This is a genomic window from Mesorhizobium sp. RSR565B (assembly GCF_054719465.1).
The window spans coordinates 5,984,971-6,166,848 of record NZ_JBTTIE010000001.1; the positions used below are offsets into that span (position 1 = coordinate 5,984,971).

The 181,878-nt window shown below is 62.6% G+C and carries 176 protein-coding genes, 2 tRNA genes and 1 pseudogene; 88 read left to right on the forward strand and 91 right to left on the reverse strand.

Annotation, left to right across the window (positions count from 1 at the left end):
- The first annotated feature begins 29 nt into the window (after nt 1-29).
- A complete protein-coding gene (locus ACYG9R_RS28910; RefSeq protein ID WP_023823234.1) occupies nt 30-1,043 on the forward strand; it encodes an NADP-dependent oxidoreductase in 1,014 nt (337 codons plus the stop codon).
- 65 nt (nt 1,044-1,108) lie between these two features.
- Here ACYG9R_RS28910 and ACYG9R_RS28915 read toward each other — a convergent pair whose 3' ends face one another.
- The 4 genes from ACYG9R_RS28915 to ACYG9R_RS28930 form a co-directional block, all read right to left on the reverse strand.
- Nucleotides 1,109-1,744, reverse strand: coding sequence for an SGNH/GDSL hydrolase family protein (locus ACYG9R_RS28915; protein ID WP_023682294.1), 636 nt, complete (start codon nt 1,742-1,744; stop codon nt 1,109-1,111).
- Between the two features lie 130 nt (nt 1,745-1,874).
- Nucleotides 1,875-2,732: an alpha/beta fold hydrolase gene (locus ACYG9R_RS28920; RefSeq protein ID WP_023823235.1), complete on the reverse strand. Its 858-nt coding sequence runs from the start codon at nt 2,730-2,732 to the stop codon at nt 1,875-1,877.
- Nucleotides 2,733-2,963: 231 nt separating this feature from the next.
- Nucleotides 2,964-3,590, reverse strand: coding sequence for an MraY family glycosyltransferase (locus ACYG9R_RS28925; RefSeq protein WP_245260008.1), 627 nt, complete (start codon nt 3,588-3,590; stop codon nt 2,964-2,966).
- A gap of 158 nt (nt 3,591-3,748) precedes the next feature.
- On the reverse strand, nt 3,749-4,762 hold the full coding sequence (locus ACYG9R_RS28930) for an NAD-dependent epimerase/dehydratase family protein (RefSeq protein WP_196813567.1): 1,014 nt from the start codon (nt 4,760-4,762) through the stop codon (nt 3,749-3,751).
- Nucleotides 4,763-5,120: 358 nt separating this feature from the next.
- Here ACYG9R_RS28930 and ACYG9R_RS28935 point away from each other — a divergent pair, with 358 nt between their 5' ends.
- Complete coding sequence (locus tag ACYG9R_RS28935; RefSeq protein ID WP_023823236.1) at nt 5,121-7,136, forward strand: acyltransferase family protein; 2,016 nt, start codon at nt 5,121-5,123, stop codon at nt 7,134-7,136.
- Between the two features lie 5 nt (nt 7,137-7,141).
- Complete coding sequence (locus ACYG9R_RS28940) at nt 7,142-9,217, forward strand: acyltransferase family protein (RefSeq protein ID WP_081726789.1); 2,076 nt, start codon at nt 7,142-7,144, stop codon at nt 9,215-9,217.
- Here ACYG9R_RS28940 and ACYG9R_RS28945 read toward each other — a convergent pair.
- The 3 genes from ACYG9R_RS28945 to ACYG9R_RS28955 all read right to left on the reverse strand — a co-directional run bounded on the left by ACYG9R_RS28945 (nt 9,147) and on the right by ACYG9R_RS28955 (nt 13,459).
- Nucleotides 9,147-11,171, reverse strand: a complete 2,025-nt coding sequence (locus ACYG9R_RS28945) for a hypothetical protein (protein ID WP_155923178.1) — start codon at nt 11,169-11,171, stop codon at nt 9,147-9,149. The genes ACYG9R_RS28940 and ACYG9R_RS28945 overlap by 71 nt on opposite strands.
- Nucleotides 11,172-12,434, reverse strand: a complete 1,263-nt coding sequence (locus tag ACYG9R_RS28950; protein ID WP_081726790.1) for a glycosyltransferase — start codon at nt 12,432-12,434, stop codon at nt 11,172-11,174.
- 119 nt (nt 12,435-12,553) lie between these two features.
- Nucleotides 12,554-13,459 (reverse strand): hypothetical protein, encoded by a 906-nt coding sequence (locus ACYG9R_RS28955; RefSeq protein ID WP_023823239.1) that lies wholly within the window; start codon nt 13,457-13,459, stop codon nt 12,554-12,556.
- Nucleotides 13,460-13,600: 141 nt separating this feature from the next.
- On the opposite strand from ACYG9R_RS28955, the gene ACYG9R_RS28960 reads away from it, so the two are divergent.
- Nucleotides 13,601-15,409: an ABC transporter ATP-binding protein gene (locus tag ACYG9R_RS28960; RefSeq protein WP_245260009.1), complete on the forward strand. Its 1,809-nt coding sequence runs from the start codon at nt 13,601-13,603 to the stop codon at nt 15,407-15,409.
- Nucleotides 15,410-15,480: 71 nt separating this feature from the next.
- Here the strand turns inward: ACYG9R_RS28960 and ACYG9R_RS28965 are convergent, their stop codons facing one another.
- Both ACYG9R_RS28965 and ACYG9R_RS28970 read right to left on the reverse strand, forming a co-directional pair.
- Complete coding sequence (locus tag ACYG9R_RS28965; RefSeq protein ID WP_023713500.1) at nt 15,481-16,320, reverse strand: class I SAM-dependent methyltransferase; 840 nt, start codon at nt 16,318-16,320, stop codon at nt 15,481-15,483.
- Nucleotides 16,317-17,447 carry a glycosyltransferase family 4 protein gene (locus ACYG9R_RS28970; protein WP_023823240.1) on the reverse strand — a complete coding sequence of 377 codons (1,131 nt, stop codon included), beginning with the start codon at nt 17,445-17,447 and terminating at the stop codon, nt 16,317-16,319. The genes ACYG9R_RS28965 and ACYG9R_RS28970 overlap by 4 nt, the downstream gene beginning before the upstream one ends.
- A gap of 402 nt (nt 17,448-17,849) precedes the next feature.
- Between ACYG9R_RS28970 and ACYG9R_RS28975 the strand changes: the two genes are divergently transcribed.
- The 5 genes from ACYG9R_RS28975 (at nt 17,850) to ACYG9R_RS28995 (ending at nt 23,357) form a co-directional block, all read left to right on the forward strand.
- Nucleotides 17,850-18,368, forward strand: a complete 519-nt coding sequence (locus ACYG9R_RS28975) for an NAD-dependent epimerase/dehydratase family protein (RefSeq protein WP_245260018.1) — start codon at nt 17,850-17,852, stop codon at nt 18,366-18,368.
- Nucleotides 18,369-18,414: 46 nt separating this feature from the next.
- Complete coding sequence (locus ACYG9R_RS28980) at nt 18,415-19,209, forward strand: class I SAM-dependent methyltransferase (protein ID WP_023734114.1); 795 nt, start codon at nt 18,415-18,417, stop codon at nt 19,207-19,209.
- A gap of 70 nt (nt 19,210-19,279) precedes the next feature.
- A complete protein-coding gene (gene asnB / locus ACYG9R_RS28985; RefSeq protein WP_023734115.1) occupies nt 19,280-21,250 on the forward strand; it encodes an asparagine synthase (glutamine-hydrolyzing) in 1,971 nt (656 codons plus the stop codon).
- Nucleotides 21,251-21,535: 285 nt separating this feature from the next.
- The gene (locus tag ACYG9R_RS28990; RefSeq protein WP_245260010.1) at nt 21,536-22,756 is read left to right on the forward strand and encodes an O-antigen ligase family protein; all 1,221 of its coding nucleotides are present in this window, start codon (nt 21,536-21,538) and stop codon (nt 22,754-22,756) included.
- Nucleotides 22,757-23,000: 244 nt separating this feature from the next.
- On the forward strand, nt 23,001-23,357 hold the full coding sequence (locus ACYG9R_RS28995) for a DUF892 family protein (protein WP_460221882.1): 357 nt from the start codon (nt 23,001-23,003) through the stop codon (nt 23,355-23,357).
- Nucleotides 23,358-23,886: 529 nt separating this feature from the next.
- Here the strand turns inward: ACYG9R_RS28995 and rbsK are convergent.
- From rbsK to ACYG9R_RS29010, 3 genes are read right to left on the reverse strand one after another with little or no spacing between them, the layout of a single operon-like run.
- Nucleotides 23,887-24,816, reverse strand: a complete 930-nt coding sequence (rbsK, locus tag ACYG9R_RS29000) for a ribokinase (RefSeq protein WP_023742815.1) — start codon at nt 24,814-24,816, stop codon at nt 23,887-23,889.
- A gap of 4 nt (nt 24,817-24,820) precedes the next feature.
- A complete protein-coding gene (locus ACYG9R_RS29005) occupies nt 24,821-25,273 on the reverse strand; it encodes an RbsD/FucU family protein (RefSeq protein ID WP_023711516.1) in 453 nt (150 codons plus the stop codon).
- 42 nt (nt 25,274-25,315) lie between these two features.
- Complete coding sequence (locus ACYG9R_RS29010; RefSeq protein WP_023823241.1) at nt 25,316-26,368, reverse strand: ABC transporter ATP-binding protein; 1,053 nt, start codon at nt 26,366-26,368, stop codon at nt 25,316-25,318.
- Between the two features lie 273 nt (nt 26,369-26,641).
- Between ACYG9R_RS29010 and ACYG9R_RS29015 the strand changes: the two genes are divergently transcribed.
- The 3 genes from ACYG9R_RS29015 (at nt 26,642) to ACYG9R_RS29025 (ending at nt 30,447) form a co-directional block, all read left to right on the forward strand.
- Complete coding sequence (locus ACYG9R_RS29015; RefSeq protein WP_023705031.1) at nt 26,642-28,306, forward strand: ABC transporter substrate-binding protein; 1,665 nt, start codon at nt 26,642-26,644, stop codon at nt 28,304-28,306.
- A 98-nt stretch (nt 28,307-28,404) separates the two neighbouring features.
- Nucleotides 28,405-29,520 (forward strand): carbohydrate ABC transporter permease, encoded by a 1,116-nt coding sequence (locus ACYG9R_RS29020; protein ID WP_460221870.1) that lies wholly within the window; start codon nt 28,405-28,407, stop codon nt 29,518-29,520.
- Between the two features lie 9 nt (nt 29,521-29,529).
- A complete protein-coding gene (locus ACYG9R_RS29025; protein ID WP_023669427.1) occupies nt 29,530-30,447 on the forward strand; it encodes a carbohydrate ABC transporter permease in 918 nt (305 codons plus the stop codon).
- 233 nt (nt 30,448-30,680) lie between these two features.
- Here the strand turns inward: ACYG9R_RS29025 and ACYG9R_RS29030 are convergent, their stop codons facing one another.
- Nucleotides 30,681-31,424 carry a creatininase family protein gene (locus ACYG9R_RS29030; RefSeq protein ID WP_023689463.1) on the reverse strand — a complete coding sequence of 248 codons (744 nt, stop codon included), beginning with the start codon at nt 31,422-31,424 and terminating at the stop codon, nt 30,681-30,683.
- Between the two features lie 3 nt (nt 31,425-31,427).
- The gene (locus ACYG9R_RS29035; RefSeq protein WP_023689464.1) at nt 31,428-31,994 is read right to left on the reverse strand and encodes an SIS domain-containing protein; all 567 of its coding nucleotides are present in this window, start codon (nt 31,992-31,994) and stop codon (nt 31,428-31,430) included.
- A 184-nt stretch (nt 31,995-32,178) separates the two neighbouring features.
- Between ACYG9R_RS29035 and ACYG9R_RS29040 the strand changes: the two genes are divergently transcribed.
- Nucleotides 32,179-33,201, forward strand: a complete 1,023-nt coding sequence (locus tag ACYG9R_RS29040) for an aldo/keto reductase (protein ID WP_023669424.1) — start codon at nt 32,179-32,181, stop codon at nt 33,199-33,201.
- A 91-nt stretch (nt 33,202-33,292) separates the two neighbouring features.
- On the opposite strand, the gene ACYG9R_RS29045 is transcribed toward ACYG9R_RS29040, so the two are convergent.
- The 4 genes from ACYG9R_RS29045 to clpP form a co-directional block, all read right to left on the reverse strand.
- Nucleotides 33,293-33,565: an HU family DNA-binding protein gene (locus tag ACYG9R_RS29045; protein WP_023669423.1), complete on the reverse strand. Its 273-nt coding sequence runs from the start codon at nt 33,563-33,565 to the stop codon at nt 33,293-33,295.
- 196 nt (nt 33,566-33,761) lie between these two features.
- Nucleotides 33,762-36,173, reverse strand: coding sequence for an endopeptidase La (gene lon, locus ACYG9R_RS29050; protein WP_023682304.1), 2,412 nt, complete (start codon nt 36,171-36,173; stop codon nt 33,762-33,764).
- A gap of 273 nt (nt 36,174-36,446) precedes the next feature.
- The gene (gene clpX / locus ACYG9R_RS29055; RefSeq protein ID WP_023682305.1) at nt 36,447-37,721 is read right to left on the reverse strand and encodes an ATP-dependent Clp protease ATP-binding subunit ClpX; all 1,275 of its coding nucleotides are present in this window, start codon (nt 37,719-37,721) and stop codon (nt 36,447-36,449) included.
- Between the two features lie 295 nt (nt 37,722-38,016).
- Nucleotides 38,017-38,646, reverse strand: a complete 630-nt coding sequence (gene clpP / locus ACYG9R_RS29060) for an ATP-dependent Clp endopeptidase proteolytic subunit ClpP (RefSeq protein ID WP_023682306.1) — start codon at nt 38,644-38,646, stop codon at nt 38,017-38,019.
- Nucleotides 38,647-38,955: 309 nt separating this feature from the next.
- On the opposite strand from clpP, the gene ACYG9R_RS29065 reads away from it, so the two are divergent.
- The 3 genes from ACYG9R_RS29065 (at nt 38,956) to ACYG9R_RS29075 (ending at nt 41,637) form a co-directional block, all read left to right on the forward strand.
- Nucleotides 38,956-39,546 carry a hypothetical protein gene (locus ACYG9R_RS29065; RefSeq protein WP_023823242.1) on the forward strand — a complete coding sequence of 197 codons (591 nt, stop codon included), beginning with the start codon at nt 38,956-38,958 and terminating at the stop codon, nt 39,544-39,546.
- Between the two features lie 107 nt (nt 39,547-39,653).
- Nucleotides 39,654-40,901: a cytochrome P450 gene (locus ACYG9R_RS29070; protein ID WP_023823243.1), complete on the forward strand. Its 1,248-nt coding sequence runs from the start codon at nt 39,654-39,656 to the stop codon at nt 40,899-40,901.
- A gap of 109 nt (nt 40,902-41,010) precedes the next feature.
- Nucleotides 41,011-41,637: a transporter substrate-binding domain-containing protein gene (locus ACYG9R_RS29075; RefSeq protein WP_245260019.1), complete on the forward strand. Its 627-nt coding sequence runs from the start codon at nt 41,011-41,013 to the stop codon at nt 41,635-41,637.
- Nucleotides 41,638-41,657: 20 nt separating this feature from the next.
- Here ACYG9R_RS29075 and ACYG9R_RS29080 read toward each other — a convergent pair whose 3' ends face one another.
- The 6 genes from ACYG9R_RS29080 to ACYG9R_RS29105 form a co-directional block, all read right to left on the reverse strand.
- Nucleotides 41,658-42,005, reverse strand: a complete 348-nt coding sequence (locus tag ACYG9R_RS29080) for a cupin domain-containing protein (RefSeq protein ID WP_023823245.1) — start codon at nt 42,003-42,005, stop codon at nt 41,658-41,660.
- A gap of 179 nt (nt 42,006-42,184) precedes the next feature.
- On the reverse strand, nt 42,185-43,465 hold the full coding sequence (locus ACYG9R_RS29085; protein WP_023711524.1) for an O-acetylhomoserine aminocarboxypropyltransferase: 1,281 nt from the start codon (nt 43,463-43,465) through the stop codon (nt 42,185-42,187).
- Between the two features lie 167 nt (nt 43,466-43,632).
- Nucleotides 43,633-44,154 carry a CoA-binding protein gene (locus ACYG9R_RS29090; protein WP_023711525.1) on the reverse strand — a complete coding sequence of 174 codons (522 nt, stop codon included), beginning with the start codon at nt 44,152-44,154 and terminating at the stop codon, nt 43,633-43,635.
- Complete coding sequence (locus ACYG9R_RS29095) at nt 44,151-44,933, reverse strand: AAA family ATPase (protein ID WP_023736498.1); 783 nt, start codon at nt 44,931-44,933, stop codon at nt 44,151-44,153. Before ACYG9R_RS29095 ends, ACYG9R_RS29090 begins: the two co-directional genes overlap by 4 nt.
- A gap of 8 nt (nt 44,934-44,941) precedes the next feature.
- Nucleotides 44,942-45,364: a VOC family protein gene (locus ACYG9R_RS29100; protein WP_023689472.1), complete on the reverse strand. Its 423-nt coding sequence runs from the start codon at nt 45,362-45,364 to the stop codon at nt 44,942-44,944.
- Nucleotides 45,365-45,376: 12 nt separating this feature from the next.
- Nucleotides 45,377-46,198 carry an enoyl-CoA hydratase gene (locus ACYG9R_RS29105; RefSeq protein WP_023669411.1) on the reverse strand — a complete coding sequence of 274 codons (822 nt, stop codon included), beginning with the start codon at nt 46,196-46,198 and terminating at the stop codon, nt 45,377-45,379.
- Between the two features lie 146 nt (nt 46,199-46,344).
- Between ACYG9R_RS29105 and ACYG9R_RS29110 the strand changes: the two genes are divergently transcribed.
- From ACYG9R_RS29110 to rpsI, 3 genes are all read left to right on the forward strand, one after another.
- Nucleotides 46,345-46,809 (forward strand): PaaI family thioesterase, encoded by a 465-nt coding sequence (locus ACYG9R_RS29110; protein WP_023743589.1) that lies wholly within the window; start codon nt 46,345-46,347, stop codon nt 46,807-46,809.
- A gap of 215 nt (nt 46,810-47,024) precedes the next feature.
- Entirely contained in the window at nt 47,025-47,489 is a 465-nt protein-coding gene (rplM, locus tag ACYG9R_RS29115; RefSeq protein ID WP_023669409.1) for a 50S ribosomal protein L13, read from the forward strand.
- 1 nt (nt 47,490) lies between these two features.
- Nucleotides 47,491-47,973, forward strand: a complete 483-nt coding sequence (rpsI, locus tag ACYG9R_RS29120) for a 30S ribosomal protein S9 (protein WP_023669408.1) — start codon at nt 47,491-47,493, stop codon at nt 47,971-47,973.
- Between the two features lie 262 nt (nt 47,974-48,235).
- Here the strand turns inward: rpsI and ACYG9R_RS29125 are convergent, their stop codons facing one another.
- Entirely contained in the window at nt 48,236-49,135 is a 900-nt protein-coding gene (locus ACYG9R_RS29125; protein WP_023693291.1) for a LysR family transcriptional regulator, read from the reverse strand.
- 91 nt (nt 49,136-49,226) lie between these two features.
- Between ACYG9R_RS29125 and ACYG9R_RS29130 the strand changes: the two genes are divergently transcribed.
- On the forward strand, nt 49,227-50,099 hold the full coding sequence (locus ACYG9R_RS29130; RefSeq protein ID WP_023823246.1) for an aldo/keto reductase family oxidoreductase: 873 nt from the start codon (nt 49,227-49,229) through the stop codon (nt 50,097-50,099).
- A gap of 200 nt (nt 50,100-50,299) precedes the next feature.
- Here the strand turns inward: ACYG9R_RS29130 and ACYG9R_RS29135 are convergent.
- Nucleotides 50,300-50,518: pseudogene (locus ACYG9R_RS29135) on the reverse strand (glycerophosphodiester phosphodiesterase family protein); the annotation flags it as partial.
- Nucleotides 50,519-50,616: 98 nt separating this feature from the next.
- On the opposite strand from ACYG9R_RS29135, the gene speB reads away from it, so the two are divergent.
- From speB to ACYG9R_RS29150, 3 genes are all read left to right on the forward strand, one after another.
- Entirely contained in the window at nt 50,617-51,618 is a 1,002-nt protein-coding gene (speB, locus tag ACYG9R_RS29140; protein WP_023669405.1) for an agmatinase, read from the forward strand.
- 29 nt (nt 51,619-51,647) lie between these two features.
- Nucleotides 51,648-52,574 carry an N-acetyl-gamma-glutamyl-phosphate reductase gene (argC, locus tag ACYG9R_RS29145; RefSeq protein ID WP_023823247.1) on the forward strand — a complete coding sequence of 309 codons (927 nt, stop codon included), beginning with the start codon at nt 51,648-51,650 and terminating at the stop codon, nt 52,572-52,574.
- A gap of 61 nt (nt 52,575-52,635) precedes the next feature.
- A complete protein-coding gene (locus ACYG9R_RS29150) occupies nt 52,636-53,475 on the forward strand; it encodes an aminoglycoside phosphotransferase family protein (RefSeq protein WP_023823248.1) in 840 nt (279 codons plus the stop codon).
- A gap of 53 nt (nt 53,476-53,528) precedes the next feature.
- Here ACYG9R_RS29150 and ACYG9R_RS29155 read toward each other — a convergent pair whose 3' ends face one another.
- Nucleotides 53,529-54,653: a COX15/CtaA family protein gene (locus ACYG9R_RS29155; protein WP_023823249.1), complete on the reverse strand. Its 1,125-nt coding sequence runs from the start codon at nt 54,651-54,653 to the stop codon at nt 53,529-53,531.
- Between the two features lie 151 nt (nt 54,654-54,804).
- Between ACYG9R_RS29155 and ACYG9R_RS29160 the strand changes: the two genes are divergently transcribed.
- A complete protein-coding gene (locus tag ACYG9R_RS29160; RefSeq protein WP_023669401.1) occupies nt 54,805-55,020 on the forward strand; it encodes a DUF2842 domain-containing protein in 216 nt (71 codons plus the stop codon).
- 15 nt (nt 55,021-55,035) lie between these two features.
- Here the strand turns inward: ACYG9R_RS29160 and ACYG9R_RS29165 are convergent, their stop codons facing one another.
- Nucleotides 55,036-56,094 carry a polysaccharide deacetylase family protein gene (locus ACYG9R_RS29165; protein WP_023823250.1) on the reverse strand — a complete coding sequence of 353 codons (1,059 nt, stop codon included), beginning with the start codon at nt 56,092-56,094 and terminating at the stop codon, nt 55,036-55,038.
- Nucleotides 56,095-56,185: 91 nt separating this feature from the next.
- Between ACYG9R_RS29165 and ACYG9R_RS29170 the strand changes: the two genes are divergently transcribed.
- Nucleotides 56,186-57,415: a GNAT family N-acetyltransferase gene (locus ACYG9R_RS29170; RefSeq protein WP_023753607.1), complete on the forward strand. Its 1,230-nt coding sequence runs from the start codon at nt 56,186-56,188 to the stop codon at nt 57,413-57,415.
- A gap of 3 nt (nt 57,416-57,418) precedes the next feature.
- On the opposite strand, the gene ACYG9R_RS29175 is transcribed toward ACYG9R_RS29170, so the two are convergent.
- Nucleotides 57,419-58,129 (reverse strand): GntR family transcriptional regulator, encoded by a 711-nt coding sequence (locus ACYG9R_RS29175; protein WP_023697427.1) that lies wholly within the window; start codon nt 58,127-58,129, stop codon nt 57,419-57,421.
- Nucleotides 58,130-58,393: 264 nt separating this feature from the next.
- Between ACYG9R_RS29175 and ACYG9R_RS29180 the strand changes: the two genes are divergently transcribed.
- The 6 genes from ACYG9R_RS29180 (at nt 58,394) to ACYG9R_RS29205 (ending at nt 64,378) form a co-directional block, all read left to right on the forward strand.
- Nucleotides 58,394-59,494 (forward strand): ABC transporter ATP-binding protein, encoded by a 1,101-nt coding sequence (locus tag ACYG9R_RS29180; RefSeq protein WP_023689478.1) that lies wholly within the window; start codon nt 58,394-58,396, stop codon nt 59,492-59,494.
- Nucleotides 59,495-59,528: 34 nt separating this feature from the next.
- On the forward strand, nt 59,529-60,818 hold the full coding sequence (locus ACYG9R_RS29185; RefSeq protein WP_023682324.1) for an ABC transporter substrate-binding protein: 1,290 nt from the start codon (nt 59,529-59,531) through the stop codon (nt 60,816-60,818).
- 237 nt (nt 60,819-61,055) lie between these two features.
- Nucleotides 61,056-61,967 carry an ABC transporter permease gene (locus ACYG9R_RS29190; RefSeq protein WP_023823251.1) on the forward strand — a complete coding sequence of 304 codons (912 nt, stop codon included), beginning with the start codon at nt 61,056-61,058 and terminating at the stop codon, nt 61,965-61,967.
- A 1-nt stretch (nt 61,968) separates the two neighbouring features.
- On the forward strand, nt 61,969-62,787 hold the full coding sequence (locus ACYG9R_RS29195; RefSeq protein WP_023823252.1) for an ABC transporter permease: 819 nt from the start codon (nt 61,969-61,971) through the stop codon (nt 62,785-62,787).
- Between the two features lie 2 nt (nt 62,788-62,789).
- Nucleotides 62,790-63,536 carry an aspartate/glutamate racemase family protein gene (locus ACYG9R_RS29200; protein WP_023823253.1) on the forward strand — a complete coding sequence of 249 codons (747 nt, stop codon included), beginning with the start codon at nt 62,790-62,792 and terminating at the stop codon, nt 63,534-63,536.
- Between the two features lie 5 nt (nt 63,537-63,541).
- Nucleotides 63,542-64,378, forward strand: coding sequence for a GNAT family N-acetyltransferase (locus ACYG9R_RS29205; RefSeq protein WP_023823254.1), 837 nt, complete (start codon nt 63,542-63,544; stop codon nt 64,376-64,378).
- Between the two features lie 98 nt (nt 64,379-64,476).
- Here the strand turns inward: ACYG9R_RS29205 and ACYG9R_RS29210 are convergent, their stop codons facing one another.
- Nucleotides 64,477-66,702 carry a GumC family protein gene (locus tag ACYG9R_RS29210; protein ID WP_023823255.1) on the reverse strand — a complete coding sequence of 742 codons (2,226 nt, stop codon included), beginning with the start codon at nt 66,700-66,702 and terminating at the stop codon, nt 64,477-64,479.
- 265 nt (nt 66,703-66,967) lie between these two features.
- On the opposite strand from ACYG9R_RS29210, the gene ACYG9R_RS29215 reads away from it, so the two are divergent.
- The 5 genes from ACYG9R_RS29215 to ACYG9R_RS29235 all read left to right on the forward strand — a co-directional run bounded on the left by ACYG9R_RS29215 (nt 66,968) and on the right by ACYG9R_RS29235 (nt 72,439).
- The gene (locus tag ACYG9R_RS29215; RefSeq protein WP_023682330.1) at nt 66,968-67,531 is read left to right on the forward strand and encodes a polysaccharide biosynthesis/export family protein; all 564 of its coding nucleotides are present in this window, start codon (nt 66,968-66,970) and stop codon (nt 67,529-67,531) included.
- A 7-nt stretch (nt 67,532-67,538) separates the two neighbouring features.
- Nucleotides 67,539-68,669: a glycosyltransferase gene (locus ACYG9R_RS29220; RefSeq protein WP_023823256.1), complete on the forward strand. Its 1,131-nt coding sequence runs from the start codon at nt 67,539-67,541 to the stop codon at nt 68,667-68,669.
- 85 nt (nt 68,670-68,754) lie between these two features.
- Nucleotides 68,755-70,290: an undecaprenyl-phosphate glucose phosphotransferase gene (locus tag ACYG9R_RS29225; protein ID WP_023689486.1), complete on the forward strand. Its 1,536-nt coding sequence runs from the start codon at nt 68,755-68,757 to the stop codon at nt 70,288-70,290.
- Nucleotides 70,287-71,531, forward strand: a complete 1,245-nt coding sequence (locus ACYG9R_RS29230; RefSeq protein ID WP_023823257.1) for an O-antigen ligase family protein — start codon at nt 70,287-70,289, stop codon at nt 71,529-71,531. The genes ACYG9R_RS29225 and ACYG9R_RS29230 overlap by 4 nt, the downstream gene beginning before the upstream one ends.
- A gap of 218 nt (nt 71,532-71,749) precedes the next feature.
- Nucleotides 71,750-72,439 carry an FkbM family methyltransferase gene (locus ACYG9R_RS29235; protein WP_245260020.1) on the forward strand — a complete coding sequence of 230 codons (690 nt, stop codon included), beginning with the start codon at nt 71,750-71,752 and terminating at the stop codon, nt 72,437-72,439.
- A 108-nt stretch (nt 72,440-72,547) separates the two neighbouring features.
- On the opposite strand, the gene ACYG9R_RS29240 is transcribed toward ACYG9R_RS29235, so the two are convergent.
- Both ACYG9R_RS29240 and ACYG9R_RS29245 read right to left on the reverse strand, forming a co-directional pair.
- Nucleotides 72,548-73,555 carry a glycosyltransferase family 8 protein gene (locus ACYG9R_RS29240; RefSeq protein WP_081726792.1) on the reverse strand — a complete coding sequence of 336 codons (1,008 nt, stop codon included), beginning with the start codon at nt 73,553-73,555 and terminating at the stop codon, nt 72,548-72,550.
- Nucleotides 73,556-73,578: 23 nt separating this feature from the next.
- Nucleotides 73,579-74,547, reverse strand: a complete 969-nt coding sequence (locus ACYG9R_RS29245) for a glycosyltransferase family 8 protein (protein ID WP_023682335.1) — start codon at nt 74,545-74,547, stop codon at nt 73,579-73,581.
- Between the two features lie 143 nt (nt 74,548-74,690).
- Here ACYG9R_RS29245 and ACYG9R_RS29250 point away from each other — a divergent pair.
- Nucleotides 74,691-74,767 (forward strand) — tRNA-Pro (locus ACYG9R_RS29250).
- A 51-nt stretch (nt 74,768-74,818) separates the two neighbouring features.
- Here ACYG9R_RS29250 and ACYG9R_RS29255 read toward each other — a convergent pair.
- A complete protein-coding gene (locus ACYG9R_RS29255) occupies nt 74,819-75,280 on the reverse strand; it encodes a YbaK/EbsC family protein (RefSeq protein ID WP_023823260.1) in 462 nt (153 codons plus the stop codon).
- 244 nt (nt 75,281-75,524) lie between these two features.
- Here ACYG9R_RS29255 and ACYG9R_RS29260 point away from each other — a divergent pair, with 244 nt between their 5' ends.
- On the forward strand, nt 75,525-75,977 hold the full coding sequence (locus tag ACYG9R_RS29260) for a cupin domain-containing protein (RefSeq protein ID WP_023730864.1): 453 nt from the start codon (nt 75,525-75,527) through the stop codon (nt 75,975-75,977).
- A 77-nt stretch (nt 75,978-76,054) separates the two neighbouring features.
- On the opposite strand, the gene ACYG9R_RS29265 is transcribed toward ACYG9R_RS29260, so the two are convergent.
- Nucleotides 76,055-76,348, reverse strand: a complete 294-nt coding sequence (locus ACYG9R_RS29265) for a helix-turn-helix domain-containing protein (protein WP_023682373.1) — start codon at nt 76,346-76,348, stop codon at nt 76,055-76,057.
- 296 nt (nt 76,349-76,644) lie between these two features.
- Between ACYG9R_RS29265 and ACYG9R_RS29270 the strand changes: the two genes are divergently transcribed.
- Together ACYG9R_RS29270 and ACYG9R_RS29275 are read left to right on the forward strand one after the other, a co-directional pair.
- The gene (locus ACYG9R_RS29270) at nt 76,645-77,259 is read left to right on the forward strand and encodes a hypothetical protein (protein ID WP_023823261.1); all 615 of its coding nucleotides are present in this window, start codon (nt 76,645-76,647) and stop codon (nt 77,257-77,259) included.
- 161 nt (nt 77,260-77,420) lie between these two features.
- Nucleotides 77,421-77,627 carry a hypothetical protein gene (locus ACYG9R_RS29275; protein WP_081726793.1) on the forward strand — a complete coding sequence of 69 codons (207 nt, stop codon included), beginning with the start codon at nt 77,421-77,423 and terminating at the stop codon, nt 77,625-77,627.
- A 234-nt stretch (nt 77,628-77,861) separates the two neighbouring features.
- Here the strand turns inward: ACYG9R_RS29275 and ACYG9R_RS29280 are convergent, their stop codons facing one another.
- Nucleotides 77,862-78,065 carry a hypothetical protein gene (locus ACYG9R_RS29280; RefSeq protein ID WP_023669377.1) on the reverse strand — a complete coding sequence of 68 codons (204 nt, stop codon included), beginning with the start codon at nt 78,063-78,065 and terminating at the stop codon, nt 77,862-77,864.
- A gap of 188 nt (nt 78,066-78,253) precedes the next feature.
- Complete coding sequence (locus ACYG9R_RS29285) at nt 78,254-78,478, reverse strand: hypothetical protein (protein ID WP_155922431.1); 225 nt, start codon at nt 78,476-78,478, stop codon at nt 78,254-78,256.
- Between ACYG9R_RS29285 and ACYG9R_RS29290 the strand changes: the two genes are divergently transcribed.
- On the forward strand, nt 78,479-78,748 hold the full coding sequence (locus ACYG9R_RS29290; RefSeq protein WP_023823264.1) for a hypothetical protein: 270 nt from the start codon (nt 78,479-78,481) through the stop codon (nt 78,746-78,748).
- Between the two features lie 73 nt (nt 78,749-78,821).
- Here ACYG9R_RS29290 and ACYG9R_RS29295 read toward each other — a convergent pair whose 3' ends face one another.
- The 7 genes from ACYG9R_RS29295 to ACYG9R_RS29325 all read right to left on the reverse strand — a co-directional run bounded on the left by ACYG9R_RS29295 (nt 78,822) and on the right by ACYG9R_RS29325 (nt 83,620).
- Entirely contained in the window at nt 78,822-79,124 is a 303-nt protein-coding gene (locus ACYG9R_RS29295; protein ID WP_023669375.1) for a hypothetical protein, read from the reverse strand.
- Between the two features lie 85 nt (nt 79,125-79,209).
- Nucleotides 79,210-79,752: a MerR family transcriptional regulator gene (locus tag ACYG9R_RS29300; protein WP_023669374.1), complete on the reverse strand. Its 543-nt coding sequence runs from the start codon at nt 79,750-79,752 to the stop codon at nt 79,210-79,212.
- Between the two features lie 134 nt (nt 79,753-79,886).
- Nucleotides 79,887-80,210, reverse strand: coding sequence for an integration host factor subunit alpha (locus ACYG9R_RS29305; RefSeq protein WP_006201891.1), 324 nt, complete (start codon nt 80,208-80,210; stop codon nt 79,887-79,889).
- A gap of 104 nt (nt 80,211-80,314) precedes the next feature.
- Complete coding sequence (locus tag ACYG9R_RS29310) at nt 80,315-81,286, reverse strand: beta-ketoacyl-ACP synthase III (RefSeq protein ID WP_023823265.1); 972 nt, start codon at nt 81,284-81,286, stop codon at nt 80,315-80,317.
- 9 nt (nt 81,287-81,295) lie between these two features.
- The gene (plsX, locus tag ACYG9R_RS29315; RefSeq protein WP_023700539.1) at nt 81,296-82,366 is read right to left on the reverse strand and encodes a phosphate acyltransferase PlsX; all 1,071 of its coding nucleotides are present in this window, start codon (nt 82,364-82,366) and stop codon (nt 81,296-81,298) included.
- Nucleotides 82,367-82,513: 147 nt separating this feature from the next.
- Nucleotides 82,514-83,062 carry a YceD family protein gene (locus ACYG9R_RS29320; RefSeq protein WP_023727526.1) on the reverse strand — a complete coding sequence of 183 codons (549 nt, stop codon included), beginning with the start codon at nt 83,060-83,062 and terminating at the stop codon, nt 82,514-82,516.
- 15 nt (nt 83,063-83,077) lie between these two features.
- Nucleotides 83,078-83,620 carry a ubiquinol-cytochrome C chaperone family protein gene (locus tag ACYG9R_RS29325; protein WP_023669369.1) on the reverse strand — a complete coding sequence of 181 codons (543 nt, stop codon included), beginning with the start codon at nt 83,618-83,620 and terminating at the stop codon, nt 83,078-83,080.
- A gap of 115 nt (nt 83,621-83,735) precedes the next feature.
- Here ACYG9R_RS29325 and ACYG9R_RS29330 point away from each other — a divergent pair, with 115 nt between their 5' ends.
- Entirely contained in the window at nt 83,736-84,248 is a 513-nt protein-coding gene (locus ACYG9R_RS29330) for an outer membrane protein assembly factor BamE (protein WP_023669368.1), read from the forward strand.
- 100 nt (nt 84,249-84,348) lie between these two features.
- Here ACYG9R_RS29330 and ACYG9R_RS29335 read toward each other — a convergent pair whose 3' ends face one another.
- Complete coding sequence (locus ACYG9R_RS29335) at nt 84,349-85,389, reverse strand: helix-turn-helix domain-containing protein (RefSeq protein WP_198024431.1); 1,041 nt, start codon at nt 85,387-85,389, stop codon at nt 84,349-84,351.
- A 209-nt stretch (nt 85,390-85,598) separates the two neighbouring features.
- Between ACYG9R_RS29335 and ACYG9R_RS29340 the strand changes: the two genes are divergently transcribed.
- Nucleotides 85,599-86,513, forward strand: a complete 915-nt coding sequence (locus ACYG9R_RS29340; RefSeq protein ID WP_023727524.1) for a LysR substrate-binding domain-containing protein — start codon at nt 85,599-85,601, stop codon at nt 86,511-86,513.
- Nucleotides 86,514-86,571: 58 nt separating this feature from the next.
- Here ACYG9R_RS29340 and ACYG9R_RS29345 read toward each other — a convergent pair whose 3' ends face one another.
- Together ACYG9R_RS29345 and ACYG9R_RS29350 are read right to left on the reverse strand one after the other, a co-directional pair.
- Nucleotides 86,572-87,129, reverse strand: coding sequence for a hypothetical protein (locus tag ACYG9R_RS29345; protein WP_023705063.1), 558 nt, complete (start codon nt 87,127-87,129; stop codon nt 86,572-86,574).
- Between the two features lie 75 nt (nt 87,130-87,204).
- The gene (locus ACYG9R_RS29350; protein ID WP_023669364.1) at nt 87,205-87,666 is read right to left on the reverse strand and encodes an anthrone oxygenase family protein; all 462 of its coding nucleotides are present in this window, start codon (nt 87,664-87,666) and stop codon (nt 87,205-87,207) included.
- A gap of 301 nt (nt 87,667-87,967) precedes the next feature.
- Between ACYG9R_RS29350 and ACYG9R_RS29355 the strand changes: the two genes are divergently transcribed.
- Nucleotides 87,968-88,513, forward strand: a complete 546-nt coding sequence (locus tag ACYG9R_RS29355) for a dTDP-4-dehydrorhamnose 3,5-epimerase family protein (RefSeq protein WP_245260011.1) — start codon at nt 87,968-87,970, stop codon at nt 88,511-88,513.
- Between the two features lies 1 nt (nt 88,514).
- Nucleotides 88,515-89,513, forward strand: a complete 999-nt coding sequence (locus ACYG9R_RS29360) for a glycosyltransferase family 2 protein (RefSeq protein ID WP_023697447.1) — start codon at nt 88,515-88,517, stop codon at nt 89,511-89,513.
- A gap of 77 nt (nt 89,514-89,590) precedes the next feature.
- Here the strand turns inward: ACYG9R_RS29360 and ACYG9R_RS29365 are convergent, their stop codons facing one another.
- From ACYG9R_RS29365 to ACYG9R_RS29450, 18 genes are all read right to left on the reverse strand, one after another.
- A complete protein-coding gene (locus tag ACYG9R_RS29365) occupies nt 89,591-91,732 on the reverse strand; it encodes a sodium-translocating pyrophosphatase (protein ID WP_023689501.1) in 2,142 nt (713 codons plus the stop codon).
- A 260-nt stretch (nt 91,733-91,992) separates the two neighbouring features.
- A complete protein-coding gene (locus tag ACYG9R_RS29370) occupies nt 91,993-92,760 on the reverse strand; it encodes an ABC transporter permease (protein WP_023693265.1) in 768 nt (255 codons plus the stop codon).
- Nucleotides 92,757-93,695, reverse strand: a complete 939-nt coding sequence (locus ACYG9R_RS29375; RefSeq protein ID WP_023697448.1) for an ABC transporter ATP-binding protein — start codon at nt 93,693-93,695, stop codon at nt 92,757-92,759. The genes ACYG9R_RS29370 and ACYG9R_RS29375 overlap by 4 nt, the downstream gene beginning before the upstream one ends.
- Nucleotides 93,692-94,855: an ABC transporter permease gene (locus ACYG9R_RS29380; protein ID WP_023743616.1), complete on the reverse strand. Its 1,164-nt coding sequence runs from the start codon at nt 94,853-94,855 to the stop codon at nt 93,692-93,694. Before ACYG9R_RS29380 ends, ACYG9R_RS29375 begins: the two co-directional genes overlap by 4 nt.
- A 316-nt stretch (nt 94,856-95,171) precedes the next feature.
- Entirely contained in the window at nt 95,172-96,083 is a 912-nt protein-coding gene (osmF, locus tag ACYG9R_RS29385; RefSeq protein WP_023689505.1) for a glycine betaine ABC transporter substrate-binding protein OsmF, read from the reverse strand.
- A 177-nt stretch (nt 96,084-96,260) separates the two neighbouring features.
- Nucleotides 96,261-97,478: an MFS transporter gene (locus ACYG9R_RS29390; protein WP_023689506.1), complete on the reverse strand. Its 1,218-nt coding sequence runs from the start codon at nt 97,476-97,478 to the stop codon at nt 96,261-96,263.
- On the reverse strand, nt 97,475-97,975 hold the full coding sequence (gene nusB / locus ACYG9R_RS29395; protein ID WP_023682390.1) for a transcription antitermination factor NusB: 501 nt from the start codon (nt 97,973-97,975) through the stop codon (nt 97,475-97,477). Before nusB ends, ACYG9R_RS29390 begins: the two co-directional genes overlap by 4 nt.
- Nucleotides 97,972-98,466, reverse strand: a complete 495-nt coding sequence (ribH, locus tag ACYG9R_RS29400) for a 6,7-dimethyl-8-ribityllumazine synthase (protein WP_023693260.1) — start codon at nt 98,464-98,466, stop codon at nt 97,972-97,974. Before ribH ends, nusB begins: the two co-directional genes overlap by 4 nt.
- 242 nt (nt 98,467-98,708) lie before the next feature.
- Nucleotides 98,709-99,326: a riboflavin synthase gene (locus ACYG9R_RS29405; protein WP_023823267.1), complete on the reverse strand. Its 618-nt coding sequence runs from the start codon at nt 99,324-99,326 to the stop codon at nt 98,709-98,711.
- Nucleotide 99,327: 1 nt separating this feature from the next.
- Complete coding sequence (gene ribD, locus ACYG9R_RS29410) at nt 99,328-100,458, reverse strand: bifunctional diaminohydroxyphosphoribosylaminopyrimidine deaminase/5-amino-6-(5-phosphoribosylamino)uracil reductase RibD (protein WP_023823268.1); 1,131 nt, start codon at nt 100,456-100,458, stop codon at nt 99,328-99,330.
- Between the two features lie 2 nt (nt 100,459-100,460).
- The gene (nrdR, locus tag ACYG9R_RS29415) at nt 100,461-100,955 is read right to left on the reverse strand and encodes a transcriptional regulator NrdR (protein WP_023669351.1); all 495 of its coding nucleotides are present in this window, start codon (nt 100,953-100,955) and stop codon (nt 100,461-100,463) included.
- A 138-nt stretch (nt 100,956-101,093) separates the two neighbouring features.
- Complete coding sequence (locus tag ACYG9R_RS29420; RefSeq protein ID WP_023689508.1) at nt 101,094-101,678, reverse strand: invasion associated locus B family protein; 585 nt, start codon at nt 101,676-101,678, stop codon at nt 101,094-101,096.
- Nucleotides 101,679-101,758: 80 nt separating this feature from the next.
- On the reverse strand, nt 101,759-103,072 hold the full coding sequence (gene glyA, locus ACYG9R_RS29425) for a serine hydroxymethyltransferase (RefSeq protein WP_023669349.1): 1,314 nt from the start codon (nt 103,070-103,072) through the stop codon (nt 101,759-101,761).
- A gap of 171 nt (nt 103,073-103,243) precedes the next feature.
- On the reverse strand, nt 103,244-104,890 hold the full coding sequence (locus ACYG9R_RS29430) for a Na+/H+ antiporter (protein ID WP_023823269.1): 1,647 nt from the start codon (nt 104,888-104,890) through the stop codon (nt 103,244-103,246).
- Between the two features lie 183 nt (nt 104,891-105,073).
- Nucleotides 105,074-106,327: a L,D-transpeptidase family protein gene (locus ACYG9R_RS29435; protein ID WP_023711542.1), complete on the reverse strand. Its 1,254-nt coding sequence runs from the start codon at nt 106,325-106,327 to the stop codon at nt 105,074-105,076.
- Between the two features lie 377 nt (nt 106,328-106,704).
- Nucleotides 106,705-107,220, reverse strand: coding sequence for a transcriptional regulator LdtR (gene ldtR / locus ACYG9R_RS29440; protein ID WP_023672997.1), 516 nt, complete (start codon nt 107,218-107,220; stop codon nt 106,705-106,707).
- A 169-nt stretch (nt 107,221-107,389) separates the two neighbouring features.
- Nucleotides 107,390-107,845, reverse strand: coding sequence for a DUF6163 family protein (locus ACYG9R_RS29445; RefSeq protein WP_023823270.1), 456 nt, complete (start codon nt 107,843-107,845; stop codon nt 107,390-107,392).
- Entirely contained in the window at nt 107,842-108,879 is a 1,038-nt protein-coding gene (locus tag ACYG9R_RS29450) for an enoyl-CoA hydratase/isomerase family protein (protein ID WP_023823271.1), read from the reverse strand. The genes ACYG9R_RS29445 and ACYG9R_RS29450 overlap by 4 nt, the downstream gene beginning before the upstream one ends.
- Before the next feature lie 181 nt (nt 108,880-109,060).
- On the opposite strand from ACYG9R_RS29450, the gene ACYG9R_RS29455 reads away from it, so the two are divergent.
- Complete coding sequence (locus ACYG9R_RS29455) at nt 109,061-109,567, forward strand: pyridoxamine 5'-phosphate oxidase family protein (protein WP_031199136.1); 507 nt, start codon at nt 109,061-109,063, stop codon at nt 109,565-109,567.
- 88 nt (nt 109,568-109,655) lie between these two features.
- Nucleotides 109,656-110,711 carry a porphobilinogen synthase gene (gene hemB, locus ACYG9R_RS29460; protein ID WP_023743621.1) on the forward strand — a complete coding sequence of 352 codons (1,056 nt, stop codon included), beginning with the start codon at nt 109,656-109,658 and terminating at the stop codon, nt 110,709-110,711.
- Between the two features lie 34 nt (nt 110,712-110,745).
- On the opposite strand, the gene ACYG9R_RS29465 is transcribed toward hemB, so the two are convergent.
- Nucleotides 110,746-111,072 carry a DUF1330 domain-containing protein gene (locus tag ACYG9R_RS29465; RefSeq protein ID WP_023693250.1) on the reverse strand — a complete coding sequence of 109 codons (327 nt, stop codon included), beginning with the start codon at nt 111,070-111,072 and terminating at the stop codon, nt 110,746-110,748.
- Between the two features lie 176 nt (nt 111,073-111,248).
- Here ACYG9R_RS29465 and ACYG9R_RS29470 point away from each other — a divergent pair, with 176 nt between their 5' ends.
- Together ACYG9R_RS29470 and ACYG9R_RS29475 are read left to right on the forward strand one after the other, a co-directional pair.
- A complete protein-coding gene (locus ACYG9R_RS29470) occupies nt 111,249-111,944 on the forward strand; it encodes a winged helix-turn-helix transcriptional regulator (RefSeq protein ID WP_023682403.1) in 696 nt (231 codons plus the stop codon).
- 109 nt (nt 111,945-112,053) lie between these two features.
- Nucleotides 112,054-112,698 carry a dihydrofolate reductase family protein gene (locus ACYG9R_RS29475; RefSeq protein ID WP_023689515.1) on the forward strand — a complete coding sequence of 215 codons (645 nt, stop codon included), beginning with the start codon at nt 112,054-112,056 and terminating at the stop codon, nt 112,696-112,698.
- 189 nt (nt 112,699-112,887) lie between these two features.
- Here ACYG9R_RS29475 and ppk2 read toward each other — a convergent pair whose 3' ends face one another.
- Nucleotides 112,888-113,808 carry a polyphosphate kinase 2 gene (ppk2, locus tag ACYG9R_RS29480; protein WP_023689516.1) on the reverse strand — a complete coding sequence of 307 codons (921 nt, stop codon included), beginning with the start codon at nt 113,806-113,808 and terminating at the stop codon, nt 112,888-112,890.
- Nucleotides 113,809-114,052: 244 nt separating this feature from the next.
- Here ppk2 and ACYG9R_RS29485 point away from each other — a divergent pair, with 244 nt between their 5' ends.
- Nucleotides 114,053-115,096 carry an aldo/keto reductase gene (locus ACYG9R_RS29485; protein ID WP_023823273.1) on the forward strand — a complete coding sequence of 348 codons (1,044 nt, stop codon included), beginning with the start codon at nt 114,053-114,055 and terminating at the stop codon, nt 115,094-115,096.
- Between the two features lie 20 nt (nt 115,097-115,116).
- Here ACYG9R_RS29485 and ACYG9R_RS29490 read toward each other — a convergent pair whose 3' ends face one another.
- Nucleotides 115,117-116,088, reverse strand: coding sequence for a glycosyl transferase family 90 (locus ACYG9R_RS29490; protein ID WP_023697459.1), 972 nt, complete (start codon nt 116,086-116,088; stop codon nt 115,117-115,119).
- Nucleotides 116,089-116,266: 178 nt separating this feature from the next.
- Between ACYG9R_RS29490 and ACYG9R_RS29495 the strand changes: the two genes are divergently transcribed.
- Nucleotides 116,267-116,425 (forward strand): hypothetical protein, encoded by a 159-nt coding sequence (locus ACYG9R_RS29495; protein ID WP_023673009.1) that lies wholly within the window; start codon nt 116,267-116,269, stop codon nt 116,423-116,425.
- Between the two features lie 72 nt (nt 116,426-116,497).
- On the opposite strand, the gene ACYG9R_RS29500 is transcribed toward ACYG9R_RS29495, so the two are convergent.
- Nucleotides 116,498-116,731, reverse strand: a complete 234-nt coding sequence (locus ACYG9R_RS29500) for a DUF982 domain-containing protein (RefSeq protein ID WP_245259900.1) — start codon at nt 116,729-116,731, stop codon at nt 116,498-116,500.
- A gap of 109 nt (nt 116,732-116,840) precedes the next feature.
- Nucleotides 116,841-117,506 carry a GntR family transcriptional regulator gene (locus ACYG9R_RS29505; protein WP_023823274.1) on the reverse strand — a complete coding sequence of 222 codons (666 nt, stop codon included), beginning with the start codon at nt 117,504-117,506 and terminating at the stop codon, nt 116,841-116,843.
- Between the two features lie 150 nt (nt 117,507-117,656).
- Between ACYG9R_RS29505 and ACYG9R_RS29510 the strand changes: the two genes are divergently transcribed.
- A complete protein-coding gene (locus ACYG9R_RS29510; protein ID WP_023823275.1) occupies nt 117,657-118,922 on the forward strand; it encodes a multidrug efflux MFS transporter in 1,266 nt (421 codons plus the stop codon).
- A 43-nt stretch (nt 118,923-118,965) separates the two neighbouring features.
- Complete coding sequence (locus ACYG9R_RS29515; protein WP_023673013.1) at nt 118,966-119,340, forward strand: DUF423 domain-containing protein; 375 nt, start codon at nt 118,966-118,968, stop codon at nt 119,338-119,340.
- Nucleotides 119,341-119,379: 39 nt separating this feature from the next.
- Here the strand turns inward: ACYG9R_RS29515 and ACYG9R_RS29520 are convergent, their stop codons facing one another.
- Both ACYG9R_RS29520 and ACYG9R_RS29525 read right to left on the reverse strand, forming a co-directional pair.
- Nucleotides 119,380-119,523, reverse strand: a complete 144-nt coding sequence (locus tag ACYG9R_RS29520; RefSeq protein ID WP_023823276.1) for a hypothetical protein — start codon at nt 119,521-119,523, stop codon at nt 119,380-119,382.
- Between the two features lie 63 nt (nt 119,524-119,586).
- On the reverse strand, nt 119,587-119,730 hold the full coding sequence (locus ACYG9R_RS29525) for a hypothetical protein (RefSeq protein ID WP_023705079.1): 144 nt from the start codon (nt 119,728-119,730) through the stop codon (nt 119,587-119,589).
- A 146-nt stretch (nt 119,731-119,876) separates the two neighbouring features.
- Here ACYG9R_RS29525 and ACYG9R_RS29530 point away from each other — a divergent pair, with 146 nt between their 5' ends.
- Nucleotides 119,877-120,959 carry a LacI family DNA-binding transcriptional regulator gene (locus ACYG9R_RS29530; RefSeq protein ID WP_023682412.1) on the forward strand — a complete coding sequence of 361 codons (1,083 nt, stop codon included), beginning with the start codon at nt 119,877-119,879 and terminating at the stop codon, nt 120,957-120,959.
- Between the two features lie 15 nt (nt 120,960-120,974).
- Here the strand turns inward: ACYG9R_RS29530 and ACYG9R_RS29535 are convergent, their stop codons facing one another.
- On the reverse strand, nt 120,975-122,189 hold the full coding sequence (locus ACYG9R_RS29535) for an OpgC family protein (RefSeq protein ID WP_023823277.1): 1,215 nt from the start codon (nt 122,187-122,189) through the stop codon (nt 120,975-120,977).
- 217 nt (nt 122,190-122,406) lie between these two features.
- Between ACYG9R_RS29535 and ACYG9R_RS29540 the strand changes: the two genes are divergently transcribed.
- On the forward strand, nt 122,407-123,078 hold the full coding sequence (locus tag ACYG9R_RS29540) for an alpha/beta hydrolase (RefSeq protein WP_245260012.1): 672 nt from the start codon (nt 122,407-122,409) through the stop codon (nt 123,076-123,078).
- A 57-nt stretch (nt 123,079-123,135) separates the two neighbouring features.
- On the opposite strand, the gene sthA is transcribed toward ACYG9R_RS29540, so the two are convergent.
- Complete coding sequence (gene sthA / locus ACYG9R_RS29545; protein ID WP_023730842.1) at nt 123,136-124,524, reverse strand: Si-specific NAD(P)(+) transhydrogenase; 1,389 nt, start codon at nt 124,522-124,524, stop codon at nt 123,136-123,138.
- Nucleotides 124,525-124,714: 190 nt separating this feature from the next.
- Between sthA and ACYG9R_RS29550 the strand changes: the two genes are divergently transcribed.
- The 3 genes from ACYG9R_RS29550 to ACYG9R_RS29560 all read left to right on the forward strand — a co-directional run bounded on the left by ACYG9R_RS29550 (nt 124,715) and on the right by ACYG9R_RS29560 (nt 127,106).
- On the forward strand, nt 124,715-125,185 hold the full coding sequence (locus ACYG9R_RS29550; RefSeq protein WP_023673020.1) for an RDD family protein: 471 nt from the start codon (nt 124,715-124,717) through the stop codon (nt 125,183-125,185).
- A 139-nt stretch (nt 125,186-125,324) separates the two neighbouring features.
- Nucleotides 125,325-126,089, forward strand: coding sequence for an arginyltransferase (locus tag ACYG9R_RS29555; protein ID WP_023682417.1), 765 nt, complete (start codon nt 125,325-125,327; stop codon nt 126,087-126,089).
- Nucleotides 126,090-126,209: 120 nt separating this feature from the next.
- Nucleotides 126,210-127,106 (forward strand): DMT family transporter, encoded by an 897-nt coding sequence (locus ACYG9R_RS29560; protein ID WP_023730841.1) that lies wholly within the window; start codon nt 126,210-126,212, stop codon nt 127,104-127,106.
- Here ACYG9R_RS29560 and ACYG9R_RS29565 read toward each other — a convergent pair.
- Nucleotides 127,094-128,308, reverse strand: a complete 1,215-nt coding sequence (locus ACYG9R_RS29565) for an AI-2E family transporter (RefSeq protein WP_023730840.1) — start codon at nt 128,306-128,308, stop codon at nt 127,094-127,096. The genes ACYG9R_RS29560 and ACYG9R_RS29565 overlap by 13 nt on opposite strands.
- Before the next feature lie 280 nt (nt 128,309-128,588).
- Nucleotides 128,589-130,841 carry a DNA topoisomerase IV subunit A gene (gene parC / locus ACYG9R_RS29570; RefSeq protein ID WP_023694915.1) on the reverse strand — a complete coding sequence of 751 codons (2,253 nt, stop codon included), beginning with the start codon at nt 130,839-130,841 and terminating at the stop codon, nt 128,589-128,591.
- A 404-nt stretch (nt 130,842-131,245) separates the two neighbouring features.
- On the opposite strand from parC, the gene ACYG9R_RS29575 reads away from it, so the two are divergent.
- Nucleotides 131,246-132,436 carry a hypothetical protein gene (locus ACYG9R_RS29575; protein WP_023697470.1) on the forward strand — a complete coding sequence of 397 codons (1,191 nt, stop codon included), beginning with the start codon at nt 131,246-131,248 and terminating at the stop codon, nt 132,434-132,436.
- A 230-nt stretch (nt 132,437-132,666) separates the two neighbouring features.
- On the opposite strand, the gene aspS is transcribed toward ACYG9R_RS29575, so the two are convergent.
- Complete coding sequence (aspS, locus tag ACYG9R_RS29580) at nt 132,667-134,454, reverse strand: aspartate--tRNA ligase (protein ID WP_023823278.1); 1,788 nt, start codon at nt 134,452-134,454, stop codon at nt 132,667-132,669.
- 220 nt (nt 134,455-134,674) lie between these two features.
- On the opposite strand from aspS, the gene ACYG9R_RS29585 reads away from it, so the two are divergent.
- On the forward strand, nt 134,675-135,094 hold the full coding sequence (locus ACYG9R_RS29585) for a hypothetical protein (RefSeq protein WP_023823279.1): 420 nt from the start codon (nt 134,675-134,677) through the stop codon (nt 135,092-135,094).
- On the opposite strand, the gene ACYG9R_RS29590 is transcribed toward ACYG9R_RS29585, so the two are convergent.
- Nucleotides 135,091-135,849 (reverse strand): DeoR/GlpR family DNA-binding transcription regulator, encoded by a 759-nt coding sequence (locus ACYG9R_RS29590; protein WP_023823280.1) that lies wholly within the window; start codon nt 135,847-135,849, stop codon nt 135,091-135,093. The genes ACYG9R_RS29585 and ACYG9R_RS29590 overlap by 4 nt on opposite strands.
- 110 nt (nt 135,850-135,959) lie before the next feature.
- On the opposite strand from ACYG9R_RS29590, the gene ACYG9R_RS29595 reads away from it, so the two are divergent.
- From ACYG9R_RS29595 to rnd, 3 genes are all read left to right on the forward strand, one after another.
- Nucleotides 135,960-137,165, forward strand: coding sequence for an MFS transporter (locus ACYG9R_RS29595; protein ID WP_023715383.1), 1,206 nt, complete (start codon nt 135,960-135,962; stop codon nt 137,163-137,165).
- Between the two features lie 104 nt (nt 137,166-137,269).
- Nucleotides 137,270-138,514 (forward strand): MFS transporter, encoded by a 1,245-nt coding sequence (locus ACYG9R_RS29600; RefSeq protein ID WP_023700573.1) that lies wholly within the window; start codon nt 137,270-137,272, stop codon nt 138,512-138,514.
- A 75-nt stretch (nt 138,515-138,589) separates the two neighbouring features.
- The gene (gene rnd, locus ACYG9R_RS29605; RefSeq protein WP_023682426.1) at nt 138,590-139,741 is read left to right on the forward strand and encodes a ribonuclease D; all 1,152 of its coding nucleotides are present in this window, start codon (nt 138,590-138,592) and stop codon (nt 139,739-139,741) included.
- Between the two features lie 229 nt (nt 139,742-139,970).
- Here the strand turns inward: rnd and ACYG9R_RS29610 are convergent, their stop codons facing one another.
- The 6 genes from ACYG9R_RS29610 to ACYG9R_RS29635 form a co-directional block, all read right to left on the reverse strand.
- Complete coding sequence (locus ACYG9R_RS29610; RefSeq protein ID WP_460221803.1) at nt 139,971-141,053, reverse strand: transposase; 1,083 nt, start codon at nt 141,051-141,053, stop codon at nt 139,971-139,973.
- A gap of 83 nt (nt 141,054-141,136) precedes the next feature.
- The gene (locus ACYG9R_RS29615) at nt 141,137-141,556 is read right to left on the reverse strand and encodes an MAPEG family protein (RefSeq protein ID WP_023682427.1); all 420 of its coding nucleotides are present in this window, start codon (nt 141,554-141,556) and stop codon (nt 141,137-141,139) included.
- A 22-nt stretch (nt 141,557-141,578) separates the two neighbouring features.
- Entirely contained in the window at nt 141,579-142,148 is a 570-nt protein-coding gene (locus ACYG9R_RS29620) for a hypothetical protein (protein ID WP_023673033.1), read from the reverse strand.
- 19 nt (nt 142,149-142,167) lie between these two features.
- A complete protein-coding gene (gene guaB, locus ACYG9R_RS29625) occupies nt 142,168-143,670 on the reverse strand; it encodes an IMP dehydrogenase (RefSeq protein ID WP_023673034.1) in 1,503 nt (500 codons plus the stop codon).
- A 142-nt stretch (nt 143,671-143,812) separates the two neighbouring features.
- Complete coding sequence (locus ACYG9R_RS29630; protein ID WP_023673035.1) at nt 143,813-144,268, reverse strand: PIN domain-containing protein; 456 nt, start codon at nt 144,266-144,268, stop codon at nt 143,813-143,815.
- Entirely contained in the window at nt 144,265-144,510 is a 246-nt protein-coding gene (locus ACYG9R_RS29635) for a type II toxin-antitoxin system Phd/YefM family antitoxin (RefSeq protein ID WP_023673036.1), read from the reverse strand. The genes ACYG9R_RS29630 and ACYG9R_RS29635 overlap by 4 nt, the downstream gene beginning before the upstream one ends.
- A 243-nt stretch (nt 144,511-144,753) precedes the next feature.
- On the opposite strand from ACYG9R_RS29635, the gene ACYG9R_RS29640 reads away from it, so the two are divergent.
- Nucleotides 144,754-146,175: an MFS transporter gene (locus tag ACYG9R_RS29640; RefSeq protein WP_023697478.1), complete on the forward strand. Its 1,422-nt coding sequence runs from the start codon at nt 144,754-144,756 to the stop codon at nt 146,173-146,175.
- Nucleotides 146,176-146,390: 215 nt separating this feature from the next.
- On the opposite strand, the gene ACYG9R_RS29645 is transcribed toward ACYG9R_RS29640, so the two are convergent.
- The gene (locus tag ACYG9R_RS29645; RefSeq protein WP_023694903.1) at nt 146,391-147,101 is read right to left on the reverse strand and encodes an RlmE family RNA methyltransferase; all 711 of its coding nucleotides are present in this window, start codon (nt 147,099-147,101) and stop codon (nt 146,391-146,393) included.
- Nucleotides 147,102-147,348: 247 nt separating this feature from the next.
- Nucleotides 147,349-148,692 carry a Ppx/GppA phosphatase family protein gene (locus tag ACYG9R_RS29650; RefSeq protein ID WP_023739293.1) on the reverse strand — a complete coding sequence of 448 codons (1,344 nt, stop codon included), beginning with the start codon at nt 148,690-148,692 and terminating at the stop codon, nt 147,349-147,351.
- A 349-nt stretch (nt 148,693-149,041) separates the two neighbouring features.
- Here ACYG9R_RS29650 and ACYG9R_RS29655 point away from each other — a divergent pair, with 349 nt between their 5' ends.
- The 9 genes from ACYG9R_RS29655 to ACYG9R_RS29695 all read left to right on the forward strand — a co-directional run bounded on the left by ACYG9R_RS29655 (nt 149,042) and on the right by ACYG9R_RS29695 (nt 159,903).
- On the forward strand, nt 149,042-149,989 hold the full coding sequence (locus ACYG9R_RS29655; protein ID WP_023698055.1) for a lysylphosphatidylglycerol synthase domain-containing protein: 948 nt from the start codon (nt 149,042-149,044) through the stop codon (nt 149,987-149,989).
- Nucleotides 149,990-150,136: 147 nt separating this feature from the next.
- Nucleotides 150,137-150,210: transfer RNA gene (locus ACYG9R_RS29660), tRNA-Gln, on the forward strand.
- 9 nt (nt 150,211-150,219) lie between these two features.
- Entirely contained in the window at nt 150,220-150,846 is a 627-nt protein-coding gene (locus ACYG9R_RS29665; protein ID WP_031199620.1) for a hypothetical protein, read from the forward strand.
- A gap of 605 nt (nt 150,847-151,451) precedes the next feature.
- Nucleotides 151,452-151,607, forward strand: coding sequence for a hypothetical protein (locus tag ACYG9R_RS29670; RefSeq protein WP_023698054.1), 156 nt, complete (start codon nt 151,452-151,454; stop codon nt 151,605-151,607).
- A 279-nt stretch (nt 151,608-151,886) separates the two neighbouring features.
- Nucleotides 151,887-152,390: a hypothetical protein gene (locus ACYG9R_RS29675; protein ID WP_023824582.1), complete on the forward strand. Its 504-nt coding sequence runs from the start codon at nt 151,887-151,889 to the stop codon at nt 152,388-152,390.
- A gap of 598 nt (nt 152,391-152,988) precedes the next feature.
- Complete coding sequence (locus ACYG9R_RS29680) at nt 152,989-156,330, forward strand: M10 family metallopeptidase C-terminal domain-containing protein (RefSeq protein WP_023824581.1); 3,342 nt, start codon at nt 152,989-152,991, stop codon at nt 156,328-156,330.
- 72 nt (nt 156,331-156,402) lie between these two features.
- Nucleotides 156,403-156,825, forward strand: coding sequence for a hypothetical protein (locus ACYG9R_RS29685; RefSeq protein WP_023698051.1), 423 nt, complete (start codon nt 156,403-156,405; stop codon nt 156,823-156,825).
- Nucleotides 156,826-156,859: 34 nt separating this feature from the next.
- Nucleotides 156,860-158,596: a type I secretion system permease/ATPase gene (locus ACYG9R_RS29690; protein WP_023824580.1), complete on the forward strand. Its 1,737-nt coding sequence runs from the start codon at nt 156,860-156,862 to the stop codon at nt 158,594-158,596.
- On the forward strand, nt 158,593-159,903 hold the full coding sequence (locus tag ACYG9R_RS29695) for an HlyD family type I secretion periplasmic adaptor subunit (protein ID WP_023824579.1): 1,311 nt from the start codon (nt 158,593-158,595) through the stop codon (nt 159,901-159,903). The genes ACYG9R_RS29690 and ACYG9R_RS29695 overlap by 4 nt, the downstream gene beginning before the upstream one ends.
- Before the next feature lie 62 nt (nt 159,904-159,965).
- Here the strand turns inward: ACYG9R_RS29695 and ACYG9R_RS29700 are convergent, their stop codons facing one another.
- The 3 genes from ACYG9R_RS29700 to ACYG9R_RS29710 all read right to left on the reverse strand — a co-directional run bounded on the left by ACYG9R_RS29700 (nt 159,966) and on the right by ACYG9R_RS29710 (nt 162,390).
- Nucleotides 159,966-161,399 (reverse strand): aldehyde dehydrogenase family protein, encoded by a 1,434-nt coding sequence (locus ACYG9R_RS29700; protein ID WP_023824578.1) that lies wholly within the window; start codon nt 161,397-161,399, stop codon nt 159,966-159,968.
- 122 nt (nt 161,400-161,521) lie between these two features.
- Nucleotides 161,522-161,905 (reverse strand): ACT domain-containing protein, encoded by a 384-nt coding sequence (locus ACYG9R_RS29705; RefSeq protein ID WP_023824577.1) that lies wholly within the window; start codon nt 161,903-161,905, stop codon nt 161,522-161,524.
- Between the two features lie 23 nt (nt 161,906-161,928).
- Complete coding sequence (locus ACYG9R_RS29710) at nt 161,929-162,390, reverse strand: GNAT family N-acetyltransferase (protein WP_023824576.1); 462 nt, start codon at nt 162,388-162,390, stop codon at nt 161,929-161,931.
- Here ACYG9R_RS29710 and ACYG9R_RS29715 point away from each other — a divergent pair.
- The 3 genes from ACYG9R_RS29715 to ACYG9R_RS29725 all read left to right on the forward strand — a co-directional run bounded on the left by ACYG9R_RS29715 (nt 162,389) and on the right by ACYG9R_RS29725 (nt 167,143).
- Nucleotides 162,389-162,625 (forward strand): hypothetical protein, encoded by a 237-nt coding sequence (locus ACYG9R_RS29715; RefSeq protein ID WP_155923299.1) that lies wholly within the window; start codon nt 162,389-162,391, stop codon nt 162,623-162,625. The two genes, ACYG9R_RS29710 and ACYG9R_RS29715, sit on opposite strands and share 2 nt — an antisense overlap.
- A gap of 304 nt (nt 162,626-162,929) precedes the next feature.
- A complete protein-coding gene (locus tag ACYG9R_RS29720) occupies nt 162,930-165,860 on the forward strand; it encodes an autotransporter domain-containing protein (RefSeq protein WP_460221871.1) in 2,931 nt (976 codons plus the stop codon).
- Between the two features lie 248 nt (nt 165,861-166,108).
- Nucleotides 166,109-167,143 carry a YeiH family protein gene (locus tag ACYG9R_RS29725; RefSeq protein WP_460221883.1) on the forward strand — a complete coding sequence of 345 codons (1,035 nt, stop codon included), beginning with the start codon at nt 166,109-166,111 and terminating at the stop codon, nt 167,141-167,143.
- Here ACYG9R_RS29725 and ACYG9R_RS29730 read toward each other — a convergent pair.
- On the reverse strand, nt 167,140-167,637 hold the full coding sequence (locus tag ACYG9R_RS29730; RefSeq protein ID WP_023824573.1) for a GAF domain-containing protein: 498 nt from the start codon (nt 167,635-167,637) through the stop codon (nt 167,140-167,142). The genes ACYG9R_RS29725 and ACYG9R_RS29730 overlap by 4 nt on opposite strands.
- A gap of 183 nt (nt 167,638-167,820) precedes the next feature.
- On the opposite strand from ACYG9R_RS29730, the gene ACYG9R_RS29735 reads away from it, so the two are divergent.
- The 7 genes from ACYG9R_RS29735 (at nt 167,821) to ACYG9R_RS29765 (ending at nt 175,392) form a co-directional block, all read left to right on the forward strand.
- On the forward strand, nt 167,821-168,717 hold the full coding sequence (locus ACYG9R_RS29735; protein WP_460221884.1) for a GlxA family transcriptional regulator: 897 nt from the start codon (nt 167,821-167,823) through the stop codon (nt 168,715-168,717).
- Between the two features lie 321 nt (nt 168,718-169,038).
- The gene (locus tag ACYG9R_RS29740) at nt 169,039-170,343 is read left to right on the forward strand and encodes a M24 family metallopeptidase (RefSeq protein WP_023705794.1); all 1,305 of its coding nucleotides are present in this window, start codon (nt 169,039-169,041) and stop codon (nt 170,341-170,343) included.
- A 313-nt stretch (nt 170,344-170,656) separates the two neighbouring features.
- Nucleotides 170,657-171,334 (forward strand): isochorismatase family protein, encoded by a 678-nt coding sequence (locus ACYG9R_RS29745; RefSeq protein WP_023824570.1) that lies wholly within the window; start codon nt 170,657-170,659, stop codon nt 171,332-171,334.
- A 3-nt stretch (nt 171,335-171,337) separates the two neighbouring features.
- Nucleotides 171,338-172,324, forward strand: coding sequence for an alpha/beta hydrolase (locus ACYG9R_RS29750; protein ID WP_031199618.1), 987 nt, complete (start codon nt 171,338-171,340; stop codon nt 172,322-172,324).
- A gap of 427 nt (nt 172,325-172,751) precedes the next feature.
- Nucleotides 172,752-174,392, forward strand: a complete 1,641-nt coding sequence (locus ACYG9R_RS29755; RefSeq protein WP_023824568.1) for an ABC transporter substrate-binding protein — start codon at nt 172,752-172,754, stop codon at nt 174,390-174,392.
- A 173-nt stretch (nt 174,393-174,565) separates the two neighbouring features.
- Nucleotides 174,566-174,880: a hypothetical protein gene (locus ACYG9R_RS29760; protein ID WP_023824567.1), complete on the forward strand. Its 315-nt coding sequence runs from the start codon at nt 174,566-174,568 to the stop codon at nt 174,878-174,880.
- 158 nt (nt 174,881-175,038) lie between these two features.
- Nucleotides 175,039-175,392, forward strand: coding sequence for a hypothetical protein (locus ACYG9R_RS29765; RefSeq protein WP_023824566.1), 354 nt, complete (start codon nt 175,039-175,041; stop codon nt 175,390-175,392).
- 38 nt (nt 175,393-175,430) lie between these two features.
- Here ACYG9R_RS29765 and ACYG9R_RS29770 read toward each other — a convergent pair whose 3' ends face one another.
- A complete protein-coding gene (locus tag ACYG9R_RS29770) occupies nt 175,431-176,300 on the reverse strand; it encodes a hypothetical protein (protein ID WP_031199617.1) in 870 nt (289 codons plus the stop codon).
- Between the two features lie 77 nt (nt 176,301-176,377).
- The gene (locus tag ACYG9R_RS29775; protein WP_023824564.1) at nt 176,378-177,235 is read right to left on the reverse strand and encodes a hypothetical protein; all 858 of its coding nucleotides are present in this window, start codon (nt 177,233-177,235) and stop codon (nt 176,378-176,380) included.
- 144 nt (nt 177,236-177,379) lie between these two features.
- On the opposite strand from ACYG9R_RS29775, the gene ACYG9R_RS29780 reads away from it, so the two are divergent.
- From ACYG9R_RS29780 to ACYG9R_RS29800, 5 genes are all read left to right on the forward strand, one after another.
- Nucleotides 177,380-178,012, forward strand: a complete 633-nt coding sequence (locus tag ACYG9R_RS29780; RefSeq protein WP_023824563.1) for a DUF4129 domain-containing protein — start codon at nt 177,380-177,382, stop codon at nt 178,010-178,012.
- Nucleotides 178,009-179,217: a hypothetical protein gene (locus ACYG9R_RS29785; protein WP_023824562.1), complete on the forward strand. Its 1,209-nt coding sequence runs from the start codon at nt 178,009-178,011 to the stop codon at nt 179,215-179,217. The genes ACYG9R_RS29780 and ACYG9R_RS29785 overlap by 4 nt, the downstream gene beginning before the upstream one ends.
- A complete protein-coding gene (locus tag ACYG9R_RS29790; protein ID WP_023705787.1) occupies nt 179,204-180,160 on the forward strand; it encodes an AAA family ATPase in 957 nt (318 codons plus the stop codon). Before ACYG9R_RS29785 ends, ACYG9R_RS29790 begins: the two co-directional genes overlap by 14 nt.
- A complete protein-coding gene (locus ACYG9R_RS29795; RefSeq protein ID WP_023824561.1) occupies nt 180,157-181,467 on the forward strand; it encodes a DUF58 domain-containing protein in 1,311 nt (436 codons plus the stop codon). The genes ACYG9R_RS29790 and ACYG9R_RS29795 overlap by 4 nt, the downstream gene beginning before the upstream one ends.
- Nucleotides 181,464-181,878: stage II sporulation protein M (locus tag ACYG9R_RS29800; protein ID WP_460221872.1), on the forward strand; the 415-nt coding region annotated here is incomplete at its 3' end. The genes ACYG9R_RS29795 and ACYG9R_RS29800, both read left to right, overlap by 4 nt.

Genomic DNA, 181,878 nt, shown 5'->3' on the forward strand with positions numbered 1-181,878 from the left:
AATGACATGGATGAGCGGAGATTTCACCAATGAGCGATAAGATGAAGGGAGTCCGTCTGCACGCATTCGGTGGTCCCGAGATGCTGGTGTACGAAGACGCGCCTAGGCCGGGTGTGAAGCCCGGCGAGGTGCTTGTCCGAGTCCAGGCGGCCGGGCTTAATCCGCCCGACTGGTATCTGCGGGATGGCTATCGCGCACTGCCGCCAGAATGGCGACCCAACGCGTCCTTCCCACTGATTCTCGGCACGGACGTGTCGGGCGTCATTGAAGCGGTTGGCGCTGACGTCGCTGAGTTCAGCATCGGTGACGAGGTCTACGCAATGGTTCGCTTCCCCGATAACTTGATGACGGGTAGCAATGCCTACGCGCATTATGTCAGTGTGCCGGCATCGCATGTTGCGTTGAAACCAGCCGGCATCGACCATATTCATGCGGCTGGTGCGCCGATGTCGCTTCTGACGGCATGGCAGTTCTTGATCGAACTTGGCCACGACGAGCCGAATCCGTTCCAGCCCTTACCGCATGAGCCGGTGCCCCTCGACGGCAAGACGGTGCTCATCAATGGTGCCGGAGGCGGTGTCGGGCATCTGGCCGTCCAGTTGGCGAAATGGCGGGGCGCGCGCGTCATCGCGGTGACATCGGCCAAGAACGAGGCGCTGATGCGCGATCTCGGCGTGGATCAATTCATCGACTACAAGACAACCGCGGCGGAAGATGTCGTCCGAGACGTCGACCTTGTCCTCGACGCGGTGGGCGGCGCGGGCATGGAGCGCTTCTTCCATGTTCTGAAGCCGGGCGGCGCGCTGTTCCTGGTCAACCCACTGGGCTTCGCTGGTCACGAAGAGACAGAGAGGCTGGGGATCACGGTCTCATCCACACAGGTTCGATCCAATGGCGCGCAGTTGGCAAAAGCCGCCCGCCTGCTCGACGACGGCCTTGTGCGTGTCGTCATCGACAGCACATTCCCGCTGGCCGAGGCATCGCGCGCACATGAGCGCGCCGCCGACGGCAGTATTCAAGGCAAGATCGTGCTGGCCGTCTGAATTGTTGCTTTCAGTCCGACCGACCGACCATCGGGAGTGCAGACGATCGGGCGGGATTACGCCGTTTAGCCGACGAAGACCACCGACCGACGTCCGGCTGAATCGTGCTCGACTACAAGTGCCGCGATGGCTGCCGCGATCTTCGCGCCGCCTTGCACTGACGGTTCGATAGGATTGGCGAAGTCCGCGTCCTCATTCGATACCAAGCGCAGGTCGACGAGCGGCAAACCGCGCGAGAACGCCGCCCGGGTGATGACGTCGTTGAGGACCGTCAGGGCAGTTGCGGCAAGTCTACGACGCTGTGGGTCGGGAAAGCGCGCCTCGTAGATCGTGCAGACAGCGGTGGGTAGGTTTTGGCCCAGCGCCCCCTCGAGCATCGTACAGTAGTCGTGCTCGAATTCCTCCCGGATATCGCTGATCCTGTCCAGAACCTCGGCCACCGAACAGGCCCCCTGCTCCAGAATCCCTGCATGACGAAGAGCATCATTGCCACCGACGCTGACGACAAGATGGCTAGCATCCTGGGGGAGCCGTTCAAGCTGCCGCTCGACGCCGCTTGTGACGGCGCCGTCGACGGCGTTTAGCGTTGCACGCCACCCCTCCGGCAACCGCTCCCGCAGCTGCCGCACTACGTCGGGCCCGTGCGCGACATAGGCAGCGTTGTCAAAGATCGAATCCCCGAGAAGGACGACGTGTGGCATCGGATGCTCCGTTGAGGCCTCTGCCAATGCTGCATCAGCAGAGGAGGTAAGGTGGTGGGTTGTGACCGCGGCAGCGAGCACGGTCAGGAGATCACGGCGAGTCAGGCCACCTGCAGAACGGAACGGCATCTCAGCCGTCCAGGAACGCCAGAAGCGCGGCATTCACCGCGCTGGCCTCTTCGCGCTGTACCCAATGTGTCGCCTTCTCGAACGTCTGCAGGCCCCGATCGTTGCAAAGGGCCAGACTGCGCTCGGCCAGGCCATATTCCAGAGCTTGGTCCTGCATCCCCCACATTACAAGGGTCGGCGTCGTGATCCGCTCCTTCAGGCTTGGGCGGAAGCGCAGCGCCCGATACCAGTTGAGCATGCCTGTCAGCGCCCCCGGCCGTTCCCAGGCCTGCCGATACTCTGCGATTTCCTCCGCCGTGAAGGCATCTGTTCGGCTGGATTTGATGAGCGCCCGTGCCAGCAGAGCCGAGCGCCCCGCCCCCAGAAAAGCCTCCGGCAGCAAGGGGAACTGGAAGAAGGCCGCATAGCTGCTCCGCAGGAACTGGGTCGGAGATCGCAAGGAATGGGCAAGCAGCACCTCGGGATGGGGCGCGTTCAGGATGACGAGCCTTTCCAGGCGGTGCGGCAGCTTTGCGCCTGCGGCCCAGGCGACGATACCGCCCCAGTCATGACCGACGAGGTGAAACCTTCCGATGCCGAGCGCGTCGGCGATGGCAACGACATCGCCGACGAGCTTGGGGAGCGTGTATTCACGGATGGCTTTCGGCTTGTCACTGGTGTTGTAGCCCCTCTGGTCGGGAACGATGACCCGGAATCCGGCGGAAGCGAGCGCATCGATCTGCCGTCTCCAGCCGATCCAGAAGTCGGGAAAGCCGTGCAGGAGCATGACCGGCCTGCCTTCGGCAGGCCCAACCTGGACGACGTGAAGCCCAATGCTCCCGGTGTTGACAAACCGATGTTCAGGCGCGTGTGAGACCATCGCTGGCAACGCGGTTGTCGCCAAAGCGATCCAGCGCACATATTTTTAAATCAACGCGCGCTACCCCGACAAGATGCAAAGCTCTGCCGTTTCATCTTCCGCCAGATGGGTCATAGCAACCCAAGAACAAGTTGGGGCCGCGAGCGGACTGTCAGCTTTTAGGCTGAAGTCACGGCAAGCCGACACGCCGCTGGCGTGTGTCCGAAGCTTCGACCCAACGCCTTCAAGTGCCTATGTGTTTGCCCAGACCGAGAACATAAGCCCGATCGTCAGTGCCGTCGCTGCATATAGGGCGGGCAAAACCCGGCGGTTCACGCCCAGGCGGAGCAAGGTGTGACCAAGATGATCTGTGCCGCCGATCCAAGGTTTTCGCCCCTGCAGCAAGCGGCGACTGATTACGAAGACGGCGTCAATCAGCGGTACGGCAATCCACGCCAGGGAAGCGTCAAACCCTCTTTGCGACGCGAGTAGCACGATTGCCGCTCCGAGGAGAAGGCTGCCGCTATCGCCCATGAAAACGCGTGCCGGCGGATAGTTGAAGAATAGAAATCCCAGGCATGCTCCGACGCCCGCCATACCGAGAGCGCCGCCCAGCCCGAGGAAGGCGGCCGCGATTGCGCTCGCGGCAAGACCATCGGCATGGTCAAGCATATTGACGGCGTTGCAAGCGATCCAAATGATGATCGGAACCCACCACAGATGCGTAATGATACCGGCCAAAACAGCTGCGGCGGCCAACGCTGCTGCCTTGGCACCGGCAGAAAGAGATCGGAGGTCATCGAGCGCCCCGATCAAACAGAAGGCTGATAGCAGGAGAGTATGTTCAACGGGGAGCCATGGTGACATCGCGATCAGCATGGCGGGCCCCGCGAGCCGGGGAACCTCGCCTGATGTGTGCCACCGATCTTTCGTGACCTTGGAGACGGCTCCGATACGCCGCGCAAGACGCGCAAACAGCCAGACGCCGGGAACCGCGATGAGCAGGGCCCCGATGAACGAGACCAAGGAGCCAGACGTCAAGCAACCACTCGTTCGGTACGCATGTGCTCTATGCAGTCGAGGACCATCTGCCTCGTGCTTCGCACGGGTCGCCATCCGGTCATGGTTGTTAACAGGCTTGTGTCAGGTACTCGGTCGTATGTTACGGCGAACCGATCACCAAACACCGTGCTGGATGGTTTCATGATAATGGGCGCGGTCGTCGCGGTGGCCTCAATCACCATTCTTGCAAGATTTCCAATCTGAATCGCTTCGCTTCCGCCCAAGTTGACTGGCCGGCCACGCAATGACGGGCACTGCATTGCCAGCAGCAGACCTTCGGCGGCGTCGGCAACGTGCAGGAACGCCCGCCTTTGCTCTCCATCGTCATGGACTACGAGTGGTTCACCACGCAGCGCTGCATCGACGAACACCGGCAGGACGAGGCCGGTCGCCGAGCGCTGGCGCGGTCCGGCCATGTTGAATGGTCGAACGATCCAGGTCGGGATTCCGAATTCAAAAAACAGTCCCGCCACTAAATGTTCGATCGCGGCCTTGGCAGCTGCGTAGCCCCATCTCGGTCGCAGGTCCGTCGTCACCGGATCGGATTCCGTGATTGGCCTGTCCCGGCCGGAGCCGTAGACTTCTGAACTCGACGTGTAAAGCAGCGGACGTCGGTGTACTCTGCACGCCTCCACGATCGCACAGCCTGATTCGAGAATGCGGCTGGTGACGGCAAAACGCTCCATGTGGGCAAGCTGAACGCCGATCGGACTCGCCAGGTGGAAGACTGCATCGGCCAACCCGACCTCATTGTGGACCGCCGCGCCGTATGCCGGATCGCCAACTCTGAAAGTGCGGATCGTCAGCCGGGAATTGCCGGTGGGCAGATTGGGCAGCAGCCCGTTCGAGAGATCGTCGATGACGGTTACGGTGCAATGGCGGGCGAGCAAAAGATCGACAAGCGCCGACCCTACGAAGCCTGCTCCGCCAGTAACCAGCACATGTGTGTGCTGGCCAAATTCGACCAAGTCCGCGCTATGGTTGTCCAAGGTTGCCACGTCCTCCCACGGGAGCGTCATCTATACAGTCGAGGATGGGGCAAACAACCACTTTCATATCAAGGCTGGCTAGTTTTCGTCGCCCTCGATATCATCAGCGAACAAACACCCACCCGAAATCCTGCCAGTTCTCCGTCCTTTGGTCACCAGACCATAGCTGATTCTGGCACATTCCCCACCAATGTGGAGATTTCCGTCGTTCTGGCCGAAACAAATTGTGGGGGTATCTCCACGTTTCTCGCAATGCAACTTGCACCTCCAACAGCGAGTGCCGCCACTGCATAACTCAGGCCATCGACTGATATCGCGCAATTAGGCTAAGAGGCCGAGGGACTGTTCGGGGGGAGCTTTGAAGTCCGACTATCGCCCAGATATTGACGGGTTGCGCGCTATCGCAGTGGTCGCAGTGGTTTTTTTCCATTTTGACGTGCCCGGTTTTCGGGGCGGCTTTGCTGGCGTTGATGTCTTCCTTGTTATCTCCGGTTACCTGATCACGCGCCTTTTAATGGCTGAAGGCGGCGGACTGTCCCTTGTGGAATTCTACGGCAGACGCATGCGTCGAATATTGCCGGCGATGCTGGTGATGATCTGCTTCTCACTCGTTGCCGGCTGGTTTCTGTTGCTGCCGGGCGACTATGAAGGTCTGGGACGCAGTGCGGCATATTCCACGTTCGGATTGGGAAACTATTATTTCCTTTGGAATACCGGCTATTTCGATCGCGAGGCGGCGCTGCTGCCGCTGCTTCATCTCTGGTCGCTCGGCGTCGAAGAGCAGTTCTATCTCGTATGGCCGCTGTTGCTTCTGGTTGCCAACCGGCTGTCACGCGGCCGCCAGCTCCCCGTTGTCGCGCTGATCTGCATTGTTGCGCTGGTCAGCTTCTCGATCGCCCTCAATCTGGTGGAGGCCGATCCGAAGCAGGCATTCTATGTTCCCTTCAGCCGAGCCTGGGAGTTGACTATCGGCGGCCTGCTCGTCTTTGCGCCACCGAAAGGCCGCGGGCGTACGTCCAAATGGTTTGAGCTGAGCGGCCTTGGTCTTGTAGTCGCAAGCATCCTTTTTCTCTCGCCGAGCCAACCGTTTCCAGGCGTTTTCGCGCTCGGTCCTGTGATCGGGGCTGCTCTGGTCGTCTGGCCGCGGTCGCAGTCGACGATTTCGGCCGTGCTTGCGAGCGCGCCGTTGCGATCGACGGGCAGAATCTCCTACAGCCTGTATCTCTGGCATTGGCCGATCCTCGTGTTCTTCCGCCATTATATTGGCACCGCAATGCCCTCGGCGGTTGAATCGTGCGTGCTTGTAGCGGTTGCCTGGCTGGTGGCGTATCTGTCCTGGCGGTTCATCGAGGAACCCGTTCGCCGCCTGCGGGCGCCGCCATCCAGCGTGCTTCTCGCTGGTGCCGCCGCGGTGGCAATGGTTTGCCTGAGTGCCAATGCCGTGTTCGAAGCCCGTGGTTTCACCAGCAGGATCTCGAAGCAAGTCGAGGCAATGCGCAGCCTCGATGTGATGTGGGACTGGTCATGCCCGCAGATGGTCAGCATCGCTGAGTTGGGCAGTACCTTTTGCGCGTTCGGTGCGCCTTGGGACAAAGCGGCGCGCCACGCCGTGCTCTGGGGCGACAGCCATGCCGAGCATCTTGCGCCGCTGCTAGACAGCGCAGGTAAAAGAGAAAACACGGCTTTCTTTCTTTACCGCGCCTGTCCGGCCGCCTTTGGAGAAGGTGTCCACCGCGACTTTCCGGATTTGGCCGGATATCGGGAAAGCTGCTCATCGTCGCGAAAGGCCGCGGTCGCCATGCTGAAACAACGCAATGACATCTACCTCGTGGTGCTCTCCGCAGCCTGGACAAGCCTTGCCGACACCAATGTCCTTGCTGACAATGGTGAGAGGCAGACCAGCAAAGTCCTGTTGTTGCGCGATGGCCTGCGTAGCCTCATCCAGGAAGTCGAAAGGGCGGATCGGCGCGTCGCAATCATTGGCCAAGTGCCTGGTCCCGGCCTGGACCTGACTTCATGCGCAGCGATGCTCGAAAGCGGTATGCTAAGGCGTTGTTCGACCGAGATGAATAGCGAGCAAGTCTTCCGGATCTGGTCGCCTATGGTGTCCGCGCTCGCATCGCTCGTTCATGACAATAACGTCGTCTTCGTCGATCCGCTCAAAGGGATGTGTCCAGACAGACACTGCGCAACCTACGTCAATGGCGAGTTCATCTACCGAGATGGTTCGCATATACGCAGAAACCTGAAGCCCGAGACAGACGAAGCCGTCGCGCGAATGATGGGTCTCTATCCGGCCCTGAAAGGCCAGGAGCAAAACCGATTGTCGGCCGCCAACACCACGCCGTCTCAAACGGCTGGCAAGAGCAATTGAACGGGATGCGAAGCGGCCAGGCTCCGCTCTCGACCACGGCTGGAATGGCCTGTTCGGAAGACAGCCGCGCGTTGCGGGTTGGAGGACAGTTCGGCAGCCCGTCATGTGCGGCAGCGGCTGGGGACGGTCACCGCACGGACATAGACGGGCTTAGAGCGGTCGCGGTGCTGGCTGTTTTGTTTTTCCACCTGAGATTCGCAGGTTTCTCCGGCGGCTTTGTCGGCGTCGATGTGTTTTTCGTAATCAGCGGCTTTTTGATCACCCGCATTGTGGCCACCGATGTGGAGGCAGGGCGTTTCAGTCTGGCGCATTTCTATTCGCGCCGGGCTCGCCGCCTGCTGCCGGCATTTTTCGCGACATTCTCCCTGTCATGCATCGCCGCGTTTCTTCTGCTTACGCCTCAACATCTGGAGACCTTCGCGAAATCGCTGATGGCATCGAGTTACGGCGTTTCGAACATCTTTTTCTGGCGCGAGTCCGGCTACTTTGATCTCGCCGCGCGGATGAAACCGCTCCTTCATACATGGTCACTCAGTGTGGAGTGGCAGTTTTATCTCGTCTGGCCGATGCTGCTTTCAGTTTTGCTTGCCGCATTCCCAGGACGAATGGTTTGGTCGATCATCACGATTGCCATTCTCAGTTTCTGGCTCATTGTCGCATTCCAGGACGGATCGTTTTGGCCGTTTGCGGGGACCCCGGCGGCGGACTGGATCGCCGACGGCCGTGCAACCGTGTTTTACAACACGCCATTTCGCGTGTTCGAGTTCGCCTGTGGCGCGGCGCTGGTCTGGCTTCCCAAGCCGCGACCTGTCCTTGTCCACGAGCTGCTCGCCTGGCTGGGCTTGGCCCTCATAGCGTTTGCAGTGTTCTCTTTCGACAGCCGTTCGGGCGCGCCCGCCTGGAACGTGCTTGCCCCTGCCACCGGCGCCGCGATGGTGTTGTCTGCGAACCGTTCGCGATTGGGAGGTTTCGCCTTGCGCAATCGCGCAGTCGGCTATCTTGGTCGCATCAGCTACTCGCTCTACCTCGTTCATTGGCCCCTGATCGTGTTTTGCGAATACGGTTTGCTTCGCCCCCTGCTTCCGACCGAAGCGCTCTTCGTCGGGCTTCTGGCCCTCGTCATGGCCATGTCGATGTTTCATTTCGTCGAGCAGCCTTTTCGCGCTGGCCATGGCTTGCTCCCCTCTTTTGGACTTGCCTTGACTGGCCTGCTCTCATGTTCCGTGGTCAGCTACGCGATGTCGGGCGGAATGCCGTGGCGTCTTCATTCCGTCGCGGGGAACGAACTTGCCAACAGCGCAGCCCTGAAGGCGATCACCGGCTCGTTGGCCTGCTTGGATTTCTGCGAGTTCGGCAACCTTCAAAGTCCAAAGAAGATACTCGTGGTCGGCGATTCGCACATCGACCAATACACGCGGGCGCTTCAAGAACTCGGCGGTCAAGAATTCCATTTCCTGCTGGCCGATGCCGGCAATTGCTATTTCGGAGCAGAGTTCCAGACCAGAACAAACGGCGCGGTCACGCGGCACTGCCGGAATGCTACCGACCAGGCGGCTCGCTGGTTGAAGGCCGGTGACATACTCGCCATTGTCCAAGCGCAGCGCTGGCCCGGATATCGCACTCTTCTCGAACGGAAAGTGGATGGTGCGCCTGTCGAGATGCCCGACCTGGCAAAACTGTATGCGACCATGCTTGGGGACTTAGCGAAACTCTATGCCGCTTTTCGCGGTCCGGTGATCCTGATCGGGCACACGCCGGACGCCAATGTGGTCTGCCATTTGAGACCGACTTACCTTTCCTTGCCCTGCCCGGTTCCCACCCGGGTGGAGAACGTCGCCTTCGACCAGGCATTCATGGTTTTCGCCAGCCATTCCAGCTTTCACCTGCTTGATCCCGGCGAAACCATCTGTTCGGCAAATGGCTGTGATGTGACGGACGGCGCAGGGCATAGCCTCTACCTGGATGAGAACCACTTCTCCATCTACGGGGCACGCCTTGTTGTTCCGAAAGTCATAGAGAGGCTTCGCGACGACTTATCCGTGGCGTCAAGGCAGACGTCGACACAATCGACCAAGCGATGATTGTGCCCAGGAGAGCAAGGCACAGCGCGCTGACTGAGAGCGGAACGGCGACTGCGTAGGTTCGTCCGTTTTGGCGAGGGTCGCTCGAATCCGTGGCCGAAAACAGCACCGCGTCCCGCCGGCGAAAAGTATATTCGCCCGGGCCAACAGCCGGCCATGCGTTCGGCGCCCATTCAACTTGGTGGAGCGGGGTCCCTTCTTCACGCAGGTCTGAAGCCTTCAACAGGGGATCGAGGACAAGGTTGTCAAATTGGAAAAGGCCAGGAAATTGCGAGCGTGGTAGCAGCGTCTCGTACCCGCCTCTTGCGGTAAACATGGTCTCGTTCTGCAGTCGTCCGGTAACAAGCGACGGTGTGATGAGCAATATCGCAATGCAGCCAGCCGCAAAGGCCATCACGCCTGCATTAGCTCCAAAAGCAAAGCTGCGATGCTCGCCTTTTTTTGCTGAGGAATGTGTTTCAGTAAATCCCCGCCGCTCGGCAAGCATCCCACCAATTCCTAGCGCGACCGGAAGAAAGAGAGAGGGCGTCAGCAAGAGGTCATGCGATGTCAGCATGACCCCCACGAGTGCGACACCAAGGGCCAGATCGCCGGCGCTGCGGACATACCAGAAAGCGGAAGCGACCAGGCCGATCGGGATCAACCAGCCGATGTGCCCAAAAGCAATTGCGAAAAGGACAAGGGTGTTGTGAGGCGCGAGAGCCTGCGCCACCTCAAGGCCGCGACCGAAGAAGCCGCCTTCTCTGTACGCGAGCAGGCCTCGCTCCAGAAAGAGTGCTCTTGCCGAGATCGAATTTCTCTTGCCCTCGTCCACGAGACGTTCGCCTAGCGCCTGGATCTTGGCAGCGTTTGTGGATTGGCCTGTCGCGGACGAAGGCAGGCCGCTGAACGGAGGCGCAGATGAGGCAGTGGCTCGCGCAGGATCGGCTTGCGGAGGGTCTGATCTGATCGAAGGTTCTGCCGTGGGCTGGTCAATCGTCGCAGCCGAACTTGATTCAGCCAGAGCTTGTTGAGACGACGGCGCAACCGGGTCTAAGGCGGACGACGCAACCTCATTATGTGACGAATCGACAGCATCCGCCGCCTCATCGAGCGCCTTTCCAACCGAGATCATCCCGGCGAAGGAGTTGCCGACGGAAACGCGAAAATAAACATTTGTGGCGAGCGCGACACCGATTGTCCCCAGCAGTATTAATGCGACGGCGAGCGGGCGACCCCAGCCCCTTGGATCGAGCCTTAAACGACGGTGACCCCGAAATTGCTGCCAAATATCAACGGCAAACGGCACCGCCACGGTGCCACAGGCTGCAAGAATGTTCGAGCGGGAAAGCGTGACGAGCAGAGCGGCGCTTACGAGAACAAGGAAAGTGGCACGCCATTTTGGCGCGACGGCGCGATAGCTCGCCGCGGCGCCAAGAAGCAGGCCGGCGGCTGCCACATTCGGATTGATCGCCAGGCCGGCGGCTCTGCCAAGCGTACTGGTGAAGCCGTTGGCAAAAAGAAGGTCGAGGAAGCAGACCACCGCATTGAGCGCCGTCACCGACGCACATAGACGCAGCACCATTGCGGGCGATGAGGCGAGCATGAGGACAATCGCCCCGCCGCCAAGGAAAAGGGTAATCAGGTAACACTTTGCGACGATGCCAAGTGGATGAAGCGCAACCGGGGCAACCGCCATCGCCCCGGCGATCGCGAGCAGGAGGATCGCGCCACGCACGTCCCGACGGATTGCAAGAACGGCAATCGAAACAATCAACACGCTGCCGTAGAGGGCATGGAAAACCAGTCTGGCGAACTCGTCCCGGCCCGTAAAGAACGGCAGAAAATAGGGCATGAACCACGACTGATAGATAACTATGGCAAATGCACACAGCCCGGCGACGACACATGGCAGGATGCTGCGCGGCGTAGACGCCGAATTCACCGGGCCTTGGAAGTGAGCAATCCCGCTCATTCACTTGCCCGCGAGGTAGAGGGTTTCATAAGCGTCCACCATAGCCCTTATGGAGTAGCGTTCGCGCATCGCCCGCTGACGAAATTTTCGGTCCACTGTCTGCTCGGGCAACCGCTCGAGAACGGCAAGCAGTCCGCGGGCCAGATCGGCAGGGTCACGAGGCTTCACCAGCACACAACCCGGCATCCCCGAAACTGCCTCCGGATTTCCACCGACATTGGTGGCCACCACTGGGAGGCCTGCGGTGAGTTTTTCCATCAGGGCGTTGCAAAAGCCTTCCTCGTGGGAGGCGATCACGCCGATGTCCATGCCGGCAAGCAGGCCTGGTACGTCGTCCTGAGCCCCGAGCAGCCGAACTGTCGATCCGACGCCAAGCCGCTGGGCTTGCTCTATCAGCGCCTGCCCAATACCTCGATCTTGTCCGGCGATGAACAACCTCAGCTCCGGCCGACTTTGGCTTGCGCTTGCGAAAGCGTCGATAAGATCTTTGTGTCCCTTATAGGGAATAAGATTGGCGACGATGACGACCCCGACATCGTCAGGTTCAAGACCAAGGCTGCGCCTGATCTCATCACGGCGATGGCTGATACCATCGAAACGGCTCAGATCGAGACCATTGGCAATCACGCGCACGCGGGCGAGATCATAGCCATCCCGGGCCGCCATGTCGGCCGCGACCGCATGCGAGTTAGCGACCACCACATGTGAAAACCGATTGGCGATTCGATCCATGCGCTTCAGCCGCGGCCATCGCTCCTGGTGGTTGCCGAGACCGCGCCTGGAGGTGATGACGAGTGGGGCCAGCGCAAACCGACCTGCCAACGCGCCCAGAAAGTTGGTCAATGGCAAAAAGGCGTGAACCACGCGTGGCCGGGTCAAAATGATGCGACCAACGAGCAAAGTGATCGCGGCGCCGAGCACCAGCATTGCCTTGACGCTCGGCCGCGTCTTGGGGGCAACGCTCGATTTTTCTTCCGCCCCCGCCGCTGTCAGTGATGCGGGCAAGGGATTGGGGCGATGAAGCCCGTAGGATATTCGGATACCGGCACGATTCAGCGTTTCCGCAAGAACACCGCCCGACGAGAGGGCAAAGACCTCGACCTGCCAGCCCCGCGCCTTCAACTCCTTGGCAAGCAGCACCAGTTGGCTTTCCGTGCCTCCGAGATCGAGCGTCCCGATAATGAAGAGCACGTTGCGACGGGTCCTTCTCAGGCGCGCGGTGGAAGGCGCGGCAACGCGCTGTCGGCTTTCAGCATTAGTCAACGCAAGGTCTTCTCGCAGCGTCGCTCACCCCTCCGTCTGTTCTCGCCCGTCCCGCTTCCACATAGCGTCCAGAGCCGGCAAGAAGAAGTCGTATTGCGCGTACAATCCACAAAAGGTCACTAGCCGGCAAGATCAGCTCCAGCCTGCCGCGCAGCAGACGGGCTGCGTCCTTCACGATGCCGCAGCATCATCCCGAACGTGGCAAGCACCATTCCGGTTGCCAGGAGGGCGAGTGGCGGTGCCCATTTGAGCCGCTCGAACTTTGCCTCGTATGCACGCACGCCGTCGAAGTCCTCTATGGTGCCAGCCGGTTGCCAAGCCCCACCATAAGCCGTCTTCAGCAGGGGCAACATCGGCGCGAATTGCGCGTAGTAGGTATCGATGATTGACGGCTCCCTCTGCACGTCCTCAAGCGAGCGAGGAACAAAGACGCCGTAGTCGGAATCCAGAATATTGCCGTTCGACACTACCACGGTGTGTTGGGGGACACTGTAGATCGTCGCCTCGATGCCTTGATCGGCAAGGATGGAATAGACGATTTTGGACACCTGGGAACAGAACCCATACCCCCGGGCAAGCCCTTTGCGGGGCGTTACAAACTCATAATTTTGCAGCGTTTCGCGATATTGCGGCCGGAAGCTGAGCATCCAGAGCAGGTAGTTGTCAAAAACGCTGATGCGCGTGTAGGACGTGTCGGTCGCCGCCCAGCTGTCGCCTACCGTCCAATAATGCACCATTCCACCCGCGACAGCCTTTGTCAGGCGCTCGAGATAGGCCTGCATGGGTTCGTCCGTAGCGCGGTAGAGGTCATCGACATCCACCACCTTCTGCTGGAATCCCAGCGGCCCTTCGGTTGCCTCGGCAGGTGGTGCCGGGTAAGCGCTGATCAATCCGAGCGGATAGGCCGAGACAAACAGCAGGAAAGCCGCCCCAACCCCTGCCGAGAAGAAGCCGAATGAGCACAGTAATGCAGCAGTTAAGCTTGGCCGCAACTTTTGATACCGAATCTCAAAGGCATCATTCATGGTCGAAGACTATCACCTCGTCGCGGCCGTGGCTTCTAGTCCATTGCGAGGAAATTTGTGGACGGACCACCTTCGGCGCTTCTGTGATAAATTGCCAGTCGACGTCGGTTGTGGCTTGTCGTGGCCCGCTGGACGTGTGCATTGGGCCCTCTGAATACGGACATCGATTTGGCGTTGAGCGGAAACCGAGACTCGGGCAGCACTTTCGACACAATGCGGCGCTTGTGGCGGCAGGTATCGCAGCGGCGGCAAAGGCAGTTTTTCGGCCTCCTTGTCCTGATGGTGTTCGGTGCTCTGGCGGAAGCGGCCACGCTTGGTGCCTTGCTGCCGTTTCTTGCGCGCATCGCCAATCCTGAGACGGTTGGCGGACAGTCGTTTCTGGCGCGTCAGCTTGCAGGCTTTCGGCTGACCGGCTCTTCTGACAGCCTGCTCGGGCTCACGGTTTTGTTTTCCGTAGTGGCCATCGTGGCCGGTGCCGTGCGTATACTCCTCACCTGGGCCACGAATTCATACGTCTTCTCGCTGGGACATGAGGTGGGCGTGACCGTCTATGACCGAGTGCTGCGCCAGCCCTACAACTACCACGTTTCGCGCAACTCCAGTTCGGTGTTGGCGGCGCTACGACAGGTACAAGCAATCACCGCTGGCGTGATGCTGCCACTGTTGCAATCAATCAGCGGCATAATCATCGGTGTCTTCGTCGTCGCAGCGCTTTTCATACTAAGTTCGATCATCACCTTCGTTATCTTCGCGGGCTTTGGTGCGGTGTATCTCGCCATGTCGCTTGTGATCCGAAAACACCTCAAGCAGAATGCGCGGATCATCGCTAGCGCGCAGGCCGAAGGCATTCGTTCTGTACAGGAGGGGCTGGGCGGTATCCGCGATGTCATTATCAACGACACACAGCCATATTTTCTTTCCCGCTACAGCGAACTCGACCTGCGCCTGCAACGCGCCAACGCAACGAACGCGCTTGCAGCCAGCGCTCCGCGTTTCGCGATTGAAGCCGCGGGTATGGTGATCATCGCGGCCCTCGCCTATTTCCTCATCATCCGATCCAACAATGCCGGCGAGGTACTGCCAATACTTGGAACATTCGTGCTGGGAGCCCAGCGTCTGCTGCCATCGATGCAGCTTGTATACGGCAATTGGGCGTTGATACTCAGCAATCTTGCCGGCGCCGAAGTTGTGCTCCAGGCGCTGGAAGCACCACTTGGCCCCGAATGGAACGAGCCTCCAGCCAGGCGCCTGCCATTCGAACAAGCGATCATACTCAAGGACGTGTCGTTTCGTTACGCCTCCGACCAGCCGCCGATACTCGAAGGCTTCAATCTCAAAATCCCGAAGGGGACCAAGGTCGGCTTCGTAGGCAAGACCGGCAGCGGCAAGAGCACGACGGTCGATCTGATCATGGGTTTGCTGGAACCGACCAGCGGAGCGATCGAGATCGACGGGCAGACGTTGGACGGCGCTACGCGACGTGCCTGGCAAAGACAGATCGCACATGTGCCACAAAGCATATTCCTGGCGGATGCGTCCATCGCAGACAATATCGCCTTCGGCATCGACCCTGCCAGGACCGACCACGAGCGCGTCCGCAGCGCGGCGCAGCAGGCCGCGTTGGCGGACTTCATAGAAAGCTTGCCGCAGGGCTACGAGACGCGTGTTGGCGAGCGCGGCGTCCGCCTGTCGGGAGGTCAACGCCAGCGAATAGGCATCGCGAGGGCTTTGTACAAACAGGCATCTGTGCTCGTCTTCGACGAGGCGACGAGCGCTCTCGACATGGAGACCGAGGCGGCAGTCATGGAGGCGATCCGAGAACTGCCCACCGATCTGACAATATTGATCATCGCACACCGTCTCACGACAGTTGAAAGTTGCGACGAGATCGTAACCCTTGAACACCGCCAGCCGCATATCTCGACGACAACCGGCGGACAGATCGCTTGAATGCATCGCGTGGACGGGTTCGGCAACGTGCCTGATCGGGCTGGCGCCGCCGGTGCAGCAAGGCCGCCACGTCAGTTCGGTTTGGATTGCACCTTGCCAGGGTTCTGGAAGAGAAATTCCGTGCAGGCTTCACCGGTGGATATCCTGACGATTTCGAAATCGAACCGTTGCTTCAAGAAGTCGATCACGGCCTGGTCGTCGGCGAACTCCATCGGCCACCCTCCCAGCCAGTCGCGGACGTCGGTCATGTAACTCATGCCGCGACCTTTTTTCTTCTCGCGAATCTGCTTCAGGAGCATTGGCAGCCGAAGTGGATTTCTGCCAAGGCCGAAACGCCAGATGTACCAGCATTCGATCCATCGCCTTTGACGAGGGTTGGCGGCATTGTACCGACGTTTCACATTGAGCCAGAATTGCGCGGAAGGCGTTACGACATTCGACGAATAGAGAGCGATGAAGAAAAGGCCGCCAGGCCCTACCCTTCGTGCAGCATTCTCAATTGCTTGCCACATGGCGCCAGTGTGATGGAGCACGCCCCATGAATAGACCAAGCTCCAAGTGCCCAGCGCCTCAAGATAGTCGGCATCGAGAACGTCACCTCGTTCGACGGCCCAGTTCGGCGGGTCCCCGGCCAATTTGCGAAGCCTGCCGGTGGTACTTACCGAAAGAGGATCAAAGTCGAAGGAATGTATCCGATCCGCCTTTGCGTCGAAGGCGGCAAGCGAGTGTAGCCCGCTGCCGCTGCCGATATCGAGAAAATCCATTCCTTCCAGGCTCTGCTTGCCGAGGAAGGACAGAAGCTTGTCGGCCGCCACCTGCCGACGTTCAGTCGAGTAGTGTTTGTCGACGAACGACGCCCAATTGGCTCCGAACTCGTACCGATTCGACGATGGGTTGCCTGTGAATGTCATCCTGCGGCTCGGACTCCCCCTTCGATGATGCCCATCATGTCAGCTGTAACTTTCTGAATATCATAGCGCTGTTCGGCAATCGATCGGCTGTTCTTGCCCATGGATACGGCTTCGTCGGGGTTGTCTATCAAGCGGATCATGGCTTCAGCCAACGATGTGGTGGCACCAACCGGAACCAGCAGCCCGTTGACCCCGGGCACGATTGGCGCCCGGCAACCCGGCGCATCCGTTGTGATCACCGGGCGCCCCATCGCCATGGCCTCCAGAACCGATCGCGACGTCCCCTCGCGATACGACGGAAGCACGAAGATACGCGTATCCGCGATGATGTGACGGACGTCCTCGACCGGGCCGTGATAACGGATGGCTCCGCCGGCGACTGCCTCCTCAACCTCCGATAATGGAAACCCCGAGGGGTTTGGATCCATATCTCCGACGAGGTGGAAACGGGCGTCAGGTCTGACAGCCCTAACCAGCGTCGCCGCACCCAGATATTCGGCGAGGCCTTTGTCACGCAGCAGGCGTGCAATCATCAGAAATCGCGGCTGATCGGGTAGTGGCGCGACTTTGAATCGGTCTAGATCGACTCCCGAGCCGTTGACGACATTAGCTTGGGTCCGCCCGAGCAGCCCAAGGCGACGGAAGTCGTTGCGGTCGTCGTCGTTCTGGAAGGTGACCGTGGTGGCAACCCGAAGGCTTGCGGCATAGAGGAGCCGAGCCACTGCGTTTACCATCCTCCAGCGTGGTGACTTGTGCCGGTCCGTGAAGGCGTAGCCGAGGCCGGTGACAAGTGCGTGCCGTCGCTGGATCCCGGCAAGCAACGCAGCCGGCATGCCGTAGACGATCGGCTTGATTGCACAGGTCAACACCACCTGAGGCTTGAGTTTTCTTAGCCGGTTGTGGAGACGAAAAGCCAACACCGTGTCGCCGAACGGAGCAATCCCGGCTCGTTCCATTGGCAATGGATGAAAGTGGACGCCGTTCTCGGCCAGCCAACGAATGGTCATGGCGTCGACCGGCGCCATGGCATGAACTTCGTACCCGGAATCGCGCAGCGCAAGAAGCAAGTGTCCCCTGGTGCTTGCGAGGGACGTTGGTTCGCTGACGATGACGACGATTCGTTTCATGCAGTCATTTCTTGGGAGATTGCTCGCGACCCATTCGACCCTTGTAGATTTTTGACACGCAAAACCCAATCATGGCGCATGTTATCCACAACATCGAGCAGATGCTTCGCCAAAAGTGTCTCAGAGTTGCTTTCGAGCGGAGACTTGCCCCTTGGCAACAGCGTGTCGTTGAATTGACGTAACGCCTACCATACAAGGACGTCGACTCACTACCTGAGGAAACCTGCCTATGTCCGAACGCATTGCTGTTATCGGCCTGGGATGGCACGCCTCGGTGAACCATCTTGTCTATGCGTCATCGAGCTCGATCTACGGCCCCAGCACGCGCATGCCGTTTGAGTGCCCGATTCGGCTGACCATTCGCTCAGCCTCTACGCCGCCATCAAGAAAGCAAACGAGCTGATGGCCCATACATACAGCCATCTGTTTGCACTGCCCACGACAGGATTACGCTTCTCCACCGTCTATGGTCCGTGGGGACGGCCAGACATGGCCCTGCTCATCTTCGCTGAGGCCATCGTCGCTGGCGAGCCGATCGACTTCTTCAACCATGGCAACATGCAGCGCGATTTCACTTATGTCGGCGATATTGTCGAAGGCATCGTCCGCGCCATGCGTCAGCCCGCGACACCCAACCCGCAGTGGGAAAGCGTCGCCGGATCCGGCGATCAGCAACGCGCCGTTCAGAATCCACAATATCGACGGCAGTTCGCCAGTTCAGCTGAACGGCTGATCGCGGTGCTGGAGAACGCGCTCCGACTAAAGGCGAACCGCAATCCCATGCCGCTGCAGCCGGGTGACGTGCCGGCAACTTTCGTCGAGGTCAGTTCGCTCGAGGAGGCGACGGGATCCAGGCCGGATTCCAATAGAGGTCGGAGTTCTCCGCTTTGCGAATGGTATCGGGAGTACTATCGGGTATGATCCGCAGAGGCGGTGCCACGCAAAAAGGACGACAGGTGGGCGACAAATGAACGTGCGCTATGATTTCGGCCGCAACTGGTCCGAGCTTGCCGCGCGTTTCGAGGCCGAACATCTGGACCGGGCGTGTGAGGATCTTGGTCGACTGGCGGGTGACCTCAACGGCATGACTTTTCTGGACATCGGCTGCGGCTCGGGGCTGCATTCAGCGGCCGCACTCCGGCTCGGCGCGGCGAAAGTCACAGCACTCGATTATGACGCGGATTGCGTGGAGACGACCAGGGCCGTCCTGTCCCGGTTTGCACCCGATGCCGATTGGACCGTTGAGCGGGCCGATATCCTTGACAGATCCTCGCTGCCCACCGGCACGTTCGATGTCGTCTATTCATGGGGTGTCCTCCACCATACCGGAGATATGTGGACAGCGATCGCCAATGCGGCTGGCTTGGTCGGCCGCTCTGGGCGACTGGGTATTGCGATCTATCTTAAGACGCCGCTGTGCGGACTATGGACGGTCGAAAAGAGGTTCTACGCCTCGCATCGATGGGTACGGCCGCCGATCAAGGCGGTCTTTGTCTCGGCTTATATGGTCGCAAGGACCCTGCGCCACCGGGACCCGATATCGTTTGTAAGGAACTACCGCGCGCGCCGAGGCATGGAATTTCTGGCGGATGTCGACGACTGGCTTGGCGGCTATCCCTATCAATCCGCGTTAGCCAGCGAGTTGGAGCGGACTGTGGAAAATCTTGGGTTTCGCACGGATCGGCGTTTCAATGTGCTGCCGGGAGTTGGCCTTTTCGGCACCGGCTGTGGTGAATGGTGTTTCGAGCGGATAGATTTATAGCCACCGGCTTCTTCCCAGTCTGGTGACGCGCGGATAACTTGGGCAAGCCGATATGGAGCTGTAACGGCGGATGTGCGGTATCGTCGGCATTGTGGGTGGAGCGGCTGCGACGAGCGGCGGCGGCCATACTGTGCGTCGGATGGCCGACAACATCCGACATCGTGGACCCGACGGCGACGGGGTCTGGAGCGACGCCGAGGCGGGCGTCGCGCTCAGCCAGCGCCGCCTTGCCATCATCGACCTGTCCTCGGCTGGCGCCCAGCCAATGATCTCTCACACAGGCCGCTATGTCATTGTCTTCAATGGCGAGATCTACAATCACGGCGAGATGCGGGCGCACCTTGACCAGCAATTTGGTGTACATGCGTGGCGTGGACATTCCGATACCGAGGTCCTCCTGGTCGCAATCGAAGAGCTAGGGACCAAAAAAGCACTCGAACTGGCCGCCGGTATGTTTGCTTTTGGCGTCTGGGACCGGCGTGAAAGAACTCTGGTTCTCGGTCGCGATCGCGTGGGTGAAAAGCCGCTCTACTACGGCCGTGTCGGCAAGGCCTTCGCGTTTGCCTCGGAACTCAGCGCCTTTCAACCTCTGCCGGACTGGCGCCCGGAGATAGACCGCAATGCGTTGGCGCTGATGATGCGCCACAACTACATCCCCGCGCCCTACAGCATCTATCAGAGCATACGGAAACTGAGACCCGGCCACTTACTCGTCCTCTCCGATCCTATGAATGAGCCGCGCGTCGAAAATTACTGGCGCGCCAGCGACGTCGCAGCGCAAGGCCGGCGCGAGCCTTTCCTGGGCAGCTCTGAAGAGGTGGTCGACGAGGTCGAGCGTCATCTGCGCCGCTCACTTGAAGGGCAGATGATCGCCGACGTGCCGCTTGGCGCCTTCCTATCTGGCGGCATCGATTCTTCCGCGGTCGTGGCAGTCATGCAGTCGATCAGTGCGCGGCCGGTGCGCACCTTCACAATCGGCTTCGAGGACGTCGGCTACAACGAGGCGCACCATGCCAAGCAAGTGGCGCGCCATCTCGGCACCGATCATACAGAGCTCTATCTCAACCAGCGCGACGCGCTCGACGTGGTGCCGCAACTGTCGGGCATCTATAGCGAGCCTTTCTCCGACTCCTCGCAAATCCCGACTTTCCTCGTCTCTAAACTGGCACGTGGCAGCGTTACCGTGGCGTTGTCGGGTGACGGCGGCGACGAGTTGTTCTCAGGCTACAACCGCTACGCGCTCGCCGATGCGTTCTGGAACAAGTTGTCCCGAATTCCGGTCGGTCTGCGCCGCGCGTCTGCTAGCCTGGCGACATTGCCGTCGGCCGGCCTCTACAACAACCTCGCGGGCGGGATCATGCCGCTCCTCCCGCAACGCCTGCGCCGCGAACGCGTCGGCGACATGATCCACAAAGCCGCGTCTGTGCTTTCGCTGCGGACCATGGACGATGTCTACCGTCGCCTGTGCTCGCACTGGGACCCGACCGAGATCATCTCGGATGCGGTCGAGCCGCCAACAATGCTGACCGGCCTGGAACCGTTGCCGGATTTGCCCGGTAGCGTCGAGCGGATGATGTACATCGATCTTATGAGCTATCTACCCGACGACATACTGGTGAAGGTCGATCGCGCCGCCATGGCCGTCAGTCTTGAAACACGTGTACCGTTTCTCGACCATCGACTCATAAGCTTCGTGCTGTCGCTACCGCTCTCAATTCTGCGCGCCGGCGGCCAGACCAAGTGGCCTCTGCGACAGCTGCTTTACAGGCATCTTCCAAAAGAGCTTGTCGAACGCCCCAAGATGGGCTTCGGCGTGCCCATTGATTCCTGGTTGCGCGGCGCTTTGCGCGAATGGGCCGAGGAGTTGCTCGACGAGCGCCGGCTGCGCGAAGACGGATTCTTCCGGCCTGAAGCGATCCGGCGTGCCTGGTTCGAGCACCTCTCCGGGCACCAAAACAACCAATATCTACTCTGGGACGTGTTGATGTTCCAGTCCTGGCGGGGAGCGACCAAGGGATTTTCAAACGCGATCGCAGCGTGATGGGTGGTGAGCCCGGGCGGTTTAGTCTTTGCGGTGCCGCTCATGCCGTCGGAAGGGACGAGACGTTCGGCACTATCAGACGCGAAAGCGAGCAGCTATACGGGAGGGAGAGGGCGAACCGACGTGCGCCAGGGTCGTTCGAACCGACCCTCAGGGACCTGGAAGCCAACGAAGCAAAGGCATTGAACCCTGTTTAAATCGCTCCGTCGCCATTTCACGACTGACCAGGTCAACCAGTATTTCTCGATCGCCTGCTTCTTTTCGCCGCCGGTATTCGGTTCGGTGGTGAGCTTCGTCTTCCATGGCGGCGCGCTCTGGTCATTGGCGCTGCTGGCGGCCGGCCGGCGGCGCCTTAACATTGATCGGCCTATGCTTGCCATGACCACTGCCATCTATGCCTATTGCGCCGCCCAGATCCTGGCGTCGATCGTAAACGGGACGCTGCGGGCCGATGCCACTCATTTCTTGCCCCTGATGACCTTGCTGTTGTTCCCGATTTCCTATTCGACGTGGAGCATCATGGACAAGGAGAGCCTCGCACGCACTGCCGTTCGTGCCAGCGCCGCAGCATGTGTCGGGGCACTGGTGCTGGCCATCGTCCAATACCACTGGATTGGGATGCTGAGACCCGAAGGTGGGGCCGGAAACCCCATCGTGTTTGCCACGGTCACCTGCCTGGCCGTGATGATGTGTCTTACAGGTGCTCTGTCTGGGGTCGAGAAAGCGTGGAAGCCGCTCACGGCCGCCGCGCTTGCCGGTGTGGTGGCGACACTCTACTCGGGCTCGCGCATGGTCTGGGTGGCCTTGCTCATCGCGCTGGTAGCGGTGCTTGTGACCCATCGCGAAAGGGTCTTCCGATCAGACATGAAGCAGTTGCTGGTGATTGCCGGCGCATCGACATTGATCATCACGGCAATTACGTCTCCGATTGTCGCCGATCGCACACATGTCCTGTTCGAGGACTGGAATGCCCTCGCCGTCAACGGCGATTATACCACGCCGCTCGGGTTGCGGGTCGGGTTGTGGGACGTCGGGCTCGATGCCTTTCGCCAAGCGCCCGTTTTTGGTCACGGAATGGCCGCCGGCCGGATGCTTTCAAGGCAGGGGTTCAAACAGCGCTTTGGCGCCACCGAAGGCTTCAACCACTTTCACAACGGCTTCCTTACGGCTTTGGTGCAGGCCGGACTCGCAGGTGCGCTGACATTGGCTGCAATATTCGTCGTGACGATCCGGAATGCGACAAGAGTCCTGCGCATCAGTGCTGATCCGCTGGAACGTTTTGGCGCCACCATAATGGTGGTCACCGTCATAATATACGTTGCTGGAGGGATGACAGGCATCCTTGTCGGCCATGATATTCTCGACTCGACGCTGATGGTCTTGTTGGTTTCCGGAACATACTTGGCTTGCGGGCAGACAATTTCGCCCAAGGGTCAGTCAACGAATCAAGCGTCTGCTTTTAGGGGGCGCGAAAAGGGAGCGAATCTCCCGCCCCACCATTTTTGATCGACGGAGAAAAAAGGTGCATCACGCCCAACACCGAAATATCTCGTGCCTGCGAGTGGTGAGAGCAGAAGCGCTCTCCCGCTAAGGATCTGCAATTTGGGCGAGCAATGGGCGACGGTGGCACCAGACGCGTGACCGCGATTTCGGGGCGTATCGAATGCTGAACGGCAGCTAAAAGGCCCCGGAGGTTCTCGAAGAGATCGGCAAGAAGCCACAGGCAAAGACCTGCGCGGCTATCGTCGGCATCACGGATGAAGGCGCCGAGATCATGGAAGAATACAAGGGCGCGCCTGCACTAGATGCCGGCCTTCTAGCTGATTCCCAAGCCCTCGAGCATTACGAGATTTCGCGCTTTTGCACGATGAACACATGGGCTTCCGAACTTGGCCGCGACGAAGCTGTGTCGCTCCTCAATCTGGCACTTGGAAAAGGCCACCGACGAGACTCTGACGCCGAGTCTACCGTTCTCTCAGGAGCCCTGGCGATCAAATGCCGGGCTCCTTGTCCCAAGCTCTCGCGCTGCATTGGTGCGAAACCTTGCGCGGAGACGATATGGGAGTTCTCGAAAACACTTTTCGGGCTTGGTGAGAAAGAAGCCTGACGCGGCGCAGCGGCGACATGACGGAGGCGACCGGCGCCCGCCCGGCTATTGCCGTGCATTACAAAACGCCCAGACGTCCGGCCCTAAGGGGCTTAATCAAACGCTAGCGAAAAATTAATGATCCGAGGCAGTAACATGCCCGGCGGTTGTGTAGCTTCAGCCTGGCGGCTTGCTACAAATACGCGCGCGCAGTGCCCGTCGTCGTCAGAAGGATCGTGCACCCCCCGGACGCGTCGTCGATAAGCTGAGGATCGGAAGTTAATGACTCGCGGATTACGACGAGGAGTTCTGATAAGCATGTTTCAATTTCGCGCTTTTTCCCGCAAATTCGAGAGCGTAAGGAATTGAATCAGTCGTTGATTAATCAGGCGTTTTCGCCGGCCTGTCACGCCGGAGGTCGCGGGTTCGAGCCCCGTCACTCGCGCCATTTCTCCTCAGGAGAAATGTGACATAATCGTCTAAAATCATGGTCTTGCATGTGGGAATTCAGATCCGGTCGGATCTGAATTCGGTCTCTCCCGCAACGACGTCACCCCTTGGCCAGCAGCGCCTCGACCTCCTGCAGCGTCGGCATGGATGGCGCCGTACCCGGCCTTGTCACCGAAATGCCGGCGACGGCGCAGGCGAAGCGGACGGCTTGCAGCGGCTCCACGCCTTTGGCGAGTGCGGCGGCCAGGCCGCCATTGAAGGCATCGCCCGCGCCGGTGGTTTCGACCACCGGACCGGCACTGACCACGGGAACATGGTCGGACCGAGCGGCCGTGTGCAGCAGCGCGCCTTTTTCGCCGAGCGTGATGATGACCGAGCCGACGCCCTTTTTGAGCAGGCTGTCGGCGGCGCGGCGAGCCTCGTCGATCGAAGAAACCTTGATGCCGGTCAGCTCTTCGGCCTCGGTCTCGTTGGGGGTGACATAGTCGCAAAGCGTATAGATGCGGTCCGGCAGCTTGGCCGCCGGCGCCGGATTGAGGATGGTGGTCACCCCTGCACCGCGCGCGATTTCGAGTGCGCGCAGTGCCGCGTCGATCGGCTGCTCGAGCTGGGTGACGAAGACGCCGGCGCCGCCGATCAGGCCGGCGTTGGCCTCGATGTCTTCAGGCGAGATCAGCATCGCCGCACCCGGGCTGACGATGATGGCGTTGTTGCCGGTTGTCTCCTCGATGAAGATATAGGCCGCGCCGGTATAGCTTTGCGGCGTCTCGATGACGGCGGATTTGACGCTCGCCTCTGCCCAGGTCGCCTTGGCCATGTCGGCGAAAGCATCGACGCCAAGCCGGGTCAGGAAGGTGACGTCCGCGCCGAGCTTGCCTGCCGCCACCGCCTGGTTCGAGCCCTTGCCGCCCGGTCCCAGCTTGAAGGAATTACCAAGAATGGTTTCACCCATGCGCGGCTGTCGATCGGCGCGGTAGGCGGTGTCGGCGACGAAAACGCCCAGAATGACGACAGGTTTGCCCGACGCCATGGCCCTACTCGGCGTCCGGCGGCACGACGCCCTTGCGAAAGGCGAAGCAGCCATAGAAGCGGCGCTCGCCGGTCTGGATGACGCAATAGGCTTTCTTGGCGCGCTCGTAGAAGGCATAGCGCTCGACCGAGATCATCGGCCAGGCCTTGCCTTCCGCCTTGTCGATCTCCTTCTGCACCTCTTTTTGCACCGGCGGGATCTCGTCCGGCTTGCCGACGATCTCCATGCGCGCGGCCGCATCGTCGACGAAAGTGTCCAGCGGATAGAGCGACAGCACCGCCTTGACCACATCGGCCGCCGAGGCGTCGATGTGCAGCAGCTTGCCGAGCACGGTCTGCTTTGCCACCGAATCGGCGGGGAAATTGGTGTCGGCGATGACCAGATCGTCGCCGTGTCCCATTGCCCTGAGCGCCTGGAGCACATCGGCATTGAGCAATGGGTTGATCCCTTTGAGCATGGCAGTCCTCGTCAAACAGGTTTGGTCAAAGTCGATTGGAAATCAGAGCCGGTTGCCGGTCTCGGCGTCGAAGAGATGGACCTGGTCGAGGCGCGGCTTGAGATTGAGCGTGTCGCCGGGCTTGAAGTCGTGGCGCTCACGAAACAGCGCCACCATCTCGCCGTCGCCGAAGCGCACGAAGACCAGCGTTTCGGAACCGGTCGGCTCGACCACCGAGATTTTTGCCGGCACGCCGTCGGGATGGATTTCGAGATGCTCGGGCCGCACGCCATAGACCACGGCCTGGCCCTCCTTGGCGGCGCTGCCGGCCGCGATCGGGAACAGCGTGCCCGCTATCTCGACCTTGTCGACCTTGCGCACCACGCCTTTGAGCAGGTTCATCGACGGCGAGCCGATGAAGCCGGCGACAAACAGATTGGCCGGCCGGTCGAACAATTCCAGTGGCGCGCCAACCTGCTCTATGCGGCCGTCGCGCATGACCACGATCTTGTCGGCCATGGTCATGGCCTCGATCTGGTCGTGGGTGACGTAGATGGTGGTGGTCTTCAGCCGCTGGTGCAGTTCCTTGATCTCGGTGCGCATCTGCACGCGCAGCTTGGCGTCGAGATTGGAGAGCGGCTCGTCGAACAGGAAGACTTGCGGATTGCGCACGATGGCGCGGCCCATGGCGACGCGCTGGCGCTGGCCGCCGGATAGCTGGCGCGGATAGCGTTTCAGGTACGGATTGAGGTCGAGAATGTCGGCGGCGCGCTTGACCCGCTCGGCGACCACGGCTGGATCGGTCTTGCGCAGCTTCAGCGCAAACGCCATGTTCTGCTCCACCGTCTTGTGCGGATAGAGCGCGTAGTTCTGGAACACCATGGCGATGTCGCGCTTGGCCGGTGGCAGATTGTTGACGATGCGCTCGCCAATGGCGATCGTGCCGCCGGAGACGGTCTCCAGCCCGGCCACCATCCTGAGCAGCGTGGACTTGCCGCAGCCCGACGGGCCGACCAACACCACGAACTGGCCATCGGCGATATCGACGCTGACCTCGTGCAGGACCTTGACGGTTCCGAACGCCTTGGCCACATTGCTGATCGCGACTTGAGCCATCGTCCCCCCTTTTCTCGCGGTGAAGCTAGCCATTGCCAACGGCAAGGGCAAGTCGGTATGTTATCGATAAAAAGCCATTCGTGTTGACAAGGTAATCGATTACGCAAATATTAGCTGTTGCCAATCCGGCAGTCGGATTTTTATCCGAAAATCGGAGCTCCAGGCGACGCAGGGTGGGGTCCCACGTCCCCGTATGATAAAGGAGAACCGCCGACGTTTCGGCGTCGGAGGGATTGGCATTTTAATTCACGACTGTTGTTCTGGGAGGAATAGATGAGAGTCGGTCTGTACGAAAAACTCGTCCGCGCGGGTGCCACCCGGCGTGACATACTCAAAGGCGCGGCCTCGATGGCCGCGATTGCCGCCGCATCGGGCGCTGGGCTCGGCGCTTTCACCCGCCCGGCTGAAGCCGCCAGCGAGCTACGCTCCAAAATTCTGCAGATCCCCGGCGTCGGCAAAGGCCAGCCGACGGATGCCGACTTCCAGAAGGTAGGCGAACTCTGCCTGGAAGCCACCAAGGCCAATGTCAAGGAAGGCGAATTCGCCGGCGTCGAGCTCACCTTCATGGGCCTCAACAACCAGAACCTGCACAATGTGCTGTTCCGCGGCTTCCTGAAGCCGTGGGAGGCCTATACCGGCGCCAAGATCAGCTGGATCGACCTGGCGCAGGCCGACTACAATGCCCGCCTGCAGCAGTCGATCGCCACCGGCACCGTCGACTTCGACATCATCGAGATGGGCGCGCCCTTCGAAGGCGATGTCTGCGGCAAGGGCCTGACCTCCGAGATGCCCGACTGGGTCAAAGAGCAGATCGACATGAAGGATGTCGTGGCCTACCTGCAGCCGCCGGTCGGCACCTGGGACGGCAAGCAGTACCGGATCACCGTCGATGGCGATGCGCACAACTTCAACTACCGCACCGACGTTTTTGCCGATGCCGACCTCGCCAAGGCGTGGAAGGACGGCGGTGCGACCACCGAATGGGGTGTGCCGAAGACCTGGCAGGAAGTCCAGGCCGTCACAAAATTCCTCAAGGGCAAGAAGTTCAAGGACCAGGACGTCTTCGGCTATCTCGATGCGCCCAAGGCCTGGGGCGGTTTCGGCTTCTACTTCCTCGGCAGCCGCGCCACCGCCTATGCCAAGCATCCCGACGACAAGGCCTGGCTGTTCGATGCCGACACGATGAAGCCGCGCATCAACAATCCGGCCTGGGTGCGCGCCATCCAGGACGTCATCGACGCGCTGCCGTCGGAGCCCGCCGACCAGATCAACGCCGACCCGAACACGACAGCCTTCCAGCAGTTCCTGGCCGGCACCGGTTCAATGGTCACCTGGTGGGGCGACGTCGGCTCCAACGTCAAGACCAACGATAGCTCGGTCATCGGCGACGTCACCGGCTTCTCGATCCTGCCGGGATCCGACGACGTCTACAATGCCAAGACCGGCGCCTGGGACAAACTCGCCAGCGGCCCGAACTATGCGCCAAACTGTGCCTATCTCGGCTGGGGCGTCTATGTCATGGCCCGCGTCGATACGGACGAAAAGAAGAAAAAAGCGGCATGGTCGGCCGCCGCTCATCTCGGCGGCAAGGACCTGTCAATCTGGACGGCGATGTATCCGTCCGGCTTCCAGCCCTACCGCAACTCGCATTTCGACATTCCCGAATGGGTGGCGGCAGGCTACGACGAGGCGTTCATCACCTCGTATCTGAAGTCGGAAGCCGACAGCTACAACCATCCGAACGCGGCGATCGAACCGCGCATCCCCGGCATCTTCCAGTACTATTCGGCTGCCGAGGACATTCTGGCCAACACATTCGCCGGCAAGATGAAGGCGCAGGAAGGCGCCGACGCCATTGCCGCGGCCTGGGAGAAGCTGACCGACCAGATCGGCCGCGAAAACCAGATCAAGCTCTACAAGGCCTCGCTCGGCGTGTAGGCTGATCCTATCGTGACAACAGGTCCGGCGGTGCAAGCCGCCGGACCTGACCGGCTCGGGCCGGTCGCAGGCTTGATTTTTTAAACGGACGGGGACGCGTGGCTGACCAGACCACCAATGTATGGCCGGCCAACGCCGGCCCAGCCGATCTGATCTCGCCGGCCCGCAAGCGGGCGGGTTTTGCCCTGATGGCGGCCGCCACGCTTGGCCTGCTGGCGGTGATCGCGTTTGAGATCCTCTACAAGAACGAGATCACCACGCTCGGCTTCGAGACCTGGCGTCCGATCGTCTACGCCTATGTTCTGTGGGGCGTGACGCTTGGCATCGGCCAGGTGCTGACGCGCGGCGAGGACGGCCAGCGCGCGCTGTTCCTGCTGCCGGCGCTGCTGTTCACCATCGCCATGGTGATCTTCCCGACGCTGTTCGGCTTCTATATCGCGCTGACCGACTGGAACCTGTCGTCCTTTTCCGGCCGCAAGTTCAACGGGCTCGACAATTTCTGGCAGATGCTGGCCGATCCCTACTACCGCAACGCGCTGTTCAACATGGTGCTTTATGTGCTCGCCGTGCTGGTTGAGTATGTGATTGCCTTCGGCCTGGCGCTGCTGCTCAACGCGCAGATCCGGGCGCGCAAATTCTTCCGAGTCGTCTTCCTGATGCCGCTGATGCTGTCGCCGGTCGCGGTGTCGTGGATGATCGGCAAATCGCTGATGGAGTACCGTTTCGGGCCGGCGGCGACGCTGGCGCGCCATTTCGGCTGGGAAAACCCCGCCTTCTTCTCCAACCCGATCACCGCCCGCATCTCGATCATGGTGCTCGACGCCTGGACCTTCATCCCGTTCATGATGATCATGCTGCTTGCCGGCCTGCAGGCGATGTCGCGCGACGTGCTGGAAGCGGCGCGCGTCGATGGCGCCACGCCCTGGCAGACTTTCTGGCAGGTCACCTTCCCGCTGATGCTGCCGGTGTCGGTCACGGCGGTGATCCTGCGCATCATCTTCAAGCTGAAGCTTGCCGACATCATCATTACCGTCACCTCCGGCGGCCCCGGCGGCGCCACGGATTTAGTGTCGAGCTTCATCTACCGCGAATACCGCGACCGTTCGAATGTCGGCTACGGCACCATGCTGGCGATGGCCTATCTCGTCATCATCGTCGTGTTCGTGACCTGGCTGTTGAAATTCGCCAATCGCTTCGTGCGCAACGTGAACTGACGAGGCACAATGAGCGTCCAGACCACCGACTATGCTGCCTCGGAAATCCGCTCACCGCTGGGTTTTCTGGCCAATCGCATCTTCATCTATGGCGCGCTGGCGTTCTGGGCCTTCATCTGCCTGTTCCCGATCTACTGGACCATCACCACCTCGTTCAAGACCGCGGTCGACGTCACGCAAGGACATCTCATCCCGTTCGTCGACTTCCAGCCGGACTGGAAGGGCTGGCGCTCGCTCGGCCTGTCGCCGGATTCGATCTTCCAGACCTCGACGGTGCGGGAGGAGTTTTTCAAGCGCTTCATGAATTCGGTCATCACCTCGGTCGGTGCGTCGAGCCTCGCCATCGTCATTGGCAGCCTCGCCGCCTATGGGCTGACCCGCTACCGCTATCAGTTCGCCTGGTTCAAGAACGAGGACATCTCCTTCTTCTTCCTGTCGCAGCTGATCCTGCCGCCGGTGGTGCTGGCCCTGCCCTTCCTGGTGCTCTACCGGGAAGTCGGTCTGCTCGACACACGCATCGGCCTGATCCTGCTCTACACGCTGATGGTGCTGCCGATCGTCATCTGGATCATGCGCGACCAGTTCAACTCGATCCCGGTCGAGCTCGAGGAGGCAGCGCTGGTCGACGGCCTCTCGATCTGGGGCGCTTTTTTCCGCATCGTCATGCCGATTGCGCTGCCGGGCATGGTCGCCGCTTTCATCCTGGCGATGGTGCTGTGCTGGAACGAGTATTTTTTCGCCGCGCTGCTGACCTCGACCGACGCCAAGACCATCCCGGTCATGGTGGCGAGCCAGACCGGCTCGCAAGGCATCAACTGGTGGTCGATGGCGGCGCTTGCCACCGCCGCGATCGCACCGCTGGCGGTCATCGGGATTGCGCTTGAGCGGTATCTGATCATGGGCATGACGGCGGGCGCGGTGAAGTAGGGCGAGAGGCGGCGTGCCCCTCTACTGTTGACCTCGGCGGGACAGCACCCCCCCTCTGGCCTGCCGGCCATCTCCCCCGCAAGGAGGGAGATCGGCAGCTTTGGCTGCATCGCTTTTCTTGCGACGTAGGTGATTGGCGAAAGCGGAAATGACATCTGATCTCCCCCCTTGCGGGGGAGATGTCCGGCAGGACAGAGGGGGTGTGAAGGATCGCTACAGAGCGACTTTGTCTGCTAGCGCCCCAATATCGCCCTCAGGTGATCCATGATCATCGCGACGCCCTTCTGCCCTAGCTCCGCCGAGGCCTCCGGCGCACTGGCCGTATACCACGCGGTATTCTCGCCAAAACGCCCGGCATCGACCGCTTCCGGACACAGTGCCAGCATCAATGATGTCTCGCCAACACCGGCGTGATCGAACGGATACTTCCCGTTCATGGCAGCCGACATTAGCGGGTGCACCTGCACCCAGTTGAAGAAATTCTCGCCGGCGGCGTGCCCGGCATAATAATCGGCCATCTCGTCTGAGCCCCACCAGCCCTCGCCGCGCTGCTTCTCGAGGAAGCGGAAAATCGCCTGGCGGCCGGCGGCCTTGAAGGCGAGATCGGTCGGCATGCCGGCGGCAAAGTTCTCGGTCTGGTGGTGGATGATGGCGTTGATGTTACGAAAGCCGATGCGCAGCAGGCTGTAGAACAATTCTTCGGCGAACGGCGCCAGCTGGTTGCCGCCGACCTGCACCGAGCCGTTGCCTTCAGGTGCTGCCACCACATAGCTCGCCGCACCGTAGTAGAAAGCCGGCAGGATGACGATGTCGGCCTCCTTCTCGTAGAGCTCCAGCGTCTTGACGACGGCCAGCGTGTCCATGCCGACAGCCATGTGCTCGCCGTGATATTCGAGCACGCCGAGCGGGAGAGCGACCGGCCAGTTCTCGGCGATCGCCTTTCGGATCTGGTGCGGCAACATCAGTTCGTAGCGCATGATCTATTCCATGTTGGTGTGGCGGGTGCGCATGGCCTCGGACGACTGGCCGGTCAGCGCCTTGAGCTTCAGCACCATCACCTCGAACAGCAGGAACAGCGCCCCTTCGAAGACCGAGCCCATCGGCAGCAGCGATGTCTTTTGTGGCCCCTGGTCACGCGCCATGGTCTGCGCCGGGATCAGCAAGGTGAAGTCGGCAAGCGCGACCGCACTACTGCCTGCCTCGGCGGTGAGCAAAAGCACGGTGGCGCCGGCCTGGCGGGCGACTTGCATCAAGGTAAGCACCGTCGTCGTCTCGCCCGGGCCGGAACTGACCAGGAAGACATCGGCTGGGCGAAGCGGTGGTGTGTTCATGTCGCCGACCACCGACACCTCAAGGCCAAGGTGATAGAGGCGCATGGCGAAACCCTTGAGCTGCAAGGCCTCGCGGCCGCAGCCATAGACGACGATCTTTTGCGCGCGGGCCAGGGTTTCGCAGGCGGTGTCGATGCCGGCTTCGTCGACGCGCGCCAGTACGGCGCCCAGCTCTTGCAGGGCGGTCGAAAACATATCCGAGCCGGCATTCGTCATGAGAGTCCCATCTGTCCGGCTGGGTTTGTGGCCGGTGATTTCGGGTTGCGCGCTTTCGGAAAAAGGCTTGTTTTTGTTCATGCTATCACCGCGAAAATGCCTGTCCAACGGCCATGGCGGCTTTTGCTGAGCCAGCGGCGTGATAGTGTCATGTCAGACAATCAATCCAGGAAATCAGCACGACATGAAGACACGGCATTTCGACCGCATCGGCAATGGCGGCCTCGACTTCACCGAGCTTGGCTTCGGCAGCGCGCCGCTCGGCAACCTTTACCGCGCCGTCCCCGACGCGGATGCCAACGCCACGCTGGAGGCGGCGTGGGCGACCGGCTGCCGTTACTACGACACCGCGCCGCTCTATGGCCTGGGCCTTGCCGAAACACGGCTCAATGCCTTCCTGCGCGGCAGGAAGCGCGACGATTATGTGCTGTCGAGCAAGGTCGGTCGCCTGTTGCGCGCCTGCCCGCCGGAGGAACGAACCGGCATCGGCAAGTTCTTCGACACACCGACGCGCAAGGAGGTCTACGACTACAGCTACGACGGCGTCATGCGCTCGTTCGAGGCGTCGCTGGAACGGCTTGGCGTCGACCGCATCGACATCCTTTTCGTCCATGACCTCGACATCTTCACCCATGGCAGCAAGGAGGCGTCAGACCAGCGCATCGAGGAATTCATGGCCTCGGGCTACAACGGACTGGTTGCGCTGCGCGACCAGGGCGTGATCAAGGCCTTCGGCGGCGGCATCAACGAATGGGAGGTTTGCCAGACGCTGGCGGAGCGTGGCGACTTCGACCTGTTCCTGCTGGCCGGGCGCTACACGCTGCTGGAACAGGAAGCGCTTGCCACCTTCCTGCCGCTCTGTGAGCAACGCGGCATCGGCATCGTTCTCGGCGGTCCTTACAATTCCGGCATCCTGGCGACCGGGCCGAAGCCAGGCGCCTATTACAATTACTCCGAGGCGCCAAGGGACATCATGGATCGCGTCGGGCGCATCGAGGCCGTCTGCCAGCGCCATGGCGTCAGGCTGATCGAGGCGGCGCTGCAGTTTCCGCTGCTGCACCCTTCCGTGGTGTCGGTCATCCCCGGCGGCCAGCGGCCGAGTGAAGTCGAAAGCAACCGCGCCCTGCTCGATGCCAAGCTGCCCGCGGCGCTGTGGGCGGACCTCAAGCAGGAAGGCCTGATGCGCGCGGATGCGCCGGTGGGCTGAAGGCGCGCCTCAGCGGGCTGACGGCCTGCCGCCATCGAGGCAAAAGAAAAGCCGGGCGAACCCGGCTTTTCAACATTCTCTGAAAAAATTTTTAGTTGACCGCGTCCTTGAGGCCTTTGCCGGCCGAGAACTTCGGCACGGTACGCGCCGGAATCTTCACTTCCGCGCCAGTCTGCGGGTTGCGGCCAGTCGATGCCGCACGCTTGGAGACGGTGAAATTTCCGAAGCCGACGAGCCGTACATCGCCGCCCTTCTTCAGTTCGCCAGTGATGACGGAGAACACCGCCTCAACCGCCGACTGTGCGTCACCCTTCGAAATGCTCGCGGATTCAGCGACAGCGGAAACCAGTTCGTTCTTGTTCATAAAAATTCCCTTCCATGAGAAAACCGGAACTTTCGACTCATCCGGCAGGAGAGGGACTTTAGAAAGAAGCGCTCGCAAACCCAAGTCAAAAAGCCGGAAATAAGTTGAAAAAAGCCCGGAAAAGGTGGGTTTTTCACATGAAAAAGCCGGGCTCAAGGCCCGGCTCTCTCTTTGTGCACTGCAACTTTAGTAGTTTCTAATGTGCAAGCGACTTTCCAGCATCGTCAACGGTATCGGTGGAAGCCGGCGGATTGACCGGCTCGACCCACTCGATCGGCTCCGGCATGCGCACCAACGCGTGCCTCAGAACCTCGCCGACACGTGAGACCGGAATGATCTCCATACCGTTCTTCACATTGTCCGGTATCTCCGCCAGATCCTTGGCGTTGTCTTCCGGGATCAGCACCTTCTTGATGCCGCCGCGCAATGCGGCGAGCAGCTTCTCCTTGAGGCCGCCGATCGGCAAGATGCGGCCGCGAAGCGTTATCTCGCCAGTCATCGCCACATCGGCCCGGACCGGAATCCCCGTCATGACAGACACGATGGCTGTCGCCATGGCAGCACCTGCAGACGGACCGTCCTTCGGCGTGGCGCCTTCGGGCAAGTGGACGTGGATGTCACGCTTGTCGAACAGCGGCGGCTCGATGCCGAAATCGATGGCCCGCGAGCGGACATAAGAGGCCGCCGCCGAGATCGATTCCTTCATCACGTCGCGCAGATTGCCGGTCACCGTCATGCGGCCCTTGCCGGGCATCATGACGCCTTCGACCGTCAGCAGCTCGCCGCCGACTTCCGTCCAGGCAAGACCGGTGACGACACCGACCTGATCGTCAGCCTCGACCTGGCCGAAGCGGAAGCGCGGAACACCGAGGTAATCGGCGAGGTTCGCCGCCGTGATGCTCACCGTCTTCTTCTTCGTCTTCAGGATCTCGGTCACCGCCTTGCGCCCGAGCTTCATCAGCTCGCGCTCCAGGCTTCTGACGCCCGCTTCACGGGTGTAGGTCTGGATGATGCCGCGGATCGCGTCCTCGCCGACGGAGAATTCCTTCGGCTGCAGGGCATGATCGCGGATCACCTTGGGCATCAGGTGACGCTTGGCGATCTCGATCTTCTCGTCCTCGGTGTAGCCGGCGATACGGATGATCTCCATGCGGTCCATCAGGGGCGCAGGGATGTTCAGCGTGTTCGCCGTCGTCACGAACATCACGCTCGACAGGTCGTATTCGACCTCGAGGTAATGGTCCATGAACGTCGAGTTCTGCTCGGGATCGAGCACCTCGAGCAAAGCCGATGACGGATCGCCGCGGAAGTCCTGGCCCATCTTGTCGATCTCGTCGAGCAGGAAGAGCGGGTTGGACTTCTTGGCCTTCTTCATCGACTGGATGACCTTGCCGGGCATCGAGCCGATATAGGTGCGGCGGTGGCCACGGATCTCGGCCTCGTCACGCACGCCGCCAAGCGCCATGCGGATGAACTCGCGGCCGGTCGCCTTGGCGATCGACTTGCCGAGTGAGGTCTTGCCGACGCCGGGAGGGCCGACGAGGCACAGGATCGGCCCCTTCAGCTTCTTCTGGCGGCTTTGCACGGCGAGATACTCGACGATGCGGTCCTTGACCTTATCGAGGCCGAAATGATCGGTGTCGAGCACGTTCTGCGCAAACGCCAGGTCCTGCTTGACCTTGGAGTTCTTGCCCCACGGGATCGACAGGATCCAGTCGAGATAATTGCGCACGACGGTCGATTCCGCCGACATCGGCGACATCGTCCGCAGCTTCTTCAACTCGGCTTCCGCCTTTTCGCGGGCCTCCTTGGAGAGCTTGGTCTTCTTGATGCGCGCCTCGATCTCGGCGGCCTCGTCGCGGCCGTCCTCGCCTTCGCCGAGCTCCTTCTGGATCGCCTTCATCTGCTCGTTGAGGTAATATTCGCGCTGCGTCTTCTCCATCTGGCGCTTGACGCGCGAGCGGATGCGCTTCTCCACCTGCAGGACGGAGATTTCGGCTTCCATGAAGCCCATCGCCTTTTCCAGCCGTTCCTTGACGGACAGCGTGGCCAGCATCTCCTGCTTCTCGGGGATCTTGATGGCGAGGTGCGAGGCAACCGTATCGGCGAGCTTGGAATAGTCGTCGATCTGGCTGGCGGCGCCCACCACTTCAGGCGAGATCTTCTTGTTCAGCTTGACGTAGTTTTCGAAGTCGGTGACGACCGAACGGGCGAGCGCCTCGACCTCGACCTCTTCCTCCTCCGGCTCGACCAGCGCCGTGGCGGTAGCTTCGTGGAAGTCCGGACGGTCGGTGAACGAGACGATCTTGGCCCGCGAAGCGCCTTCGACCAGCACCTTGACGGTGCCGTCGGGCAGCTTCAGCAATTGCAGCACATTGGCGAGCGTGCCGATGTCGAAGATCGCATCGGGCTCGGGATCGTCATCGGCGGCATTCATCTGGGTGGCAAGCAGGATCTGCTTTTCCTGACCCATAACCTCTTCCAGCGCCTTGATCGACTTTTCACGCCCGACAAAGAGCGGAACGATCATGTGCGGGAACACCACGATGTCGCGCAGTGGGAGGACTGCGAAGACGCCGTCGCTGGGAGCCTTGGATATTTTGGCCATTGTCCAACCTTTCATGTCGCGGCCGCTAATTGAGCCAACCGCGAATCTCATATTAACGACCGGGGATCGTTCCGCCTACCACCGTTTGTGACGGGAGTTTTACAGCACAGAATTCGGCACCTCGGCCTTCCGATGTTAGTTGGATGCACGAGGGGCAAAGATCAAGGGTCGACACGTTCGTTCATCCACTCCGTCACAAGGATCGGTACCTCACCACAGCAAAACGGCGCCCCGCGGGCGCCGTTCCATAAAAAGGTTAGGCCAGATGCCAGATCAGGCGCTGACGTTGCCCTTCTTTTCCTTCTGCTCGGAATAGATGTAGAGCGGCCGGGCGCTGCCGGTCACCACTTCTTCCGAAATCACCACTTCGCGCACGCCTTCCAGAGCGGGCAGTTCGAACATGGTGTCGAGCAGGATTGCTTCCATGATCGAGCGCAGGCCACGGGCGCCGGTCTTGCGCTCGATGGCGCGCTTGGCGATCGCCGACAGCGCATTCTCATGGAAGGTCAGGTCGACACTCTCCATCTCGAACAGCCGCTGATACTGCTTGACCAGCGCGTTCTTCGGCTCGGTCAGGATCTGGATCAGCGCCGGCTCGTCGAGGTCTTCAAGCGTCGCCAGGACCGGCAGACGGCCGACAAACTCGGGGATGAGGCCGAACTTCAAGAGATCCTCGGGCTCGACCAGGCGGAACACGTCGCCGGTGCGGCGATCCTCGGGCGAAGCCACGATGGCGCCGAAGCCGATGGAAGTCTTCCTGCCGCGATCCGAGATGATCTTGTCCAGCCCGGCGAAGGCGCCGCCGCAGATGAACAGGATGTTGGCGGTGTCGACCTGCAGGAACTCCTGCTGCGGATGCTTGCGGCCGCCCTGCGGCGGCACGGAGGCAACGGTGCCTTCCATGATCTTCAGAAGCGCCTGCTGCACACCCTCGCCCGACACGTCGCGGGTGATCGATGGGTTGTCGGACTTGCGCGAAATCTTGTCGATTTCATCGATGTAGACGATGCCGCGCTGGGCGCGCTCGACATTGTAGTCGGCCGACTGCAGCAGCTTCAGGATGATGTTTTCGACGTCCTCGCCGACGTAACCGGCTTCGGTCAGCGTCGTCGCGTCGGCCATGGTGAAGGGCACGTCGATGATGCGGGCCAGCGTCTGGGCAAGCAGCGTCTTGCCGCAGCCGGTCGGGCCGATCAGCAGGATGTTGGACTTCGCCAATTCGACGTCGTTGTTCTTGCCGGCATGCGCCAGGCGCTTGTAGTGGTTGTGGACAGCCACCGACAGCACGCGCTTGGCGTAGGGCTGGCCGATGACATAGTCGTCGAGAACCTTCAGGATCTCCTGCGGGGTCGGCACGCCCTCGCGCGACTTCACCATCGAGGTCTTGTTCTCCTCGCGGATGATGTCCATGCATAGCTCGACGCACTCGTCGCAGATGAACACCGTTGGGCCGGCGATCAGCTTGCGCACCTCGTGCTGGCTTTTGCCGCAAAACGAGCAATAAAGCGTGTTCTTCGAATCACCGCTGTTGTTGCCGACTTTGCTCATTTTCCTGTCCTTTCATGGCCGCCCGCCGATGGTCTGGCTGAAAGGGCGCATATTCTATCTATCGCGGGAATTCGCCGCCGCCAGTGTCCCGGCTCCCGCAACGCATTCCGTACGAAACACAAATCAGAAAACGTCGCAATGATTCGCGCCAACCCTGCACAAAGCTAAGCCGTCGAAAATCAACATAGCCTTAACGTAGGCAATCCCATCCACCGAGGGAACAGCCAATTGTGGCCGAAATGCCGCAAATCCCAGCAAAAGCGCGTTATCCAGCCACGCAACTGCCATGCAGCGCTTATGCCGCAGCGCCTTCGACCGGCTCGCGCGACGAAATGACCTTGTCGATGAGGCCGAAATCCTTGGCTTCGTCGGCTGTCATGAAATGGTCGCGGTCAAGCGTCTTTTCAATGTCTTCGTAGCTCTTACCGGTGTGTTTGACGTAGACCTCGTTGAGGCGGCGCTTCAGCTTGATGATGTCCTGCGCGTGCCGCTCGATGTCGGAGGCCTGGCCCTGGAAACCGCCGGAAGGCTGGTGAACCATGATACGGGCGTTCGGCGTGGCAAAACGCATGTCCTTGTGGCCGGCGGTCAGAAGCAGCGAGCCCATCGACGCCGCCTGGCCGATGCACAGCGTCGACACCGCCGGCTTGATGAACTGCATGGTGTCGTAGATCGCCATGCCCGAGGTCACCACGCCGCCCGGCGAGTTGATGTAGAGATTGATCTCTTTCTTCGGGTTCTCGGCCTCGAGGAACAAAAGCTGTGCACAAACCAGCGTCGCCATACCGTCTTCGACCGGGCCGGTGATGAAAATGATGCGCTCTTTCAGCAGGCGCGAGAAAATGTCGTAGGCCCGCTCGCCGCGATTGGTCTGCTCGACCACCATCGGAACGAGGTTCATGTAGGTTTCGACGGGGTTCTTCATGGACTACCCTTTTTGGAGATGGGGATTCCGGCGCCGGGAAATCGGGCAGAATCGGTTCTTGATGGTTAGAATGTAAATAGGATGCCGGCTCACCCTAGCGCAAGGCCGCCTCTCCTAGCCATCTGGTTAAGTCGAATCAAGGTTTCCGCGCAAGGGAAGCCCGAAGGCGGCCAACGGCGTTTTTGCGGTGTAGCAATTCCTTAACCCCGTCGCTTAACGAAACGCGGCGAAACCGCTTTCCCCCGGAGAACCATCCCCTACAGTTCAACGTTGAACCTCACCTTCTCGCGTTCAAACAGGGGGAGTGCCATGATCAGGAAAACTGTTTGCCTCGCCATTTCCGGCCTTGCCGGTCTCGGCATGGTGTCCGATGCGGTTGCCGACGGCCGGGCCGCCGAATGCTATGAGCCGGTGCACAGGCCGGCGCTCTATGACACCGTTTATGAAGACGTCATGGTCAGTCCCGGCGGGCAGTTGGTCGACTATGATCCGCCGATCTATGGCACCATGGAGCGCGTCGAGCAGATCGCGCCGCCCCGAGTCACCTATGACATCGTACCGGCGAGAACCCGCACCGTTTACCGCACGGTCCAGGTCGACGATGGCGGCTATGCCTGGGAATGGCGCGTCATCCACGGCCGCAAGGTGCTGTGCAAGGTGTGGCGCAAGGCCCGCTACGCGCGTGTGGCCGAAACGGTGGTGGTTGAACCGGAGCGCACCCGCCGGGTTGTGCTGCCGGCCGAATATGAGAGCGTCGCCCATGAAGTGCTGGTGCGGCCCGAGCGGCGGCACGTCACCCAGATAGCGCCGTCATACCAGAGGATGGCGCGCCGGGTGGTGGTGCAGGAAGGCTCGACCAGCTGGCGCCGCGTGCATATTGCCAAGCATTGCGAGGATTAGACTTCGGTACTTCGCCGAGGTCCGCCTCGGTTGGCTCAATCCATAGGGCCGTCGGGTGCCAACATCCGGTCTGGCACCAAGCCGGCAAGCCGCGGTAATGGTCTGGCATGACCACATCCATGCCGCCCTACCTCGCCTTTGATCCAGCCACGCGCCGCCTGCGGCTCGACCCGCACGAACCGGCGTTTTTCCAGAACCCTTACGACGCCTATGCCGTCCTGCATGGCGCATCGAATGCCTTCTTCTGGGAGGAATTCGGCTCCTGGTGCTTTGGCGGCTTCGACGACGTCAACCGGCTGTTGCGCGACCGCCGCTTCGGCCGCCAGAACCCGGCCGGCATTCCCGACAGCCGCGGCATCGGCGAGGATCGCTCGCATTTGGCCGCTTTCGACGGCATCGAGAGCAATTCGATGCTGGAGCTGGAGCCGCCGGTGCACACCAGGCTCAGAACCCTGGTCAACCGCGCCTTCGTCTCGCGCCAGGTCGAGCGGCTGCGGCCGCGCGTGGAGGCGCTGGCCAATGAGCTGATCGACCGTTTCGAACCGCGCCACGTCGATCTATTGCCCAGCTTCGCCGCACCTTTGCCGATCACCATCATTGCCGAAATGCTCGGTGTGCCGGTCGAAATGGGGCCGCAACTGCTCGACTGGTCGCACCGGATGGTGGCCATGTACATGCATGGCCGGACGCGCGAGACCGAGCAAGCGGCCAATCGCGCCGCGCGCGATTTTTCCGACTTTTTGCGCGGCTATGTCACCGAGCGGCGCAAGAAGCCTGGCGACGACCTGCTGTCGCTGCTGATCGCGGCGCAGGAGGATGGCCAGAAGCTGTCGGAAGACGAGTTGGTCTCGTCCGCCATCCTGTTGCTCAATGCCGGCCACGAGGCGACCGTCCATCAAACCGGCAACGCCGTGCGCACGTTGCTGGCGCAAGGCGGCGACCCCGGCCGTTTCTTCACCTCGCCGGAAGCAACCGCTGCGACGGTCGAGGAGTGCCTGCGCTTCGACGCGCCGCTGCACATGTTCACCCGCTACGCCTATCAGGAGGTCGAGGTGACATCCGGGGTTGTCGTACAACCGGGGGAGACGGTCGGCCTGCTGCTCGGCATGGCCAATCATGATCCGCTTGCCTTTGCCGAACCTGGCGCCTTCCGGCCCGGCCGACTAGACCAGAAGAATGTCTCGTTCGGCGCCGGTATCCATTTCTGCATCGGTGCGCCGCTGGCGCGGCTGGAGTTGCAGGTGTCGCTGAAAACCCTGTTCGAGCGGCAGCCGCAACTCCATCTTGCGGAGCAGCCGCGCTTCCGCGACACCTATCATTTCCATGGGCTGGAAAAGCTCACTGTGAGCTTGTGAGGACGGCGGAGCCGACGCATGCCCGAGAAAATGAGATTCGCCTTTCTACAGGAACCACCCCTTCTGCTTTATCGACGGATCGGGACGTCTGGGCGGCAGCGATGCCCAACTGGCCACGAGGGTCTGCCTGACGCTCGGGCTGGAACTTTTGCCCATCGAGACCGAGTTTGCCGAACTGCTGCCTGGGCTTGCCGAACATCGGTGGGACATAACCACCGGCCTGTTCATTTCCGACGACCGCCGGAAGCTGGTCGACTTCACAAGGCCGATCTGGATGCTGGCGGATGGATTGCTGGTCGCGAAAGACAATCCCCGGGCCTTCGATGGCTATCGGTCCGTAGCCAATGATCGGACGGCGCTGATCGGCGTCATATCGGGCCAGATCCAGCACCGGACGGCCCTGCAAAACGCTATTCAGCCCGAACGGCTAAGGATATTTGCCACTCAGGCCGAAGCAGCAAACGCCGTCGCGGCCGGCGTGGTGCATGCCTATGCGAGTGTAGCGCTCGCGCATCGCGGCTATCTGAGCCGGCGACCCGACGCGCCTCTCGACGTCATCGACGTCCCGGCAGTCGAAAAACAGCCAGCGCCCGGCGCTTTCGCTCTCGCCAAAGGCAGTGCCACCCTGCTCCAGCGCGTCGACTTATGTCTCAGTGATTTGCTTGGCAGTCCCTGGCACAGGGAGATGATGAGCGGATACGGCTTTTCCGACACTGACATCGATCGGCTTTTGTGAAGTCCAAGCGCGCCGCGTGATCAGAGCTTGATCACATACTCCTTGCGGGTCGTTTCAACCACTTCCCAGCTGCCCCTGAAGCCTGGCCTGAGCACGAAACTGTCGCCGGCGCGCACCGTGCGGGCCTCGCCGCCGTCCTCGGCAACCACCGAGACGCCGGAAAGGATGTGGCAGAACTCCCATTCGTCATATTCGATGCGCCATTTGCCCGGCGTCGCTTCCCAGATGCCGGCATAGAGGCGGCCATCGCGCTCCTCGACATTCCAGGTGCGGAACTTCGGATCGCCCGCAATCAGACGATCCGGCGCCGGGGCGCCATGTTCGGCGTCGACGCTGTCGGTCGATATTGTCAGGTAATGCGCGGACAGGGTTTGCCTCCAATAGGTTAGTGAGTAGTGAGTAGTGAGTAGTGAGTAGTGAGTAGTGAGTAGTGAGTGGAAAGCGCTCCCTCGAGCGGGTGGCTAATCACTAATCACTGCTAACTAGTGAATACCGACTACTCACTACTCACTACTCACTACTCACTACTCACTACTCACTCAAAAAATCAAACCTTGGCCAAAGCCTGTTCCAGGTCGGCGACGATGTCGTTGACATCCTCGATGCCGACGGAAAGCCGGACCGTGTCCGGTCCCGCACCCGCCTTGACCTTCTGCTCGTCGGAAAGCTGGCGATGCGTGGTCGATGCCGGATGGATGACCAGCGACTTGGTGTCGCCGACATTGGCGAGGTGCGAGAACAGTTCGAGCGCCTCGACGAACTTGATGCCGGCCTCGTAGCCGCCCTTCAGGCCGAAGGTGAAGACAGCACCGGCGCCTTGCGGCGAGTATTTCTTCTGCAGCGCGTTGTTCTTGTCGCTGGGCAGGCCGGGATAGTTGACCCAGGCGACCTTGGGGTGGTTGGACAGCCAGCCGGCTACGGTGATCGCATTGTCGCAATGGCGCTGCATCCTGAGCGGCAAGGTCTCCAGCCCGGTCAGGATCAGGAAGGCATTGAACGGCGAAATCGCCGGGCCGATGTCACGCAGGCCAAGCACGCGCGCGGCGATGGCGAAAGCGAAATTGCCGAAGGTTTCGTGCAGGACAAGGCCGCCATATTCGGGGCGCGGCTCCGACAGCATCGGATATTTGCCGGATTTCGACCAGTCGAACGTGCCGCCATCGACGATGGCGCCGCCGATCGAATTGCCGTGGCCGCCGATGAACTTGGTCAGCGAATGGACGACGATGTCGGCGCCATGCTCGATCGGCCGCACCAGATAGGGCGAGGCCAGCGTGTTGTCGACGATGAGCGGCAAGCCGTGCTTGCGGGCGATGTCGCCGATCTTCTCGATGTCGACGAAGGTGCCGCCGGGATTGGCCAGGCTCTCGATGAAGATCGCCTTGGTCTTGCCATCGATCTGGCTTTCGAAAGTGGAGATGTCGTTGGTGTCGGCCCAACGCACCTCCCAGCCGAAATTCTTGAAGGCATGGCCGAACTGATTGATCGAACCACCGTAAAGCCTTGTGGCGGCGACGAAATTATCGCCAGGCCGCATGAGATTGTGGAACACGATCACCTGTGCGGCATGGCCGGAAGCAACGGCAAGTGCAGCCGTGCCGCCTTCGAGCGCCGCGATCCGCTCTTCCAGCACCGCCTGGGTCGGGTTCATGATGCGGGTGTAGATGTTGCCGAAGGCCTTCAGCCCGAACAGCGAGGCGGCATGGTCGGCATCGTCGAACACAAAGGAGGTCGTCTGGTAGATCGGCGTGGCGCGTGCGCCCGTTGCCGGGTCGGGCTTGGCGCCGGCATGGACGGCGAGCGTGTTGAAACCGGGCGTGCGGGTCATCGAAAACCTCCCTGAGCGGTAAACGTGTGAATGGTGAAATGATGAATGGTGAGCGATAAATGGTGGTCGCAAAGTCGGCCAGTCCCACCTTGATTGCAAGCCGCTCATATGCGGCTTTACCCGGCTTCCAGGAAAATCCTTCTATTCACCATTCACCATTCACTGCCTTACTTCTGGCGCACACCGAAACTCTGGAATCCCGACCGCATCAGCGGCTTCTTCGACGAAAGCACACCGGAGTTGACGCCGGTCCAGCCGATCTCGCCCGACAGCTTGCCATATTCGATCTTCGGGCAGCGGTTCATCACCACCTTGATACCGGCCGCCTCGGCGCGCGCGGCCGCCTCGTCGTCGCGCACGCCAAGCTGCATCCAGATCACCTTCGGCAAGGGGTCGAGCTTCAGCACCTCATCGACAATGCCGGGCACCGATGCAGAGGCGCGAAAGATGTCGACCATGTCGACCGGCTCCGGCAGATCGGCAAGGCTGGCATAGGTCATGCGGCCGAGGATTTCCTTGCCGGCCTGCCCCGGATTGATCGGAAACACCGAAAAGCCCTTGGCCAGCAGATATTTCAGCACGAAAAAGCTCGGCCTGACATCGTTGGCCGACGCGCCGACCATGGCGATGGTCTTCACAGAATTGAGGATGCCGCCGATATAGGCATTGTCGTAGCTATCGTGATTCACTCGTCGGTCTCCCTCAGTGCTTCCTCCATAAAGGACTGCGGGTCCGTGCAGAAGTCGCGCATCATGCGAAAATGATCGGTATCGGTGAAATCTGTGGGGTCGAGGCCGAAACGGCTGATTCGGAAGAGCCGCGCGCCGGGACAAGCCATCAGCAGCGGCGAATGCGTCGCCATGATCACTTGCGCCGTGCCTGACTGGTCCATGCGCCGCAGCATCTTCAACAATTCGATCTGCCGCGACGGCGACAGCGCGCTTTCGGGCTCGTCGAGGATGTAGATGCCTTGCCGGCGGCAGCGCTCCTCGAAAAAGCGAATGAACCCTTCGCCATGCGACCACGATAGAAAGTCCGGCGGCGGCGGTCCGAACGGGTCTTCGAGTGCCGCCTGGTCGAGATAGCGCGCGACCGAGTAAAAAGATTCGGCACGAAAGAACCAGCCGGCGGTGACTTTTGGCAGCCAGTGGCCGCGGAATGTATTCGCCAGTGCCGCACCGCTCTTGTCGATGGCGATGGAATGATCGACCGGACGATAGCCCTTGCCGCCGCCGGCCTCGTCGTAACCGGCCAGCGCGCCGATGGCTTCCAGCAGTGTCGATTTGCCGGTGCCGTTTTCACCGACAATGATGGTGATCGGCGTGGTGAATTCGAGCTCGAATTCACGGCCGCGAAACAGCGGCAGGTTCCATGGATATTTTTCCCAATCTTCCACGCGCTCGGGGTCAATCAGGATGCGTTTGAGATAAGGCGCCTTAAGCCGGGTCAGTTGCTTGCGATAGCCCATGCGGACGCTCAGTCCGGCAGCGAGATGGTGCCGTCATCCGCGATCGGGAAGGCCGGATTGTGTGCGACTTCCCAGACATGGCCGTCGGCATCGGCGAAATATCCATACCAGCCGCCCCAGAAGGCGCGGCCTGCCGGCTTGACGATCCTGCCGCCGGCCTTCTCGGCGGCCGCCAGCACGTCGTCGACTTCGGCATCGGAGCGGGTGTTGTAGGCGAGGTAGACCGCCGACGGTGCTGCGGCGAAGGCAATGCCTGAATCCTCCTCGGCGCTTGGCCTCGGGAACAGGCCGAGAATGGCGCCGCCCATCTGGAAGAAGGCGACGCCATCGGTGATGCCGGCGTGGCGCTTCAGGCCCATGCCCTCGTAAAAGCGCACGGCGCGCTCGAGATCGTCGGTGGCGATGGTGATGATGGAGATGCGCGGTTCCATGGATCGAAAAGCCTATTCGTCCGTCCATTCCGGTTTACGCTTGCCTATAAAGGCGCCGATGCCTTCCTCGGCGTCGCGGGCCAGCATGTTCTCGACCATGACGCGGCCGGTATAGGCATACGCGTCCGCCAACCCCATCTCGGCCTGCGCGTAAAAGGCTTCCTTGCCGGTCTTGACCACCAGAGATGATTTGGAGGCAATGGTTTGCGCGTATTTGGTGACGATCTGATTCAGGTATTCGCGCGGCACGACGCGGTTGACCAGGCCGAATTCCTTGGCGGTTGCGGCATCGATGGTCTCGCCGGTGAGCAGCATTTCCATGGCGTGCTTGTGAGACACGTTGCGTGACAGCGCCACCATCGGCGTCGAACAAAACAGGCCGATATTGACGCCCGGCGTGCAGAAGGTCGCTTCATGCGAGGCAATGGCGAGGTCGCAACTGCCAACCAGTTGCAGCCCCGCAGCAGTGGCGAGGCCATCGACTTCGGCGATGATCGGGAGCGGATGGCGCACGATCTGCTGCATCAACGCCGCGCAAGCCGAAAATGTCTGCTCGAAAAACCCCTTGCCCTTGTCGGCGTCGGCGCGGCGCGCGGTCATTTCCTTGAGATCGTGACCGGCGCAGAAGACTTTCCCGGCGGCCGCCAAGACGATGACGCGGACCGATTTGTTGGCCTTGGCACGGTCGAGCTCGGCGCTCAATGCCGCCATGACGGAAAGCGACAAGGCATTGGCGGGCGGATTGGCGAGCGTCAGGCGCAGCACGCCCTTGTCCAGCCCGGCGATGACCGGCCCGTCTATGGCAACAGGTTTGATCGAAAGGATTTCGGCCATGACAAGGGTCTCCGCGATTCCGCCGGGCGCCGCCAGACTATCTAATATCGGATCGAGTTTCATCAACACCCATCGCTTGCGCCAGAGGTGTTGCCAGAAGCGCATCATTGCGTTCATACAGGCCCGGCATAGAACGAGAGACCGACATGCCCGCCCAGGACAATCTCAAGCCGGTGCTGACGGCGGCTGAAGTCAATGCGCTGATGGCCAGCGTCTACCCGCAGCTCAACGACGAGTTCACGTCGTATGAGGCGCTCGATGTGTTTCCGGGCGGCTGCACGGTGCGGCTCAACGCCAGCGAACGGCATTTGCGTCCCGGCGGCACGGTGTCCGGGCCCTCGCTGTTCACGCTGGCCGACATTGGCGGCTATGTCTGCGTGCTCAGCCATGCCGGGCCGGATGCGCTTTCGGTTACGGTCAACCTCAACATCAATTTCGTCCGCAAGGCCGAGGCCGGCCCGATCGACGGCCATTGCCGCATCCTGAAGCTGGGCAAGAGCCTGATGGTGTTCGATATCGACATCGTCGCCGGACCGAAGGAACACACGGTTGCGCATGCGACCGGCACCTATTCGATCCCGCCGAAGCTCGCCGCCGATGTGGTAAAATAATACCTTTTAGTCAAACCTTTGTTTTTATTGCACTTTACGAGCAGACGTGCTTTTCCCGCGCCTTGACGTGCCCACTCCCCTCGCCTATAAGCCGTCACGAAGCAGCGGCCCGCAAAGGCCGCCGTTTTGTTATTGGCGGCGGGCAAGTGTCTTGTCGCCAATCTAAGCAACAAGAAACGCCTTCTTCGGAAGGTCCAAATCGAAAGCAGAAATCCATGGCAACCTTTTCGCAGAAGCCTGCGGATGTGGTGAAGAAGTGGGTGCTGATCGACGCCGAGGGTCTCGTCGTCGGCCGTCTCGCCACTGTCATCGCCAATCATCTTCGCGGCAAGCACAAGCCCACCTTCACCCCGCATGTCGACGACGGCGATAACGTCATCGTCATCAATGCCGACAAGGTGGTGTTCACCGGCAAGAAGTTCACCGACAAGGTCTATTACTGGCACACCGGTCACCCCGGCGGCATCAAGGAGCGCACCGCGCGCCAGCTGCTCGAGGGCCGTTTCCCCGAGCGTGTCGTCGAGAAGGCCGTCGAACGCATGATCCCGCGCGGGCCGCTCGGCCGTCGCCAGATGAAGAACCTCCGCGTCTATGCAGGCACGGAACATCCGCATGTCGCCCAGCAGCCCGTCACCCTCGACGTCGGCGCGCTGAACGCCAAGAACAAGAAGGTTGCATAAGATGGCTGAGCTTTCCTCGCTCGCAGAATTGGGCGCCGCCACCGGCAACACCAACACCCAGCCGGCAGCACCCGTGCATGTCCAGAAGCTCGACAAGTCGGGCCGCGCCTATGCCACCGGCAAGCGCAAGAACGCAATTGCGCGCGTCTGGGTGAAGCCGGGTTCCGGCAAGATCGTCGTCAACGACAAGGAATTCGCGACCTATTTCGCGCGTCCGGTCCTGCAGATGATCCTCAACCAGCCGATCATCGCTTCCAACCGCGCCGGCCAGTACGACATCGTCGCCACCGTCATCGGCGGCGGCCTCTCCGGCCAAGCCGGTGCCGTTCGTCACGGCATCTCCAAGGCGCTGACCTACTATGAGCCGGCACTGCGCGCCGTGCTCAAGAAGGGCGGCTTCCTGACCCGCGACAGCCGCGTCGTCGAGCGCAAGAAGTACGGCAAGGCGAAGGCCCGTCGTTCCTTCCAGTTCTCGAAGCGCTAAGCGCTGCGACGTTCCAGACATCGAAAGGCCGCCTCCGGGCGGCCTTTTCTTTTGGGTCTCGGCAGTCACCCCACCCGGCGCTTCGACCTCCCCATCGAGGGGAGGTAGGAGGTCGCGGCAGTTTTGCCACCCGGACAATCCACGATGGTCCAGCGGCTAGCAAACCAGTTCGACCATAAAAACGCGGCACCCTACCTCCCCTCGATGGGGAGGTCGGCGCGAAGCGCCGGGTGGGGTGATGGCGCCGGCCTCGGTTCAAGTCTCAGAACTTGCCGGCCTTAATATAATCGATAAACGCCCGTAGCGGCGCCGGAACCAGACGCCGTCCGGGATAGTACAGAAATGGCCCGGGAAAGCTCTGCCACCACGGTTCGAGCACGGGCTCCAGGGCGCCGCTTTCGAAGTGGGGGCGAAGCCAGCCCTCGAAGAGAGCGACGATGCCGCTGCCGGCAATGGCCGCATGGACGGCAAGATCGCTCGCCCCGCCGATCCGCACGATCAACGGCCCCGTCGTGTCGACCCGCACCACCTCGCCGTCGCGCTCGAATTCCCACGGCAGCATCGCACCGCTGGCAAAACGACCGCGCAGACAAGCATGGCCAAGCAGGTCGCTCGGGTGCTGCGGCCGCCCATGGCGCTCGAGATAGGCGGGGCTGGCGCCAGTGGCGAAGCGCTGGACGCGCGGTCCGATCGGCACCGCGATCATGTCCTGCTCCAGTCGCTCGTCATAGCGGATGCCGGCGTCGCAGCCGGCCGCCAACACGTCGACGAAGTTCTCATCGGCGATGACCTCCAGCCGAATGCCGGGATAGGCGGCGAGGAAGCCCGGAACGATGTCGGGCAATATCAGCCGCGCGGCGCTGACCGGGACGTTGAGGCGCAGCGAACCGGCCGGCCTGTCGCGAAAGCCATTGACCACGTCGAGGGCCGCCTCCACCTCCGACAGCGCCGGGCCAAGCCTTCCCAAGAGGCTGAGGCCTGCGTCGGTTGGAACAACGCTGCGTGTGGTGCGGTTGAACAGCCTGACGCCAAGTTGCGTCTCCAGGCGGCGCACCGCTTCGCTCAGGCCCGACGCGCTGCCGCCGCCGGCGCGAGCCCCTTCGCGAAAACCGCCGGCACGCGCCACCGTCACGAAAGCGTTCAGATCGCCAAGGTCCATCATTGTTCGCCATTCCGCACAAGCTGTACGGATTGTACCTTATTATCCCGAGGTTGAGCAGCGTCTATCTTCGCCTCCTCAAAGGAGACCGACCATGTCCACCATCCAAAAATCCGGCACATTCACCCTCGGCAGCCACACCGTGGAACGGCTCGGCTACGGCGCCATGCAACTTGCCGGCCCGCACGTTTTCGGTCCGCCGAAGGATCATGACGCGGCCATTGCAGTGCTGCGCGAAGCGGTGGCCTCCGGGGTCAACCACATCGACACCAGCGACTACTATGGCCCGCATGTAACCAACCAGCTGATCCGCGAAGCGCTGGCGCCCTATCCGCAAGACCTCGTCATCGTCACCAAGATCGGGGCGCGGCGCGGCAGCAACGGCTCCTGGCTGCCTGCCTATTCCGCCAAGGAACTAGAGCAGGCCGTGCACGACAATCTCAGGAATCTCGGCCTTGAGGTGCTGGATGTCGTCAATCTGCGCATCATGTTCGGGGTGATGGGTCCGGCCGAGGGCTCGATCGAGGCGCAGTTGACCGCGCTTGCCGAACTGCAGCGCAAGGGCCTGGTGCGCCATATCGGCCTGAGCAACGTCACCCCAGCGCAGGTCGAGGAAGGCCGTGGGATCGCCGAGATCGTCTGCGTGCAGAACCAGTACAATCTGGCGCATCGCGACGACGACGGGTTGATCGATGAACTGGCGCGCGCCGGCATCGCCTACACGCCGTTCTTCCCGCTCGGCGGCTTCAGCCCGCTGCAGTCGTCGACCTTGTCGGATGTGGCCACGCGGCTCGGCGCCACACCCTTGCAGGTTGCGCTCGCCTGGCTGCTGCGCCGCTCGCCGAACATCCTGCTGATCCCGGGGACGTCGTCGGTCGGGCATTTGAGAGAGAACCTGGCGGCGGCGGAACTGGAGCTGTCGGCTGATGTGCTGAGGGAATTGAATGGGGTGGCGAAAGCGGCGTGAAGATTTTGCGGGCGGCGCTGTCACCCCACCCGCGCCTTCGGCGCGACCTCCCCACCGAGGGGAGGTAGGAGGTCGCGGCAGCCTTGCATGCCTCGCAATCGCTACGACTGTCGGAATCTAAAGCGCCAACGCCCTACCTCCCCTCGATGGGGAGGTCGGCGCGCAGCGCCGGGTGGGGTGATGGCGCCGACGTACGATTTCTAATTGATACTCGCCGTATTCGCGGCTCGGCCGGCTTCCCTCATCCACATAAGGCACCCTAAACCCGTTGGCCCCCAGCCAGCCAATGGCAGCCTTCGGTTCGTCGGTCTGGATGATGGTGGCGCCGCGTTCGGCCCAGAAACCGTGGTCTCGGCCGGCATGCCGGCCCGCACCGCCAGTTCATCGCCGCGGCCGCCGGAGAGGATGCCGCCGGGCCTTGCACCTTGGCGATACAAGTCCTTCGCCAAGCTGTGACTGGCATCTTGCGTGCCGGTTCTGTAGTTGTGGCAGCCCGATGAACAAAGAAGGACCCGTAATGGCGAACCAGACCATCGATAACGCCTTCACCGCCCGCTCCAAGACGGGGCCTTCCTTCGAGCCGACCTATGCCGGCGCGCTGTCGTTCATGCGGCGCAAATACACCAAGGATGCAAAGGGCGCGGACGCCGTCGTGTGGGGCATTCCGTTCGATGCCGCCGTCACCAACCGGCCGGGCGCGCGCTTTGGGCCGCAGGCGATCCGCCGCGCCTCGGCGATCCTCGACAACGACCCGCAATATCCGTTCTCGCGCGACCTGTTCGAGCATCTCGCCGTCATCGACTATGGCGATTGCCTGCTCGATTCGGGCAATCACCAGAAGACACCAGGCACGATCGAGCGCGAGGCGGCGAAGATCCTGAAATCGGGTGCCTTCCTGTTGTCGCTCGGCGGCGATCATTTCGTCACCTGGCCGCTGCTCAAGGCACATGCCGCCATCCACGGGCCGCTGGCGCTGGTGCAGTTCGATGCGCACCAGGACACCTGGCCTGACGATGGCAAGCGCATCGACCATGGTTCGTTCGTCGGCCGCGCCGTCAATGAAGGCATCATCGACCCCGACCGCTCGATCCAGATCGGCATCCGCACGCATGCCCCCGATACGTTCGGCATCAAGATCCTTTACGGTCACGAGATCGAGGAGATGCGGGCTTCCGACATCGCCTATGCGATCGTCGACCGCACCGGCGGCAGGAAGACCTATCTCACCTTCGACATCGACTGCCTCGACCCGGCCTTTGCGCCCGGCACCGGCACGCCGGTTGCCGGCGGACCGTCCTCGGCGAAAATCCTGTCGACGCTGCGCCAGCTCGGCCAGGTCGATATTGTCGGCGCCGACGTCGTCGAGGTTGCGCCGGCCTATGATCACGCCGATATAACGGCGATCGCCGGCTCGATGGTGGCCATGCACTATCTCGGCCTGGTGGCCGAGCGAAAAGCGCGGGCGGAAGAGCTGAACAGCGGCAACCATGGCGCGGCAAACCATGGCCAGGGCATATAGGCCTGAATTAGCAGGGAATTGACGGGCACATGAAACCGAAAATCTTCATCGATGGCGAACACGGCACCACCGGCCTGCAGATCCGGGCGCTGCTGGCCGAGCGCGGCGACCTCGAGATCATCTCGATCCCGGCCGAGCGCCGCAAGGAAACGGCGGCGCGCGCCGAGTTCCTCAATGCAGCCGATGTCGCCATCCTGTGCCTGCCGGATGCGGCTGCCAAGGAAAGCGTGTCGCTGATTGCCAACGACACCACCAAGGTGATCGACGCCTCCACGGCGCATCGCGTCGCCGAGGGCTGGGAATACGGTTTTGCCGAGCTGGACAAGGATCAGGCCAGGATCATCGCCAATGCGAAACGCGTCGCCAATCCCGGCTGCTGGCCGCAAGGACCGATCGCGACACTGCGGCCGCTGGTCGCCGCCGGCCTGCTGCCGGCGGATTTCCCGATCACCGTCAATGGCATTTCGGGCTATTCGGGGGGCGGCCGGCCGATGATCGAGGACTATGTCGCCAAGGGCGAGGATGCCTCTGAATTCCAGGTCTATGGGCTGACCCTGCAGCACAAGCATGTGCCGGAGCTGCGCACCTATGCGAAGCTGTCGCACGATCCGATCATGCAGCCGGCGGTCGGCAATTTCGCCCAAGGCATGATCACGGTGGTGCCGCTGCAGCTCGGCGGGCTTGACCATGTGCCGACGGGTGCTGAACTGCATGCCGCGATCGCCGACCATTTCGCCGCCATCAAGGGCAGCGTGATCGAGGTAGCGCCTTACGAGCACGTGGAGCGCCTGCCCGAGATCAATCCCGAGGTCTATAACGGCACCAATCGGATGAAGGTCTATGTCTTTGCCAATGACGACAGGGCGCAGGCGCTGCTGATTGCGGTCTATGACAATCTCGGAAAGGGCGCCTCGGGTGCTGCCGTTCAGAACATGGATCTGATGCTCGGCCTTTAATTCAGTTGGAGAGAGCATGTTGCCCGAAAACCGCTTAACACTTTTCGGCATCACGCTCTGAATGGACGCGCCTGCATTTCCAAAGCGCTGGAAGATCAGCGCGCCCGAGCTCATTGCGGAGACGTTTTCGAGCCGCATCTGGAAGGTGCGGCGTGAGGACGGCTCGCCGGCCATCGTCAAGGCGCTCAAACCATTCGACGATGTCGAGGACGAGTTGCGCGGCGAGCACTATCTCGCATGGCGGCGCGGCGAAGGCGCGGTGCGGCTGCTTGGCCGGGTCGGCCACCGCATGCTGCTCGAATATGCCGGCGACACCCTGCTTTCCGACGTTCTGGCCAAAGAAGGCGACAACCCCGCGACCGCAATCGCGGCCGAGTTGATGGGGAGACTGTTCTCGCCCACAAGACACCCTGACCCGCCGGACCTGCAGCCGCTGCGGACACGGTTTGCCAGCCTGTTCAAAAAGGCCGGAGCCGATCGCGACGCCGGAGAGCACAGCCTCTATATCGAGGCCGCCGAAATCGCGGACCGCCTGCTCGATGCCCCGCATGCGGTCAAGCCGCTGCATGGCGACCTGCATCACGACAACATTTTGCACGGTGCGCGCGGCTGGCTGGCGATCGACCCGAAGGGCGTGCTCGGCGATCCCGGCTTCGACGCCGCCAATCTGTTCTACAACCCACTGGGGCGCGACGACCTCTGCCTCGATCCCGAGCGCATCGCGCATATGGCCGAGATCTTCGCCAGGACACTCGGCCAGACGCCGGCTGCCATTCTCGACCATGCCATCGCCTATGGCTGGCTGTCGGCCGCATGGCATCATGAGGACGAGAATGCGGTCGACGAGAACCGCGAGCTGTCGGTTGCGGGAGTGATCCGAAAGGTGCGGCTCAGCTTCTGACCGGCGCAGCCTCGCGCGTTAGACGTAGCGAGGCAGTTCGTTCGCGAAATAGATTATTGCGACGGCCAAGACACCGTAGACGATGTACCTGCGTTCATGGGCGGCCGCGTTGGCAGTGGATAGGCGCCCTTGTTGCCGCGCCAGTGGGCGGCGGCAAATCCCAGCAGGACAAGCGCGAAGGCCTGATGGGTCAGCGCCATGTGCAGCGGCACCTGCATCAGCAGCGTGCCGATGCCGATCGAGGCCTGGACCAGCACCAGCAGAAACAGCAGCGTCGCGCGGCGTGCGTGTGTCGTGCCTGGTAAACGCCGGCGTGTCGCGATCATGTGCCAGAGCCCGACGGCAAAGACCGTGTAGGCGCCCAGTCGGTGGACGAACTGCACCGTCTTCGGGTTCTCGAACAAGTTGCGCCAGGCCGGCTCGAGCAGAAGCAAATCTGACGGGATCACCTTGCCGTCCATCAGCGGCCAGGTGTTGTAGCTCAGGCCGGCGTCGAGCCCTGCGACCAGGCCGCCGAGATAGATCTGGACCAGCACCAGCAGCACGATGAAGCCGGCCAGCCTTTGTGTCGGCCGGTCGGCGGCAGGCTCCGAATGCGGCGCCAGCCCGCGCGCGACCACCATGGTGGCAGTGAAGATCAGGGCGGCAAGCGTCAAATGCGTGGCCAGCCGGTACTGGCTGACGGAGACGCGGTCGACCAGGCCGGAGGCCACCATCCACCAGCCGATGGCGCCTTGCAGGCCACCAAGCAGCAGAATACCGACCAGCTTTGGCCCAAGGCCGCGCTCGATGCGGCGCGTCGCCCACAAGACCAGCAACGGCAGGCCGAAGACCAGGCCGACACTGCGCGCCAGGATACGGTGCGCCCACTCCCACCAGAAGATCGACTTGAAGGCATCGAGGCTCATGCCCTTGTTGAGCTCGGCATATTGCGGAATCTTCTGATAGAGCTGGAATTCCTCCTGCCACTCGGCGTCGTTGAGCGGCGGTATCACGCCGTGGATCGGCTTCCACTCGGTGATCGACAGGCCGGAATTGGTGAGCCTGGTGGCGCCGCCGACCAGCACCAGCGCAAACAGCACCAGAAGCACGACATAGAGCCAGCCGCGCACCAGCGCCCGATTCTTCAAGTCGCGATCGCGGTCAATGTAAGGCGCGGCGGCTGATATGGCGGCCATGGGTTGGTCCCGGCAGGTTGACGTGGCGGATTGGTGAACCATCGCAACCCGGCTGACAAGACCGGACGGCGCGGCACGCCGTCGCGCCGCAAGTCACGGGTTGCACGCGCCCCCGGTTGGGCCTAAGCGGAGGCGATCAACGAGAACGCTCATGCCCATCCGCCTGAAAAAGCTGATCGGAACCTTCCTACTGGTGGCGCTGGTCATCATCTATGCGCTGGTCGCGTCGATCATAGCGGTCGCGCAGCTGTCGCAATCCAGCCCGCTGGTGCATTTCCTGTTCTTCCTGTTCAGCGGCCTGTTCTGGGTGCTGCCTGCGATGGGCATCATCAAATGGCTGATCCTGGAGCCGCCGCCGAAAGGCTGAAGCGCCCGACCCAGGTCAGATGGTGACGACCATTTTGCCGGCATTGGCCAGCGGCGTCGTTAAGCCCGACAACATGGTGCGGATATGGGCGACGCTCTGGTAGCGGCCGTTGATCGAAATGCGCGGCAGCGCGTGCAGGAAGCCGGCGTGCTCGGCGTGCAGCACGCCGTGGCGAGTGGTCACCGCCGAGGCGTAGCCGGCGTCGCGGGCAAAGCCCACTTCGCGGCAGCCGACAGCGCTGGCGTAACCATAGGGGTAAGCGAGATGACGGGGGTCTTCGCCGAGCTGCGCCTGCAGTTGGCGCCTGACGTCGACGATCTCATGGCGCGCATCGCCTTCGTCGAGCCGCTTCAGATTGCGGTGGTTGACCGTATGCGCGCCGATCGTCACCAGCCTGTGCCCGGCCACGGCGCGGATGTCGTCCCAGGTCATCAGCGTGCTTGGGCGCAAGCCATCGAGGTCGATGCCGTTCGAGTGCGCCAGATCGCGCAGCACGGCGCGCTGATCCTCCTCGCGCACCTCGAGCGTCAGATAGGTATGCAGACGCGCATTGGCGTGGAGTTTCTTGCCGTGGGTCGAGCAGTCTATGGTCACCGGCCCCTTCGGCGTCGCCAGCGTCAAACGCTCCCGCGCGTTGACGATATCCTCGACCACGTCCCACCATAAATCGGCGCTGCCGTCGATCAGACCCGGCGCGACATAGATGGTGATCGGCGCGTCGTGCTTTTCGAGCACTGGCAGCGCTTCGGTCATGTTGTCGCGATAGGCGTCGTCGGCGGTGATGGTGGCGAACTGGCCGTCCTTGCCGCCGGCCTTGATGCGCTCGATCGCCTCGTCGAGGGTGACGAAGGCATAGCCCCTCGCCTTCATGTCGGCGACGAGAGCGTCGAGAAATCGCGGGGCGATGTTGAGGTGGCGGTTGACGCCGTCCGGCTTCTCCGGCGTGGCGGTGACCCGATGCAACATGAGGATTGCGCCAATGCCGCCGACGAACGGCTTGGCCAGCGGTGCAAGGCCGGTAAAGCGGGCGATATTAAGCGCCAGTTTCCGAACTGCCTCACCACCGTCGATCATTCATTCACCTTTTGCGCCTAGGCTCGATCCAAGCACGGAACGCGCCGACGCGAACTCCTGATCGCGACGAATACGCCTTAAGGATTGAGGTATGGTTGACGCCACCGCGTCATTTGACGGCAATCGGCTCGCCGCAAGCAAGGCGTCTGCGCGCACGCCGGATGCCGACCAGACCAGTCTGTCGGTGTCGATCGCAGATGCTGCCGCGCTCGCCTCTTACGGCGAATTCTGCCGTTCGGCGCTGTTTGCGCCGGCGCAAAGCGCGGCCTGGGTTCGTGCCTGGACGGCGCAGGCCAATCCCGATGCCGTCATTGCCACGCTGACAATCGAGGACAGGCCGGTCTTTGCACTGGCACTGGAAATCACGCGAACTGGTCCATTCCGCGTCGCCCGCTTCATGGGCGGGCGCCATGCCAACGGCAATTTCGCCGCCGCCGATCCGGCATGGCTGGCAAAGGCCGATGCCGGGGGGATCCGCAGGCTGGTGACGGCGATCGGCAAGGCGCGTCCCGACATCGATCTCGTTGCCTTGGAAAGGCTTCTGCCCGACCTCGATGGCGTTGCCAATCCGCTGGCGGCGTTCTCCAACTTTCCGAGCCCAAACCTGTCGCTCGCCGTCAATCTCGACGGTGGTTTCGATGCGCTGCTGTCGCGTGTGGGCGGCAAGCGCAAGCGCAAGAAGCACCGTTCGCAGACACGCAAGTTCGAGGCGGTCGGCGTTCATCGCCGCATCGAGGCGCAGACACCCGAAGACGTGAACCGGCTGCTCGACGCTTTCTTCGAGATGAAGGAGTTCCGCTTCGCCAAGATGGGCATCGCCAATGTCTTCGGCGAGCCGGAGGTGCGGGCTTTCTTCCGTGCCCTCTTCGCCGGCGCGCTGGCCGAGGAGAAACCGGCCTTTGTGCTGCATGGGCTCGAAGTGGCCGGCAAGCTGCGCGCAATCACCGGCTCGAGCCGCTCGGGCAAACGCCTGATCTGCGAATTCGGCGCCATCGCCGAGGACGATCTCGGCCACACCAGCCCCGGCGATTTCCTTTTCTTCGACATCATCGAGGAAGCCTGCCAAACAGGCTTCGATGTCTATGATTTCTCGGTCGGCGACGAGCCCTACAAGCGGCTCTGGTGCGATATCGAGACCCAGCATTTCGAGGTGCTGGCGCCCCTGACGCTGAAGGGACGCGCCCTGGCGTCGGCGCTGCGGCAGGGCGCACGGGCGAAAGCCTTCATCAAGAACAACCCGACGGTCTGGAAGCTGACCAAGATGCTGCGCCGCAAGGCCGCCGGACAGGCAGCGCCCGCTCCCACGGACGACGAAAACTAGCGTTCAGAAATTCAGCGCTTCGCGGAGCGCCGGGCCGGCCCTGACCCGCAGGTCGAGATCCGCCTCGATGTGGTCGATATGGTGCAGCATCAGCCGGCTCACCAACCCGCAATCGCCGCTTTCCAGCGCGCCGACCATTTCCGTGTGCTCACTGTGTCCGCAGGCCGACACGCCGGATCGTCCGTAAAGGGCGATCACCAGCGACGAACGCGCCACCAGCTCCTCCATGAAGCGCTGCAGGATGGCATTGCCGGCGACGGAGGCGAGCAGCAGGTGGAAATCGCCTGATGCCTTGATTTCGGAGCGCCGCGCGGTTGGGCCGCGCTCGGCGATGAAGCGGCCTTCCTCGTCGAGCTGCGCGCGGAACGCAGCGATATCGGTGGCTGTGACCCGCCCGCAGGCGGCAATGGCGATGCCCGGCTCGATCAGCCGGCGCGATGCGAACACCTGGCGCGCTTCCTCGGGCGTAGGGTTGGCGACGAAGGCGCCACGGTTGCGCTCGGTACGCACCAGCCCCTCGAAGGACAGCATCTGCAGCGCCGCGCGCGCGACCGTGCGCGAGACGTCGAACAGCGTGCCGACCTCGCCTTCCGACAGCTTGGTGCCGGGCGTCAGCCGACGGTCAACGATGGCGTCCCGCAGATTGTCGCGAATCGCCTGGGCGCGATCCTGGTTGGCGCTGTCGGCGGAATGGATCTGATCGGCAATGTTCATGGCGATGATGGTTCCCAGCCTCTTTCTAGCGCAACTCGTCGCCTGCGCACGAGAGGCAAAGTGGACACGAAGCCAAAAAAGATTGCATACGATTCTTGCGCGGATCGCGCACAATCGCCCATAATTTGTGCAATGCACAAGATAGCCCACCGGCTAGGCAGTGGGCACGAATTCCGATTTTGCTGATGATTCAAACGCTTGGCCGAATCTCGCCGATTGGCACGCATAATGCATTGGTTGACGCGACCAAACGGGGAAGCCTGAATGTCCAAAGCCGCCGAGATCGACATCGTCTCCGTTTCGAAAGTGTACGGAACGACGACTGCCGTCGAGGCCATCAGCCTGAAGATACCGGCAGGCACCTATTGCTGCCTGCTTGGCCCCTCCGGCTGCGGCAAGACCTCGACGCTGCGCATGATCGCCGGCCACGAAAGCATTTCGTCGGGCGATGTCCGCCTCGGCAACATCGTCGTCACCGACTTGCCGCCGGCAAAGCGTGGCACGGCGATGATGTTCCAGTCCTATGCGCTGTTTCCGCATCTCGACCTTGTCGACAATGTCGCCTTCAGCCTGAAGATGAAGGGCGTCGACAAGGAGCAGCGCCGTGCCAAGGCGCTCGACATGCTCAAGCTGATGCAGATGGAGGCCTATGCGACGCGCCGGCCGGCGCAGCTTTCCGGCGGCCAGCAGCAGCGTGTTGCACTCGCCCGCGCTCTGATCACCGATCCCGAGGCGCTGCTGCTCGACGAGCCGCTGTCGGCACTCGACCCGTTCCTGAAGATACGCATGCGCGCCGAGCTGAAGAAATTGCAGACCTCGCTTGGCATCACTTTCGTCCACGTCACCCACAGCCAGGAAGAGGCCATGGCCTTGGCGGACCTGATCGTGGTGATGAATGACGGCCGCATCGAACAGGCGGCGCCGCCGCGAGATGTGTTCGAAAGGCCGGCCACCGCCTTCGTCGCGCGCTTCATGGGTGACCACAATGTCATCTCCGGCCGGGTTACCGGCGCGCGCGACGGCATGGTCGTCTTCGACGTCAATGGTGGCGCCTCGCTCGCCGCCCGCGGGCAAGGCCGGGAGGCGGGCCAGGAGGTGGGCACGCCGATCGACATAGCCATCCGCACCGACCATGTGCGCATCGGCGAAGCACCCTCTCCCGGCCTCGGCTTCACCGGCATCGTCTCCAACATCGAATATCGCGGCGCCACGGTGAAGCTGTCGGTCACCGGCGGCGGCATCGACGATTTCACCGTTATCATCGACGATTCCGACTTCTTCGCCAAACCCGTCGCCCTTGGCGACGCCGTACCGCTCGCCTGGGATTCCGAGGACGCCATCGTCCTCGGCCGCCTTCATTCATGAATTCAACGAAGCAAAACAAAACAGGGGAATAGGAATGACAAAAACAGTAGAAACAAAGACCGGAATTTCGCGACGTTCGTTGCTCAAGACAGGTGCGGCCGCCGTCGGCCTCGCCGCAGGCTCGGGCGCCATTACAGGCTTCCCGACCATCTGGGCGCAGTCCAACATCACGCTGCGCCAGTTCGGCACCGGCGTGTCGAACCTGAACGCGATCGCCGACAAGTGCAAGGCCGACCTCGGCATCACGCTGGAAATGACGGCGACCGATTCGGACGCGGCCGCCCAGCGCGCCGTGACCCAGCCCGACAGCTATGACATCGCCGACATCGAATACTGGATCTGCAAGAAGGTGTTCCCGAGCGGCGTGCTGCAGCCGATGGATGTCAGTAAGCTGAAATACTACGACGAGCTGGTGCCGTTGTTCAAAACCGGCAAGCTGACGCCCGACAGCATCATTGCCCAGGGCACCGCGCCGCACACGGTCGGCTATGTCGAAGCGCAGGACTCAAAGACCTTCGCCAAGGCGCCGACCAAGTGGTTCACCATGGTGCCGACGATCTACAACGCCGATACGCTAGGCATCCGGCCCGACCTCGTCGGCCGCGACATCACCACCTGGGCCGACATCATGGACCCGGCCTTCAAGGGCAAGACCGCGATCCTTAACATCCCGTCCATCGGCATCATGGATGCGGCCATGATCATGGAGGCCACAGGCAGCATCAAATATGCCGACAAGGGCAACATGACCAAGGAAGAGATCGACAAGACGATCGACTTCCTCATCAAGGCCAAGCAGGCCGGCCAGTTCCGCGCCTTCTGGAAGTCGTTCGACGAGAGCGTCAATCTGATGGCATCGGGCGAAGTGGTCATCCAGTCGATGTGGTCGCCGGCCGTCGCCGCCGTCCGCTCCAAGGGCATCGCCTGCCGCTTCCAGCCGCTCAAGGAAGGCTACCGGTCATGGGGCGGCGGCCTTGGCCTTGCCGCCCATCTCAAGGGCGCCGAGCTCGACGCCGCCTACGAATACATCAACTGGTATACGTCGGGCTGGGTCGGCGGCTATCTCAACCGCCAGGGCTACTATTCCGCCAATATGGTCTCGGCCAAGAAGTTCATGTCCGAGGACGAATGGGGCTACTGGATCGAAGGCAAGCCGGCCAAGGGCGAGATCAAGGCGCCGGACGGCACCGTCATGGAAAAGGCCGGCGCCGTGCGCGACGGCGGCTCGTTCGAAGAGCGTATGGGCAAAGTCGCCTGCTGGAACTCGGTCATGGACGAGGACCGCTACATGGTGAAGCGCTGGAACGAGTTCATCGCGGCGTAGAGCGGACGCGTTCACTGTGATGTTGCGATCCTTCGCGCCCCCCTCTGTCCTGCCGGACATCTCCCCCACTTGGGGGGAGATTGGCAGCGTCATGGCCGGCTCTTCGTTAGCAACGTTGGAGTTTGGCGAAGGCCGTTATGAGAGTTCGATCTCCCCCCTCGTAGGGGAGATGTCCGGCAGGACAGAGGGGGGCGCGAAGGATCGCAAGTCATCGCGATCACGCGGAGGATTTTCCCAATGACAGTCGCGCTCGAACGCCCCGCCATCGCAGCAGCCAAGCCCGCCAGACGCCGGCGCTTCTCCATCAGTGCCGTCACGCCCTACCTCCAATCGGCGCCGCTGGCGCTCATCCTCGGTGCGTTCCTGCTCTTGCCGATCATCATGATCGTCGTCGTCTCCTTCTGGGATTATGACTTCGCCGCCATGTATCCGGATTTCCTGACGACGAACTATTCCGACGTGCTGGGATCATGGGTCACCTGGAAGACCTATCTCAACACCATCAAATTCGCTGCCATCGTCTGGGCTCTGACCTTGTTCATCGGCTTCTGGGTCGCCTATTTCCTCGCCTTCCATATCCGCACCACCGCCATGCAGATGGTGCTGTTCCTTGTCTGCACGGTGCCGTTCCTGACCTCCAACATCATCCGCATGATCTCGTGGATCCCGGTGCTTGGCCGTAACGGGTTGATCAACTCGACGCTGGTGCAATTGGGGCTGGTGCCAAAACCCATCGAATGGCTGCTCTATTCGGAATTCGCCGTGGTGCTGGCCATGGTGCATCTCTACACGCTGTTCATGGTAACGCCGATCTTCAACACGCTGATGCGCATCGACCGCTCGCTGGTCGAGGCCGCGCGCGATGCCGGCGCGTCCGGCTGGCAGGTCTTGTGGAACGTCGTCATCCCGCTGGCCAAGCCCGGCATGGCGATCGGCACCATCTTCGTCGTCACGCTGGTGATGGCCGATTTCTCCACCGTGCAGGTGATGTCGGGCGGCCAGAGCGCGTCGGTCGCACTGATGATGAAGAACCAGATGTCGCTGCTGCAATATCCGGCTGCGGCCGCCAACGCAGTGGTGCTGCTGGTGCTGGTGCTCTTGATGGTCGCCGGCATCCTGCGCATCGTCGACATCCGCAAGGAGCTCTGAGGTGAGCCACGAAAAACGCACCGCCGGATTCTACGTGCTGGCCGTCTTCTTCACCCTGTTCGTGCTGTTCCTCTATGGCCCGCTGTCGGCGATCCTGATCCTCTCTTTCCAGGGTGAGACCGGCGGCCTCACCTTCCCGCTCAACGGCGTGTCGCTGCACTGGTTCGCCAATCTGTTCGAACGCCAGGCGGTCGGCGATTTCGGCGGCAGCTTCAAGCGCTCGCTCGTGCTCGGCCTGATGGTGATGATCGTCACCGTGGTGGTGTCGTTGCTCGCTGGCCTCGCCTTCCGCCAGAAGTTTCGCGGCGCCACCGCTTTGTTCTACCTGGCGGTCGCCAGCCTCGTCGTGCCCTCGATCATCATTTCATTGGGCATCGGCGTCGTCTTCCAGCAGGTCGGCTTCCGCCCGGCCTGGTATACGTCAGCCTTCGGCGCGCACCTGACCTGGACCTTGCCCTTCGGCGTGCTCATCATGTTCGCCGTCTTCAACCGGTTTTCGCCGGCTTACGAGGAAGCCGCGCGCGACCTTGGTGCCTCGTCCTGGCAGACCTTCGCCCATGTCGTGCTGCCGATGATCACGCCGAGCCTGATCGGCGTCGGCCTGTTCGGCTTCACGCTATCCTATGATGAGTTCGCCCGCACGCTGATGACGTCGGGCACCTTCAACACGCTGCCGCTCGAGATCTACGGCATGACCACCAATGTCACGACGCCGGTGCTCTACGCACTGGGCACGGTGACCACCGTGTTCTCCTTCCTGGTGATCCTGGCCACACTGGGCGCCATCCTCTATGTCGGCCGCAAGCGGGCCAGGGTTTGATCGTGCAGATACTGGTGGTGAACCCCAACACGACGGCGAGCATGACCGAGACGATCGCGGCGGCGGCGCGCGCCGTTGCCGGCGCCGGGACCGAGGTGATCGCGGTCACCTCCTCGATGGGTCCTGCCTCGATCGAGGGCTATTATGACGAGGCATTGGCCGTGCCCGGCCTTTTGATGGAGATCGCCGCCGGCGAACGTGCGGGGGCTCAGGCCGCCATCATCGCCTGCTTCGACGATACCGGCCTGGATGCGGCACGCGCCATGGCCTCCATTCCGGTCATCGGCATCTGCGAGGCCGCACTCAGTGTCGCCTCCTACATTGCCCAGCGCTTCACAGTGGTGACGACCACCGAACGCTCGCGTGTCCCTGTCGAGGGGCTGGTGCAGCGCTACGGCATGGCCGGGCGTGCCCGCGTGCGCGCCGCCGACATTCCCGTACTCTCGCTTGAAGACGCTGCTTCCGGCGCTGTCGAGAAACTGCGCGCCGAGATCGCCCGCGCCATAGCGGAAGACCGCGCCGAGGCCATCGTGCTCGGCTGCGCCGGCATGGCCGACCTGGCACACCGGTTGCAGCAAGAGTTCGACCTGCCCGTCATCGACGGCGTCGGCGCCGCCCTCAAACAGGCCGAGGCGCTGATCGCATTGGGCCTGTCGACCTCGAAGCGCGGCGCCTATGCCAGTCCGCTGGCCAAGCCCTATCGCGGCGTGCTGAAATCCTTCTCGCCGGGGGTGATCGCCGCGGAGTGAACGCTATGAAGCCTACCGTCCGCGCATTGTCTCCGCCGGAACTGACCGTTCTCATCGACTGGGCGGCGGCTGAAGGCTGGAACCCTGGCCTTGATGATGCCGCCGCGTTCCGGCCAACCGATCCTGAAGGGTTCATCGGCGCTTTTGTCGACAACGAGATGACCGCCGCCATCTCGGCTGTCGCCTATGGCGGCAACTTCGGTTTCATCGGTCTCTACATCTGCCGACCAGACATGCGCGGCAAAGGCCATGGCAAAGCAGTCTGGAATGCGGGCATGGCCAGGCTGGCCGGCCGAACGGTCGGCCTCGACGGCGTCGCCGCGCAGCTGGCGAATTATCGCCGCACTGGTTTTAACTCGGCATACGAAACCATCCGCTTCAGCGGCCGTATCGCGACCCCGCCCGTCCGAAGCGAAGGGGTGCGCATGATAACCACGCAACTCGTGCCCGACATCATCGCCTATGACGCCCGCTGTTTCCCCGCGCCTCGACGAGCCTTCCTGCACCGCTGGGCGCAGCCGCCGCATTGCGGGTTCGCCGCGATCAGTTCACTCGGCACCATAGGCTACGCCGTGGCTCGTCCCTGCCGTTCGGGTTACAAGATCGGCCCGCTGTTTGCCGACGACACCGAGACGGCGATGCAGCTCATGGGCAGTCTGGCTGCCGCATGCGAAGGTGGCGACCTGCATATCGACGTTCCTGCCGAAAATTTCGATTTCACCACGGCGCTTTCAGCAATTGGTTTCAGGCCGACCTTCACCACAACGCGCATGTACAAGGGCCCGCCTCCGAAGGTCGACTCGCGCCGAATATTTGGCGTGACGACCCTGGAGTTGGGGTAGATCCCGGCGCCGGCTGACAGGCTTGGTTTTTCGGGAGCCGGCGGGCGATGGACGAGCCGATCCGTAGTAGCGCCGCCTAAGTCGAATTGTCTGATGTCTCAGGCGGCGCTACGTCGTCCCGGCACGGGGTTACCCGGCGTCTCGTGGCCGATCGGCGTCACCAGAGTGAGGTCGGGATAGCCGCTTTCGATCAGCTCGACGGCGGCCTGCGCCACCTCATCGTCCGCCTGCAGCATGGACATGAAGACCTCGGTGCTGTCGCCGACCAGTCGGCTGATGCCTTGCGCATCGGCCGGTCCGCATTCGACGATGACCAGATCATAGGCGGTGGTCAGCGACTGCATGATGATCGGCAGCCGGTCGGCGGCGCGCATGGCGCGCACCGGATCGGCGGTGCCGACGGGAACGACGTGGCAGTCCGAATAGAGGTCGGCGTGGATGACGTCGCTGAACTGCGCTTCCGAAGCCAGCAGATTGGTGATGCCGGGGAAAAGTCCGCTGTCCAGCATCGGCCGCGACGCCGCGCCCGATGCGGTCAGATCGAGCAGCAGCACGCGCAGGCCGGCGTCGGAGACTTCGCGCGCTACCAGCACTGCCGAGGCCGCGGCCTCATCGCCTTCGGGCGAGACGAAGATGGCGCGCGCAGCACCGCTGGCGATCAGCTTCTCCGCCGCCTTCTCGACATCGATCTCGCCAAGGCTGGAGCGGACAGGTTCAGGTTCGGCTTGCGGTTCTGGATCGGCAGCCGCTGCTCCTTCCAGCACTGAAGGAGCCGGCTCCTGCTCCGGCTCGGGCGCCAGTTCAGACTCCATGGCCGTCCGCTGATCGACCACCTCCTCGGCCACGACTGCGGCCGGTTCCGGGTCGACGACCGGCGCCGACATTGCCGGCATCGCAACCTGTTCGATGCGGTCCAAGCGGGCGCCGGGCGCCGGGCGCATGGCGCGGCCGGAAAACAGCTCCTGCAGCAGCGTGATGACCGACATCAGCAGCAGCGAGCCGACTAAGGCGGCGCCGACGATCGGCACGAGCTTGGGGAAATAGGGTTCCGACGGCACGCGCGCCTCGGAAAACACGCTGGCATCGACCGGCAGGTAATTCTTGCGCGAGGACACTTCGCGAAAGCTCGCCATATAGGATTCAAGCTGCTGGCGCCGGACGTTCGCCTCGCGCTGCAGCGCATCCAGCTGGACCTGCTCCTCGCCGGCCCGCGACGACGCCGCTTTCAGCTTGTTGACGTCCGATATCAGCTGGTTTTCGCGCGCCTGGGCGGTCTGCGCCTGCGTCAGCAACCCGCGCATGATTTTTTGCGCTTCGTTGCGGATCTGGCCGTCGAGATCGGCAAGCTGCGACCTCATCGCCCGCAGGCGCGGATGGTTGTCGAGCAAAGTGGTGGAAAGATCGGCAATGTTGGTCCTGAGCTCGATCTGACGCTCACGCAGCCGCTGGATCAGATCGGACGACAGCACTTCGGGTACAGCGTCCAGCGAACCGCCATTCTGCAAAGCCTGGCGCACCCTTTCGGCCGTTGCCTCGGCCGAAGCGCGGCTGGCGCGCACACGCGACAGCTCGCTCGACAGCTCGGACAATTGCTGTGTCGCCAGCACCGAATTGTTGCCAGCCATCAACAGGTCCGACTGAGCGGAGCGGAAGGCCGCGACCTTGGCCTCTGCATCCCTGACCTGCTTCTGCAGCTCCTCGATCTCCGGCCCGAGGAAGGCGGTCGCGGCGGCGTTCGACGTGGTCTTGGCGTCCGCCTGATAGGCCAGGTAGGCCTTGGCGATGGCGTTCGGAATGTCAGCGGCAAGCTGGGGATCTTCCGAGGAAAATTCGACGGCGATGACGCGGGTCTTTTCCACGCCATAAACATTGAGCTTGTCGCGCATCTTCGTCAGCACGCGCTCTTCGAGCGGAATTTCTTCCGGATCACTTTTCAGTCCGGCAATGACAAGAAGTCGGGCTGCCGGCGACATGCCGAGCGCATCGTTGAACTCGGGCTTGTCGCCCAGATGCAGATTGCCAGCCACCTTATTGAGAATGTCGGACGAGGAAATGACCTGAACCTCGGTTGCTACACCTTCCGCATCGAGCACAGGTTTGTCGTCTTCATTGGTACCGGCAGGCCGCGTATAGGCCGATTCGCTCAACTGGATTTTCAGCTGCGTCGTCGCCTTGTAATGCGGCGTGGCAAGCCACGCGAAGGCGAAGGCGAGACCAGTGACGAGAAGCGTGATCACAAGAATGCGCAGCCAGTTCCGCGCCAGGCTGGCGAAGAGCTGTCTCAGGTCGACATCGACATCTGCGGCCGCGGACTGGTCGGACATGCATTCCTGCTCCGGAACATGAGGCTAGATGGTAGCGTAAACAACTATGGTAACTCAGCCGTTAAGATCGCGGTAAGCAGCTGTTAGGGTTTGCTGACATCCGGTAAACAAAGCCAGCAAAACTATACGGCTTTTTGTCGATTGCCGCCAAATCGGCCGCGTCCCTTTACCGGCCATTAACCCTAACAGGATGATAACGAACCCAGATCCTTAAGGTTTGCCGCCGTGTCCTGGCGGCCATAGCGACGAAGGTGTGTGTCCGATCATGAAAAGCGCTGCTGGTCTGTTTCGCGCTCTGCTGGCCGTGTCGATCCTCGCCGGCTGCTCCAGCTACCGGCCGACGCCGGCGGCCTTCCACGAGGTACTCGACCAGCCCTATCGGCTCGGCGCCGGCGACCGTGTCCGCGTCACCGTGTTCGAACAGGACGGTCTGACCAACACCTACAGTGTCGATCAGTCCGGCTACATGTCCTTCCCGCTGGTCGGCGCGGTGCCGGCGCGCGGCCACACGGCCCAGCAGCTGGAAAAAGCGCTCGCCGACAAACTGCGCCAAGGCTATCTGCGCGACCCCGACGTGTCGGTCGAGATCGATCGCTACCGTCCGATCTTCGTCATGGGCGAAGTGGGCGCCGCCGGCCAGTATTCCTACGTGCCGGGCCTCACCGTGCAGAAGGCCATCGCGATTGCCGGCGGTTTCTCGCCGCGCGCCAACCAGGAAAGCGTCGACATCACCCGCGACATCAACGGCAAGGTGATGACAGGCCGGGTGGTTACCTCCGATCCGCTGCTGCCGGGCGACACGGTCTACGTTCGCGAACGCCTGTTCTGACATCAACGTGGCGGACCAGCTCAGGATCGTCCACTGCTTTCGCTCACCCGTCGGCGGGATCTTCCGGCATGTGCGCGACCTGACGGAGGCCCAGCTCGCCGCCGGACATGTTGTCGGCATCGTCTGCGATTCGACCACCGGCGGCGAATACGAGGAACGCCTGTTCGACCAGATGAAGGACAGCCTGGCGCTCGGCATCCATCGCACGCCGATGCAGCGCCATGTCGGGCCGGGCGACTTCGCCTCGGCCTGGCGCACTTACAGGATCATCAAGGAATTGCAGCCGGACGTGTTGCACGGACATGGCGCCAAAGGTGGCGCCTATGCCCGTCTGTTCGGCTCATTGTTGCGGGTATCTAGGTCTCGCGTAGCCCGCCTCTATTCGCCGCATGGCGGCTCCCTCCACTATGATGAAACGACGACGACCGGGAAGCTGTTCTTCGCGCTCGAGCGCTTCATGGCGCGCTTCACCGACTGCCTGCTGTTCGTCTCCGACTATGAGCGGCGCACCTATCGCAGGAAGGTCGGCGAACCGCCTATCCCGAACACGCTGGTCTATAACGGCCTGCGCGCCGCCGAGTTCGAACCGGTGGTCGCGCAGCCCGACGCGGCCGACCTGCTCTACATCGGCATGATGCGCGACCTCAAAGGGCCTGACATTTTCATCGACGCGCTGGTGCTGGCCGGGTCCCAGCTTGAGCGCCGCTTGACCGCGGTCATGGTCGGCGATGGCGACGACCTGCCGCGCTACCATGCGCAGGTGAAACGGCTGGGCCTCGGAAAACAGGTCCGCTTCTTGCCGCCTATGCCAGCCAGGGAGGCCTTTGCACTGGCCGACCTCGTGGTTGTGCCGTCGCGCGCGGAAGCCATGCCCTATATCGTGCTGGAGACGCTGGCCGCAGGCAGGCCGATGATCGCCACGGCCGTCGGCGGCATTCCCGAAATCTTCGGTGAGGGATCCCCTGCCCTGATCCGTCCCGATCCGCGCCAACTCGGCGACAAGGTGGGTGAAGCGCTGCGCGATCTCGACGCATACCGGCGCGTCATGCCCGACACCGCCAGGCTCAGGGCGCGATTCGGCGCCGATGTGATGGCCGCCGAAATCGAAAAGGCCTATTTCGCCGCGCTCAACAGATAGACGACCGTCCAAAACCACAAGTTGTCTCAAGGTTTTTTTAGCTCTCTTTCTGCTATCGTCATCGCGGAAGCTTGTGGGAAACCCGATGAACGAGACCGACCCCACGCGCCGCTTTTCGGCCGATGCGGTGCGCAAATTCGACAGTCCTGCCGAGAGCCCCACGCCCGGCGGCATGAACAGTGTTGCCCGCCAGGTCGCCTCGCAATACCGGCGCGATACGATGTCGCCGGTCATGGTCAGCGGCGTATTGCGCATCGTCGAATTCGGCTTGCTGTTCCTGTCGGGGCTCGCGCTCTACTTCCACTTTGTCGGCTTCTTCAACTATCTCGCCTGGCAATATCCGCTGACCATTGCCGCGGCGTCATTCGTGGCCGTGGTGCTGCTCGACGTCAGCGATTGCTACCAGATCTCCGCGTTGATGCGACCGATCTCCAATCTCGGCCGCGTGCTGATGGTCTGGGCCGGCACCTTCGCGCTGATGGCGCTGACGGCCTTCATCATGAAAATGTCGGAGGATTATTCGCGTCTGCTGTTCGGCACCTGGTTTGTCGTCGGCCTGCTTCTGCTGTTCGGCCTCAGGCTGGTGATGTCGAAGCTGATCCGGCGCTGGGCGCGCAACGGCCGCATGGAACGCCGCGCCGTCATCGTCGGCGGCGGCAAGGCGGCCGAGATGCTGATCCGCTCGGTCGAGAAGCAGCCAGACAACGACATCCGCATCTGCGGCATCTTCGATGACCGCGGCGACAAGCGCTCGCCGCCGATCGTAGCCGGCTATCCCAAGCTCGGCACCATTTCGGAGCTGATGGAATTCGCGCGCATCGCGCGCATCGACATGCTGATCGTGTCGCTGCCGCTGACTGCCGAAACGCGCGTGCTGCAGCTGCTGAAGAAGCTCTGGGTGCTGCCGGTCGACATCCGGCTCTCGGCGCATTCCAACGCGCTGCAGTTTCGCCCGCGCGCCTATTCCTATATCGGCTCGGTGCCGATGCTCGATATCTTCGACAGGCCGATCAACGACTGGGATTCGGTCGCCAAGCGCGCCTTCGACATCGTCTTCTCGCTGATCGGCATCATCCTGTTTTCACCGGTGATGCTGGCGACGGCCATCGCCATCAAGCTCGACAGCAAGGGTCCGGTGCTGTTCAAGCAGAAGCGGCACGGCTTCAACAACGAGATCGTCGAAGTCTACAAATTCCGCTCCATGTATACCGACCGCTCGGACCCGACCGCCAAGCAGACGGTGACCAAGAACGATCCGCGCGTCACCCGCGTCGGCCGCTTCATCCGCAAGAGCTCGATCGACGAGCTGCCGCAGTTCTTCAACTCGCTGTTCGGCACGCTGTCACTGGTCGGTCCGCGCCCGCATGCGATTGCCGCGCAGTCGCACAACCTTCTCTACAACGAGGTGGTCGACGGCTATTTCGCCCGCCACAAGGTCAAGCCCGGCGTTACCGGCTGGGCGCAGATCAATGGCTGGCGCGGCGAGATGGACACCAATGAGAAGATCCGCATGCGCACGGAATACGACCTCTATTACATCGAGAACTGGTCGATGCTGTTCGATCTGCGCATCCTGCTCATGACGCCGCTGCGGCTGCTCAACACGGAAAACGCCTATTGAGCGCGATTTCCCATTATGTGCCGCAGGCTACGGTCAATGCCAAGCTGATCGCGCTGATATCCTCGGGCGCGGTGTTTTTCGGCGTCTTCCTGTCAGGCTTCGTCATCGACGAACCGGCGCCCTACGATCTTTTCATGCTCGGGCTGATCGGGGTGTGGGTGCTGTTTGGCCTGCGCATATCGCGCGCCGCCGTGCCGCTGCTCGTGCTGCTGATCACGATGAACATCGGCGGCATGATTGCCATGACGCAGATGGCCGATCTCGCCAACACACCGCTCTATCTCGCCGTCTCGCTGTTTCTCGCGTTCACCGCGGTGTTCTTCTCGTCGGTGACGGCGGTGCAGCCCGGCCTCTACCGGCTGATCTTCATCGCCTATGTCGTCTCCGCGGTGGTGACCTCGCTGCTCGGCATTGCCGGCTATTTCCACGCTTTCCCGGGCGCTGAAATCTTCACCAGATACGACCGCGCCCAGGGCGCCTTCCAGGATCCGAACGTGTTCGGACCATTCCTGGTGCTGCCCGGCATCTATCTGCTCTATCTGCTGTTGACCGGCTCGATCGCGCGCATGCCGCTTCTGGCGGTGCCGCTGCTGATCATCACCGCCGGCATCTTCTTTTCGTTCTCGCGCGGCGCCTGGGGCATGTTCGCCGTCTCGGCCATCCTGCTCACCGGCGCCCTGTTCCTGCAAAGCAACAGCGGCAAGTTCCGGCTGCGCGTCATCATCATGACCATTGCCGCCGTCACCCTGCTGGTGGTCGCCATGATCGTCATCCTGCAGCTGCCCGGCGTCGGCGAGATGTTTTCCAGCCGCGCCCAGCTCGAACAGAGCTACGACACGGCGCGCCTTGGCCGCTTCGCCCGCTACACGATCGGCTTCGAGATGGCGCTCGAACGTCCGCTCGGCATCGGCCCGCTGGTATTCGGCACCATTTTCGGCGAAGACACGCACGACATCTGGCTGAAGACGCTGATGGATTATGGCTGGCTCGGCTTCGTCTCGTTCCTGTCGCTGACGCTGTGGACGATCGCGGCCGGCTTCCGCATCCTTTTGCGCGACCGGCCATGGCAGCCCTATCTGCTCTGCGCCTACGTCGCTTTCATCGGCAATATCGGGCTCGGCACCTTCATCGACATCGACCACTGGCGCCATGTCTACCTGCTGCTCGGCCTGATCTGGGGCGCGATCGCGCTGGAATACAGGCATCAGCGCGGGTTGCGGGCGGTGGCGCAACCGAGGTAGCCGAGTAATCCTAAAGGACAGGAACAGCCGCGCACGCCAATACCGGGGTTGTGCAGGCCCTCGCAGGCTTTGATCTGCTTGCTCCAACCCCTGGTCGAATTGAGCACGGTTGCCGGCGGCGCATTTATGTTGTGATGGTGGGAAAACGTCGCTAAACGCGACTGACAAAATTCCAATTGAGTTGGCGTGCTTGCCGGGCTGGATAATATTCCGGGTTGGTGGGCGCCACTAATCTGACGGGCGTGGTTATGCTGAGGGAAAGCTATTTCGAATTCATGCTGCGCTGGTACGCGTATCGCCGATGGCACAGGCCCCCGCGGCGTGTGCGGCAGGCCGAATACGACTTCCATCAGCTTATGAAAAAGCTTCCCGCCGATAGTCTGTTCATCGATCTCGGCGCCAATATTGGCGACGTCACGGGACATGTACTAGCCTATGGGATGCGGGTGATTGCTTTCGAGCCTGACCCTGTTGCTCGCCAGATTTTGACGAAAAGGTTTGGCAACAACGACCGGGTGACGATCATTCCGAAGGCTGTTGGTGGATCAGCGCGAGCGGCCACATTCCATCAGAGGCCGGACGTCAGCGATCTCCGCAGGACCGAATCGTCGTCCCTGATCCAGACACACGAACACACGAACGGGAAAAGCTTTGAAGTTGAGGTGGTTGACCTGGTGCAGTTCCTGCAAGGTCTCCATGAGCCGATCGCCATCGTCAAGATGGACATAGAAGGGGCCGAAGCGGAATGCATCGAAGCCATGCTGGACGCCAGCATTCACCGTTCGATTGGACAAATCCTGGTCGAGACACATGAACGGTTCTCGCCAGACCTGGCCGACCGGATCGGCAAGCTGCCGGGCCGGATCGCGCAGGAAGGCATCCGCAACATCAATCTGGATTGGAGCTAAGTATCGGCTCGGCCTTGAGCGTGCTAGCCGGAGGGCATCAACCAGCGAGGCAATAGACTTATCGAGGAAGATTGGCGGGAGGAACCGCGTCCGGCGGAGCGTCAAGTTCTATCTGGCTATGCCAGCTACCCGTTCGGGGTATTGCACGGCCAACATCGAATTGTCCGCATGGCTGGCAAAGATGGCGCTGACCTTTTCGGCGTCGAACCGCGCCCGTCGCTTGCGCTTCTCGTCGTTCAGCAAAATCCCGCTGATGGCGTCGAACTTGCGGCCGAGGTTTTTCAATATGCCTCTCTTGATCGGCCAGTTGCTGTTGAAACGGCCGGCCCAGGGCGTGCCTTTCGCCAGATCACGATAGATCGCCATGGCGCCGACCTCGACACCGATCGGCGGACGGTCCCAGGGCTTGCCCCAGGCGAAGTGGCGGGCGTAGCAGCGGCTGAAAGAAATCTGGCTGGTGTAGTTGGTCATCACGTTCCAGAACGGGTGCATCGTCTGCCACCTGCCCTCGAAAGCCACGTTCAATGCACCTTGATCCATCCCGTAAACCTGCTCGGAGGCCAACTGCCGGGTACGCTCCAGAAGCCCCTCCTGCCTGATCAGTGGCATGTTGAACACCAGCACGCCGGCATTGAACTTCGGCGCGCCTGGCTGCATCGGTAAATGCTGTCGATACTTTACGTCGAAATAGGTCTGCTCATCGTGTGCGGCCAGCAGCGGAGCGTTGAGCGGGACGTTGCAGAGGTCTTCTATCGATCTGTTGAAAAGCACATCGGCGTCGGAATAGGCGATGCGGTCATATGGTTCGAACTCCGGCAATTGATCGGCAAACAGCCTGATGTAGGTCGCAAGGGTTGGGTGCGTTCCGCGGTTGAAGTTTGTCGCTTTCATGAATTTCGTGACATCCAGGATGCGGATCTTCCCACCGAGCAGACGCTCTCCGATAGCTCGGTCTTCGTTGGAGATGACACCGGTGTGCAAAATAAAGCCGTCGAGGTGGTCCGACACATCCAGCACGCGGCGCGCCGCCAGGCTGGCATACGGGAAATACCTCTGGTCGGTGGCGAAAAAGAAACACGATTTTTGCGGCATGCTACAACCTGTTGCCTGACCCATTCACGAGAGCTCCGTTGCGGGTCTCAGGCGAAACCACCGAGTACTTCCGGAAACTGCACAGCCATCGCCCCGGCGTCAGCATGCTCGGCATATATCTTATGCACCTTGCTGCCGTCGTACCGTGCGCGCCGCCGATACCGGTCCTTGTTCGGCAACATCCCCATGATACCGTCGAACCTGCGGGCGAACCGCCTCATGACGCCCCGCTCGAAGGGAATACGCTGCCGGAAGGGCTCAAGCCACGGCGTATCCCTTGCCAGATCGCGCCAGACGGCAAGCGCCTCAGGCTCCACATCGACCTGGCTCCCCCATGGCTTGCCGCCGGCGAAATGCCGCGCATAGGCTTGGGCGAACCGAAACTCCTTCGTATCGTTGGACATCAAATTCCAGTTCGGGTGCATCGTCTGCCACTTGCCCTCGAAGACGATGTTCAGCGCGTTCTGATCGTTCATTTGCCCAGCAACGGCAACATCTCTCGCGCGGTGCAAAAGTCCCTGTTGACGCACCGGCGGCATGTTGAAGACGATGATGCCGGCGTTGAAATAAGGCGCCCCCGGCTGCATCGACAGTTTGTTCCGATAGCCCGGGCGGAAATACATGTAATCGTCGTGAGCGGCCAACAACGGAGCATGAAGTGTCTGGCCCACGAGATCCGCGATATCTCGATTGAACAGAACATCGCAATCGACATGGGCGATGCGGTCATAGTCCGCGAACTGAGGCAGTTGGTCGGCGAAAAGCCGAACAAAAGTGCCGACATTGCTTGGCCGGAAAGTATGGCCAGCCTCCGCAAACAGCCCCGAAACGTCCATTATGCGAAGACGGTTCTTCAGCAGGCGTTCAGCAACACGCATATCGGCATCACGTGCGCCGACATGCAGGATGAAGCCTGGCGTTGCGTCTCCCGAAACATCCAGAATTCTGCGCGCCGCCAAGCATGCATACGGAAAATAATTGGCGTCGGCCGCCAGAAAAAAACAGGAATTTGCCACGCGCAATCCTTCGTATCGATACTGCGCGAGCCATATCGCCTTGGCGTTGCGGCGACAAGGCCGAATGCTGGCGACTTTCAGGCCCGGCGCGCCGTTTTAGCGCTTGCACCATACCCCTTGAAAATATATGGCTTTGCGCGGTCCGGAGTGTAGCGCAGCCCGGTAGCGCACTTGACTGGGGGTCAAGGGGTCGTCGGTTCGAATCCGGCCACTCCGACCATTTTTAGACAGGACTTGCCCCCAAAGGTCCTGCTTCTCAAATCACCAACATTCATCCTTGGCACACATCAACCCATTCGGCGCCGACAATCTGTGCCATGCGCAGCGGGCTGAGCCTTACAGCGGCGTTGGTGGCGCCGGCCGCGGGCACGACTTCATCGAAGGCGCGCAGCGAGACGTCGCAATAGACCGGCAGCGGCGCCGGCAGGCCGAATGGGCAGACGCCGCCGACGGGATGGCTGGTAATCGCGACAACCTCGTCGGCGTCAAGCATGCGCGGCTTGCCGCCGAAACGGTCCTTGAATTTGCGGTTGTCGAGCCTCGACATGCCGCCGGCCACGATCAGCATGGTCTCACCGCCGACGCGCAGGCAGATGGTCTTGGCGATCTGCGCCGGCTCCACGCCATGCGCCTCAGCCGCCAGCGCCACCGTCGCGGAACTCGCTTCGGTGACGAGCACTTCGACATCGGGCGCATGGGCAGCCAGGAAGGCGCGCACGGATTCAAGGCTCATCTCGGCATTGTCCCATTCGAAAACGGTTAGCGTTCACACTGGATAGCTTCACGCTCGGTCGGCGGCAACCTCCCCGCCCCTCGACGGCTGCAGCGGTACCAGGCCGGGCGGGTCGCGCCGCATGTCAGCAACACAAGGCGCATCCCCCGTGCGGGAGATGTGTTCGGGCTGCTGCATTGGTAGGTCGCAATGGATCAGGGCCGGCGCTGATGCTGTGCTCCCACGACCAACCGGAGAGATCATCATGCTCAAGCTCGCCTCGGCTCTGGCGCTGCTGCTTATCGGGACGGCGCCGCTGCTTGCCGACGACATGCCGATAAACGCGGACGCCATCAAATGGGGCCCTGCTCCTGCTGTCTTGCCCGCCGGCGCGGACATGGCTGTCATCGCCGGGGACCCCTCGAAGGATGGCATCTACGTGCTGCGGTTGAAGCTGCCGGCCGGCTACAGGATTGCCGCGCACAACCATCCCACCTCGGAATATGTGACGGTGATTTCCGGCAATTTTCATATCGGCATGGGCGACAAGCTCGACGAGACCAAGGGCATCGAACTGACCGCCGGCGGCTTCGGCGTAGCCCCACAGGGAATGAACCATTACGCCTGGACGACAAGCGCTACGATCGTCCAGGTTCATGGCGAGGGGCCGTTCGCGATCACCTACGTCAACCCGGCGGACGATCCGAGCAAGAAGTGACATTCGCCGTTGGGCGAATGCAACAAGCCCGCCAGGGCAAACCATGGCGGGCTTGTTGAACGACGCTTGGCCGTTGTTTATGAAACGGACCGGTTTTCCACAGGCGCCGTGGGCGCCGGGGCATCGATCAGGGCCGTTTCCGGCAATTGCAATGCTGCGGCGATCCGGCGAAGTTTCGTCGGATCGGTGTCCTTGCCGCTCTCTATGTCGGCAATCTCGCTGGTCGACAGACCGCAGGTCAGGGAAAGCTCTTCAATACTGTATCCCTTTGTCTCCCGGATGGCTTTGAGGCCGGGGTGCTCGAGCGCTACATCGGCCGCAACGTCGGCCGCCAGCCTGGAGAAGGGTTCGTGTTTTGCAGTTTGGGGCATTGGCAACTCCATGGGGCTAAAGAGTTTTGGATCAAATGATAGGGTGTTGCCTGAGAGCCGGGACAATGCCCGCTTGACGGCGATTTGCCAAGGCCCAAACCGACCGTCACAGCATCGTGAACCGGCGTCAAAACCGCAGGCGCCAGGGCACATATAGGATCTCCGCCCCGATCTCCCAATCAAGTTCTTTTGAAGGGCCGCACGCCGAAGTGTTCAGCGGTTTTGCGCCGCTCGCGCGTTAGCCTGATGTTGCTGGCAGTCGCATCGGGCCAGCTTTTCCCAAGAGGATCAGATCCATGACATTCAAGACATCAGCCATCGTGCTCGCCACGATTTCAGGCCTCGTCGGCGCGAGCATGGTCGCGGCGCAGGCCGCCGAGGCCGTGCGCATTCGCGGCACGGTGACCGCCTTTGCCGGAGCGACGCTGACGGTGAAGACCCGCGAAGGCGCTACCGACGCCATCGCGCTGGCTGAAGGGTGGAAGATTTCCGGCGTCGCCAAGGCGGATGCCGGGGATATCAAGCAAGGCGATTTCCTCGGCATTGCCTCTGTTTCGAAGGCCGATGGCGGCAGCGGCGCGCTTGAGGTGGTGATCTTCCCGGCCGCGCTGAAGGGCGCCGGCGAAGGCGACCGCCCGTGGGATCTCGAGCCCAACAGCCGGATGACCAACGGCACGGTCGCCGATGTCACCGAGATTGCAGGTCGCACGGTGACGCTGACCTACGACAATGGCCAGAAAAAGCAGATCGCGATCCCGCAGACGACGCCGGTGGTGACCTTCGCGCCGGCGACGCCCGCCGACCTCAAGCCTGGCGCTGTGGTGTTCGTCAACGCCGAGCGCGGCAGCGACGGCAAGCTGACCGCGGGCCGGGTCGTTGTCGGCACCAACGGCGTCATTCCGCCGATGTAAGTTGCCGACGAAGCCGCCAGACACAATCCAGAAACAAAATTCTACAGTCCGGAAAAACTGTCGAAAAGTTCGGAGGCGATAGTCATGACTGCGGGGTTCACCGGCACCGATCTTGCTCGGTGACGGCCAAATTCAGCCCGCGCAGAAAAGGAAACGAAGTCATGAAGAAGTCCCTCCTGTCGGCTCTCGGGCTGGCTTTTGCCCTGGCTGTCTCTCTGCCGCTCATCGGCGCCAGCAGCGCCGACGCAGCATCGCTGCACAAGAAGCATCACCACCATCATCATCATCACAACAAGCATCACCGCCATCACCATCACCACCACCACCACCACTACCACCACAAGAAGGTGGAGGCCAAGAAGGCCTGACACGGCCGACTTGCCCAACGGGAAGGCTGGCCCTGGAGTCCTCGCCAAGGCCGCCTTCCCGTTGGTTTTTGCCAGGCGACACGTGGAAAAGCTGAAGGCAGGATTCGATGGCGCCGATGCGCCAGAACGCGAGCAACCACAGCGCACCCCAACGAACGTATCAGGCGCAAGGCCGACAACACAGCGGTTGCCAGCTGCAGGACACCACGGGTCCCTCAATGCTGCCGGAACCCGCTAGGACGGCGCCGCGAACGCGAGCACTATTGCGATCAAAATCAAAAGCGGTCCCATCCATTTGAAATGCTTCGCGACCTGCAGCCACCATGGCTGCTGACCTTTCTGGGCCTGAAAAGGACTTTGGAGCAGCCCAAAACCAACGCCTGTCATCCACAGCCCAGCGCAGAACATGATGAACTCGTCGATGTAATTTGCGACCACGCCCGTCTCCTCCGCCGGTACCTTTGGACTGGCGTTATAGTCGCAGCCGGGAGTGGCAGAAAGCGCGGTGCCAAGTGGCGGCAATGACTGCTGCCGCCACCTGACAAGAGCCGGGCGCGGACTCGGTCTTGGCCGGCCATTTGGGCACGCCACGGTGTGACCTTCGCATGGGATGCCGCGCCGCTACGTCAGCGGCCTTCACGCGAAAATGCATAATCGATGCCGGCCCCGCCAAGCGCCGTCCGTTGGCGAAGGCTAAAAATCGACGTCGCGAAAAAACGCGAAGAAAATTCGAACCACGCATGAACCTTTGCTTTGGAGGCCGCACTAACCGGCATGGACGCCGAGAAGGCGATCCCAACACAGAAGGACGCCATGGTGGCGATCCTCGATCCAGAGAAGGAAATGCTCAAATGACCAACTTCAAGCGCTTCACGCTCGCCGCGGCCCTCATGGTCTCGGCCTTCGGTTCGGCTTCCGTTCCGACCTCGGCTTTCGCCAACGGCACGCATCCCACGGGCGACGGCGGCGCGGTTTGCAAGGGCTCCGGTCATTGCCTGGTGCTCTCGATCGAGTGCAAAGGCACCTATACCGACGCCACGGACAAGAATGGCACTGTCTATGGCAAGTGCAGCCAGACCGCGCAGGTTTCGCCGCAGGCCAAGATCAAGCTCGCCAAGTAATCGGCCGCAGATCAGGGAAATGGCGGTCGTCCGCGGGACGGCCGCCATTTTCTTTTTGTTTTCGTGAATTGTTTTAGCGCCGGCTGAGCAACAGGCTGGCGAGAAGGCCGACCACGACCAACCCAACAGCAGCGGCTGTTGCCGGACGATCGCGCGCCGTCTTTTCGATCGCCCTGCCCTGCTTCCTGATCGCCGGCAGCGCATCGCTGACAAGGTCGGCAAGCTGCCCATAATAGTCCGAAGCGGCATCGCGCCCGTCCTCGTAGTAAGCACCGCCGCGTTTGGCCACGACTTTGCGCAACGCGGCGAGCTCTTTGGAAAGGGTCGCGACCTGCTTTTCGAGATCGAGATCGGAGAGGGTCGAAAGCGATACCATGATTGTTTTTCCTTCTTTTGAGAGAAGGCCAAACGCATGGCCGCAGAACCGGTTCCGGTCTGCTTGCCCGAGGGCAGCGGAAAGGTTAGCGCACCTGGTCGAGCAGGCGCTTGCACTCCAGGAGGTCAAACAGCGCCTCCTGCAGCAAGGCCCGGTTGTCGCGCGACAGTTTCGATGCGCCAGGCTGGACCGGACCTTCCTCCTCGGTCTTGCCCAGGCCGAAAAAGCGGCGGCTGGGTTTTACCTTGGGCTGGCCGACCAGCATCTCGTCATCCATGCCGCGCGGCTGGGCGGCTGGCGTCAGCGGCACCTGATCGGCCTGCCTGCGCTGCGAGATCGCTTCGACGGCAGCCATGTCGCCATTGCCGATGGCGACCAGGAAATGGTTGCCGTTCTCGCGCAGCAGTTTCTGCACGCCCTTGATCGTGTAACCCTGGTCGTAGAGCATGTGGCGGATGCCCTTGATCAGTTCGACATCCTGCGGCCGGTAGTAGCGGCGGCCGCCGCCGCGCTTCATCGGCTTGATCTGGTTGAAACGGGTTTCCCAGAAGCGCAGCACGTGCTGCGGCAGATCGAGATCCTCCGCGACCTCGCTGATGGTGCGGAAAGCGTCGGGGCTCTTGTCCATGGGCGAAATCCTCACGCTGGACGGCGATCCGGCCCAGTCTGCCGAATCGGGTATCATTTCAGCGGTTTATGAAACAATATTCAAGCCCGGCGTCAAAACGGCCCGGCGTTTTCAACCGAAGCCTGCGGCAGAACCTATTTGCCGCCCTTGGCCTTGCTGTTCTGGTGCGAGCGCAGGATACGGCTTTTCAGCACGTTCGACGACTTGAAGGTCATCACCCGGCGCGGCAGGATCGGCACTTCCTCGCCGGTCTTGGGATTGCGGCCGATGCGTTCGTTCTTGGAACGGACGTGGAAGGTGGCGAAGGACGACAGCTTCACCGTCTCGCCGCGTACGATGGCTTCGCAGATTTCGTCCAGCACCGCCTCGACGAGTTCTGCCGATTCAGTGCGTGACAAGCCGACCTTACGGTAAACAGCTTCGGCAAGGTCGGCGCGCGTAAGTGTCTTTCCCCCCATGCGACCGTCCCATCAGTTCAAAAAACATAAATCGATACAGGTAAAGGCAGAGCCTAAGTAATTGATCCGGCAAGGTCAAGGACCGAAACCGGACCGTTCGGCACTTACCAGCGAACGAGAACCGCGCCCCAGGTGAAGCCGCCGCCCATCGCTTCCAGGAGCACGAGATCACCCTTCTTGATGCGACCGTCGGCGACGGCCACCGAAAGCGCCAGCGGCACGGAAGCAGCCGAGGTGTTACCGTGCAAATCGACGGTGACCACCACCTTTTGCTCAGCAATCCCGAGCTTCTTGGCCGAAGCGTCAATAATGCGTTTATTGGCCTGATGCGGCACGAACCAGTCGAGGTCGTCGGCGGTTATGCCGGCCTGCGAAAACGTCGCCTCGATGACGTCGGTGATCATGCCGACGGCGTGCTTGAACACTTCGCGACCTTCCATCCTGAGATGGCCGACCGTGCCGGTGGTCGAGGGACCGCCATCGACGAAAAGCTTGTCCTTGTGGGCGCCGTCGGAGCGCAGGCTCATCGCCAGCACGCCACGGTCGGCAATGCCGCCGGTGCCCTCATCCGCTTCCAGCACCAGCGCGCCGGCGCCGTCGCCGAACAAGACGCAGGTCGAGCGGTCGCTCCAGTCGAGGATGCGGGAAAAGGTCTCCGCGCCGATCACCAGCACGCGCTTGGCGAGGCCGCCTCTGATGTAGAGGTCGGCGGTGGTCACCGCATAGACGAAGCCCGAGCACACCGCCTGCAGGTCGAAGGCAAAGCCGTGATGCATGCCGAGCCGGTTCTGGATCTCGACGGCGGTCGCCGGAAAGGTGTTGTTGGGCGTCGAGGTCGCCAGCACGATCAGGTCGATGTCGGCAGGCGCAAGACCAGCATTGTCGAGCGCTGCGCGCGCCGCCGCCTCGCCCAGGGATGCCGTCGTCTCGTCATCGGCGGCGATATGGCGCTGGCGGATGCCGGTGCGCTGGGCGATCCACTCGTCCGAGGTCTCGACCATGCCTTCGAAATCGGCATTCTTCATGATGCGGCGGGGCAGCGCAGCACCGGTGCCGCGCACGACTGATCTGATCAAAGCTCTTTCCTATTCCTTTTCGTCGACGGTGGCGTCGGATTTCCTGCTTGCCTGGGCATGCGGGTTGCGCGCATGGAACAGGTCGAGATCGGCCTCGATGCGGTCGATCAGATTGTTGCGCACCATATCGTAGCCAAGCTCGATCGCTGCCGCGAAACCGTCCGAATCGGCGCCGCCATGGCTCTTTACCACGATGCCGTTCAGACCCAGGAAAACGCCGCCATTGGAGCGGCCCGGATCGAGCTTTTCGCGCAGGCGGTCAAAAGCGCCCTTGGCGAAGACATAGCCGATCCTGGCCATCAGCGTGCGGTTCATCGCGGCGCGCAGATAGCCTGAGATCTGGCGCACAGTGCCTTCTGCCGTCTTGAGCGCGATGTTGCCGGCAAATCCTTCGGTGACGACCACGTCGACCGTGCCCTTGCCGATGTCGTCACCCTCGACGAAGCCATGATAATTCATCGAGGCCATGTTGGCCTCGCGCAGCATGCGCCCGGCTTCCTTGACCTCTTCCTGTCCCTTGATCTCCTCGACGCCGACATTGAGCAGGCCGACTTTCGGCCGGTCGATGCCGAACACCGAGCGCGCCATGCCGGTGCCGAGAATGGCAAAGTCGATCAGCTGGTGCGCATCGGCGCCGATGGTGGCGCCGACATCCAGCACCACGCTCTCGCCGCGCATCGTGGGCCAGATCGCCGCGATCGCCGGACGGTCGATGGTCGCCATCGTGCGCAGGCAGAATTTCGACATCGCCATCAGCGCGCCGGTATTGCCGGCCGAAATGCAGGCCTGCGCGCTGCCACTCTTGACTGCTTCGACAGCCTTCCACATCGACGACTTCCAGCGGCCGTGGCGCAGCGCCTGGCTCGGCTTGTCGTCCATCCTGACCGCGACTTCGCAATGGTGGAACTCGCTGACCTCGGCCAGTTTGGGGAATTTGGCGAGTTCGGGGCGCACCAATTCCTCGCGCCCATATATGACGAAGCGGATGTCGGGACGCCTGACGGCGACCGTCATGAGTGCCGGGATGACCACGTTTGGCCCGTGATCGCCACCCATGGCATCGATGGAAATCCTGATCACGCGGTCTTTATCTCACTAGCTTGGGCCAGGGCACATGGCCCGCGAAAGAAATACTAAACTCGCGAAATTCGGGGGCTCGCGAAGGTTCGGCGAAAATAGCGGTTTTGGGCTGCCGCACAACCGGCTTTTCTCCGATCGCTTCGTGTTTTAGGATTTTCCAAGCAAGGATCGCAGCTTTTGCTGGAATTCATTCTCGATGGGCTCGTTCGGGCCGGCGGCATCGAGCGAGGCGCCTGCCTTGCGCGGATAGGGATCGATCGCCAGCCCGAAGAACTGTTCGGCGAGCGCGCCGACGTCGATCGTGTCGCCGGAGAAAGTTTCCGGGCTGTCCGGCCCTTCGGCGTCGAGCAGGATTTCGCCACCGCCTTCGAAACCTTGCCGTCCGAGTTTGGATTGTTCGGGCAGGAACAGCGCCTCGACCTCTTCGTCGATATGGGCCGCGACCGGCTCAAGGGTGACGATGCAGGCCTGGGTGATATCAGCCTCGACGCGGCCGCTGACCTTGACGCCATTGCGCTTCCACGGCGCCACCAAAAGCTCAGCACGGTAGTTTTCGACCGAAAGCAGCTCGTGCTCGCGCGCAAGCATTGCGCGCTGCGCGGCGTCGGCGTCGATCACCACCTGCAAACCTTTGTGCGGCAGGCGGCCGACATTGGCCGCAAATGAGACCGGGCTAGGCGTGTCCACATGTTTCATCTTGGTCTCCCCTCCTCACTCCGCTTTCGCGACGGGAAACGCCACGGCACCGGAAACGATCGATTCGGACGGCTGTGCTTCAAGCTGCCTTGCGGCATCGATTACATAGGACGCCAGCGGCAAGGCTTGCGGCCAGGCGCCGGCATCGGGTCTGACATTGCGCGCCAGGGCGGCAGCAAGCGCGTCGCGGTCGCTGCGTTCCAGCGCGTCGTCATAGGCGGCGGTACGGCCGTAGAACATTTTGGCCAGCCTCTTCATGCGCTTGGGCACGCCGACATCGCCAACGCCCAGTTCCCGCAGCGAATGCTCGACATCGAGAAAGAACTCGTCGATCAGCACCTGCGCGACCTCATGCGCGACGCCCTCTTCGCCGCGCAGCCGGTGCTGAAACAGGAACATATGCAGCGACAGCATCTCGAAACGGCCGAGCGGCGTATCCGGCACATTCCAGTGGGAATAAAACACGGTCTGCCGCGCCGCCGCCACGATTTGTGCGTAAAGCGCCTCGGTGATAGCGCGGTTGGCGTTGCGTTCGCGGCCAAAAAGGCGCTGGAACATTGAGGGTGGTCTCCTGGGGACCGATTGTTTGAATGGGCCTTGTTGCATCGGCAAGCAAGCTGGTTTACCGGTTTTGCCGCCCAGCGCAAGTTGCGGCCAGCTAATGGAGTTGTTGTTGCGCGCGCTGAAATTCAAGTCGACTTTTCTGCCTGGGGCCACCGCCGCGGTTTCGCTGGTGCTGGTGGCTTCCGCGCTGTCGGGCTGCAATTCGTCCAAGATGTTCGGCGACCTTAACCCTAGCGAGACGCTGACGCAGGGCTATGTTATCGACCAGCAGGCTGTCGATTCGGTGCCGGTGGGCTCCAGCCGCGAACAGGTGCTTCTGGCGCTCGGCACGCCATCGACGAAAGCCACCTTCGACAATGAGGCGTTCTATTACATTTCGCAAACGCGCAAGCGCTATGTCGCTTTCGACAAGCCGCGCCTGGTCGACCAGAAAGTGCTCGCGGTCTATTTTGGCGAGGACGGGCGCGTCACCCAGATTGCCAATTACGGTCTGAAGGACGGCAAGATCTTCGACTTCATCTCGCGCACCACGCCGACCGGCGGCAAGGACCAGAACTTCCTCAGCCAGATCATCAAAGGCGCCAGCAAGCTGGCGCCCCCCATTCCTGGCGGCGGCGCCTAAGAAGCGACCGCCTTCCTTAGATTTTTGCTTCCCCCGAAGCGACACCATCTCAGGCGACCAAAAGCCCGCGGGAGCGATCCTGCGGGCTTTTGTTTTGAGGTCATGCGGCCGCAACACCCGTCGCGCTTTGCCGCGCGTGGCCTGTTCGGCCGCCGGGCTCCAGCGAGGCGCGGTGCACAGCCGCACTCTGCCGCGCTTCCGAAGGCGTCATGCCGAAATGCCGGCGGAAGGCGTGGTTGAAGGTCGAGAGATCGCCGAAGCCGGCGTCGAAGGCGATGGCGCCGATGGTGCGGTGTGCCAGGCGCAGGTCGGATAGCTTGCTGCAAACCAGCGCCAGCCGCCGGCCAAGCACGAACTGCGACAGCGAGGTACCCTCACCCTCGAACAGCTTTCTGATATAGCGCGCGCTGACGCGGTGGCGCCCGGCCAGCGCGTCGGACCCGACATCGCCGGAAGCCAGATTGCTTTCGATATCGGCTTTGATGGCGCGCAGCCGCGCGGCGCGTATGCCGCGGCCTGCGGCGACCTCAGTGGCGTCCTGCGTTGCCCCGACCACGACCGCGACAAGGTCCTGTATGTGCTTGGCGGCAAGCCAGCGCAATTCGGACGCGGCCAGGTTCGGCTCCTGCATCAGCAGACGGACATAGCTGGTCAGCAGCAAGAACTTTTCGCCCACGCATGACATCGGCGTCATCAGGGCGGCATCCGCATTCGCAGCCACGGGCCCGAGCGCTGCCTTGGGGATGGTGATGAAGAGATGATGCGACATCGCCCGCTCGATCACATGCGGATCAGAGGAGGACAGAAGGATTGCCTGGCCGGCCTCGATGCTGGCCTCGCGGCCGAGATGCGAGAAGGTGGCAGCGCCCTCCAGACACATGAAGAAAATGTAGTCATCGGTCCCCTTGGCCATGGCGCTGGAACGGATGGTGCGGAAGGCGGTGGTCCTCGAATCGGCAATGCCGACGCCCGGCAGCCGCAGGATGGTCGCGTCGACGGAGAGCTTTTCCTCCGTGACGTTAAAATCCATGTCGGTCACCATCCGGCGCAACAGGTCGCAATAGACGTTTCTCCATTCGGCTCGGGGCCACATGGCGGTCGAAAAGCGCGCATGCGCAAACTCGGGGGGTCGAATAGTCATGGGGTACTCCCAAGCGATTGTCTTCATTTCACTGTCGTTCGTAGTCGAGGCTCGTTCCATGAACGGCCTCTCATTCCGACGGCGGCAATCGGGGGGCAGTGGATGGCTACAATGATTTGCGCACTTGGACAAAAGACTATTTACGAAGCTATGGATGAGCTTAGTTCATTCATGCTAAGGAACCCATGGGCAGGATAGGGTAACGGCAAATGACAAGACGGCTTCCACAACTGGAATCCATTCGGGCTTTCGAGGTCATTGCCCGGCTGGGCAGCTTCAAGCGCGCCGGCGATGAGCTGAATGTTACGCCAAGCGCGCTCAGCCACCGCATCGCCGATCTCGAAGCCGATCTCGGCGTGCTTCTGTTCACCCGCCATGTCCGCCGCGTCGAACTCACGCTTGAAGGCGAAAGATTGTCCGCAGGCGTGCGACGCGCATTGCTGGAAATCCAGAGCACGATCGCGAGTGTCGCGCGCAACGAGCGCACGAGGCTGAGGGTCACCGCCATTCCTTCGCATGCCGTACGCTGGCTGGCCCCGCGCCTGCACAGGTTTCGCAAAAAGCATCCCGAAACAGAGATCGACATCAATGCGGATCTTGCAGTCGTCGACCTTTCGCAGCGAACAGTCGACATCGCATTGCGCTTCGGCGGCGGACACTATCCGGCCGTCAAGACCGAATGGCTGATGGCAGATGCGATCTTTCCTGTCGTCAGTCCCGACTATCTCGCCGCCAACGGCCCGGTCAGAGACCAGCACGATGTGCTGCGACTGTTTCGCATCCTCGACACGACGGCCGAAAATGACGAGAGCGGCGCCAATTGGCGCCACTGGTTCGAGAGAAACAATCTGCCGCTGGATACGGTTGGCGACGGCATGAATCTGAACGGCACCTTGCTGGCGGTCGAAGCGGCGGCGAGCGGTCTGGGCGTCGCCATCGCGAGGAAGTCGCTGGTCGAGAGCGATTTGCGCACAGGCAGGCTCGTCCGCCTCCTGACAACGGACATACCGACGAACTGGAACCACTACGTCGTCGTCCACCCGTCCATCTCCGCCTGGGAGCCTGCCAGATCATTCATCAACTGGCTGAAGGCGGAAGCCGGCGACAGCGCCGGCGCCGGTTGACCTCGGCGGCCGTTTGGGAACTCTCCTCGGGAGGTCAGCAGAAGGCGCCCCCCGGTGCTCACGGACTCATTGCACCGGCCGGTTGGTCATCCTTGCGGCCCGACTGGTTCGCGGCCTTGGCGGCAAGCGCTGCCGCCATCTGGCTCTCCAGCTCGCGCAGCTTGGCGTCGAGTGTCGCCATGCCGCCCCAGCCGAATGTCGCGCGGTACAGCGGTGCGATCTCGGGCGTCAGGAATTCGACGAGGGTTTCGTCCTCGACCCAGACCTTGAGCACCTTGAACAGGCGCGCATCGATCAGCTCGCTATGCCAGCCCATGCGGGCGGCAATGCCCTGGATGGTTTCGGTCGAATTGGGCGTGCTGAGCAGCACATGCGAGCCGGAGCGCAGGCGCATGTTCGGGTCGAAGCCGATGCCGAGCGGCGCTTGCTGGTCCAGAACCGTGCCGCACGGCAGGATTTCGATCAGCGAGCCGAAATCGTCGCCGAGGCAGACGAACCATGCTCCCTCAGGAAATGGCGGCGACGGCGCACGAACCGCGGTGGCGACAAGCATTTCGGCAAGGACGCTGGCGACGGCCTGCGGATCGCGGGCGTTGAATGAAGCGTGGTGCAGCATGGCAATACTCCTGTTTTCAACGGCGGCGGCCGGCAGAAGTGCCGACCCATGCCGCGGCGTTCCGCGAAAACTGAATCACCGGCTGAGCGTCAGGATGACCGCGGCAAACAGGCAGGCGTATTCGGCCAGTCCAAGCACAAGGCGCAGATTGTGGTTGGCCGCCCAGCTGTCGCGCGTCTGCGCCCAATCATCGGGGATGGTCACCGGCGTCCAGCTCTGCACCTGTTTGTTGAGCGGCACCTGACGGCTGACGGTGAAGCCAATGTCGATCACCACCAGCGCCGCGGCGACGATGGTCAGGATGCGCGGCAGGCCGGCATCGACCGCAAACATCGCCATCGCCGCGATCAGCACCAGCGTCGTCAGCCTGACGAACGGCATCACCCGGGTAAACGTCCGGTCGCGCATCTGATGCATGGCCATGTACTGGCCGGCGGTAAGATCATCGATGCGAAAATCGTGGATTACACCCGAGACGTAGATGCCGGCAATAATTCCAGCCAGCGCAAGCGAAGCCGCCATCAAGAAAATGTCCATGTCTTTTCCCTGCCCGAATGTCGTTTCCCTGGCCAAAATCGCCGCAGAGGCGAGCCCGACACCGCGTCGATCGCAATGTCCTGGCCAATGACCGGGGTATTAAAGCAGGCGAACGGTCCGGGCTTGGGTAGGATGGAACGATGTTTTGGGCAATGCGGCCCTCCGATTGCGTCGGAAACATCAAGTGCCGTGAGATCGAAACCTATCAGCAAACCTTGACGCGTACTTGCCAGCGACCGGTCAAATTCGTATCAGACCGTGCTGGCCAATGGCGCATCACGCTGAATTGGGAGGAGCATCCGTGCCGGAAAAAACCCGGACAAAACCGACAGACTGGATGGCGACCGGAACGGCTGACGGCCAGGTGGTCACGCCTGACTGGATGCCCATCGAGCCGGTGGCGATCGATGGCGTGAGGGTCAAGGAGATAAGGCCGGTCGCAACCTCCACCGGCTATCTGACCGAGATTTTTCGCAAGGAGTGGGAGCTCGATTCCGAACCGGTCGGCCAGGTCTTCCAACGCACCTTGTATCCCGGCGCGGTGACAGGCTGGCATGCCCATGCGGTGACCACCGACCGGCTATTCTGCTGCGTTGGCAGCGTCCGCATTTCGCTGTTTGACGGACGCAAGGCCTCGCCGACCTTCGGCGCCGTCTGGCACAAGATTATCGGCCCGTTGCGCCCGGCGGTCGTCATCATTCCACCCGGAATATGGCACGGTGTTGTTTCGCTCGGAGCGGAGACGGCGGTGCTGCTCAACCTCGTCGACAAGGCCTATGCCTACAATCAGCCCGACCATTGGCGCCTGCCGCCAGACACCGACCACATTCCCTACAGACTGGTGTAGCGTGGAAGCATCGGCGCAGCGCGATCAGGCCGGCGGCGAACCGCTGGTCTCGATCGTGATCGCGACGCACAACCGGCCGGCAGCACTGCGGCAGGCATTGACCAGCGTCATGCGCCAGACGTTGCAAGGCTGGGAAGCCTTGGTCATCGGCGACGATTGCAGGCCGGATACGGCGGCCGTTGTCGCTGAATTTGACGATGCCCGCATCGTCTACATCGATCTTCCTGTCAATTTCGGCGAACAGTCCGGTCCCAACAATATCGGCTTTGCCAGGGCGCGTGGCCGCTTCGTCGCCTTGCTCAACCACGACGATCTGTGGTTTCCCGACCATTTGGCGGCGATGACCGGCTGGATCGACGCCTCGGGCGCCGACGTGGTGCTGGCGCGCGGTGCCGTCATCCAGCCGCCGTCGGCGGCCGGCAATCCTGTCAATTCGATCTTCGGGATCGGCAAGGATGGTTATTACGACCCCGTCACGACGGAAGGATTTGGCTCGGCACACATGTTTCGCCGCGCTTCGTTCAGCCTGCTCGGACCTTGGCGACCCGCCAGCCAGTGCTTTTGCGAAAGCTCGCAGGACTGGCTGTTTCGGGCATGGCGAAAGGGCGCGGTGATCGCGACGATGCCGCACCTCACGGTGATCAAGTTGCATTCCGGCATACGCAAGGGTTCCTATCTCGGCGACAATGCGCAGGAACAGAAGGATCTTCTGGATGCCATGCAGACGCCGGACGCCTTGCGCGTGAAAATCCTTGGCTGCGCGGGCGAACCCATTCGCCTGGCGGCATCGAGTTATCTCAGGCGCAGGCTGATGGCGGCTCTTGGCATCCATCCCCGCGCCCGCGCCTTCCGCCGCAAGTATAAGCGAGGCGCCTTCCTTGCCAAGCTGCGGCGCCTGCGTGGCCTGGCGCCGATGCCTGAGCGCGAACCTGGCGTGAGAGAATTGCTGGATCGCTACAGCAAGCGCGGCGATGTGGGGACCGAGCCGGATGAGGGTTGACTGCCACCAGCGTAAATCTCAAACAAAAACCCGCGGGATCGCTCCCGCGGGTTTGTTCCTGAAGCAGTGGCGTTGCCTTAGCCGTGCGCGAGCACGGCCAGCAGCAGAAGCGCCACGATGTTGGTGATCTTGATTGCCGGGTTGACCGCCGGGCCGGCGGTGTCCTTGTAGGGATCGCCAACCGTGTCGCCGGTGACCGAAGCCTTGTGCGCTTCGGACCCCTTGAGGTGCTTGACGCCGTCCTTGTCGACAAAACCGTCCTCGAACGACTTCTTGGCATTGTCCCAGGCGCCGCCGCCCGAAGTCATCGAGATGGCGACGAACAGGCCGTTGACGATGACGCCGAGCAACGAGGCGCCGAGCGCCGCAAAGGCGGACGCCTTGGAGCCCGAGATCAGCTGCACGCCGAAATAGACGACGAGCGGCGCCAGCACCGGCAGCAGCGAGGGGATGATCATTTCGCGGATCGCCGCCTTGGTCAGAAGGTCGACGGCGCGGGCATAGTTTGGCTTGGAGGTGCCGGCCATGATGCCCGGATCCTCGCGGAACTGCTTGCGCACTTCCTCGACGATGGCGCCGGCCGCACGGCCGACGGCCGTCATGGCGATGCCGCCGAACAGATACGGGATCAGACCGCCGAAGATCAGGCCGGCGACGACGTAGGGATTGGAGAGGTCGAAGGAGACATCGCCCATGCCCTGGAAGTACGGATATTTGTCGCCATTGGCGGCAAAGAACTTCAAATCGTTCGAATAGGCCGCAAACAGCACCAGCGCGCCGAGGCCGGCCGAACCGATGGCATAGCCCTTGGTCACCGCCTTGGTGGTGTTGCCGACCGCGTCGAGCGCGTCGGTGGAGTGGCGCACTTCCTTGGGCAGGCCGGCCATTTCGGCAATGCCGCCGGCATTGTCGGTGACCGGGCCGAAGGCGTCGAGGGCGACGATCATGCCGGCCAGGCCGAGCATGGTGGTGACCGCGATCGCCGTCCCGAACAGGCCGGCGAGCTGGTAGGTCGAGATGATGCCGCCGACGATGACGATTGCCGGCAGTGCGGTCGATTCGAGCGACACCGCAAGTCCCTGGATGACGTTGGTGCCGTGACCGGTCACCGAGGCCTGGGCGATGGAGTTCACCGGGCGCTTGTTGGTGCCGGTATAATATTCGGTGATCACCACGATAAGACCGGTCACAACGAGACCGATCAGGCCGCAGATGAACAGGTTCTTGCCGATGATGGTCATGCCGGCGACGGTGCCGACCTCGCCCCAGCCGACGGTTGCCGAGGTAGCGACGCCGAGACCGACGATCGACAGCAGGCCGGTGACGATCAGGCCTTTGTAGAGGGCGCCCATGATCGAGCCGTTGGAACCGAGCTTGACGAAGAAGGTGCCGACGATCGAGGTCAGGATGCAGGCACCGCAGATCGCGAGCGGATAGAGCATCGCCGCACCCAGAGCGGCGGTTCCGCCGAAGAAGATGGCGGCCAGAACCATGGTGGCAACGACGGTCACCGCATAGGTCTCGAAGAGGTCGGCGGCCATGCCGGCGCAGTCGCCGACATTATCGCCGACATTGTCGGCGATGGTGGCCGGGTTGCGCGGATCGTCTTCGGGAATACCGGCTTCGACCTTGCCTACGAGATCGCCGCCGACGTCGGCGCCCTTGGTGAAGATGCCGCCGCCCAGACGGGCGAAGATCGAGATCAGCGAAGCGCCGAAGCCGAGCGAAACCAGCGCATCGATGACGATGCGGTCATTGGGCTGCAGGCCCATCGGGCCGGTCAGAATATAGTAGTAAATCGACACGCCGAGCAGCGCGAGGCCAGCCACCAGCATACCGGTGATGGCGCCCGACTTGAAGGCGATGTCGAGACCGGCGGCGAGGCTGTTGGACGCCGCCTGCGCGGTGCGCACATTGGCGCGCACCGAGACGTGCATGCCGATGAAACCGGCGGCGCCAGAGAGCACGGCGCCGATCAGGAAGCCGACCGCGGCGGTGATCGAGAGCAGCCACCAGGCGAGCACAAGCACGACCACGCCGACGATGGCGATGGTGGTGTACTGGCGCGCCAGATAGGCTTGCGCGCCTTCGCGGATGGCGGCGGAGATTTCCTGCATGCGTGCGTTGCCCTGATCGGCTGCAAGAACCGATCGTGTCGCCCAGATGGCGTAAAGGATTGAAAGCAAGCCGCAGGCGATGACGGCAGAAATGATGGTCATTGCCGAATTTTCCTCGATTGATGGCCCAAAAGAACCCCTCCCTGGGCCGTTGGTGCGGGGAGCGGATAAGCCTAGGCGGAATCCGTCCTTCGCAGCGGTGTATGCGAAACAGGGCTCGGAACGTCAAGATATTGTTCGGTTTTTGCCCCGCTTTCAGCCAAAAGGTTTAGGCCAGAACATTCCCGTGGCCGATGCCTTGCTATTAGATCGGTTGAAATGACGCTGCGTCAGTCAATGCTTTGCCCGCAGTCCAGCGAAGGTCAGTCGCCAGTCTCCTGCCCCATCTTGCGCGCCGTATAGCGCTCGATGGCGGACAGTCCGTCATAGATCAGCACCGCCAGCGCCGCGACGATCAGGCCGCCTTGCAGGACGAAGGCGAGATTGTTGGACAGCAGGCCGGCGATGATCACCTCGCCCAGCGTCTTGGCGGCAACCGTCGAACCGATCGTCGCCGTGGCCAGGCTGATCACCACCGACAGCCTTATGCCGCCCAGAATGATCGGCGCGCTCAGCGGCAATTCGACCTTGATCAGCCTTTGCCAGCCCGTCATGCCGGCGCCGCGCGCGGCCTCCATGATGTTGCCGGGCAGTGTCGTGAGGCCGGTCAGCGCGTTCTCGAAGATCGGCAGCAGGCCGTAGAGAAACAGCGCAATCAGCGTCGGCTTCTCGCCGAAACCGACGGCGGGCACCGCCAGCGCCAGCACCGCCACCGGCGGAAAGGTCTGGCCGATGTTCACCAAGCTGCGCGACAGCGGCAGGAATTCGGCGCCCGCCGGCCTGGTCACCAGGATGGCAAGCGCCACGGCAACGATGGTTGCGGCGACGGTAGCGATCAGCACGGTCCTGAGATGCAGCAGGGTCAGCGTCAGCAGGCTGCCCTGATTGTAGATCGCCGGCGCATTGTTTTCGGTCAGCGGCTTCAACAGCGGCTCGAACCAGCCGGGATTGGTGACGAAGGCTATGAGAAGCACCACCAGTGCAAGCCTGAGCAGCGAAGGCAGCCAGGCTTTTAGACCGGCCCCTTTCATGCCGGCCTCGCCGCGCGCTTCACCAGCCCGTCGACGGTGACGCGGCCGAGCGGCTTGCCGTCTTCGCCCTTGACCGGCAGCGCGGGCCGGCCCGACCACAGAAGCTCGGCCAGCGCGTCGCGCTGGCTGGCGTCGCCTGGGATCGCCTCGCCTTCGGCAGACCCCTTTTCCACGGCCTCGCGCACGCGGCCGAGCGACAAGAGCCGGAACGGCTTTTCGCTGGCGCCGACCAGGGTTTCGACGAAGGCGTTCGCCGGCCGCGCCAGGATCTCTTCCGGCTTGGCGTATTGCACCAGCTTTCCGGCATCCATGACGGCGATCTTGTCGCCCATGTGGACCGCCTCCTCCATGTCGTGGGTGACGAGGATGATGGTGGTACCGAAGCGCTTCTGGATTGCCAGCAGGTCCTCCTGCGCCTTGGTGCGGATGATCGGGTCGAGTGCGCCGAACGGCTCGTCCATGAGAAGCACATTGGGCTCGGCGGCGAGCGCGCGGGCGACGCCGACACGCTGCTGTTGCCCGCCGGACAGTTCGTGCGGGTAGCGCGGGCCATAAGCCTCGGGGTCGAGCTGGTAGAGTGTCATCAACTCATCGACGCGGGCCTTGATGCGGTCCTTGTCCCAGCCCAGCAGGACCGGCACGGTGGCGATGTTCTGCGCAACGGTGCGGTGCGGGAACAGGCCGTGGCCCTGGATGGCGTAGCCGATGCTGCGGCGCAGTTCGTAGCCGGGCAGCGAGCGGTTGTCGTTGCCGTCGAGCTTGATGACGCCGGCGGTCGGCTCGACCAGCCGGTTGATCATTCGCAGCAGCGTCGTCTTGCCGGAACCGGAGGTACCGACAATGACGCAAACCGTGCGCGGCTCGACGACCATGGACACGTCGTTGACCACGGTCGTCGCGTCATAGCGCTTGGTAATGCCTTCGATCTCGATCATGCCGTTTCAACCCTGCGCCTGGTGGCGGTCATCTCGATTACTGCGTCGAGGATGATGGCCGCGGCAAAAGCCAGCGCCACCGTCGGCACGGCGCCCAGCAGCACCAGGTCCATCGCCGTCTGGCCAACGCCCTGAAACACAAACACACCGAAGCCGCCGCCGCCGATGAGTGCTGCGATGGTGGCCAGGCCGATGTTCTGCACCAGCACGATGCGGATGCCGGTGAGGATCACCGGAAAGGCCAACGGAAACTCGACGCCGAACAGGCGCTGGCCATCGGTCATGCCCATGCCGCGCGCTGCATCATTGGCCGCGCGGGGTACGCCGGCAAGCCCGACCACGGTGTTGGCCACCACCGGCAGCAGCGAATAGAGGAACAAGGCAACGAAGGCGGGCGCGGTGCCGATGCCTCTGATACCGAGCGCTGCGGCACCCGGAACATGGGTGGCGACCCAGCCGAGCGGCGCGATCAGCAGGCCGAACAGCGCGATCGAGGGTATGGTCTGGACGATGTTGAGCACGTTGAGCACACCGGCGCGCAACCGTTCGACGCGATGGCATAGAATGCCGAGCGGCAGGCCGACGATCACCGCCGCCGCCAGCGACCCCAGCGCCAGTGTGATGTGCTTGGAGCCTTCGGCCCAGAAACTATCGGCGCGGTTTGCATATTCCTTGAGGATCGACAGGCTATCCCACTGCCCCGATATCAGCAACAAGCCGATGGCCAGCGCCGCGACGACGAGCACGCCGACGCGGGCCGCTGGCGACAGGTTGAGCCTGGTCAGCACGTCGGCGAGCAACAATGTGAAGGCAAAGATCAACAGCCAGAACCCGGAAGCCGGCGAGATGCGGGCGAAGGTGTTGCCGGCCGGCATCAGGAAGGTGCCGGCGACACCGATCAGGATGGCAAGGGCGGCGAGCGCCACGACGCTTGCGGCCAGGCGCAGGACAAGCGGGGTTTTCAGCAAGGCAACAATTGCGGCCACGACGACGATCGCCAGCAGTAGCGGCCCGACTGTGGCCGGCAGCGCCTCCAGGATCGAGCGCGCCTGACCGGGAACGATACGATTGGCGCGGAAGGTGGCGAACGGAGCCAGAAACGCCGCATAGGCAACGATCGCCGCGATAACCATGCCGAGCTTGTCGAAACGCAGGGTCATGGATGCCCCTCATGAGGAGCGATTTTCCACGTTGCGCAGACTACGCTGGTGATCGGCGCAAGCCGACGCGAAGTCCGATCTCCCCCCTTGCGGGGGAGATGGCCGGCAGGCCAGAGGGGGGTGTGAAGGATCGTCAGCTTTCGAGCGTCGGCCTGTTCGGAAGCAACCCTGTCGAGGCACGCACCTGCTACCGGTTGTGAGGTCGGTGGGACAGCACCCCCCTCTGTCCTGCCGGACATCTCCCCCGCAAGGGGGGAGATCAGCAGCTTCCAGAGAGGGGTGTCTCGCACCAGCGTCACGATCAAATATGCGCTGACTACTTCAAAAACCCGTTCTTCTTCAAAAAGTCCTCGGCGACACCCTTGACCGGCTCGCCGCCGACCTGGACGCGGCCGTTGAGTTCCTGCAGCGTGACGAGGTCGAGCTTGGCGAACACCGGCTTCAACAGCGTCTCGATCTCCGGATGCTCTTTCAGCACCGCTTCGCGGATGATCGGCGCCGGCTGGTAGACCGGCTGCACGCCCTTGTCGTCGGCGAGCACGACCAGGCCGGACGGCGCGATGCCGCCGTCGGTGCCGTAGACCATGGCGGCGTTGGCGCCGTTGGTCTGGTTGGCGGCAGCACCGATTGTCGCGGCGGTGTCGCCGCCCGAAAGCGTGATCAACTGCTCCGGCTTCAGCGTGAAGCCGTAAGTGGTCTGGAACGCCGGCAGGGCTGCCGCCGAATTGACGAACTCAGCCGACGCCGCCAAAACCACCGTGCCGCCGCCGGCGACGTATTTGCCGAAGTCGGTCAGGGTCGCCAGCTTGTTGGTCTCGGCAACCTCCTTGCGCAGCGCGATCGCCCAGGTGTTGTTGGCCGGTGACGGCGACAGCCAGACGATCTTGTTGGCGTCATAGTCGAGCTTCTTGGCGGTCTCATAGGCCTTGGCGGCATCCTTCCAGACCGGATCGTCGGCCTTCTCGAAGAAGAAAGCGGCATTGCCGGTGTACTCGGGATAGATGTCGATCTCGCCGGCGGTGATCGCCTTGCGTACCACCGGCGTGCCGCCGAGCTGGATGCGGTCGGTGGTCTTGATGTTGTTGGCGTTGAGCACAAGCTGGATGATGTTGCCGAGCACGCCGCCCTCGGTGTCGATCTTCGAGGAGACGACCACCTGGGCATTGGCGGAGGCGGCCGTGATGCCGAGCGCCAACGCCGCGCCGGCCAGAATCTTGACTGAAAACATTGTGAAAACCCCTTGCTTTGGACCGAAATGCGGTGGCCGCATATGAGCATGGCTTCAACGCCCCGTCGGGGCACACGGTTTCATAACAATGGGTACAGAAGCAATAATTTTATGCGGTCGCCGCGATTCGGTCGGCGCCATGCTGACAGGTCGTGCCAAGCCAAAGATAGAACCGGATCAGGCGCGGGCTTTGCGCGATCCGGTCAGTTTGAGCGCGCCAAGGGCGACGAAACACAGGGCGACGACCGGGAAAACCAGCCAGTTCAGCATCTCCCAGCCCCAGGCATTGTAGATGGCGCCCGACATTAGCGAGGCGAAGGCGACGGAGCCGAACAGGACGAAGTCGTGGAAGCCCTGCACCTTGCTCTTTTCGGACGGATGGTAGCTGTCGGCGACCATGGAGGTGGCGCCGATGAAGGCGAAATTCCAGCCGAGGCCAAGCAGGATCAGCGCCGTCCAGAACTGCCACAAATGCAGGCCGGACAATGCCACCGCGGCGCAGCCGATGAGCAGGACCAGGCCGGTTGCGACGATGCGTTCGGCGCCGAAGCGATGGATCAGCGATCCGGTGAAGAAGCTCGGCGCAAACATCGCCATCACATGCCAGGAAATGCCGAGCGTGGCGTCGTCCGTCGACAGGCCGCAGCCGACCATGGCCAGCGGCGCGCCGGTCATGACGAAACTCATCAGCGCATAGCTGCCGACGGCGCAAAACAGTGCCGCGACGAAACGCGGCCGGGTGACGATCTCGGACAGCGGCCGGGCGTCGCTTGACGCGACTTCCGCGTGGCCGGGAGCCTTGGCCGGGATGCGCAGGAATGACAGGATGATGGCGCCGGCCGCCGCCAGAACCGGAATGGCCACGAACGAGCCGGCAAACATCACCGGCGCCAGCAATTCGCGGGTGAAGATGACGATCTGCGGCCCGAGAATCGCGGTGATGACGCCGCCGGCCAGCACGAAGGAAATGGCGCGCGCCTTGAATTCGGGCGGAGCATTATCGGCGGCGGCGAAGCGGAACTGCTGGACGAAGGCGCCGCCGACGCCGATCACCAGCAGCGCGAAAGCGAACAGCCAGAAGCTGGCGTGGAACAGAGCCAACGTGGAGATGACGCCGCCAAGCGCGGTGACGATGGTGCCGGTCATGAAACCGCCGCGCTGGCCGAGCCAACGGATGATGGCCGCGGCCGGCAACGCGCCGAGCGCCACGCCGATGTTGAAGCCGGTGATTGGCGCCGTTGCCAGCGACTTATCGGGGCCAAGCAGATATTGCCCGGCCAGCCCGCCCATGGAAATGGCAATCGGCGCGGCCGAACCGATAATCGCCTGCGACGTCGCCAGGATGATCGCCGTGCGGCGCGCGTCCCGTGCTGCGCCGGCGACGGTGCCGGTCACAATGCGTCCTTGCCGCGCCCCTCGCCCCGCACCCGGCGCGACACACGGTCGAGCACGGCGTTGGTCAGCTTCGGCTCGTCTTCCTCGTAGAAGGCCTTGGCGATGTCGACATATTCCGAAACGATGACGGCCACCGGCACGTCGTCGCGCTTCATCAGTTCGTAGACGCCAGCGCGCAGGATGGCGCGCAACGTCGAATCGAGTCTGGACAGCGGCCAGTCTTCCGTCAGCGCCTGGCGTATGATCGGATCGATGGTCGTCTGGTTCTCGACGACGCCGGCCAGGATGGCGCGGAACCACTGCGCGTCGGCCTCCCGATAAAGCGCGCCGTCGACTTCCTTGCCGAGCCGGAACGCCTCGTATTCGGCGGTGATCTCGAAGACGCCGCTGCCGGCCACGTCCATCTGGTAAAGCGCCTGCACGGCGGCCAGACGGGCGGCGCCACGCTTGTTGGCGTGGCGTATCGCGGGCTGGCCGGGCGAAGCGGGTTCGCTCACGATTGCGCTCCCAGCTTCTCCTTGAGCGCGATCATGGTCAGCGCCGCGCGCGCGGCAAAGCCGCCCTTGTCGCCCTCCGAGCGCTTGGCGCGCGTCCAGGCCTGCGCGTCGTTCTCGGTGGTCAGGATGCCGTTGCCGATCGCAATCGCTTCCTGCACCGAGAGATCCATCAGCGCGCGGCTCGATTCATTGGCGACGATGTCGAAATGATAAGTGTCGCCGCGGATGATGGTGCCGAGCGCGACAAAACCATCATAGTCCTTGCCGCCCTCGCCCATGCCGTCGAGCGCAAAAGTGATCACGGCTGGAATTTCCAGCGAACCGGGAACGGTGACGACGTCATAGGTCGCGCCGGCTTCGTCGAGCGCGCTCGTCGCGCCGTCGAGCAGTGCGTCGGCAAGATCGTCATGAAAGCGCGCCTCGATGATCAGAAGGTGGGCCTTCTTCTTCGGGCGAATGAACGCTTTGCCGTGTTGGGATGTGCCAGCCATAAATGTCTCCGGGGGTAGCCGGTGACTTAGGCCGAAGCCGGTTTGATCGCAAGCGGAAGATTGCTGGAGGCGAAGCCTGGCCTAGCGCGTCTTTGGGCTGGGCGTCGGTAGCGGGCACTCGCTGCAGAGGCTTTCAGCCCAGACGAGAACAGCTTCGTGATCCACTACACGACCCGCGTCTACATCGGCCATTGCTTCGCGCGTAAGCCGCTTTTTCTGTTCGATTGTGAGTCTTGCGGCCATCAAAGCCCCTCTTTCGCCGCCTCGACTAGGCGCGCGGCGTAGCGGGCCATGGTGTCGATCTCGAGGTTGACCTTGTCGCCGACCTTGCGCTCGCCCCAAGTGGTCACGGTCAGCGAATGGTGGATCAACAGCACATCGAAACGGGCGCCTTCGACCTTGTTGACGGTGAGCGAGGTGCCGTCGAGTGCGACGGAGCCTTTTGGGGCAATGAATTTTGCCAGTTCGCGCGGCGCCTCCAGCGTGAAGCGAACGGCATCGCCTTCATCCTTCCGCTCGACGATTTCGGCCATGCCATCGACATGGCCGGAGACGATGTGGCCGCCAAGTTCGTCGCCGATCTTCAGTGCCCGCTCGAGATTGACCTTGGTGCCTGATTTCCAGCCCGACGCCGTGGTCAGCCTGAGGGCCTCTTCCCAGGCTTCGACCTCGAACCAGCGTGCGTTGGACCCGCCATCTGGCAGCGCCGTCACCGTCAGGCAGACGCCGCCGCAGGAGATCGAGGCACCGATGGCGATCGTCGCGGGGTCATAGGCGGTGTCGATGCGCAGGCCGACGCCTTCGCTCAGCGGCTTGACGGCCGCGACGGTGCCGATATCGGTGACAATTCCAGTGAACATTTCAGATATCTCTCACCCATTCGGCATAGCTGTCTTCCCCGAAGCGTATCTCGCGCAACTTGCGGAAGCCTGCCGGGATATGGTTGGCGTCGATGGGCGACGCAATGCCGCCCTCGCCGATCGCTTCCGGTCCCTGGAACAGCACGATGCGGTCGACCAGTCCTTCGGCGAGGAAGGCGCTGGCTACCTTGGCGCCGCCTTCGACCAGAACGCTGGCCATGCCGAGCGCGCCGAGATCCTCGAGCAGCTCCGGCAAGGCAATGCCGCCTTCATGGGTTTCGGTGCCGATGAAGCGCACACCGGCACGCTCCAGCACCGACCGCCGCAGCGGGTCGGCCTCCAGGCTCGCGGCGATATAGAGCGGCACCCGGTCGATGCCGGAGACCAGCTTCGAGGCTTCGGGCAGCCTGATCTGGCGGTCGAGCACGATGCGCGCCGGCGAGCGGTTCTCCAGCCCCGGCAGCCGGACGGTGAGCGCGGGATCATCCTCCAGCGCCGTGCCGATGCCGACCAGTATGCCATCGGCTTCGGCGCGCATCAGATAGACTTCGCGGCGGGCGATATCGCCGGTGATCGCAACCTGGCCGGCGCCATGCCTGCCGATCTTGCCGTCGCTGGAAAGCGCAAGCTTCAGAGTCACTTCCGGGCGCTTTTTCAGGGATCGAATCAAATAGCCGGCCATCTGCCCGGCGGCTTCCTCGACCAGCACCTTTTCGACCACTTCGATGCCGGCGGCGCGCAGGATGGCGTAGCCTTTGCCGGAGACGCGCGGATCGGGATCGCTGGCAGCGCCTACCACCCGCGCCACTCCGGCATTAACCAGCGCGTTGGCGCAAGGCGGCGTGCGGCCATGGTGGGCGCAGGGCTCCAGCGTGACATAGGCGGTGGCACCGCGCGCCAACTCGCCGGCTTCAGCCAGCGCTTCGGTCTCGGCATGCGGCCGGCCGCCAACAGCGGTGACGCCGGTGCCGACGATCATCGGGCCGGCGCCATCGTCGCGAACGATTATGGTGCCGACGGAAGGGTTGGTGGAGGTGCGGCCGGCATTTTTCCGCGACAGCCGCAGCGCCGCGGCCATGAAGCGGCGATCGAGGGCCTGCTGATCGGCCTTCCCTGACGTTTGGCTTGCCATGCTCAGCCGGCGTCCTCTTCGCTCTTCAGCTCGTCGCCTTTGAGTTCGTCACCTTTGAGCTCACCCAGCACATCGTGGAAATCCTTGGCCTCGCGGAAATTGCGATAGACAGAGGCGAAGCGGACATAGGCGACGTCGTCGAGCGACTTCAGCGCTTCCATCACGAGCCGGCCGACCTCGCCCGAGGCGATTTCCGTCTCGCCGGAGCTTTCGAGCTGGCGCACGATGCCGGTGACGGCGCGGTCGATGCGCTCGGGATCGACATTGCGCTTGCGCACCGCGATCTCCACCGAACGCAAGAGCTTGTCGCGGTCGAACGGCACCTTTCTGCCGGACTTCTTGACCACCACGAGGTCCCGCAACTGGACGCGCTCGAAGGTGGTGAAACGGCCACCGCAATCGGGACAGACGCGCCGCCGGCGGATCGCCGCGCCATCCTCGGCGGGGCGCGAATCCTTCACCTGCGTATCTTCGGACTGGCAATAGGGACAGCGCATGGAGAGCCTTCGGGTTGGCGATTCTGGCGGAACGATAGGCTTAGAGGTTTTTGCCGGGACGGCAAAGGTTCGGCAACGGCCGCTCGCGCCCTCAGAGATAGCGAGGCGGGAGGAAAATTGCCAGCCGCGCCAGATATGTCAGGGGGCGACGTCCTTGGTCGGGAAGCCGCAGGACGTTCCGAGGTTGCGGTAGGCCTTGGTGAAGCCATCCATCGGGATGCTGGCGACAGCCTGCTTGCCGAACGTCACATCGAGCGAGATGACCTGGCGCATGGCCCGCAACAAAGCGAGACTGGTCTTGGCCTGGTTGTCGACGGTCCAGCTCGGGCGGCCGGCATCATTGGAATAGACGGTCGCGGAAACCTTGACGCCGGGGTCGCCAAAGGTCGCGGCGATCTTCTTGCCGGTCGGCAGCTCCTTGTTGGCGATGGTGAACATGATCGCCGGATAGGCATCGGGCGGCAGGGCGTCGCCAGTCGAGATCGAAAGCGTCAGCGTGCCGGCATTGCCGTTGCCGTCGACAAAGGCTGTCGAGGCCGCACAGGTCTTGTGCGAATCCTGGCCGGTGTCGAGCGCATCGATGATGGTGGTCCACCTGCCAAAGGTGTTGGTGGCCGGGATATCCGTGCCCGGCTGCGTCTGCTCCTGGGCGATCGCGCCTGACGCGGTGAAAGCGGCAAGCGAGCCGATGAAGGCCAGAACGGCAGGACGGAACATGCGCATCGTCAGATCTCCAACAGGCCGCGCCGCCCGGACAGCAAGCGGCGCAGAGCGCGGGATAAAAGACGAAGCGCCGCTGGTGGTCAACCGAGATAGGGATAGAGCGGGAAACGATCGGTCAGCGCCACGACCTTTGCCTTCACCGCCGCTTCCACAGCCGCATTGCCTTCGTCGGAATTGGCGACCTTCAGCCCGTCCAGCACTTCGGCGATCAGCTTGCCGATCTCGCGGAACTCGGCCTGGCCGAAGCCGCGCGTGGTGCCGGCCGGCGTGCCTAGACGCACGCCAGAGGTGACGAAAGGCTTTTCCGGATCGAACGGGATGCCGTTCTTGTTGCAGGTGATGTTGGCGCGGCCGAGCGCTGCCTCGGCGCGCTTGCCGGTGGCGTTCTTGGGCCTGAGATCGACCAGCATCAGATGGTTGTCGGTGCCGCCGGAGACGATGTCGAGGCCGGTTTCCTTGAGGCTCGACGCCAGCGCCTTCGCGTTGGCGGCGACACTCTCGGCATAGAGCTTGAAGCTCGGCTTCAGCGCCTCGCCGAAGGCGACGGCCTTGGCGGCGATGACATGCATCAGCGGGCCGCCCTGCAGGCCGGGGAAAACCGCCGAGTTCATCTTCTTGGCGATGTCCTCGTCATTGCACAGGATCATGCCGCCGCGCGGGCCTCGCAACGATTTGTGCGTGGTCGTGGTCACGACATGGGCGTGCGGCAGCGGTGACGGATGCACGCCGCCGGCAACCAGGCCGGCGATATGGGCCATGTCGACCATCAGATAGGCGCCGACCGCATCGGCGATCTCGCGAAAGCGCTTCCAGTCCCAGATGCGCGAATAGGCGGTGCCGCCGGCCAGGATCAGCTTTGGCTTGGTCTCATGTGCGGTCTTTTCGATCGCGTCCATGTCGAGCAGATGGTCGTCCTTGCGCACGCCGTAGGAAACGACTTTGAACCATTTGCCGCTCATATTGACGGGCGAACCGTGCGTCAGGTGGCCGCCGGAATTCAGGTCGAGGCCCATGAAGGTGTCGCCGGGCTGCAGCAGCGCCAGGAAGACCGCCTGGTTCATCTGGCTGCCGGAATTCGGCTGGACATTGGCGAAGTTGCAGCCGAACAGCTTTTTGGCGCGCTCGATAGCGAGTTCCTCGGCGACGTCGACGAACTGGCAGCCGCCATAATAGCGCTTGCCCGGATAACCCTCGGCGTATTTGTTGGTCATGATCGAGCCCTGCGCCTCGAGCACGGCGCGCGAAACGATGTTTTCCGAGGCGATCAGCTCGATCTCGTGACGCTGGCGGCCAAGCTCGTTGCGGATCGAGCCGAAGATCTCCGGATCGGCATCTTCCAGCGTGGTTTCGAAGAAGGATTCGAACTTGTTCGACGCTGCCGCTGCAGTTGCCATGGCCTGAAATCCTTCGGTTCGGGGCATCTATCTATGCATATCGCTGCCCCGAAACCGCTGCACGGTTCCGGGCGACATGCATTGCCGCGCCATTAACACAGTTGTTTTCGCCTCGCCACGTTTGCAGCGCGAAATTTGCTGGCCGGATTGCGCCAGAGCGGCCCTGAACCGCTATTTTCGCTCCTGCCGCCCCTGCAGCAAGGCTTCGGTGAGCGTGATCTCGGTAAACAGCGCCCGCGCCGTATGGTCGTTGATCGCGCCGCTGCTTAACAGGTCGCGCACGGCGATGCGCTCGGCCTCGATGCCGGCAAGCCGCATTTCGAGCTCCAGCCGCCCGGCTTCGCGGGCCTCTGCCCGGGCGTCGTCGGCCTCGTCCGAAGTGGCGATCCGGCGCCGGTAGCCGGCGACGATGTTTTCGGCGGCGGCAAGCCTGGCGCCGGGCACCTCGCCCTGGTCGTCGTCGCTGGCGCCCGCCATGCTTTCGACGCGGGCGATGGCCGCCTTGGCGGCGCCGATGCGGGCGAGACGCTCCTCGATGGCGCTGCCATCCTCGCCCGGCTCGACCAGCCCGCGCGCTATCTTCGGCAGCGCCACGCTGGCGATGGCGAGCGAACAGATGATGACGCCGGCGGCGAGGAAGATCACCAGGTCGCGCGCGGGAAAAGGCGAGCCGTCCGGCATGGCGAGCGGGAGCGACAGGATGCCGGCCAGCGTGATCGCGCCGCGCACGCCCGCCACCGAGCCGGCAAGCCGCACACGCATCCCGAACGGCTCGGCCTTGCGCTTTCCCCATTTTGCCTTGAGGCCTGCCGCGATGTCGCCGACCCAGATCCAGAGGAAGCGCAGCGCGATCAGGCACAGCGTCAGCGCAATCACCGTCGCGACCGGCTGGATGATCGGGTAATGGCCAGTCAGTTCGGGCGGCACGCGGCGAATGATTTCGGGAAGCTGCATGCCGAGCACGATGAACAGCGCGCCATTGTAGACGAAGGACAAGGTTGTCCACAGCGAGATCGTCTGCATGCGCGCCGAGACGCCGAGGAAGCGGAAGACGCCGGAGCCGCCGGTCAAAAGCCCGGCGGTGACCGCCGCCAGAATGCCTGAGGCATGCAGATGTTCGGCGACGAGATAGGCAATGAAGGGCAGCAGGACCATGACCAGAACCTGCGCCTCGGCCGGAACGCCGCCGATGCGATTCAGAAGCTGCAGGAGCCTGGCGGCGATGAACAACGCGGCGATGCCGGCCAGGATGCCGATGGCGACGGCATAAAAGAAGCTCAGCGATGCATCGGCGAAGGAAAAGCTGCCGGTCACGGCGGCGGCGACGGCGAAGCGGAACATGACCAGGCCCGAGGCGTCGTTGAGCAGCGCCTCGCCTTCCAGAATATGCATCAGCCGCGCCGGCACCAGGCTTCTGTCGACGATCGAGGACACCGCCACGGCGTCGGTCGGGGACAGCACGGCAGCGAGCGCGAAGGCGACGACCAGCGGGATGCTCGGCACCAACCAGTGCAAGGCATAACCGAAGCCGACAATGGTAAAGAAGACCAGCCCGATGGCCAGATCGAGGATCGGTCCGCGCAGCGCGATCAGCTCGCGTTTGGGCGCTCCATAGGCATCGCCGAACAAAAGCGGCGGGATGAACACCAGCAGGAAGAGTTCGGGGTCGATCTCGACATGGATGCCTTTCACCGGCCAGGCGAGCGCGGCGCCGATGGCAATCTGCAGCACCGGCAGCGGCACCCGAACCAACCGCACCAGTGCGCCGGAAAGAGCGACGAAGACCAGCACGGCGAGGATGAAGATTGCGACCTGCATGGCGCGATTCCGGCTGTTTTGAGGACCATGCGCAATTGCCGTTAGTCCGTCCAGATGGGCCTGCGGCGCAACGTCCGGCAGTGTTCATGGCCTGCATGGCTGGCGGCCACCAGTCTTCTTCTGTTGGGATGTCGAACGGAAAAGGCCACCTTGCGGTGGCCTTTCCTGAAGGAGATCAGCCGCTTAGAGCGAAGAGGTGATCTGCAGTTCGCTGGCGCCATCGAGCGCGTAGACGTCGTCGCGGAACTGCACGACGCCCGGACCCGTCGACCAGGCCGACACATAGAGGAAGTGGACCGGAACCGGGTTGACGACCTGCACCGGCGTGTTCTCGCCGGTCTTGATGGTCGCCTCGAAATGCTGGCGGTCCCAGCCGGGTGTGTCGCGCAGGACCCATGTGACGAGGTCGCGCACGTTCTGGACACGCACGCAGCCCGAGGAATCGAAGCGCATCATCTTGCCGAACAGGCTTTGCTGCGGCGTATCGTGCATGTAGACGCCGTCGGGGCTGGGGAAGTTGATCTTCACCGAGGCCATGGCGTTGCCGGAACCCGGATCCTGGCGGAAGCGGTATTTTGCGGCATCATCCGTCGACCAGTCGACAGTCATCGGATCGACTTCGCTGCCATCAGGCGCAAACAGCCGGATGTGGCTGTCCTTGAGATAGTCGGGGTTCTTCCGCATCAGCGGAATGATGTCCTTGCGCACGATCGAGACCGGCGCGTTCCAGTAAGGATTGACGATGATCTCGTTGATCTTGGAATTGACCACCGGGGTCTGGCGGTCGATCTTGCCGACGATTGCGGTGTGGCGCAGCACGACGCGATCGTTCTCGACCGCCTCGATCTGTGCCGCCGGGATATCGACCAGCACATAACGGCTGCCCAGCGTGCCGGCCTTTTCGCGCAGGCGCTCCAGATTGGTCTGCAGCTGACCGAGGCGGATCTGCGCCGAAACGTTCATCGCCGCATAAGTGTATTTGCCCATGGCGCCGTCGGCCGGCAGGCCATGGCGCGCCTGGAAGCGCTTGACCGCGGCGTCGACGTAGGAATCGAACGACGTCGAAATGCCGGCGCTCTGCGCCAGGTCGCCCGAAATCATCAGCCGCTTGCGCAGCGGCACCACGTCCGGATCGTCGACGCCAAGCTGCAGCTTCTTGGTCGCCGGCACCTCGCCCCAGCCGCCCTGGGCGACGATGTTCTGATACTGCGCCACCGCCTGTTCGGTGAAGGCGACCGTCTGCAGGCTGAAGATCGGCAGCGTCGAGGCGACCTTGCCGCCTTCCGAGGCGCGGGCGTCGAACTGGTCGTCCCAATTGCCGCGGGCCGAAGATTTCAGGATATCGTCGATGACATCCTGCGCGCTGGCGGCATTGGCAACCATGGCGACGGCGAGCGCGGAGGCTCCAGAAAGGAAAAAGCGGCGGCTGGTTCTCATGGACGTTCCAGACATTCTTGTCGTGTTTGGCTTGTAGCGTTTGGCTGTTGCAGCGTTCGGCTACGTGCTCGATGTTGGGCGATATCGCCCGCACTTTAAAGTTGGCACTGTTAACAATTAGCCAACCATGACCTGCGTCACCTGGCCGTCAAAAGCGGACGGCGATGCGACCTTACAGGCGCGCGAACAGCTTTCGCCGCCGCATACCCACACCCCTCGCTTCCACCGCGAATATGGCGGCAACGTGGCTTTGCGCCGAATTGGAAGCGCAGGCGGCTCGAAAAAGAAAAGGCCGGTGCTTTTCGGCACCGGCCTGTTGGCTGAGACTTTCCTCCGGCCGCGCTTCTTCCGGCGCAGCTGCTATTCAGTGCCGCGTCTTACATCCGATAAGCGATGGTGTCGTTCCAGAAGCGGTCGAGGCGCTGCAGCGCGCGGTTCATCTGCTTGAACTCTTCGCTGTTGATGCCGCCGACCTGTTCGATCGAGCCGACATGGCGCTCATAGAGACCGGCGACGACTTCCGCCACTTCATTGCCCTTCGGCGTCAGCGAAACGCGGACCGAACGGCGGTCGATGCGCGAGCGCTGGTGGTTGATGAAGCCGAGATCGACCAGCTTCTTCAGATTGTAGGAGACGTTCGAGCCGAGATAGTAGCCACGCGAGCGCAGCTCGCCGGCGGTCAATTCGGAATTGCCGATATTGAACAGAAGCAGCGCCTGGATGGCATTGATGTCGGAACGGCCGTTGCGGTCGAACTCGTCCTTGATCACGTCAAGCAGACGGCGATGCAAACGCTCCACCAGCTGAAGCGATTCCATGTAAAGCGAACGGATAGCCTCGCGGCGATCGTCGGATACGTTGGCGGTCTTCGCCGCCGGACGCGAATTGATCATTGTCTTTGCCTCTCGTTTGTCGCCCTGGTGATTTTTTGTTTTTCACCTTGATTGCGACACTATCGAATACTCATAAAATTCGACTTAAACGCTAGGGCTAACAAGAGCTTACCGGTAATAGGTTTCGCAAGACGCTTAACGAACGGTCACCCGAGCAAGGATAATTAACCTAAAGATTTAGCCAATGGCTGCGGGGCGGCGTTTCAGGCGCGCGCGGGCGCTTGCGCATCCAGATGACGATGCGGAAGGCGATGTAGAGCAGCGCGACCGCGGCATGCGAGAAGACGATCAGCGGCCGGTGGCCGTACAGATCGGGGAAGCCGGCATACATGATGGTCTCGGTCACCGCGCAGATGAACCAGATCACCGGGCCCCACGACGCCAGCATCCAGAGGCCGGCGGCGGCGAAGGGGAAGAACACGGCCAGCATCACCGCCACGACCTGCCAGTGCACCGGCATCAGGTCGAAGCGCCACAGCGGGCCGGGATAAAAGCCGATCAGCCGGATCCAGTACAGGATGCCGAACAGCAGGCAATAGCCCGCTATGACGCGCTGGAACCAGGCGAAGATGATCTCGACACCCGAGGGCTGCAGCACGATGCGCCGCGACGTGACTTCGCTCACAGTTCGAGCTCCCGTTCGAGCGGCGCGAAATAGGCGTCCACCGAAGCAGCGTCGACCTCGGCCAGGCTTGCCGGCCGCCACTGCGGCGTCGAACCCTTGTCGACGAGGACGGCGCGGATGCCTTCATAGAAGTCGTGCCCGGCCAGCATGCGGTTGAGGATGCGGAACTCCATCTTCATGCAGGCTTCCATCGACAGCGTCAGCCCGGCGCTGATCTGGCGCCAGGCGACATTGAGGCTGGTGGGCGAGCGGGTGCGGATGGTGGCCAGCGTCTTGGCGGCAAACTCGTCGGCGCCGGCCGCCCGCTCCAGGCTATCGAGGATTTCGGCGAGCGAGGGTTGGGAAAAATGCCGGGCGATGGCTTCCAGCACCGGCTGGGCGGTTTCGCGCCGGGCCGGCACGAAGAAGCCGCGCAGCACCGATTCCGGATCGCCATTGGCGCAGAGCCGATCGAGAAAGGCGGATTGGTCGGCGGCCTTTATGGTGTGGGTGGCCAGGCCAGACCACAGCGCATCGCCATAGCGGATGCGGTTGCCGGTCAGCGCCAGATACATGCCGAAACTGCCGCCAAGGTCGGGCAGAAGATGGCTGCCGCCGACATCGGGGAAGAAACCGATGCCGACTTCGGGCATGGCGAACTGGGCGTTCTCGGTCAGCACGCGCTGCGAGCCGTGGAACGAGATGCCGACGCCGCCGCCCATCACGATCCCGTCGATCAGCGCGACGTACGGCTTTTTGTAACTGTTAATGCGGGCGTTAAGCCGGTATTCGTCGGCGAAGAACTCGACCGGCGGCTTTCCGGCGCGGGCCTCGTAGACGTGCATGATGTCGCCGCCGGCGCAAAACGCCCTGCCCTCGGCCTTGACGACGACGACATCGATGCCGGCGTCGCGCTCAAAAGCGTCGAGCGCCTTGTCCAGCGCCTTGATCATGCGATGTGTCAGCGCATTGAGCGCCTGCGGCCGCGTCAGCGTGACGACGCCCGCCTTGCCCAACCGTTCGAAGCGGATCTCGTCGCCGCCGCCAAAATCCATCGTCAGAGAATCCCCTCCCCGCGCCTGCGGGACTGAAGTGCTAAAGGTGGCGCATGGGTGCGTCAACCGGCGGGCGCGGTTTGGATGTTCGCAAGGGAACGCGACCGTGCTTTGCCCCCGGCAGAAATGCGCGCAAAATTGCCGGGCAAAACAGCCTTTCTTCTGATGCAGGGACAAACGCATGACGCTTGAAACCGCAGCGCCGAGCCGTGGCTGGGGGATGCCGAAAAAGTTCGACCCGGATGATGTTCTCAGCCGCCCGCTGATGGCCAATCTGGCGACCGTGACCGCTGACGGCGCGCCGCGCAACGCGCCGATGTGGTTCATCTGGGAGGACGCTGCGATCTGGCTGCTCGGCTCGACCGGCGCAAGTGCTGTCAAACACCTCGAACGTGACCCGCGCTGCGCCGTGGAGATCGTCCATTTCGACAATGAGGCCGGCATCCTGCTGCATCTCGGCCTGCGCGGCTCCGCCACCATCGAGCCGATGGCGCCGAACCGCTTCAAACGGCTGCTGCACAAATATCTCGGCCCGGAGGCGACCTGGAACCGCTGGTTCATCGACAATGTCGCCGACATCGGCCATCCGGACGGGCGCCTGATCCGGCTTGCCCCGAAGAGCATCTTCACCAACAATGTGTCGTTCTTCAAAACCGGCCCCGAGCTGGCGTGGCCGCCGAAGCCGTAAGCAGCGCGTTATCGACTGGCACAATCGTGTCGCATTGGTCAGCGGCAAGGCCTCGTGGTAAAAGCCGCCCCGACCCGGAGTTTTTGCGATGAACAAATTCACCCCCGCGACGAGCAACAAATTCGCACCGGCAAAGCCCGCCGGTGCGCGCAGCGTCGACGAGATCACCGGCAGCCGCCGCTTGCGGCGCATGCGCAAGGCCGACTGGTCGCGCCGCCTGGTGCAGGAAAACCGGCTTACGGTGAACGATCTGATCTGGCCGATCTTCGTGATCGACGGCAAGAACACGCGCGAGCCGATCGCCGCCATGCCCGGCGTCTTCCGCCTGTCGCTGGACCTCGCCGTCAAGGAGGCCGAGCGGGCCGCTAAGCTCGGCATTCCGGCGATCGCCACCTTCCCCAATGTTGAACTCAGCCTGCGCGACCAGACGGGATCGCACATCCTCGACCCGGAAAACATAATCAACCGCGCCACCCGCGCCATCAAGGACGCGGTGCCCGAGATCGGCATCATCACCGATGCCGCGCTCGATCCGTTCACCTCGCACGGCCATGACGGCATCTTGCGCGACGGCATCATCGTCAATGACGAGACAGTGGAACAGGTGACCGCCGCGGCCGTCATCCAGGCAGCGGCCGGCGCCGACATCATCGCGCCGTCCGACATGATGGACGGCCGCATCGGCGCCATCCGCGACGCACTCGACGCCAACGGTTTTTCGGATGTGGCGATCATGTCCTATGCGACGAAATTCGCCTCCGCCTTCTACGGCCCCTACCGCGAGGCGGTCGGCACCGCCGGCCTGCTCAAGGGCGACAAGAAGACCTACTATCTCGACCACGCCAATTCCGACGAAGCGGTGCGCGAGGCCGAGCAGGATATCGCCGAGGGCGCCGACATGCTGATGGTCAAGCCCGGCATGCCCTATCTCGACATCATCCGCCGGCTGAAGGACGAGTTCCAGATGCCGACCTTCGCCTACCAGGTTTCGGGCGAATATTCGATGATCAAGGCGGCGGCCGCCAATGGCTGGATCGACGGCGAGAAAGCGATGCTGGAATCGCTGCTCGCCTTCAAGCGCGCCGGCTGCGACGGCATCCTGACTTACTTCGCGCCGGAAGTGGCGCAGATGCTGAAGGGTTAGCCGGAACCTGGATGCTCCGGGTTCCGGCTTTTCCTCACGCCTTTGGCAAATAAGGAATCGTTCCGGCGAGATCGGTATCGTCGATCAGTTGGAAGCGGCTGTCGCTGCCCTTCTGACGCTCCGCCACAAACGGAGCGTATTGCGGATCGTTGGTGAAGGCTTCGGCTGCCTTTGCCGACGGAAACGCCATGATGGCGATCAGGCTGGTGTCGAGCGGCTTGCCCTCCAGCGTCTTCACATTGCCGCTGCGGGCGAGATACTTGCCGCCATGCTTGTGGACGAGGTCATGCACCGAAGCGGCATAGGCCGGCACCCATTTGTCGTCCTTCACCTTGATGTCTGCGATCACGTAAGCGGTCATTGTCCAACTCCTCATGGATCGGCACCGGACTGCCCGGTGACGTGACCGCTGCCTCGCATGGCGGCGCCGGACCGCTCCAGTCACAGAACTGTACCGGGGGTGCCAGTACAGCTTCTGTACTGGCTGAACTCAGGTTTTCTGAATAAGGTCCGGCAACATCTTTTGGAGCTCACCACATGACACAAGCCGGTTACAAGCAATTCTGCCCGCTCTCCATGGCCGCCGAGCTGCTCTGCACACGCTGGACCATGGTGCTGCTGCGCGAACTGGTGGCGGGATCGACCCGCTTCAACGATTTGCGCCGCGGCGTGCCGAAAATGTCGCCAACCCTTCTGTCGCAACGGCTCAAGGACCTCGAGGCCGGCGGCATCGTCGAGCGGACCGAGATCGCGACCGAGAAGGGCGTGTTCGAATACCGGCTGACCGAGGCGGGCCGGGATTTGCGCCCGGTTGTCGAGGCGATGGGGTTTTGGGGCCAGAAATGGGTCGAGGCCAGGCTGTCGCTCAAAAACCTCGATCCGTCGCTGCTGATGTGGGACATGCGGCGCAATCTGAACCCCAGTCCGCTGCCGGACGGGCGCACCGTGATACAATTCCTGTACCATGACCTGCCGGCGTCAAAACGATCGTGGTGGCTGATCGTCGAAAAGCAGGGCGAGGTCGATCTTTGCTGGTACGATCCGGGCTTCGACGTGGATCTCTACGTCTCGACCGATCTATGCACCATGACCTCGATCTGGATGGGGCTGACGACAGTTCACAAGGAACGCGACAAGATCAGCCTGACCGGCGATCTCGACGTCGCCGGCAAGATGCAGATCTGGCTTGGGCTCAGCCCGTTTGCGGTGATGCCGAAGCGCGTGGCGGCTTGAGGTCCCTGCGCATTCCACAGATCGCTTGCCTCTAAAAATACTAGTTGCAAAATGCAATCAGTTTGAATACTGATTGCAAATCACAACTGGTCACCAAAGGGAGTCTTCCATGTCCAAACTGCGCGTCAATGCCTTCACCTTGTCGCTCGACGGTTTCGGCGCCGGTCCTGACCAGGACCTGCAAAATCCGCTCGGCGTTGGTGGCGAAGATCTGCACAAATGGATGACCGGCACTCGCACCTTCCACGAGATGGTCGGCAAGGATGGCGGCAGCACCGATGTGGACGACCGGTTCACCGTCCGCAGCTTCGACAATGTCGGCGCCTGGATCCTCGGCCGCAACATGTTCGGCCCGATCCGCGGCGAATGGCCGGATGAGAACTGGAAGGGCTGGTGGGGCAACAACCCGCCCTATCACGTACCGACCTTCGTGCTGACCCATCACAAGCGCGACCCCATTGTGATGGAAGGCGGCACCATTTTCCGCTTCGTTACCGGCGGCATCCACGCCGCGCTCGAACAAGCAAAGGCTGCGGCCGGCGGCAAGGATGTCCGCGTCGGCGGCGGCGTTTCCACTATCCGGCAATATCTCAAGGAGAAGCTCATCGACGAGTTGCATCTGGCTGTGTCGCCAGTGTTGCTCGGGAGGGGCGAGAGCCTGTTTGCCGGGCTGGATATGCTGAAGCTGGGTTACCAGTGCACCGAGCAGGTGGCGACAGCGCTCGCCACGCATGTGACGATCAAGCGGGTGTAGTGGCGAAGTGATAGGCGCAGGCTTCTTTCTCCCCGTTCTACGGGGAGAAATGCCCGGCAGGCAATGAGGGGCAGCGCTGCTTTTGGAGGTTAGCAGCGTCCGACGACTGTGAATTCGCCGATGCCGGCGCTGCCCCTCATCCGCCCTTCGGGCACCTTCTCCCCGTGAAACGGGGAGAAGGAAAAGTGCTCAATACTTCTCCGGCACGTAAAGCTCGCGCGGCAGGACCTGGCGCTCGTACTCCGGGTTGAACACCCGCTCGGGCAGCGTGATTTCTTCGTGCGGCACGTCCTCATAGGGCAGCTGTTTGAGGAGATGGTCGATGCAGTTCAGCCGCGCCCGCTTCTTGTCGTTGCCTTCGACGATGTACCACGGTGCCTCTGGGATGTTGGTGCGGGCAAACGTCTCTTCCTTGGCCTTGGTGTACTGCTCCCAGCGCACGCGCGACTGCAGGTCCATCGGCGACAGCTTCCACTGCTTCATCGGATCGTGGATGCGCATCATGAAGCGCATCTGCTGTTCCTCGTCGGTGATCGAGAACCAGTATTTGACCAGCGTGACGCCGGAGCGGACCAGCATGCGCTCGAACTCCGGCACGTCGCGGAAGAACTCTTCGACCTGATCGGGTTCGGCAAAGCCCATCACCCGCTCGACGCCGGAGCGGTTGTACCAGGAGCGGTCGAACAGCACGATCTCGCCGCCGGCCGGCAGATGCGGCACGTAGCGCTGGAAATACCATTGTGACTTTTCGCGCTCGGTCGGCGCCGGCAGCGCCACGACGCGGCAGATGCGCGGGTTGAGGCGCTGGGTGATGCGCTTGATGACGCCGCCCTTGCCGGCGGAATCACGGCCCTCGAAAACCACCACTAGCTTCTTCTTGTGGTAGGCAACCCAGGACTGCAGCTTGATCAGTTCCGACTGCAAGCCGATCAGGTCGCGGAAATACTGCATGCGATCGATCGACGGCGGATGCGCGTTCTTGTAGATCTTGGCGATCTCCAACGACAGCGCCGGCTCCGAGATTTCCAGCTCATAGTCCTCGTCGAGCGTGTCGGCGAGTTCGGCTTCCAGCCAATCCCTGGCCGCAGAATTCTGCTTTAGCTCATTCATTTCCACTGCTCCGCTTGCCGGCTGACATGAAACCCTGAGCCGACTTGATATAGGCCGGCAATGACGGTTTTATTGCAAGCCGCCGGCCAGCCGGTCTTCACTGCAAAGCAGCGAGGCATTGCCGATCCAGCGCCCTGGCATGGCGACAAGCCGCTCAAATTGTCCTACAAATAGCGGACCCGTTCGGGCTTCCCCGCCCTTTCCTGCTAAAACCGCCTCCCCACCAAAACTACGAGGATCAGACATGGAATACCGCACGCTTGGCCGTTCCGGCTTGAAAGTTTCGGCGCTGACCTTGGGAACCATGACCTTCGGCGGCAGCGGGCCGTTCGCTGCCGTCGGCAATTCCGATCTCGCGGAGGCCTCGCGCATCATCGACACTTGCATCGATGCCGGCATCAATCTCATCGACACCGCCAATGTCTATTCCAACGGTCTGTCGGAAGAGATCATCGGCGAGGCGCTCGGCGGCAAGCGCAAGAACGACGTGCTGATCGCCTCCAAAGCGCGCATGCGGATCGGCAAGGGCCCCAATGACGAAGGCCTGTCGCGCCATCATCTGATCCGCGAATGCGAGAAGAGCCTGAAGCGCCTCAGGACCGATGTCATCGACATCTATTTCCTGCACGAATGGGACGGCGCGACGCCGCTCGAGGAAACCATCGCCGCGCTCGACACGCTGGTTGCCAAGGGCAAGATCCGCTATGTCGGCTGCTCCAACTATTCCGGCTGGCAGGTCATGAAGGCGCTCGGCATCAGCGACAGCCAGCACCAGCCGCGCTTCGTCACCCAGCAGATCCACTACACGCTGGAAGCACGCGAGGCCGAGTATGAGCTCTTGCCGATCTCGGTCGACCAGGGCCTTGGCGTTTTGGTGTGGAGCCCGCTCGCCGGCGGCCTGCTGTCGGGAAAATACCGCCGCGACAGTCCGACGGCGCGCCAGATCGGCGGCTGGTCGGAACCCCCGATCCGCGACGAGGATCGGCTGTGGCGGATTGTCGACGTGCTGGTCGATATCGGTGCGGCACGCGGCGTTTCGGCGGCCCAGGTGGCGCTGGCCTGGCTGCTCGGCCGGCCGGCCGTCAGCTCGCTGGTGATCGGGGCGCGCAACGAAGCCCAGTTGAAAGACAATCTCGCCGCGGCGAGCCTGACGCTGTCCTTTGATGAACGCCAGCGTCTCGATGCCGTCAGCCGGCCTCCGGTGCTCTATCCCTACTGGCACCAGCAGTTTACGGCGAAGGACCGCTTCGGCCCGGCCGATCTGGTTATGGACCGCAGCGTCATCTGACTTAAGGGCGCCGGAAGCCGCTAGCCCGCGATAAACCGCCAGACCTGCGGATCGGGCTCGATCTGGCCGCTGAGCACGAAATATTTGTAGAGCACGAGCAGGCAGATCGCCTGCTCGGCCCGCTCGTCGGCGAATTTGCGGCAATAGGCGTTGGCCGCCGCAACGATGCGCTGGGCCTCGGCCGGATGTTTCTCGAGATGGTGCACGCGCTCGGCCAGATCGCTGAAGTCGGGCGCCAGCGGCACATAATGGACATCGGGCTCGAGCTGCCCTTCCGCGAACCAGGTCTCATAGGTCGGCGGCGGCATCAGGCAGAGCGAGTTCGAGCTCATGATCCATTTCAGATTGGTCGCGACATCATTGCCTTCGAGCGAGATGATGTAGCGGTAGCGGCGCTGCTGATCGATGCTGAGATAGGGCTTGCGGTATTCCGCAGGTGCTGTCGCCCTCGGCGTGCCGACATCGCAGAACGGCAGATTGCGGGCTGCATCCAGCAACAAGGTGCGGATCGGATTGTTGAGTTCGCCGCGCCAAACGACGAGCGGATGCTTGTCGGCGAAGGCGACATCGTCGGCCGGCATGTAGAAATGACGGAACTTGTTCAGCTTGAACAGGACGCCGTTGCCGTTGTCGCCCGCTATCGGCCGGTCCTTGACGATCGACGGCATCTTCGGCACTTCGATGACGTCGCCGAATTCCAGGTCGATGCGCAGATCTGGGTCGAAATAACGGGTGAACTCCTTCAGATCGTAATAGTACATGCTGCGGTCCGACGGCAGCCGGCTGACCGGCACGGCCTCGGGGCTGGGGCTAAAAGGCTCCCGCAGCGTGTTGTAGTAATTGAGCCGCTGGCGGACCGATGCGTCGGAAAGCCTGGCCTGATCGAGCAGCCGGCCGAGCCGGCGCCGGAAAAGAACCGGCGGCGCGATGTCGCGCATGGCGTTGCGCGCATAGTAGATCAGCTTCTGTGCGTTTCTTTGAAGCGTGGCCATCGGTCGTTTTGATTCGAAATCGGTCGGCGGCGGCTCCAGCAACTGTCCCGCAGCCTTTTCTAAACCATTGTGTTCGCCATCACGCAAGTCCAGAACCGCTGGCATCTGCCCTCGCGGCGCTGTTGTGTTTGCCGGCCAATGCTTCTAGGCAGGATCAGGCACAGCGAAAGGAAACGATATGGCTCGACCACCGAATTACGGTCAGGAACGCAAAGAGCGCGACCGGCAGAAGGCCGCCAAGAAGGCGGAGAAGCTCGCCGCCAAGGTCGCGGCCAAGGAGCGCGCCGAGCCTGAGAACGAGGCAAGTTCGAAAACCGACACCGAGACAGAAAAATAGGCAAGACAGGATCACCGGCCCACGAAACGGGCCGGATCCTGGCAAAATGCCGGTCTGATCAGGCCGATGTGATCAGGCCGGGGCCTTGTCGCTGACGAAGACGTTGACCTCGCGCGCGGCGGCGATGAAGGCGCGTCTTGCTATCATCGCCGGCTTGTCGCCGGCCAGCGCGTCATGGCAGGCCTGCAGCGCTTCGCGGTGCTTGGGGCTGCGCTTGCCGGGCCAGCTGTTGAGCAGGTAATCGGAAGCCTCGCGCACCGTACGCAAGAGCTGAGTGCTTCCCTCCGTGCCCGACTTAACGGTCACGGGTGTTTCAAATCGGTTGTTTTCCATGGCCGCCTCTTACGCCATCGGCGTCCGCGAAGCGAGGCCGAAAGCGGATGGCGTCGGCGTTCTTTCGTTTTCGTGACCGGTATCAAGCGGCGACGACAGCAAAACCCCTGGCGCGCAGGCCGCGCCGGTCATTGTGCAACGACGTCACCAGGCGGGCGCGGCTGCCGGCTATATGGGCGGAAAGTCGCGCCGCCGCCGCATCGGCATCGCCGGCCCGCACCGCTGCCAGAATGGCGTGATGCTCGCTCCAGGCGCGGCCAAGGGCCGCCTCGTCGCGCACCTCCAGCCAGCGCGCCCGCGACAGCCGCGTCATGGCATCGCGCACGGCCCGAAACAGGAACTCGTTGCCGGAGAGCCGCGCCAGTTCGATATGGAAATCCATGCCGACGCGGTGCCATTCCTCGCGCGGCGTGGCAGTGTCGCAGGAGTCCAGCATCGCCTTGACGACATCGGCTGCGCTCCTGTCGGCCAGCGCCGAAGTCAGCCTGACCGCCGCGACCTCGACGGCTTCGCGGTACACCGCGATCTGTTCCAGTTCGGCAAGGTTGATCGGCGACACGGTCCAACCGCGCCCGTCGCGGCAGATCAGCCCTTCCGTCTCCAGCCGCAGCAGGGCTGCCCTGACCGGCGTGCGCGAGGCGCCGAAGCGGCTCTCGATCCAGCGCTCCGTCAGCCGCTCGCCAGGACCGACCTCGAGGCCAAGGATCATCTCGCGAAGCGCTTTTTCGACGATGTGCATCTGCGACATAGTTGCTTCCATTGCTGGCGATCGGCCTTGCCCGTTGGTCTTGCCGATCACATTGAGAGCGCCTGATTGACAGCAGCCGGGCTTTGCGTCCATGAGGGTACCAAGTTGGTATCCCAAATTGGTATCCGCAGCAAGCGGACAGGACAGGACATGCCGCAGGACAGTGCAGCGCGGGCCGCCGAAGTGCCTTCCACCTACAACATTCATTGGCGGCGCAACCTGTTCGTGTGCTTTGCCGGATCGTTCAGCACGCTTGTGGCGATGACGTTGCTGCTGCCGTTCCTGCCGCTCTATGTCGAACAGCTGGGCGCCGTGGGCCACGCGGCGATCGTGCAATGGTCCGGCATCGCTTTCGGCGCCACCTTCCTTGCCGCCGCCCTTGTCGCGCCACTGTGGGGACGGCTGGGTGACCGTTATGGCCGCAAGGTGATGCTGGTGCGCGCCAGTTTCGGCATGGCGATCTGCATGTCGCTGACCGGCATGGTGCAGACCGTCTGGCAATTGGTGCTTTTGCGCCTGTTGATCGGCTTTGCCGGCGGTTATTCCTCAGGCTCGACGATCCTTGTCGCCATGCAGACGCCGAAGGAGCGCTCCGGCTGGGCGCTTGGCGTGCTGTCGGCCGGCATCACCGCAGGCTCCCTGGTCGGCCCGTTGCTTGGCGGCGCGCTGCCGCCATTGATCGGTATTCGCGCCACCTTCCTCATCGCGGGCGGCGTCATTTTCCTGGCGGCGCTGGCGACGACGTTCCTGATAAAGGAGATGCCTCGCCCGCCAGTACAGGCAAAACGCGAGGAGAAACCAAAGGGAAGTTGGGCGCAGATCCCCGACAAACGCCCTGTCGTGGCCATGCTGGCGACCGGCATGCTGTTCACCTTCGCCAACATGTCGATCGAGCCGATCATCACCGTCTACGTCCAGCAACTGGTCGCGGACGCAAGCCGGGTGACCCTGGTCTCAGGTGTCGTCATGTCGGCGGCCGCACTCGGCGCCATCCTGTCGGCGTCACGGTTGGGCAAACTCGCCGACCGCATCGGCCACTGGAACGTCATCGTCGCATCGCTGGCCGTCTCGGCTCTGCTGTTGATACCGCAGGCCTTCGTCACCGAGAGCTGGCAGTTGGTCGGGCTGCGGTTCCTTATGGGTCTGGTGCTGGGCGGGCTGTTGCCCTGCATCACCAGCGTCATCCGCCACAATGTTCCCGATGGGGTCGGCGGCAATGTGCTGGGCCTGGCAATCTCGGCGCAATATGTCGGCCAGGTTGCGGGGCCGCTGCTGGGCGGCTTCGTCGGCGGCCATTTCGGCATGCGCGCGGTGTTTCTCGGCACGTCGGTGCTGATGGCGGGCGGTACCGCGTATAATTGGCTGGCCCAGGCGCGCCGCACGCGCGACATGCTGGCGATATCGGAAAAATCCTGACAGACAGGTCGCGCCGCCTATCGTCAATCACGGAGCCCGAGAAATGAGCATCGCCGAGTCAGCACCAGCAAACAGCGCGCGCATCCTCGTTTTCGCCGGCGGCATTGCCGGCGCGGCGGGCGTGGCGCTGTCGGCGGCTTCAGCGCATCTCGGCGGCGCGTTCGTCGGCACGGCCGCATCCTTCCTGCTCATGCATGCGCCGGTGTTTTTGGCCGTCGGCCTCGCCGGCGCAAACCGGATCTTGCGGATCGGCAGCCTGGTGCTGCTCGTCGGGCTTGTTCTGTTCTGCGGCGATCTGCTGGCACGGGATTTCGTGGGATCGCGGCTGTTCCCGATGTCGGCGCCGATCGGCGGCACCTTGCTCATCGCGGGCTGGCTGGTGATCGCGGCCTCGGCGCTCGTGCGGCAACGGTCCTGACGAGCCAAGAACCGTGCCCCATCAGATATCACACGAGGCTTAATCCTGCCGGTTTTGCGGCAGCAGGTCGCGGTTGCGCTTGGCAGGCTTGGTCGGCCGCCGCCTTTCCGGCTGCTCCGTGGCAGGCGAGATACCCCAGTAGTTGCGATAAATGTCTTCGAACAGATGCTTCACGGGATGCATGTTCGTCTCCTCTTTAAGAACTTGAATCGATCCAATCAGCTGGCACGAAAATGCCGGGGCCGATCAGCTGCGCTTGCGTTTCACAAGGTATTGCAGGTCACGCCTCCACGGCCCGACCTTGTCGCGGCGCTTGCGGGTGGCGGCGTCGGAGACTATGCCCCAATCATTGCCATAGATGTCTTCGAACAGATAATTCACGGGATGCATGCCACCCTCCTCTTGAATCGATCCAAGTTGTACTTGGTGAATCCCTTGGATCGATTCAAATATAGACTCTCTCCGCCGTCCGATCAAGGGAAAATTTGAACCGATCCAACGAAAGTGCTAAACAGGCTCCGGTTCAGGAGACGAAAATGACGGCATTGACCTCCGGCAAGACGAGACCAGTGCGGCTTGCCGACATCGCCAAGGCGGCCGGGGTCTCGCACGGTACCGCGTCCAACGTGTTCGCTCGCCCGGAAATCGTGCGCGAAGAGGTCCGCGAGCGGGTCAAGGCGGCGGCGGAAGCGATGGGCTATGCCGGCCCGGATCCCAAGGGCCGGCTGCTGCGCGCCGGCAAGGTCAACGCCATCGGCGTGGCAACGGCAGAACCATTGTCCTATTTCTTCGACGATCCCTTTGCCCGCGTCATGATGGCCAGCATTTCGCAGGCCTGCGACGCCACCGGCGCCGGAATTTCGCTGGTCTCGGCCGCCAACAGCGAGCAGCTCGCCTGGAACATCCAGAGCGCCCTGGTCGACGGCTTCATCGTGTTCTGCATCGAGGGTGGGTCGCGGCTGGTCGAACTGGCGCGCGAACGCAAACTGCCTTTCGTGGCGCTTGATCTCGATTCGGAAAATGAGGCGGTCGCTGCGATCGGCGTCGACAACGTCGCCGGCGCGGGTCTGGCGGCGCGCCATCTGGCCGAGTTCGGCCATCGCAGCTTTGCCGTACTCGCCCTGGAATCTGCCGACGCTGGCTTTGGTCCCGTCACGCAGGAGCAAGTCGAGACGACATCCCTCTACTCGGGCACACGCGACCGTCTGCGTGGCTATTTCGGCGAGCTCTCCCGCTTCGGCATCGACGTCTCGCAAGTGCCAATCTACGAAACCCTCAATGACGAGGCGAGCGTTCGGGCCGGCCTCGATCATATTTTCGCGCTGCCGCAGACGCCGACGGCAATCCTGGCCATGTCGGACAAGATCGCGCTGCATGCGCTCGACTGGCTGCGCGAGCGTAACATTGCCGTGCCGGGCGATGTGTCAATCGTCGGCTTCGACGGCGTGCCGGAAGGCGCCGACTCCGAGCCGCCACTAACCACTGTCGCCCAGCCGATCGCCGAGATGGGCCGGCTGGCCGTCAAGGCGATCCTCGAAAATGACGGCTCGCAGCACCGGCAATTGCTGCCGGTCGATCTTGTGGTGCGGGGGTCGTCCGGCCCCTCGCCTGCTAGCTAGGCGGCTGATGTGGGATCATCGGCTTAGCCTTGGCATCGCGGGCATGCCGAAGGTCTGGTGAACGGCTGGCGCTTCTTTGCGAACCGGCTTTTTGCCCAAGCCGATGCCGGACAGCCACTCAAGATAGAAGGCGAGCGCGAATTGCATGGCGATGCCGGCCGAAATCAGCAAGACGTCATAGGCAAAGCCGCCCGGATTGATCAGCTTCATCACCTGCGCCGCCATGGCGATCAGCGTGCCGGCGAGGAACACCGGCAAGGAGCGCTTGCCGAGCAGGGCAAGCGGATGGTCCGGGCTGAGACGGAACAGGTTCGAGAAAGCCGGCAGGGCGACGATCAGATAGCTCACCGCCAATATGTGCAGGAGCCGCGGCAGCGACAGGAACGTCTTGTCGAAGCCGCCGATCACCACGGGCAGGTTAAACCACGTTATCTCGCCCCAGAGCGGGCTGTGCACCCAGACCGCCGCTGCCGCGACATAGGTCGCCGCGGCGCCCACCAGCCAACGATTGACGGGAATTGTGCCGCCGCGCCTGGCATGCAGCATGCCGGCAAGGCCGATGTTGAACAGGAATTGCCAGGACAGCGGGTTGAGGAACCAGAAGCCGGGCTCGGGATAGTTCGGCGGCGCGATCTGCCAGAGGCCGACGACGAGCCACAGCGCGCCGGAAAAGACCAGCGCCGGCAGCGGCCGGTAGCTGACGAAGAGCAGGAAGAGCGGCGCCATCAACAGCAGCGCCGCATAGACCGGCAGGATGTTGTTGTAGCCAAGCTGGTGGCCGAGCGTGACAATGCCGATCATGACCTCCGGCGTGTTCTTCATCAGCGGCTCGATGTTGATCAGCTTGAGCAGTTCCGGCCGCCGGCCGAACACCGCCGCGGCGCAGAACAACGCCATCACAACCATGGTGGTGACGATGTGGGCGCTGTAAAGCACGCCGGCCCGGCGCCACATCTTCAACATCGCCAGCAGCCGGCCGCCCGGCTGGAACTTGTTGCCATATGCGAGTGCGACCGACATGCCGGAAATCAGCACGAAGGCTTCCGCCGCGTCCGAGAATCCGAAATTCTTGTAGGTCAGCGTTTCGAAGACGGTGCCCGGCACGTGGTCGATATAGATGGTCAGGAGTGCGAGCGCACGGAACACGTCAATGCGCGTGTCGCGATCGGGGATACGCGGAGCGCGATCGGCGATACGCGGGGCGCGATCGGGCGGGACTGGCAGGGTCATCGACAAAAGGCCTCAAAGGAGAGCAAGGATGCTCGCGTTGTTCATGCCGGGATGCGACCATCGGCGCACACCGCTTCGATTCCTCCCGCAGGGAGCATATCGGCGCAGAAACGGTCTGAAATGAGCCTGTTGCAATCACATTTGGCGGAGCGTGAAAATATTCCGTTTTGAAGCTGGCAAAGGACCAATGTCTCCGTGAAAACAACGAGATATGAGCGTGCATCGATATAGCGACGAGAACGCCTTTCTGCATCAGGATCTGGCCTTTCCCTACCGCCTCCTCAAGCCGGAGAATGCCGGCGGCGAGAGCCTGTTTTTACTGCACGGATCGGGTGTCGACGAAACGACGATGGTGCCGATTGCGAGGCAGATCGCCCCCAACGCCACGCTGGTCGCGGTGCGTGGCCGCATCCGCCAAGAAGACGGCTTCCGCTGGTTCGAGCGGATCACGCCGACCAGTTTCGAACAGGCGAGCATCCGTGCCGAAACATCGTACTTTGCCGCCTTCGCAAGCGAGGCCGCAAAGCGCTACGGGCTCGACCTCGCCCGGGCGACTTTCCTCGGCTATTCCAACGGCGCCAATCTGGTTTCCAGCCTGATGCTGCTCAACTCCGGCCTCGTCCGAAAAGCGGCGTTGCTGAGAGCAATGCCCGTGCTTGACGATGCGCCGGCAACCAATCTGACCGGAACGCGCGTCCTGATTGTCGCTGGTGCCGCCGACGAGACCTACGGGCCGTTTGCGCCGCCACTGGTGACGCTGCTCAACAAACATGGCGCCGAGGTCGATGCGCGCATCGTGCCTTCAGGTCACGAAATCGGCGGCCCGGATGCCGCCATCGTCCGGCAATGGCTGGCGGGACCAGCATTGGTCGCACGCCAGGCAGGCTAGGAGACCTTGGTAGACCGCATCGGCGCCCGGCGGAACGGCTGAGCAGATGCTCGTCGCCTAGCCCTGTCCCATCCGGTTCCAGGCATCGAGCCCGGCGATCTTGTAGGCTTCGGCCAGCGTCGGATAGTTGAAGGTGTTGTTGACGAAGAAATCAACCGTGCCGCCGAGGTTGATCACCGCCTGGCCGATATGGATCAGTTCGGTGGCGCCTTCGCCGACGATGTGGGCGCCGAGCAGGCGGCGCGTTTCGACCGAGAACAGCAGCTTCAGAAAGCCGGAGTTGACGCCCATTATGTGGCCGCGCGAGGTTTCGCGGAACCGCGCCAGACCGACTTCATAAGCAGCGCCGCTCTCGCGCACCTGCTCCTCCGACTGACCAACGGTGGAGATTTCCGGCACGGCGTAGATGCCATAGGGGAAGGTTTCCGGCGGCGGTGGCAGTTGCACGCCGAAGGCGTGGCAGGCGGCCACCCTGCCTTGCTCCATCGATGTCGAGGCAAGGCTGGGGAAACCGATGACGTCGCCGGTGGCATAGATGTTGGGCGCACTGGTCTGGAAGGTCTGCGGATCGACCTTGATGCGGCCCCGGGAATCGGCCTCGATGCCGACCACGTCGAGGCCGAGGCTGCCGAGATTGCCGCTGCGGCCGGCGGCGTAAAGCACGATCTCGGAGCGGATGGTGCGGCCATCGGCGAGCGTCACTTCGGCATAGTCGGGTTTTGAGACGATTTCCTTGACCGTACTGCCGAGGCGAATGGTCATGCCGCGGTCGCGCATCTGGTGGATGAAGTCGTCGACGATCTCGCGGTCGACGAAATCGAGGATGGTGTTGCGCGGCTCCACCAGCGTCACCGGCACGTCGAGCGCCGAAAAGATCGTCGCATATTCAACGCCGATGACGCCGGCGCCGATCACCGTCAGCGTGCGCGGCAGATGGTCGAGTTCCAGCATCTCATCGCTGTCGAAGACGCGGATCTTGTCGAAAGGCACGTCGCGCGGCCGGTGCGGCCTGGTGCCGACCGCGATCAGCGCATTGGTGAAACCAACCTCCGAGTAGTCGCCATTGTCTGCCGTCAGGCTGACCTTGTTTCGGCCGACGAATTTCGCCATGGCGCGCACGCTTTTGACGGCGTTGCGCATAAACTGGTGCTGCAGCACCTCGACCTCGTGGTCGAGCGTCTTGTGCAGCCGCTCGACCAGGTCGGCGATGGAGATGTCCTGCTTGACCCGGTAGCCGCGGCCGTAAAAGCCCCGCTCGCGCCAGCCGGACAGGTTCAGCACCGTCTCGCGCAGCGTCTTCGACGGGATGGTGCCGGTGTGCACCGAGACGCCGCCGAGGCGCCGGCCCCTGTCGACCACCAGCACCGATTTGCCGAGCTTGGCCGATTGCACCGCGGCGCGGCGCCCGGAAGGGCCGCTGCCGATGACCAGCATGTCGTAATCCATGTAACCCCGTCCCCTCGGCGTCTTGTTGCGCCGCAGCAAGCTAACGCCATCCGTCCACCAAATTCAATCGGCTCAACCTCGTCACACTGCCGAGCCGGACCGATGGACGAACCGATCTTGATTCCGCCCGCGGTCTTCACCATTTCAGTGGCGGCGCACCCTAGCGTGGCGCCTGTTACGAGGACATGACATGAACGCGCGCGTACTTGACGGCGAAATCATCACCAGCAGGCTCGACGACGTCAGGGCCTATGACGGTGTGCGCACGCGGCGCATCCTGGCCTTCATCATCGACTATTGCATCGTGGCGCTGCTCACCATTCCGTTCGCGATCCTGGTGGCCGTGCTTGGCCTTTTGACATTCGGTCTTGGCTGGGCGCTGTATTCCATCCTCGTGCCGGCGGTCGCCATTCTCTACATCTGGAACACGCTGGGCGGTCGCAACCAGGCCACATCAGGCATGAAGATGATGGGCATTCGGCTCGATCGTCTCGACGGCAGCCGTATCGACGGCCTCACCGCCGTTGTCCATTCGGTGCTGTTCTGGGCGAGCACGGTCATCCTGACGCCGCTCGTCCTCCTGGTGACGCTGTTTTCCGATCGCAAGCGCACACTGCACGACCTGCTGCTTGGCACCGTCGTCAGCCGCAGCGACCGTTGAACCGGCGTTCAACCGACGCCAACAGGCATTTGTGCGCAAATGTGAAGGGGTCCGTTCAACCCCGCCTTCACAATCCTGTTGAATTTTTCGCCAGCCAAGCCAAAGGTAGAGCGATTCGCAGGAGTGTTCCCAAGGTTCGATGACGCACCATCCGACCCAGTCGCCGCAGTTCTTCCTGACCGCGCCATCGCCGTGCCCGTATCTCGAGGGCCAGTTCGAACGCAAGGTGTTCACGCATCTGGTCGGCGACAAGGCGCCGGAGATGAACGATCTGTTGACGCAAGGCGGTTTCCGGCGCTCGCAGAACATCGCTTACCGTCCCGCCTGCGAGACCTGCCGCGCCTGCGTCTCGGTGCGTATCCTGGCGCAGGAGTTCACCGCCAGCCGCAACATGAAGCGGGTGATCCAGCGCAATTCCGATCTGATCGGCGCCATGCACGACGCGCAGCCGTCGACCGAGCAGTATTCGCTGTTTCGCGGCTATCTCGACGCTCGCCATCGCCGCGGCGGCATGTCCGACATGACGGTGCTCGACTACGCCATGATGGTCGAGGATACCCATGTCGACACCAAGGTGATCGAATACCGGCGCCGCGGCCCCGACACATTCATCACCGGCAAGGGCCAGGGCGAGCTGATCGCCGTGGCGCTGACCGACAAGATGGCCGATGGCCTGTCGATGGTCTATTCCTACTTCAATCCCGAGTTCGAGGACCGTTCGCTCGGCACCTTCATGATCCTCGACCATATCGCCCGCGCCCGGGCCATGGGCTTGCCCCATGTCTATCTCGGCTACTGGGTCAACGGCTCGCGCAAGATGAACTATAAAATGCGCTTCATGCCGCAGGAGCATCTCGGCCCGAAGGGCTGGGAACGCTACGACCACGAAGCGGTCACGCGCTGATTTTTCTTCTTACCAGATCCTGATCTAAACATTTTCAGCCGAGACGATGCTGGTCTTCCGCCCGTTGGCGGGGCGATTGCGCCGACCGGCATCTGCTCAAATCATTGCGAAAGCCGTTGCATGTCCTCTCACAATGCCCACACCAAAGGACTCCTGCTCACCGCGCTTGGCGGGCTGGCGCTGACCATCGACATTCCCCTGATCCGGCTCGCCCATGGCGAAGCCTGGACGATCCTTTTGCTGCGCACCGGCTGCACCTTCGTGGCAGGGCTGATCGTATGGGCCATCTGGCGCTCGTTCAGCAAGAATGCTCCGCAGCTGATACCCGGCTGGTCGGGGCTCGTGGTCGCCACACTCTACGGGCTCGGCGCAATCGCCTTCATCACTGCCGTCTACAACACCTCGACCGCCAATCTGGTTTTCATCCTGGCCTTCTCCACCATGTTCTCGGCGCTGCTGTCGTGGCTGTTTCTGAAGGAGCGACCGCAGCCGCTGACGCTTGCGGCAATGGCGCTGATGATCGTCGGCATCGCCATCATCGTCGGCGATTCCGTCGGCACGGGATATCTGTTCGGCGATGTGACGGCGCTGTGTTCGGCCTTGGCGATTGCCTGCGCCATCACCGTTTCGCGCGCCAGCGGGAGGGATATGGGGTTCACCGCGCTGACCGGCGTCCTGCTGCCGTTCGGGCTGGCGGCGCTCATGGTCTCCAGGACCGGTTTCCAGGTGGAGGCGCCATGGTGGATCGTTTTCAACGGCGCCGTCATCATGCCGTTCGCCTTCTTCTGCCTGGCCAACGGGCCGAAATACATTTCAGGCCCGGAAGTGGCGATGTTCTATCTCCTGGAAACGGTTCTGGCGCCGGTCTGGATATGGATGATCTTTGCCGAGACGCCGTCGCGCAACAGCCTGATCGGCGGCGTGATCCTGATCGTCACGCTGGTCGCGCATTCCCTGTGGCAGTTGCATGAAGGGCGCAAGCGCCGGGCAGCGCTCGCCGTCGCTTACCCAGCCTGACTTTTCTTCGCGGGGCCGGCGACAATCTCGATCTGCGGCGGCCCGCCTTCGAGCTCGGCCGCCGTGTCGGGAACGGTGTCTTCGGCCAGTTCCACCTCGCGCAGCCATTCGCGCCAGATCGCCACCAGCAGCGCCATCAGCACGGGGCCGATGAACAGGCCGAGAAAGCCCATCGTCTTGACGCCGCCGATCAGGCCGAAAAAGGTGGGCAGGAAGGGCAATTTGATCGGTCCGCCGACCAGCTTCGGGCGCAAGGTCTTGTCGACGATGAACAGTTCCACCGCGCCCCAGATGAACAGCGCCAGACCCGCCATCGGCGAGCCGCTGGCGGCGAGGTAGATCGACACAAGCGTAAACGACAGCGGCGCGCCGCCGGGGATCAGCGCCATCACGCCGGTCAATGCGCCCAGCGTCACCGGCGACGGCACCCCGGCCAGCCAGTAGGCGATGCCGAGCACCAGCCCCTCGCCGATGGCGATCACGGTCATGCCGGTAACGGTCGAGGAAATGGTCGCCGGCACGACGCGCGAAATCCGCTCCCAGCGCGTCGGCAGGATGCGTTCGCCGAGCCGGTCGATCTGGCTGGCAAAGTGTTCGCCGTCGCGGTAGGCGAAGAACAGCGCGATCATCATGAACAGCAGCGTCAGCAACAGGCCGAAGGCGCTGCCGCCGGCAGCCAGCACGCCGCGATAGATGCTGCCGATATTGGCGCCGCTGACCAGCTGGATCAGCTCGCCGATGCCGCCGGGATGGCCGAAATTGTCGATCCACTGTTCGTTCAGCCACTCGCCGACGACAGGCAGCGAGGTGATCCAGTGCGGTGTGACCGCGCCGTGCCTGTTGGTCTCGATCGCCCAGCCGACCCATTCGCGGACCTCGTTGATGGCGTAGGTGCCGGCGAGCGCTATCGGCACCACCAGGAAGGCGAGGATGAACAGGATGGCGAGCGTCGCGGCGACGGTGCGGTTACCGCCGACACCGGCAAGCAGTCGGCGGTAGAGCGGCCAGCTGGCAAAAGCAATGACGAGGGCTGCCAGCACGGGAAACAGGAACCCGTGGAAGAAATAAACGCCGGCGGCGACGATCAGCACCAACAGCCAGCGCGCCGCCGACAGCGGCGGGATGACGGCGGCTCGCAACGGAGTCGACAGGCCGAACAGGCGCTGCTGACGCTCAGGCTTCTGGATCTTCGCTTCCTTCAAACGGTCAATTCTCCCCGGCCTAACAGCGTTTATGCACTGTTATAGTGCCGCAATCGTGACGATAGTCCAAATGGTTGGTGAAGCTGCCAATCTCCCCCCTTGTGGGGGAGATGTCCGGCAGGACAGAGGGGGGCGCGAAGGATCGCCAGCCTGGCACCCGACATTGAAGACCCAAGAGTTGCGACCGAGTGGCGAGCCATGACCATTTGATGCGCTGGCGGGACAGCGCCCCCCTCTGGCCTGCCGGCCATCTCCCCCACTTGGGGGGAGATCAGCAGCTTCAACCAAATTTCCCCGTCCGCGGAAACCCCTTCGGCACCATCCGTCCGGCCGACGCTCTCGCGCCGATCCATTCCGCCAGTTCCTCGCGCGACCTGACGAAGGTGCGGTCGGCGGAATCCTGCCAGGACAGGCCGCTCGCCAGCGTGAAGGGTTTCAGGTCGAGCAGACCGCCATCCTTGTATTTCTGCAGGCGAACGCCCTTGCCGCGGCCCATCTCGGGAATTTCGGAGAGCGCAAACACCAGCATCTTGCGGTTCTCGCCGACAATTGCGAGATGATCGCCTGACACCGGGACGCAGGCCTTGGCCTCGTCGGGCGCCTTGACGTTCATCACCTGCTTGCCCTTTCGGGTGTTGGCGACGACCTCCTCCTCCGGCACGACGAAACCATTGGCATCGTAGGAGACGAGCAGCAGCTTGCGCTTGGGGTCGTGGACAAAGGCGGTGACGATGTCCTGGTCGTTGTCCATGTCGACGATGATGCGGATCGGTTCGCCATGGCCGCGGCCGCCCGGCAGCCGGTCGGCGCCGATGGTGTAGAATTTGCCGCCGGTGGTGAAGACCAGGATCTTGTCGGTGGTCTGGGCATGGAAGGCGAGCTTGAGGCTGTCGCCTTCCTTGAAGGTGAGCGTGGAATGGTCGGCCAGATGGCCTTTCATCGCCCGCAGCCAGCCCTTTTCCGAGACCACCACGGTGACCGGCTCGCGCTCGATCATGGCGTGCGCAATGTCGGTCAGATCATGCTCCGGCGCGTCGGCGAACTGGGTGCGGCGCTTGCCGAGTTCGGTCTCGGGGCCGAACTTGTCGCGAACCTGCGTGACTTCCCATTTGATCGTCGACCATTGCTTGGCGTCGGATGCGAGCAATGCCTCGATCTGCTTCTTCTCGGTGGTGAGACCGTCGAACTCCTTGCGGATCTCGAACTCTTCCAGCTTGCGCAGGGCCCGCAGCCGCATGTTGAGGATGGCTTCGGCCTGGGTGTCGGTGAGCGACCAACGGGCCATCATCACCTGCTTGGGCTCATCCTCCTCGCGGATGATCCTGATGACCTCGTCGATGTTGAGATAGGCGATCAGGTAGCCGGCAAGGATTTCCAGCCGCTTCTCGATCTCGCCAAGCCGATGCTTCGAGCGGCGGATCAGCACATCGCGCCGATGGTCGAGCCACTCCTTCAGCACGCCCTTCAGCGACAGGACGTTAGGCACCTTGCCGCGCGACAAAACGTTCATGTTGAGGGGAAACCGGCTTTCAAGTTCGGTCAGCTTGAACAGCGATTCCATCAGAATGCCGGGATCGACCGAACGGCTCTTCGGCACGAGCACAATGCGGACGTCCTCGGCGCTTTCATCCCTGACATCCTCGAGCAGCGGCAATTTGCGCGCGATCAAAAGCTCGGCGATCTTTTCGATCAGCCTGGCCTTCTGGATGCCGTAGGGGATTTCAGTGACGACGATGCTCCAGGTGCCCCTGCCCTGATCCTCCTGGCCCCATTTGGCGCGCACGCGAAAACCGCCGCGGCCGGTCTCATAGGCCTCCAGGATGGATGCGCGGCTGTCGACGATGATGCCGCCGGTCGGGAAATCCGGCCCCTGGACGAACTCCATCAGCTTTGTCACGGGCGCGTCCGGCTGCTCGATCAACTGCAGCGCCGCGTTGCAAAGCTCGGCGGCATTGTGCGGCGGGATGGACGTGGCCATGCCGACCGCAATGCCGGAGGAACCGTTGGCGAGCAGATTCGGGAAGGCGCCGGGAAGCACTACGGGCTCCTCGTCCTCCTCATTGTAGGTTGGCCGGAAATCGACGGCGTCCTCGGTGATGCCGGCAAGCAAATCGCTCGCCACCTCGGTCATGCGCGCCTCGGTATAGCGCATGGCGGCGGCGTTATCGCCGTCGATATTGCCGAAATTGCCCTGCCCGTCGACGAGGGGATAGCGCATGGAGAAATCCTGCGCCAGGCGCACCAGCGCGTCGTAGATCGACTGGTCGCCATGCGGATGGAACTTGCCCATCACGTCGCCGACGATGCGGGCGCATTTGGCAAAGCCCTGGTCGGGGTTGAGCCTGAGCAGCCGCATGGCATGCATGATGCGGCGATGCACAGGCTTCAGCCCGTCGCGCACGTCAGGCAGCGCCCGGTGCATGATGGTCGAGAGCGCATAGGCGAGATAGCGCTCTTCCAGCGCCTTCTTCAGATCGACCGGTTCGATGTGGTCACCGCCGCCATTTTCAGGCGGCAAAATCCTTTTTCCCATACGGCTGGACTAGCCGAGCGGGTGATTCGCGGCAAGGCGGGGCTGCGGAAATCCGCACTTTGCAGCCTTTGGGCTTACGAGGGCGGCTCAAGGTCCGACAATGGATGTGACGGACTTCATGTTCCCCCTTGCCGTCCCTGTGCAACAGCAACGGTAGCAGTGCTGTTGCCAACCAACATCAATCTGTTACACGCCCTCTCTAAGGCAGGAGACGGTACGCAGGGGAGCCCGACCTTCATGACATATTCACCGCATCGGGCGAAGGCTCCCGCTCCGATTTGCCTTTCGCCGTGATTTTCGACAACTCTGCGGGAAAGCGCCTTTTTCCCGTCCAGTTCGTCACGGAATGGTGATGGCGTAGAATTGAGAAAACACTTTTTCAGGACTCTCTCAGGGAACTCGCGATGACAATCCAACGTTCGACACTCAAGAAACTTGCTTTTTCGACCTTTTTGCTGACGCTGCCGCTGAATGCCGCCTTTGCGCAAGACACGGCGGTTGCCGACCGACTGAAGGCCGCACTTGCCGTCCAGGGCGTCGATATCACCTGGACCGGCGTTACCGGCGACAATTCCAGCATGGTGCTGCAGGGCGTGTCGGTCAAACCGGCGGCCGAAAAGGAGGCGCTGCCGATCGGCGACGTCAAGCTCGAGGGCGTGACCGAAGCCAATGGCGGCTTCGATGTCGCGACCATCACGACTTCGGCCTTCGAGCACAGCAAGGACGGCGTCACGCTCAACCTCACCCCCTTCGTCATCCACGACGCCAACATCCCGGCTGAGGGCGCTACAGGCCCGCTCGGCTCGATGATGATCTACAAGTCGGCCGAACTCGAAAACCTGACGGTCAAGGTTGCCGACAAGACCGCCTTCTCGGTGGATGGGCTTGCTGTCCAGATCACGCCGCCGGCCGACGGCAAGGCGATGGAGTTTTCCGCCACCACGGAAAAGTTCAACGCCGACCTGACCCTGGTCGACGATGCGAAATCCAAGGAAGCCATCGAGGCCCTCGGCTACCAGAACATCTCGGGCAATATCGAAATCGGCGGCACCTGGCAGCCGAGCGACGGCAAGATGGACCTGTCGAAATACGACATCTCGGTCGAGAATGCCGGCACGCTCGGCATGACCTTCGGCCTCGGCGGCTACACGGTCGACTTCGTCAAGTCGCTGCAGGAGATGCAGAAGAAGATGGCGGCGCAGCCCGAAGGCGCCGACAATTCGGCGCAAGGCATGGCCCTGCTCGGCCTGTTGCAGCAGCTCTCCTTCAACAGCGCCTCGATCCGCTTCGATGACGATTCGCTCACCGGCAAAGTGCTTGAGTATGTCGGCAAGCAGCAGGGCATGTCGGGCAAGGACATCGCCAACCAGGCCAAGGCGATCGTGCCGTTCGGCATGGCGCAGCTCAACAATCCCGAACTGACCGCCGAAGTGACGGCCGCGGTGAGCAAGTACCTCGACGATCCGAAGAGCCTCGAGATTTCGGCCGAGCCGCCGGCAGCGGTGCCGTTCGCGCTGATCATGGCCGGCGCCATGTCCAACCCGGCCGACCTGACCAAGACGCTGGGCGTCCACGTCAAGGCCAACGAAGACTGATCGAAGTTCGCTCCCTTCTCCCCGTCACTATACGGGGAGAAGGTGCTGGCAGGCAGATGAGGGGCGGCGCCAACGCCTGCAAATTGTAGTTCGATGCTGAACCGATTGTCAGAAGGCGCCAACTGCTAAGGCCGTTCGCCAATCGCCTGCATGCGTGCTACCCCTCATTGTCCTGCCGGACATTTCTCCCCGTATAGAGACGGGGAGAAAGGGCAGCTGCAACGCTGCCGTCAGTCCTTCTTCACTGCCGCGACACGCAGCGACAGATCACGCAACTGCTGCGGCGAGGCTTCCGAAGGCGCGTTCATCAACAAATCGTAGGCCTGCTGGTTCATCGGGAACATGGTGATCTCGCGCAGGTTCTTGGCCCCGACCAGCAGCATGACCACGCGGTCGACACCGGCCGCCATGCCGCCATGCGGCGGCGCGCCATACTGGAAGGCGCGGTAGAGGCCGCCGAAGCGCTCCTCGACCGTGGCGCGGTCCAGCCCGACCGTCTCGAACGCCTTGACCATGGTTTCCGGTAAATGGTTGCGGATACCGCCAGAGGCGATCTCGAAGCCGTTGCAGACCATGTCGTACTGGAAGGCCTTGATGCCGAGCAGGTCGTCGCCGTTGAGCGCGTCGATACCGCCTTGCGGCATCGAGAACGGGTTGTGGGCGAAGTCGATCTTCTTCTCCTCCTCGCTCCATTCGAAGAACGGGAAGTCGACGATCCAGCACAATTCGAAGCGCTCGCGGTCGACAAGGTTCAGTTCTTCGCCGGCACGCGTACGCGCGGCACCGGCGAAGGCGACGAACTTCTTCGGATCGCCGGCGACGAAGAAGGCGGCGTCGCCATCGGCAAGGCCGAGCTGCTGGCGGATCGCCTCGGTGCGCTCCTCGCCGATGTTCTTGGCCAGCGGACCGGCGCCTTCAAGCTTGTCGCCTTCCTTGCGCCAGAAGATGTAACCCAGTCCCGGCTGGCCCTCGCCCTGCGCCCACGAGTTCATGCGGTCGCAGAAGGCGCGGCTGCCGCCGGTCTTGGCCGGAATGCCCCACACTTCGGCCTTCGGATCGTTGGCCAGGATGTTGGCGAAGACCTTGAAGCCGGAATCGTGGAAATGGTCGGAGACGGCCTGCATCTCGATAGGGTTGCGCAGGTCCGGCTTGTCGGAGCCGTATTTGCGCATCGCGACATCGTAAGGGATGCGCTGGAATGTCTGCGTCACCGGCTTGCCGTTGGCGAAAGTCTCGAAGACGCCCCGCATCACCGGTTCCATGGTCGACAGCACGTCGTCCTGCTCGACGAAGCTCATCTCGAGGTCGAGCTGGTAGAATTCGCCGGGCAGGCGGTCGGCGCGCGGGTCCTCGTCGCGGAAGCAGGGCGCGATCTGGAAATAGCGGTCGAAGCCCGAAACCATGATCAGCTGCTTGTACTGCTGCGGCGCCTGCGGCAGCGCGTAGAAGGTGCCGGGATGGATGCGCGACGGCACCAGGAAGTCGCGTGCGCCTTCCGGCGAGGAAGCCGTCAGGATCGGCGTCGAGAACTCGGTGAAGCCGACATCGGTCATGCGCTTGCGCATCTCAGCGATGATCTTGGTGCGCGCCACGATGTTCCTGTGCAGCGTCTCGCGGCGCAGGTCGAGGAAGCGATACTTCAGGCGGATGTCTTCGGGATAGTCCGGCTCGCCGAACACCGGCAGCGGCAATTCCTTGGCTGCCGACAGCACCTCGACCTCGCGGGCAAAGATTTCGATCTCGCCGGTCGGCAAGTTGGCGTTGGTGGTGTCCGGCAGGCGCGCCTTGACCTCGCCGTCGACGCGGATCACCCATTCGCCACGCAGCGTCTCGGCGACCTTGAAGGCGGGCGAATCCGGATCGGCGACGATCTGGGTCAAGCCGTAATGGTCACGCAGATCGATGAACAGCAGGCCGCCATGGTCACGCACGCGATGCACCCAGCCCGACAGGCGGACGGAAGAGCCGACATCGCTCTTTCTCAACTGGGCACAGGTGTGGCTGCGGTAACGATGCATTGTCATGTCAAAAGTCCGGGGTGCTGGGTTGTGGGCCGAGCTCAAAGCCCGGTCCAAAATTTGCGCGAAAAGCGCATGGGAGGCCTGATTTGTCAAGGCGAGTCGGGTTTGGGTCGTCTCTCTATCCGCTAGTCAGCATGAAGTCTTTGCCAGGCTTGGCGCTTGCCGCCAGAAGTGTTCCCCGCAACAGTGCCGTCCTCAAGCAATCTGGAGATGCTTTATGCCAAAACGTACAGTTCCACCGGGCGTCGGGCCACACAATGGCCGCGAGTTGGAACTGATGCTTCAGGGCGACAAGCCAATGGCCCTGTTCGGGACGGAGCCGGGTGTGGACGCCGAAGATATTGGCGATGCGGGCTTTGCACCGTTTGTCGACCAAGGCCGCATCCTGAAGTTCACCCACTTTGATCCAGAAACGTCCGTGGAAGATCGCCGCTACTGCCTGCCGACAGAGGAATGGCGCTGCAAACTGAGCTTGTTGATCTCCCGGATGTGCCGCAGCGGAGAGGCCTTCAACATCTTCACATCGAATGATCTGGCGAGGCTTGAAGGAGCCCTTCTCGGTTATTCAAAGGAAGATGTCGAAGTGTTCGTCGCCCATGCTGCGTCCCGGACTGCCCGCGCGCCGAGCTCCGTTTAAGCCAAATGGATTTCGGCGCCCTGGCGTTCGAAATCCGCGAGGATCGCGGCCGGCGCGGTCTTTTCGACCACGAGGTGGCGGATCGCCTCTGGCCTGGCGACCCGGTAGGGTGCGGCTGTGGCTAGCTTGTCGTTGGTTACAGCGATGACGATGCCTGCGCTGTTCTTGGCCATGGCCCGCTTTACCTCGGCCTCAGCCGAATCGAAGGCCGTGACGCCGCGCGACGCATCGAGGCCGCAGGAGCCGAGAACAAACAGATCCGCGCCAAGTTGCGCGACGGCGGCAAGCGTGTCGGCGCCGACGCAGGCGCCGAGGTGGCGGTCGAACCGGCCGCCCAGCACAATCAGTTCGACCAAAGCGTGGTCTGACAGGACAGAGGCGATTTCGAGGGAATTGGTGGCGACGGTCAGTTCGAGGTCGCGCGAAATGGCCCCGGCGATCGCGGCATTGGTCGAGCCGCTGTCGATGAACAGGGTCTGTCCGCCCGAAAGCAATGCCACGGTCGCGCGGGCCAGCCGCGTCTTTTCTTCGACCGCATGGCCGGCGCGCAGGCCGACTGGTGTCGATGCGAAGGGTGCGGGCGCGACCGCACCGCCATAGACGCGGCGGCATTGCCCGGCCTTGGCGAGTTCCCTGAGGTCGCGGCGAACCGTGTCCTCCGAAACGCCGAAGCGGCTTGCCAGCTCGCCGGCCAGCACCCTTCCCTCGACGGCGAGGCGATCGCGAATGATTTGATGCCGCTGATCGGTCAGCATTGCATGATCCTGTTTTTTCATGCACGTTCTTGCACGATTTGCATGTTTGTGCAAGATGTAAGCATATCAATCAGTGACAACCGTCGACTCTCTTCCCCGAAAGCATCGTCATGACCTTTGGCCTCCGCCTCGCTCCGCAACACCGGGTCTACGCCGGCTTTGCGATCTATTCGTTCGCCATGGGCCAAATCTTCCCGCGGCTGCCCGACATCAAGCATGCCATGGGCATAGGAGACGGCACGCTCGGGCTCAGCCTGATCGGGACGCCGATCGGCACCTTGACCGCGCTGACGCTGGCGGCGCCGATCCTGGAGCGCGTCGGCTTCCGCCGCGCGCTGCTCGGGCTGGTGCCGCTCTTGTCGGTTGTCTTTGCCATTGCCGTGCATGCGCCTGGGCCGCTTGCGCTGTTCCTGATGCTGTTTCCGGTCGGCCTGATGATCGGCAGCGTCGAGATCATTCTCAATGTCGAGGCCGACAGAACCGAATTCCTGCTCAAGCGCCGGATCATGAACCGGGCGCATTCGTTCTGGAGCATCGGCTTTTTCGGCGCCGGCCTGTTCGGCGCCGCGCTTGCGCATCTCGGCATTTCGCCGCAACTGCACCTGGCGATTGTCGTACCGATGGTGGCGACAGGAATCGCGCTGTTTCTCGGCGGTTACGAACCGGCGCCGAGCCGCTTCGCCGGCAATGACGAGACGGCGCCAACGCTGGCGCGGCCGACGCTGCCGATCCTCGTCCTCGTCGCGGTGACACTGTCGGCGATGCTGATGGAAGGCGCCAGCATCGACTGGTCGGCAATCTACATGCGCACCGTGTTCGATGCGGGCCCTTTCGTCGCCGGCTTCACCGTGGCGCTGTTTGCATTCTCGCAAGCGAGCACGCGCTTCTTTGCCGACTCCTTTGTCGACCGCCACTCGCCGAGCGTCGTGGCGCGGGTGCTGCTGGCGACGATGGCGGTCGGCGTGCTGCTCGTCTTCTTCTCGCCTGCCCCGCTCGTATCGATGCTGGGCTTTGCGCTACTTGGCATCGGCAGCAGCGCGATCTTTCCGCTGGCGATCTCGGCGGCGGCCCAACGCACGGACCGCTCCGCGGCAATCAATGTCGCGGCGCTGTCGCAGATCTCCTTCGTCGCCTTCCTGCTCGGCCCGCCATTGCTCGGCTTCGTCTCCGACCATTGGGGCATTCGCTCGGCCTTCGGTATCGGCATCCCCTTCATCATCCTCAGCCTGCTGACTGCCGGCTCGCTTGGCCGAAGGGCGTCCCGGGGCAAGCCTGCGCCGGCGAGCGAAGCTTTGGCGAGGGCCGACGGAGCTTGAACGGCCGCACTTGAAGCCACACACCTGTTGGCGGCGGGACAAGCCACTGGCATTGGCCACACCGATGGTTCAGAACTGTGGAGCCACCTAAGCAACGGTTCCGTATGTCCTCCATCCGCCCGCTGATCCCGCTCCTCATCGCCGCCGGCATCCTGCTTGGCGGCAACGGGCTGCAGGGCACGCTGATCGCGTTGCGCGGCGCGCAGGAAGGGTTTTCGGCCTCCGACATCGGCCTGATGGGCACGTTCTATTTCGCCGGCTTCCTGCTTGGTTGCCTCGCAGTCACCCGCATCCTCAAGGCAGTCGGCCATGTCCGGACGTTTTCAGCGCTCGCCGCCATCGCCGCGGCCAGTACTCTGCTCCTGGTGCTGATCATCGATCCGGTGATGTGGTGCGCGGTGCGCTTTACCGGCGGTTTCTGCTTTGCCGGCCTGTTCACCGTCATGGAAGCCTGGCTGAACTCCGGCGTCGAAAACAAGGATCGTGCGCGCGTGCTGGCCATCTACCGCATGGTCGATATCGGCTCGGTGACCGGCGCGCAGTTCCTGATCCCGATCTTCGGCCCCGGCGGCTTTGCCATCTTCGCCATCATGTCGATGATGATCACGCTGTCGCTGGTTCCGGTGTCGCTCGGCGACCGCTCCAACCCGACGCCGCCGGAAGACGTCAAGCTCGATCTCGCCCGCGTCTGGCGGATTTCGCCGCTCGGCTGCTTCGGCTGCATCTGCGTCGGCGTCACCAACAGCGCGTTCCGCACGCTGTCGCCGGTCTATGCCGAGCAGATCGGCATGTCGGTGGCCGATGTCGTCACCTTCGTCAGCGTCGGCATCTTCGGCGGCGCCCTCATCCAGTATCCGCTGGGCTACCTCTCCGACCGCTGGGATCGGCGCGCGGTGCTTTTGGCCACGACATGCGGCGCCATGTTCGCGGCGCTGGCGCTGGTCTTCGTCGCCGGCGCCGATCCGACCCTCAATTTGATCATCGTCTTCATCTTCGGCAGCTTCGCCATGCCGCTCTATTCGCTATCGGCGGCGCATTCCAACGACCGCGCCGACAAGGGCGAGTTCGTGCTGATCAACGCCGCCTTGATGCTGTTCTATTCCTTCGGCGCCATTGGTGGCCCCTTCGCGGCGTCCGCAGTGATGCAACATTTCGGACCGGGCGCCCTGTTTGTCTTCAGCGCAGTCGTCTACGCCACCCTCATCGCCGTCATTCTCTACCGCATGCAGGTGCGCGGCAGCGTGCCGGCGGGCAAGCGCAGCCGCTTCACGGCGCTGCTGCGCACATCAACCGTCTTCGCGCGGCTGGCGCGCAGAAATGGCGATTCCGACGGATCGGCCGATACTTGACCGAAGGGCGGCTTGACGAAAGCGCCCATGGCTGAAATTGAAAGAGAACCTTACCCGTTACTAAAAAGCGATTTGATGCACGTCATCACCACCCAAAATGAGCTCGAGTCCGTTCTCGCCGCTTTTGAAAAGTCGGATTTCGTCACCGTCGACACCGAATTCATCCGCGAAACGACATTCTGGCCGATTCTGTGCCTGATCCAGATGGCGGCGCCCGGCGTCACCGCGCTGATCGACCCGCTGGCGCCCGACATCAACCTCGCCCCGTTCTTCCGGCTGATGGCCAATGAGGCGGTGGTCAAGGTTTTCCATGCCGCGCGCCAGGACATTGAAATCATCGTCCATCTCGGCGATCTGGTGCCCCATCCGGTGTTCGACACCCAGGTCGCGGCCATGGTCTGCGGCTTCGGCGACAGCGTCTCCTACGATCAGCTGGTGCAGCGCATCACCGGCGCACGGCTCGACAAATCCTCGCGTTTCACCGACTGGCGCCACCGGCCGCTGTCGGACAAGCAACTCGACTATGCCTTGGCCGACGTCACCCATCTGATCGACGTCTACAAGCATCTCAGCGCCGAACTGGAGCGGGAAAACCGCGCCCATTGGCTAAACGAGGAAATGGAGGTGCTGACTTCGCGCGAGACCTACGATCCGCACCCCGAAGACGCTTGGAAGCGGCTGAAGATGCGGCTGCGCAAGCCGCAGGAGCTGGCGATCGTGCAGACGGTGGCGGCATGGCGCGAACGCGAGGCGCGCGAGCGTGACGTGCCGCGCGGCCGGGTGCTCAAGGACGACGCCATATACGAGGTCGCCCAGCAGGCGCCGCGCGATGCGGCAGCCCTTGGCAAGCTGCGCACGACGCCGAAAGGCTGGGAGCGTTCGTCGACGGCTACCGCATTGCTCGGCGCGGTCAACACGGCGCTCGCTTTGCCCCGCGAAGAGATGCCGAAGCTGCCCAAGAGCTTTCAGCCGCCCGAGGGCTCCAATGCCGCCTCCGAGCTGCTGAAGGTTCTGTTGCGGATCGTCGCCGAGAAGGAAGGCGTCGCCTCGAAAGTGCTGGCGTCCAGCGACGACATCGACCGCATCGCCGCCGAGGGCGAGGATGCCGACGTGCCGGCCCTGCAGGGCTGGCGACGCGCCGTGTTCGGCGAAGCCGCACTGAAGCTGGTGCGCGGCGAAATCGGCATCAAGTTCGACAAGCGCAAGATCGCGGTGTTCGATTTGTAGACCCCCACCCCGCTCCGCTGCGCGGAGCGACCCCCCCCACAAGGGCATAGGCGCTAAGATAGCTTTGGCATGGACTGAAATTTGCGCTTTCGTGGTGGTTCGCGCCAGCGATATCGCAAGGCATGGAGATTTTGGCGCAGGGCCGCCAAGGAAGGTTGAGTAAAGATGGTCGCGATCAGAGAGGCGACGATCTGGCGGGTGGCGCGCCACAGTAGCGGGCGCCCGTCGCTCAAGGGGGAGAGACACCCAACTCCTGCGAGAGGGGTTCGGTCACAAGCGCGATGAGGAAGTGTGCAAGGATCCAAGACCTTGCGATCCTTGGGTCTTTGGCGGGAGGAGAGCGCAGCCCGATCAGGCTCTTCAGGCGCTTGAAGGCGAGTTCGATGCGCCAGCGCATGCGGTAGAGCTTGAGGACCGTATCGGCGGGAAACTCCTCCCGGTCAAGCGAGGTCACAAGCAGGACGAAGCCGGCCGCAATCAGCGTCTGCGGTTGAACCTTGTTGCCCTTGGCCCTGGCTTCCTTGTTGATTTTGCGCCGCGCTTCTTGTGCCGCGGCCTCGGATTTGCGCAAGGCGATCAGGCGCATCTTCACAGGCTCGCCCTTCTTGAGTGCCAGCCGGGCAGGCGTTTCGCAGACTTCCTCCCGGCAGCTCTCCAGGTAGCCGATGAGATCGAACGCCCTGCCGTTGGCGTCGAGCCATCGCGCGTTTTTCCACGACGCGCGCACAACAACATCGCCGCCTTGCGCCATCACCTTGGCGATCCGCTCGGCCTGCAGATAGGCGCGGTCACCGATGCGGATCTCGCCCGCCACCACCGGCACGCGGTCGATCAACTCGGCCTCGCTCTGGTCGGTGATCTCGAGGAAGTCGAACTGCTCGCGCTCAAGCTCGAAGGCGCAGTGCATGCGCCAAAGACCATTGTTCTTCTTCTCATACGCACCGGCCTTGGCAACCGCTGTCGCATCGAGGATGCGGATCAGCCGGCCTTTGGCCAAACCTGCATCCTCGCGCTTCAAAAGGTGCCCAATCAACTGCTGCAGCCATGGTCCTGCATTGCGCAGCCGGCCGAGCAACGCCACGTCCGAAATGTCGGCAATCCCGCTCGCCGCCGCCCAGGCCACGACGCCCCGCATGCCAACCTTGCCAAGGCAGTAAGCCAGTGTCAGGCGCAACAGGTCGCTCGCCGACCTGACGCCGCGCGGGCGCAGGAACGCCTTCGTCTCGCGGGCACTTCCTGCGATCAACTCTTCGCCGCCCAGAAGCTCAATCGTCTCGGCCCAGCCGTCATCAACAAGCGATTCGTGTGTCATCGCAGCGTAGAATCACACCCGATTCCGCAAGGCAATACCTATCTTAGCGCCTATGCCCACAAGGGGGAGGGTAAACAACTGCCCTACACCGCTCCGAGCAGGTGCAGCGCGAACCAGATCCATGCCAGCAAGAGAATGATCGCGCCGACGTAGAAGGCGCGGCTGCGAAACCGCAGATTGTTGCTGGTGAGGTGGACCCAGGCGTGGCCATAGCGGGAAATCACGAAAATCCACATCAAGGCCAGGGTCAGATAATTGACGCCATTGGTCGCGTGCAGCGCCAGGCACAGCACATAGAACAGCACCGGCAGTTCGAACTGGTTGATGAGATTGTTGGCAACCGTGACGCTCGACCCGGGCTCGGTCGTGCGCACCTTGTATTGACCGACCTTGGCCTCGCCCGATTTGACCGCGCCGTAGCGGCGCCGGCCCATCACGACATAGACGATATAGACGAGGAACACCTGCGCCAGCATCGGCCAGAAAATCGCGGTCTGGCTCATGGCGTTGCCCCTGCTCTGTCGTTCATGCCTGTGGACGCCGCTGGGCGGCAAGGATCAAAAACGCGATGACGATGACGGGGATCGCCAGCAGCGCGAATTTGGTGACGATCAGCGACGAGGCGAAAGACAGAGAATCCGGGTTGGCCGACAGCGCATCGGACAGAAGCCGCGCCACCGCAATGTTCTGGGCGTAGTCGGCGCACGTGTAGGGCAGCACGATGACCAGCGCGAACAGTGCCTGAAGCTGCACCGGCATGGCACGAAAACTCTTCAGCCGCCGCCCGGTTGCCAGGATCAGGCTGACCATGGTCAGCGACAGCAGCGCCGGGAAGAGAAGGTCGAAAGTCAAATAGTGCCAGACCAGGATGATCTCGCTGCCGCGCCGGCCGAGTGCCGTCAGCCAGGCCATGCCCTCGTCGGGCGTGAACCCGCCAAGGCGCACGTCGAGCGACGGCAGGCCACCGCTCAGCCGGCGGAAATAGAAGAATTCCAGCAGCGTCATGATGATGAAAACCGCCGCGGCGGCAAAGCACAGCGCGCCGGCATGGCGCGCCAGCCGCAGCACGATCGTCGCCTGGTGGCGCCAGAGCATGTACCGCTCTGGCTGCCGGTCAGGCTCCGCCAGGATAGTTCGGGCTTTCGCGGGTAATCGTGACGTCATGGGCGTGGCTTTCACGAAGTCCGGCGTTGGATATGCGCACAAAGGTGGCGCGTTCGCGAAAATCGGCAAGGTCGCGGCCACCGACATAACCCATAGCGGCTTTTAGCCCGCCCGCAAGCTGGTGCAGCACGCCAGACACAGGTCCCTTGTAGGGCACCTGCCCTTCAATGCCTTCCGGGACCAGTTTCAGCGTGTCGCGAACCTCGGCCTGGAAGTAGCGATCGGCCGAGCCGCGCGCCATGGCGCCGACAGAGCCCATGCCGCGATAGGCCTTGAAGGAGCGGCCCTGATGCAGATAGACCTCGCCCGGGCTTTCATCGGTGCCGGCCAGCAGCGAACCGATCATGGCCGCACTGGCGCCGGCGGCAAGCGCCTTGGCCAGGTCACCCGAATATTTGATGCCGCCGTCGGCGACGACCGACACGCCTGATCTATGCGCCGTCTCGACCGCCGACATGATCGCCGAAAGCTGCGGCACGCCGACGCCGGCGACGATGCGCGTGGTGCAGATCGAGCCCGGGCCGATGCCGACCTTGACGGCATCGGCGCCGGCGTCGATCAGCGCCTGCGTGCCTTCGGCGGTGGCGACGTTGCCGGCCAGGATGCGGACGGAATTGGAAAGCTTCTTGGCCCGCGTCACCGCATCGAGCACGCGCTGCGAATGGCCATGCGCGGTGTCGATGACCAGGAGGTCGACACCGGCATCGATCAACCGCTCGGCGCGCTCGAAGCCGTCATCGCCGACGCTGGTGGCTGCCGCCGCCCGCAGGCGCCCCTGCGCATCCTTGGTGGCGTGCGGGTTGAGCTGCGACTTCTCGATGTCCTTGACGGTGATCAGGCCGACGCAATTGCCGGACTTGTCCACGACGACGAGCTTTTCGATGCGGTGCTGATGCAGCAGCCGCTTGGCCTCGTCCTGGTCGACATTCTCCTTGACCGTGATCAGGTTCTCACGGGTCATCAATTCGTAGACTTTCTGCCCCGGATCGGAGGCGAAGCGCACGTCGCGGTTGGTCAGGATGCCGACGAGGCGGCCGATCTTCTGGCCGCCGGTGCCGCCATTCTCGACCACCGGAATGCCCGAGATGGAATAGGTGCGCATCAGCGCCAGCGCGTCGGCCAGGGTGGCGTCGGGGCCGATGGTGACCGGATTGATGACCATGCCCGATTCGAACTTCTTGACCTGACGCACCTGCTCGGCCTGTTCGGCCGGCGAGAAATTGCGGTGGATGACGCCGATGCCGCCGGCCTGCGCCATGGCGATGGCAAGCCTCGCCTCGGTGACGGTGTCCATGGCGGCCGACAGGATCGGCACGTTGAGGTCGATGTCGGTGGCGATGCGGGTGCGGATGTCGGTCTCACCGGGCATGACCTCGGAATGACCGGGCTGCAACAGCACGTCGTCAAAGGTCAGCGCCAGCGCGCCGGTGGACGTTTCGATGATTTTTGCCATGGCCAGTCCTCGGATACGAAAAGCGCCGGGAGAATACAAAAAAGCGCTGGACCGAAATGGACAGCGCCGACTCGTTTCTTCCCTTTCAGGATTGGCGCTGGCTGGTAACACGTCGCGGCGTGGTTGAAAAGCCGGTCGTGGCCTATTCGGCGGACTTGCCCAACAGGGCATCGAGCAAGACATGGCGCGGTGACGCGAAAGGATTGACGACCGTTACGCCGCCCCAGGTGAAGCCGTCCTGCAGATCTTCCGACAGCAGCAGCCGGCAACCGGTTTGCGAGGCAACAGACAGGATGGTCGCATCCCAGATGCCGAAATGGTGATCGGTCGCAAGATCAGCCGCGACCGTCATCACCTCCGGCGTCGTGCCGACAACCGGAAACGCGTCGCGCCAGCTCAACAGGGCGTCGCGCGCTTGTGCACGTGATCGTCCGGCCTTGCGTGTGAGAACGGTGAACAATTCGCCGAGCACTTGGACTGGAATGACGGCTGCCTCTTGCGCAATGTCGTGCAGCAGGCCGAAAACGATGTCGCGCTTCTCGGCTCCGTTGATCCCCTCGGCATAAACAAGGATGTTGGTATCGAGCGCGACCTTCACCGCTCGTCCTCGTAAAGCTCGTCGCGGCTCCAGCGCCCGGCTTCTACAACAGGCTGGCGTTCGAGGCGCGACAGCAGCGCTGTGCGCGAACGAGACGCCGCAGGGTCGGGCTGCCCTGCAGGCACGATCCGCGCCACGGGGCGCCCATGGCTGGTCACGACATAGCTCTGTCCTTCGCGGACACCGCGCAGGAGGAGCGAGAATTTGCGGTTGGCGTCGGCTGCGGAAACGGCTTCTTCCATGGCATTGTCCATATAGTAGTTATATTCACTACAGCATAGTGAACCCGGTCAATTTTCGCAAGTTCATTCAATGTGGCGAAACGCAGCGACGGCTCTTGTCCGCCCACGGTCGCACAAAAGTGACAGCAAATTAATGCGACATCGCGCCTGAGGCGTGATAACCGCCCGTTTGTATCGGCTTGCCCGCCTTTTCATTGTTTGGATTGGCCGGCAGGCACATTTAGACCAGTTCGGACGCGTTCGTTGAACCGCATCATTCCGCTCATTCTGGCGGTCGCCTTGTTCATGGAGAACATGGATTCGACCGTCATTGCGACATCGCTGCCGGCGATCGCCGTCGACATCCACACCAGCCCGATCGCGCTCAAGCTGGCGCTGACCGCCTATCTGGTGGCGCTGGCCATCTTCATTCCGATCAGCGGCTGGATGGCCGACCGGTTTGGCGCCAAGACCATTTTTCGCGCCGCGATCGGCGTGTTCATCGTCGGCTCGGTCTGCTGCGCCATCTCCAATTCACTGCCGGCCTTCGTCGTCTCGCGCTTCCTGCAAGGCATAGGCGGCGCCATGATGACGCCGGTCGGCCGGCTGGTCCTGGTGCGCGCGACGCCGAAGAGCGAGCTGGTTGCTGCCATGTCGTGGCTGACGGTGCCGGCGCTGGTCGGCCCGCTTGTGGGACCACCGATCGGCGGCTTCATCACCACCTATTTCACCTGGCACTGGATCTTTCTGATCAACGTGCCGATCGGCCTGATCGGCATCTGGCTGGCGACGCGCTTCCTGCCGCAAACCGACTCGATGGAGACGCCGCCGCTCGATTTCGTCGGTTTCGTGCTGAGCGGGCTGGCGGCCTCCGGCGTCGTCTTCGGCCTGTCGGTGGTCAGCCTGCCCTATCTGCCGCCGGCGACCGGCCTCATCACCGTGGCGGTCGGGCTGATTTCCGGCGTGCTCTATCTGCTGCATGCGCGGCGCGCCAAGAATCCCCTGCTGGCGCTGGAACTGTTCCGCAACCAGGTGTTCCGCTCCTCGGTGCTCGGCGGCTCGCTGTTTCGCATCGGCATCGGCGCGGTGCCGTTCCTGTTGCCCCTGATGTTTCAGATCGGCTTCGGGCTGACGCCGTTCCAGTCGGGCATGATCACCTTCGTCTCGGCCATCGGCGCCATTGGCATGAAGTTCGTCACCGCGCTGATCTTCCGGCTTGCCGGCTTCCGCCGGGTGCTGATCTGGGGCTCACTGATCGCCGCGGCAACGATCGCCATATACGGCCTGTTCACGCCGGAGACGCCTTACGCACTGATGCTGGCGATATTGCTGGTCGGCGGCTTTATCCGCTCGATGTTCTTCACCGGCGTCAATGCGCTCTCCTACGCCGAAGTGTCGGCCGAGGACACCAGCAAGGCAACGCCGATCACGGCGGTGTTCCAGCAGCTGTCGATCGCACTCGGCGTGGCGCTGGCCGGCGGCATTCTGGAAGTGTCTACCTCGATCCATGGCGGCCCGCTGATGCTCGGCGATTTCCACATTGCCTTCTTCATCGTGGCGGCAGTGTCAGCGGCGGCGTCGGTATCGTTCATGCGGCTGGCGCCGGACGCCGGCAACGCCGTATCGGGTCATGGCCGGATGACGACGCCGAAGACACTGGAGCCGGTGAGCACGGCTGGGAAGTAGGGGCGGCGCGACGAAAATCGTCGACGTCGGCGATCCTTCACACCCCCCTCTGGCCTGCCGGCCATCTCCCCCGCAAGGGGGGAGATCGGATATCACGCGGCTTTCGCCAATCTTGCAACTTTGAAGGAATGGCGAGGCGGTCGCAGCTGCCAATCTCCCCCCTTCCGGGGGAGATGTCCGGCAGGACAGAGGGACGGAACGCTACGAAGCGCCTTTCACGCCGTGCCGTCTCTGCCCTTAAAATCCTTCGCCAGCAAATACAGTTCCACCGACTCATCCCGCGACGCCGGCGGCTTCACGTGGTGCACTGAGCGGAAGTTCTTCTTGAGCATCGACAGCAGCTCGTTTTCGGCGCCGCCTTGAAACGTCTTGGCCAAAAAGTGCCCGCCCGGCTTCAGCACCGACAGCGCGAAATCGGCGGCCACCTCGCACAGATGCATGGTGCGGATGTGGTCGGTTCGCTTGTGGCCGGTGGTCGGCGCGGCCATGTCGGACAACACGATATCGGGGTCGCCGCCCAGCGCCTCGGCGAGCTTTTGCGGCGCTTCCGGGTCGAGGAAATCCATCAGCAGCACCGGCGCACCCGGCACCGCATCCATTTCGAGATAGTCGATGCCGATGACATGTGGATTATCAGCCGTCGATTTCGTCCTCGCGGCCGCCACCTGGCACCAGCCGCCGGGGGCCGCACCGAGATCGATGACCTTCATGCCGGGTTTCAGCAGATGATGCTTGTCATCGATCTCGATCAGCTTGTAGGCCGCGCGCGACCGGTAGCCGTCGGCTTTTGACCTCTGGACATAGGGATCGTTGATGTGGCGCTGCAGCCAGCGGCGCGACGATTCTTTGAGGCCCGACTTCTTCTTGATTCGTGTTTTGAGGACGCGAATGCTGGCGGAGCCCGGCTTTTCCGGCTTCTTGGTCATGACGTTATTTCTTGTTTGAGCTTTTGCGCTGGCCGAGTTGCCGCCGTTTTTCGGCGGCTTCGCGTTTCGCGAAGGGCTTCCCCCACTCCGTCGCCGCTTCGCGGCGCCACCTCTCCCCCCTCCGGACGGAGAGGAAAGGCGCCGGTCTGCATAAGTTCGCGCCCTTCCTCTACCCCGTCGATCGGGGGAGAGGTGTCGAGCGAAGCTCGACGGAGTGGGGGTCGACCGTTCACCAAAGCGATGCGGATCATGCTCGGCCCCGCCCACTGTTGCGCCAGACGCCGTCATCAGCCATCAGCTCGCTCAAAATGCCTTCGCGTAAGCCCCGGTCGGCGACGCGCAGCCGCTCCGACGGCCACACCGCACGGATGGCTTCCAGGATAGCACAGCCGGCCAGCACCAGGTCGGCACGGTCGGCGCCGATGCACGGGTTGGCGCAGCGCTGCTGGAAATCCCAGCCAACCAGTTTTTCGACCATGCGGTCGACGCTGTCGCGGTCCATCCACAGCCCATCGACGCGGCGGCGGTCGTAGCGTTCGAGATCGAGATGGACGCCGGCCAGCGTCGTCACCGTGCCGGATGTGCCCAGCAGATGGAATTTCGGACTGGCCAGCACATGGCTCAGCCGGTCGCGGCCGTCGAAGGACTTTAGCCGCACCGCGACATCATCGACCATGGCGGCAAAGATCTCGCGCGTCACCGTGCGGCCGCCAAAGCGCTCGGCCAGCGAGACAACGCCGACCGGCAGCGACGTCCACGACACGATGTGGTTGGCAAGCCGCGGCGAGCGCTGGCCGGTGAGGTCGATCAGCGCGATTTCGGACGAGCCGCCGCCAATGTCGAACAGCACCACGCCTTGCGTGTCGCGCTCGACCAGCGAGCCGCAGCCGGATACAGCAAGCCGCGCCTCGGTCTGGCGATCGATGATTTCCAACTTCAACCCCGCCTCTCGTTCGACGCGCTGCAGGAATTCGACGCCATTATCGGCGGTGCGGCAAGCCTCGGTGGCGATCAGCCGGGCCTTGCGGATCTTGCGGTTGCGCAATTTGTCACCGCAGATTTTAAGCGCCTCGACGGCGCGGTCCATCGCCGCCTGGCTCAGGTGCCCATTCGCCGTCAGCCCCTCGCCCAGCCTGACGATGCGCGAGAAGGCGTCGATGACGCGGAACTGGCCATGGCGCTGCGGCACCGCGACCAAAAGCCGGCAATTGTTGGTGCCGAGATCGAGCGCGGCAAACACCGGCAGTTCCTGCATCGGCGGCCGATGCATGGGCTGTTCCGGTCGGGGTTGTGGGGCCGAGGGCAAAGGCACGGGCGCTGGAGCGGCCGGGCCGACGGAGGCCGGCGCACCGACCGCCGCGGCCGTTGCGAGAGGGCTGTCGTCGCGCGCAAAAACCTTGCGCCCACGCCGGCGCTTGCGCCGCTTTCTCGCCTTGCCGCGCTGATGCTGGGCGTCGCCGGCCTGTCCGTTGCCGGACTGGGGCCCCGCCTGGCGGGGCCGCCCGGCGGATGGGCTTGGCCCGCCTGATGGCGGCGAAGCCCTGGACACGCCCACTTCCGGCGCGCCAGCGCCGGTGTCGTGGTCTTCCACTTCAGTTCCTTCCGGCGCCGCGCGAACCGGTAAACCGGACGCAGCAGGCGCTTCAATCTTTTAAGTTGCCGCCAGAGTAGCAGCGCCGGACCGGATCACCAAGAGCAAGGACTCAAATTTTGCCGGCTGCGTCCTGCCAGATCCCCGCTGCTTTGCAGCGTCCCGGCGTTCGCTAGCCTTTCATCTTGCCACTGGCACGGCGAATTCGCCGTTGGCGAACCGGCTGCTCACCCTTGCCGGTTGAATAGCCGGCTTCAATGAGGCATTTCTGAAATGAGGGGGAATTGGTGAATCGCGGACGTTTTAACGCCCGCCTGGGCGATGGGCAGCAACACATGACGACAACTGCATGAATTGGGGGGCCACGAATTGGAAGCGCTATCTGTGGCCGGTCATCGGTGTCGCGGCGGTCATCGGGTCGCTGTTGTTGCTGTGGCATGAACTGCGCGGCATCTCGATCGACGATGTCTGGGACGGCATATCCGCCATCCCGACGCGCGGCTGGATGCTTGCGGCGCTGAGCTCGGTGGTCGCCTACGCCTCGCTTGCCGGCTACGACCACATTGCCCTTCTACATATCGGCAAGAAGGTGTCGTGGCTGTTCGTCACCTTCTGCTCCTTCACCACCTACGCGCTGTCGCACAATATCGGCGGCTCGGTGTTTTCGGGCGCCGTGATCCGCTACCGCGCCTACGGCACCAGGGGGCTGACCGGCCAGGACGTCGGCATTCTGGTGGCAATCTGCTGGATCACCTTTGTGCTCTCCAGCATTCTGGTCGGCGGCCTGGTGCTGGTTTTCGAGCCACAAATCATCGACCGCTTTTCCGGCGCCCCGCACCACGGGTTGGCGATCGCCGCCGGCATCGCTTTGCTGATCCTGGTCGGCGCCTACATCTTCGGCAGCTGGCTGCATCTGAAGCCGCTGAAAATCGCCGGCTTCCAGCTGCACTATCCGGCGCTGCCGATCGTGGCGCGGCAATTGCTGATCGGCCCGATCGAGCTTCTGGCGGCGGCGGCGATCATCTTCTTTGCCCTGCCCGTTGCCGGCAATCCCGGCTATTTCGTCATCCTCGGCGTGTTCCTGGTGTCGTTCTCGGTTGCGCAGATCTCGCACGCGCCGGGCGGGCTCGGCGTGTTCGAGGTCGTGTTCCTCGCCGGCCTGTCTGATATGGACCCGGTCGGCGTGCTGGCGGCACTTCTGGTGTTCCGGCTGTTCTACCTGATCATCCCGCTGCTGATCGCGCTCGGCGTGGTGCTGTTCTTCGAGCACTCGCAATACAGCCGGACGGAGAGTTGAGGATCATTGGGTGCGGCGCGCCACCCCGGCGTAATTGCCCCTATGAAACGCTGTGATTGAAACGCAGCTTAGGCTTGACTATTTTCCGGCGGCGGCTACAAGGCACGCGCGGCTGCTTCGGCGGCCCACCAGCGCGACAGCGCCTGCTGGGGAATAGGTTAACGGTAGACCCACGGACTCTGACTCCGTTAGTCCTGGTTCGAATCCAGGTTCCCCAGCCAAGGCACGTCATGCCCACTGACAGCCAGTACATCCTCGAACGCATCAGCCAGGGATGCGTGACGCTTACCGAGGACGCGTTCGTCATCGACAGGTTAGTCAAGTATGTCGGCAACGGCAGGATCCGCTGGCATGTCGAATTGCGTAGGCACCGCATCGAACTGACGACCGGCCAGATCAAGAAGCAGCCGACCTTTCGCAGGAAAATCCTCGAACAGGCTGGCGTGCTGCCGCCGCAGCGTACCGGGGCCGACTACCGGCGATGGGCTCTCGATCTGAGGCGGAACGCCATCGAGCTTCCCTGGCGGGACAGGCCGGTCGATGCCGGTTTTGCCATCGACAGGCTGACCAGCCACGGCGATGGGCGCTGGACGGTGGAATACCAGGGCAAGGCGATAAAATTCACGACGACCAAACTGCGCAGGCAGCTCAGCTTCCGTAAACGCATGCTGGCCAAAGCCAAGGTGCTGCCGCCCGAACTGGCCCCAGCCGCTTATCGAAAGTGGATGGGCTGGCTTATTCAAAACGCCACTGAGGCGGCACCACAGGCCGGCGAAATCTTGATGACGGAGAAAAGCTGGCTGGACGACCTGCCGGAGCTGGCCGGCTGGCAAGATGAGGCGCCGCCCGAGAATTGATTGGGTTCCAATGATGTCATGCGCCGCTGGCGTGCGATCCGGTCGACGCTGTTGGGCACTTCACGTAAACAAGCTAAGATCGGTCCCGGCAGGGAGGACTTATGCAATGGCCGAACGAGAGGACAGAGATATCAGGGAATCGCGCCGCATCCTCCGGGACATCAAGCAACAGAACGGCCCGGCAGGCTTTAGTCGTCTCCCTTACGAGGACCGGTTGCTTAGCCTGAGCGAGAAATATCCTGATCAGATCGTACGGTATTGGCCAGTTGGCCTTATCGTTGTCTTTGGACTCCTCGCCCTGTTGATCTATTTCGCCTAGCGCAGTGGGCATTGCCCTCGGTGCGCTTTGACGAGGTTCCTCGGCATCCCAACGCGGATCTATCCGCATTTTAACTAATGTAGACAATTTAACTAATGTAGACAATCCTCACGGAGAACGTTCTCCCGGCTGGTGAGCAGTGTGGAATGGACTAACCTTGTGGATGAGGATGAGCTTCCGGCACCCAGCCGATCAGGCCGCTGGCGCACAATAGCTTTGGCGGCACTCCAAATCGTCCCACCGGTCATTTCGGTGGGATGCGCCATCATGGCCGGCTATTTCACCTATGGCTTCAAACAACAAGCCGCCCGCGGACATGGCCGCTTTGGCCGTGTCGATCATGAAATCCGGCGATGCCTCTCCGGAACTGCGCGATTGGGCAGCGGACGTTCTGGGGATACAGACCGATATCGGAATGCCTGCCAAAACTGCCCAGCAATAATCGCCTACCCGCCTCATATTCCTCCGGCGGCAATTTGGTCGCCGCCCAAATCAGCGGCCGGCGCCGCTCATTCAAGAGATGGCCTGAGGAGGCGCCGGCCAGGCGGGCATTGGGGTACCCGCCGACGCTACATTAGCATTCACGCATAGATTTGGTATGGCGCGAACGCGGAAGTGCCTTCACAGCAGCATTACCGCAATTTTTCCCAAGACCAGGAACCCGCAACGGTGCAAGGGTTGGAACGCCCAGCGTTTCGGCGCGGCTTGCCTGGAGACAATCATGGCGACGTTTCTTACCGCTCTCGCATCCGAAGGTCCGCCAGCCGACCGGGCGAAAGACATGGACCTGTATGGATGGTTGATCGGCAGTTGGGACATGGAGACGCTCCACCACCGCAACGACGGCACAATTCAGAAATGGGATGGCGAGTGTCACTTTGGTTGGGTGCTCGAAGGCCGCGCCATTCAGGACATCTGGATCAGGCCCAGGCGCCCTGCCCCGTCCACCATGTATGGCACGACCTTGCGCGTCTTCGATCCCGGGATCGGTGGCTGGCACATTATCTGGAGCGATCCGCTCAACCAGGATTACTCGCGCCAGATCGGGCGGGCCGAAGGCAAGGACATCGTCCAGATGGGCGCCGACTCGCGCGGCCTGCAGGCGCGGTGGCGGTTCACCGAGATCACCGCCGACGGCTTTCACTGGATCGGCGAGGAGAGACGCGCGGAGAGCGACCCCTGGCGCGTGACCTATGAACATTTCGCCCGCCGGGCGGGTTTCTGAAGCACGCCTGCGCGTTCCGCCCTCGTGCCCTTGCGCAACGCTCGATCATTTTCCCAACCGGCGCGATAACCCTCGTCCCGGTCAACGCCCCCGGCGAGAGCACGAAGGCGGTGGTCCCGCCGCCTGCCCCGCCCGCGAAAGGCAACAGCGCGCATACCGGCGTTTGAGCGAAAGACGGAAGCTTACTCCGCCGCTTTCGTAGCCTGCGATGCCCCTGATCGAGAGGAAATCCTCGAGCCTGTATCCGGCGTATTCGGCCGTTGCCGGATTGCTTTGCGCCGCCCGACCGGCAGCCTGCGCCAGCCGGGATGGTTGATGCAGACATTGTGGTGCGCATGGCGGGCGAGGTACGACCATAGATTAGCGATAGCTCAATTAACACCAAACGAGTATCTCAAAACCCGCCGGTACAAGCGCGCCCAAGAACCTTCATATGTACTGAGCGCGAACAGAGGCTAGACAAGCGAAGATTCCAATAGCATTGTTGGCACTGGGACGGGGCTCGACCGGCAAACGCAAACGATGCTTGTCGGTGGTTGGCAACTGCTAAACCGTACAGCCGTAATTGCCACGGCTGCGAGACCAAGGAGTCCCAAGGATGCCGAACCCAAGCCAAACCAGCGATCAATGGTGGGTCAACGACCAGACGCCGGACAACCCGTACGGCAAAAGCGAAGATTACGGAGCCTTCCTCACCTATCTTGGAGCGCTGAACCGGTCGATAACGCCGGCGATCGCGGCGGGAACGCTGAGGATCAATGTCTCCGAGCTCAATGACCATCCCGAATACAAGGCCGCCGCGATCGGCGCCTTGCAGATGTGGGCCAGTGTCACCCCGTTGAAGTTCGAAATCGTCGACAATGCACCATACAACAGCGCAACGGACTGGATGCAGGTTGTCAGCCCCGAACTGGGCGAAGAGGACGACGGCAGCGCCTATTCCAACGACCGCTATGTCAGCATCGGCCAGCGTTTCCACGACACCGAGGTCAACAAGACGGATATTGGCGGCTATGTCTTCGATTCCTTCATCCATGAATTCGGTCATGAGTTCGGCCTGAACCACCCCGGGCTCTACAATTACAGCGGCCCCGGCGGCGTACAGATCAATTATCTGAACAATGCGACCTGGACCTACGACCGTCAGCAATACAGCGTCATGTCCTATTTCGACGGGATCGATGTCGGTGAAACCAGCCGCTGGTCGGCGTCAACGCCGATGATGGCCGACATCGAGGCAGTCATCCGCCGCTTTTTCTCCACCGTCGACGAGAACGGCGTGCGCACCTATCAGCATATCGATCTCAACACGGGCGACAACGTCTACGGCTTCGGCAGTGCCGTGGATGGCTACCGGCTGACCTCGTCGGGCATGCAGCACGATATCGGTTTCGTCATCCATGACACCGGCGGAACCGACACGATCGACTTCTCCGGCTCGACGGCCGGCACGATCCTCGATTTGCGCGCCGGACAGTTCTCCAGCGTCAACGGCCACAGCAACAATGTGTCGATCTTCGCCGGGCACAACGCCGACGGCACCGACTATTACATCGAGAACGGCATCGGCAGCAGCTATGACGACGTCCTGATTGGCAATGACGGAGCCAACGTGCTGGATGGCCGCGGCGGCGGCGACCGCATGGCCGGCAATGGCGGCGACGACACCTACTTCGTCGACTCCCTCGACGACATCGTGCGCGAGGAAGCCAATGGCGGGAATGACACGGTCGTTCTGCTGAACCGGAACTTGAATATCCGGAAAATCGCCAACGTCGAACACATCATCTACGCCGACGGGTCGACACTCCAGCCTGGAGGCGGCGGCACCGAAACCCTGCCGATCATCGGCGACAACACGCTGACCAGCGTCATCTTCGGCGACAATGGCAACAATACGCTCGACGGCGGCGCCGGCGACGACACGATCTTCGGCCAGGGCGGCGATGATCTCATCATCGGCGGCCGCGACTCGCTCGCCAGCCGCGACATCAACAACACCATCGATGTCGCCGACCTTCCAGACCAGACCGAGAGCGACGACGGCAATGACACGCTCTATGGCGGCCGCGGCAACGATACGATCCTCGGCGGCCAGGGCAACGACATCCTCGACGGCGGCGACGGCGACGATACGCTGAGCGGCCAGGATGGCGTCGATATATTCAGGGGCGGCGCCGGCGTCGACACGGTAGACTTCAGCAAGGAGAGCCCCTTCCAACTGCTCGTCAACCTCGAGACGAACGTGGCCAGCGGCGGAACCGCCACGGGCGACACCTTCTACAGCATCGAGAACCTGATCGGCTCCGATGACCGCATCGACCGTTTCATCGGTACGTCGGCGGCAAATCATTTCTGGGGCCGGGGCGGCGGCGACTATTTCAACGGCGGCGGCGGCAACGACATACTGGATGGCGGCAATGACGGCGACATCCTGTACGGAGAAGCCGGCAACGACACGATCATCGGCGGCGCCGGCCAGGACTATCTGGATGGCGGCGCCGGCATCGATACGGTCGTCTACGAAGGCAGCTCCGCCAGCGTGACGATCGACCTCGCCAATGGCACGGCCAATGGCGGCGATGGCGATGGCCCGGTGCAGATCGTCGGGCGCGGCACCGTTATCCGACACGACATCCTGGTCGGATTCGAAAACGCCGTCGGGTCGTTCTTCGACGACCATCTCATCGGCAACGCCCAGGCCAACAAACTTTCCGGCGGCGCCGGCAACGACACGCTGACCGGCGGTGGCGGCGCCGATATATTGAATGGCGGCGCCGGCAGCGACACGGCGGACTACGCCGACGCGGCCATCGGGCAAAACCTCAAGCTGGGTGGCGGCAAATCCGGCGGCGACACCTATATCTCGATCGAAAATCTGGCTGGCTCGGGCTTCAACGATCACCTGACCGGCGATGGCGCGGCCAATGTGCTGACCGGCCAGGGCGGCGCCGACAAGATCGACGGCGGCGGCGGCGATGACACCCTGCTCGGCGATTTCGCCTATCAGGGCGATGCTCCGCCACGCCCGGGCATGGGCACCGGCTACGCCACGCTCGGACCGGACGCGACCAACAATTCGGTCTCGACCGCCTTCGACATCTCGAACAACTTCTCGCTGACGGCTGACCCCGACATCTTCGATTCGACGACCACCCTTCACACCACCGTCAATGCCACCGGAAACGGCCTCGGCGGATATTACAGCATCAACCTGGCCGCCGGCACGATCATCACCATCGACATCGATGGCATTGCCGACCCCAATGTCCATGACAGCATCGTCAGGGTGCTGGACAGCGATGGTAATATCGTCGCCCAGAATGACGATGGCGGCAACGACCCCGGTTCCAACAACGGCCGCGATTCGAGCACCAGCTTCATCGTTCCGGAAACCGGAACCTACTATATTGTGGAGGGCGAATGGTCGGACTCGGCTCCTGGCGATGGCTGGGTCGAATCCGTGCCGGAGGGCTCGACTTACAAGCTGAACGTGTCGGTCGAATTCCCGCCGGCACCAGCTCAGCCGGGCGTTGCGGGCGCCGATACGCTCAACGGCGGCGGCGGCAGCGACCTTTTGGATGGCGGGCTGGCTGCCGATACGCTGACCGGCGGCGCCGGCGACGACTATTTCCGCTTCTCGACAGAACTCGGGAACGGCAATATCGACTGGATCAAGGACTTCAAGGTCGCCGACGATACGATCCTGCTGGACAACCTCATCTTTGCCAGCGTTGGCGGCGACGGCGCCCTCGCTCTGGGCTCATTCTACAAGAGCGCAGCCGGCGCTGCTCATGATGCCGACGACCGCATCATCTACGACACCGACAGTGGAATATTGTCTTACGACGCCGATGGTTCCGGACAGGGAGCGGCCGTTCAGTTTGCACACCTGAACACAAATCTGGATCTTTCGGCTGCAGACTTCATTGTCATCTAACGCGTTGCCGGGAGGGGTGCCGTCAGGCTGCCCTCCCGCATACCCCAGCGCAGTGAAAAGGGAGAGGACGCGATGACTGACCGCCGCACAGTGTTAATGGCCGCCGGAGTTGCGGCAGTCGCCGCGGCCACCGGGGCAGCGGCAGCGCAATCGCCAGATATTCGCGCGCCAGATATTCGCGCAACAGATATTCGCGGCGCCGTCACCTTTGTGGGCGGCAAGGCTATCCCGGAAGGTCATCTCGAGATCTATCTTGAGGATCCCGCCATTCAGGACAGTGGGCGACGCCGCGCCGCCAAAACCAGCCTCAAGAGCGAGGGCGGCTCAAAGACGATAGAATTTTCCTTGCCCCTGCCCGCAAGCTCGACCACTTCACCAACGCTGCAGGTCGTTGCGCGCCTGGAGCGTGCGGACGGCTGGCTGGTGGCGCGGGGCAGCGCACAGTTCCAGGCCGGCCTGCCCGTCCATGTCACACTCAAGGCAGTTATCTATTGAAGGACGAGATGCCATATCCTGATTGCGAGCCTGCATGCAGCTGACGCCATCGACGCCGCTTACGCTGGTCGGAATCCTGGCGTCCTTTCGACGTGCGTTTTCGGGCATCGTCCTGATGAGCGGGGTCGTCAACGTGCTGACCCTGACCGGCTCGTTCTTCATGTTGCAAGTCTATGACCGCGTCGTTCCGGGTCGCAGCGTGCCGACGCTGGTCGGCCTGGCGGTGCTTGCGGGAACATTGTTCGTGTTTCAGGGAGTGCTGGAGCTGATCCGCTCTCGCCTCATGGTGCGGCTGGGACAGGGGTTGGACGCAAAGCTGAGCCCGTCGGTCTATTCGGCGCTGATGCGCCTGCCGCTGCGCGCCAAGCCTTCCGGCGACGGGCTGCAACCCCTACGGGATCTCGATCAGGTCCGCTCCTTTATCGGCAGTGCCGGACCGACCGCTTTGTTCGACCTGCCATGGATGCCGCTCTATATCGGCATCTGTTTCATTTTTCATTTCTGGATCGGCGTTACCGCGCTTGCCGGCGCCGTTGTCCTGTTTGCACTGACGCTTCTGGCCGAATTCCGGACCCGCGGCCCGACAAGGATCGCCGGACAGCACGCGGCCGTTCGCAGCACGTTGGCCGAGGCGACAAGGCGCAATGCCGAAGCCATGCAGGCCATGGGTTTTGGCGGGCGTATCGCCGAGCGGTGGTCTGCCGTCAATGCCGAGTACCTGAACGCCCATGCGGCGGCCAGCGATGTCGCGGGAACGCTTGGCACGATTTCCAAGATCCTGCGATTGATGCTGCAATCGGCAATGCTGGCGATCGGCGCTTATCTGGTCATCAAGCAAGAGGCGACCGGCGGCATCATGATCGCAAGCTCGATCATGATGGGCAGGGCGCTGGCTCCGATCGAACTGGCGATAGCGCATTGGAAGGGTTTCATTTCGGCGCGGCAAAGCTGGGCACGCCTGAAGCAGCTTCTGTCCGCGCTGCCGGAAGGCGCAACCGGCGTGACCCTGCCCGCGCCTGTCAGCGCGCTGGCGGTCGAGAATGTCAGTGTCGCGCCGCCGGGCGAACGCACGCCGGTGGTGTGGGATGCAAGTTTTTCACTGGCCAGGGGAGCAGGCCTGGGGGTCATCGGCCCGAGTGCTTCCGGCAAATCATCGCTGGTGCGTACGCTTGCAGGTGTCTGGCTTCCGGCGCGCGGCGCCGTGCGGCTGGACGGCGCGACGCTTGACCAGTGGCCGGCCGACGAGCTGGGTAAACATATCGGCTATCTGCCGCAGGATGTGCAGTTGTTCGACGGCACGATTGCGCAGAACATCGCCCGCTTCGACCCGGATGCGTCGTCCGACATGGTGCTTGCGGCAGCCAAGGCCGCCGGCGTGCATGATCTCGTCGTGCATCTGGCCGACGGTTACGACACAAAGGTTGGCGAAGCCGGCGCCTCGCTCTCGGCGGGGCAACGCCAGCGTGTCGCCCTTGCCCGCTCTCTTTATGGCGATCCGTTCCTGGTCATCCTGGACGAGCCGAATTCCAATCTCGACTCAGAGGGTGAAGTGGCCTTGTCCGCCGCCATCCAGGGCATCAGGGACCGCGGCGGCATCGTTATCGTCGTCGCGCACCGGTCAAGTGTGCTGGCCAATGTCGACACCGTGCTGGTGATGGCCAATGGCCATGTGCAGGCCGTCGGTCCGAAGGATGAGGTGCTGAACAAGGTCTTCCGATCGGCGGCACCGCTCAAGGTCGTTGCCGCCACGGAGAGAGGCGTTCCTGCATGAGCGAGGACAGATCCGCTTTGCATCATCGGCAGGTCCGCAGCTATCTCGTGGCTGGCGTTGCTACCTGTCTGCTGCTTGTCGGAGGTGTTGGCGGCCTGGCGGCAGTGACCAAGATGTCGGGTGCGGTGATCGCAGCTGGCCGGCTGGTGGTCGATTCCAATGTAAAGAAGGTTCAGCATCCGACGGGCGGCGTGGTCGGCGAGATCAGGGTGCGTGAAGGCGACCGGGTCAAGGCGGGCGATATTCTGGTGCGGCTGGATGAAACGACAACACGCGCCAATCTGGCGATCGTCTCAAAAGGTCTGGATGAGTTTTATGCACGGTTGGCGCGCCTGGAGGCGGAGCGTGACGGCAAGGACACGATCAGCTTTCCGGACGTTTTGACATCGCGGCGCGACGAAGCCGGTGTCGCCGCATCGATGGCCGGAGAACAATCGCTGTTCGATTTCCGGCACCAGGCGCGGTCTGGCCAGCGATCGCAATTGCGCGAACGGATCGCGCAGTTGAAGCAGGAGAGTGCCGGCCTGACCGAGCAGCTGCAGGCGAAACGCCGCGAGATCGAGCTGATCCAGATCGAGCTGGAAGGTGTGCGGTCGCTCTGGCATCGCAAGCTGATAGGAATCGACCGCATGACGTCGCTGGAACGGGACGCGGTGCGGCTCGAAGGCGAGCATGGCCAGTTGACCGCGGGAATTGCCCAGGTGAAAGGCAAGGCGTCCGAGATCGAACTGCAGATCATCCAGATCGACCAGGATCTTCGCAGCGAGGTCGCGACCGATTTACGCGATACCCAGGGAAAGATCTCCGAGTTCGTCGAACGCAAGGTAGCGGCCGAGGACCAGTTGAAGCGCATCGATCTGCGCAGCCCGCAGGATGGCGTGGTGCTGCAGTTGGCGGTGCATACGATCGGCGGGGTCATCACCCCCGGGGAACAGGTGATGCAGATCGTACCGGTGACGGACGACCTGACCGTTGAAGCGCATATCGCACCGCAGGATATCGACCAGGTGACGATGGGCCAGAATGCGATTTTGCGCCTGTCGGCGTTCAATCGGCAAACCACGCCGGAGCTGACCGGGACGCTGTCGCGGATCTCGGCCGATCTCACCATCGAAGAGCGCACCGGAGCAGCCTTCTATGTGGCGCGGGTGACGCTGCCCAAAACCGAGGTCGCCAAGCTGCGCGGGCTGGCGCTGGCGCCAGGCATGCCGGCCGAAGTGTTCTTCCCGACGGGCGACCGGACGATGCTTTCCTATCTGGTGAAGCCGCTGTCGGATCAGATCCAGAAAGCTTTCCGGGAAGAGTGAAGCCGCACCTTTGAGAGCTGAAGCCTCGGGACCGGCTGGTTGCCGGTCCCCAAGGGGTAGCCCTACTCCGCCGCCTCGTAGCCGGCGATGCCCTTGATCTCGAGGAAATCCTCGAGGCCGTATTCGGCGTATTCGCGGCCGTTGCCGGATTGCTTGTAGCCGCCGAAGGGCAGGCCGGCGTCCCATTGGGGATAGTTGATGTAGACGTTGCCGGTGCGCATTCGGGCGGCGACTTCGCGGGCCTTCTCGATATTCTTGGCCTGGATGTAGGACGCCAGCCCATAGACGGTGTCGTTGGCGGTGCCGATCGCCTCTTCCACTGTGTCGTAAGGCATGATCGCCAGCACCGGTCCGAAGATTTCCTCGCGTGCGATGCGCATGTCGGGCGTGACATCGCCGAACACGGTCGGGCGGATATAGTAGCCGCGGTTGAGTTCGGCCGGACGGCCGGGGCCACCGGCAACGAGCGTCGCGCCTTCATCTATGCCGGCCTGGATCAGGTCCTGGATCTTGTCGAACTGGATCTGGCTGACCACCGGGCCGAGCTTGGTACCGGCCGCATCGGCCGGGCCGACGGTGAACTTTTCCGCCGTGGTCCTGGCATAGCCGGTGGCTTCGTCGTGGCGGTCGCGCGGCACGAACATGCGGGTCGGCGCATTGCAGGACTGGCCCGAGTTGCTGAAGCAGCCGGCGACGCCCTTGCTGACGGCCTTTTCCAGGTCGACATCGGGGAACAGGATGTTGGCCGACTTGCCGCCGAGCTCCTGATGCACGCGCTTGACGGTGTCGGCCGCCGCCTTGGCGACCAGGATGCCGGCGCGTGTCGAGCCGGTGAACGACATCATATCGATGTCAGGATGGCTGGACAGCGCCTGGCCGACGCCGGGGCCGTCGCCATTGACGAGGTTGAAGACGCCCTTGGGCACGCCGGCCTCGTCGATGATTTCGGCAAAGATGATGGCGTCGAGCGGGGCGATTTCGGACGGCTTCAGAACCATGGTGCAGCCGGCGGCAAGGGCGGGACCGACCTTGCAGGTAATCTGGTTCAGCGGCCAGTTCCACGGCGTGATCAGGCCGACGACGCCGACCGGCTCCTTGACGATCAGCGACGAGCCCTTGACGTGGCGGAATTCGAACGATTTCAGCACTTGCGCCATCTTCTGCAGATGCGCCAGGCCGACGCCGACCTGGCTGTCGAGCGCGAACTGGCGCGGCGCGCCCATTTCGCGCGACACGGCCAGCGCCAGATCGGCGCTGCGCTTCTTGTAGACCTCGATTATGCGGTTGAGGATATCGAGGCGCTCCTCGACCGAAGTGAAGCCGAATGTCTCGAAGGCGCGCTTGGCGGCCGCAACCGCCTTGTCGACATCGGCCGTTGAGCCGAGCGAAATCTGCGCGAAAGCATCTTCGTTTGACGGGTCGATGACGTCGAGTGTGCTGGGCACGACAGGATCGACCCACACGCCGTCAATATAGAACTGCAGATTGTGTGACATGGGCTTCTCCTCGGGGGATTTCTGAATTGATGGGGGGCGATCGCCAGATCGTCGTATCGGTTCAGGGATAACGATGGGGCAAGAGCGATGTCAAACGCAAGGGCGGGCGATTGAGCCGACGGCTACAGAAGCGTGTGCCCCGCCGCGACCAGAAGCCCCCTTGCCGCGCCTTCATCCTTGGCTTTGACGAGCAGATGGTCGCCATCGAAGGTGGATACCAGAAAAATGCCGAGTTCGTTTTCCGACAATGGTTTTATCACCGACAGCACGATGCCTGTTTCGTCGAAGGCAAAGGGACCTTGGAGTTTCAGGGCGACCCAGTCCCTGTCATGCTTCACCCCGTCCGGCACCCGATCCTGCAGGCAGACGACCGAAAGCTCGTCCTCTGTCCTGGTGATGCTGACGAAGCCCGGTCCTTCGGCCCAGCCGGGAATGCTCTCTTTTGCTTCGAGGCGCGAAACCGCATACCGCCCCGAGAGCGGCTTCAACCGGACCCTGACTGCCATCCGATCCTCCCTGTTATCGGCCATCACCCCAGTTTCTTGCTCATATAGACCGTCATGCCGTTGATGAACGGCTCCTCCCGGTCGATCGTATAGCCATGCCGTTTGTACAACAACACATTGGCCATGAAGGCGCCATTGGTCAGCAGGCGCAGCTCGAAGCAGCCGGCCTCCAGCGCATTCTGCTCCGCCCGTTCCAGCAACAGCCGGCCGATTCCCCTGCCCTGCGCCTGTGGCGCGACGCAGACATTCTCGATCCAGAGATGATCCTCGGCCAGCATGGTCTCGATCATGCCGACGATGCGGCCATTTTCGATGGCGAGATCGAACGGATGTTCGGCGACCGCCTTGTCATAGTCGGCGCGCATCGGCAGCGGCTCGCGGCCGATCAGAGGCACCCATTTGGCATAGGCGGCACGCACAATGTCCCGGATGGCAGCAGCGTCCGCCGGTTGGGCCGGCCGAAACAGGATGGAAGAATTGGACATGGCAAAGGCTCCAGACATGAAAACCCCGCCGGCAGACATCGCGGGCGGGGCTGGAACGAACGAACCGGAATTTTATTGGGCCGGTCCTTTTCGTCGCGCAAACAGCTTGCCGCGCTGCGTGGTGCAGGAACGGCGTCGCTTGGCGATGGCGAACGAGAAAACGAACATGACGCCACGCTGGAGCAGGAAGCGCGGCGCTGTCAAGATTTTGGCGTTGGCCCAGCCTCCGAGTTGACCCGCGCGGCTAGAGCGGGCGGCGCCGGCAAGGCCATAAGTGTACTGCCAGGCAACGCCAGTCTTCACCTTGCGCGGTGGTTGCTCGCCTAAACTGCTGCGCCGTCGAGTAGGGCTCTCGTACGCGTACAAAAAAACAGCAACAGCTAATATTGTTGGACATTCAACCTACCATTGGTTCAAATTTCTATTTGATCTAATCTTGGCATCATAATATAAGCGGAGAAGCACTGGACGGGCTGACGGGGGGGGGCGCCATGCATCGAGGGCTGGCAAAGCGTACAATCTCACGTTTGTTAGGCGCGATGACGGTCGTCTACGCGCTCGCGGGCACGACGTCAGCGCTCGGGCAGTCTTGTAGTCCCACACAGACAGCTCATGCTTTTAGCTTTACTGGCGCCGACCAGTCCATCTCGGTTCCTGGCAACACCCATTCCGCCACAGTATACCTCAAGGGAGCGCAAGGCGGGGTTGGCAAGAGCGGCGCCGGCACCATCGGGGGCAGCCCATTGAGCCCAGGCGGCGCCGGCGGGCTCGGCGGCCAGGTGAGCGGTTCCTTGACTGTCGCGCCGGGTGACATCCTTTCTGTCGGCGTTGGCGGCCGTGGCTCGCTCGCGGTCAATCCCGGTGGCGCGAGCGGTACTCCCGACGGCGGCAATGGTGGAGGGGCGACCGACCTGCGGCTGGGCGGAACCCGCCTGGCAATTGCTGGCGGCGGTGGCGGCGGTGGCAACGGGGGCTGGCACACTACAAATTCGATAGCTGGTGGCGCCGGTGGCAAGAGCGGGGGATCCGGCTCGGCAGGAACCGATGTTTCGGGCGGCCTTGGCCCCTTCGGCGGTGAAGGTGGCACTGTAGGTGCCGGTGGCGCGATCGGCGCTGGGTGCGATAGTTTTCCTGGCACGGCCGGTCAGGCAAATGGCCAAGGCGGAACTGCACGAAATTTCTCAGGGTCTTTCCTGGGCGCCGGATATGCTGGTGGTGGCGGTGGCGGGGCTACTGTCGGCGGCGGTGGTGGCGGCGCAGGCGTCGGCACGACCTCGTGCCAGCAGAACTGGAACGGCGCCGGCGGCGGCGGCGGCGGCGGATCATCGGATGCCGGCTCGCTGCAATCGGCTGCGGTGGCGGAAGGCGTCAATTCCGGCGATGGGTCCGCATTGATCTGTTTTGATGAGCCGCTCTATGTGATCAGCGGCACAGCGAGCGGTCAGACCGGGACGGTGAGTTTGAAATTGACATCAAGCTCGCCGGCAGGGACGCAAACCAGGGACGTGAATGTCGGCGATACCACCTTTGCCTTTGCGGATGGCCTGCTGACCGGCTCCAACTGGAGCGTTGAGGTTACTGCCAAGCCGGCCGACCAGACATGCACGGTCACGACGGCCTCGGGCACGGTGGCGGGAGCCGACGTGACCAATCTTGTCCTGTCCTGCACCACGGCGACGGTGGAGTTTTCGCCGGCAACATTGCCGAATGCACATATTGGCACGCCGTACAGCCAGACCATCACCGCAAGCAGCCCCAATGGCGGCGCCGCACCCTACACCTTCACCGTGGTTTCCGGCTCGGTGCCTCCCGGCCTCGCACTCTCGCCTGGGGGTACACTGGCTGGCACACCCACTGTCGCGGCCAATTACGATTTTACGGTGCGGGCCACGGACAGCAACGGCTTTACCGGCCAACGTGACTACACTGTGGTCGTCGAGATCCACTTGCCGTCGGCACAGGACCACACGCTGGACGTGATGGCCGGAACGACCGGGTCCCTCGACCTGACGCAAGGGGCTACGAATGGGCCGTTTACCAGCGCCACGATTGCCTCGCCGCCGCCGAGCGAAGCTGGCACGGCTTCCATTGTGCCCGATGGCGGCGCTTATATCCTGCAGTTTGCCGCGGCAGCCACCTTTGCCGGCACAACCAGCCTGACCTACACGCTCTCGAATGCCGACGGAACGTCACCTCCCGCAACCGTGACCATCAACGTCACGGCACGGCCCGACCCCTCCCGCGATCCGGAAGTGATCGGCCTGATTCGGGCACAGGTGGAGGCGGCAAAGCACTTCGCCGACATTCAGATCCAGGGATTTGGACAGAGGCTGGAACAGCTCCACAATGAGGGCGACCAGCGCCACAATTCGATAGGCCTCAGCGTTGCCGTCCAGCAATCGTCGGACAATCCCGACGCATACGCTCAGCAGCAGAATGCGGCGAACGATCCGGCGCTCGCCGCAATCGCCACGGCATCGTCGCAGTCCACTTACGGAGCGCCCAATCCGGAGCGCATTCAGCCCAACGCCAACGCAAAGCAGGACAGGACCTCGACCGGCGCGTCGCCGATCAAGACCGGACAGTCTTCAACTGGCACGGACGTGGACACCCAGACGTCGTCACTGCCGGCCGAGAACCCATTTGGCGAACTGGCCTTCTGGAGCGGCGGCTACGTCAATTTCGGCACCGATGACGATGGAGCCATCAAGCTCGACCATACGCTGGTCGGCGTGAGCGTCGGTGCCGACTACCGCTTTTCCCCGACCTTCACCGCCGGTCTCGGGTTTGGCTATGGCCATGACGTCACCGACGTCGGGAGCAACGGCACCGAAAGCCGCGCCCATACCATCTCGGTCGCCGCCTATAGCAGCTACCGCCCGGCGCCAGGTTTTTTTGTCGATGGCCTTGCCGGCTATGGCGCCCTCAATTTCGACAGTGAGCGCTATGTGACCGATACCGGCGATTTCGCGTCTGGAACGCGCGACGGAAGCCAGGTCTTCGGGTCGCTGACGGCGGGCTACGAATTTCGCCGGCCGGACTCTCTGATATCACCCTATGGACGTCTGTCGGGGTCCCACTCCACGCTTGACGGCTTCACCGAGACGGGTGGCGACATCTATAATCTGACCTTCGGCAAGCAGACCGTCGACACGCTGTCGGGCACCCTTGGCCTGCGCATCGAGAACAACATTCCTACCAGCTGGGGTCTGCTCACACCGCGCGCGCGCTTTGAGTATACGCACGACCTTGCCGGCTCCAGCCGCGTCAGCCTCGGCTATGCCGATATCGGCACCACGCCCTACGCGCTGGACGCAGATGCCTTTTCCAACGACTATTTGTCAATCGGGCTCGGCGTCGATGCGCAAATCGGCGGTATTGCCTTCGGGCTGAACTACAGCACCGCGGTCGGCAGCAACGGCGACAGCCAGGACCATACGATCGCCGCGCGAATTGGGATGAAATACTAGGGCATGATCCCAAAAAGTGGGGTTAGATCGTGATGGGATTCATCATGATCTAGGGCGGCTCCAGGTTTCGCCCGGCCGCTCTTTCTCATTCTGACCTCGGCCGCCCCTAAACGTTCACAAAAATCGATCATTTCAACAAAAACAATTCGTTGGAAAGATCGATTCTGGAATGACATTCTCCTGAGGTACTTGCGTGGAGAATTGCATTGTCTTCCGCCGCCCAGCTAGCGAACGATATTCCGATCAGCATGATTTCCGCCGATCTGGCCGTGGGCCGGAAGCGGCTCGATTCCGTGTGGAATGGCGTCATCCCCGGGATCGTGCTGGTGGCGATGATCACGGGGGTGGCCTTCTCGGCCCATAATGTCTCCGGCTTCGCGCTGTTCAGCCCGATGATCCTCGCCGTCGTCGCCGGCATGATCTATTCCAACGTGCTCGGCACGCCCGCCCACGCCAAGGCCGGCATTGCCTTCTCGCAGAAGCGCCTGCTGCGCTTTGCCATCGTGCTGCTCGGCTTTCAGCTGACGCTCGGCCAGGTCGTCTCCATCGGCGACGGCGGCGTCGGCATCGTGGCGCTGACCCTTGGAGCGACCTTCGTCTTCACCATTACGCTTGGCCGGCTGATCGGCGTCGACGCCAAGCTGGCGCAACTGATTGCCGCCGGCACTTCGATCTGCGGCGCTTCGGCGATCGTCGCCACCAACATCGTCACCGATGCGCGCGACGAGGACGTCACTTATGCCGTCGCCTCGATCACGCTGTTCGGCACCGTCGCCATGCTCGGCTTTCCGCTGCTGGCGCCGGTGCTCGGCCTCGACCAGCACGCATTCGGCCTGTGGGCCGGCGCCTCGATCCACGAGGTGGCACAGGTCATCGGCGCCGGCTTCCAGAACGGCGCCCAGTCCGGCGAGATCGCCACCGTCGCCAAGCTGACCCGCGTCGCCCTGCTGGCGCCGATGGTCATCGCGCTCGGCCTGATGGCGCGCCGCAAGAGCAATGGCGATCGCCCAAGCGACCAATCCGGTGCGCGGCCGCCGATGCCGTGGTTCGTCGCCGCTTTCATCGCCGTCGTGGCGCTGAACAGCCTGGTTGCCGTGCCGGCCGAAGTGAAGTCGGCCATGGCGTTCGCCACCACCATCATGCTGACCATGGGGCTCGCCGCCATGGGTCTGCAGGCCAACATTTCGCAACTGCACTCGCGCGGCCTTCGCCCGCTGGCGCTCGCCTTCTGCGCCTTCCTGTTCATCGGCGGCTTCAGTCTGATGCTGGTGAAGTTCGCTTAGTCCTCGAACGAACTCGCCGCGACATAGATCGCGGCAAGCGCCTCGATGCCGGCCTGGTCGTCCTTGTCGAAGCGGCTGGGCGTCGGGCTGTCGAGGTCGATCAGGCCGAAGACGCCGTCACTGTCCCTCAGCAGCACGACGAGTTCCGAGCGCGAGTCGGCGTCGCAGGCGATGTGGCCGGCAAACTCGTGCACATCCTTGACCAGCATCGACATTTCGAGATCGATCGCGGTGCCGCACACGCCCTTGCCGACGGCGATGCGCACGCAGGCCGGCTTGCCCTGGAACGGTCCAAGCACCAGCTCCTCGTCGGACGCCAGGAAATAGAAGCCGGCCCAGTTGAGATCGGGCACCATCTGGAAGATCAGCGCCGATGTGTTGGCGGCGTTGGCGACGGAGTCGCTCTCGCCTTCCAGCAGCGCCTTCAACTGGGTGGCCAGTTCGCGGTAGAAGGCTGGCTTGTTGGTGCTGTCGATGCTCTGGGCCGCAAACATGGCGTCGTCTCCATTGCCGGCGGACCAAAAAGCCCGCTACATTTCCTGTCTGCCACCAATGACGCTCCCGGGAAATACACAATTGTGAATACCGACCGTGCCAGCCAAACACACGACCGGGCGCAACCCGCAGCGAGCGAAGGTCCCCTCACCTTCGCCGTGCTGGTCTTTCCCGGCTTTCCGATGATGGCGTTCAGTTCGGTGATCGAGCCATTGCGCGCCGCCAACGTGCTGGCCAAGCGCGAGTGCTATCGCTGGGTGATCGTCGGCGCCGACCAGGGCACGGTCGAGGCATCCAATGGGGTTGTCATACAACCGGGATTCTCAGCGTTCGGCGCGCCGAAGGTCGATCGCATCGTCGTCTGCTCGGGCGGCAATGCGGACCTGCTTGTCGCCGACGATGCGGTTGCCTGGATCCGCAGGAGCCTGCGCGCCGGCGCTCACATAGGCGCGGTGGCCGACGCCGCCTTCTTCCTTGCCAGGGCCGGCCTGCTCGACGGCCATGCCTGCACCTTGCACTGGACCAGCCAGGCGGCATTCACCGAGGCCTTCCCGGATATCGAGCTCCGGCGCGATCTCTACGTCATCGACCGCAAGCGCTTCACCTCGGCCGGTGGCGTCGGCAGCCTCGACATGATGCTGGAGATCATCACCAACGATTATGGCGGCGAGCTCGCGGCGGGCGTTGCCGAATGGTTCGTGCACAGCCCCTTGCGTTCGAGCGTCGACCGCAAGCTGATGCCGCTCAGGCTGCGCACCGGCGTCCAGAACGAACTGGTGCTGTCGGCCATCGCCATCATGGAGGATGCGGTGGAAGAGCGGCTCGGCATGACGGAGCTGGCGGCAAGGCTCGGTGTCTCCTCCGACAAGCTGGAGCGCAATTTCCGCGCCCAGCTCAGCATTTCGCCCAATGGATATTACCGGCGGCTCCGGCTGCGGCGCGCCGCCGACCTGTTGGCCCATTCGACGCTGATGGTGCGAGACGTGGCGCTGGCCTGCGGCTTCGCGTCCATGTCAAGTTTTGCCCGAGCGTTTCGCGAGGAGCATGGGCACGCGCCGAAGGCGATGCGGCGGCATTAGAGGGCGCTGCGCGCTAACGCGGTGAGATGCTGGCGGGACAGCGCCCCCCTCTGTCCTGCCGGACATCTCCCCCACACGGGGGGAGATCAGATGTCGCCTCGGCTTTCGCCAATCACCATCGTTGCAGGGCGAGCGGGACGCGAAAGCTGCTAATCTCCCTCCTTGTGGGGGAGATGTCCGGCAGGACAGAGGGGGGCGCGAAGGATCGCAACATTGCCCTTTGTATCCATGCCCTCTTGCGGCATTTCGCACGACATCTGCGGATTCTCGCACAGACATTCTGCAGTTCGTAGCTATGTTCAGGCCTTCAGGAGGCGCACCATGAGCATCGTCGTTTTCGACCCGGACAGCACCGAGGATGTGGATTTCAAGGACCGCATGCGCCACCCGGTCGCGGCCGACTCCGCCGGCGGCATGTGGCTGTCGGATACCGAGCCGTCCTTCATCGATGCCGACGCCTTGCGCAAAGGGCGGCTGGCGAAACTGCGCGGCTGGATGCGCGAGGCGGGCTATGGCGGCGTCGTTTTGTTCGACCCCTACAACCAGCGCTACGCCACCGGCTCGCGCAACATGTTCGGCTATTTCCTGCGCAACTCGACGCGGTATTTCTTCATCCCCACCGACGGGCCGATCGTGCTGTTCGAGTACCCGCAGAGCTACCATGTCTCGATGGTGCTCGACACGATCGACGAGGCGCGCCCGTCCAAGCTGGTATGGTCTTCGGTGTCGGGCCGCGACGACGAAACCGCCGGCCCCTTCGCCGACGAGATCGCCGAGCTTTTGAAGAAACATGGCGGCGGCTCGATGAAGCTCGGGCTCGACCGCTGCAGCCATTTGCAGGCGCTGGCGCTGGAAAAGCGCGGCTGCGACGTCAGGGATTGTCAGGGCGAGATCCTGGCGGTGCGCGCGGTGAAAACACCCGAGGAAGTCAAATGCCTGCAGGTATCGATGGCTGGCGCGGAAGCCGCTGTTTATGCCGTGCGCGAGGCGATCAAGCCCGGCGTCTCCGAAAACGAGCTGTTCGCCATCATGTATGGCGAGGTGATCCGCCAGGGCGGCGAGTTTATCGAGACGCGGTTGCTCACCTCGGGACAGCGCACCAATCCGTGGTTCAACGAGGCCAGCGGCCGCAAGATCCGGCCGGGCGAGCTTCTGGCGCTCGATACCGACACGATCGGCTGCTATGGCTATTATTCCGATTTTTCGCGCACCTTCCGCTGCGGGCCTGGCAAGCCGACCGACTATCAGAAATCGCTCTACCGCATGGCGCACGACCAGGTTCAGCACAACATTTCGATTGTCAAACCTGGCATGGCGTTTCGCGAGATCGCCGAAAGAGCGTGGAAAATCCCGGACCGTTTCGTCGACCAGCGCTATACCTCGGTGATGCATGGCGTCGGCATGCATGGCGAGACGCCGTTCATCGCGCATGCCATGGACTATGAGACCTATGGCCGCGACGGTGTTGTCGTGCCCGGCATGGTGGTGAGCGTGGAAAGCTATATCGGCGAGAAAGGTGGCCGCGAGGGCGTCAAGCTGGAGGACGAAATCCTGATCACCGACACCGGCACCGAGCTTCTGTCGCGCTTTCCCTACGAGGATGAGTTTCTGGAGAAACAGGTTTGATGGTCGTTTCGCATCCCTTGGCAACCAGCGCGAACGCCAATCCCGTCGTCATCCTAGGGCGAAGCAAGGAGCGCAGCGACGCGGCGCAGACCCTAGGATCCATGCCGGGACTCATCCGCGCCGCAACGGTGCAAGTTCTGCTCCGCCGCACCCCACGGCCAACCTCACGGAATGGATCCTCGGGTCTTCGCGACGGAGCTTCGCTCCTGCTTCGCCCGTGGATGACGAAGGTGGGGAGGCACCCGCTAATCGCCACCGTTTGCGTCGACACGACCCGAGCGGCGTTGGCGACGACAGGCATAGGCCCATCCGCATGAAAAGCCCCATCTCGATCAAACGCGGCGCGGTCGCCGCGGCGTTCATCGACCTCCAGGAAGAGCATCGGCAGGACAAGCGCTATCTGGTCGAAGGTTATGGCGAGGTGCTGGCCAACGTCCAGCGCCTGCAGGCGGCGGCGCGGCGCAACTTCGTGCCGCTTTGCCACTGGGCCTATATCGTCGATGCCGCCAAGGCGCATCCCTTCCATCCGCTCGACGCCGACGGCAAGTCCGCCTTTTCCGACAAGAGCGATCCTCTGACGGAAATCTGCCCGGAAGTGGCGCCCGCGGCCGGCGAGACGATGCTGGTCAAGACGCAGGCCAGCGCCTTCGGCGCCGGGCCTGCCGCAACCGAACTCAAGGCGCGCGGCATCGAATGGCTGATCGTCGCCGGCGTCTGGACCGAGGCCTGCATCGACGCCACCGTGAAGGACGCGGTGGCATCCGGCTTTCGCGTGCTTCTGGTCAAGGATGCCTGCGGCAGCGGCAGTGCCGCCATGCACCAGACCGCCATCCTCAACCTTGCCAACCGGCTCTATGGCGGCGCCGTCACCAACACGATAGACGCGTGCCGGCTGATGGCGGGCGACACCATCGATGCATGGCAGGTCGAAGGCTCGGTACCGCTGCGCTTCACGTTTGAAAACGCCGAACGGCTCTACGGCGAGCTCTGAGAGATGGGCACGGTCCACAAGCTCAAGACCGCCAGGCGGGGGAAATACGCCACCCTGCTCGATCCGGCGCTGTGGGAGTATATCGACCTGGTCAATGACTGGTTCCCGCCAGAAATCGCCGAACTTCCGATCGCCGAGCAAAGGTCGGTCTATGATGCGATGTGCCGCGCCTTCCATCAGGGTTATCCCAAAGGGGTTTCGGCCAGCGGCGGCATCATCGCCGCCGATGCAGGGCACGCCATCCCGATCCGCTACTATCGGATGGCGGGCAAGCCCGTGCGCGCCGTCATCCTCTACTATCATGGCGGCGGCTTTGTGCTTGGCGGGCTCGACAGCCATGACGACATCTGCGCCGAGATCTGCGCCGGCACCGGTTTCGACGTTGTCTCGGCCGACTACCGGTTGGCGCCGGAACATCCCCACCCGGCCGCCTTCGACGACGCGCTGACCGTGTTCGAATGGGCGGCGGTGACAACGGACCTGCCGATCGTGCTCGTCGGCGAAAGCGCCGGCGGCAACCTTGCCGCCGCGGTCGCGCACGCGTCTCGCCGCCACCTGCGCCGGGCGGCCGGCCAGGTGCTGATCTATCCCGGCCTCGGCGGCGACGAGAGTGCCGGCTCCTATGTCGAACATGCCGAGGCACCGTTGCTGACGCTGCGCGACATCGCGTTCTACCGCACCATTCGCGCTGCCCCGGCACAGTCGCCCGACGACCCGACTTTTTCTCCGCTGAAAGACAACGACTTCTCCGGCCTGCCGCCGACTGTCATCATCACGGCCCAGTGCGATCCGCTGTCGTCGGACGGCGAGACCTATCGCGACCGCGTCGTTGCCGCCGGCGGCCGCGCCTGGTGGTATGAGGAGCCGCGGCTGGTGCACAGTTTTCTGCGCGCCCGCAAAAGTGTTCCGCGCGCCGGCGAGGCGTTCGTGTGCACGCTTGCGGCCATCGCCGCCGTCGCCGTGCTCGGCAAGAACGACTGGCCATATTGAGGCGGCGAAGCGCTGATCTCCCCCTCATGGGCAGGCAATCGCATATGAGATTTTTGCGAAGAGGACCCCCACCCTAGCCCTCCCCACAAGGGGGAGGGAACGCTGCCGCCCGCCATATTGCGGCGCTCAACGTGGCCAATCTGCCGAGTTCAGCGCTGCCGAGTCTCCCTCCCCCTTGTGGGGAGGGATTAAGGGTGGGGGTATTCGTGGAGCGCAAAGCGCCGAAATCCATATGCGATTGCCGCGCCCACAAGGGGGAGATTGTCTGCACTCCCACTGCGGAGTGGCGCACAAGAATTGCGGAAAAGAGAACATTTCCCGGGGTCGGCCCGCTTTATCATCACCTGCTCAGGCAACGGCGCCCGATGATCGCATCCGCCCCAGCGGAGGCGGACCGTCGGGGCGCCCAACAAAAGAGGGAACGACGATGAAATTCATGCTGACCGACCGCAATTTGCACCCGCAGGCCAAACCCGTCGCCCAAGATTTCACAAAGGGCGGCGTCAACCGGCGCGAATATCTCGCCATCATGGCCGGCTTCGGCGTCAGCGCGGCCGGAGCACTGGCATTGGGCGGCCTCAGCGCGTCGCCCGCCCGGGCAGAGGAGCCGAAGCGCGGCGGCACCTTGCGCGTCGCCATGAACGTCAAGGGTTTCAAGGATCCGCGCACCTTCGACGGTGTCGAGATGTCCAATGTGGCGCGCCACTGCAACGAATATCTGGTGCGCTGGAACCGCGACTTCACCTTCGAGCCGTGGCTGCTCGAAAGCTGGGAAACCAGCGACGACGCCAAGACGCTGACGCTGCATGTGCGCAAGGGCATCGCCTGGTCGAATGGCGACACCTTGAACGCCGACGACGTCATCCACAATCTCACCCGCTGGTGCGATGCCTCCGTCGCCGGCAATTCGGTCGCCGCGCGCATGGGCGCGCTGGTCAATGCCGACACCAAGAAGCCGGTCGATGGCGGCATCGAGAAGGTCGACGACTTCACCGTAAAGCTCAATCTGCCGAAACCCGACATTTCGCTGATCGCCGGCATGGCCGACTATCCCGCGCTGATCATGCACCGCTCCTATGAGGGCGGCGACGACCCGATGAAGGCGCTGGCGATCACCACCGGCCCCTGCGAACTGGTCAGCTGGAATGCCGAGACCAGTGCGGAGGTGAAGCGCAAGGACAAGCCCTGGTGGAAGGGCGACTTCTACCTCGACGGCATCAAATGGGTCGATTACGGCTCCGACCCCAACGCGATGCTGTCGGCGTTCGAATCCGGCGAGATCGACACCGACCACGAGACCGCCTCCGACGCCGTGTCGCAGACCGAGCAGATGGGCTTGCTGAATTCCGAGATCGCCACCGGATCGACCATCGTTGCCCGTTTCAATGTCGGCAACGCGCCCTATGACGACGTCAAGGTGCGCCGCGCCGCCCAGCTTGCCGTCGACAATTCCGCCGTGCTGGCGCTGGGCCTCGGCGGTCGCGGCAAGCCCGCCGACAACCACCATGTCGGTCCGATGCATCCTGAGTTTGCCGATATCGGTCCGGCCAAGCGAGATATGGATCAGGCGAAGAAACTGCTCGCCGAGGCCGGCAAGACGGACCACGAATTCGAGTTGATCTCGGTCGACGTCGAATGGCAAAAGAGCACCGGCGATGCGATCGCCGCGCAGATGCGCGAGGCCGGCCTGAAGATGAAGCGCACCGTGCTGCCGGCGGCGACCTTCTGGAACGACTGGAGCAAATACCCCTTCTCCACCACCGAATGGCTGGGCCGCCCGCTCGGCGTCCAGGTGCTGGCGCTCGCCTATAAATCGGGCGCTGCCTGGAACGAAAGCGCTTACGCCAACAAAGAGTTCGACGAACTCCTCGACAAGGCGCTGGCAACGCCGGATGCTGCCCAGCGCAAGGAGATCATGGCCAGGATCGAACAGAATCTGCGCGATGCCGGCATCATCATCCAGCCCTACTGGCGCTCGGTCTACCGCACCTATCGCAAAGGCGTGCAAGGCTGCGAACAGCACCAGTCGCTGGAACAGCATTTTGAGAAGGTGTGGCTGGAGGGGTGATCGTTCGGGGACGCCGCATACCGGCTGGCACCTGAGCGGTATGTCGCTCAGGTAGATACCTGCAGCGCACTCCGAGCATTTACGACGGTGTCTGTCTTGACGCGGCGATCGTGGATCGGTCTGGTGTGTCGACGAGGCGCCGCTGTGGGCTCCCGTCATTCCGGAGAATACACATGCGCGCCCGTTGGGCTTTCATTCTTGCACCCATTATTCCGGCGATCCTGCCCGGCTACAATTGGCATGCGAACCACCCTGAGACGGGGCCGTTGTCGGGCTTCATCTTCGTAACCCTTGTTTTCTATGTTGTGGAGGCGGTGGTAGGAATTCCGGCCTTCTATGTCCTCACCCGACGGCGCTGGCAGTTTTTTTGGGTATACGTCGTCGTTGGCTTTCTGGCAGTTTTTGTTCCAGCGTTTGTCTTCGGGGCCTCATTAAGTGGAGTCCTCCATTGGGAATCGGCGGAGTTCTCTATGCATGCTCCTTCATAGGGATACTCGGTGGCGCTACAGGGCTGATCTTCTGGCTTTTGGTGCGCCCAGACAAGGAGCCTGTCGAACAGATTGCTTCGCACTTTACCTAGGTCAGCACCCCAAGATTGAGTTCAAGGCCTGATACACTTTGGCCGCGATATTTTGCACGAGAACGCATGGACCACTTCGACCTTGGCACCTATCGCCGTCCAATCTCCACCGCCTCGGCCGAGACGCAGCGCTGGTTCGATATCGCGCTGAACTGGTGCTACGGCTTCAACCATGAGGAAGGCATAAAGTGCTTCGAGAAGGCGCTGGAGACAGATCCTGATTGCGCCTTCGTGCATTGGGGCATCGCCTATGCCGCCGGGCCTTTTTACAACCTCACCTGGAACGAGCACCGCAAGGACGAGGCAGACCGTGCGGCCAAACGCTGCTTCGACCATGTCCAGCTCGCGCGGGATGTGGCGATCACCTCGTCGTGCCTGTGTCGGACGAGCGCGGAGGCGGGGCCAAGCTGTTGTCACTGAAATCCCCGCCGCCCGACCAGCCGAGTCGGCTTCGCCTTCTAAGAGAAAATCTCCGCCAGTTCGTCTACGCTGGTGCCTTCCCTAACCTGGCGCAGTTCAACATAGGCGACCGCAATGGCCATCGATGCCACCGTGGACACGACCGTCGCGATAAGGACGCTTCCGATAGCGCCGAAAATCAGGGCGACCGTCGAGAGGCCGCTGAAGAAAGCGACAATCAGGCCGATCAGCAAGGCAAACATCATCTGGAAGGCAAGCGCCGCCAAAAACAGGATCAGAAAGACACCGAACATCGGCCAGCGGCTGCCCTTTGTCAGAGCACGGCTGCGCGACATCGCGCCAAACATGCCAAGCCGCTCCTGCATCAGCACCGGCACGGAAACCGATATGCCGAGCAGCCACCTGATGCCGGCAACGAGCAACACCACGAAGGCAATGATCGCTCCGAAGATCGGCACCAACATTCCGGCGATGCCCATCACGATGAGGCCAAGGATCATGGCCAAAAAGACAATCAGCCCCACCCCCAGCGTCGGGAATATGCTGCGCAAGGCTATCTGGATGCAGTCGCCGATCGCCGGGCGCTTGCCGTTCAGGTCCTCTATCGTCGCTTGCACCAGCGAGGACTGGAACAACAGCGCGCAAACGAAATAGATCAGGCTTAAAACGAGCGATAAGAACGAGCTGCTCATAATGACCCACTTCGCGCCGAGCGGAGGTGTGGCGATGTAGCCGTTGGGGCCGCCATTCCAGTGGTTCCACAGATTGAGCGCAACTGCTGGGAGGACCAGGAAAAGCGCCGCCAAAGCAATCATCAGACCGGGATTGCGGTCGATCACGGCGAAGGTGTTGTTGAAAACCCTGCCGATCTGGAACTTCTCAAGCCGCGCCGACGCCGTCGATGCCACGATTACCCCTTCCGGCCCGAGCTAGATACCGGCCAATCGCGCCAACATGACTGGCTGTTCTCGGGCCAAAACCTTCGTTACGAGAATATCTGCGCCAGTTCGTCGACGCTGGTGCCTTCCTTGACCTGGCGCAGCTCGACATAGGTGACGGCAATCGCCACCGAAATCACCGCCGAAACGATTGTCGACAGCAGGCTGCTTCCGATGGCGGCGGCAATGAGTCCGGTCGTGCTGATCCCGCCGCTCGCAATAGCAGCCTGAAACAGCAAGGTGAAAACCACTTGTAGCCCTATCGCAACAATGCCGAGGACCAGAAACAGCGCGAATATCCGCCAGCGGCTTCCCTTCGTCAGCGCCCTGCTTCGCGAAATCGAGGCGAAGACGCCAGGCCTTTCCTGAACTGCGACGGGCACAGCCACCGATATGCTGATCAGCCACATGGCTATGGGGATGAGCGACAGAAGTGCAATCACACCGCCGACGATGGGGATGGCCATGGTGATGACCGTTAATATCATCGCCACCAGAAACATTGCCACGATGATCACAATACCAATTCCGAGCGTGGGGAGGAAGCTGCGCAAGGCTACCTGAATGCAATCGCCAATCGACGGGCGCTTGCCGTTCAAATCTTCGATTGTCGCTCGTACCAGCGCCGCCTGCGCCAGAAAGGCCAAGATCAGGAGCACCAGGCCGGCAATCATCGAAACGGCACCATAGCCCGCCATCGCCGATTGCTCGAAGCTCGCCCCAGGTACTGCTATCTTTGCAATCTGTCTAAAGCTCCAGATGTTGTACAGCAGCGCAGGCAGCGTCGAAAAAAGGCCGACGATGGCGGCAAGTGGGACGAAGCTTCGTCCGATTACCGAAAACGTATTGCTGAAAGCCCTGCCGATGCTGAACCGTTCCGGCCGCTCGCTCGCGATTGACGTCATGTTACATTCCCCCCGACTAATGGATACCCGAAATCAGAAAGTATAAATCACCGATATTGATACTTGCGGTTGCCGCCGCTTGCAATTGCCTTGGCGTATTGCCAGTGTCGGCCCGCGAACCGCAGGTTGCATGGGGGCGAAAAGGTGACTGCTGCACAGCCGGACGCTGCGCAAGCCGAATGGCTGGCCAAACTGCACAAGCAGTTGCTGTCAGACGATTCGATCCAGTTCGACCTGCCGGCCTACAGACCACCCGAGACACCCGAGTGGCTGAGACCGCTGGGCGAGTTCCTGAAATCGCTCGGCCCGTACATGATCTACCTGTTCTGGGGCGCGGTGATCACAGGTGCCGCGATCATTCTGCTGCTGATTGTCCTTGAAGTGAAAGGCGTCGCCTGGCGCCTGCCCTGGTGGCGCAAAAAGAGCGTGACCGAGGCGGAAGCGACATGGCACCCCGACGTTGGCGCCGCGCAGGTCCTGCTGTCGGAAGCCGATGCGCTCGCCGCCCGGGGCGAGTATGACGAGGCGGTGCATCTCCTGCTGCGCCGCAGCGTTGCCGACATTGCCGGCCGCCTGCCCGACTTCCTGCGCCCGTCGCTGACCGCGCGCGATATCGCGGGAGCGGCGTCGCTGCCAACGCGGGCGCGTGGCGCCTTTACCCAGATCGCGCGCATCGTCGAGGCCGCTCTGTTCGCGCGCCGGCCGGTCGGGCCCGAGGGCTGGCAGGAGGCGCGCAGCGCCTATGAGCGATTCGTCTTCAGGGATGCCTGGACGTGAGCGACGCGACAGCCGACATCGCCCAGCAGGAACCGTTCAGCCGAAGGACGCTGTTCTGGGGCATTTTCGCCAGCCTGCTCGCGGCAGCGGGCTTCTTCCTTTTGTCCACCTATGCGCCCGACTTTCGCCAGCCGAGCGTCGGTGGCGCAACCCCACTGTCGAAGAGCGGCATCGGCTATGCCGGCTTGGCGGAATGGCTGAAGCTGACCGGCGAGCCGCCGGATATGGCGCGGTCCGACAGCGATCTTGAGATCGACACGGCGCTGCTGATCGTCACCATTTCGCCTGACAGCGACCCAGATGCGCTCGCCAACATCATCAAGCTTCGCAAGGGCATGCATACGCTGTTCGTGCTGCCCAAATGGGCGACCTTGCCGCTGTTCCAGCACGAGGGCTGGGAGATGAAGATCCAGCGACTGCCGGATGTGGTGGTCAACGACTGGCTCGGCCGCATCGCCAAGGCCAAGCTCGGCGAAGGTGAGACCACGGTCAAGCAACTCGACGTCTCAGGGCAAATGGTCAGCGTTCCCGACCAGTTGCAATGGGTGGCCGACGAACACCCGCTGATTGCCGCCGGCAACGGCAAGGCCGTGCTGACCGAGGTCGAAGACGAGCGGTTCTACATTCTGACGGACCCCGATCTCATCAATAACGCCGGCTTGAAAGATCCCGACAAGGCGGCGGCGGCGCTCAAGCTGATCGAGCTCCTGCAGCCCGAAGAGGGTGCTGTCATGTTCGACCTGACGCTGCATGGCGTCGGGCGAAAATACGATCTCGCCAAGCTTCTGGTCGAGCCGCCCTTCCTGGCGCTGACGCTGACCATCCTGGCGGCGGCGGCACTTGCCTTCCTGCATGGCCTTGGCCGGTTCGGGCCGCCACGGGCCGATCAGCGCGCCATCGCCTTCGGCAAACGCGCGCTGGTCGACACCACGGCGATGCTGTTGCGCCGCGCAGGCCGGCTGGAGGAACTGGGCGACCGCTATGGAACCCTGGCGCGGGTGCGCGCCGGCGCGCTGCTCGGCGCGCCGCACGGTTTGCAGGGCGAAGCGCTCGACCGCTGGCTCGATTCCCGCGATAAGGACGAAGCCGGCGGGTTCACGACCCGCCTGCAAGCTGCGAACGCGGCAAAGACCCTGACACAAATGCATGATGCAGCCGAAAAGCTGCACGACTGGACGGCAAGGAGGCTCGGTGAACGTCGATGATGTGAAGGCCCTGGCGACACAGATCAGGGAAGAGGTGGCCAAGGCCATCACCGGGCAACACGATACGGTCGATCTGATGCTCACGGCATTGTTCGCCGGCGGGCATATATTGCTCGAAGGACCGCCGGGCACGGCCAAGACGATGACGGCGCGCTGCTTTGCCCAGGCGCTGGGCGTCGCCTATGGCCGCATCCAGTTCACACCCGACCTGATGCCCGGCGATATCGTCGGTTCCAACATCTACAATTTCCAGACCGGGCAATTCACGCTGACGCGCGGCCCGATCTTCTGCGATCTGCTGCTCGCCGACGAAATCAACCGAACGCCGCCCAAGACCCAGGCTGCCCTTTTGGAGGCGATGCAGGAGCATGCCGTCACCTTCGACGGCACCACTCATGCGCTCGGCCCGAACTTCATGGTGGTGGCGACGCAGAACCCTATCGAACACCAGGGCGTCTATCCCCTGCCCGAAGCCCAGCTCGACCGTTTCCTGTTCAAGCACCGGGTGAGCTACCCCGGCGCGCAAGAGGAAAAGGCGATCATCATCCACCATGGCGGCGGCACCGCCTCGCACGACATCAAGCAATACGGCATCACCGCCCAGGCCGACCGCAAGACGCTGGAAAAGGCGTTGGCGACCGTCGGCGAGGTTACGCTGGTCGACGACGTCGTGGACTATATCGCAAGGCTGGTGCGGGCCACGCGCGAAAGCCCCGACCTCGAGGTCGGCGCCAGCCCGCGCGCGGGCGCCATGCTGGCGAGAGCTGCACGGGCTCGGGCAGCGCTCGACGGGCGTGCCTATGTCATCCCCGACGACGTCAAGGCGCTTGCCGTGCCGGCGCTGCGCCATCGCGTTATCCTGTCGCCGGCGGCGCAGATCGACGGCCGCCTGGTCGAACAGATCGTGACCGACCTTGTAGACCAGACGGAAGCGCCACGTTGATTTATCCGAGCGGCCGGGCAGTCTGGGCAGGTGCGGCCGGTGCAATACCGGCCTTCCTGATCGCGCTCGCGCTGCCGTCGATGTGGTATCTCGGCCTGTTGTGGATCTGCGCGCTGCTTGCTTTCCTGGCCGTGGACGCGGCCGCCGGGCGCGGACGGGCTTCTCTGAACGCCAGCATCCACGCCCCGCCGCAGGTCAGCGTCGGCGGCCAGTTCACCGTCAATGTCACCGCCAGGCTCGGCGGACGGCCGCGCGCCGTGCAGGCGCGTCTTGGCCATGACGAGCGGCTGCAACCGCTGGGCGGCACCGGCGGCGCATCGACCGCCGAGGCCGGCAGCGCATCGCTCGATCTCAGATTTCAGGCGCTGCGGCGCGGCATTGCCAGGTTCGATCGCCTGTGGGTGCGCTGGCGCGGGCCGTTCGGGCTGGTCTGGAACCAGGTGGTGCTGCCGATGGACGGCAAGGTGGTGGTGCTGCCCAACGTCAGCAGCGCCCGCGACGAGGCGATCACGCTTCTGCAGCGCCAGGCGCTGCCCGACGGACATGCGCAGCGCCGCGCCGGCCAAGGCCGCGAATTCGAGGCGCTCAAGGACTACCAGCCCGGCATGGGCCGGCGCATGATCGACTGGAAGCGCAGCGCCCGCCACGGCAGGCTTCTGGCGCGCGAATTCCGCATCGAGGAGAACAACAACATCGTGCTGGCCATCGATAGCGGCCGGCTGATGTGCGAGCCCGTCGGCGGCGTGCCGAAGGTCGACCGCGCCGTCACCGCAGCCTTGCTGTCGGCGTTCATTGCGCTGAAGGGCGGCGACATGGTCTCCCTGTTCGGCTTCGACGCGAGGCCGCGCGTTTCCAGCGGCGCCGTGCGCGGCTCCGCCAGCTTCGCCATGATCCAGAAGCGGGCCGCGGAAATCGACTATTCCACCGAAGAGACCAATTTCACTTTGGCGCTGACGACGCTGGCGGCGCGGCTCGACCGGCGTTCGCTGGTGATCATCTTCACCGACTTCGTCGATCCGATTAGCGCCGAACTGATGCTGCGCACGGTCGGCCGGCTCACCGAACGGCATCTGGTGCTGTTCATGATGATGAAGGATGTCGAACTGGAGACACTGGCCGACATGCCGCCGGACGCACCGGAGGATGTGGCGCGCTCGGTTGTCGCCGGCGGGCTGCTGCGCGAAAGGCAGGTCGTCATCGGCAGGCTCAGGCTGCTCGGCGCGCATGTCATCGAAGCCGACCATCAGAGGCTCGGGCCGGCACTGGTCGAGCGCTATCTCGAACTCAAGCGAGAGGATCTGTTGTGAACGCGCTGGTCGGCAAGGATGCGGTGCGCCAGTCGCTGGCGAGCTTCCGTTCGGAGCGCGAGGCCGACTGGAAGGCGTTCGAGGCGCTGCTTGCCCGGGTCGAGAAACGTGCGCCGCGCACGCTGTCGGAAGACGAGCTTTTGTCGCTGCCGCTGCTCTACCGCTCGGCGCTGTCCTCGCTTTCGGTGGCGCGGGCGACGTCGCTCGACAATGCGCTGGTCAGCTATCTCGAAGCGCTGTGCCTGCGCGGCTACTTCTACCTCTATGGCGCGCGTCGCGGCTTGCGGCAGCGCATCGGCGATTTCTTTCTGCATGACTGGCCGCATGCCATTCGCGATTTGTGGCGCGAGACCTTGCTGTCGGTCGTCCTGACCTTTGTCGGCGCCGGCGCCGGCTACTGGCTGGTGGCGA

Excerpts from the sequence above, each read along its gene's own strand:
- ACYG9R_RS28910 (WP_023823234.1), top strand. The coding sequence starts at position 30 with ATGAGCGATAAGATGAAGGGAGTCCGTCTGCACGCATTCGGTGGTCCC.
- ACYG9R_RS28915 (WP_023682294.1), bottom strand. The coding sequence starts at position 1,744 with ATGCCACACGTCGTCCTTCTCGGGGATTCGATCTTTGACAACGCTGCC.
- ACYG9R_RS28920 (WP_023823235.1), bottom strand. The coding sequence starts at position 2,732 with ATGGTCTCACACGCGCCTGAACATCGGTTTGTCAACACCGGGAGCATT.
- ACYG9R_RS28925 (WP_245260008.1), bottom strand. The coding sequence starts at position 3,590 with ATGCTGATCGCGATGTCACCATGGCTCCCCGTTGAACATACTCTCCTG.
- ACYG9R_RS28940 (WP_081726789.1), top strand. The coding sequence starts at position 7,142 with ATGCGAAGCGGCCAGGCTCCGCTCTCGACCACGGCTGGAATGGCCTGT.
- ACYG9R_RS28945 (WP_155923178.1), bottom strand. The coding sequence starts at position 11,171 with ATGAGCGGGATTGCTCACTTCCAAGGCCCGGTGAATTCGGCGTCTACG.
- ACYG9R_RS28955 (WP_023823239.1), bottom strand. The coding sequence starts at position 13,459 with ATGAATGATGCCTTTGAGATTCGGTATCAAAAGTTGCGGCCAAGCTTA.
- ACYG9R_RS28965 (WP_023713500.1), bottom strand. The coding sequence starts at position 16,320 with ATGACATTCACAGGCAACCCATCGTCGAATCGGTACGAGTTCGGAGCC.
- ACYG9R_RS28970 (WP_023823240.1), bottom strand. The coding sequence starts at position 17,447 with ATGAAACGAATCGTCGTCATCGTCAGCGAACCAACGTCCCTCGCAAGC.
- ACYG9R_RS28975 (WP_245260018.1), top strand. The coding sequence starts at position 17,850 with ATGGCCCATACATACAGCCATCTGTTTGCACTGCCCACGACAGGATTA.
- ACYG9R_RS28980 (WP_023734114.1), top strand. The coding sequence starts at position 18,415 with ATGAACGTGCGCTATGATTTCGGCCGCAACTGGTCCGAGCTTGCCGCG.
- asnB (WP_023734115.1), top strand. The coding sequence starts at position 19,280 with ATGTGCGGTATCGTCGGCATTGTGGGTGGAGCGGCTGCGACGAGCGGC.
- rbsK (WP_023742815.1), bottom strand. The coding sequence starts at position 24,816 with ATGGCGTCGGGCAAACCTGTCGTCATTCTGGGCGTTTTCGTCGCCGAC.
- ACYG9R_RS29005 (WP_023711516.1), bottom strand. The coding sequence starts at position 25,273 with ATGCTCAAAGGGATCAACCCATTGCTCAATGCCGATGTGCTCCAGGCG.
- ACYG9R_RS29010 (WP_023823241.1), bottom strand. The coding sequence starts at position 26,368 with ATGGCTCAAGTCGCGATCAGCAATGTGGCCAAGGCGTTCGGAACCGTC.
- ACYG9R_RS29015 (WP_023705031.1), top strand. The coding sequence starts at position 26,642 with ATGAGAGTCGGTCTGTACGAAAAACTCGTCCGCGCGGGTGCCACCCGG.
- ACYG9R_RS29025 (WP_023669427.1), top strand. The coding sequence starts at position 29,530 with ATGAGCGTCCAGACCACCGACTATGCTGCCTCGGAAATCCGCTCACCG.
- ACYG9R_RS29030 (WP_023689463.1), bottom strand. The coding sequence starts at position 31,424 with ATGCGCTACGAACTGATGTTGCCGCACCAGATCCGAAAGGCGATCGCC.
- ACYG9R_RS29035 (WP_023689464.1), bottom strand. The coding sequence starts at position 31,994 with ATGACGAATGCCGGCTCGGATATGTTTTCGACCGCCCTGCAAGAGCTG.
- ACYG9R_RS29040 (WP_023669424.1), top strand. The coding sequence starts at position 32,179 with ATGAAGACACGGCATTTCGACCGCATCGGCAATGGCGGCCTCGACTTC.
- ACYG9R_RS29045 (WP_023669423.1), bottom strand. The coding sequence starts at position 33,565 with ATGAACAAGAACGAACTGGTTTCCGCTGTCGCTGAATCCGCGAGCATT.
- lon (WP_023682304.1), bottom strand. The coding sequence starts at position 36,173 with ATGGCCAAAATATCCAAGGCTCCCAGCGACGGCGTCTTCGCAGTCCTC.
- clpX (WP_023682305.1), bottom strand. The coding sequence starts at position 37,721 with ATGAGCAAAGTCGGCAACAACAGCGGTGATTCGAAGAACACGCTTTAT.
- clpP (WP_023682306.1), bottom strand. The coding sequence starts at position 38,646 with ATGAAGAACCCCGTCGAAACCTACATGAACCTCGTTCCGATGGTGGTC.
- ACYG9R_RS29065 (WP_023823242.1), top strand. The coding sequence starts at position 38,956 with ATGATCAGGAAAACTGTTTGCCTCGCCATTTCCGGCCTTGCCGGTCTC.
- ACYG9R_RS29070 (WP_023823243.1), top strand. The coding sequence starts at position 39,654 with ATGACCACATCCATGCCGCCCTACCTCGCCTTTGATCCAGCCACGCGC.
- ACYG9R_RS29085 (WP_023711524.1), bottom strand. The coding sequence starts at position 43,465 with ATGACCCGCACGCCCGGTTTCAACACGCTCGCCGTCCATGCCGGCGCC.
- ACYG9R_RS29095 (WP_023736498.1), bottom strand. The coding sequence starts at position 44,933 with ATGGGCTATCGCAAGCAACTGACCCGGCTTAAGGCGCCTTATCTCAAA.
- ACYG9R_RS29100 (WP_023689472.1), bottom strand. The coding sequence starts at position 45,364 with ATGGAACCGCGCATCTCCATCATCACCATCGCCACCGACGATCTCGAG.
- ACYG9R_RS29105 (WP_023669411.1), bottom strand. The coding sequence starts at position 46,198 with ATGGCCGAAATCCTTTCGATCAAACCTGTTGCCATAGACGGGCCGGTC.
- ACYG9R_RS29110 (WP_023743589.1), top strand. The coding sequence starts at position 46,345 with ATGCCCGCCCAGGACAATCTCAAGCCGGTGCTGACGGCGGCTGAAGTC.
- rplM (WP_023669409.1), top strand. The coding sequence starts at position 47,025 with ATGGCAACCTTTTCGCAGAAGCCTGCGGATGTGGTGAAGAAGTGGGTG.
- rpsI (WP_023669408.1), top strand. The coding sequence starts at position 47,491 with ATGGCTGAGCTTTCCTCGCTCGCAGAATTGGGCGCCGCCACCGGCAAC.
- ACYG9R_RS29125 (WP_023693291.1), bottom strand. The coding sequence starts at position 49,135 with ATGATGGACCTTGGCGATCTGAACGCTTTCGTGACGGTGGCGCGTGCC.
- ACYG9R_RS29130 (WP_023823246.1), top strand. The coding sequence starts at position 49,227 with ATGTCCACCATCCAAAAATCCGGCACATTCACCCTCGGCAGCCACACC.
- speB (WP_023669405.1), top strand. The coding sequence starts at position 50,617 with ATGGCGAACCAGACCATCGATAACGCCTTCACCGCCCGCTCCAAGACG.
- argC (WP_023823247.1), top strand. The coding sequence starts at position 51,648 with ATGAAACCGAAAATCTTCATCGATGGCGAACACGGCACCACCGGCCTG.
- ACYG9R_RS29150 (WP_023823248.1), top strand. The coding sequence starts at position 52,636 with ATGGACGCGCCTGCATTTCCAAAGCGCTGGAAGATCAGCGCGCCCGAG.
- ACYG9R_RS29155 (WP_023823249.1), bottom strand. The coding sequence starts at position 54,653 with ATGGCCGCCATATCAGCCGCCGCGCCTTACATTGACCGCGATCGCGAC.
- ACYG9R_RS29160 (WP_023669401.1), top strand. The coding sequence starts at position 54,805 with ATGCCCATCCGCCTGAAAAAGCTGATCGGAACCTTCCTACTGGTGGCG.
- ACYG9R_RS29165 (WP_023823250.1), bottom strand. The coding sequence starts at position 56,094 with ATGATCGACGGTGGTGAGGCAGTTCGGAAACTGGCGCTTAATATCGCC.
- ACYG9R_RS29170 (WP_023753607.1), top strand. The coding sequence starts at position 56,186 with ATGGTTGACGCCACCGCGTCATTTGACGGCAATCGGCTCGCCGCAAGC.
- ACYG9R_RS29175 (WP_023697427.1), bottom strand. The coding sequence starts at position 58,129 with ATGAACATTGCCGATCAGATCCATTCCGCCGACAGCGCCAACCAGGAT.
- ACYG9R_RS29180 (WP_023689478.1), top strand. The coding sequence starts at position 58,394 with ATGTCCAAAGCCGCCGAGATCGACATCGTCTCCGTTTCGAAAGTGTAC.
- ACYG9R_RS29185 (WP_023682324.1), top strand. The coding sequence starts at position 59,529 with ATGACAAAAACAGTAGAAACAAAGACCGGAATTTCGCGACGTTCGTTG.
- ACYG9R_RS29190 (WP_023823251.1), top strand. The coding sequence starts at position 61,056 with ATGACAGTCGCGCTCGAACGCCCCGCCATCGCAGCAGCCAAGCCCGCC.
- ACYG9R_RS29205 (WP_023823254.1), top strand. The coding sequence starts at position 63,542 with ATGAAGCCTACCGTCCGCGCATTGTCTCCGCCGGAACTGACCGTTCTC.
- ACYG9R_RS29210 (WP_023823255.1), bottom strand. The coding sequence starts at position 66,702 with ATGTCCGACCAGTCCGCGGCCGCAGATGTCGATGTCGACCTGAGACAG.
- ACYG9R_RS29215 (WP_023682330.1), top strand. The coding sequence starts at position 66,968 with ATGAAAAGCGCTGCTGGTCTGTTTCGCGCTCTGCTGGCCGTGTCGATC.
- ACYG9R_RS29225 (WP_023689486.1), top strand. The coding sequence starts at position 68,755 with ATGAACGAGACCGACCCCACGCGCCGCTTTTCGGCCGATGCGGTGCGC.
- ACYG9R_RS29240 (WP_081726792.1), bottom strand. The coding sequence starts at position 73,555 with ATGGGTCAGGCAACAGGTTGTAGCATGCCGCAAAAATCGTGTTTCTTT.
- ACYG9R_RS29255 (WP_023823260.1), bottom strand. The coding sequence starts at position 75,280 with ATGAGCCTTGAATCCGTGCGCGCCTTCCTGGCTGCCCATGCGCCCGAT.
- ACYG9R_RS29260 (WP_023730864.1), top strand. The coding sequence starts at position 75,525 with ATGCTCAAGCTCGCCTCGGCTCTGGCGCTGCTGCTTATCGGGACGGCG.
- ACYG9R_RS29265 (WP_023682373.1), bottom strand. The coding sequence starts at position 76,348 with ATGCCCCAAACTGCAAAACACGAACCCTTCTCCAGGCTGGCGGCCGAC.
- ACYG9R_RS29270 (WP_023823261.1), top strand. The coding sequence starts at position 76,645 with ATGACATTCAAGACATCAGCCATCGTGCTCGCCACGATTTCAGGCCTC.
- ACYG9R_RS29275 (WP_081726793.1), top strand. The coding sequence starts at position 77,421 with ATGAAGAAGTCCCTCCTGTCGGCTCTCGGGCTGGCTTTTGCCCTGGCT.
- ACYG9R_RS29290 (WP_023823264.1), top strand. The coding sequence starts at position 78,479 with ATGACCAACTTCAAGCGCTTCACGCTCGCCGCGGCCCTCATGGTCTCG.
- ACYG9R_RS29295 (WP_023669375.1), bottom strand. The coding sequence starts at position 79,124 with ATGGTATCGCTTTCGACCCTCTCCGATCTCGATCTCGAAAAGCAGGTC.
- ACYG9R_RS29300 (WP_023669374.1), bottom strand. The coding sequence starts at position 79,752 with ATGGACAAGAGCCCCGACGCTTTCCGCACCATCAGCGAGGTCGCGGAG.
- ACYG9R_RS29305 (WP_006201891.1), bottom strand. The coding sequence starts at position 80,210 with ATGGGGGGAAAGACACTTACGCGCGCCGACCTTGCCGAAGCTGTTTAC.
- ACYG9R_RS29320 (WP_023727526.1), bottom strand. The coding sequence starts at position 83,062 with ATGAAACATGTGGACACGCCTAGCCCGGTCTCATTTGCGGCCAATGTC.
- ACYG9R_RS29325 (WP_023669369.1), bottom strand. The coding sequence starts at position 83,620 with ATGTTCCAGCGCCTTTTTGGCCGCGAACGCAACGCCAACCGCGCTATC.
- ACYG9R_RS29335 (WP_198024431.1), bottom strand. The coding sequence starts at position 85,389 with ATGACTATTCGACCCCCCGAGTTTGCGCATGCGCGCTTTTCGACCGCC.
- ACYG9R_RS29340 (WP_023727524.1), top strand. The coding sequence starts at position 85,599 with ATGACAAGACGGCTTCCACAACTGGAATCCATTCGGGCTTTCGAGGTC.
- ACYG9R_RS29345 (WP_023705063.1), bottom strand. The coding sequence starts at position 87,129 with ATGCTGCACCACGCTTCATTCAACGCCCGCGATCCGCAGGCCGTCGCC.
- ACYG9R_RS29350 (WP_023669364.1), bottom strand. The coding sequence starts at position 87,666 with ATGGACATTTTCTTGATGGCGGCTTCGCTTGCGCTGGCTGGAATTATT.
- ACYG9R_RS29365 (WP_023689501.1), bottom strand. The coding sequence starts at position 91,732 with ATGACCATCATTTCTGCCGTCATCGCCTGCGGCTTGCTTTCAATCCTT.
- ACYG9R_RS29370 (WP_023693265.1), bottom strand. The coding sequence starts at position 92,760 with ATGAAAGGGGCCGGTCTAAAAGCCTGGCTGCCTTCGCTGCTCAGGCTT.
- ACYG9R_RS29375 (WP_023697448.1), bottom strand. The coding sequence starts at position 93,695 with ATGATCGAGATCGAAGGCATTACCAAGCGCTATGACGCGACGACCGTG.
- ACYG9R_RS29380 (WP_023743616.1), bottom strand. The coding sequence starts at position 94,855 with ATGACCCTGCGTTTCGACAAGCTCGGCATGGTTATCGCGGCGATCGTT.
- osmF (WP_023689505.1), bottom strand. The coding sequence starts at position 96,083 with ATGTTTTCAGTCAAGATTCTGGCCGGCGCGGCGTTGGCGCTCGGCATC.
- ribH (WP_023693260.1), bottom strand. The coding sequence starts at position 98,466 with ATGGCTGGCACATCCCAACACGGCAAAGCGTTCATTCGCCCGAAGAAG.
- ACYG9R_RS29405 (WP_023823267.1), bottom strand. The coding sequence starts at position 99,326 with ATGTTCACTGGAATTGTCACCGATATCGGCACCGTCGCGGCCGTCAAG.
- ribD (WP_023823268.1), bottom strand. The coding sequence starts at position 100,458 with ATGGCAAGCCAAACGTCAGGGAAGGCCGATCAGCAGGCCCTCGATCGC.
- nrdR (WP_023669351.1), bottom strand. The coding sequence starts at position 100,955 with ATGCGCTGTCCCTATTGCCAGTCCGAAGATACGCAGGTGAAGGATTCG.
- ACYG9R_RS29420 (WP_023689508.1), bottom strand. The coding sequence starts at position 101,678 with ATGCGCATGTTCCGTCCTGCCGTTCTGGCCTTCATCGGCTCGCTTGCC.
- glyA (WP_023669349.1), bottom strand. The coding sequence starts at position 103,072 with ATGGCAACTGCAGCGGCAGCGTCGAACAAGTTCGAATCCTTCTTCGAA.
- ACYG9R_RS29430 (WP_023823269.1), bottom strand. The coding sequence starts at position 104,890 with ATGCAGGTCGCAATCTTCATCCTCGCCGTGCTGGTCTTCGTCGCTCTT.
- ACYG9R_RS29435 (WP_023711542.1), bottom strand. The coding sequence starts at position 106,327 with ATGAGAACCAGCCGCCGCTTTTTCCTTTCTGGAGCCTCCGCGCTCGCC.
- ldtR (WP_023672997.1), bottom strand. The coding sequence starts at position 107,220 with ATGATCAATTCGCGTCCGGCGGCGAAGACCGCCAACGTATCCGACGAT.
- ACYG9R_RS29450 (WP_023823271.1), bottom strand. The coding sequence starts at position 108,879 with ATGGATTTTGGCGGCGGCGACGAGATCCGCTTCGAACGGTTGGGCAAG.
- ACYG9R_RS29455 (WP_031199136.1), top strand. The coding sequence starts at position 109,061 with ATGACGCTTGAAACCGCAGCGCCGAGCCGTGGCTGGGGGATGCCGAAA.
- hemB (WP_023743621.1), top strand. The coding sequence starts at position 109,656 with ATGAACAAATTCACCCCCGCGACGAGCAACAAATTCGCACCGGCAAAG.
- ACYG9R_RS29465 (WP_023693250.1), bottom strand. The coding sequence starts at position 111,072 with ATGACCGCTTACGTGATCGCAGACATCAAGGTGAAGGACGACAAATGG.
- ACYG9R_RS29470 (WP_023682403.1), top strand. The coding sequence starts at position 111,249 with ATGACACAAGCCGGTTACAAGCAATTCTGCCCGCTCTCCATGGCCGCC.
- ACYG9R_RS29475 (WP_023689515.1), top strand. The coding sequence starts at position 112,054 with ATGTCCAAACTGCGCGTCAATGCCTTCACCTTGTCGCTCGACGGTTTC.
- ppk2 (WP_023689516.1), bottom strand. The coding sequence starts at position 113,808 with ATGAATGAGCTAAAGCAGAATTCTGCGGCCAGGGATTGGCTGGAAGCC.
- ACYG9R_RS29485 (WP_023823273.1), top strand. The coding sequence starts at position 114,053 with ATGGAATACCGCACGCTTGGCCGTTCCGGCTTGAAAGTTTCGGCGCTG.
- ACYG9R_RS29490 (WP_023697459.1), bottom strand. The coding sequence starts at position 116,088 with ATGGCCACGCTTCAAAGAAACGCACAGAAGCTGATCTACTATGCGCGC.
- ACYG9R_RS29495 (WP_023673009.1), top strand. The coding sequence starts at position 116,267 with ATGGCTCGACCACCGAATTACGGTCAGGAACGCAAAGAGCGCGACCGG.
- ACYG9R_RS29505 (WP_023823274.1), bottom strand. The coding sequence starts at position 117,506 with ATGTCGCAGATGCACATCGTCGAAAAAGCGCTTCGCGAGATGATCCTT.
- ACYG9R_RS29510 (WP_023823275.1), top strand. The coding sequence starts at position 117,657 with ATGCCGCAGGACAGTGCAGCGCGGGCCGCCGAAGTGCCTTCCACCTAC.
- ACYG9R_RS29515 (WP_023673013.1), top strand. The coding sequence starts at position 118,966 with ATGAGCATCGCCGAGTCAGCACCAGCAAACAGCGCGCGCATCCTCGTT.
- ACYG9R_RS29520 (WP_023823276.1), bottom strand. The coding sequence starts at position 119,523 with ATGCATCCCGTGAAGCATCTGTTCGAAGACATTTATCGCAACTACTGG.
- ACYG9R_RS29525 (WP_023705079.1), bottom strand. The coding sequence starts at position 119,730 with ATGCATCCCGTGAATTATCTGTTCGAAGACATCTATGGCAATGATTGG.
- ACYG9R_RS29530 (WP_023682412.1), top strand. The coding sequence starts at position 119,877 with ATGACGGCATTGACCTCCGGCAAGACGAGACCAGTGCGGCTTGCCGAC.
- ACYG9R_RS29535 (WP_023823277.1), bottom strand. The coding sequence starts at position 122,189 with ATGACCCTGCCAGTCCCGCCCGATCGCGCCCCGCGTATCGCCGATCGC.
- sthA (WP_023730842.1), bottom strand. The coding sequence starts at position 124,524 with ATGGATTACGACATGCTGGTCATCGGCAGCGGCCCTTCCGGGCGCCGC.
- ACYG9R_RS29550 (WP_023673020.1), top strand. The coding sequence starts at position 124,715 with ATGAACGCGCGCGTACTTGACGGCGAAATCATCACCAGCAGGCTCGAC.
- ACYG9R_RS29555 (WP_023682417.1), top strand. The coding sequence starts at position 125,325 with ATGACGCACCATCCGACCCAGTCGCCGCAGTTCTTCCTGACCGCGCCA.
- ACYG9R_RS29560 (WP_023730841.1), top strand. The coding sequence starts at position 126,210 with ATGTCCTCTCACAATGCCCACACCAAAGGACTCCTGCTCACCGCGCTT.
- parC (WP_023694915.1), bottom strand. The coding sequence starts at position 130,841 with ATGGGAAAAAGGATTTTGCCGCCTGAAAATGGCGGCGGTGACCACATC.
- ACYG9R_RS29575 (WP_023697470.1), top strand. The coding sequence starts at position 131,246 with ATGACAATCCAACGTTCGACACTCAAGAAACTTGCTTTTTCGACCTTT.
- aspS (WP_023823278.1), bottom strand. The coding sequence starts at position 134,454 with ATGCATCGTTACCGCAGCCACACCTGTGCCCAGTTGAGAAAGAGCGAT.
- ACYG9R_RS29585 (WP_023823279.1), top strand. The coding sequence starts at position 134,675 with ATGCCAAAACGTACAGTTCCACCGGGCGTCGGGCCACACAATGGCCGC.
- ACYG9R_RS29590 (WP_023823280.1), bottom strand. The coding sequence starts at position 135,849 with ATGCTGACCGATCAGCGGCATCAAATCATTCGCGATCGCCTCGCCGTC.
- ACYG9R_RS29595 (WP_023715383.1), top strand. The coding sequence starts at position 135,960 with ATGACCTTTGGCCTCCGCCTCGCTCCGCAACACCGGGTCTACGCCGGC.
- ACYG9R_RS29600 (WP_023700573.1), top strand. The coding sequence starts at position 137,270 with ATGTCCTCCATCCGCCCGCTGATCCCGCTCCTCATCGCCGCCGGCATC.
- rnd (WP_023682426.1), top strand. The coding sequence starts at position 138,590 with ATGCACGTCATCACCACCCAAAATGAGCTCGAGTCCGTTCTCGCCGCT.
- ACYG9R_RS29610 (WP_460221803.1), bottom strand. The coding sequence starts at position 141,053 with ATGACACACGAATCGCTTGTTGATGACGGCTGGGCCGAGACGATTGAG.
- ACYG9R_RS29615 (WP_023682427.1), bottom strand. The coding sequence starts at position 141,556 with ATGAGCCAGACCGCGATTTTCTGGCCGATGCTGGCGCAGGTGTTCCTC.
- ACYG9R_RS29620 (WP_023673033.1), bottom strand. The coding sequence starts at position 142,148 with ATGCTCTGGCGCCACCAGGCGACGATCGTGCTGCGGCTGGCGCGCCAT.
- guaB (WP_023673034.1), bottom strand. The coding sequence starts at position 143,670 with ATGGCAAAAATCATCGAAACGTCCACCGGCGCGCTGGCGCTGACCTTT.
- ACYG9R_RS29635 (WP_023673036.1), bottom strand. The coding sequence starts at position 144,510 with ATGGAAGAAGCCGTTTCCGCAGCCGACGCCAACCGCAAATTCTCGCTC.
- ACYG9R_RS29645 (WP_023694903.1), bottom strand. The coding sequence starts at position 147,101 with ATGACCAAGAAGCCGGAAAAGCCGGGCTCCGCCAGCATTCGCGTCCTC.
- ACYG9R_RS29655 (WP_023698055.1), top strand. The coding sequence starts at position 149,042 with ATGAATTGGGGGGCCACGAATTGGAAGCGCTATCTGTGGCCGGTCATC.
- ACYG9R_RS29665 (WP_031199620.1), top strand. The coding sequence starts at position 150,220 with ATGCCCACTGACAGCCAGTACATCCTCGAACGCATCAGCCAGGGATGC.
- ACYG9R_RS29670 (WP_023698054.1), top strand. The coding sequence starts at position 151,452 with ATGGCTTCAAACAACAAGCCGCCCGCGGACATGGCCGCTTTGGCCGTG.
- ACYG9R_RS29675 (WP_023824582.1), top strand. The coding sequence starts at position 151,887 with ATGGCGACGTTTCTTACCGCTCTCGCATCCGAAGGTCCGCCAGCCGAC.
- ACYG9R_RS29680 (WP_023824581.1), top strand. The coding sequence starts at position 152,989 with ATGCCGAACCCAAGCCAAACCAGCGATCAATGGTGGGTCAACGACCAG.
- ACYG9R_RS29685 (WP_023698051.1), top strand. The coding sequence starts at position 156,403 with ATGACTGACCGCCGCACAGTGTTAATGGCCGCCGGAGTTGCGGCAGTC.
- ACYG9R_RS29690 (WP_023824580.1), top strand. The coding sequence starts at position 156,860 with ATGCAGCTGACGCCATCGACGCCGCTTACGCTGGTCGGAATCCTGGCG.
- ACYG9R_RS29695 (WP_023824579.1), top strand. The coding sequence starts at position 158,593 with ATGAGCGAGGACAGATCCGCTTTGCATCATCGGCAGGTCCGCAGCTAT.
- ACYG9R_RS29700 (WP_023824578.1), bottom strand. The coding sequence starts at position 161,399 with ATGTCACACAATCTGCAGTTCTATATTGACGGCGTGTGGGTCGATCCT.
- ACYG9R_RS29705 (WP_023824577.1), bottom strand. The coding sequence starts at position 161,905 with ATGGCAGTCAGGGTCCGGTTGAAGCCGCTCTCGGGGCGGTATGCGGTT.
- ACYG9R_RS29715 (WP_155923299.1), top strand. The coding sequence starts at position 162,389 with ATGGCAAAGGCTCCAGACATGAAAACCCCGCCGGCAGACATCGCGGGC.
- ACYG9R_RS29710 (WP_023824576.1), bottom strand. The coding sequence starts at position 162,390 with ATGTCCAATTCTTCCATCCTGTTTCGGCCGGCCCAACCGGCGGACGCT.
- ACYG9R_RS29720 (WP_460221871.1), top strand. The coding sequence starts at position 162,930 with ATGACGGTCGTCTACGCGCTCGCGGGCACGACGTCAGCGCTCGGGCAG.
- ACYG9R_RS29725 (WP_460221883.1), top strand. The coding sequence starts at position 166,109 with ATGATTTCCGCCGATCTGGCCGTGGGCCGGAAGCGGCTCGATTCCGTG.
- ACYG9R_RS29730 (WP_023824573.1), bottom strand. The coding sequence starts at position 167,637 with ATGTTTGCGGCCCAGAGCATCGACAGCACCAACAAGCCAGCCTTCTAC.
- ACYG9R_RS29735 (WP_460221884.1), top strand. The coding sequence starts at position 167,821 with ATGATGGCGTTCAGTTCGGTGATCGAGCCATTGCGCGCCGCCAACGTG.
- ACYG9R_RS29740 (WP_023705794.1), top strand. The coding sequence starts at position 169,039 with ATGAGCATCGTCGTTTTCGACCCGGACAGCACCGAGGATGTGGATTTC.
- ACYG9R_RS29745 (WP_023824570.1), top strand. The coding sequence starts at position 170,657 with ATGAAAAGCCCCATCTCGATCAAACGCGGCGCGGTCGCCGCGGCGTTC.
- ACYG9R_RS29750 (WP_031199618.1), top strand. The coding sequence starts at position 171,338 with ATGGGCACGGTCCACAAGCTCAAGACCGCCAGGCGGGGGAAATACGCC.
- ACYG9R_RS29755 (WP_023824568.1), top strand. The coding sequence starts at position 172,752 with ATGAAATTCATGCTGACCGACCGCAATTTGCACCCGCAGGCCAAACCC.
- ACYG9R_RS29760 (WP_023824567.1), top strand. The coding sequence starts at position 174,566 with ATGCGCGCCCGTTGGGCTTTCATTCTTGCACCCATTATTCCGGCGATC.
- ACYG9R_RS29765 (WP_023824566.1), top strand. The coding sequence starts at position 175,039 with ATGGACCACTTCGACCTTGGCACCTATCGCCGTCCAATCTCCACCGCC.
- ACYG9R_RS29775 (WP_023824564.1), bottom strand. The coding sequence starts at position 177,235 with ATGACGTCAATCGCGAGCGAGCGGCCGGAACGGTTCAGCATCGGCAGG.